The sequence below is a fragment of the Rhodococcus sp. WB1 genome (assembly GCF_001700945.1).
GTDB lineage: Bacteria > Actinomycetota > Actinomycetes > Mycobacteriales > Mycobacteriaceae > Rhodococcus > Rhodococcus aetherivorans.
The window spans coordinates 453,470-680,318 of sequence record NZ_CP015529.1 but is presented as its reverse complement, the minus strand read 5'-3'; the positions used below and the strand labels follow the sequence as shown (position 1 = coordinate 680,318).

Genomic DNA, 226,849 nt, shown 5'->3' with positions numbered 1-226,849 from the left:
GCGGTGCCGGGCCGGGCGAGCGGATCCTTCCGACCGAACACTGTCCCGTCCTCTTGGTGTGCTCGAACGGAATCCAGCATCAGACGGCGCGTCTTCACGACCGCGATGTCGCTGGTGCCCAACTTCTCCTTGGAACGATCGACGATCGGCCCCTGGCTCTCCTGGATCGCGACATCTTCGAGAATGAGATTGGTGAAGCCGGAGAAGTGTCCGTCGGACATGAGCGAGCGGTCCTGCCCCCAGCTGCCCTTGCCCCGGACCAGCTCGGTGAAGTCGTCCGGCGCCCCCGTCAGGTCCCGGTACCAGAAGTGGGTGTCGGTGTCCTCGGTGAGCGGATGGTCGTCGTTCCACCGAATGAACCACTGGCGGGAGTGTTCGTCGTCGATGGGGGTTCCGATGATGGCGACCCGATCTTCGTCGCCGGTCGGGATGTAGGCCATCCAGGGCATCACGAACTCGGTCACCCGCACATGCTGATCGTCGCCGGAGTGCCGGATCGCGGCGAAGCGGATGCCGTAACCCGTCTCGTCGGATTCGTATCGTGGTGCGGAGTCTTCCGCCGCCTTGCCCAGGCTGCCGGTACTCTGCCCCAACCAGGCCTGGTGCAGGATCGACACGTGTGAGGAGTCCAGGGTCCCCTCGACTGCCTGCAGCCAGTTGCAGTGCGTCTCGGCGACCAGGGCCCGCACGTGGTCGGCCGGTACCTTGTCGAACGGGAACCGGGGGAACTCGGGCGGGTCGTCGTGCACCCCGAGGTACACCCAGACCACGCCGCCGGCCTCCCGGGTAGGGTATTTGCCGATCGTGATCTTGTCGGCCATGTCCGCCAGTCGATCGGCGGGCTCGGACGGCACCTCGACAACGGCGCCCGACACGTCGATCTTCCAGCCGTGGTAGATGCACCGCAGTGCACAGTCCTCGTTCCGGGCCAGCGCGAGCGAGGCCCCCCGGTGCGGGCACGACTCGTCCAGGAAGCCGACCCTGCCGTCCGTGGCGCGAAAGGCCACGAAGTCCTCGCCGAAGAGTCGGACCTGCACGGGAACGCCGTCGGCGATCAACCGCTGGGAGCGGACTGCGGGTGTCCAGTATTCGCGGAGGTACGCCCCCATCGGCGCTTCCCCGTCTACCCGGGTCAGGAGTTCATTGTCTTCATGCGACAGCATGCGGATCCTCCATCATTGTCGACGCCACGCCGTGACGGACTGGATTGACCTCTAGGCCAATAGATTTCAGGTATCTAGAGCCTCGCCTCCGAGGCACCGGCTGTTATCCTGTCGAATGGAAGGGTAACGCCGATTCTCGCTCGGGACAAGACGTAGATCACATTCCGATCGGATTGAGGCTTGAATCACACAGGAGGATGACATGCAGATCGCCGGAGCAGTTGCCGTGGTCACCGGAGCCGCGGCGGGACTAGGAGAGGCCACCGCGCAGATGCTCGCCCAACGCGGCGCCCGGATCGCCGCGCTGGACCTGTCCGCCCCACCCGGCACCCCGAGCGAAACCTGGCTCCCCCTCGCCGCGAACGTGATCTCCCCCGACGAGGTCGACGCCGCATTCGACACCACGGTTCGCACCTTCGGCCGGGTCGACATCGTCGTGCATTGCGCGGGCGTCGCCGGAGGATTCCGACTCATCGGCAAGCAAGGACCGGTCGCCCCCGAACGGTTCAACCATGTGATCGACGTCAACCTGCGGGGAACGTTTCACGTCCTGCGCGCCGCCGCCTGGCACATGAGCAAGAACCAGCGGGCCGACACGGAAAACGGCGTGATCGTCACCACCGCGAGCATCGCCGCGTTCGAAGGTCAGCAGGGCCAGCTGGCGTACTCGGCATCCAAAGCCGGCGTCACAGGCATGACCCTCCCCGCCGCCCGCGAACTCGCCCAGTACGGAATCCGCTGCGCCACAATTGCCCCCGGCGCATTCGAGACCACACTGACCACGGACCTGCCAACCGACCTGCAGGACCAGCTGACGGCCGCGGTCGCCCACCCGCGACGCCTGGGCCGCCCGGACGAGTTCGCCGACCTGGCCTGTGCGGTGATCACCAACGAGATGCTCAACGGCGAGGTCATCCGACTCGACGCGGGCGCCCGCCTCGCGCAGCGCTGACCGCCAGCACACGCCACGGGCGCAGGCGGTCGGCTACCGCCCGTGCCCGCGGCGCGTCAGCCCTTCGCGCGCAGGCCGTCGAAGGCCATATCGATGATCTCGTCCACAAGCGGCCGCAACGGTCCGTGCTCGTCCTCGTTGTACCAGAATGCACACCAGCTCATGCTGCCCATGAGCCCGTTCACGGTGAGCACGGGATCGATCTTCCGGAAGATGCGCTTACGCGCACACTGCGCGACGGCGTCCTCGAAGACGCGCTGGTACTCGCGCACCACAGACGGCTGGTGACGTCCACCCGGCGACGAGGACGACGTCCACAGCTGCATGAAGCCGACCAGCACCGGCGAGGAGACCCGCAGGGTGCAGTGCTCGGCATGGAAATAGAGCAGTTCACGCAGCCGCTGATCGGGTGTCAGGTCGGTGCGCTCCCCGATGATGCGCAGCTCCCGCTCCGCCACCTCGGTGAATCTGGCCTGGATCAGCTCGACCAGCTCCTCCTTGGAGGAGAAGTAGGTGTTCAGGCTGCCCTTCTTGATACCGACCGCATCGGCGATGTCCTGCAGGCTCGTCCCGTCGATGCCCTTCTGGCGGATCAGCTCAATGGCAGCGTCGAGGACCTCGGCATGCCGCTCGGCGGAGCGCTTGGGTGGCACGGGCTTTCCTCCAGTAGGTGCGGCGCGTGCCCCGCAATCACCCCGGCTGCGGCCCACCGCCGGCCGAGGTGCGCAGGGCGGGAACCACCACCCTACCGAACGTACCGACCGCGTCCAGCACCGCGTCCTGCGGCATGTAGGGATGATAGAGCCGGAAACAGAGATGAGAATCGGTGCGCGCCGCGAAGCGCTGCTCGTACGGCCGCAACGCCGCGGTGACCTCATCGGGTGTGCCGATCAGGTTGTACTGCCGCACAACCTCCTCCGGCGTGAGCATCGTGTCCACCTCGACCGCATTGCCGGCTTCCTCCGCAGCCCACCGAGCGTGCACGTCCATCGTGTAGGTCATACCGCGCCCGGTGAGCTTCCAACCGAGTTCGGGGTCGTCCGCGATGAAACCGGACCTCAGCTGGCCGAACGAGAAACCCGCTCGCCGGTGCTCAGGCACAGACTCGAGTACCTGGGAGAAGGTCGCCATGGCGGGGTCGAACGGGGTACAGACCCCGAAGAATCCGTCCCCCAGGCGGCCGGCCCGATCCAGTGCCCGCGGCCCCGTCCCGCCGAGCCAGATCGGCGGCCCGCCGGGCGTGAAGGGCTCGGGCCTGACGATCGCGCTGTCGATCCGGTGCACCCGCCCCTCGAACCCGAATCGGCCCCCCTGCCACGCCCGCCGGAGGATCTCGACGGTCTCCTCCAGTGCCCGTCCGCGGGTCGCCATGTTCACCCCGAAAGACCGGAACTCGCCGCGCCGCCACCCAGTTCCCATCCCAAGGATGAAACGGCCCCCCGACATCTGGTCGAGGACCGCAACGTCCTCCGCCAGCCGAAGCGGATTGTGGAAAGGTGCCAGCAGCACCGCCGTCCCCACCACCAACCGGGTCGTCGCACCGAGGATCGCCGCCGCGATCGGCAACAACGAGGGAAGATATCCGTCCGTCGCCCCGTGGTGTTCGCTCAACCAGATCGAGTCCAGGCCCGCCTCTTCGGCCAGAGTCGCCTGCTCGATGATCCGGGCGTACTCGTCGTGGAACCCGAGGTCCTCGCCCGGAGGTACCTGCCCGGTGTACAAGCCGATTCCGTACTGCACTTGTCCTTACCTCCGTGTTTCGAATCCGATGCCACCAGTGCTATTTCGACGGCGGAAGCGTGAGCCACCCACCGCCGTGCACCACGACCTCCGCACCACTGACATAGGAGGCGTCCTGAGAGCACAGGAAAGCGACGACGGCCGCCACCTCCTCGGGCTCACCCCCGCGCCGCGCGGCGATCGCCGCGATATTGGCTTCGAGCACCGCCGGATCGACGTCGGTGACAATGTCGGTAAGGATCGTTCCCGGCAGCACCGCGTTGGCGGTGATATTGCGTCGGGAGACCTCGAGCGCCAGGCTCTTCGACATCGCCAGCAACGCCCCCTTCGAAGCGCCGTACCCGGTGTCGCCGGGCCCACCGGTGGCACCCAGAACCGAGCTGACGAACACCACGCGTCCCCAGCCCGCGTCGTACATGTGCGGCAGCGCGGCGCGGGTCACCGACCAGGCCCCACGGACATTGATGTCGAGCATCTGGTCGAATTCGTCACGCGTCTGACGGATCATCGCCCGGGACCGCTGAACCCCGGCATTGTTGACCACCACCAGCGGTGGCCCGAGCCGACGCACCGTCTCACCCACGAGCTCCTCGCCCGCGCCCTCCGCCCCTACGTCCGCCCGAATCGCCACGGCCCGCCCGCCGTCGGCACGGATCTGCTTCACAACCGACTCCGCCTCATGGCCGGACCGCGCGAAGTTCACCGCGACTGCGTACCCCTGCGCCGCAAGACGCAAAGCACAGGCCGCTCCGATTCCACGAGAGGCACCGGTCACGAGCGCGACCCTGTTCTCCCCACCATCCGATGTGATCATGACACGTCCCTTCCATGCGCCGTCCAATGCGGACGCCGCAATGCCAATTTGTCGATCTTTCCAGGCCCGGTGCGCGGGAGCTGAGTATGGAACTCGTACGAGCGCGGGATCTTGTAGCCGGCTATCAGTGCGCGACAATGCCGATCGAGATCCGCCTCGGTCGTCGCCGCTCCCGGCCGGATCACGACGGCGGCGTGGACCTGCTCACCCCACTGAGATGACGGCACCGCGATCACCGCGGCTTCGACCAGGTCCGGATGCTGAGCAAGTACGGCTTCTACCTCTGCGGCATAGACGTTCTCACCACCGCTGATGATCGCATCACCGGCCCGACCGACGATGTAGAGGTAGAAATCCTCATCGCGATAGGCCAAGTCCCCCGTCCAGTACCAGCCGTCGCGGAACCGCTCCCGGGTCACCTCCGGCTGCCGCCAGTACCCGACCGCGAAGTTCGGTCCCCGACCGATGATCTCGCCGGTCTCGCCGACCTCACAGTCCGTTCCGTCCGGCCGCACCACCCGCACCTCGACCCCGACCACCGGACGCCCGGCGGAATTCAGGATCCGGCTGCCGAGCAGCAGGCCCTCGTCGGGGAGGAAGCTCAGGATCGGCCCGGCCTCGGTCATGCCATACGACTGCGTGAAGGAGCATCCCAGCCGTTCCATCGCCCTGTTCAGCAGCATCGGCGCGATCGGCGCACCGCCGTGCACCACGACACGCAGCGACGACAGGTTCGGATCTCGGTCCGTCCCGTCCAGGTACTCGAGAAGCAGCGTGAGCATCGTCGGCACCAGGAAGGTACAGGTCACCCCCTCAGTCTCGATCGCATCGACCACGGCCTCGGGCTCGAAACGCGGAATTACGACGTGTCGTCCGCCCACCCAGGTCATCGGATAGGTCGACATCCCGTCGCCGAGATGGAACATCGGTGAACAGTGCAGATAGACGTCATCGGAGCGATAGCCGAGTCCCGCGATCATGTGCAGCGCGTTCGCGGTGAGATTGCCGTGGGTAAGCATCGCTCCCTTCGCCCGTCCCGTCGTACCTCCGGTGTAGAAGATTGCCGCGAGATCCTGGGCACCGACCTCGCTCCCACCGTCCGAGGCGGTGCACTCGATCGGTTCGCCGAGCAACCGTCCGAAGTCCACGACGGTGGCATCGGTCGATGCCGACAGCGACTCGGCGCGGGCGAGATGAGCCTCGTCCGCCACCACGATCACCGGCTCGCAGTCATTGATGATCGCAATCATCTCGGCGTCGGCGAGACGCGCATTCAGTGGGACCAGCACGTAACCCGCAGCCGGTACCCCGAAGTAGGCGGCGAGATACTCGGCACTGTTGGCTCCAAGGATGCCGATCCGGTCACCCCGAACCGCCCCGCGCCCCGCCAAACCCGCGGCCAGCCGGTCGCACCAGGACCACAACTGCGCATAACTCAGTCGCGTCGCCCCATCGACTATCGCAATCGAGTCGCCATGCAGTCGAGCGGCCCGGCGCAGCGGCCATATCAGGGTGCTCGGCGCGGTGGCATCACCGCCTGTACCGGACGCACCGGCCAGCGACCACGTCGCCTTCGGGGACACGGTGAATCCCGCGTAGGAGTTGGCTGAGGGCATGGAAGCTCCTTCGAAACTGGGCATCACGAGTAGGTGAAGAAGCCGCGGCCGGTCTTCTCACCGAGGAATCCGGATTCGACCATGCGCAGCAGCAACGGCGGTGGCGCGAAACCCGGATCCCGGAACTCCTCGTACATCGAGGTCGAGGCAGCGAGGAGGATATCCAGTCCGACGAAGTCCGCCAGCGACAGCGGGCCGACCGGGTGCGCGCAGCCCTCGACCATGCCGCGGTCGATGTCCTCGGCCGCCGCGAATCCCGCCTCGAGCATGCGTACCGCGGACAGCAGGTACGGGGTCAGCAGCGCGTTCACCACGAACCCCGCGCGGTCCTGCGAGCGGATCACCAGCTTCCGGAGGTCATCGCTGGCGAACCGCTCGACTCGGTCGATCGTCGCCGCCTGGGTGTGCAGCGTCGGTACCAGCTCCACCAGGCGCAGCGCGGGTACGGGATTGAAGAAATGCAGACCGACAACCCGTTCCGGGCGCGTGGTTGCGGCGGCCAGCTTGGTAATCGAGATGGAAGAGGTGTTCGAGGCGAGCACGGCGGACGGGCTGACGACCACTTTGTCGAGCGCGGCGAACAGGTCCGTCTTGGCCCGCTCGTCCTCGACGATGGCTTCGATGACCAACTCGCGTTCGGCGAGGTCTTCGAGCGATGCGGTGTAGTGCAGCCGCCCCAACGCACCGTTGCAGTCTGCGTCGGTGATCTTGCCCGCCGCCGCGGCGCGCCGCAGCGAACGTTCGGTGCGTGCCCGCGCCGCCTCCGCCCGCTCGGCGTCCACCTCGCAGACCGCGACATCGGCGCCGGCGAGCGCACAGACACGCGCGATGCCCGTCCCCATGAGGCCACCACCCACGACGCCTACTTGATCGATGATCACTTCCTACTCCTTCGTGTGGTCGTTCCGGATGGGAGATGGGTCACCGCCGTACGCCCGAACCCACCAACCGGCTGTCGCCGCCGCTGATGACCGCGGCCAGGTCCGACGCGGTCCCGGTGCAGGCCTGCGCGATCTGCTCGTTTGACCAGATCGTCGGACGCGGGCCGGGCCACGTCGCAGAAGCTGCCGACCGGGACGACTCGCCCCTGCCGGTCCGGCAGACGCGCGAGCATGAATGCGATCGACGGATCCTCGTCGTGAGCGTCGTGGACCACCAGAGAACCAGCGTCCACCCCGTCCAGCGGCACGAGGTCACAACCAAGTGACCTCCGAAGGAGGCACCCACCGCGGCAACGATCGCCGCACTCTCGTCCTCGGCTTGGAAGGTCCACGCTCCGTGGGACTGGTGGCGCGCAAGTCCCTGCCGCAGGTCCAACGCGGGCATGACCCGGTCACGCAGAGGAACAGCGGCCTGCCCGCGCTGCGGGCTCCGATCAGCAGTCCGTAGGCGAGCGCAAGGTTCTCGGAGACTGTACGGTTCCGCCCCTCCGGCAGATTCGCCGTCGCGACCTCATATCGCGATGCGCAGGACTCGGTGGTGTCCTCGAACGCGTAGTCGGCGTGAAATGCGGTGACGTTCGCCTCGGCGATTTCCGCCCGCTCCGCGAATCGACAACGCAGGTATTGCTCGGCCGTCTTGGTCGCGACCAGCACGTCCGGCCAGTCGCCCGCCGTGCCGATCCGATGGCCCGCGAACTGCAGCTCAAACAAGGAAACTCGGGCGAGAGTTTCTGCCGGAGGATATATCTCGACAGGAGAGTTCTGCAGTGGGACCAGGTCGTTACCCCGGATGGCCGACTCTCAGGTGAATTTGCCCCTCGACAGCTGCATACCCTCGTCGAGTCGCCGGCCACTCGGATGTTCCTGCTCGATAACCGTTTTCTACCAGTGGAATTGACAGCCATATGGGGGCACACTCCTCGCACCGAGTTGCCGACAACGACACGCGGCTAGGCGCCGCGGGCGTGGGGCCCGATCACGAACTCGGATCCGCTTGACCGATGAATTTAATCCCTTCCGATCGGAAGGTCAATAGTTTGTTCTCCCTGGCTGACATCATTTCCCTGACATGCTCTTGTGCCCTCGCACTTTCGCGTCCAGGTAGGTCGGCGAACCGCATCGCCGTACGTGACGGCCATCGAGCCAACTGGACGAAGTCCCCTTACGGTTGTGGACTGAGGTCGACGCCGTGCCGCGGCTGCGGCAGCGCGATTACCGCTCTGCGGCGAGTGCGAGCTGTGCTGTCGGTGGCAGGTTCTGTGGGGGCGGTTCGCCGTCGCGCAGCTCCGATACGTCCAGGGCGGCGAGCGCACCGGCGCCCAGCGCTGGGTCAGATCCGCCCGGACGTGGTAAACCAGCTCACGGGCGTGGCCACAGCATCGCCGCCCCCCAGGTAGCCATACCATCCCGTGGCGTGGCGTGGCGTGGCGTGGCGTGGCGTGGCGTGGAAGGATCTTGTTCCTGGTCACATGTCCTCGTCGAATTGATCTTCTGCTGGTGACATCGTGCGCTGCGCCTCGCGAGGCGTGCTCTGACCGGCATGGTCAGCCCCTCGATCCTCTGCTGTCGATCGATCATCGCCACCAAGACGTACAACGCCCGCGCAGCATCCCCACGTGTTCCGCTCCGGGCGGTACCGAGCTTCTACCCCGGCAGTCGCGGCTTGTGCTCGTGCCCGATGGTCATCAGCGAGCAGAGATCGCCGATATCGTTTGCGGCCGATCGGCTGTGCCACGCGAGTGTCTTCAGAACGACCGCTGCCTCGACGTCCGGAAGCAGTGCATCGAAGACCAGCGTGTCTCCTCGATGCAGGGGCGTGGATCGACACCTCGACCGGTGCGGCGTCCGGCGCGAGGCTCAACCCGGGATGACGTCGAACCCGTACTCCCCGACGTACACGGCATCAATGCGCCCGCCGGCCGTCAGCGGCACCAGCAAATCCACCGCCAAGGGAGTGTCGTCCCCGGACGGGGCCGGATAGCGGTTGCCCTGCACACGCCGATGGCCGCGGGCGAGAAGGTTCGTATGCGCGTCCTTGCCACCGGCAACGGCCTCCTCCATGCCGCATCCGCATCCGCCGGCACCCGCGCCACCGCGCTCGCGGTGGATACACGTGGGTCGAGAATGGGTTGCGTCCATGAAGATGGATGCTCCTATTGGTGTCAAGCCGTGTCAGCCAGGGGTTGGGAGCTGGACTGCTGTTCGCGGTCGGTGAGCCACCGCGAGTAGGTGGCGGCGAGATCGGGGTCGGGGCGTTGCCCGATTTCCAGACGTCGTAGACGCTGGTAGGGAACCTCGAGTGCGTTCGCCGCCGTGGTGATCGGGATGGCCAGTGTTCGGCGACGTTGTCGGAGTCGGCCCGTGTCGGTGCGTGCCCCCGGTTGCGGACTCCGGATGATTTTGAAGACTTCGCGCGCGACGAAGCGTTTGAGGCACCGGATGATCTCGCGCTCGGATTTACCCTTCCGTCGTGCGTCGCGCGATGTAGTCGACGGTGCGCGTGTCGCCGGCGGACATCCGCACGAGCACGATCCGATGGATCGCGGAGTTGGCGGTGCGGTCGCCGCCCCGGGAGAGTCGGTGCCGCTGATGCTGGCCCGACGACGCGGGGATGGGTGCAGTTCCGCACAGGGCAGCGAACTGCTGTTCGCTGGTCAGTCGTTCGGGGTTGTCGCCGCAGGCGACCAGAAGCTGGCCGGCGACAAGGGGGGCCGACGCCGGGCAGCCGCAGCCGGTCTGCGTGGCCAGCGCCACGACAACCCCCAGCGCCCACACCCCTGCCCCCGTCTTGCGGCCCCTCATCACCACCCCTTCCACCTGGCGCGTACCCGGTTGGTCACTATGCCATCCCCTGCGCCGGCACGGTTCGTTCCCCGATCCGGCGGTGCCGGCTGCACCGGCCGTGTCGGCAACTCGCTCACCTGCGCAGACGACACGTCCCTGCACGGACGGCGGCGGTCGGTACCGGTCGAGCGTGCGAGTGATCTGGACCAGGGTCAGATCGACGTGTGCGGGTCCGTCGTCGAGCTGGAACGGCCGCACGGTGACCTGAGCCTTCGCCACCGGCCGCCGGGTCCGTGCAGGCGCACCAGTTCGGTCGGGGGTGGTTCGCCGGCCTGGATGCGGGCGGCGAGGGCTTGCAGGTGCGGAAGATCGCCCGGGTGCACCATCGGGCCTGTGACGTGGGCGTTCTGCAAGCGCTGCGCTCGACCCGCCCGGGTGCCATGGTGGGCTGGGTCGGTGTCCCCCACGTCACCGACCTTCCGCAACAGCACATGTTCTGGAAGACCCGGTGCGCGCCTACCTCCCCGACCTGCTCGACCGGGTCTGGAACGGACGCATCGAGCCCGGCAAGGTCTTCGACCTCACCTTGCCCCTCGCGCAGGTCGCCGAAGCCTACGCAGCCATGGACAAGCGGCGCGCCACCAAGGTCCTACTGCGCCCCTGACCGGATTCCGGCACCCCTGCGAGCGGTCCAGCCATGACGCCACCGCCCGCGACGGTTCAGCGCGTGCCGCCGCTCACATTCTCGTGTGCCCCCGTGTAGTGCATCGGACTGTCCAGCAGATGCGCCGGCGGCAGGTTGCGATCGGGCGTGTGCACGACGGGCGCGTCCGCCGGGATGCGGCCCGATGCGCGGTCCCAGCCGGCCCGGGCCCGCGGATGGTAGCGGTAGCGTCGCGGAATCAGCTTCTCCCCCAGCCCGATCGAGCGGCCGATGGCGCGGTGCAGCCGTTCTTCCCGCTCGGAGAAGGTGTAGCCCAGCAGCGCGCGCACCGGCGGGTCGTACAGGCCGATCGTCAGCCAGAGGAACCCACAGGTCATCGGTGGCCGCAGCACCGTCCACACACTCGCGGGCACCCACCGCAGGAACGGCGGCCGCTCGAGGTGCGAGAGGTCCAGCACGTCGCGGGTCGCCTTGTTGTCCTCGAGCACCTCCCGGCACATGCGGTCCCAGTAGGCGAGGAAGTCCTCCCAGCTGCCGGGGACGGGTCGCATCGACACCCCGTAAAGCCGGTACCACCGGACGTGCTCGTCGAACAGCCTGTGCTTGTCCGCGAGGGACAGCGGGCCGTCGAACCACTCGATCGAGACCACGAGACTGTAGAAGAACGTCGCGTGCGCCCAGTAGAACGTGTCGGGGTCGAGGGCGTGGTAGCGCCGGCCCTTCTTGTCTATCCCCTTGATTGTGTCGTGGTAGCCACGCACCTGGGCGGCGGTCCCCGGGGCGCGCGGGCCGTCGAAGACGACGCCGTAGATGGGGTACAGCGACCGGTACAGGCGTTCCCAGCGCTCGGCGAAGAACTGCGAGTGCTCCTCCACGGCCGCGCCGAGGCCCGGGTGCATGTTCTGCATCGATCCGGCCCAGGGGCCGAACAACATTCCGCGCCAGCCGCCGAAGTACTTCCACGTCAGGCTGTCGGGGCCGAGCGGGACGAGCTCGCTTTGACTACGCACGTTGTCAGTTTGGGGTGTGGCCCGGCGCATGTCAAGGACGCACGGATTCGCTCGCACCTTCGGAATCTGCCCACGGCATGCACCGCGCAACCTCCGGAAACGCGCACGAATCCGTGATGGGGCGGGTAGGCGCCACTACCTCGGGGAATCAACCGTCTGTGCCCGTTTCCACAGTCCTCTCACGGCCACTGGTCCGTGTGACGGTTCGCCGGGCGCACCGGTACGCGCCGGCGGACGCGGCACGGCACCTCACCGGCCGGGTGCAGCAGCAGATCGGTGGTGAGCGCCACCGAGCCCGAAAGGGAACAGAACTCGAACTCACGCACCAGGATCGCCAGGGCTACAGCCGCCTCCAGCATCGCGAAGCGCTGACCGATACAGCCACGGGGGCCGTGACCGAATGGGAACCACGCATACTTGTGACGCTCCCTCTCGCTGTCCGGGGTGAAACGCTCCGGGTCGAACCGGAACGGCTCCGGCCACAGATCGGCACGATGGTGCACCACCCACGGCGCCAGGTTGACGTCCGCACCGGCAGGGATCCGATACCCGCACACCTCCCTCTCCTCGACGGCCCGCCGCGTCAGGTACGGCGAGGGTGGGTACATCCGCGCGGCCTCCTTGAGCACCATCGTCGTATACGTCAGCGCGTGGGCATCGGCGGCCGTCAGTGTTCCGCCGACCAGCACCTGTTCGGCTTCGTCCCGAGCTCGATTCTGCACACCCGCGTTCTTGCCGAGCAGGTGGAGTGCGAACGTCAACATGGTGGCCGTCGTGTCGTGTCCGGCCAGCAGAAACACCTTGACCTGATCGCGAATCTCAGCGGTGGACAACGCGTCACCGCCTTCCTGGGCCGCCACCAGGCGCCCGATCAGGTCGACCCCCGGCTCAGCGGCGGCGCGGCGGCGCTCGATAATCGCGTCACACAGCCCGTCGAGACGGGATTCCGCGCGCGCGATTCTCCGATTACCGGGCGTCGGCCACGCAGAGGGAAACCGAACCGCGGACACACCCCGCTGCAGGACGGCACGTCCGAGGACGGGCAACGTCGTGCGCAGCACCGGCAGCATCTGGGGCGCCTGCACGCCGAACAGGATGCGAGCGGCGACACCGAGCGTCAGCGCCGTCATCTCCGCACCGAGGTCGACGAGGCGACTCGGACAGTTGTGCCACCGGATGGCCACACGCTCGGCTCCGTCGACCATCGTCGTCACGTGGCCGTCCACGCTCTGCGGGGTGAACAGGGGCTGGATGAATCGACGCTGACGCAACCATGTCTCGTCCTGACTCGTGACCAGGCCGTTCCCGTACAGGTCGCGCATCGCGCGGTAGAACTCCGAGTCCTTCCGGTAGTTGAGGTGGTTCGGAGCGTTCAGCAGTTCCCCCACCCCGTCCGGGTGGTTGACCGTGAAGAACTCGCGGCGCCGGCCCGGCAGCCCGACGGCGTAGCGTACGACGTCGCCTCCCTCGGCGTACCCGCGCAGACCGAGTTCGAGGGGATCGCGAAGCAGCTCCCTCGTGGAGCCCAGCAGCCACGTTCCCCGGACGGTTGGTGGCTCCCGTGACGATGTGCACGGCGCGGGCGTTCGGCCCGGCTGCCGCGGTGCCACTGGGCCGCGGATGCTGTTGCATGACATGGCTGTCCTTGTCGTTCGGGTGGTCCGGCAGGACCGAGCAGTAGTGTGACGCGGTGGTGACCGCCCCCGGGCGGGGCCGAATCTCCGGACCGCATACTCAGCATCGGACGCCCGCCGCCGGGGGACGCGAGTAGTGCGCTACCCCAGTCCGGCCCTCGCGCCGAGCCGGGGTACGCATGGGGCACGAGGGGGACGTACCGTTCCGGCCGGGACGGATCCGAATGGAGTACCTCCCTACGCGTGCCGTCCCCGTGCCGCGGCGCAACCCTCGATGCATGAACGAGAGCTTCGAGACCTGGGACGCGATGTCGAAGGAGTTGCCGAAGCCGTACGCGGCAGCGCTGCGGATGCGGGCAGGGGCTGCCGGTGACGAACCGCTCGCCGGGTACGTGGACCCGGACGCGCCGGAGGGATCCGCGCGCATCGCCGAGGCCGAACCAGATGCCCTGCAGGTGTGGCCCGACGGTGGAGCACCGCTGCTGTGGTGACCTAGAATTCGCATGTGATCAGCGCGTGGCCGCTGACCGGCCGGGGGGACGAACTGCGAATCGTCCGCACAGTGATCGCCGGGGACAGCTCCTGCGCCGGCATCGTCATCGCCGGAGCACCTGGCGTCGGCAAGACCCGGCTCGCGCGCGAGGCCCTGGAGCAGGCGCGCACCCGCCGATGCCGTACCTACTGGACGGCAGGAACGGAGTCGTCCCGAAGCGTCCCGCTGGGTGCGTTCACCGACGTCGTCACCGACTTCGGTGCTGACCCGCTCATGCGAGTTCATGACGTTCTCACCGGGCTGGTCGGTGGACCCGACCGGCCGCATCTGGTGGTCGGTGTCGACGATGCACACCTGCTCGACGACATGTCGGCATTTGTTGTCCACCGGCTTGTGCTCCACGGACTGGCGACAGTGGTTCTGACCATCCGCGCCGGCGAACGCTGGCCGGATGCGCTCGTCCGGTGCTGCAAGAATGGACCGCTGCGCAGACTCGACCTGCGTCCGTTGTCCCGGGACGACACACGCACGCTCGTCGAGACGGTGCTCGAAGCTCCGATGGAGGCGTCCAGCGCCGAGCGACTCTGGGCCTGCACGCAGGGGAATGTGCTCTATCTGCGCCACCTCCTGGAAGACGAATATGCAAGCGGTCGGCTGACGCAGTCGTCGGGCGTCTGGCTGTGGCCAGGTCCGTCGGGCCTGTCACCGACCCTTCTCGGTCTGGTGGAAGCGAGCATCGGCCGGCAGTCGGCGTCGGTCTGCGAGGTGCTCGACGTTCTGTCCACCTGCGAGCCCCTCGACCTCGCGGTGTTGCGAACAGTGGTCGATCCCGCCGCACTCGACGCAGCCGAAGCGAGCAGGCTCGTTGTAGTGGAGACCGACAACCGCGCACCGACCGTCGTCTCGGGTCCACGGGTGGCTGCCGCCGCTGCCCACGCGACCGCGCTGGCCGGACGGGACGGCGACGCACTGCTCGAAGCGTCCCGTGCGTACGAGGTCTTCGGAGATCTCGTCGCGGCTGCGGACGCCGCGGCCCACGCCGCCGCGAACTTCCGGCGGGCCGGCCGCCGCGGGCCCGCGCTGACTGCGTGTGCCGTCGCCCGACGATTGGCTGACGCGTGCGAGGGAGCGAGCATCCCCGCGTTGCGGGCCAATCTGGAGCCGGTTCCGGTGACCGGACGCCAGCGAGAGATCGTGGCGCTCGTGCAACGGGGCTTGTCCAATCGGGAAATCGCCGAGCGACTGGGGGTTTCCGTGCGCACCGTGGAAGGTCATCTGTACCGCGCCTGCCGGAGAACCGGGGTCTGCAGCCGGGACGAGCTCGGAGAACTCCTGGGCACCCACCCCAATCGATGACATCGGTCTCCCGTGTCGGTTGTGCGTCAACGGCATTGCTCGCGCAGCAGAGCCGCGAGCTCGTGCCGGTTGCGGGTTCCGGTCTTCTTCTGTGCCCGATACAGATGGCCTTCAACCGTTCGTACCGACATCGTCAGCGCTTCGGCAATCTGACGGTTCGTCAGTCCCCGCATCACCATCGAAATGATCTCGCGCTCACGGGGCGTCAGGGGAAGGTCGCGGTCCGCCGTCTCGCGGAGGGCGGGGGTGGTCAGCCCTCCGCATTCCCGGGCAAGGCGTTGCGCGCGGGCGCCCAGTGTCAACGACGACCCGCGCAGATTCGCGCGAGCGAACGCGAGAGCGGCGCGCGCAGCGGCATCAGCCGCTGCAGCCGTATCCCCCATTTCCTCGAATTGCGTTGCAACCTCGGATAACGCCTTTCCGTCGTGGTCGGACGCAGCGGAGGCGAATGCGGCCGCGATGCACGCGCGACGACTTCTCGTGCTCTCCGCAAGATGCGCCAGCCGCCTTCTTCCCGTCACGTCCCCCAGGTGAACTGCGACCTGTAGGCACATCACTTCCCGGGCATGTTGCCGATGCTCGGCGGCGAACTCCGCGGCCCGGAGCGCGACCGCCGCCGCTGTGCTGACCGCCCCCAGCGCCGCATGGCCCCAGGCGTGGGCGAGCAACCGCTCCGAGTCGACGAAGTCGAAGGCCGGGTGCCGGTTCTGGTCGACGCTGGACAGCAGCGCCGTCGCCGCAGTACCGCGACCTGCCATCGCCAGTGCCTGAGCGAGAAGTATGCCGTACCGATACATCAGGACCGGGTAGTCGAGCGACGTGAACTCGGCAAAGGCCCGATCGAGGCGTTCGAGGGCGAGTGCCAGCCGCCCGCCCCCGAGGGCGGCCATGCCCGCGATCGCGGTTCCCACCGCGCTCGTCACACCGGGGAGCCGAATGCACTCGCGGTAGGTTCGAGCGGCAACGACTTCGGCTTCGGCCACCTCGCCGGCGAGGAGCATCGCGTCGACGTGGAACTCGACGAGGCCTACGCGCTGGTACGAGGCTTCCTGCCAGGATTCCGCCAGTCTGTAGCCCTTCGATGCGGTCTCCGAGGCCAGGTTCCACTCGCCCACATCCCCTGCCGCGATGACAGTTCCCCAGATCGCGCACATCGCCGCCGACGCGGGCACCCGTGTCGTGTCGATATCCCGGCCGAGTTCGAGTGCGGCCAGGGGATCACCCGCGACAGCTCTCTGTACGGCGCGAACGGCGCGCAACGACTCCGCCACGGTCGGCGGGGCGTCGCCGAGCGCGTTGTCGACGATCCGTTTCGACTCCTCCGGCCGCGCCAGGATCCACAGCATGTTCGTAGCCCGGAGCGTCAGCAGACGCGCGAACCGATCGTCCGTCAGGCTTTCGAGCGGCATGGCGGCGAGCACATCCTCGGCCTCGGTTCCCCGGTTCAGCAGCAGGAGGGCGTGAGCACGACAGAGGTCGGCTTCGGCCCCGCCTCCGGCGAGCGAACTCGCATGTGCCAGCCTCTCGCAGAGGGACAGATCCAGCAGCGCCATCGCGCCCCGAGCGGCGCGCAGGAACAGGTCCGGGTCGATCGGCAGGTCCGAGTCAGCGTGCAGGACCGCCCGCCGTACGACGTCCTCGGGTCCGGACGGGGGGAGAGCCGCGAGCGCCGACACGACACGCCCTCGCAGGCGCCGCAGTCGCGTGTCCCCGGCACGTGCTCGACGCACCTCTCCGTACAGCGGATGAGCCATTCGCGCAGCTCTCGGCCGACTTGCTGCGTCTATTCGGATCAGCCCGCGGTTCTCCGCCTCTTCCACCGCATCGAGGTCGGACAGCTCCGACAGCACCGCGACGGGCAACGGTTCCGCCACCGCAACCAAGTCCAGAACCGTGCGCACCGCCTCCGGGAGGCGGCGGATCTGTTCGCCGAGCAGGTCCGCAATACTGTCGGAAACGGTGAATTCCTCCTGCCAGAACCACAATCCGTGACATTCTCGAAGTCGGCCGCTGGTTACCTCCTGTGAGACGAGATGCCGCAGGTACAAGGCATTGCCGCGCGTCAGATCCCATATCTTCGATGCCGACTTCTCGTCTACAGGACTGCCGAGCACACTGGCGAGCAGTGCGTCGGACTCGGATCGCGACAAGGGCTGAAGATCGAGCCGCAGCAGCATGCCGTCCTTCCACAGGGCGGTGACGGCATCAGGTGCCGGCTCCCCGGACCGTACCGTGACGATCAGCCGGGCAGTCCCTCGCAACGCCGCATGGTGGATCACGAATGCCGACAGTTCGTCGAGCAGATGCGCATCGTCGATCGACAACACCTCGTCGGGGCTTTCGGAAGTGGACGACTGTACGAGCTGGTCGATCAGCTGAAGGGGGTTGGAGGTCGGGTGGTCACACCATCCGGCCAATGCCCCCAGCGGCACCGTCCGCGCCGATGCCGTCCCCACCGCCGACCGCACGGAGATGCCGGCCGACGATGAGCGGAGCACCAACTCGTGCGCCAGTCGGCTCTTGCCCACCCCGGCCTGGCCCGCGATCACACATCCGCGGTAACCGTCGGTACCGTCGAGCGCCGCCTCGAGTAGACGCAAGGCCCCTGCGCGTCCGATGAGCGGCCCTTCCCCCGCCATAACGGCATGGTAGGGACGTCGCTCGTACCGTGTCCACCATCACGCGGCGGCCCGGAGGGTGTCGAGGGCACATGGACTTGCTCGCATCTTCGGAATCTGCCCACGCCGTGGCCTGTGCGAATCCCGAAGATGCGAGCAAGTCCTTCCCCGGTGCCGGTTCGCTCAGCCGAAGGAGAAGTGGCGGCTGCCGACGAACCGTGTCTGCGCCGGGCCGGGGATCGAGACGTCGATCGAACCGACGCTTCGGTACACGTGGTCGTCGTCCTGGCAGTCCGCGTCGACCGTGTAGTCGCCGTCGGGCACGTTGTCGAACTTCACGGTTTCGTAGTCGGCGTAGTAGATCTCGGCCACTCGCACGTCGGGGATTCCGTTGATCACCGCGTTGCAGTAGTGCGGGTAGTCCGCCTCGGGGGCGCGGTAGTAGATGAACTTGACCGTGACCGTGTGCTCCCGCACGCTCACGCTCCAGCTGCCGTACGGGTAGGGGTCCACTGCCGATGCCGTGGGCGCGAGGCCCGTCATCAATGCGAGCGGCGCCGCGAGGGCGACCGCTGCGCGTCCGAGCTTCGAGCCCTTCATGGGCGTTCCTTTCGACCGTTGACCAGCCCGACCGGTTCAATGGTCGACCCAGGTACGGGTACAGGAACTGCAAAGCGCCGCAGTCGAACACAACCCGTGATCAACATCGATTGGCTGTCACCCGGCCGTGACCCAGCGTGTCACGGAACAGTCACACCGCGTGTCCGTGACACCGACGATGCAGGGCACGCACCTCGTCGAGGAGTTCCGGTACCGGCCCCTCGACGGTCACCCCGGGCGCAACCTCCTGGATCGGCAGGGCCCGGACGGGCGCCGGCGGCACGCCCAGCTCTTCCAGCCAGCCGACCAGTTGCGCCGAGGACGCCACGTACACGACGCGGCCCAGCCCCACCCATCCGTGCGCGGCCGCGCACATCGGACAGTGCTCGCCGGACGTGTACACCGTCGCGCCGGCGCGCTCGGCTTCGCCCATGTGCTCGGCGGCCCAGCGGGCCAGTTCGAACTCGGGGTGCCGGGTCCGGTCCCCGCCCGCGACGCGGTTGCGGTCCTCGGCGAGGCTCGTGCCGTCGGCCGACACCAGCACCGAGCCGAACGGCTCGTCGCCGGCGTCCAGCGCCTCCCGCGCCAGTTCCACACACCGCCGCAGGTGCGTCATCTCCGATTCGTCGATCACGAGGTCCTCCCGGTGCTGCGGTTGTCGACCGCATCATGTCACCGCGGTCGTCGACCGCATCATGTCACCGCGGTCGTCGACCGCATCATGTCACCGCGGTCGGCCGGCGGCCGTCAGCCGGTGCAGGTGTTCTCGTCGGGCGCGCCCGCGAACCGCCGGTCCATCCAGTCCAGGCCTTCCACGGCGGCCGGGATCAGGCCGATCCCGTGACCCGCACCCGTCCCGGTGAGCACCGGCAGGATGCCGTAGCGACGATAGGTGACGGATGTGCCTCCCGCGCACCACTTCCCGACCATGGTGTCGACGCCGCTCACCTGGACGAAGTCGTCGGTCGTGTTCTGCGCGACGAACGTCGGGATGGCGGGGGCGATGTTGCCGAGCTGCTGCTCGTGCACCAGCGACGCCCACGGTTCGGCGGCCAGGTGGTCGGCGATGGGCCGGCCGTCGACCGTGTACCAGGTCGTCGGGAAGAACGGATTCATGCGCGGCGCGTCGTAGATGCAGTACGTCTCGGCGCGCGCGAGGATGTCGCGTCCGGCGGGATTGAACACACTCAGCAGTTCCTCCCGCAACTGCGGATAGGCGGCGGCGAATCCGTTGACCACCCAGCCGATTCCGCCGGAGAGCAGCGAGCCGTCGCCGGCGACGGCGAGATCGGCGAGCGACGCCGGCGGTGAACCCGCGACCGCGGCGACGACGGGCAGCTCGGGCGCGTAGGTGTCCGCCAGCTCCGCGGCCGCCGCCGACGACATGCCGCCCTGTGAGTAGCCCCAGAAGCCGATGCGGGTGCCCTCGTCGATGCCGCGGTCGGTCAGCCGCAGGGCGGCACGGGCCATGTCGAGCATGGCGTGCCCCTGCGAGACGCGGTTCAGGTAGGGATGCACACCGGGTGTGCCGAGGCCCTCGTAGTCGGTCATCGCGACGGCGTAGCCCCGCGCGAGCAGCGGCACGATGTGCAGGTATTCGTACTCCTGGGCGTGATGGGTCAACTTCGACGGCGCGCACTGATCGCCCATGCCCTGCGTGCCCGGGCCGAGGACGATCGTCGGGCGCGGGCCGTCACCGGCCCAGGGTTGCGACGGCACGAACACCGTGCCGGTGACGGCGGTCGGGCCGCCCGTGGCGTTCTCGCTGCGGTACATCACGCGGGTGACGGTGGCGTCGAGCGCCGGCGCGACGGCCGGTTCGGCGCGCAGGACGTCGCCGGCCGCACCGGCGGGCAGCGGATCGGGCGGGAGGTAGAACCCGTCGTCGCCCGTGCCTGACACGGACCCCGTCGGAGCGGCGGCCGCGACGGGACCTGCGACGAGGGGCATGAGCAGCATCGTCAGGGCCGCGGTGAGCAGTCGGGCGGTGCGCATCGGCATGCCGAGCATTCTGCACACGTGTGTACCGCCACGGAAGGTGTTACGTCGATATTTCTGCAACAAGTTCTATGACAGGATGGCGCCACGGTCCGATCACCGGGACGACCGATGCCGAGAGGAGCCCCCCGGCGCTACGGTCCGCTCGCCGCTGTGTCCGCAGGACGGAAGGACGACGCCATGACCGTCGAAGAGCGACTGGCCCGACTCGAAGCGCTCGAGGAGATCCGGATGCTCAAGCACCGGTACTTCCGCGCGTGCGACGCCAAGGACCCGAAGGCCATGCGCGACTGTTTCGTCGCGACGGGCGCCGACATCTATTACGGCCCCGCCCTCGGCAGCTTCGACGACGCCGACGCTCTCGTCGACGTCTACGCCCGCATCGCCCTCGAACGCGTCGACGACCGGTACATCGTGCTCGACATGCACCACGGCATGCACCCCAGCATCGAACTCACCGGCGACGGCACCGCCACCGGCGCCTGGACGCTGCGGTTCCGGCAGGTCGACCTGCGTGCCCGCACGGAGCGGGTGAGCGCACTCGACTACGACGACGACTATGCGATCGAAGACGGCAGGTGGAAGATCGCCCGGTGCCACGTGCGCGTCCACTGGTCCATCGAACGGGCCCTGACCGACGACGTGAAAGTGGTGTTCTGACATGACCGAACGCAGGGTCGCCCTCGTCACCGGCGCGAGCCGCAGCGTCGGCAAGGGCATCGCATGCGCCCTCGGCTCCGACGGCTGGACCGTCTACGTCACCGCGCGGGGCCCGGTCGGCACCGACAGCCCCCTGGACCGGACCGCCGCGACTGTCACCGAACGCGGCGGGCTCGGCATCGCGGTGCAGTGCGACCACACCGACGACGAGCAGATCCGGGCACTGTTCCGGCGCATCGCCGACGAGCAGGGCGGCCGGCTGGACCTGCTGGTGAACAACGTGTGGGCGAGCCCGCCCGGGTTCGCGGGCTTCTCCGAGCCGTTCTGGAAACGCCCGATCAGCGATTGGGACAGTCTCGTCGGCGTCGGACTGCGCGCCCACTACGTGGCCTCCGTCGACGCCGCGCAGCTGATGGTGCCGCGCGGCAGCGGGATGATCGTCAACATCTCGTCGTTCGGCACCCGCGGCTACCTGCACTCGGTGCTGTACGGCATCTCGAAGGCCGGCCTCGACAAGATGGCCGCCGACATGGCCGTCGATCTCGCCGGCACCGGCGTCACCGCCCTGTCGCTGTGGCCGGGACTGGTGAAGAACGAGGCGATGCTCGCCCGCGGCATCGACAACTTCGAGGGCTTCTCCCTCGCCAACGCCGAGACCCCGGAGTTCGTCGGCCGCGTGATCGTCGCGCTGGCGAACGATCCGAAGGTGAACGAGCGCAGCGGGCGCACCCTGATCACCGCCGAGACCGCCCTCGACTACGGGGTCGTCGACGTCGAAGGCAATCAACCGGATTCGCATCGGGCCGCGTTCGGCGGCGGCCCGCTGTACTGATCCGCGGCCCGGCGCACCGGGCGAGACGCCGTGATCACCCCTGCGGGTGCGGATCTTCCGCGGTTCTCACCGGGTTTCCCGAGGACGAGATAGCCTCGGGCGAGAGGGTGAAAGGGAGCGGCAGCATGCACAGCGAGAGACTCCACTTCGCCGGCTCCGGCGCTACGGAACTGGCGGGCCGGCTGGACCTGCCGGAGGGCACGCCGCGCGCGTTCGCACTGTTCGCGCACTGCTTCCCCTCCAGCGAGGACGTACCGGCGGCGGCGCGGATCTCGGAGGTCCTCACCGAGCACGACATCGCCGTCCTGCGCTTCGACTTCGCCGGTCGCGGTGGGTCCGGCGGGGACTGTGCCGGCACCACCTCCGGTCCCGATGTCGCCGACCTCGTGCGTGCGGCGGATTTCCTGCGCACCCACCATGCCGCTCCCAGCATCCTGATCGGCCACTCCCGCGGCGGCACGGCCGTCCTCGCGGCGAGCGAGCACGTGCCCGAGACGCGAGCCGTGATCACGATCGGTGCCCCGGCCGGGACCGAGCGGATCCACCGGCCCGGTACCGCACTGCTGGTGATGCACTCCCCCACCGACGACACGGTCGGCATCGACAACGCCCGACAGATCTTCGCGGCCGCCCGCCACCCCAAGTCCTTCCTCTCCCTCGACGGCGCCGACCACCTGCTCTCCCGGCAGTCCGACGCCCGGTTCGCCGCCTCGCTGCTGGCGACATGGGCGAGCAGGTACCTCGACGAGAACACTGCGGCCCAGGCGCCCACCGCGCCGGCCTCGGCCGAAGGCGTCGTCGAGGTCACCGGGAACGGAGCCACCCGGTTCGGGCAGCGCATCACCCTCGGCCGGCACCTGATCACCGCCGATGAGCCCACACCGGTGGGTGACGACACCGGGCCTTCGCCGTACGACCTGCTGCTCGCCTCCCTCGGCGCCTGCACGTCGATGACGCTGCGCATGTACGCCGACCGCAAGCAATGGCCCCTGGAGAACGTGACGGTTTCCCTGCGTCACAGCCGGATCCACGCCGCGGACTGCGAGGACTGCGAGACCCGGACCGGGCGGCTCGACAAGATCGAACGCGTGATCCACCTCGCCGGTGTTCTCGACGAGCAACAGCGGCAGCGTCTGCTCGACATCGCCGACCGCTGTCCGGTGCACCGGACGGTGCACTCGGAGATCGTGGTGGACACCGCCCTCGCAGCCGGTGACCCCGCCGACCGGGAGACCCGCGACGCACCGACGGCGACGACCGGGCCGGCACCGGCATGAGTTCGCTGCCCATCGGCGACTACGCACTGCTCTCGGATCGGCACTCGGCCGCACTGGTGTCGTCCGACGGTTCGATCGACTGGCTGTGTATGCCCCGCTTCGACAGCCCCTCGATCTTCGCCTCGATCCTCGACGACAACGCCGGGCACTGGTCGATCCGGCCGGCCGGCGAATTCCGGGTTCGGCGCGAGTACGTCGAGGGCAGCATGGTTCTTCGCACGCTCTTCCACACCGGCGGGGGGACCCTCGAGCTGCGCGATGCCCTGATCCTCGGGGATGCGCAGGACCCCCATCGCCTGGGGGAGCACGCGCCGCACATGCTGGCCCGGACCGTCACCTGCACCCGCGGCAGCGTCAGCGCGGAGCTGCTGTTCCGGCCTCGTCCGGAGTACGGTCTCGTCGCGCCGGTACTGACCGCCGTCGACGGCGGGATCACGGCCGCCGGTGGGGCGAGCCGGTTGACCCTGTCGAGCACGGTGCCCCTCGAGGTCGGCGGCGGCGCAGCCCGGGCCCAGTTCGACCTGCACGCCGGGGAGAGCGCGTACTTCGCGCTGCAGCACGCGGCACTCGGCGCACCCGTCCCGCCGGTGCGTCCCGGAGCCGCCGTCAGGGCAGCGGTCGACGACACGACGACCGGCTGGCAGGACTGGTCGGCGCAGCACCAGGCCTACCAGGGCCGCGCGCGCGACCTGGTCCACCACTCGGGACGGGTGCTGCAGGCCTTGAGCTACCAGCCCACCGGCGCGATCGTGGCGGCAGTCACCACCTCGCTTCCCGAGCAGGTCGGCGGTGCGCGCAACTGGGACTATCGCTACTCCTGGGTGCGCGACGCCAGCATGACCATGCAGGCCTTGTGGGTCGCTGCCTGTCCGGACGAGGCACACGAGTTCTTCGATTTCATGGCCACTGCCGCTGCCTGCTCCTACACCAACCGCCCCCTCCAGATCATGTTCGGCATCGGCGGGGAGCACGACCTGTCGGAGCGGACCCTTCCGCACCTCTCCGGCTGGCGTGGCAGCAAGCCCGTCCGGGTGGGGAACGGTGCCTGGACCCAGCCCCAGCTCGACACCTACGGCGAATTGCTCGACGCCGCCGCCCAGCTCCGTGACCAGGTCGGCTCGCTCGACAGTCCGACTCGAAACTTCCTGGTGGGCCTCGCCGACGCCGCCGCGGCACGCTGGCGCCAACCCGACAACGGCATCTGGGAGGTCCGCGGCGAGCCGAGGCACTTCGTGCACTCCAAGGTCATGTGCTGGGTGGCCCTCGACCGTGCTGTCGCCCTGGCCGACTGGCTCCACGCCGACGGCCATGTCGAGGCATGGACGGCCGCTGCCCAGGAGATCCGAGATGCGGTGCTCACGCAGGGGTGGAACGGGGCCCTCGGTTCGTTCACGCAGTCCTTCGGCGCATCGAACCTCGACGCCACCGCCTTGCTGCTGCCGATCGTCGGTTTCCTTCCCCCGGACGACCCGCGGGTGCTGTCCACGATCGACGCCGTCCGCGAGCGGCTCACCGACGCCCGCGGCCTGGTTCACCGCTACCACACCGCGGCGGGGGTGGACGGCCTCGAGGGCCAGGAGGGAACCTTCCTGCTGTGCACCTTCTGGCTCGCCCAGGCCCTCGCACTGGCCGGTCGCACCGACGAAGGTGCCGAGGTCTTCGAACGCGCGGTGGGCTACGTCAACGACGTGGGATTGCTCGCCGAGGAGATCGACTCCGCCACCGGGGAACAGCTGGGCAATTTCCCCCAGGCGTTCAGCCACATCGGACTGGTCAACGCCGCCTGGGCGCTGCACCAGGCAGAGCACGTCGGCACGTTCCACTGAACCGGCTGGATCGAGGTGGAGGAAGAGAGTTCCGGGGTTCGCCGGCCGCGTGATCGTCGCACCGCCGAACGCGTCACGCGAGGTGGCAGGCCACCTGCCCGCCGCCGGGCACCTCGGTGGTCTCCGGTCGGCGTTCCCGGCACACCGGCATCACCTGCGGGCAGCGGGAGCTGAACGCACATCCGGCCGGGGGATTCGCCGGGTCGGGCAGCTCGCCGTCGAGCCGGATCCGTACGCGGGTGCGTTGCCGCACGGGGTCCGGGACGGGCACCGCGGACAGCAGCGCCTGCGTGTATGGATGCGCGGGCTCGGTGAACAGCCGTTCCGACGGCCCCCACTCCACGATCCGGCCCAGGTACATCACCGCCGTGGTGTGGGCGATGTGCCGGACCACGGCCAGGTCGTGGGCGATGAACAGATATGCGATGCCCAGCTCGGCGGACAGCTCCTCGAGCAGCGCGATGACCTGGTTCTGGGTGGACACGTCGAGGGCACTCACCGCCTCGTCGGCGATCACCAGCCTCGGCTCCACCGCGATGGCCCGGGCGATGGCGATGCGCTGACGCTGGCCGCCGGAGAACTCGTAGGGGTATCGCTCGGCGTGCTCAGGCCGCAACCCCACCTGTTCGAGCAGGCGGCGCACCTTCCGACGCCGAGCCTCGGCGTCCAGGTCGGTGTGCACCTCGAGCGGTTCGGCGATGGCGTCCCCGACCGTGCGCGACGGATCCAGCGAGGAGTACGGGTCCTGGAACACCATCTGCATGTTGCGCCGCGCATCCCGCAGTTCCGACCGGTTCAGCGTGGTGATGTCGACGCCGTCGAGGACCACCGAGCCGGCGGCGACGTCGACCAGCCGCAGGATGCCGCGGGCGGTGGTGGATTTTCCGGATCCGGATTCCCCGACCAGGGCGAAGGTCTCGCCGGGCCGGATGTCGAAGCCGACCCCGTCCACCGCGCGGATCGTCCGCTTCTTACGCGACATCCGGCCCCGGACGGGGAACTCGACCCGCAGGCCCCGCACGCTGAGCAGCGGTGCGCTCGCGGCCGATTCGACGACGTCCACAGTCATGAGGTTCCCTCCAGGATCAGATCGGTCACCCGCGCGCAGCGCGATACGCGGTCGTCGCCGACCGGCCGCAGCGGCACGTCGACGGCGCACTCGTCGGCCCGGTGCGCGCAGCGCGGTGCGAACCGGCAGCCGACGGGGATCGAGCCGGGCGGCGGTGGTGAGCCGGGGATGGTGTGCAGGTCCGTCCGGCCGCCGATGTCGGGCACCGATCGCAGCAGGCCCTCGGTGTACGGATGCCGGGGCGCCGCGTAGAGCGCCTCGGTGCGGGCCCGTTCGATCACCTGTCCCGCATACATCACCACCACCTCCGTGCACAGGTCGGCGACCACGCCGAGGTCGTGGGTCACGAACAGCACCCCCATGCCGAATCGTCCGGCCATCTCGCGGATCAGATCGAGCACCTGTGCCTGGATGGTGACGTCGAGCGCGGTGGTGGGTTCGTCGGCGACGAGCAGTTTCGGCTCGCACGCCAGGGCCATCGCGATCATCACCCGCTGCCGCATGCCCCCGGAGAACTCGTGCGGATACTGCCGGACCCGGCGTGCGGCATTCGGGATTCCGACGAGGTCGAGTACCTCCACGGCCCGGGCCGTGGCGTCCTTCCGGCTCATGCGGCGGTGCCGGCGCACCACCTCGGTGATCTGGTCACCGACCGTGAACACCGGGTTCAGGCTGGTCATCGGCTCCTGGAAGATCATGGCGATGTCGTTGCCGCGCACGGACTCCAGTTCGCGAGCAGGCATGGTCAGCAGGTCCCGTCCCTGGAACCGGATGCTGCCGGCGACCGTTCGGGACTGCCGGGGCGGCAGCAGCCGCAGCACCGAGGAACACGTGACGGACTTGCCGGAGCCCGACTCCCCGACCAGCCCGACCAGTTCGCCGGCCGCGACGTCGAAGGACACGTCCTGCAGGACCGGCGTCCAGCCGGACGCGGTGGCGAACTCGACGCCGAGGCCGTCGACGCTCAGCAGTGGTTCGATCATCGTTCGCTCCGGTTCTCGCGGCCCACCGAATCGCGGATGCCGTCACCGAGGGTGTTGCAGGCCAGTACGGCAAGGACGATGGCGACGGCGGGAATCAGGACGGGCCAGGCGGTGTAGTTCCAGGCCTCGCGTCCCTCGGCGAGCATCCGCCCCCAACTCGGGTCGGGCGGCTGGACCCCGAGGCCGAGGAAACTCAGCGAGGATTCGGCGAGCATGGCGAAGCCGCAGGCGAGACTGACCTGCACGATCAGCGGGGACAGGGTGTGCGGAAGGATGTGCTTGCGCACGATCCACGCGGTCGGGGTGCCGATGCTGCGGGACGCCTCGACGAAGGTGTTCTCCCGCACCGCGATCACCGCGCCGCGCACCACGCGGAAGAACCTGGGCCCGAAGACGATTCCGATGGCAATCATCGCGTTGGTGAGATTCGGCCCCATGACGCCGACGATCGCCATCGCCAGCAGCAGCGGCGGGAAGCTGAGGAAGGCGTCGGCGATCCGGGACAGCAGCGCGTCCCAGCGGCCGCCGAGAAACCCCGCCGTCAGCGCGGGGATCACGCCGAACGCCAGCCCCACCGACACCGAGATCGCCGCGGCCGAGACGGCGACCCGCGCGCCGTAGAGCAACCGCGACAGCGTGTCCCGGCCGAGGTTGTCCGTGCCGAGCAGATAGCCCTCGCTCAGCGGCGGCAGCCGGCGCGCCGTCAGTTCCTGCACCAGCGGATCATGCGGCGCGATCAGCGGCGCGGCGAGACCCAGCACCGTGATCAGCGTCAGGAACACGGCCGCCGCGACGGCTGCGCGGCGGCCACGGAACCGGCGCAGGAACCGGCGGCGCGGGGATTCGACGACAACCGGGGACGCATCCTCGGCGGTCTTCGGCAGCGTGATGGTTTCGCTCATGCGGCGCTCCTGGTCCGGGGGTTGAGGTAGCCGTACGAGATGTCGACGAGCAGGCTCATCACGACCGTCGCGAAGACACCGAAGATCACCACGCCCTGGATGGCGGGCAGGTCGCCGGACAGCACGGCCTGCACGGCGAAGTCCCCGAGTCCCTTGAGCCCGAACACCGACTCGATGACCGCCGTGCCGCCGAGCAGGAAGGCGATCTGCATGCCGAGCACCGTCGCGGTGGGGATGAACGCATTCTTGAGGGCGTGCTTCCACAGGACGGCACGTCGCCCGAGCCCCTTGGCCGTGGCGGTGCGGACGTAGTCCTGCTGCATCACGTCGATCATGGAACTGCGCAACTGGCGGGCGATCTCGGCCGCGGCAGCCAGTCCCAGCGCGATCGCCGGGAGCAGCAGGTGGCTGAGCCACGGCCACAGCCCCTTTGCGAGCGGTGTGTACCCGGTCGCGGGGAGTGCCTTCAACTGCAGGGAGAACACCAGCACCAGGATGAGACCGAGCACGAAGTTCGGTGTCGCGACGCCCAGCGTGGACCCGAGGCTGGTGGTCCGGTCCTGCCAGCTGCCGGGGCGGCTGCCGCCGATGATGCCGGCCGGAATACCCACTGCCAGCGCGACCAGCACCGACACGAGGGTCAACGACACGGTCACCGGCAGCCGGTCGACGATCATCTCGAGCACGGGGGCCTGATAGGTGAAGCTCGTCCCCAGGTCACCTCGCGCCAGACCGCCGAGGAAGTCGAGATACTGCACGACGACGGGCTGATCGAGGCCGAGATCCACGCGCACCGCCTCGATCTGCTGCGGTGTCGCGCTCTCCCCGGCGATCCGATGGGCTGGATCGCCCGGGATCAGGAATATCAGGCCGAACGTGATGGCGGTGGCGATCAGCAGCAGCGGTAGCACCGCGAGCAGCCGTTGGCCGATCAATCGAAGCATCCTGCCGGTCCTTTACATCTCTCGAGGTGTCGCTCGGGGCGCTGCCGCAGCGGTCATTCGGCGGCCGTGAGGCCGATCCCTCCCCATTCGTCCAATGCGCGGTACGGCTGGTATCCGACGACCCGGTCGGTGAGGGTGGCGCCGAGGTCGGCGAAGGCCAGGGGGATCATCAGTGCCTGGTCCACGACCGTGGCGGAGACGTCGCCGATGAGCCGTCCCCGGGTCTGCTGGTCCGGTTCGGCGTTCGCGGCGGCCAGGGCCTCCGCGAAGCCGGGAGTGACGTCGTGCGACGGGTTCTGCGGCGAATCCGGGGCGAAGTAGGTGGCCAGCAGCAGCGACGGATCGGCGCGTCCGGAGAAGGTGGTGAGCACGGCGTCGAGCTCCCCCCGGTTGAAGACCGGTGACATCTCGGCCGGGCTGAGCAGGCGGATCTGCATGGTGACCCCGATCGCGTCGAGCTGCTGCTGGACGATCTGCGCGATCCGCTCGTTCTCGGGCAGGTTCATCACCCCGGCGGTGAACGTGAACCCGTCGGGCAGGCCGGCGGCCGCGAGCGTCTCGCGGGCGGCCCGCTCCTCGTAGGCGTAGCGGTCGGCCAGTTCCGGGTTGTAGGCGAAGTAGCCCTGCGGGAAGTTCTGGCTGGCCGCCTCGCCGTGACCTTCGAGGGCGGAGTCGACAAGAGCCTGCCGGTCGATCGCGGTGCTCAGCGCCCGGCGCACGTCGACATTGCCGAATTCGCTTCGGGTGCGGTTGAAGTGCAGGACGTAGTGGTTCAGGCTGGTCTGCACCTGCGAGTCCAGGCCCTGTGCGGCGGCGGGGTCGATCGAGAGCGGCGTGGCCATCGCGATGTCGAGTTCGCCCGACGCCATCGCGTTGATGCGGGTCTGTGGGTCGGTGACGACCTCCCATTCGAAGCGTCCGGCGGTCACCGACTCCGGATCCCAGTAGCCGTCCCAGGCCACGAAGTCGTACGATGCGCCGGGCTGGGCGTCGGCGACGATGTACCGGCCCGCGCCGACGGGTCGCAGCACCAGGGCGGCGTCCTTCTCCGGCGTGCCGAACGCATTCGGGCTGACCATCATTCCGGGCAGATCGGACAGGGTCAGGACGAGTTGTGTGCCGGGTCCGGTCAACCGCAGCACCACCGTGGTGGGGTCGGGGGTCTCGATCGCCTCGACCGGAGCGAGCATCGTCGTGGTGATCGAGTCCGGCTCCTGGGCGCGTTCGAGGTTGGCCTTGACCGCCTGTGCGTCCAGCGGGGTGCCGTCCTGGAACTGCAGTCCCTCCCGCAGGTGGAAGGTGAGGGTGCGGCCGTCGTCGGAGAACTCCCACGACTCGGCCAGTCCCGGAATCGGGTTCGCGTCCCGGTCGCGGTGCACCAGCCGGTCGTACACCTGGGTCAGCATGATGTTGTCCTGCGCGACCCGGGTCTTGTGCGGATCGAAGGACGACGCCCCGTAGGTGGTGGCGTACCGCAGCGTCGCCTGGGGGTCGACGGCGTCCGACGTCGCGGTGCCGGCGGACCCGCACCCGGCGAGGAGCGCGACGGCCAGCGCGGCGCCCAGGGCGAGTCTCGTACGACGGGCCATGATGTTCTCCGATTCTCGGCGTGGGATGGAGACGGGACGCGGGGTGGGAGGAAGACGGGTGTTACGGCGCGGCCACCCCGACGCCGCGCCACTCGTCGAGCACCCGGCTCGGCTCGTAGCCGACGACGGTGCCGGAGGTGATCGCACCCAGGTCGGCGAACGCGACGGGCAACATCGCGGCGTGATCCATCACCACCGCGTTCACCTCCCCGAGCAGGGCGGCACGTTCGCCGGGATCGGTGGCCCGGTTGGCTGCTTCCATCGCCGTCCGGAAGCCGAGGATATCGTCGTGCGACGGGTTCTGCGGCGAGTCCTGCCCGTAGTACGAGGTCAGCAGCAGCGACGGTTCGGCGCGACCGGTCAGGGTGGTGAGGATGGCGTCGAGCTCGCCGCGGTTGAATGCGGGATTGAGGTCGGTCGGCGTCATCGACCGGATCTCCATCGTGATCCCCACCCGCGCCAGCTGTTCCTGCATGATCTGCGCGATGAGCTGGTTCTCCGGCAGGTTCGACGCGCCGGCGACGAACGAGAATCCGTTCGGCACACCGGCCTGTGCGAGCAGGGCCTTCGCGCGTTCGGGGTCGAACGCGTACTGGCCGTCGAGGGCGGCGTTGTGCGCGAAGTACCCGGAGGGGAAGTTCTGGCTGGCGGCCTCGCCGTGACCTTCGAGTGCGGTCTCGACGACGGCCTCCCGGTCGACGGCGTGGGCGAGTGCCTGCCGCACTTCGAGGTTCCCGAACTCGCTGCGGGTCCGGTTGAGGTTGAGCACGTAGTTGTTGAGGGTGGTCTGCACGTGCGACTCGAGGCCCTGTTGTTCGGCCGGGTCGACGGACAGCGGGGTGGCGATCGCGGCGTCGAGCTGACCGGAGGCCACCGCGCTCACCCGGGTCTGCGGATCGGTCATCACGATCCACTCGAAGGCGCGGGCCTGCACCGCCTCCGGATCCCAGTAGCCGTCCCGGGCGACGAACTCGTACTGCGCACCGGGCTGTGCGTGCGCGACGGTGTAGCGTCCGGTGCCGGCGGGGGTCAGCACCAGGGCGGCGTCCTTGTCGGGGGTGCCGAACGCGTTGGGGTTGACCATCATTCCGGGCAGATCGGAGAGGGTGAGCACGAGTTGCCCGCCCGGGCCGTCGAGTCGCAGGACCACGGTCTGCGGGTCGGGGGCCTCGACGGCGGCGACGCCGGCGAGCATGGCGGCGGTGATCGAGTCGGGCTGCATCGCCCGTTCGAGGTTGGCCATCACCGCGGAGGCGTCGAACGGGGTGCCGTCGGAGAACGTCACGTCCTGCCGCAGGCGCAGCGTCAGGGTGGACCCGTCGTCGGCGAACTCCCACGATTCGGCCAGCCCGGGAATCGGATTCGCGTCCCGATCACGGTGCACCAACCGGTCGTAGACCAGGTTGAGCATGATCGAGTCGCTGGTGATCCTCGTCTTGTGCGGGTCGAACGACGACGCACCGTAGGTGGTGGCATAGCGCAACGTCGCGTTCGGGTCGACGGTCTGCGCGGCGTCCGTCGCCGCGGAACTGCCGCACCCGGCCACCGCGACGGCGACGGCGAGCACGGACAGGGCGGCCTTCATCGATCTGTGAAACATCAGATTCCTCGGGGGGTTCGGGTCGTCGAGGGGTTCACGGGGCGGCGACGCCGACGCCGCGCCACTCGTCGACGAGCAGGGTGGGTTCGTAGCCCACGACCTGATCGGTCAGGGTGGAGCCGAGCTCGAAGAACACCAGCGGGATCGCGAGCGCGTTGTCGCTGACCAGCTTCGACACGTTGCCGAGCTTGCCGGCGCGCGCCTGCGGATCGGACTCGCGGTTGGCCGCATCCAGGGCCTCCTGGAATCCGGGGGCCGTGCTGCGGGACGGGTTCTGCGGAGACTCCGCCCCGTACAGCGAGGAGAACAGCAGGGCGGGATCGGACCGGCCGGTGAAGGTGGTGACGACGGCGTCGGCGTCCCCGCGGTTGAACGTCGGGGAGGCTTCGGACGGCGGCATCGGCTTCAACTGCATGTCGATGCCGACCTCGGCGAGCTGTTGCTGCACGATCTGGGCCACCTGCACGTTCTCGGGCAGGTTGAGCAGGATCGCAGTGAAGGAGAACCCGTTCGGCAGTCCCGCCTGTGCCAGGAGCTCCCGCGCCCTGTCGGGGTCGTACGGGTAGGCTCCGGCCAGGTCGGGCTCGTAGGCGAAGTAGTCCTTCGGGAAGTTCTGCGTCGCGGCCTCGGCGTGGCCCTCCATCGCGGTGTCGGCGATGGACTGCCGGTCGATCGCGTACGCCAGCGCCTGCCGCACCTCCGGCTTGCCGAACTCCCCGCGCGACCGGTTGAGGTTGATGGCCATGTGGTCGAGCCGCAGCGCCGTCTCGACCCGAAGGCCCTGCTGCTCGGCGGCATCGATGGTCAGTGGCGTGGTGATGGCGGCGTCCAGGTCTCCGGAGGACACGGCGTTGAGCCGGGCCTGCGGATCGGTCATCACGGTCCACACCACGCTGTCGGTGCGGACCGCGTCGGGATCCCAGTAGCCGGGCCGCGCGGCGAACTCGTACTCGGCGCCCGGCTGCGCGCGGGTGACCGTGTAGCGGCCGGCACCGGCCGGGGTGAGCGCCAGCGCGGCGTTCTTCTCCGGGGTTCCGAATGCGTCGGGGTCGACGATCATCCCGGCCAGGTCGGACAGCGCGAGGACGAGCTGGGCGCCGGGCCGGTCCAGCGCGAGCACGACGGTGCGATCGTCGGGGGTCGTGATGCCGGTGACCCCGGCGAGCATCGGCGCCGTCACCGAGTCCGGTTCGAGTGCGCGGTTCAGGTTGGCCTGGACGGCGGCCGCGTCCACCGGGGATCCGTCGGCGAAGCTCACCCCCTCGCGCAGATGCAGCGTGAGGGACTCGTCCGTCAGCTCCCATGATTCGGCCAGGCCGGAGACGGGTTGCGCATCGACGTCGCGGTGCACGAGCCGGTCGTAGACCAGGTTGAGCATCGTGGCGTCACTGGTGATCTTCGTCTTGTGGGGGTCGAAGGAGGACGCACCGAAGACCGTCGCGTAGCGCAGGGGGATCGTCGGGTCGGCGACCCCCGAGTGCTCGGACACCTCGGAGCCGCATGCGGCCGCCAGCACCGCGCACGTCCCGAGGGCGGCCGTCCACCGCCGGATGGAAAACCTGCCCGTTGCGACCGGCATCTCGCCCCTTCCTCGAAGCGCTCGCGCGCACAGTCGATTTCAGGACGGACGTCGATGCGCACGGCCTGTTACCGACCGAACGTAGGGGCTTGTGACATGCCGCACATCGCCGTTCCCACTGAACGAGACCGTGCGGGAACAGGTGGTCAGCCGAGCGTGCCGAGAAGGGTGGAATTCACCTCCGCGGCCGGGACCATGGGCATCGTGTGGTGCGTTGCTCCCTCGACGATCACCGGCCGCAGCCGCGAGCTCGTCGCCGCGACCGCGGCCGCCACCCGCGCGCTGTCGTGGATCTTGCTGCCGGCCGCGAGAATCACCGTCGTGTCGACCGCGAGACCGGCGAGGGTGGGACGTGCGGGGCGTTTCGGGACGACCAGCTTCGCCGCCGGGAAGTGCTCGGCGCCCTGGGCGGCGAGGTTCAGCCAGTCCGCGTCGAGGGGCCGGCCGCCGGTCTCCCACGCGAGGAAGCTGCGCTGGCGGTGGCCGCTCGGCCGGAGTAGCAGGGGGATCGCGCGGGCGAGGTACTGTGCGCGCATCCCGGCGAAGCACGAATTCGGATCGAGCAACACTATGTTCGAGATCCGCTCGGGGCGTTCGAGCGCGTAGGCGAGCGCGATCATCGCCCCGTACGAGTGGCCGGCCAGCCGGAACGAGGACAGGCCGAGCGTCGCCGCGATGCCGTCGAGCCACGACAGCAGATCGTCCACGCTGCGCATCGGCTTTCCGTGCGCGACACTCCGTCCCACGTCACCGATCGGATCCACCGCCAGGACCCGGTACCGGGTGGCGAGCGCGGCGGCGTTGGCGAACCACACCGTCGACGTCGCTCCCCCTCCGGGCAGCAGGAGGACCGGCGGCGCGTCCTCGCGGCCGCAGACGTTGATATGCGTTGTGCCGAATTCCGATTCGACCGTCACTGCGCCGACGTCCGCCGGCCACTTCGCGAGCACGGCATCGTAGGCGCGGAGGAACTGCCTCCCCGCAGTGGAGGCCGCGAATTCTGTTGTCGACGCACGCGGCATCGCCTTCCCCCATCGTCCGGATCAGCCGGTCGGTCCGGCCATCCCGTAGAACCGTTCGACCCGCATCGTCAGCACGAGCCGGCGGTCGGCGACCATCGCGTCCCGGAACTCGTCCCAGTCCGGGTGTTCGCCCTGCACCGCCCGATACAGGGCGACGAGTTCCTCGACGGTGTCGTCGTGCGGGTCCTTCGCGACGGGCGACAGTTCGGCGGTGCCCTCCGCGACCGCGTACGCCCAGCCGTCGGCGGCGCTGACATACAGGCTCACGCGCGGGTCGCGGCGCATGTTCGCGGTCTTGGCCCGCCCGTCGGTGATGGAGACCGAGAACGTCCGGGCGCCGGGGTCGTAGTGGTACACGATGTTGGAGAGCTGCGGCCGCCCGTCCCGCTTCAGCGTGACGAGGGCGCCGATCTTCGTTGCAGCGAAGAGTGATTCGATCCTGTCTGCGGGCGCCGTCATGGGATCACCATCTCTTTCCGTGGGAACGGTAGCGCTTGACGTACTCCACCCAGTTCCAGGTCGACAGGAACCCCTGCGCCGCCTCGTACCCCTTGGCGAACTGTGCCTCGATCTCGGACTTGTCGAGGTGGAAGTCGAGGACCCCCACCTCGGTCGAGTCGACCCGGATCGTGCGGGCGCTGACCCACGGCTGGTTGAGGTGGGCCTGGTCGCGGCCGACGAGCACGGTGGTGACGATGCCCTCGATCAGCTCCGGGGAGTCGCCGAGGGCCGAGAACGGACGCAGCAGCCGCAGCGGTGGGAGGACCTTGTCGTTGTCGGCGGGCAGGTTCGGCAGCACGGTGACGCCGAAGGTGGGCCAGCGGGGTTGCTCGGTGTCGATCCGGTCGAGCGAGTCGATCGGGAAGTTCGACAGCAGCCCGCCGTCGACCAGTGTCGACGTCAACCCGGACGTGGCGGTGAGCGTCGCGGGCCGGAAATAGAACGGGATCGACATGGACGCGCGCACCGCGTCGGCCACCGACTGCTCGTCGGGATCGAGGCCGTAGACCGACCGGTAGTCCCACGGCAGCCGGACCAGCAGGCCCCGCGTGATGTCCGTGACGGTGACCACCAGCCGGTACCGTCGCTCCTCCGGGATGTCGTCGTCCTCCATCCGCAGATCCCCGAAGGTGCTGACGCCCAGGTCCTTCAGCGTGTCCCGGATCCAGGCGTGCGCGTAGTCGCCCTGGTAGATCCCCGACCCCCGGAGCACCCCGAATGCGGGACCCAGCAGGGGAATCCGTTCGACGGGCCCCGGGTCGAGGAACTTGCGGTACTTGATCCCGAAGACGGCGTCGCGCATCTGCTCGCCCGTCCATCCGGCCTTCGATCCGGCCGCGACGATGGCGCCGACCACCGCCCCCGCGGACGTGCCCGACACCCGGTTGAGCCGGTATCCGGCGTCGGCCAGAGCCACGACGGCACCGGCGAGGCCGATGCCCTTCACCCCGCCGCCGGCGAGGACGAGGTCGGCGACGTCCGGATGCGGGGCTGCGGTCATCGCACACCCCCGAGGCCGCGTCCGCCGCCCGGGACGATCCGTTCGCACCCGTACATGGCCGCCTCCTCCTGCACCGCAGTGCCGCATCGACGAACTGTTCGCGGGACGGACGCACCCGGCTCCCCTGTCCCGTTCACACTATGCCGGGCACCGTGCGAACGCTGGCAGGAAATCGCGGTCCGGACTGTGAAGTGGCGGCTGAACGGGAGGATCTCGTGTCGAGGGGGCGCCTGTTGCGGCGAACGGCGAGAGGCCAGCGCAGCAACCGCCCCTTCGACGCGACAACCGCCCGGTCAGCTCGGGCGGGCGTCGGGGTGTTCGCGCACGAAGTTGAGATACGCCTTCGACGGCGTCGGGCCGCGCTGGCCCTGGTACTTCGACCCGACGGCGGCGCTGCCGTAGGGGTGCTCGGCCGGGCTGGTCAGCCGGAACAGGCACAACTGCCCGATCTTCATCCCCGGCCACAGCGTGATCGGCAGGTTGGCGACGTTGGAGAGCTCGAGGGTGATGTGCCCGCTGAAGCCCGGGTCGATGAACCCGGCCGTGGAGTGGGTGAGCAGCCCGAGGCGGCCGAGCGACGACTTGCCCTCGAGCCGGCCGGCGAGGTCGTCGGGCAGGCTGCACGTCTCCATCGTCGAGCCGAGCACGAACTCGCCCGGGTGCAGCACGAACGGCTCCCCGGGCGGGGCCTGCACCAGCGAGGTGAGCTCGTCCTGGCGCTGCGCGGGGTCGATGTGCGTGTAGCGGGTGTTGTTGAAGACGCGGAACAGGCTGTCGAGCCGTACGTCCACGCTCGACGGCTGCACCATCGCCGCATCGAAGGGGTCGATGCCGAGACGCCCGGAGGCGACCTCGGCGCGGATGTCGCGATCGGAGAGCAGCACGAGGTAGAGGCTAACAACCCGCACCGGGCGGCTCGAGAGCGCTCGAGGTTGTCAGCCGCGCCGGATGTCCGTCGCCGCCGGTCGCGTCAGCGGGCCTGCGACGACATCGTGAGCAGGAAATCGGTGCAGGCCTCGATCACCTCGTCCTGGCTCAGCGGGCTGTCGCCCTCGAGCCACGCCGTGAGCACCTGTGCGAGGCCGCCGACGACGAAGTGCGCCGCGAGGTCGAGCCGGGGCGTCGAGCTCACCTCGAAGAAGTCCACCGCCTGCGCCGTCACCAGCCCGGCGAACATGCGCGACGACTCGAGTCGCCGGCTCACCAGCTGGGGGTTGGCCTGGCTGACGGAGAAGATCAGCCGGCCCATGCGCGGGTCCTCGGCGACCTCGCGGACGATGTTCTCCACGCCGGCCCGGACCACCGACCGTTCGTCGCGCGGTGCCTCCGTGACCGCGCGCAGGGTGCTCTCGGCGATCCGCTGGATCACGTGGTCGTACACGGCGACGGTGAGTTCGTCGCGATCGGGGAAGTTTTCGTAGAAGTAGCGTGAGGCCAGGCCGGTGCGCTTGCACACGCCGCGGACGGACAGGGTGTGATCGCCGTCGGGTCCGCCGAGGATGTCGAGCCCGGCCTCGATGAGCTGCGCCCGCCGTTCCGCCTGCCGCTGTTCTCCCCCGCGTCCCCCGTAGAGCCGTCCTGTCACCATCCGTCCATCTTCTCAGGAGAGCTCTTTACCCCGATCATATATGTGACTACAGTCGTGTTCACATATAGGACGGACGAAGGGATCGACCTCGTGACCACCCTCGAGAAGCCTGCCGAGTTCGACGACGTCATGGACGGCCTCGGCCTCATGGCCGGCGCGGCGAACGTCATCATGCAGCTGTCCCACCCCGGCGTCGGCTACGGCGTCGTCGAGAGCCGTGTCGCCTCCGGCCGGCTGTTCGACCATCCGATCAAACGCACCCGCACCACCCTCACCTACCTGGCGGTCGCGGCCACCGGCACCGACGAGGAGAAGCAGCTCTTCCGGCGCGCCGTCAACACCGCCCACCGCCACGTCCGCTCCACCGAGGCGAGCCCGGTCGAATACAACGCCTTCGACCCCGAACTGCAGCTGTGGGTGGCCGCGTGCATCTACCGCGGCTTCGAGGACGTGCACCACGCGCTCTACGGACCGATCCCGGCCGAGGCCGTCGAGTGGTACTACCGCAAGGGCGCCACCTTCGGCACCACCCTGCAGGTCAAGCCCGACATGTGGCCGATCGACCGCGAGGCGTTCGAGGAGTACTGGAACGAAGCGCTCGCCAAGGTCGACATCGACGACGTCGTGCGCGACCATCTCTACGCCATCGCCGCCATGCGGTTCCTGCCCCGCCCGGTGTCGCTGCTGTTCGGCCGGCTCAACCTGTTCCTCACCGCCGGCTTCCTGCCGCCGATGTTCCGCGACCGGATGCGGCTGCCGTGGAGCCCGCGCGACCAGCGCCGCTTCGACCGGCTCATGCGCACCCTCGGGGCGGTCAACTCGCGGCTCCCGGTGGCGCTGCGCGAAGCGCCCTACCGGCTGCTCATGGCCGATCTGCGCCGGCGGATCCGGACGGGCCGTCCGCTGGTCTAGCCCCTCCGGGGCCGGTACGCAGCCACATCAGCAGCTGCCGGTAGACCTCGTCGTCGTTGAGCAGCGTCAGATGGTGCGCCGGCGCCCGGTGCATGCCGTCCTCCATGCGGAAGCCGATGCGCCGGGTCCGGCCGTGCCCCGACGCGCTCGGCACCAGGACGAGTCCGTCCCCGAGCAACCGCCCCAGCGGATGAGCCGGGCTGCGCGTCAGGGTCGCCGACACGAAGCAGTGCATCGCCCCGTCGAGCAGGGGCACCTCCCGGCACACGGCGCGGCGCAGGTCGTCGATGCCGCGACCGGACCAGTCCTCGTCCACCACGGCGCCCTGGTTCAGGTCGCGGATGCCGGCGCTGCGCCGTCGCAGCAGCGTCCCGAACGGCCGCAGCTCCGGGACTGCGACGAGCGCGGCGCTCGCGTAGTGCACCGCCTGCTCGAGCGGCGCCCCCAGATGCGGGGATCCGAGCGAAACGACATGGCGCACACGATGAGTCCACGCCGCATCGGTCTCGGTGCCGTAGAAGCAGGCGCTGCGCGCGACGAGCCCACCCATGGAATGGCCGATCAACGCGAGCTGCTCGACCTTGCGCGGCCACGCCCGCACGAGCGCGTCGAGCAGCGCCGACAGCTCCCGACCGTTCGCGGAGATGCGCCGGCCCGTGTTGTAGCGGACGAACACGGACGTGCAGCCGAGATCGTCGACGAGTCGTTCGCCGTAGGTGCGGCGGCCGCCGAACCGCCACGTCGTCTCGGTCTCCATCAGACCGTGGACGAACACCACCACGCGGCCCGTCGCGTGCGGGAACGCGCGGGCGAGGCCCTCGGTCGTGAGTGGCACGGCCCGGCTGTCCACCCGCACCGACATCGGCAGCGCCAGCGGTGAGCCCTCGGCCTCGAGGACGTCGCCGATGAGGCCCTCGACCGCGGCGATCGCCATCGCCCCGCGGACGCTCTCCGACGGCAACCGGTCGCCGGTGGACTCCGCGAGCCCGAGCGCGGCCAGCTTCCCCGTCGCCGCGGCGGCACCCCTGATCGCGGAATAGACCCCGTCGGCGATCGCGTCGTGCGCGGCCTTCACCGCGAGCGCCGGCGTCCCGACGCCCAGTGCGACCGCCCCGAACACCCGGTCGGAGATGCTGCGGTGCATCGCCTGCACGCCCCCGGTCGCCGCGCCCACCTCGTCCAGCAGCAGCCGAGCCAGCTCGGACGCCTCGGACCGCTCCCCCGTGGCCTTCATGCTCCCAGTGTGGGGGTGCGACGCGCCGCTGTCGCGGCGGGTGCGAGCGGGAGCTTCCGGCGACGAGGGGGTGGTTCCGGAGGCCTCCACTCGGCGTTTGCCGCAACAACCTCCCCCTCGAAACGGAACGCTCCGGGGTGGATGTGACGTCGTCCGTGCGGAGTCTGCTACAGTGTGCGACGAGCGTGGACGGAGCCGAGAAATCGGCAAAAGCCCAGCGTGCCGATGTAGTTCAATGGTAGAACATCAGCTTCCCAAGCTGAATACGCGGGTTCGATTCCCGTCATCGGCTCTCCCGAAGGCCCCGGACCGCGCATCGCGCAGCCGGGGCCTTCGTCGTCGGCGGGTCGGCGCCCACATACCGGCTAGCCGACCAGCAGCACCCCGGTGAGCGCGGTCGCGGCGACGATGATCGTCGAGGCGGCGGCGAGAGCGAAGGGCCGCCACCCGACACCGCGCAACACGGACAGCCGGACCCCGGTGCCGAGCGCGAACATCGCGGCGGTGAGCAGCGCGGTCTGGGTCAGTCGCGCGGCGTCGAGCCACCCCGGTCCGAGAACACCGGTGGCCCGCAGCGCCACGCAGGCGAGGAATCCGACCAGGAACAGCGGCACCAAGGGCGGTCGCCGCGTCTGCGTGGGCGTGGCGGTGCGGCGTCGTGACGCCACCCCGATCCACGCGACCACCGGCGCCAGCAGCGCCACCCGGGCCAGCTTGACCGTCACTGCAATGGCCAGGGCACCGCCGCCCACCGCCGCGGCCGACGACCCCGCGTCGAGCGCGCCGCCGGCCGCGACCACCTGCGCCACCTCGTGAATCGCCGCGCCGGCCCACATTCCCGCCTGTGTCGAGTCCAGACCCAGGGCGGCCGCAGCCGCGGGAAGAGCCGGAATCATCACGGTGCCGAAGACGACGACCAGCGCGATGGTGGTCACCAGTTCCCGCTTACGTGCGTTCACCACGCCGTCGACCGCGGCCGCGGCCGCGGCACCGCAGATTGAGAAACTGCACGCGATCAGCAGCCGTTGCGTCCAGCCGATCCCGAGCAACTTCCCGAGCGCCATCGACCCGGCGATGCCCAGGCCGACCACCGCAGCGACCACCGCGAGCGTCCCCCACCCCAGTGCCAGCACGTTCGGCAGCAGCAGTTGCAGACCGAGCAGCGCGACTCCGATACGGAGCAGCCGCCGCGAGGCGACGGTCACACCCGGCTCGAAGACCGTCGGCAGCGTTCCCAGATTCGCGACCACCGCGCCGAGCAGGATCGCGATCAGCAGAGGGCTGATCCCACCCAACAGGCGCGCCGCGACAACTGCCACCGCCGCCGCGGCGGCAGACAACACCAATCCGGGCAGCGATGCACGCGCCCGTTCGAGCGCGACCTTCCCGTTGAGCCGGGTGCCGCGGCCGCCGCTGCGCCCGTCTCCGCCTCGGCCGCCCGACTCGGCCTGGCCGGTCCCCACGCCCGCGGCCGGCCGCGTATCCGCTCCGCCCGACGTGTCGTGGTCGGGATCCCTGCGGTCGGACTCCGCGGCCGCGGTAGCATCCAGCACGCTGCACACTCTCCTTCTTCGTCATGTCGGCCCGGGCATCCCGGCCCGGTCGAGGTATTCGACGTGGGGTCGGGTCCGTCAGGCTCGGTGGGTGACCGAGATCTGTTCCACGTCGGTGCATTACGGACACTTCGCGGTGACCGGCTCGCCGGGATCAACGTCGCCGCGATCGAACGGGCCACGGTCACCGACCCGGCCGGGAATCTCCCTGCAGGGCCTGAATTGCGACGCACCTCACGGTATCCGGATTCGGCACGGCATACTGTCCCTATCGGGACACGGTGTATTCGATATGGGACACCGCGTTCGCGCGGATGCCGGTGTCATACCAGCGCGTTCCCGGCCCGCACGGCGGTGTCCGTCCGGTGTTGAGCGCGCCATTGCCTTGGGCTGCAGTCGAATTCGTTGCTGAACCAGCGGGAGAAGTTGCTTGCCGAGGAGAAGCCGAGCAGATCGGCGACCTCGGTGAGCGAGTAACGACGGCCGGCGACGAGGTGTTCGGCCAGGTCCACGCGGGTGGCGGTGAGCACCGCGGTGTAGTTCTGCCCCGCCTCGGCGAGATGGCGGTGTACGGTGCGCCGGTCGACCCCGAGGCTGCGGGCGACCTGCTCGACCGAGCATCGCCCGGTGGGCAGCAGCAGTTCGATCAGCTCGCGGACCCGGGTGACGGGCGTCGCCTCGGGCCGGGTGTCGATGGTGTCGAGGAATTGGCGCGCATACGGGCCGATCGAGGGACCCGACATGGCGTTGGGAGCGTCGAGATCGCTTGTGTAGAGGACAATTCCGGAGAACTCCTGGTCGAACTTGACCATCGGGCCGAACGCCTCGAGGTGGGCGCTGGTGTCCTCGGGGGCGAAATGGGTGAAGCAGACCGCCAGGGGCTGCCAGCGGCCGCCGCGGAAATCGCGTAACAGCCCGTGCAGTACCCCCATCGCCAGTTCCGTGGCCTGCCGGGTGTCGGCGGGTTCGCCCAGCTCGAGCCCGACCCGGATCGTCGCCACGTCCTCTGCCTCGACCAACCGCAGCCGCAGAGCCTCGTTGTACATGTGCTGATAGCGCATCAGGAACTTCAGCGCGCTGCGGACGTCGGGTTCCTCCCGGATGACCAGGCTCACCGGGCCGAGGCTGGCAAAGCGCCGACGCTCGACGAGCCGCAGCGCGAAGTCGGGGCAGCGGGTCGCGGCGGCCGAGCGTTCCAGCAGGCGGGCGATCGCGACGGCGGGGATCCACCGGTCCGGCAGCCCCAACCCGGCGGGATCGAGCCCGACGCTGCGCAGCAGTGGCGTCGGATCCGTGCCCAGCGACGCGCACAGGTCGGCGTACCCTGTGATCGCGGCGTAGCGGGCCAACGGCTTCATGTCCGGCCCCACCTCTCGCCCCGGAGAGAACACCTATGTCACCTCAAGATACGCTCGATCGGGCGGTGAGACACGCCCCGGATGGCGCCGATCGAAATCGCCGCCGGGGACACCGATGATCACGTGCGCCGTGTCGCACCGACGGCTGTTCGGCAGCGCGGGGACGGTCCCCCGCGCGGGCGGCGGCCGCGAGTGCGTGCGTCGGCGGTCGTGGGCGATCGTCATCATCGTTGTTCGGGTTCGTGGAGGAAGGCGTCGATCACCGGGGCGAGTCTGCCGGCGTTGGTGATCGGTTCGATATGTCCGCCGTTGTGCAGGTACAGGGTGGCGTGGGGTAGCAGTCGGTGCAGGATGTGGGCGTTGACGATCGGAACGATGGGGTCGTCGGTGCCGGCGACGATCAGGGTGGGTTGGCGGATGAGGGGAAGCATCGGCAGGCTGGTCCACACGGCGCCGGCGAGCAGCTGGTGCAGGTAACCGATCGTCGATCCGGCGTGGGTCTGGGTGTCGAAGAGGGCGGCGATGTCGCTGCCCTGGTTTCTCGCGGTGCCGCCGTAGATCTGGCCGGCGATCGCTGCGGTGTGATCGGGGTCGGTGAACCGGCGACCGGTGAGCATCTTGGCGAGCACCCGGGGATGTCCGGGCACCATGAGCGCCCCGGTGGCGGTGGCGACGAGCACGAGTCGCCGGCACCGGCGCGGGTTCTGGAAGGCGAACTGCTGGGCCAGCGCGCCGCCCCAGGACAGGCCGAGTACGTCCACCACGCCGATACCGAGCCGGTCGAGGACCCGTCCCAGCAGCCGCGCCAGGTAGCCGAACCCGTAGGGCGCGAACGAGGTCCGCGACCCGCCGACGCCGGGGACGTCGAACCGGACGATCGTGGTGGCCGGGTCGAGGGCGGCGACGAACGGGTCGAGCACCTCGAGCCCGGCGCCGATCCCGTTGCACAGCACCAGCGGCACCCCCGACCCGCGCCGGATGTGGACCCGGATGCGTTGCCGGCCCACGGTGAGGGTGCGCTGCGTGGTGCGAGCGTCTCCGGTCATCGGTAGACGACGACGACCTCGGCGACGCACACCGGCCGCGTCCCGCCCCGGATCTCGTAGGTGAGGGTGAACACGGCCTCGATGCCGGCGGGTTTCTCCACTGCGGCGGTGAGGGTGACGGTGGCGCGCAGTTCGGCTCCGACCGGGACCGGCGCGGGGAATCGGACCTTGTTCACCCCGTAGTTCACTGCCATCCCGAGGTGGTCGATGGCGAGTACCTCGGCGAGCACGATCGGCGTCAGCGACAGGGTGAGGTAGCCGTGCGCGATGGTGGTGCCGAACGGTCCGGCCACCGCCCGGTCGGGGTCGGTGTGGATCCACTGGTGGTCGCCGGTGGCGTCGGCGAACCGGTTCACCTGCTCCTGGGTGATCTCGCGCCAGTCGGTGCGGCCGAGTTCGTGCCCGACCAGGTCGAGCAGTGCTTTCGGGTTGTCGAGTGTGGTGGTCATGATGTCGCTTCCTGAGGTCGTGGTGGGTCAGATGTGGTGTACGTAGGTGCCGGGTGCGGGGTCGAGCGGGGAGTGGCCGGCGCCGCCGAGCGTGGTGGGTGCGGCGACGGTGGCGCCGCTGCGCGCGGCGAGCCAGGTGGTGTAGTCCGGCCACCAGGAGTCGCGGGTGACCGTCGCGCGGTCGAACCATTGCTCCGGGGTGTCCGCGTCGACGGGCCCGACCCGGAAGGACGCCTTGGGGTTTCCGGGTGGGTTGACCAGCGCGGCGACGTGCCCGCTGGTGGAGAGCACGAACCGGGTGTCGGCGCCGCCGAGCAGGGCGGCGCTGCGGTGGCAGGACTGCCATGGCGAGATGTGGTCGGCGATGCCGCCGATCACGTACGCGTCGGCGGTGACCGCTCCGAGGTCGATCGGGGTGCCCAACAGGTCGATCGTGCCGGGGGTGGCCAGCGCGTTGGTAGCGCCGATGCGGACCAGGTCGCGGTGCAGGCCGGCGGTCATGCGAGTGGTGTCGGCGTTCCAATGCAGCACGTCGAACGGCGCGGGCGGGCGGCCCTGCAGGTAGTTGTTGACCCAGTAGCGCCACACCAGGTCGGTCGGGCGCAGCCAGGCGAACACCTCGGCCAGCTCGTCCCCGTCCAGGAAGCCCCTGGACTGCGAGCGTTCGATCGCGGTCTCGGCGGTGCGTGCGTCGAGGGCGGCGGCGGCGAACCCGGCCTGGGCCTGGTCGAGCACGGTCACCGCCAGGGTGAGCCCGGCAACCCGGTCGCCGTGGCCGGTGGCAGCCAGGTACGCGGCGGTCGTCGCGGCCAGGATCCCGCCCGAGCAGCTGCCCTGCAGATGCGTGCGGTCGGTGCCGGTGATCCCCTGGACGGCGTCCATCGCCTCGAGGATCGCGCCGCCGTAGGTGTCGAGGTCCCAGTCCCGATGCTCGGCGTGGGGGTTTCGCCAGGAGATGGCGAACACCTGCTGGCCCTGGGCGACGAAGTACTCGATCATGCTGCGACCGGGGGCGATGTCGGTGATGTAGTACTTGTTGATCACCGGCGGCACCATCAGCAGCGGCACCTCGCGCACGGTCGCGGATTGCGGGGCGTACTGGATCAGCTCGAACACCGGGGTGCGCAACACCACTGCCCCGGGTGTGACCGCGACGGTCTCGCCGAGGGTGTAGGCGCCGTCTTCGATCATCGCCGGCACCCGCGGCTTGGTGGCCATGTCGCGGGCGAACGCGCGCGCCCCGCGCAGCACGGACAGGCCGCCGGTGTCGATGAGCGCCTTCCACCCGAGCGGGTTGAGCAGCGGATTGTTGCTCGGCGCGAGGCCCTCGACGAGGTTGTCGAGCACGAACCGCATCCGTTCGGTGTCGCGCCAGTCCAAGCCCGCGTCCGCGAGCAGGGCATAGGCGGTGTCGGCGGTGGCGAGGTAGGCCTGCATGCTGCGGTGCAACCAGGGGTTGTTCTGCCACGCCGGGTCGGCGAATCGTTTGTCGCCCTTGCCGGGTGCGCGGTCGGCGCGGCCGGCGGCGACCGCAGCGAGTTCCTTGGCCAGGTTTCCGCCGCGGTGCGCGAGCGTGCCCGGGCGGGTGGCCAGCCCGCCCGCGAGCCGGGCCCAGGATCGGTTGGGCAGCATCCGGCCGGCCACGCCGCGGGCCGAGCCGGCCAGCAGCAGGTCCAGCGGCGCGGCGAGCTCGTCGGGGCGGTGTGCCGGCTTGGTGGTGGTGGTGGTGGTCATGGTCGGTTGCTGCTTTCGAAGGTCGGGATGGTGATGTCGCGGCGCAGGATCTTGCCGGTCGGCCCCTGCGGCAGGGTGTCGAGGATCCAGATGTGGCGCGGATACTTGTAGGCGGCGACCCGCTGTTTGACGAATGCGACGATCTCGGCGGGATCGGCGCTCGCGCCGGGCTTGAGCGTGACCGCGGCGCCGATCTCCTCGCCGAGGCTGGCGTGCGGGATGCCGACCACCGCGGCCTCCGCCACGGCAGGGTGCTCGTAGACGACCTCCTCGACCTCGCGGGGGTAGACGTTGAACCCGCCGCGGATGATCAGGTCCTTCTTGCGGTCCACGATGTAGAAGTAGCCGTCGGTGTCGATGCGGCCGATGTCGCCGGTGGCGAACCAGCCGGCCGCGTCGATCGCGGCCGCGGTCGACTCGGGCAGGTTCCAGTAGCCCTTCATCACGTTCGGTCCCGCGATCTGGATCTCGCCGGGCTGGTCGGCCGGAACCTCGGCACCGGTGCCGTCCACGACACGCATCCGCACGCCCTCGATCGGGGTGCCGATCGAGCCGGTCTTACGGACGCGGTCCGGGTGGTTGAACGAGGCGACCGGGGAGGTTTCCGACAGCCCGTAGCCTTCCAGGATCACCGCGTCGAAGGTCCGCTCGAAGTCGGTGAGCACTGCCACCGGCAGCGACGCGCCGCCCGAGACGCACACTCGCAGGCTCGCCGTCGCCGCCGCGTCGAGTTCCCCGGCGACACCGAGCATCGCGGCGTACATGGTCGGCACGCCCTCGAACACGGTGACCCGGTCGCGGGCGATCACCTCGAGCGCGACTCGTGGGTCGAACCGCGGCACCAGTGTCAGCGTGGCACCCACGAGGACCGAGGCGTTGAGCCCACAGGTGAGCCCGAAGACGTGGAACAGCGGCAGTGCGCCCATCACGACGTCGTCGGGTCCGATCTGGATCAGGGTGCGGGCGGTCACCTCTGCGTTGCCGGCCAGTCCGGCGTGGGTGAGTTCGGCGCCCTTGGGCTTGCCGGTGGTGCCCGAGGTGTGCAGGATCACCGCGGTGTCCTCACCCGCCCGCGCCACCGGCGCGGCCTGCGCCGGCAGGTCGGCGGTCAGCCGGGCGAGGTCGTCGTCGTCGACCAGCCACAACCGGGCGTCGGCCGCGTCGGACGCGGCGCGGGCCTGCTCGGCGAACACCGGGGTCGCGAACAGCGCCGACGCGGCGGTGTTGGTCAGGAAGAACTCGATCTCGCGGGCCTTCAGCAGGGGGTTCATCGGCACCGCGATCGCGCCGCGCCGCAGGATGCCGTAGAACACGATCGCGAACGCCGCGGTGTTGGGCAGCATCACCGCGACCCGGTCACCGGGTGCGATCCCGGCCCGCTCGAGCAGGGTTGCCACCCGCGCCGCGGCCGCGTCGAACTCGGCGAACGCGAGCGTGTCCTCGCCGCACCGCAACGCGGTCTTGCCGGGGTAGTTGCGCGCTGACACAACGAGATTGGTACTGAGATTGGTCATGCTGTGGTTCTCCGGTGTGGTTCGAGAAAGGGGTCGTGGTCGGTGGTCGTCTCCGAACCGGCGTGGGGCCGAAGGGGCACGCACAGCGCCGGAGCCCAGCGAATGGAGCCGAGCACCCCGGTCAGCCACGCGATGCGGGCGGCGGCGTCGGACCGGGTGCGCGTCAGCCGGGCGAGCCACTCGGTGGGTTCGCTCGCGTGGGTGGCCGGCGCGGTGATGCTCACAGTCCGAGGTCCCGTCCGATGATCTCCTTCATGATCTCGTTGGACCCGGCCCAGATCTTGGTCACCCGTGCGTCCTTCCACGCCCGCGCGACCCGGTATTCGTTCATGAACCCGTAGCCGCCGTGCAGCTGGACGCAACTGTCGAGGATCTGGTTCTGCACCTGCGAGCTCCACCACTTGGCCTTCGCGGCGTCCACCGCGGTGAGCCGCCCCTCGGTGTGTGCCTGCACGCACCGATCGACGAACGCCTGCGCCACCTCGAGCGTGGTGACCAGTTCGGCGAAGAGGAACTTGTTGTACTGGAACGAGCCGATCGCCTGGCCGAACGCCTTGCGCGCCCGGGCATAGTCGAGGGTCTCGGCCAGGATCGCCTCGGCGTGCGCGAGATTCGACACCGCCGCGCAGATCCGTTCCTGCGGCAGCATTCGCATCATGTGCGCGAACCCGCCGTCGACCTCGCCGATCACGTTCGCCGCCGGGACCCGGACGTCGGTGAAGAACAACTCGGCGGTGTCGGACTCGGGTTGGCCGACCTTGTCCAGCTTGCGGCCCCGTTCGAAGCCCGCCGTGCCGGTCTCGACCGCGAACAGGGTGATGCCCTTGGCCTTCTTCTCCGGACTGGTCTTCGCCGCCACGATCACCAGGTCGGCGTGGTAACCGTTGGTGATGAACGTCTTGGACCCGTTGAGGATCCAGTCCTCCCCGTCGCGTCGGGCGGTGGTCTTCAATCCGGCCAGGTCCGAGCCCGCGGCCGGTTCGGTCATCGCGATCGCGGCGACCAGTTCACCGGTGCAGAACCCCGGCAGCCACCGCTGCTTCTGCTCCTCGGTGGTCAGCTCCACCAGATACGGCGCCACGATGTCGTAGTGGATGCCGAAACTCGACGCGATCGCGGCACTCACCCGCGAGAGTTCCTCCCCCACAACAGCATTGAACCGGTAGTCTCCCGCCGCGCTGCCACCGTACTGTTCGGGTACCTCCAGACCGAGCAGGCCGAGCTTGCCCGCCTCGATCCAGATCTCGCGGTCGATGAACCGCTGCTCGATGATCCGCTCGTGCTCCGGAATCAGGTGGCGCTGCGTGAAGTCACGCACCGTGTCACGAAAGGCGAGGTGGTCGGCGGTATAGATGGTCCTGGTCATCGATCTTCCTGAGGGGTGGCGACGGGTGTTTTCGAGCACGTCGGGCAGGTGGCCGCCTCGGCCGGCTGCATCGACGATCCCGGTGCTGGGGACGTGGCCCGCGGAGTGCGGGACTCGATCGAGAACCCATGTGGGTCTTCGGCTTGCCACTCCACGGTAGCCGAACCGCACCCACCGTACTTATCTCATCGGGTCAGCAGACTATTCGTATCGGGACAGGGTTGATGGCGCACAGACCACACCGCCTGCAGTCCACGCGAATCCGATGAGCACCGTTGTCGCACACCGACGCCGCCCCGGTCGGCTCGATCGACCGACACCGTCCCACACCATCACGCCCCTCGCATCCGGGATGCAGCCGGCTCGAACCCGGCGGGATGCACGTCCCGGGCCGGCGAGGCCGCTGGATCGCCGCAGCGTCCCGAAGCGAATATTTGGAGTCCCGCCAGGATAAGTATCCATGGGATGGTCCGACTAGAGTTGGGTTCATCACAGCACGGGCCACCCGGTGACCGCCCTCACAAGCCGAACCGGCGCACCCGAGCGAATCCAAAAGCTGTTCCACAGCACAACGTTTCGGATCTCCGAGTCGTCACGACGCGAGCACCCGGGACCGAGAAGGAGAATACCGTGGCGAAGGCCGTTCGTTTCTACGAGACCGGTGGACCGGAGGTCCTGCGGTGGGAGAACGCCGAGGTCGGGGAACCCGGCCCGGGCGAGGTCCGGATCCGCCACGGTGCGGTCGGCCTCAACTTCGCCGACACCTACTTCCGGACCGGGCTCTACCCGGCCGCGTTGCCCGCCGGCATGGGCGTCGAGGCGGCGGGTGTGGTCGAGGCCGTCGGCACCGGCGTGTCGCACGTGCGGGAGGGTGACCGCGTCACCTACACCGGCAGCCCGCTGGGCGCCTACAGCACCGAGCGGGTGATGCCGGCCGAGCACCTGATCACGCTCCCGGGCGGGATCGCGTTCGAGACCGCGGCGTCGATGACCATGCGCGGGCTCACCAGTGCGTATCTACTGCGGCGCATCGTCGCGCTGGACGCCGGGGACACGGTGCTGCTGCACGCCGCCGCAGGCGGGGTCGGCTCCATCGTCACTCAATGGGCGAATCTGCTGGGCATCAACGTGATCGGCACCGTGTCCAGCGACGCGAAGGCCGAGATCGCCCGCGCCAACGGCTGTGCACACGTGATCGTCTACACCCGCGAGAACGTCCCCGCCCGGGTCCGCGAGATCACCGACGGGGTCGGAGTGCCGGTGGTGTTCGACAGCATCGGCGCCTCCACCTTCGCGACCTCGCTCGACTCGCTGGCCCGCCGCGGCCTGCTGGTGTGCTTCGGCACCGCGTCCGGACCGATCCCGCCGATCGACGCGATGTCGCTGGCGGTGAAGGGCTCGCTGTTCGTGACCCGTCCCGCGCTGGCGGACTACATCGCCGACCCGGCCGAGCGGGCCGAACTGGCCGGCGAGGTGTTCGGCCACGTCGCCGCCGGCCGGATCCGCATCGACATCAACCAGCGCTACGAGCTGGCCGACGCGGTGACCGCACACCGCGATCTCGAGGCCGGCGCCAGCATCGGCACCTCGGTGTTCACCCTCTGAACCCGGCGAATACCCGACGCCGTCACCGAACCCCAATTCTTCTAGGAGACAACGCAATGTCTGTCACGATCGAGATGCCCCGGCGGACACGGACGGTGACCCCGTTCCGGGTCGAGCCGTTGACCGCCACGATCGGTGCGGAGCTGTTCGACGTGGACCTGGGCGAGGTGTCGCGCGACGACGCCCTGTTCGCCGAGCTGCGTGCGCTGCTGCTGCGTCACAAGGTGCTGTTCCTGCGCGGGCAGGACTTCACCCGCGCCGAGCACGTCGCGCTGGCGGAACGGTTCGGCCCGCTCGAGGATCACCCGGTGGCCGGCAGCGACCCCGACCATCCCGGGCTGGTGCGGATCTACAAGGACCTCGACAGCGCGCCGGAGCACTACGAGAACGCCTACCACTGCGACGCCACGTGGCGGCAGAACCCTCCGATGGGTTCGGTGCTGCGCGCCGTGGAGATCCCACCGGTCGGCGGCGACACCGTCTGGGTGAACATGGCGCTGGCCTACACGCGGCTGCCGCAATCGGTGAAGGACCGGATCGACGGGCTGCGCGCCCGCCACAGCATCGAGGCCAGCTTCGGTGCGAACATGCCCCTCGAGGCCCGGCACGCGCTGCACGAGCGGTTCCCCGACGCCGAGCACCCGGTGGTGCGCACCCATCCGGAAACCGGGGAGAAGATCCTGTTCGTCAACGCCTTCGCCACCCATTTCGTCAACTACCACACCCCCGACAACGTCCGCTTCGGCATCGACTACGCCCCCGGCGCCGGGGATCTGCTGCGCTACCTGATCAGCCAGGCCGCGATCCCGGAATACCAGGTGCGGTGGCGCTGGACCCCCAACAGCGTCGCCATCTGGGACAACCGATCCACGCAACACTATGCGGTGCAGGACTATTGGCCCGCAGTACGCAAGATGGAACGCGCCGGCATCGTCGGCGACGCCACCTTCTGACCCCTCCCCCGTCCCGTTCACCCTCACCAACCCCACCACAACTCTGATCGGAGCACCACCATGCACTTCCACGACGACGCCCTGTTCCCGGAGAACCAGGAGAAGCTGGTCATCACCGTCGCCCCCTACGGCCCGGAGTGGGACATCGACGACTTCGCCGAGGACCTGCCACTGACCATGGACGAGCACGTGCAGAAGGCGGTGGACTGCTACGAGGCCGGCGCGACCGTGCTGCACATCCACGTGCGGGAACTCGACGGCAAGGGCTCCAAGCGGCTCTCGAAGTTCAACGAGCTGCTGGCACGGCTGCGCGAGGCGGTACCCGAGATGATCCTGCAGGTCGGCGGCTCGATCTCGTTCGCACCCGAAGGCGAGGGCGCGGACGCGAAGTGGCTCTCCGACGACACCCGCCACATGCTCGCCGAACTCGACCCCAAGCCCGACCAGGTCACCATCGCGATCAACACCAATCAGATGAACATCGTCGAGCTGATGACCGCCGACGACATCGCCGGCACCTCCTTCGAGCGCCCCGAGGTCTACGACGCCTACCGCGAGATGACCGTCCCGGCCGGGCCGGGCTGGGTCGAGGAGCACCTGCGCCGGCTGCAGGCCAACGGTATCCAGCCGCACTTCCAGCTCGCCAACATCGCCCAGCTCGAGACCGTGGAGCGGTTGATCCGTCGCGGCGTCTACACCGGCCCGCTGATGGTGACCTGGGTCGGCATCGGCGGCGGCTTCGACGGTCCCAACCCGTACAACATGATGGAGTTCATCCGCCGCACCCCCGACGGGGCGGTGCTCACCCTGGAAACCCTGATGCGCAGCGTGCTGCCGGTCAACACCATGGCCATCGCGATGGGCCTGCACGCCCGCTGCGGCACCGAGGACACCCTGTGGGGCCGCAAGGGCGAGAAGATGACTTCCGTGGCGCAGGTCGAACAGCTCGTCCGCATCGCGAACGAACTCGGTCGCGAGGTCGCCACCGGCAAGGAGGCCCGCGAGATCTACAAGCTCGACGAGCACTACACCAGCGCCGAGGAGACCCTCGCCAAGATCGGCTTCGCGCCCAACCGCCGCCCCGGCCAGCGCGGCTTCACCCAGCACGCCTGACGCAGCATCCGCGTGATTCGCGGGGCGTGACACCACGCCCCGTGCCGCGCCCCCGGGGCACGCGAAACCCTTTCTCCCACCGGCCGTCAGCACCACAAACTTCACCCCCAGCCACCGCGCTCCTCCCCACCCCACCCGAGGTTTAGGAAGATCATGTCCTCTCTCACCCCCACCGCGCCGGAGCGGACCGCGACCGTGTCGGCGCCGTCTCGCCGCAGCGGGCGATCCCGGTTCTACCCGTGGCTCGTGTTCGCACTCACCTTCGGGCTGCTGCTGTCGGACTACATGTCCCGGCAGGTCCTCAGTGCGGTGTTCCCGTTCCTGAAAGCCGAATGGTCGCTGTCGGATTCGCACCTCGCATCGCTGAACAGCGTGGTCGCGTTGATGGTCGGGTTGCTCACCCTGCCGCTGTCGATGCTCGCCGACCGGTGGGGCCGGGTGCGCAGCCTCGTCGTGATGGCCGCGTTGTGGAGCGTGGCGACCCTGCTGTGCGCGGTGGCGGGCTCCTACGAGCAGATGCTCGGCGCCCGGTTCCTGGTCGGGGTCGGTGAGGCCGCCTACGGCAGCGTCGGTATCGCGGTCGTGCTCAGCGTGTTCGCGCCGCGGCTGCGGGCCTCGCTCTCGGGTGCGTTCATGGCCGGCGGCTCGTTCGGGTCGGTGATCGGCGTCGCATTCGGCGGGGTCATCGCCGTGCAGCTGTCCTGGCGCTGGTCCTTCGCGTCGATGGCGATCTTCGGGCTGATCCTGGTCGCGCTGTTCTGGGCCCTGGTCAGCGAGCGCAAGCTCGCCCGCCACGCCATCGACGACGACACGAACACCACCCACACCGAGGCGCCGGGCCCGGTTGCACGTGCCCCGATCTCGAGCCTGTTCACCAACCCCGCGGTGCTGTGCGCCTACATCGGCGGCGGGCTGCAGATGTTCACCGCCGCCGCGCTGATGGCGTGGCTGCCCAGCTTCTTCGGCCGCTCCTACGGGCTGGCCGCGGACAAGGCCGCCGCGATGGCCGCGGTCTTCGTGCTGCTCATCGGCGCCGGCATGATCGTGTGCGGCATCGTCGCCGACCGGGCCGCCCGCATCGACCCGGCCCGCAAATGGACAGTCGCGATCGCGATCAGCCTCGCCGCCGGGGTACTGCTGATCGTCGGGTTCCGGCTGCCGGTCGGCACCGCCCAGCTGGTGCTGCTCGGACTGGGCGCGTTCTTCTCCGCCGGCTCCACCGGCGCGGTCACCGCGATGGTCGCCAACCTGACCCACCCCACCGTGCGGGCGTCGGCGTTCGGCACCACCACCCTGGCCAACAGCCTGCTCGGGCTGGCCGCGGGCCCGTTCGTCGTCGGTGTCCTCGCGGACAGGATCAGCCTCGCCAATGCTCTGCAACTTGCGCCGCTCGTCTACCTGGGCGCGGTCGCGGTGCTGCTGGCCGGCAAGCGCGTCTACCCCGCCGGCGTCCGCAAGCTCGCCACCCTGTCCGCCACCCCCGCGCAGCAGACCGGAGCCGACAAGTGAGCACCCTCGATACCACGACCGTGGTGATCGTGCCGGGCCTGCGCGGCCACGTCGCCGAGCACTGGCAGACCCTGCTCGCCGCGCGGCTGCCGAAGGTGACCACGGTCGAGCCGCTGCAGCGCGACAAGTTCGGTCTCGCCGCCCGCGTCGCCGCCCTCGACGAGGTCGTCGCCGGCACGACCGGCCCGGTGCTGCTGGTCGCGCACAGCGCCGGTGTGATGATCACCGTGGCGTGGGCCCAGCGCCACGACCACCCCGTCGTGGGCGCGTTGTTGGCCACCCCACCCGACCTCACCGTCGCGCTGCCCGCCGGCTACCCCACCCCCGAGCAGCTACGCGACAACGGCTGGTATCCCACCCCGCGCACACCGCTGCGGTTTCCCAGCATCGTCGCCGCCAGCAGCAACGACCCGCTCTGTGGGTTCGACCGGGCCGCCGCTCTCGCGCGGCACTGGGGCAGCAGACTCGTCGACGCCGGACCGGTCGGGCACCTCAACCCCGCCGCCGGCTACGGCCACTGGCCCGCCGCCGAGGACCTCGTCCGTGAACTTGCCGAGGCACCGCCGCCCCGACCGGTCCCCGTCCGGGCCTGAGCCCCGGACCGTGGCGGCGAACCCTGCGATACCGACGTCGAGGTTCGCCGCCACACTCGACAGTCTCTCGTCGATCCTGCTGACACGGGTGAGGACCTCCGTGCGTCCGGATACCGTGGATCCGACACGGACAGGTCAGGAGAGCGCCGAATGATCACACGGACCAGGTTCTTCTCCGTTCACCACTCACGGTCGGCGCGATCGGGGCCTCCCCCGGACCCGCCGCCCCCGCCGGCGCCGTCCTCGGGCCTGTGGTGGCAGCTGGTCGCGGTCGCCGTCCTGCTCGGCGGCCTGGTGGTCGCCCTGGCCCTGCAGACCCCGACCTCGAGCACCCTGACCTACAGCGACTTCGTGGACCGGGTCGACGCGGGCACCGTGGAACAGGTGACGATCGACGACAAGGGATCGGTCTACGGAACACTTTCCGATGGAACCGAATTCGTCACCCAGCTACCCACCGCGCTGGACCTCGCCGGGCTCGACAACAAGCTGCAGGCGAAGCAGGTCCGGGTCAGCGCGGAACAGACCGACGACAGCCCGTGGGGGGCGATTCTGTTCAGCATGCTGCCCTTCGTGGTGTTCGCGGGACTGCTGCTGTGGCTCGGCCGCCGGGCGCAGCGCGCATTCAGCGGCGGCGCCGGCGGTATCGGGGGCATCGGAACGTTCGGCCGCTCGAAGGCCCGGGTGATCGAAGCGAACCGGCCGACCACCCGCTTCGCCGACGTCGCCGGATACGACGGCGTCAAGCAGGAGATCAGCGAGGTCGTCGACTTCCTGCGGGATCCGGAGAAGTACGCGGCCGCCGGCGCGAAGGGTCCCCGCGGCGTGCTGATGATCGGCCCGCCGGGCACCGGCAAGACGCTGCTGGCCCGCGCGGTGGCGGGTGAAGCAGAGGTGCGCTTCCTGTCCGTCACGGGCTCGGAGTTCGTGGAGATGTTCGTCGGCGTCGGCGCCTCCCGCGTGCGGGACCTGTTCGAGCAGGCCCGCAAGAGCCCCCCGTCGATCATCTTCATCGACGAGATCGACGCCATCGGCAGCAAACGCGGCGTCGGGACCTACGCCGGAAACGACGAGCGGGAGCAGACGCTCAACCAGTTGCTGGCCGAGATGGACGGCTTCGATCAGAGCGTCGGCATCGTGGTGCTGGCAGCGACGAACCGCCCGGAGGCGCTCGATCCGGCACTGCTGCGGCCGGGCCGGTTCGACCGCACGGTGGTCATCCCCCTGCCCACCCAGTCGGAACGGGCCGCGATCCTCTCGGTGCACCTACAGGGCAAACACCTCGGGCCCGACGTCGATCTGAGTGTGCTCGCGCGGGCCACCCCGGGGTTCTCGGGTGCGGATCTGGCGAACCTGGTCAACGAGGCCGCGATCAACGCCGTCCGCGACGACCGCACCGTCATCTGCGCCGACGACTTGTCGTCCGCGCGCGACCGCCTGCTGCTCGGCCGCCGCGAGAGCGCCAACGCCCTGCTCCCCGAGGAACGGACCTCGGTGGCGGTGCACGAATCGGGTCACGCGCTGCTCGCGGCCCTGTGCCCGCACGCCGACCCGGTGGCGAAGGTGACGATCCTGCCCGCGGGCATGGCGCTGGGATCGACCCAGCAGCTCCCCGAGGTCGAACGCCACCTCTACAGCGAGGGATATCTCAACGATCTGCTCACCGTGCGGGTGGGTGGGCGGGCCGCGGAGATCGTCGTGTTCGGGGAGGGCTCGACCGGCGCCGCCGACGATCTGAGCGGCGCGACCCGGATCGCCGTGCGCATGGTGCGGGAATTCGGGCTGTCCGAAGCGTTCGGCCCGGTGGGGTACGGCTCCGGCGATCCCAACTACCTCCATGCCGACACCAGCGACCGGAGCCTCGTGCGGCCCTACTCGGAACACACCCAGCAGCTCGTGGACCGCGAGGTCGCCCGGCTGCTGCGGGCCGCCGAGGAACGGGCGGTCGCGCTCCTGACGCAGCATCGGACGGCGCTGGACCGGCTGGCCGCGATCCTCGTCGAGGAGGAGACCGTCGACGGCGACGTCGTCCTCGATGTGCTTCGGGCGGAAGCGGACACGGCCCGGCCGCAGCGCCTCGGCAGCACCTGAGGAATGCGCCCGACATGATTCGCCGCGCCGCGGGGAACCCGGTCCCCATGGCACCTCTCCCCGACCCCACGACGGCACGGCACTACCGCATCCACGAGACTCCCGACGGTCACCGTTGGGTGATCTGCACCCACGACCCGTCGCTGGGCATCGATTTCGGCCCGGGACCGGAGGCCGAGTCCTGGGCGCGGGAAGCCTGGGCCGACCTGGAATCCCCGCCGCCGCAGAACCAGTACAACTGGCGGCCGGCGCCGCCGGGCCTCGCGGGCTCGCGGTTCGGCCCCGACAGGCGGATCCCCGGACCGAGAAGGTGACGACCGGCGGGCGCCTACCGTGGGGGGTGTGGACGCACGCGCTCTCGTCACCGCCGCCCGCGTCGCACGGCTCGCCACCGCCGGGCGCAACGGACGCCCGCACCTCGTCCCGATCGTGTTCGCGCTCGCCGGCGACGTCCTCTACACCTGCGTCGACGACAAACCGAAGACGACGCGCCGGCTGCGGCGCCTGCGCAACATCGAGGGCAACCCGCACGTCACCGTGCTCGTCGACCACTACGAGGAGGACTGGACGCACCTGTGGTGGGTCCGCCTCGACGGCACCGCCACCGTCCACGACCCGCGCTCCGCGGTCGGCACGGCCGGTCTCGATGCGCTCGCCGTCAAGTACGCGCAGTACCGGGCCGCCCGCCCGGCCGGGCCGGTGCTCCGGATCGCCGATCTGCGCTGGCGGTCGTGGTCCGCCTGACACGCACGGCCCGCGGCGCCGCGCGGGCCGTGCGATCGAGGATCAGTTGATCGGACGACGCCACGGCCCGGTGATGGCAAGGACCAGCCCGGGCGACTGGATGTTGACGAACAGGGTCTTGCCGTCGGCACTGAACGCCGGTCCGCAGAACTCGCTGTCGTTGAGTTCGTTGCGGGCGATGGCGAACGGCTGTCCCTCGGCGGTGACGCCGATGAGGTGGCTGATGCCGTCGCCGTCCTCGGCGAGGATCACGCCGCCGTACGGCGAGACGGTGATGTTGTCGGGACCGTCGTAGTTGCCGGTGTCGACGGACGGGTCGGGGTTGACCCCGAACAGCGTCTTCAGCGTGATCGTCTGCGAGGCCGGATCGTAGAACCACACCTGGCCGTCGTGCTCGGCGACGCTGCCGTCGCCGGTGCGGGCGTAGCTGGCGACGAAGTAGGCGCCGCCGTCGCCCCACCACTGGCCCTCGAGCTTGCGGCTGCGGGTGACCTCGTCGGCGGCGAACTGTGCGCGCACCGGCGTGGTGGCGGCGTCGCGGTCGGGGACGTCGACCCACTCCACCGCGTAGCGCACGCCCGGCTCGGTGGCCTGCGACAGGTCGGGCACGTGCGTGCCGCCGTCGAGGCACTTCATCGCCTGCAGGCTGCCCGCCGTGTCGCCGCCCGGCGACACGGCGAGTTCACGCAGGGCGCCCGGCCCGCCGCGGAAACCCTGCGGCGGCGTCCACCGGAAGAACAGGCCGTTGGGCTCGTCGGCGTCCTCGGTGAGGTAGATCGCGCTCGATGCCGGGTCCACGGCGACGGCCTCGTGCGCGTACCGGCCGAGGAACTTCAGCGGCACCGGGCTCTTGCCGCGGTTGGCTTCCTGGCTCGCGGGGTCGACCTCGAAGACGTATCCGTGGTCGAGCGTGAATCCCTTGGAGCCGGCGCGTGCCTCGGTTTCCTCGCACGTCAGCCACGTGCCCCACGGGGTGATTCCGCCGGCGCAGTTGTTCACGGTGCCGGCCAGGCTGACGTACTGGCCCGTGCGCTGCCCGTTCGGCCCCACCGTGACGGTGGTGGTGCCGCCTCGGGCGCCGGGGTCGTAGGTCAGGCCGTCGACGACGGGCACGCCGAACGGCTCGTCCTTGCCGATCTCGTGGTTGGTCACGATCGTGGAACCGTTGCGGTGCGCGAACACGCCGTTGGCGTCGGGATCGCTGGGGACGGGCGTGCCGTCGTCGAGGGTCGTCTCCCCGGAGCGCGACACCACGGTGTACGAAAAGCCCACGGGCAGGGCGAGAATGCGGTTGGGATCCGGGACGAGCGGGCCGTAGCCGATCGCCGTGCCGGGCACGGCGGACGCAAGTCCGGGGCGGACGATCGCCTCGACGCTGCCGGCGAGGGCCACGCCGAGGCCGGCCAGCGCGGTGCGTCCGAGGAACCCGCGGCGATTCAGTGGTGCCGTCGTCACTGTTTCGATACCTCCATCGATCCGGTCGAGTCCTTCGGACCGTAGGTACCGGAAAGCCCGGTTCGGTGGCCGGCGCGTGACCCGGAACTGAACCGGACGCGAACGTCGCGGAGGCGGTCAGGCGACGTCGGAGTCGACGGGCAGGCCGGCGAGTCGCCACTCGAGCACACCGTCGGCGGCGCGCCGGGCGGGCACGCCGTGGGTGCGCAGCAGCCGGACGGCGTCGTGGGCGAGCACGCAGTACCGACCGCGGCAGTAGGCGACGATCTCGCGGCCCGCCGGCAGGTCCGCGAGCCGCTCGGTCAGCTCGTCGAGTGGCACGTGCAGCGCGCCGGGCAGGTGCCCGGCGGCGTATTCGGCCTCGGGGCGCACGTCGAGCAGTACCACCTCGCCGGTCTCGAGGCGGTGCAGCAGTTCCTCGGTGCCGACGGCCGTGGTGTCGTCCGGGCCGAGATACGCGCGACGGGCGAGCTCGGTGTGCGGGCGGTGCCGCTGGGCGACGCGGCGCAGGGTGTCCCACAGGACGGCCACGTCGTCCCCGGCGAGCGAGTAGAAGATCCGCTTGCCGTCGCGGCGGGACTGCACCAGCCCGGCCGCGCGCAGCGTCTGCAGGTGCGCCGAGCAGGTGCTCACCCCGAGCCCGGCGGCGGCGGCGAGCTCGTCCACGCTGCGCGGGCCCTGCGCGAGCAGGTCGAGCAGTTCCAGGCGCGCGGGGTTGCCGAGCACCTTGCCGACGGCGGCGAACTCCCCGAAGAGGGCGTCCTTGGCGGCTCGGTCAGCCATGGGCGGGGTCCTCCTGTGCGACGCGGGCAGGTCGGGGGTGGGTCTCGTACATGCGCACCGCGACGATCAGCCCGGACAGGGCGGTCAGCGCGGCCACGACCCACACGGCGGCGTGGACGCCGAACGCGTCGGCGACGATACCGGCCAGCAGGGCGCCGGCGGCGAATCCGCCGTCGCGCCAGAGCCGGTACACGCCCACGGACCGTGCCCGCCAGGCGGGGTGGGCGACGTCGCCGATCGAGGCGAGCAGGGTCGGGTAGACCAGCGCGGTGCCGGCGCCGAGCGCCACCGCGGCGATCGCCCACGGCAGGAACGCATCCGAGACGGCGATCACGGCCAGGGCGAGGGCCTGCAGCCACATGCCGGCGACGATCATCCACTTGCGGCCCCACCGGTCCGACAGCGCGCCGGTGACCAGCTGGCCCACTCCCCACACGGCCGGGTACAGCGCGGCGAGGACGCCGATCCGGCCGACCGAGAGGCCGGCCGCGGCGAACAGGATCGGGAACAGGCCCCAGGCGAGGCCGTCGTTGAGGTTGTTGACCAGGCCGGCCTGGCTGGCGGACGACAGTGCCGGTTCCTTGAAGCTGGTCTGGACGAACACCTGCCGGTCGGTGAGCTTGTCGTGCAGGTGGTCGTGGCGTCCGTCGGCGCGGGCCACGTGGCCGACGGCTTCGAGGCGCGCGTGTTCGCGGGTCTCCTTCACTGCGAGGGTGGACAGTCCCAGGCCGAGCGCCGCGAAGGCGATGCCGAGCAGGAACGGCGCCGGCCGCAGACCGTAGGCCTCGGCCAGGTAGCCGGTGGCGAGCGCGGTCGCGGCGACGGCGGCATACCCCGCGGCCTCGTTCAGTCCCATCGCGAGCCCCCGGCGGGCCGGGCCGACGAGGTCGATCTTCATCACCACCGTGGTGGACCAGGTCAGTCCCTGGCTGATGCCGAGCAGCACGTTGGCGAAGATCACCCAGCCCCACGACGGAGCCCAGATGAGCAGCAGCGGCACCGGGACTGCGACCAGCCAGCCGGCCACGAGCACCGGTTTGCGCCCGTACCGGTCGGAGAAGGTGCCCGCGAAATAGTTGGTGATCGCCTTCGACAGGCCGAAGACGAGGATGAACGACAGGCCGGCGGTGTAGGCGCGGATGCCGAATTCCTCCTCGGCGAGCAGCGGCAGCACGGTGCGTTCCTGGCCGAGCATGCCGCCGACGAGGGCGTTGACCACCACCAGCAGCGTGAACTGGGCGGCGTTGCGGCGCAGGCCGAGTCCGATCCGTTCGCCGGACGGGGTGGTGGGGCGCGTGGGGCTGTTCATGAGCCGCCCTCCGGGGACGTGTGGGATCAGGGTCGCCGCGCGCCGCGCCTTCCCGGCGGGAGACGCGGCCGACTTCACTACGACATTCTATGGAATTATGGAATGAACCGCCACCGACGGCGGAGCGGGTGTGCCCTCGCGGCGATCAGTGCAGGTTCTCGGCGTGCCGGACCGCCGTCTCCAGATGTTTGTCGACGCTGCGCAGATCCAGGCGCGCGTCGGCGAGGAGGTCGAGGATCTCGAGGAGCGCGGCCTCGGCGGAGTCTCCGTGGGAATGGCGATCGATCCGCCCGAACTCTTCGCTCAGTTCCTTGATACGTCGATCGAACACGTGCAGATCGGCCCGCAACCGCGAGGCGTGCCGGGCCAGCTCGGGGGTGCTCATTGCGGGACCGTCCTTCGATTCGACGTGCGGGGTGTGAAGTCATCGTGGCCGACGGGGTGCTCCGGCGCCACGCCCGGCACCCGGCCGGTCCGCTCGGCGGATACGCCGCAACCGGCCTTCTCGTCCGGCCGCACAGGTGGAAGAATCACCGGAGAGCTCCCGCACCGGACTCGACGCCCGAAGCGAAGGGTCCGGGGATGTGCCGCGGGGAGGCGGTGACGCGATGGATCCTGTTCGGCTGAACAGCGGTGTGCACCGGTGGTCCACCGAGCATCTCGTGCGGCTCGTGGACCAGAGCACGACGCACGATGCCGCCGTGGGGTGCGGGCCTGTCGAGGCGGCCCGGATCGAATTGGCCCGCAGACGCGCCGGTGGAACGTTCGATTGGATGTGCCTGGTCGAGGATCCCGCCGATCCGGACCACCGCACGGAGAGCTTGATCCTGTCCCTGCCCACGGGAGTGACCGAGGAGCAGGTGCGGTCGGAGGCACTGGCCCGTGCGCGCGCACGGTACGGTCCGCGGGTGGTCGTCCGCCACGTCCGCGCGTACGACTGACGAGGTGCCAGCGGACGATCACGGTCCGGCGTCTCCGCTGAATCCCACCTCGGACAGCGACGTCCGGAAGCGGCCGGGCCCGACCGACGCCAGCTCCGTGATCCAGACGAGCACCTCCGACATCGGTGCCGCCGTCGCCGCCACCGGTATGCGGGTCACGCCGGAGACGAGGACAGCGCCGCCGATCGTCTGCGCCGCGGGGTGCGGGCCGCCACCGCGGGGCGCGGTTCGGATCTCGACACGCGAACCGGCACTGAGGCTGTCGATCCGGACCTCGCCGAGCCGGACCGGCCGCGGGAAGGCGATCGTCAGGCCCACGCCGCTCCGGCCGGCCGGGACCGGCCGTGGATACAGGTCGGTGCTCCAGGCCGTGTTCGGGTTGGCGTCCGCCGCAAGGTCCGCCGTCACCGCATTGTCGGTAGTCCCGTCCCGCGACTGGGCGCGCACGGACAGCGGAACGAGGGGGGCGCTGATCGGCGCCGCCCCGGCACCGATCGTCGGCGCCACGACGGCGACTGCGGGCAGCGTCGGTGCCGTCACCACGGAATCGCCACCCGGGCCACTCAGGGCGGTGCCGGCGACCCAGCCGACCGCGGCGAGGCACGCCACCAGAACCATTGCAGCCGAGGCAGGCACGACCGCGATGCGCCGGGGAGGGGTCGCGGGCGGCCGATGCGCCGGGAACCGTTCCGGTGCCGGCGAAGGGGTTTGGCGGCGTACGGCTTCGGCCGTGCGTTCCGCGCCCCGGAACCGCACGTCGCCACGCGGGAGCATCCGATCCAGACGGTCGACGAAATCGGTTGCGGTACAAACATGTCCGCCCAAAGCCTCGTCGGCGAGCTGCCGCATCGGCTCTGCGCCGGGGCGCGCCTCGCCGGCGCCGAGCAGGCAGCGCAGCACCGCGCCGAGCCCGGCGACGTCGGTCGTCTCGTCCGCACCGGACAGGATCGCGGGGAAGGCGAGGACGGCGGTACCGCACTCGCCGACCCGGACGCGGACCGGATCGTCCAGGCACAGGACCGTGGACTGCCGGTGCGCGGCGCGCACCGTCTCGGCCAGGCGAAGCGTCATCCGTGCGGCCGCGGCCGGGTCCGGACGGTCGGCGGCGACGTCGCGCAGCGACCGGCCCCGCGTCCACTCGGCCACCACCACGCAGTGGTCGGTGTCGCCGACGACGTCGAAGACCCGGGCCGCGGCCCCTGCCCGCTCGAAGGCCGCCGAGGCGGTCCGCACGCACAGCCCCGGGAAGAAGCCGGCATCCGGGGCGGGGCGAGGCACGAGGGTCAGCGCGACGGTCCGGTTCATGGCCGTGTCGCGCCCCCGCCAGCACTGCAGGCCGCCCACGGTGCCGTGCCGCTCCACCAGCCGGTAGCGGCCGCCGCCGACGTGCGCTCCGGCCTCCGGAAGCACCCGTCGATACGTCCCGTCCGGAGCCGAGCCGTCGTTCCCGGTCATCGACGTCGCCTCCCCCTGAGCCGGATCCTCGCGCCTCATTGTCCGCCGGAGCGCAGGCGGCCGGGCCCGATCCGCACTCCGAAAATCCACCTGCGTGATTGACGCGGGCCATTTCGGGTTACCCCCGGGTAGCGGACAACCCCGCACAGACAGTCCCTACCACCGAGGAGCAGGACGTCATGGACGAAGAGGGCACGTCCGCGGAAGCCCGCGAGGGCTTGCTGGATTCCATCAAGGGCAAGGCGAAGGAAGTCGCGGGCGCGGTGACCGGCAACGACTCGCTCACCGCCGAGGGCCAGCTCCAGCAGGCCGAGGCCCACGCACGCAAGGAGGCGAACACCGCCGAAGCCGTCGCGCGGGCGGAGACCGAGGAGGCTGCGGACGAACTCGGGTCGATCCACGAGCGGGGCGCGCAGGAACGAGCGACGGTCCGGCAGGAGGCCGCGGCCGCGGAGCAGGACGTGCGCCGCCGGCAGCAGAGCGAGCATCTGGTCGCCGAGCAGCAGGCGCAGCACCGGGCCGCGGCCGGGCGGCTCGAAGCCGAACGCGACGCCCGCGTCGAGACGGCGCGCGCGCAGTCCGCCGAGCGCGCCCGGGTGGCCGAGGCCACCGCCGACGCGATCGATGCCACCGAGGAACACCGGGAGGCGATGGACGAGGCCGCCGAGGCGCGCGCCGAGGCCGCGCGGGCCCGGCAGAAGGCCGAGAGCCTCGGCGACGACGCCGAAACGCCCTGACCTCTCATACCCGACGAAGCGGAGACGACATGAACATCACCACCGTGCCCCTGGCCGTGTTGCGCCTTCAGTACCAGATCTTCCGATTCCCGCTGCAGATGATCGAGCAGCAGGTGTTCTCGCGGTTCCCGCCCGACGCACCCCCACGACTGATGTACGAGCGGGGCCTCGGCCTGCTCGACGGGACCGTGGGAACCGTGCTCGGCGCCCGCGACGTGCAGCAGCGCGGCGCCGCGATGACCGAGCGCACCGACGCGTTCGCCCGGGCGAGCGCCCTCGAGGAGGAGGCCGCCCGCAAGGAGCAGGAGGCCGACGCCGCGCTGCGCGCCGAGCGCGAGCAGGCGCGGGCGCAGCAGTCGGAGGCCCACGAGGCGAGGCAGCGTGAGGTGGCGCAGGCCCGGGCCCGTGAGGAGGAGCGCAAGCGCACCGCCGCACGGGAGGCCGAGCAACGCGCCGAGGCGGCGAAACGGCAGGCCGACGCCGAGGCGGCACAGCGCACGCAGGCGGTCGAATCGGCCCGGCGGAAGGAACAGGAGCAGATCAGGGCCGCCGAGCAGGCCGCCGCCGCCCCGGCCGAGGCGCAGCTGAAGGACGCCGCCGACAAACGGGGCGAGGCAGCCGACAAGCGTGCCCGCGCCGAGCGGTTGGAGGATCTGTCCGAGGCGGAGAAGGTCGGGCGTCGTGCCGAGCGCAACGGCGAGGCCGCAGGCGGACCGGCCTGACGAGGCGACCCGTCGGGCGCCGCGGTCCTCACCGCACCGGCCGCACCGGGATCGCCCGGATGCGGTCGAGCAGGGCCGCGAATTCGTCGTCGTCGGCCGGGTCCTCGGGCGGGTCGATCGACAACCCGTCGCACGTGCCGCCGTACCAGGATTCGAGGACGGCCGGCAGCTGGGCGTAGGTGCCGTGCGGGACGAGGGTGCGCAGGACGTCGTCGCTCACCGTCTCCGTCATCTCGTTCCAACGCTGTTCCCGCGCCAGCCTGGTCAGCCGCTCACCGAATTCGGTGAGACCGAGCGCCGCCAGCGTTCCGCGGTAGGCGGGTGTCGAGTACAGGAACGCGAATTCGGAGCGGGCCGCCTCGCGCGCGGCCGCGACGACGCGGTCGTCGCGGCCGGTGATCGCCTTGGGAACCACCACGACGCGGGGGCCGCCGTCGCGCCGGCCACGGCGTTCGGCGCCCTCGCGCAGTGCGGGCAGGATGTGTTCGCGCAGGAACGTGGGGTGCGAGTTCGTCGGGTGCGTGACGAATCCGTCGGAGCACTCACCGGCGAGCACACACATCCGCCGGTTGACGCCACCGGTCCACAGTTGCGGCGCCGGGACATGGACGGGGCCGGGTCGGAAGTACGGCTGCAACCGGTCGAATGTGTAGTGCGTGCCGCTGTGCGACAGAGGCTCTCCGGTGGCGAACGAGCCGAAGATCGCCCGCAGGGAGTCGAGGTAGTCGCGCAGCTGGGCGGCGGGATCGCTCCACGGCATCGAGAACCGGCCGACGATGTTGCCGCGGACCTGCGTCGCGAGACCGAGCTGGAAGCGGCCCCCGGAGAAGCGGGCGAGCTCCCACGCGGAATACGCGGTCACCATCGGGCTCCGGGCGAAGGCCACGACCATGCTGGTGCGCACCGTCAGCCGCGACGTGTGTTCCAGCGCCAGCGCGCACACGGTGAACGGGTCCCGCACCGTTTCCGACACGTGCACGGTGTCGTACCCCAGCGCCTCGATCCGGCGTACCCGCTCGGCCACCCGGCCCAGTTGCGTGTCCGCCGGCAACGACGCCACCCTCTCCATGGCGAGACCTCTCGTCGCGGTCAGAAGACGACGATTCCGCGCGGGTTCCTGCCCTCGTGCCTGCCGGTGAAGCCCTGGGCGGTGGCGCCGAGCCGGTCGTACGGGGAGAACACCGAGCGTTCCTCGGGCCGCATCCACTCCTCGAGGTGGTCACGCGAGTACTGCTGCCGGCGTTCGAGCAGCGCGTGCACGTCGGAGGCGGCGACGGTGGTTGCGGTCATGACGCGGATGCTAGGAGCGCACCTGCGACGCCCTCGCCGGAGTCCCGCTCAGCGAGACTCGAACGCGCGGCCTCTCCCCCGGATCACCCGGTCACGACGTAGCCGCCCTCCTCCCCCGATGTCGTGCCCGTCGCGCGACGGTCGCGGCGGGACCACAGCACGCCGCCGCCGGGAGTCGGGCCCTGTTGCACCAGTTCGCGTTTGAGGATCTTGTTCGTAGCGGTACCGGGCAGGTCGGCAGCGATGCGCACGTAGCGGGGCCACGCCTTCGGCGACAGGTCCGGCTGGGCGGCGAGGAACTCCTCGAACATCTCGGGGGTCAGTTCGGCGTCGTCCTGCAGAACCATCGCGGCCATCACCTGGTCGCCGACGTGATCGTCCGGCACCGCGTAGACGGCGACGCGGTTCAGGGCGGGCAGGCGCTGCAGGATCCGTTCGATGGGAGCGGTGGCGAGGTTCTCGCCGTCGACGCGCATCCAGTCCGCGGTGCGGCCGGCCAGGTAGATCCACCCGTCGGCGTCCTTGTACGCGAGGTCGCCGGACCAGAACATGCCGTGGCGGAATCGCTCGTCGGTGGCCTCCTGGTCGTTGTAGTACCCGGAGAAGAACCCGGCGCCGTGGGTGTTGACCAGTTCGCCGATCGCCTCGTCCGCGTTGATCAGGGCACCGGCGGCGTCGAACTCCGCGGCGGGGCACTCGGTGACGGTGGCGGAGTTGTAGACGGCGACGCCGTCGAGGCCCTTGCCGATCGATCCGCGCGGGGTGCCGGGCTCGCGGGTGACGATGACGGCGTTCTCGGTGGAGCCGAAGCCGTCCCATACCGTGCAGTCGAACCGGCGTGCGAACTCCTCGATGTCGCGATCGGTGGCCTCGTTGCCGAATGCCACGCGCAGCGGGTTGTCCCGGTCGTCGGGCCGCTCGGGGGTCGCGAGCACGTAGGCGAGGGGCTTGCCGACGTAGTTCATGTAGGTCGCGCCGCAGCGTCGGATGTCGTCGAGGAACCGGGACGCCGAGAAGGCGGCCGGGACCATGGCGGCGCCGCTGCCGATGCCCACGCTCCAGCCGGCGAGGACGGCGTTGGAATGGAACAGCGGCATCGACAAGTAGCAGACGTCGGTGTCGGCGATACCGAACCGACCGATGAGGTTCTGACCCGCGAACAGCACCATCAGGTGGGCGACGCGGACCGGTTTGGGATCGCCGCTCGTGCCCGACGTGAAGATCATCATGAAGGTGTCCATGGCCTCGACCTCGCGGTGCGGGTGCAGGACACCGGCGCCGGCGAGCAGGTCGGCCCACTCCCGCGACGACGTGTCGAGGATCCGCACCCCCGGCAGGTCGAGCACGGCCAGCAGGGGCCGGTGTTCCGGGTCGGTGACGACGATCTGGCAGTCGGCGCGCCGGATGTCGCGGGCCAGGCCGTCGCCGCGGCGGGTGGTGTTGATGCCGCACAGGACGTAGCCGCCGAGTCCGGCCGCCGCCATGGCCTCGAGCATGTCGGGAGTGTTGCCGAGCAGGGTGCCCACGTGCATCGGGCGGTCCGGGTCCGCCACGCCCAGCAGGGCCGCGGCCTGGGCGGATGCGCGGCCGAGGTGCTCGCGCCACGTCCATGTCCTGTCGCCGTACACGACTGCGGTGGTGTCCTGGTCGCATCGCTCACGGAGGGCTTGCTGGACGGTCTCTGCCATCGGTCTACCTCGTCGTCGTGGGGGCGGCGTCGTCGTGCCGGGGACTCCCGGCGGTGTCGTCGTGCCGGGGACTCCCGGCGGTGTCGTCGTGCCGGGGACTCCCGGCGGTGTCGTCGTGCCGGGGACTCCCGGCGGTGCCGTCGTGCCGGGGACTCCCGGCGGTGCCGTCGTGCCGGGGACTCCCGGCGGTGCCGTCGTGCCGGGGACTCCCGGCGGGCGGGCTCCCGGCACCGAGGTGCCGGGACAGGAACGAGATCTGATGGGCGACCGCGGCATCGAACCAGTCGCGCCCCGGCCAGACGTCGAAGTGGTCGCACGGGTAGTGGCGGACCTCGGCCCGTCCCCGGGCGGCGGCGACCGCGGCGGCGTGCGGGGGTGCACTGCGGTCGAAGTCGGCGATCTGGACGAGCAGCGGGCACCGCAGTCCGGCGGCGTCCTTGCCCGGCCGGTAGGTACCGAGTTCGAGCGCGACACCTGCGTCGATCTCGTTGCGCCACGTCGGGCCGGCGAGTGCCGTGTAGTCCTCGAAATACCCGTCCAGGGTCAGTGCCGCGGTCTCGCCGGGGCGGCCCACGATCGGAATCGTTACGGGGGGAAGGCCTCTCAGGGCCGCGACTCGGCTGCGGGTTCCGATCGCGGTGGACCGCAGCATCGACGGCATCGAATGGTGCCGCGCCGCCAGCAGACCCGCGGCGGGGCCGTCGACCAGCGGTGTGAGGGCGACGACGGCCGCGACGTCCCGGCGGTGTGCCCCCACCGAGAGCACATGTCCACCCGCCAGCGACACACCCCACAGGATCAGGCGATTCGGGTCGGCCCCGTCGAGGCGGGCGGCGGCGCACAGGGCGGCCCGGTAGTCGTCCGCCTGGCCGCGCAGGTCGACCCGTTGACGCGGCGCACCACCGGACGCGCCGAATCCCCGGTAGTCGAAGGCGAGGACGTCGAGACCTGCCGCGGCGAGCCGCTCCGCGAACGCCTGGAGGCCGGAATCCTTGGTGCCGCCGAGCCCGTGCGCCATCACGACGACCGGGCGGCCGCCGTCACCGGCGAACGCCTCGCCCTGCCCGGGGAAGTGCCAGGCGTCGCAGAGCGCGTCACCGGATCGGAAGGTCTTGTGTCGGTGTGTCATTCGGATACCTCCTCGGGGAGGTCGGTCGGGTGGACGCGACTACCGGTGCGCAAGCGCCCGTTTCCTGCCGGCGGGTAGTTCGTGTACCCGCAGGTCGTGTTCGTAGAGGAAGTAGTCGACCTGCTGGGTGTGCCGGGGCCGGTCGAGCATGTGCCCGGTGTACTTGCGCTGATCTGCTTCGATCACCCGCTCCATCTCGTCCACCGACGGCAGCCGGTACCGGCCGATCACGTGGGCCGCGACGAGCCGGGCCTGGCATTCGACGAACGGAAACAGGGTAGGCGTGGCCTGTGCGAACCCGACGAAGGCGAGGTTGTCGATGCCGGGCTTGAAGATCCGCTTGTAGAGCGGGATGTGGTTACCGGGCGCGCTGACGAAGTCCTCGTCGAAGAACGGGAAGGTGATGTTGTAGCCGGTGGCGTAGACGACGATGTCGAAGTCCGACGAGGTGCCGTCCTCGAAGTGCACGGTCGCGCCGTCGAGTAGGCGGATGTTCGGCTTGGCGACGACGTCGCCGGAACCGAGGCGCAGCGGCAGTTCCACCGATTGGGTGGGGTGGGCCTCGAAGAACTTGTGGTTGGGCGTGGGCAGGCCGTACCGCTCGGGACGCCCGGCGATGACGGGCTGCCCGAGCTGGGCGAGCTTGCGCTGCCAGGAGAGCGGAAGGTGGGGGCTGGTCCGGTAGTACTTGTCGGCCGGACGGCCCGCGATGTACTTCGGCACGATCCAGGCGCTCGAGCGGGTGGACAGGGTGACCTCGTTGCCGAGCGCCTTGGACGACAGTTCCACCGCGATGTCGGCGGCACTGTTGCCGATCCCGACGACGAGAATGCGCTTGTCCGAGAAGTCGATCGGCGTGCGCGGATCGACGTACCGGTGCGAGTGGAGGGACATGCCCGTGAACTCGCCCGGAAAGTCCGGGATCCGTGGATCCCAGTGGTGACCGTTCGCCACGACGAGGAAGTCGAAGTACCGGGTACGCCCGTCCTCGGTGTCGAGTTCCCACCGGCCGTCCGCGTTCCGGCGGGCATGCACGACACCGTTGCGGAACTCGATCCGTGACTCGAGGTCGAACGCCGCGGCGTATCCGTCGAGGTACTGCTTGATCTGGGTGTGATGTGGGAAGTCGGGGAAGGACTCCGGCATCGGGAAGTCCTTGAACGAGAGCTGATGCTTGGACGTGTCGATGTGCAGCGAGCGGTAGGCGCTGCTGTGCCCGTTGGGATTGCCGAACGCCCAGTTGCCGCCGAGCCGGTCCGACGACTCGAAGCACGTGTAGGGCACTCCGTAGTCCCCGAGCATCTTGCCCGCGGTCAGACCGCTGATTCCCGCGCCGATGACGGCGGTGGTCGGTGCCGGCATGTCGCAGCTCCTCGTGTGCAGGTTCCGGCCATCCGGTGAGCCGGTCCGATCTCCGGCGCGAGCGCGTCCGGTGACGACGACCACAATGTAGAACATGTTCACAGCGGGTGTACACACATTCCGGAAAGTGTCTACTGCGCGTAGGGTCGGCTCGCGGGCCGCGCGGTCCGCCGGCCGAGAGGAACAGCGCGTGCCCACCGAGACGAAACCCGGAAGCGTCCGCGAGCGACTGCTCGCCGCGACGGAGGACTCGCTGCGCGCCAAGGGAATCCGGGCGACCACGATGGCCGAGATGGCCGAGGCGGCCGGCGTGTCCCGGGCCTGGCTGTACCGGCACTTCCCGGACAAGGCGAGCCTGGTCGGCAGCGTGATCGTCCGGCTCGACGCGGCGTACTGGGCCGACGCCCGAGCGGCGCTCGCCGGGTACGGCTCCTTCGACGAACAGCTCGCGGCAGGCGTCCGGATCGGCCGGGCCACCTACGACGACCCGGGCGCGCTGCCGCTCCGGCTGCGCGCCACCGAGCCGGAGGAGTTCGAGGCGTGCGCCGGCGCGGGGGTGCGCGAACTGGTTCCCGATCTCGCGGCGTTCTGGCTCGAGTTCGTCGTCGCGGCGATCGAACGCGGGGAGGTCCGTGACGACGCCGATCCCGTCGAGGCCGCCGAGTGGGTGGCGCGCTCGCTCATCAGCCTCGCCACCGTGCCGGGCAACACCCTCGACCCCGACGACGCCGCCGCCGTGCTGCGCTACGTGCGGCGGTACGTGCTCGCCGGCCTGTCGCCCGCCGCGCCGCGCTGATCGGCGACCGTCAGGATCCGGCCCCGGGCGGCGGTCCGTCGAAGCCGTTCGCCCAGTACCGGCCGCGCAGGGACAGTTCCAGCAGCATTTCCGTGACGTCCTCGAGGGGAAGCACGGGCGGATCCGACTCGATCCACCAGCGCAGCACGGAAATCTGCTCGCCGACCCAGGCCCGGGCGAGAACGTCGACGTCGATGCGCGGGGTCACCCCGTGGGCGTCCGCGCGCTTGCGGAAGATCCGGGCGACGACCTCGCTGCGGTCGTCCATGAACTCCCGCAGCGCACGGCCGTCGCCCTCCCCGCGCAGGATCACCCGGTACACGTCGCGTTCCTCGGCGGCGTGGCGGAACATCTCCAGGACCGGCTTGCCGGTGAACCCGGCCGACGAGTCCGTGACGAGCGGGCGCAAGCGTTCGTTCAACTCCGCGATCAGATCCGCGACGATCCGCCCGAACAGGTCGTCCTTGTCGGTGTAGTGCCCGTAGAAGGTGGCGCGGCTGAGGTCGGCCCGTTCGGCGATGTCCTCGACGGTGACGGCGCCGTAGCCGCGCTCGAGCACGAGCGTCACGAGCGCATCGCGCAGCAGTCGCTTGGTGCGACGCACCCGGCGGTCTTCCGTTGCCATTGCCGGCTCCCTTCCCGGTACCAGGACGCCCATGCTAGCGCAAGTCTTGACACGGACACCAGTTCAATACATCGTGTCCAATAACAGTCACTCTGTCCGCGAAGGAGCGGAAATGAACCTCGGCATCTATCTGAGCCGCAGCAGTACGTACTGGCCCGACCACGAAGCCGTGGTGTGCGGCGACGAGCGCTGGACGTACCGCCGCCTGGAGGGCTCCACCAACCGGCTCGCCTCGGCACTGCTCGGGCGCGGACTCGAACCGACGCAGGCGGTCGCCACCTTCGCCGGTAACCGCCCGCAGCTGGTGGAGACCGAGATGGCCCTGTGCAAGGCCGGACTGCTCCGCGTGCCGATCAACGCGCGACTCGGCGCCGCCGAGGTCGCCCACGTCCTACGGGACGCGGCCGTGCGCATGCTGTTCGTCGACGCCGAGCACGCCGAGGCCGCGCTGAAGATCGTCGCCGACACGGGGGCGGACTGCACGGTCGTCGACTACGACGACAGCTGCGACGGCGCGGTGCGCTACAGCGACCTGCTGGCCGAGGGCGACGATCGCCCGGTGGCGATCGAGGTCGACCCCGAGGTTCCCGCGGTCCTGAACTTCACCTCCGGCTCGACCGGAAAACTCAAGGCCGCGGTGCAGACTCACGGCAACCGCCTGGCCAACATGCGCAAGCGCCTGATGACTCCGGACAGCTCGCTCGGTGTCGGCGAGCGCTACCTCGCACTCGGCCCGATCACCCACGCCTCGGGCATGGGCCTGCTCGCCTCCCTCTCCCGCGGATCGACCGTCGTGATCCTGCCGCACTGGGACACCGGGCTGTTCCTGCGCACCCTCGAGTCCGAGCGCATCACCTCGACGTTCATGGTGCCCACCATGCTCAACCTGGTGCTCGACCACCCGGAGGCCACCACCACCGACTACTCGAGCCTCAGATGCGTGCGGATCGGTGGCGCGCCCGTCTCCCCGCAACGCCTGCGTGACGCCGTCGACCTGTTCGGACCGGTCGTCGCCCAGGGTTACGGACAGGCCGAAACCACCAGTGGGGTAACGGTTCTCACTCCGGATGACGTGGAGCGAGGAATCGACTCCGACCCCGAGCTCCTGCTGTCGTGCGGACGCGCGGTGTTCGACACCGAAGTCCGGGTGGTCGACGACGAAGGCCGGCCCGTGCCGGCAGGCGAACTCGGCGAGATCGTCGTGCGCGGGCCGGACTGCGTGCGCGAGTACTGGCACGAACCGGAGTTGTCGGCGGAGACCTTCCGCGACGGGTGGGTCCACACGGGCGACATCGGGCGCCTGCGGGAGGACGGGTATCTGTTCATCGTCGACCGCAAGAAGGACATGATCATCTCCGGCGGGTTCAACATCTACTGCAGCGAGGTCGAGGCTGCCCTGTACGAGCACCCCGACGTGTCCGAGGTCTGCGTCGTCGGCGTCCCCGACGAGCGGTGGGGCGAGGCCGTGAAGGCCGTCGTCGTGCCGCGCCCCGGCACCGGGCCGACGGAAGCCGCACTGATCGACCACTGCGCCCAGCGGCTCGCCGGGATGAAGAAGCCGCGCTCGGTGGACTTCGTCGAGTCCCTTCCGATCAACCGCAACGGCAAGGTCGACCGCCGCGCCGTGCGCGACTCCTACTGGTCCGGCGCCGAGCGCCGCGTTCACTGACAAGGACCCCCATGTCGTTCACCCTCACCCCGTCCTACGACGACCACCCGCGGCTCGCGACGCTGGTTCCGCGCCTGCGGGACTACCTCGACGGCGAACTCGCCGAGTACGAACAACGACTCGGCCTGGGACCGGAAACCCGCTATACCCGAGAGCAACTCGAACCGGTGTGGCGGCGCAGCCGTGAACTCGGGTTCTACGGAATCCATCTGCCGCCGGCCCTCGGCGGTCAGGGCCTGTCCTACACCGAACTCGCCGTCCTCAAGGAGGAGGTGGGGGCCAGCGGCCGGATCCTCGCCCACTCGGTCCTCGGTGACATGGGCGGGCCGCTCCGCGTCGGGTCGATCTTCGGCGTGGCCACGGACCACCAGCTCGAGAAGTACCTGATGCCGGTGCTGCGCGGCGAGCGGGCGTGCTGCTTCTCGCTCACCGAGGAGGACGCGGGATCCGACGTACGACGGATGCGCACCATCGCCACCCCCGACGGGGACGGCTGGCGGCTGACCGGCCGCAAGGTGTTCTCCTCGGCCGGCCCGTTCGCCGACTTCTCCGTGCTCGTCGCGCGAATGGCCCCCGCCGGTGACACCGACCCGGAGGTCTATTCGGCCTTCCTCGTCGATCTCGACTCCCCCGGCTGCACCGTCGTCGACGGTGACCTGCCGATGTCCGGCCAGCACGTGGAGAGCGACATCATCCTCGACGACTGCTACGTCGGGCCCGAGCAGCTGCTCGGCTCCGTCGGCGACGGTCTGCGAATCGGGCTGGGGCGCGTGACCGTCAACCGGTTGCTGCACTGCCCGACGGTGCTGGGCAGCGCGCGACGCGCGCTGCACCTGACCGTCGACTTCGCGAAGACGCGGCACGTGCAGGGCGCACCCCTGGCGGCGTTGCAGTCGATCCAGCACAAGATCGCCGACATGGCCACCGACTACTACGCGGCCCGGAGCATGACCTACGACGCCCTCGCCGCGCTCGACGCCGGCACACCGCCGCGCGTCGAGGCGTTCATGTGCAAGCTGTTCGTCGCCGAGCACGCCTTCCGCATCGCCGACGAGGCCGTGCAGATCCACGGCAAGGCGGGCATGGTCCGCGGCGCCGAGGTCGAATGGCTGTTCCGGCGGCTGCGCATGTTCCGCGTCCTCACCGGGTCGTCCGAGATCCAGAAGAACGGGATCGCCAAGCAGTTGCTCGCACAGCCGGCGCGCGGAAAGGAAGCGGCATGACCAGCCCGCTGTCGAGGCCGAAGGCGGCCACCCCCGCCACCGCGGCGGCCAACCGGGCCGTGCTGAGCACACTGGACTTCGCCGACCGGCGTTCCTTCGACGACGCCCGCCGCGGATTCGTCGCCACGATCGACCCGCCGGTGATCCGCGCCGAGAACGGCCGGGTGGTATGGGATCTGACCCGGTACGACTTCCTCGGCGGCGACTGCCCCGACACCGTCAACCCCAGCCTGTGGCGGCAGGCGCAACTCACCGTGCGGCACGGCCTGTTCCGGGTCACCGATCGCATCTACCAGATCCGGGGTTTCGACATCGCGAACATGACGATCGTCGAGGGAGACACCGGATACCTGGTGATCGATCCGCTGCTCACCCCGGAGACCGCCGCCGCCGGCATGCGACTCGTGCGAGAACACCTCGGGGACAAGCCGATCCGCGCGATCGTCTACACCCACAGCCACACCGACCATTTCGGTGGGGTCAAGGGCGTCGTGTCCGCCGACGAGGTGGCGCGCGGTGCGGTGCGGATCGTCGCGCCGTCGGGCTTCATGGAACACACCGTCAGCGAGAACGTCCAGGCCGGCAACGCGATGAAGCGGCGCGCACAGTACATGTACGGCTCGCTCCTGCCTGCAGACGACCGGGGTGTCGTCTCGGTCGGGCTCGGAGCCGCACTCGCCAACGGTGGACCGACGCTGCTCGCTCCCACCGACCTGGTCGCCGAGACCGGTACCGAGATGGTGCTCGACGGGGTGCGGATCGTCTTCCAGTACACCCCGGACAGCGAGGCTCCGGCGGAGATGAACTTCTTCCTTCCGGACCTGCGGGCGTTGTGCATGGCAGAGAACGTCTCGCACAACATGCACAACCTCTACACCCTGCGCGGCGCTCAGGTGCGCGACGCCGCAGCGTGGAGCAACTACATCCGGGACGCCCTCGATCTCTTCGGCGACCGGGCCGATGTGCTGTTCATCAGCCATCACTGGCCGGTATGGGGGCGCGAGGCGATCCGCGAATTCATGGAGAAGCAGCGCGACCTGTACCGCTTCATCCACGACGAGACGCTGCGGTGGGCGGCGCGCGGGCTGAACGCGGCCGAGATCGCGGAGAGACTCGAGCTTCCGCCCGCCCTGGCGACCTACTGGTCCAACCGCGGCTACTACGGAACCCTCGAACACAACGTCAAGGCGGTCTACCAGAAGTATCTGGGCTGGTTCGACGCCAACCCGGCGAACCTGCACCCTCACCCGCCCACCGCGGCGGCGGCGCGGTACGTGGAGTTCATGGGCGGTGCGGACGAGGTCCTCCGCAAGGCACGGGCGTCGTTCGACGCCGGTGACTACCGGTGGGTCGCCGAGGTGGTCGGCCGGGTCGTCTTCACCGACCCACGGAACGAGGACGCGCGGGCCCTGCAGGCCGACGCCTTCGAGCAGCTCGGATATCAGGCGGAGGCGGCCTCGTGGCGGAACTTCTACCTGACGGGTGCCCAGGAACTGCGCTCGGGCGTCGCCTACGCCGGGGGCGGTGGGGCGCGGGGCGACATGCTCACGGCGATGACCACCGAGATGCTGCTCGATCACCTGGCCGTCCGGCTCGACGGAGCCGCGGCCGCCGAATGCGACGCCCACGTGGCGCTCGATGTGGACGGCGACGGGCGGATCTTCGTCCTGGTCCGCCACGGTGTGCTCGTCCACAGCCGTCGTCCGCAGCGCGGCGACGTGGATGCCACCGTCGCACTGTCGCGGCCGGTGCTGGCGCGACTGGTGCTCGGGGCACTCACCGCGGCCGACGCCGAGGCCGCCGGGCACGTCACGATCTCGGGTGACGCCGCCGCGTGGCGGGTGCCGTTCGACCTGCGCGGCGGGTTCGACCCGGCATTTCCGATCGTCACCCCGCGAGCTGCAACTAGGTTGAATTATGTTGTCCTCTAACATATTTCACTGACACAGCCCTTGCGTTATGGCGTCCGTCACAGTAGGCTGAGTGCAACACGGGACGGTGGACGACTTCGACTTCTCGTGACGATCGACCGGAATGCGCCGCCCTTCCGTCGGGCCACCGACGACGAACGCGGGCCCGGTGCCGATCGGATTCCCAGACGACGTGGCCACCGATCGAGGATCGGGACGAGCCGAGGAGGATGCATGGCGACAATTCGAACCCCCAGCCCGGCGACCACGGCGCCGGAGGTGAACCCACCCGGGTACAGCCGTCGACGTGCCCTCGCCGTCCTCGTGATGATCGTCTTCTTCATGATCATCAACTTCGGCGACAAGGCCGTGCTCGGTCTCGCGGCGGTACCGATCATGAACGAGTTCCGGATCGACCGCAGCATGTTCGGACTGATCGCCAGCTCGTTCTACCTGCTCTACAGCATCGCGGGCATCGTCGTCGGCTTCGTCTCCGCCCGGGTCTCCAGCCGGCTCCTGCTGTTCTCGATGGCCATGATGTGGACGGTCGCGCAGATTCCGGTGCTGCTGGTCGCCACGGTCCCGGCCCTGGTGGCGGGACGCGTGCTCCTCGGCGCCGCCGAGGGCCCGGCCACGCCGATGTCGATGCACGCCCTGTACAAGTGGTTCCCGGCGCACAAGCGCGGGTTGCCGTCGGCCCTGCAGATCAGCGGTGCCGCCCTGGGAGTCCTCATCGCCGCCCCCGTCCTGACGTGGCTCATCAGCGATCACGGATGGCGGGCCGCGTTCATCGCACTGGCCGTCGTGAGCGGGCTGTGGGGCATCGCCTGGCTCGCGATCGGCAAGGACGGCCCGTTCGACCGCGACACCCGGCACGGGCACGGCGCCGCGGCCGGCCCGTCGGGCGCGGCCGGCAATCCGAAGATCTGGAAGATCCTCGTGAGCGGCACGTTCCTCGGCAGCGCGGCGAGCGCATTCGGCGGCCACTGGGCGATGGCGGTCAACTCGGCATGGCTCCCCGAATACCTGCACACCACAATGCAATTCGGTCCTGCGGACGTCGCCGGCGTGATCAGCGCGATCTCCGGCACGAGCCTCGTCCTGCTGCTCACCATCTCCCCGCTGTCCGACCTGCTCCTGCGCAGGGGACTGTCGGTGCGCTGGGCGCACGGGGCCTTGCAGGGCGTCGCCGTGACGATCGCGGGCCTCGCGATGGTGCTCGTCCCGCTCGCGGACGCGTCCGCAATCCGCCTCGTGCTCATCGTGATCGCGTTCAGCGGCTCGGCCGTCGCGTTCCCGCTCCACTACATGACGGCCGCTGCGGTCGTGCCGCCGGCCAAGCGCGGCGCCGTCTTCGGCATCCTCGCCGCCACCGGCACCCTGCCCGGGCTCGTCGCCCCGTACCTGACCGGCCGGATAGTCGACGGCGGCGCCACGGTCGTGGCCGGATACGGCACCGCGTTCACCCTCGCCGCCGTCGTCATGATCGCGTGCGGCGTGTATGCCATCGCAGCCATCCGCCCCGCCCACGATGCGCGTCGTCTGACCCGGGTCGGGACGACCGGCACCGCGGACGACGCCACGGCCGGTGCGGTGTGACCGCGCACCGCGGAATGGAAGCGGCCCCGTCGATGCGCACCGGTCCGGATCTCACGTGGGCTCGTGGCCTGACCGATCCCGCCGACGTGCGCCGGTACCTGACGTCCCGCCGCGAGACGATGCCCACCCGGCGCGTGTGGCGCGGCCGCGGCGGCGTGTGGGAGCTGCCCGCCGCACCGACCGACCTGTCCGGGCTTCCCATCGAACGGCTCCGAGGCCGGCCGGAGACCTTCAAGCGGATGCTGGAGACGTCCGACACCGACGGCATCGCGGTGGTGCATCGGGGTCACGTCGTCCACGAGTACCACCGGCCGGGCTTCGCGGCACACGATCCGCACCTGACCACCTCGATGACGAAGTCCGTCGTCGGCCTGGCAGCCGCGATTCTCGTGCACGACGGCGTCGTCGATCGGCGGCACCCGGCGTCACGCTACGTACCCGAAGCGGCAGGCACCGCGTTCGGTGACGCACGCGTCGACGACCTGCTGCACATGAGCACCCGGGTGTCGTACAGCGGCCGGATCTACCACCGTCGCGCCGAGGCGCAGCGCCTGCTCGCCGCGGTGAGCCCGTCCGCGCGCCCCTTCGGATACACGGGGCCGGGCTCGATCCGCGAGCACCTGGCGACGGCCCGGGCGACCGGTCCGGCCGGCGCGGAATTCCGTTACGAGAACGGGAATGTCGAAATGGTCGCGGAGGTGCTCCGCCGGGCCACCGGAACCACGCTCGCCGACCTCGTCGGCGAGCTGGTGTGGTCCCGCATCGGCGCCGAGGAGGACGGCTACTTCGTCCTCGATTCCGACGGCACCGAGATGGCGAGCGGCGGGTTCTGCGCCACGTTGCGCGACGTCGCCCGGCTCGGCGAGGTGCTGCGTTGCGGCGGTGCGCTGGGTGGCCGGCAGGCGCTGCCGGCCGCGGTGGTCACAGGCCTCGGGGCCCGCGTACCCACCGGTCCCGGCGCGCGTGTGCGGCCACCGAATGCGTCACCGGACTCACGGTCGACGCTGTCGTACCGCGACTACTGGTGGGTGCTCGACGACCCGTTCGGCTCCTACACGGCCACCGGAATCCACGGCCAGATGCTGTTCGTCTCACCGGGACTCGAGCTGGTGGTCGCCCTCTACGGGTCGCGCGTCGAATCCCCGTCCGTTCCCGCACCCGCCTTCGTCCTGGCGTGCTATCAGATCGGAGCGCACCTCGGAGCGTTCGAACCCGTGCCCCCGCCGTGACTGTTCCCCCACGGCCCACCTCGGATCGATTCGTGCCGTGCGTTCGCCGCTGTCCTCACAGGGGGATAGTGCGCCTCGGAGGTCAACCGTTGCGTGTCGTCTCGGACAGCTCGTCGAGGGGGACGGAGTGCGGGGAGGCGAACGCGGCGTACTGGGCCTGTCGGCGGAGCCGAGCCGCCTCGTAACGATCTCGCGTGACGTCCGTATTCGGTGTGAAGGGGGGCACGGCAACGGGTTCACCGGTGTCGTCCACGGCGACCATGGTGAAGTACGAGCTGTTGGTGTGGCGACGTGTTCCGCTTCGGATGTTCTCGGTGTCGACCCGGATCCCGATTTCCATCGAGGTCCGTCCGGTGTAGTTGACCGACGCCGAGAAGGTGACCAGTTCTCCGACGTGAATTGCGTCGCGGAAGAGAACCCGGTCGACGGAGAGGGTGACGACGTAGGTACCGGCGTAGCGGCTGGCGCAGGCGTAGGCGACCTGGTCGAGAAGTTCGAGGAGACTGCCGCCGTGGACGTTGCCGGAGAAGTTGGCCATGTCGGGGGTCATGAGCACCGTCATGCGCAGTGATGCGTTGCCGGAAGTCACAGCGATCCTCCAGGGTGGCCGGGCGAGCCGGAGGCCGAGCGCCGTTGCGCCCATCGCGGGGGACGACCGACGGTACTCGGGTCGACATGCCAGCCGGCCGGGATGCGGCACCAGACGAAAGCCCGGCACTGCGGGACCGGATGCAGAATCCAACGCCGATGCATGCTCACCCCCCACCCGTGGATGTCCTCGGATGGGGGCGAGGCGGCTCCGGATGGGGGCGAGGTCGACGCGAGCAGGGCGCGTGGGTGGAGGGGGAGCGGCACGGACCTGTCGGTGACGACGGCGGCTGCGCCCACTGCGACTGCGAGGTCTTCGATGCCGGGCCGGTCGGGTGCGACGAGCGGGACGAGGACTGCGTGCCCGGCCGAGTTGGCGTTGTCGATGACCGCCTCGCGGGTCCGGCGGTCCCCGATACAGACGAGAACGGCATCTCCGCAACCGACACCGGCCGCGGCGAGATGGTCGACGATGTGGTGCGGCGCGATGCCGTGCCGGGTGGATTCGGTCATGACCAGCTCCTGATCGGGCGTCGAGTGGGGGATGCGACGAGACACCGAGCGGCGTAGGAGGAGGGTCCACTACGCCGCTCGGCGGGTCCGGTCCCGTGGCCGGCGCGCGGTCTATGCGGTGGTGGCAGCGACCGGCGCAGGTGTGGCCGGGTGGGTGTGCAGGTAGTCGAACAGCTGGCGCAGCCCGAAGGACCATGCGGGCAGGGATTCTGTGGCCCCCACCTCGTTGATCAGCGCACCGAGATGTGCGCTACGGATGGTGACGACATCGCCGATCTTGTGGGTGAAGCCCTGCCCGGGCTCCTCGCGATCGGCGACAGGGGCGAAGAGCGTTCCGGTGAAGAGGGCAAAGCCGTCGGGGTACTGGTGGTGATCGCCCATTGTTGCGGCGACCAGTTCCTCGAACGGCCGGCTGATGCGGGCGAGGTTGTTGACGCCCTCCATCCTGAATCCGTCGGGACCGTCCACGCGAAGCCGGATCTCCTCGTTGCGGACCGTCTCGAGACCGAAGTCCCCGTCGAACAACCGGATGAAGGGACCGAGCGCACTCGAGGCGTTGTTGTCCTTCGCCTTTCCGAGCAGCAGGGCGCTGCGGCCCTCGACGTCGCGCAGGTTCACATCGTTGCCGAGCGTGGCGCCGGCCACGGTGCCGACCGAGTTCACGATCAGCACCAGTTCGGGCTCGGGATTGTTCCACGACGAGAACGACGGGATGCCGATCTTCGCTCCGACCCCGACCGAGGACAGCACCGGAGCCTTCGTGAAGACCTCGGGATCGGGACCGATCCCCACCTCCAGATACTGGGACCACAAACCCTCGTCGAGCAGGATCCGCTTGGTCGCGGCGGCCTCGGGTGAGCCCGGCCGCAAGGCGGCGATGCCGCCGCCGAGGGTTCGTCCGATCGAGGCCCGCACCTCGGCGGCGCGATCCGGGTTCCCGGCCGTGCGTTCTTCGATGATGCGCTCGATCATGCTCTCGACGAAGGTCACCCCACAGGCCTTCACGACCTGCAGGTCGATCGGGGCCAGGAGGTGCGGACGGGCCGGATCCTGCACGAGGGAGGCATCAATGAGATCGGAGACCTGCCAGCGGGGTGGCGACTGCGCCGTCACGCTGTCGACGTCGGCGAGGACGGTGGACGACTCGAGCAGTTCGGACACGGTTCCGGCGACTGCATGGAGATCGAAGACACCCCCGTCCCGCACGGCGACGACGCGAGGGCCGCCCGTCTCGACGTCCCACACGCGCCCGATCAATCGCGCCCGGTCGGCGTCCTCGGGCAGGACGTGAGCGTGTGTCATCGCTGCGCTCCCGGCCTTGCCGGACGGTGCCACTCGCCGTCGATCCGCTGTGCGATCCCCCACGGGTTCTCGTCCTGCAACGCCTCGGGCAGACGCGATGTGGGAAAGGACTGGTACGCGACCGGTCGGAGGAACCGGGAGATGGCGGCGGTGCCCACGGAGGTGGTCGTCGATGTCGTCGCGGGGTACGGTCCGCCGTGGTGCTGGGCGTAGCTGACGGTCACGCCTGTGGGCCAGCCGTTCCAGAGTACCCGACCGCTGATGTCGACGAGCACGGCGGCCAGTTCGGTGACGTCGTCGGCGGCTTCGGCCTGCACAGTCGTCGTGAGCTGGCCTTCCAGGAGCCGTGCCAGACCGACCAGTTCCGATTCACCGGCGTACTCGACGATCAGGCTCGCCGGCCCGAACATCTCCTGTCGCAGGAGTTCCGGATGTGCGCGTACGTTCGCGGCCGTGGTGCGCAGCACCATCGGCGACGGCATCGCCGCGAAGTCGCCTTCGACGAGTACCTCGACGCCGGCGGCGGCCCGGACCCGCGTCACCGCCTCGCGGTATCCGTCGTGGAGGCGATCGTTGAGGAGCACGGTCGGCTCGAAGCGGTCGAGGGCGTGCGCCAGCACAGCCGCAACGGATCCGGTGTCACCCGCCGGCACGAACAGCAGTCCCGGCTTGGTGCAGAACTGCCCCATGCCGAGAGTGAAGGACTGCGCGTAGCCGGTGAGAATGTCTTCGCGGCGGCTGTTCCACGCGTTCTCGGTGACGAACACCGCGTTGATTCCACCGAGTTCGCCGTAGAAGGGAATGGGCTCGGGGCGTGCCGCCGCGCGGTCGAACAGGGCGCGGCCGCCACCGGTCGAACCCGTGAAGCCGACAGCCTTGACCAGCGGGTGATCCACCAGCGCCTCTGCTGCGGGTCTGCCGGTCACGAGCCCGAAGAGACCGGCAGGGGCTCCGGCGGCTTCGAGTGCGGCGACCACGACGTCCGCGGTGCGTGCGGCGAGCTCGAGGTGCCCGTCGTGGGCCTTGTGGACGACAGCGCATCCGGCGGCCAGCGCCGAGGCGCTGTCGCCGCCCATCACGCTGAACGCGAAGGGGAAGTTCGACGCACCGAAGACACCGACGACGCCCAGCGGCACGTTGACACGGCGGATGTCCGGCCGCGGCCCCATCCCCCACGAGTCGTCGGCATGGTCGATGACGGCGTCGAGATGCTCGCCGCGGCGGACCTCGTCGGCGAACAACCGGAGCTGGAAAGTACTGCGCCGTAGTTCGCCCTGAAGCCGGTCGAGCCCCAGACCGGTTTCCCGCGCAGCGATGTCGACCAGGGCCGGAGCGTCGCCCTCCAGCCCCTCGGCGACGGCCTCGAGCCAGCCGGCGCGGGTGTCCGGGGGGACCGTCCGGGCCTTCTGAAATGCCGCGTGGGCCGCTTCGACCTTCCGGTTCAGTTCCTCGACGGTCGTGTTCACGGCGCCACCTCCACTCCGGTCTTCGTGGTCGCCGCGCGTCCGTTCACCTCTCGCCAGCCGGGGCCGGTGGGAAAGACCCAGCGTTCGCGCGACGCGGCCAGCATCTCCGCGCCGATACCCGGCAGGGCCGGCGCGGCGTAACGTCCCCCGACAATCCGGACGGGTTCCGCGAAGTGCTCGTGCAGGTGGTCGACGTACTCGATCATGCGTCCCTCCTGGGAGCCACTGAGGGCTGCGTAGTCGAAGAACGAGAAGTGCTGAACGAGTTCGCAGAGCCCGACTCCGCCGGCGTGCGGGCACACCGGCACCCCGAAGCGGGCGGCCAGCAACATGACGGCGATGTTCTCGTTCACTCCGGCAACGCGGGTGGAGTCCAGTTGGAGCACGTCGATGGCCTGGGCCTGCAGCAGCTGCTTGAAGACGATACGGTTCGCGACAGCCTCGCCGGTCGCGACCCGCGTCGGGGCGACACCCTTACGGATGTCGGCGTGGCCGAGGATGTCGTCGGTGCTGGTCGGCTCCTCGATCCAGTACGGGTCGAACTGCGCGAGCTCGTTCACCCGATCGATGGCCTCGGAGACCTCCCACCGTTGGTTGGCGTCGATCGCGATCGGCAGGTCACCGACGGCCTTGCGGGCGAGGGCCAGGCGACGAAGGTCGTCCTCGACGCTCCCGCCGACCTTGAGCTTGATCATGGAGAAGCCGTCGGCGGCTGCCTCCTTGCTGAGACGCACGAGCTTCTCGTCGCTGTATCCCAGCCACCCCGGTGACGTCGTGTAAGCGGGGTAGCCGCCGGCCTGGAGTGCGGCGATGCGGTCCGCCTTGCCGATGCTGCCGCGCTGGAGGAGGTCGAGGGCCCGAGCCGGATCGAGGGAGTCGCGGATGTGCGTGAAGTCGACGACGTCGACGATCTCCTCCGGGGACATGGTGCTCAGCAGCAACCAGAGCGGCTTGCCTTCGCGACGGGCCCGAATATCCCACAGCGCGTTGATCAGAGCGCCGCAGGCCATCTGGCTGACGCCCTTCTCCGGGCCCAGCCACCGCAGTTGCGAGTCGTGGACGAGACGTTTGGATGCGGCGCCGAGATCGAAGATCAGTTCCTCGGTGTTCCGGCCGATCAGCAGCTGGGCGTAGGTGTCGATGGCATGGGTGACGACATCGTTGCCCCGACCACAGGTGAAGACGAAGCCGTGCCCTTCGTCGCCGGCATCCGTGCGGATCGTGACATAGGCGGCCGAATAGTCCGGGTCGACGTTGACCGCATCCGAACCGTCCAGTTCCAGCGACGTCGGGAACCGGACATCGTCGGTCGTGATGGAGACGAGGTGAGACATGGCACTCACTTCCGTGAATCGTATAGGAATCGCCGTAATCATATAGGCAGTGTGGCCCGCGTCAAGCCGCCGGAGATGGATCGGTCACCCCGCCGGGGCCCGAGAGGGGCCCCGAGGCTGGTCGACGGCGAAGAGGACCGGGGCGTATACAGTCGGCATGTCCGAGCGCCCGCCACCTGCCGCACCGCCACAGCGGGCCGAGAAGTGGAGAGAGATGGTCATGGCCCGGCGCGATACGTCCGACGCCCCGAGAGTTCAGCCGAAAGTAGCTGCCGGCGAGGTCTATTCGAAGCTGCGGGACTCCATCGTGGCCAGCGAGATTCCGCCGGGCACCCGAATGAACATCGATGCCATCGCGCGCGACCTGGGCGTCTCACAGACGCCGGTCCGAGAAGCGTTGCAGCGGCTCGAGGGGGACAACCTGGTCGTTTACAGCCCCGGCCGCGGGTACAGCACCACCCCCCTGCTCGACCTTCCCGAACTCCGATCCCTCTTCGAGTTCCGACTGCTCGTCGAGCCCTGGGCAGCACGATCCGCGGCGGTGGATCGGCTCACGAACCCGAGCAGGGCCCTGGACCGGGAGCTCGAATCCTTCGAGCGCCGCGTCGAAGAGGGCGGCGACCTGCGTCAGGACCTCGTCGCCCACGACACCCGCTTCCACGACACCATCCTCGGTGCGGCCGGCAACCCAGTGGTCCAGCACGCATTCGTCCAGACCCACTGCCACCTGCACATCTTCCGGCTCTATCCCGCGGACGTCGACGGGTCGGTCACCGTCGCCGAACACCGGCAGATCTGGGATGCCATCCGTGCCTGCGAGCCGCAGACCGCCGAGCAGGCCATGGCCGACCACATTCGCAACTCCTTCACGCGATTCGCGCAGGCCTTCGACGGCAACATGCCACCCCTGGATGCCTCCGAGACCGCACGGACGCAGAAGGCGCACATCGTCGGTTAGCGCGACGTCCCAGGGGAGACGAGGTCGGACGCCGACGATCGAGGCGTTTCCTCGACGCGTCGATTCCGCCGGCGCCCTTTCGCGACCGGAACGGGAAGCTCCGAGGTGCCGGGTTGCCCCTCCCCGGCCCGCTTGACAGTGACGGCAGTCACCTGATTCCATGTGGCCTATACGATCGCCGGTGTTCCTATACGATCCCGTGCCGCGATCGACCTCACCCCACCTGCCTCATGTTCGAGGATTCGAGGAAACAATGGTCATGTCAGGGAGAACCCCCATGAGTACTGCAGTAGGAAGTGACTCCGAAGTGAAAGCACCTCGGACCATGACTCGAATGCGATGGGCCATCATCTGGCTCGCATTCGTCGGCCTCAGTATCAACTACCTCGACCGGTCGAGCCTGAGCGTCGCGCTGCCGTTCATGGGCGAGGATTTCCATCTCACCGCCACCCAGCAGGGCATGATCTTCGCGGCTTTCTTCTGGGCCTACGATGTGTGCCAGCTCGCCGCCGGCTGGTATGTCGACAAGGTCGGCCCCCGGCGATCGTTCACCATCGCCGCCCTCTGGTGGTCGGTCTGCACCATGGCCACATCCTTCGCGCGGGGATTCGGTTCGCTCTTCGCGGTCCGTTTCCTGCTCGGAGTGGGTGAGAGCCCGGCACCGAGTACGTCCGCCAAGGTGGTCGCCACCTGGTTCCCGAAGAGCGAGCGCGCCTTCGCTACGAGCATCTGGGACTCCGGCTCGCGCGTCGGCGCGGTGATCGCCCTTCCGATCGTCACGCTCATCATCTCCTTCACCACCTGGCACGGCGTCTTCATCATCATCGGCGCTCTGGGTGTCGTATGGGCCTTCGCCTGGTGGAAGATCTATCGGGCCCCTCAGGATCACCCGCGGGTCGGTACCGCCGAACTCGCGCATATCGAGAGCGGCGGCGCACGCGGTGCCGGCAGTGACGACGCGGACGCCGCGAAGCTACCCTGGCGGTCGCTGTTCCGGTACCGCACCATCCTGAGCATGATGTTCGGCTTCTTCTGCCTGAACAGCGCGATCTACTTCTTCATCACCTTCTTCCCCAGCTACCTCGTCAGCGAGAGGGGATTCGATCTCCTGAAGCTCGGAATGTTCGGCGCGCTGCCGGGTGTGTGCGCGGTGGCGTGCGGATGGCTCGGTGGATTCGCCGCCGACCGCGCGGTACGTCGGGGACACTCGGTCACCCGGGTTCGCAAGACCCAGATCGCCGGAGGCCTGGTCGGCGGATCGGTCATCATGTTCGCCGCAGTCGTCCCCGAGGCGTGGATGGCGTTGGCGCTCTTGTCTCTTGCGTACTCCAGCCTGACCGTCGCCGCTACCGGAATCTGGTCGCTTCCGGCGGACGTCGCACCCAGTTCGAAGCATGTCGGGTCGATCGGCGGAATCCAGAACTTCGCGTCGAATCTCGCGGGTATCTTCACGCCGCTCGTCATCGGCGTCCTCGTCGACAGCACCGGATCCTACGTCGCCCCGCTCGCGGTGATCGGCGCAGTGGCACTGCTGGGGGCAGCAAACTACTTGTTCGTCATGGGGAGGGTGGAACCACTGAAGGTCAAGGAGCCCCTGGCGCTTCAGCACTGATCGGAGATCTGCACCGGGCAGCTCTCACACGTCGGCTCCGATGAAAGCGAGATCCCACGACCGTCGGTCGTGGGGTCTCGCTTTCGCGTGGCGAAACCTGCAAGAAGCCGAGAGCCGGGACGTCGTCGGCACAGGGGACGCGGGGAGGCGCGGCCACGACAGTGTCCCCGATGCCGCGTTGTTCGAGTCGCGGCGACGGACGAGTCGGGCCGACCGCGCCCGTCAGCCCTCGCGTTCGAAGGTGACGAGCAGCCCCTCGACCCCGCCCGGGCCGACGCGGCCCTTGATCTCGGCGGAGGTGATGGCCTTCAGGCGCCACCCCTGCCGGGCGTGCTCGTTGAGCAGATCCTCGAGCTTGTCACCGGACATCTTCCCGCCGAGCATCTTCTCGCGGACCTCGACAACCTTGTACGAGTACATCGCATTCCTCATGTCGTGGCGATCGGGAATCAGCGGGAGCGCCGACCTTTCGTATCCTACCCGCGCCCGCGCGGCGCGAGCCGGGCTCGACGACCGAAGGACGGATCCACCCGAGCCCGGCTGCCAGCAAGTTCCCAGCATCCGTCCGGTGTTTCCCGAGCTTCCCTTCGTAGCGTGAACCCCACCGAACCGAGCCGAGAGGACACCGCAATGAGTTCACGCCGGGCGCGTCGCGTTCCGACCGACCCCGAACTCCACGAGCACGACCTGGGCCTGGCCCACGACATCAGGACGATGCTGTCGCGCCGGCGGATGCTGGCCGTCTTCGGCGCGGCCGGCACCGCGGCCCTCGCTGCGTGCTCGACGGGCGGGTCGACGTCCACCTCGGCATCCGCGTCGGCCACCACCACCGCCGCTTCGACGACCTCCGCGACCGCCGCGGGCGAGTGCGTCGCCGCCGCACCACAGGAGACGGCCGGCCCGTACCCCGGCGACGGATCGAACGGGCCCAACGTCCTGATCGAGTCGGGAATCGTCCGCAAGGACATCACCACCAGCTTCGGTGACTACACCGGTACCGCCGAGGGCGTGCCGACCACCATCACCCTGCACCTGCAGGATCTCGCCGCCGGCTGCAGCCCCGGCCAGGGCATGGCCGTCTACCTGTGGCACTGCGACCGCGACGGGCAGTACTCCCTCTACAGCGACGGACTGACGGACCAGAACTACCTGCGCGGCGTGCAGGTCGCCGACGCCGACGGCACCGTCTCGTTCACCTCGATCTTCCCGGCCTGCTACTCGGGGCGCTGGCCGCACATCCACTTCGAGGTGCACGACTCCCTCGAGGTCGCCGTCGCCGGCGACAACGCGCGGCTGACCTCGCAGATCGCCCTCCCCCAGGACGTGTGCGAGACGGTGTACGCCGGCGCCGACGGATACGCGCAGAGCACCCGCAACCTGGCGCAGATCAGCCTCGACTCCGACAACGTCTTCGGCGACGGCTGGGACGCCGAACTCGCGACCGTCACCGGCAGCATCGACACCGGCTACGCCGTCGATATCACGGTCGGTGTCGCCGAGAAGTCGGCGAACGTCCAGTCCGATGCGCCGCCGCAGGGCGGGATGGGAGGCGGCCCCGCCGGTGGCCGCCCGGCAGGTCCGCCGCCCGGGCAGTGACGGTCGCTCACTCCACCTTCGTCAGCGACCGCACTGCACCCTCGGACGCACGGCAGTCTTGCCGTCGACGCGCCCGGTTACTTCTTTCCCCCGGGGTTTCTCACGAGCTTCTTGTTGGCAAACTCGTTGAAGCCGAACCGGGCCAGCGATGCCGGACTCCCTCGTCGTCGCGCTGCCCGACACCCACCCGCTGGCCGGCGCGCGCCGGTTGTCGATTGCCCAGCTTGCCGCGGAAAGCTTCGTCTCCCTCCCGCCGCACGAGGGTGCGGTGCTTGCCGACCGGTTGCGGCGGCTCGCGCACGCGGGCGGGTTCGTCGCCGACGTCGTCCAGGTCGCCCCCGATACGCAGACCGCCCTGGCGCTGGTCAGCGCCGAGGTCGGGTGCCACCTGACGTTGGCGTCCGTGGCGAGCAACGTCACCGATCCCCATGTCGTCTTCGTTCCGCTCGACGAGTCGACCCCCGACGTCGACCTACGCGTGGCGTGGCGACGCGACGACACCAATCCCGCGCTGCACGTGGTGCTGAAGGTGGTGCTCGGGTTCGCCGATGCGGCGAACGGCTGAGGACCGGAAGATCCCGAGCGGCCGCACCGGGCTCGGCGCGATCAACAATGTCGGTGAGGGTGAGTCGATGAAGGCCATGGCCGAGGGCATCATCCTCGGTCGCGTCTCCACCGGTGAGGACGTGGCGGCCTCCGTCTTCTACCCGGCCGGCCCCCGACTCGAACTACATGACGGGCCAAGCCGTGCTCATCGACGGCGGCATGCTGTTCGTCCGAGATCCCCACGACGACCCGCTCACCGCCTCGCGGTGCGCGGCGCCGCCGGACCGGTTGCGCCGTCGAACAACCCACAACCGGTCCGACGAAGGGCGCGAGAGAACCGCAGCGCGCATGATGCAACGGCCGCTACTCGCCGGCCAGATCGGCGGAGAGGTCGGAGACATGGACGCCGTCCGGGATCCGGACCTCCTCGACCGGTTCGGGTCTGTCGTCGAACTCGAGCTTCAGCGCGCGGCAGATCGTAGCGTGCATGTCGTACATGCACGTGATGTAGGTGAGTTCCATGATCTCCTGGTCGGACAGGTGAGCCCGGAGCAGGGCGAACACCTCGTCGGGCACCCGGCCGCCACCGAGGACGAGCCCGTCTGTGTAGGCGAGCACGGCGCGCTCGAGCTCCGAGAACCGGTCGCTGATCTGCCAGTGCGGGAGGGCAGCGATCTTCTCTTCGGACATCCCGAGAGAACGCATCTGCTTGCAGTGCTGGGAGAACACGAACTGGCTCCCGCGCGCGTACCCGGCCCTGCCCTGACCGAGCTCGCGCAGCAGCGGGTCGAGACCTGCGTTGCGGTACAACGCGAAGCCCCGTACGGCATGCCGGAACACGGCCGGAGACTGTGCGAACACCGTCCACCAGTCGCCCGGCGTGGCATGAATGGTGCCGTGGTCGACGGCGGGGTCCTTGTCGGCGCCGAACAGCCGGTCGTAGAAGAAGAGGATCTTTTCGTCGGTCACCTCGGCACGAGGGACTTCACGGAGGCGGGGCATGTCGATTGTCCTTTCGGCCGTCGGTCAGGAGGCGCCGGTCGTGCGGCGGTCGGCCGCGGTCTTCGGCTCGTGCACGACGTCTTCCGGAGTGAACTCGCGCGTCCAGCAGGCAAATTCGAGGAGGACGCCGTCCGGATCCTGGAAGTAGAACGATCGGACGAAGGTGCCGTCGTGCACCTCCTTGGCTACGCCGGACGGGCTGTCGTCGTGGTTGAGGACGCGGCTGACCTCGACACCGTCCGCTTGCAGCCGGGCGCGGTACTCGCCGAACAGTTCCGGTGGGACAGCGAAGGCCACGTGGTTCATCGATCCGACCGCACTGGCGAGTTCCCCCTCGTCGGGGCGGCCCTTCGGCGCCGCAACGCCGGGGGCGGCATCGGGTGCGTCCTCGAGCCAGAAGAACGCGAGGGTGTTGCCTCCCCCGCAGTCGAAGAAGAAGTGCTGGCCGAGTCCCCCGGGCAGCTCGACCGTCTTCACCAGGGGCATGCCGAGGGTTCCCGAGTAGAAGTCGATCGTCCGCTTCATGTCGGAGCAGACGAGGGCGAGGTGATTGATCCCGCGGAGTTCGAACTTCGAATTCGATGTGGTCACTGCAATCCTTTCGGGCACTGATTCGGAGAAATCCGGGCAGGAAACGGAGAGAATCAGAGAACAAGGGGTACGAGATGACTTGACAGTCATGTCACCTTCGGGGATAGTCTGACCGTGGCCAAGTCATCTGTCAACACCCCGTCCGTACCCGCGCCGGTCGAGACCCTCACGGCGCGGGGGCGGAAGACTCGTGACGCCCTGCTCGACGCGGCGCGCACCGTATTCGAGACCGTCGGATTCCCCGACACCCGGGTCGAGCAGATCACCCAGGAGGCCAACGTCGCTTATGGCACCTTCTATCGGTATTTCGAGTCGAAGGAACACATCTTCCGCGAACTGAGCACCCGCCTGTTCGAGGATGTACACCGCCGCGAACCGACCGATCCCGACCTGTCCCCCGCGGCACGGCTCGTCGCGGCGAATCGCTCGTACTACAAGGCCTATCGGCGCAATGCACGGCTGATGGCGATCGTCGAGCAGGTCGCGACCATCAACGACGAGTTCCGGGAATTGCGCCACGAGCACCGCTCCCAGCTCATCGAACGGACTTCCCGGGCGATCGCCCGCTGGCAACAGGAGGGACTCGTCCGGCAGTCGCTCGACCCGGTACTCGCCGCCCGCGCGATGTCCGCGATGGTCGATCACACCCTCTACCTCTGGCTGATCCAGGGGGAGGCGGCGGACGAAGAGGCACTGCTGAGCACCCTCGACCAGATGTGCCTGGGCGCCCTGGGACTGGAATCCGATTCCCCCTGACATCCCATCCGCAGCACCGAGGAGAACCACCTTCGCATGTTGGATCTCGCAGACCGATTCTTCGCCGCCGTCCGAGCCGGTGACGTGGACACACTGACAAACCTGTATGCGCCGGACGCGCGCATCTGGCACAACGACGACGGCCGCGAGCAGACCGTCGAGGAGAACCTGCGCGTGTTGCGCTGGCTCACCCGCACGCTCGAGGACTTCCGTTACGAGGACGTCCGCCGCGACGCGGTTCCGGACGGCTTCGTACAGCAGCACGTGGTGCGCGGGGCCCTGCCGGGACACGGTCCGCTCGAAGTGCCTGCCGCACTGTTCGTCCGGGTCGTGGACGGACGGATCACCCGCATCGACGAGTACGTCGACTCCGCCGCCATCCGACCGCTGCACGAGACGACCGACACGACAACGAAGGGAAACGGGGCATGACCACCAATCATCCCGAGGGCCACATCGCAGACCTGTGCGCCCGCATGCGCTCGTTCATCGACAACCAGGTGATTCCTGCCGAGCCGGTCCTCGCGCGCGAGGACGACGACGCCCGCAAGGCACTCGATCAGCTGCGCACGCAGGCAAAAGAGCTCGGTCTGTGGGCCTTGGGTCACCCGGCGGACGTCGGGGGTGGTGGTGTGCGGTTCCTCGATTTCGTATACCTCAACGAAATCATCGGCCGGTCCGAGTTCGGGCAGCTCGCCGTCGGGTCCGTGTCCATGCAGGACACCTTGATGCTGCGCAAGCACGGCACCGAGGAACAGCGGGAACGATGGATCCCGCCGCTCGTCGCCGGCGAGTTCCTGCCCTCGGTGGGACTCACGGAGCCGGAGGTCGCCGGCTCCGATCCGACCCTGATCACCACCCGCGCGGAGCTCGACGGGGACACCTGGGTCATCAACGGGCACAAGTGGTTCACGACGGGAGTCAAAGACGCGGGCTACTGCACCGTCTTCGCGCGCACCGAGCCCGAGGACGTGCCCCGCCACTCCCGGATCAGCGCGATCATCGTTCCGACCGACACCCCCGGTTTCGAGATCCTCCGCTCGATCCCGACGATGGGCCACGATCCCAGCGACCACTACGAGGTCCGGCTCTCCGACGTGCGGGTGCCTGCCGACAACCTGCTCGGCGAGCGCGGCAAGGGGTTCGCCGTCGCACAGGACCGCCTCGGACCCGGGCGCATCTTCCACGGCATGCGCTGGCTCGGTCAGGCGCAGCGGGCCTACGAGCTCATGTGCGAGCGGGCCAACACCCGCTACGTGCACGGTTCTCTCCTGGCAGAGAAGGGCGAGGTCCACCGGTACATAGCGGAATCCGCCGCGCAGATCCACGCTGCCCGGCTGATGACACTCGATGCCGCCCGCGCGATGGACTCCGGCGACGATGCACGCATCCGGATCGGGCTCGTCAAGTTCTGGTGTGCACGGATGCTGCACGACGTCGTCGACCGCGCCATCCAGGTGCACGGAGCGCTCGGGCTGACCGCCGACACGCCGTTGGAGCGGATGTATCGGCAGGCCCGGTACGCCCGCATCTACGACGGCCCCGACGAGGTCCACCGCATGTCCACAGCCCGCAAACTGTTGCGCGACCCGGGCGCGGCGCCGTGGCTGTGACCGAGGCTTCCTCGTCACTGGGTGACGGGATCCGAGCGATCCTCATCGAGGCGCGCGGCGAGAACGTCTCGGTCGGCGAACCCCGACAGCTGACCGGCGGCGCGAGCCGCGAGGTGTGGTCGGCGCAGGCAACCGATGCCGCGGGCAACCCCCTGCCCGTAGTCCTCAGGCGTGATCCCCCCGGGCACGGCGACGCACAGCGGATGCGCGCGGAGACGGCATGCCTGCGCGCCGCCGCCGCCGCCGGTGTGCCGGTACCCGCTGTCCTTGCCAGCGGTGACACCGCCCCCGGCATCGATGCCCCCTTCCTGCTGATGGAAAGAGTGGCCGGCGAGTCGATTCCCCGGAAGATCCAACGGGATCCGGCGCTCGCCGAAATGCGGGAGCGGCTGGCCGAGAAGATGGGATTCGTGCTGGGACAGATCCACAGCAGCGCTGTCGGAGCCCTCACGATGCTCGACACCAGAGACCCGATCGACGTGCTCGAGTCCGTCTATCGGGCTCTCGACGACCCGCGCCCGGCGGTCGAAATCGGGCTGCGGTGGCTTCGGGACCATCGGCCTTCGCGCCGACCGGCCACTCTCGTGCACGGCGACTTCCGCCTCGGCAACCTTCTGGTCGACGACACCGGAATCCGGGGCGTCCTCGACTGGGAGCTCGCCCATCTGGGCGATCCGATCGAGGACCTCGGATGGCTTTGCGTCCGGGCATGGCGGTTCGGTGCCGAACTCCCGGTCGCCGGTGTGGGGACCCGCGAGCAGTTGCTCGACGGCTACGAGAAGGCGACGGGTGAGCGGCCTTCGACGGCAGAGCTGCACTGGTGGGAGACCTACGGCACCCTGCGGTGGCTGGTGCTCAGCCGGTTCCAGGCGCAGCGACATTTCGGCGGCGCCGAGCGCTCGCTCGAACTCGCCGCGATCGGCCGCCGGGTCTGCGAATCCGAATACGACCTGCTCCTGATCCTCGATCTGCTCGACGACGAGCCACCGGCGGCACCTGCTCCGCCGGCCGAGTCGCTGCACGACCGCCCGAGCCTGGCCGAGATTCTCGAGCTCGTCTCCTGGACGCTCACCGACGAAATCGGTCCGGCACTCGACCGGACGCAGGACCGGGAGCGCTACCTGCTGCGGATCTGCGTCAACCTCCTGGGCACGGCGCGTCGGGAACTCGACTCCGGCGACAGCACCGTGCTCGGGGACCTGTTGACCGAAGTCGGCTGCGCCACCGAGGCCGAGCTCGCAACCGCGCTTCACCGGGGAACGCTCTCGTACACCGACCCCCTTGTGCGTCGAGCCGTCTCGACAGCGGTCCTGGCCCGTCTGCGCGTCGCCAATCCACGCCACCTCACCACGTGATCGAAAGCGATTCCATGTCAGATTTTCTCGGATCACCGACCCCTACCAGACCACGGCTGCGCCAACTGCTGGACAGCGCGGCACCGGTCCTGGCGCCGGGGGCCTACGACAGCCTGTCCGCGCGCCTGGTCGAGGCCGCCGGGTTCGATGCGGCGTACATGACCGGCTTCGGCACCTCTGCGAGTCTGCTCGGTCGCCCCGACGTCGGATTGCTCACCGCTACGGAGATGACCGACAACGCCCGCCGCATGGCGGCTGCCGTCGACGTCCCGTTGATCGCCGATGCCGATACCGGGTACGGCAACCCTCTCAACGTCATTCGCACCGTCCGCGACTACGAGAGGGCCGGTGTCGCGGCCATCCAGCTCGAGGATCAGGTCGCTCCCAAGCGATGCGGCCACATGGAGGGCAAGGCGGTCGTCCCGGTCACCGACATGGTGGCCAAGCTGGAGGCGGCCGTCGCGGCCCGCACCGATCCGGACCTCCTGATCATCGCTCGGACCGACGCCGCGGCCGTCGACGGGCTGGACGCGGCAATCGATCGCGCCCTGCGCTACGCGGACGCCGGCGCCGACCTGTTGTTCGTGGAGGCTCCGGCCAGCATCGACGAGGTGCGTGCGGTGGCGACCCGGTTGAAGGGACATCGCCTGGTGTTCAACTGGGTAGAAGGCGGGCGCACTCCGCCGGTGCCGCTGGATGTGCTGGGCGAGCTGGGATTCGCTCTTGTGCTGTTCCCGATCGGCGCGCTGCTGGCCGCTACGAGGTCGATCCAGGACTTCCTGGCCACGATCGTGCGCGACGGGACCCCGGCGGCGGCGTTGTCGCGCCTGCCCTCCTTCGACGAGTTCACCGGGTTCATCGGACTGTCCGAGGTGAACGAACTCGGTTCCCGTTTCGCCGATCGCTGAGCCGGAAGGGTTCGCCTGGCCACATGGCCAGGCGGGCTTTTTCGGTACCGATCGCACCGGGCGACAGCCGGAGACCACTAACACCGCAGCGACGGACGGGCACCCTAGATCCTGATCGAGGGTGCCTGTCCGTCGCCGGTCGTGGTCCGGGCAGTTCAGCCGGTGGCCACCGGTTCCAATTCCAGTCCCGGGTCCTTTGTGCCCTCGGACCGTCCCCCGTCGCTGCGACGACCCGGGATGCATGCCACGAGCGGCGCGAGCCCCCACCGCACCAGACTGATCAAGCCGTAGGGCAGTACGAAGATGAACAGGATCAACGCAGCGCCGTAGGTGATGCCGGCCGCCGACTGGTTGAGTTCAGCAGTCCACTGCGGGACGTAGACGACGAAGAAGGCGCCGAACACGACACCGGGCACGGTACCGAGACCTCCGACCACGATCATGGTGATGAACGCGATCGCCAGCGGCAGCCCGAAGGCCTCCGGGCCGACGTACTGGACGACGAAGCTGTAGAGCACCCCGCCGACGCCGGCGAGTGCAGCACTGAGGGCGAACACGGTGGTCTTCGTCCGGGCGGCCGGCATACCGAGGGTCGTCGCCACGGCCTCGTAGTCACGGATCGCGATCAGCGATCGCCCGATGCGGCCGGTGGAGAGCCGGCGCACCACGAGATAGGTCAGCGCGGCGACGAGCAGGCACAGGTAGTACACCCACTGGTCGCGATCGAGACCGGAGGATACGGGTGCCTCGGCCGCGGTGACGTTGATGCCCGCCTGACCGTCGGTCACGTGCTCGAAGCGTTTGATCACGGCGGGGGTCACCAGTGCGAGACCCAGTGTGGCGAGCGCCAACTGGAGGCCGTGGAGCCGCAGCGCCGGCAGCCCGAACAGGTACCCGCCCACATAGCAGACCGCGAAGGCGAGCGGGAGCACCACCGGATAGGCGACACCATGGTTCTCGATCAGCACCGCACTGAGATACGCGCCCACGGCGAAGAAGAAGCCATGGCCCAGGGAGATCTGACCGGTGTTGCCTGTCAGCAGATTCAGGCCGAGTCCGACCACGACGTACACGAGGACCATGGAACGGTCGAAGTTGACGTACGGCGCCGAGACGAGCGGTGCGACCGCGGCGAGGACGAGCACCACCGCAACGGTGGTACGGCGGAGCCACACCGGTGCGTCGAGTTCGGCGCGGGGGCGGCGGAGCATATCGAGGACTTTCATACCCGCGCCACCTTCCGCGCACCGAAGAGACCTTCCGGCCTGAAGAGCAACACCCCCAGGATGAGGACCAGTGCCACGGCTTGCTTGAAGTCGTGGCCGATCCACTCGATGTACGTACCGGCGAGGTTCTCCGCGACACCGACGCACAATCCGCCGACGAGGGCGCCGACCGGACTGTCCAATCCGCCGAGAACGGCGGCAGCGAATGCGTAGATCAGCGACGCGACGAGCATGTTCGGCTGGAGGAACAATTGCGGGGCCGCGAGCGACGCCGCGAGCGCGCCGATCGCCACCGCCAATCCCCAGCCGATCATCAGCATGCGACCTACCGGAATACCCACCAGCTCAGCGGAATCCGGATTTCCGGCGGCCGCCCGCATCGCGAGGCCGACACGGGTACGCTGGAACAGGAGGAACAGCAGCGCCGCGACAACCACGACCGCGCCGACGATCACGAGGGACTGCCGCGAGACTGCCACCGTCCCCAGCGTCACCACCGGTCCGGACACCGTCGACGGAAATTCCCTGCTCTGCACACCCCAGATCCAGCCGGCCGCGCTGTTGAGGACCAGCATCAGTCCGAGAGTGATGATGACGAGCGGCATGTGGTTCGGCGAGCCCGCCAGCGGCCGGATCAGCACCCGCTCGGTGACGGCGCCCATGAGGAACGCTACCGCCATCGCCCCGAGGATCGCGACATACAGCGGCGCACCCCACTGGTGGAACTGCCACGCGAAGAACGCCGCGAACATCGCCATCTCCCCCTGCGCGAAGTTCACGATCCCGGAGGCCCGGTAGACGAGGACGATGCTCAATGCGAACGCACCGTACAGTGCGCCCCACGTGAGCCCGTCTACCAATTGTTGAAGAAGGACGTGCATGACTCACTCCTGTGCTCAGTAGCCGAGGTAGGCGCGTCGCACCGACTCGTCGTGTGCGAGACCGGCGGCGGGACGCTGGGCGACGATGCGACCGGCGTCGACGAGCACCGCGGACGACCCGATGTCGAGGGCCAGGTGCGCGTTCTGCTCGACGACGAGAATTGTCGTCCCCGTCTCCGCATTGATGCGGCTCAGCGCACGGAACACCTCCTGGGTGATGCGGGGGGCCAGGCCGAGGGACGGCTCGTCGAGCAGCAGCAGCCGTGGTGCGGCGACGAGGGCCCGGGCGATGGCGAGCATCTGCTGCTCGCCGCCACTGAGTCCGCCGGCCTGCTGCCGACGCCGCTCCCGCAGCCGGGGGAAGAAGTCGTACCACTGCTCGATCGCCCGGTCGGTGTCGGCGACGGCGGCCGCGTACCCTCCGATGCGGAGGTTCTCCTCGACCGTCAGGTCGCCGAAGGTGCCGCGGCCCTGCGGAACGTGCGCGATCCCGAGACGCGCGATCCTGTCGGTGCGCATGCCTGCGATGTCCCGGCCGTCGAATTCGATCCGGCCACGAGTGCGGACCATGCCGCACAGCGCCCGCAGGATGGTGGTCTTGCCGGCACCGTTCGCGCCGAGCACCACCGTCACCGCGCCCTTCTCGGCTTGAAATTCGATGCCGTGCAGAACTTCTGCACTTCCGTACCAGGCGAAAAGCCCCTCGACGCTCAGCAGGCTCACGCCGCACCCCCCAGGTACGCCTCGACGACCTCGGGGTGCGCGGCCACGTCGGCCGGAAGCCCCTCCGTGATCTTCTGCCCGAAGTTCAGCACGACGACGCGGTCCGAGATCGACATCACCATCGCCATGTGGTGCTCGACCAGCAGCACCGAGAATCCTCGTTCGTCACGCAGTTGCCGGACGGTCTCGGCGAGTTCGAGCACCTCCTCGTGGATGAGGCCGTTCGCGGGTTCGTCCAGCATCAGCAACTTCGGACGCTGCATCAGCGCCCGCGCGAGTTCGATCCGTTTCAGCGTCCCGTACGGAAGGGTGCCCGCCGGTTCGCGACCGACCCGGGCGAGGTTCATCGACTCGAGCAGTGCCCATGCCTCGTCGCGCTCGCGTCGCTCCTCACGTCCGGTCATCGGCAGACCCAGCGCGGCCCCGAGAAACCCGGTCCGGGTACGCGAGTACGCACCGGTCAGCACGTTGTCCACAACCGACATCGTGGGGAACAACCCGATGTTCTGGAACGTTCGGGCGATACCGACATCCGCGACCCCGTCCGCCGACAGCGACAGCAGATCCTTGTCCCCGAAGGCGATTCGTCCCGATTCCGGCTGGTACAGCCTGCTGATGCAGTTGAACAGTGTCGTCTTTCCCGCCCCGTTCGGACCGATCAACCCGACGATGTGGCCGGGCTCGATCGTGAACGAGGGACCGTCGAGCGCGACGACGCCGCCGAACCGGAGCCGGACCTCCTCCACGACCAGGGCGGGAACCGCGCCGTCGTCGCCGGCGTCCGGTACGGACGTCATCGCTCGGTGCTGCGGGTGACCGCAGCGTCGTAGTGCCACCTGCCGTCGCGGAATGTCATCGGCGCCATCGAGGTGATCGCGTAGGGATAGTCCGGCGTGGTGTCGAAGGTGATTCCCTCGATCGCGAGGTCGGTGGTCACACCCCGCATGTTCTGCACCGCGTCGAGCAGGTCGGCCCGCGTGCAGCCGTCCATCTGCTTCAGGGCGGTCACCAGCAGCTGGGCGGAGTTGTAGCCGGTCGCCGCGATGGTGTCGGTGGTCTTGATCTTCCCGGAGTTGCGTTCGGCGAATTCCCGCCATTTCTGCACACCGGGCTTGGCGTCGTGATCGGTGCTGCTGACGTCGTAGATCCAGTAGAAGGAGTGGACGCCCTCGGCGGCGTCCGGACCGGCGGGGGCGAGGACGAAGTTGGTGTCGGTGGCGCCCGAGTAGATGTAGGTGTCGGGTTTCCATCCGAGTTCGTGCGCCTTCTTCAGCGACTGGGTCACGAAGCTCGCCGTCGCAAAGTTGACGAAGACGTCGGCGCCGGAGTTCGCGAGGTTGACCACCTGCGAGTCGACGGACGGCGTCGTCTGCTCGTAGGCCTGCTGTGCGACGACCGCGGTACCGCTGCCGTCGAGTGCGGACTTCAGGGCGTCGAGGCTTCCGTTGCCGAGGCTGTCGTTCGGGTACAGCACCGCGATCTTCGCCTGTGGATGGTCGCGCAGGATGATCTCGGCACGCTCCGAGACCTCCCATCGTGTCTGCGGGTTCACCGCTCCGGCCACGACAGGGCGCTGCTCGTGCGTGGCCAGCAGTTCGTCGGTGCCGGTCATCGGGAACACGAGCGGCACGTTCTTCTGCGTCAGGTAGTCCACGACGGCGAGCGTCGAGGCGGTGCCGATCAGATTCTGGATCGCGAAGACCTGTTCCTGTTCGACCAGTGAGCGGACGTTGCCGACGGTGCGTGCAGGGTCGTATCCGTCGTCCATCGCGATGTACTCGATCTTGCGGGTCTTCCCGTCACCCATGGTGACCCCGCCCGCGGCGTTGATCTCGTCGAACAGCGCGGTTGCGGCGACCGCTTGAGGTCCCGCGACGGACTGCATGAGGCTTGTTCCGAAGCGGATCTCGATGTCGGTGATTCCGGGATCGCAGTCACCCGCCGAAGTGGCGGTGTCCCGGCCGGAACAGGCTGCCAGGGCGGCGGTGGTGCACAGGGCAGTAAGGCCCACGGCAAGAGTACGTTTCATGGTCGCTCCGTGTGTCGAGAGGTGGGCAGGGCAGGACAGAAGTGTGGCTCGGGGCGGCGGGCCGGACTGGGAGGCTTGTGCTAGACGAGTGTTCGGGTGGCGAAGCGCTCGCGAAGATCGCGCTTGAGGATCTTGCCGCTGACGTTCTTCGGGAGGGCGTCGACGAATTCGACGCGCCTCGGCACCTGGAATCCGCCGAGGTGCTCTCGGCACGTCGCGATGATCTCGTCCGCGGTAGCGGTGGAGCCGGAGCGCAGAGCAACAATGGCGCAGACGATTTCGCCCCACGTCTCGTCCTTGACGCCGATCGCGGCCGCCTCGGCCACCGCCGGATGACTGTACAGGGCCTGTTCCACCGTGAGAGAAGCGATGTTCTCGCCACCACTGATGATCAGGTCCTTCTTGCGGTCCACGATGTAGACGAATCCTTCGGCGTCCCGTCGCACCAGATCACCGGTGTGGAACCAGCCGTCGGTGAACGCGGCGTCCGTCGTGTCGGTGTCGTTCCAGTAGCCGGCCATCACCTGGTCGCCACGGACGACCATTTCGCCGATCTCTCCGACCGGAACGTCCCGAAGCTCGTCGTCCACGATTCGAATATCCGCCAAACGCATCGGCTTTCCGGCTGCCGCAAGGAGGTTGGACTCCCCGTTCGCGGCGCGCCGATGCGCCTGCTGGTCGAGGTGCAGCACATTTCCGGCCAGCTCGGTCATGCCCATACCCTGATAGAAGTCACAACCGAGGCGGTCGAGTCCCTCCCGCAGTACGGGAGCGGGAATCGCCGACGAACCGTACCCGATCGCCTCCAGCGTGCCGAGGTCGTGCGCGTCGAGCGCCGGATCCTGCAGCAGGAAGTTGATCATCGTGGGCGCCAGGCCGGTCTGGGTGACCTTCCACTGCTGGACCAGCCGGAGGAAGGTGGCATTGTCGTAGGCGCGGATGATCCCGACCGTGGCACCCATCAGGTGGTTCAGGAGCGTCACGTAACCGCCGACGTGGCAGAGCGGGAAGCAGAACAGGAAGACGGTGTCCTCCGGCAGCGCCCACTGGAGGGCCGAGGAGGTTATGCCGGTGAGGAGGTTGCGGTGGCTGAGCATCACACCCTTCGGCACCCCGGTCGTGCCGCTGGTGTAGACGATCCATGCGATGTCGTCAGGACGCGGACGTACCTTCGGTTCCGTCGCGGGCGCGCCGGCGACGAACGCGTCCCATGACAAGAACGCCGCATCTGCGTCGGCGTCGCCGATCACGACGACGGTATGCACCGACGTGATCCGGTCGCGGATACTCGCGACCATCTCGGCGAAGTCCTCGGAGACTACGAGGACCGCGGCGCCCGAGTGCTCGACGAGCGCCGCGATCTGCTCGGGATGCAGCCGGAAGTTCAGGATCGTCAACGCCATGCCCGCCATGGGCACGCCGTAGTAGCAGTCGAAGTACTCGGTGCGGTTCGTGGAGAGGATCGCGACGCGGTCGCCGGGGTCCGCGACGCCGAGGAGTGCGTTCGCGAGGCGGCGGCTGCGGTCGCGCAGCTGGCCGTAGCCGACCGTCTCGTCTTCGAAGCGCAGGGCGATTCGATCGGGATGCTTGCGTGCGCTGTACTCGACGATGTCGCTGAGCAGCATTCGGTTCTCCTTGGCGTGATGAAATGGGCGGTATCGGGTCGGTTCGGCCGAGCGGGAGGATTCCGGCTGCCGGTCGTGTCAACGGATGGCGAGAGGGTTGATCGGGGAACCGACTGCCCGGGTGAACTGCAACGGCGGCCCCGTGTAGAAGAAGTCGTAGATGCCGTCGGCGGCGCATGCCTTCGAGAGTTCTTCGAAGTCGAGCATCTCGGCGAGCGTCATGCCCATGTCTCGGATCAGCACCATGTGCAGTTCGAAGAGGGCGCCCGGGTTCTCCCCGGGTATCACCTCGACGGCCCAGTTGTCGGCACCTACGACCGCCACGTCCCGGTCGCGCAGCCACCGTGCGCACGACAGGCTCAGCCCCGGCTCTCCCGCCATGTACGCGGCCGAATCGGACTCCGCGAGAAACTTGGCGTGCCAACCGGTTCGGATCAGGAGGATGTCGCCCGGCCCGACCTCGACGCCCTGCGCTTCCACGACGGCATCGAGTTCCTCGGGTGTGATCGCGGTTCCCGACTCGAGCCATGGGAGACCCCGATGCCGGGCGACGTCGAGGAGCACGCCGCGGCCCGCGATGCCCTTGGCCTGGGTGTGGATGCCGCACTTGTCGGCGCCCTTGACGGTGACGCCGTCGCCGGGATGCCCGTTGTACAGCTGCTCGTCGTAGTGGACGTGCGCGAGGGAGTCGTACTGCGACCCGGCTTGCAGCGGCATGAAGACGTAGTCGTCGGCCCACTTGAAACCGCCCGGCAACACCTGCTCCTGCCCGTTTTCGGACATCAGACGGATCGGGTTGATCCGGCTTCCGCCCGGCTGCGGACCGTTGCCGTCGAGCGGGATGCCCAGTTCGAAGATCTGTCCGGTTCGGATCAGCCGTGCCGCGTCCCTGACCCGCTCGGGGGTGATGAGGTTGGTCGTGCCGCGCTCGTCGTCGGCGCCCCACCGCCCCCAATTCCGTACCTTTCGTCCGAGTTCACGCATGTCAGGAACGGCGGCGGTCATCGATATCTCCTCTGGACAGTGAAACGCGTCGGACATGCAGTATGACGTGACAGTCATGTCAACTGCGCTCAGATTGTGTTCCACAACACTCGGAGTGTCAACACCCGGCCGGACATCATCGGACGATGGCGACCACTGGTGGTCGGATGCAGCGTCGGCTCGATGAGCGGATACCGACGCGCCGCCGAACTTCGTCGCACCCCAGGTGAGTACGTCGCGGTCCTCATCGTCCGCCCTGGAACGGAGGTCCTGGAACAGTGCAGTCGGGGCGCCGAAAACGCTTCCGGCACCGCTGCCCTGTGGGACGGCGTAGGCCCCGCCGAGTGCCTCAGTGCCGGGACCTGGATCAAGAACACTCCTCTCCGTTCCACACCACCTGTTGACCGACGCAGTGCCCGACCTCGACTCGGCTCTCATGCGGACACTTCCGGACTCTCCGAATCCGAAACTGTTGACCGCATGGCCGGACGTGTCGATGCGGCACCTCGACGCCGACGGAGCGCACACCGCCGGCGCATGGCGCTCGATCTCCTCCGCTCGGCGATTGCACGAACCCGCGGCGACGCCGGCGACTCCCGCCACGTAATCCTGAAGGAGGTCAGCTGATGAGCCCGCCGACAGAGCTGCCCGGCGGCGACGCGGGACGGGGAAACCATTATCTGTACGCCCGAACGCCCTGGGGTAGCACCATCGAACTCGTCACCTGTCCCACGTCACAGGCCTACGAGTCCGGCACCGGGCTACGCCGATGGCGTCCGTCGGCCACGAAGCCGAACGACTCGCGTCACCAGGAGCCCTGACCCTCGTGAAGCCGCGTACGACGGCAAACCGGTCCAATCCATGAACCGGTGAGAAAGGCCCCGGGCCGAGAAGCTCCCCGCAGAGATCTTCTCGGCCCGGCCCTCGCCCACCGGCGCGGCGTACAGTTCACCGACGCCGACGGATATACACAGGTCACCCGCAGCCTCGAGCGGATCAGCCTCCACTCCGAATCGGCGATTCGCGGCGCTCCGACCGCTCCACTTCGGCCCTGCCTTACCGGAGGCAGAGGCGGCAGACTCGCCCCATCGCCGCAGCCCCGGAAAGGACCCCACGTGAGCGCCCCCTCCCTGTCCCAGCACACGACGACGCTACGTTTCCTCGACTCCGCCGACGGCAGTCCGCTCGGCTGCCTCGCCTCGTGGCCGAACCACCGGTTCACCCTCACCGACGTCGTCGACGTCCTGCGGCGCTTCGGTCTTCACGTGAGCGACCACCGGCCGCTGGACGAGCCGGGGGCGCACCACTTCACGATCGCGCCGTCCGGAACCGCCGCTCCGGATGCCGGGGTGCTCGACCTGATCGCGGACGCGTTCGTCGCGGGCGCCGAGGGTCGCACCGACATCGACGACTTCTCGATACTCGTTCTGCAGGAGGGTATCTCGTGGCGATGGGTCGACCTGATCCGGGCAGCCGTCCGGTTCCTGGCGCAGGCCGGCATCGGCCTGTCGCCGACGTACATGCTCGGCTGCCTGACGGCCACCCCCGGCTATGCCGCGGCCCTCGCCGCACTGTTCGACGCCCGGTTCCGCCCCGGGCTGCCCGACCGGGAAGCCGCCGTCGCCGCCGCGGCCTCGGCGGTGGCCGGCCACATCGATCGCGCCGCGACCTTCGACCTCGACCGGACCCTGCGAGGGCTGCGCTCGTTCGTCGACGCGACCCTGCGTACCAACTGGTTCCAGAGCGGGGGCACCAAACCGTACGCGTCGTTCAAGCTCGATCCGTCCGCGCTGACCGTCGGCGGGGCGATCGTGCCGTTGCGGGAGATCTACGTCCACTCCCGCGACGTCGAGGGCGTGCACGTGCGGGCCGAGCTCGTCGCGCGGGGCGGGCTGCGGTTCTCCGAACGCCCGGAGGACTACCGCACCGAGGTCCTCGGACTGATGGCGACCCAGGCCGTCAAGAACGCGCCCATCGTCCCGGGCGGCGCCAAGGGCGCCTTCGTGATCCGCCCCGGATCCACCGCGGACCTCACCACCGCATACACCACCTTCATCCGCGGCCTGCTCGACGTCGTCGACAACGTCGTCGACGGAGCGCCGACCACCCCGGCCGACACCGTCGCCTACGACGGCGCGGACGCCTACCTGGTGGTCGCCGCCGACAAGGGCACCGCCCGCATGTCCGACACGGCGAACGCCGTTGCCGCCGAATACGGTTACTGGCTCGGCGACGCCTTCGCCTCGGGCGGCTCGGCCGGCTACGACCACAAGGCGATGGGCATCACCGCCCGCGGCGCGTGGGTGGCCGTGCGGCACCGCTTCGCCGAACTCGGTCACGACGTCGACACGCAGACCTTCACCGTCGCGGGCATCGGCGACATGTCGGGTGACGTCTTCGGCAACGGCATGCTGCTCAGCGACCGCATCCGCCTCGTCGCGGCCTTCGACCACCGGCACATCTTCCTCGACCCCGACCCGGATCCCGACGCCTCCCACCGCGAGCGCGCGCGTCTGTTCGCGCTGCCGCGCTCGTCCTGGGCCGACTACGACCCCGCGGCGATCTCCGCGGGTGGCGGCGTGTGGCCGCGCACCGCCAAGGCCGTGCCGCTGTCCGCGGCCGCCCGCGCGGCCCTCGGGATCGACGCCGAGACCCTGACGCCCGACGAACTGATCAAGGCCGTGCTCCGCGCGCCCGTGGACCTGCTGTGGAACGGCGGTGTCGGCACGTACGTGAAGGCCTCCGGCGAGACGCACGGCGACGCCGCCGATCCCGCCAACGACCGGGTCCGGGTCGACGCCTGCGAGGTGCGTGCGCGCATCGTCGGTGAAGGCGGCAATCTCGGCTTCACCCGCGCCGCACGTGTCGAGTACGCGCGCCACGGCGGCCGCTGCGACGGCGACTTCATCGACAACGCCGCCGGCGTCGCCACCTCCGACCGGGAGGTCAACATCAAGATCGCAGTCGATCGCGCGGTCGCGGCCGGAACGCTGGCGCCCGGACAGCGGGAGACGCTGCTCGCCGCGGTGACCGACGACGTGGCCGAGGCCGTGCTCACGGCGTCCCGGGATCAGGTGCTCGCCCTGGGTTGCAGCGAGCACGACGCCCCGGCGCTGCTCACCCAGCACGAGCGGCTGATCGAGGATCTGGTGCGGGCCGGCCGGATCGCCCGCGACGGCGACGGCCTGCCCCCGACGGCGGAGATCCGGGAGCGGAGCCGGGCGGGAACGGGCCTGCTGCGACCGGAACTCGCTGTGCTGCTGGCGCAGTCGAAGAACGTCGTCGCGAGCGAGCTGGCCGCGTCGTCGCTGCCGGACTCCCCGGCCTGCACCCCGTGGGCCGAGAACTACTTCCCCGCCGAGATCCTGGCCCGCGCCGGAAGCGGCGTGGCCGAGCATCCGCTGCGCCGGGAGATCGTCGTCGCGTCGCTCGCGGACGAGCTCGTCAACCGTCTCGGCCCGGGAGCGCTGTACCGGTTCGAGGAACGGTTCGGCGCCGCCACCGCGGACTCGGCGCGCGCTTACGTGGTGGTCAGCCGCGTGCTGCACACCGAGGACATCCGAACCCGGATCCTCGCGGCGGGCTCCGATGCCCGCAGCACGCTGGCGGAGCTGAGTACGCTCGCGCGCGTCGTCGAGGCCGAGATGGCGTGGTTGCTGCGCCACACCGCCCGCCGGACGCTCCGCGACGTGCTCGCGGGTGCGTGCGACGACGCGGACACACCGGAGGCTCTCGTGGCGCTCTTCGCCGCGCCCGTCGCCGCCGCACTGGGCAACCGGCCGTCGGCCGAGGACTGCCGCGGCGCGTTCGCGAACGCCGCGGTGGCGCTGCGCCTGGGCACCGACCCCGCCCGTGTCGCCGCGGCCCGGGACGCACTGATCGACAGCCTTCACATCCGTTGGCTGCTCGAAGGTTTCGCCACCCGCGTCCGCGGCTCCTACTGGGAGGCCATGGGCGCGGCGGCACTGCGCGACGAGATCTCCGACCGCCTCGACGCGCTCGTCGTCACCGCGCTCGACGGGAGTGCCGCCGACCCGACCGGTCGCACACACCGTCTCGTGCGACTCCTCGACCGGCTCCGCGGCGAGGACGCGGTGGACACCGCACGGCTGGCCGTGATCGCCGGGGAACTGCGCCTGCTCGACCGTTGAGCGCGTGCCTCGCAGGGACGGGACCCTGTGTGCGGCATGGTGCTATGGCGTGGTCGATGCGTTGTCTTCGCGCTCGGTCACCTGCGGCGAAGGCCGGTGCTCGGAGGGTGCCCTCGACCGCCGTGCCGACGGTCGAGGGCACCGACGAGATGCTTACGCGTCGTCCTGCCGCTTGGCTGCTTCCCGTCCCGCGAGGTAACCGAACACCAGCCCGAGCGAGATCGTCCCCCCGGCGCCTCCGTAGAAGCCCTTCGTGGGTGCGCCTCCTGCGTTGCCGGCGGCGTACAGGCCGGGAATGACCTTGCCTTCGGTGTTCAGCGCGCGTCCGAGTGCGTCGGTCTTCGGGCCGCCCACGGTGCCGAGCGCGCTGGCCTGGACCTCGAGCGCGTAGTAGGGCGCGGTGTCGACCGGTCCCAGCACGCTCGACTTCGGGCTCTTCAGCATGGGTCGGATGATCTTCGCCAGGGGTCCGACCACGAGGGAACGCACGCGTTCGGGGTCGTTCCTCTTCGCCACCCGTCCGGCGAGCTTGCTCACGATCGGACCGATCGCCGCGGCGATGCGCATCCGCGCCTTTGCGGTGGCGGCGGGGAACCGCGCGTCGGGCGAGTTCTTGCCCAGCCGGGGATAGTAGGCGCCGAAGTAGCGGTCGAACAAGGTCTCCCCGCGGTGGAACTGCGGGTCGCAAGCTCGGGCGGCCTCGGGGTTGAACCGGTCGACTGTGCGGAGCAGCCCCACCTCGTCGACCCCGATCCTGTTCGCCAGCTCCGACAGGGTGTCGGCGCGGTGGAGGTAGTCGGGCACCTCTGCGCCCGGCGTGACGCCGAAGATCCCGAACTTCGTCCAGTAGTTGTGGTCGAAGATCAGCCAGGCCGTGGCATTGGGCATGGTGCCCGTCTCCGGGTCGACCTCGCGCATGATCTGCCCGAACTGGTCGTAGGCCAGGGCCTCGTTCGCGAAGCGCTCACCCTTGCTGTTGACCATGATGCTGTGCGGCAGCGCTCGCTCGCCCAGGAACACACGACTGAGCGGGCGGCCCTCCAGCTCTTCACCGGGCAGCTGCACGCCGGGCATCCACCAGGCGTCCTCCATGCCGGTCAGATCAGCGCCCACCTCCTGCGCCAGCTGCACCGCGATGCCGTCGTGGCCCTGGGGGGAGACCTGCACGCCGAAGGGCGCGTCGAGGTAGGTCGTGGTGATCTCGGTCGAGCTCTCGAACCCGCCGCTGGCCAGCAGGACCCCCCGGGTGGCACGCACCGTGTGCTCGGCGCCGGCGGCGCGCACGACGATCCCCCGCACCCCCGACTCGTCGGTGACAAGCCGGGTCGCGGGCGTCTCGACGCGAACGTCGACGCCGTTGCGCAGGCCCGCCTCGAGCAGCGCTCCGATCAAGGCCGGTCCGGCGAGCCAGACGTCGTCGATGCCGATCCCGCCCAGCAACCAGAACGGGAGCGGGTTCTTGGCCATGCCCGTGGTCAGGGCCGGTCGCACGTACTTCGCGTTCTCCCCGAGTCCCTCCGGGGAGTACGGGCCGGGGAACAGTGCCCGACCGACGGACGCGCCGTCGATGTCGGAGCGGTAGTCCGGCCAGATCGTCGGGATCCACCCGAAGGAGGTGTGCTCTTCGAGGAACCGGGCGACGTGCGGTCCGGTCTCCAGGAACTTCTCCACCAGGTCGTGGTCGAGGATCCGGTCGCGACCTTGGCCGTAGATGTACCGCCGCGCCTGGTCCAGGTCGTCGTGCACCTTCAGGTCCTTGGTCGAGAAGCCGTGGTTGGGGATCCAGGCGGCACCCGCCGAGATGCCGGTGGCGCCCCCGACGATCTCCCGGGACTCGACCACGAGGACTCGTGCCCCCTCCTTGGCGGCGGTGAGCGCCGCCATCAGGCCTGCGCCGCCGGACCCGACGATCGCCACGTCCACCTCGTCGGGGATGCCCTTCTGGGACACGGTCCCGATGGAGCCGCTGTGCTTGGTCGAACTGCTAGCCATGATCCTCCGTACGGTCGGTTTCGGTCACGCCCCTCCCGACGGAAGGGCGCGACGCTCGTCATATAGTTGATTACTCAATCATATAGTTGAACACTCAACCATACTTTCCTGTTCCCGGCCGAAGTCGCCCCGCGACGACCACTCGGGCTCTCCCCGGGAACGGTGCCGCGCCGGCTCCGACGGCATTCCGGCCGGCTGGACGAACTCGTCCGCAGCGTGAAGGGCCGACTACGACTGCAGCACTACGCCGTTTCCAGCTACCTAGGGCGCCGGTTCCCCGATCAGCAGGGCGAGCAGCAGCTCGGCCCGGACGCGGGCGTCGCCGAGGTCGACGCCGAGCACCTGCTCCGCCTTGGCGATCCGGCTGCGCAGGGTGTGCCGGTGCACCTCCAGAGCCGCGGCCGCCGCCTCCCACTGCCCGTTCGCCTCGAGGAACGCCCGCAGCGACGCGACGAGCCTGGTCCCCCGGCCGCGGTCGTAGTCGGCGAGAGCGGAAACAGTGGACGCAGCCACGGATTCGAGTACGGCCCGCACCGCCGGGGAGGCGAGCAGGGCGGTTCCGTGCGTGGCGTCGAACTCGACGAGGCGGTGGGCCGCGTCCGCCGCGGCCACGGCGTGTTCGGCCTGCTCGACGGCGCGGCGGGTGTCGGCGAGCCGGTGCGCGGCGCTGAGCCCGGCGCGGAGGGTGCGCGCCTGCGGCGGGGCGAGGTCCGCCAGTAGCGCCGCCACGTCGGACAGCGTGTCCTCACCGCGCAGCAGCACGGTGAGCGCCTCGTCGCCGCTGCGCGCGTACAGCGGGCGCTGCCGGGCGCCGAGACCGGCGTCCAGCACGCGCCGCACGTCGGCCGCGGCCGGGGTGTGCAGACGCAGGATCCGGATGCGGTTGCGGGCGCCGACCGCGTCGGCGAGATACTCCAAGGCGTCGCCGGAGTCGAGGACGTCGTCGACGAGCAGGCCGAATGCCTTCGCGCCCAGCGCGTTCCGCTCCGCACGCAGCCGCCGCGGCTTGTCCAGCTCGAGGGTGACGAGGGAGACGGCGTGGCCGATCAGGACGAGCTCGACGTTCTCGAGCGGGCGGTCGGCCTGCACGGCCAGGTGTCCGCTGACGAGGCCGGCGTGCGTGACCGGTTGCACCGTCAGCGTCCGGCCGGGCCGGCTCGTGGTGACCGAGCCGGCACCGTCCCGGCGCAGCTCCGAGATCTGCTCTGCCAACTCCGCCGCGGCCTCGGGGTGGGCGACCACCTCCCCGCTGCGCTCGTCGAGGTAGGCGACGGCGGCGCTGGTGGCGACGGCCAGTTCCCGCACGATCGCGGCCACGCCGCCGCGCAGCGCGGCGCGGGTGATGCGCACCTGGGTGTCGGCGGCGCGTCGCACCAGCTCGTACTGCTGTTCGGCGAGCCGGGCGGTGACGGCACGGCTGACGGCGGCGAACGGCGTCGTGTACGGCACCTCGAGCAGCGCCAGCCCCACCGCGTCGGCCGCCTCGAGCACCGACTGCGGGATCCGCTCGTGCGACAGCCCGGTGCCGAACCCCAGGGCGGCGACGCCCGCCTCCGCGAGGCGGCGCACGTAGTCACCGCCCTCCTCCGCATGCAGCCCCAGGCCGGTCGTGAGGACGAGTTCCCCGCCGGAGAGCCAGGGCCGCGGGTCCAGCAGTTCGGTGGGCTGGACGAAGCCGATCGGCCGCTCCTTCCCGGTCCGGCCGCCGCGCAGTGCCAATCCCAGTCCCGGTTGCCGCAGCAGCCAGGCGATGCCGACGCTCATGGGGCCATCGTAAGACCGCTCGACGAAATGGCGCGGTGCGATTCACCGGGTTGTACGAATCGGCCCTGTCTCGGGTCCGCGGACGCTCCCATACTCGAATCGTCTCTACGCCGCCGAGCCCGAGGAAGTCCCCCATGACGAGCATCGAATACCGCCTTCCGCAGCAGCGTCGCCTGGTCACCGCGCTGCCCGGCCCGCGCTCGGCGGCACTGACCGAGCGTCGCCGCACGGCCGTCGGGGCGGGTGTGGCCTCCTCCGTGCCGGTCTACGCCGCCGACGTCGACGGCGGCATCGTCGTCGACGTGGACGGCAACGCCCTGATCGACCTCGGTTCCGGCATCGCGGTCACCAGTGTCGGCGCCTCGGACCCGGCGGTCGTGGCGGCGGTGCAGGAGCAGGTCGCGCACTTCACGCACACCTGCTTCATGGTCACTCCCTACGAGGGCTACATCGCCGTCGCCGAGAAGCTCGCGGCCCTGACCCCCGGCGACCACGCCAAGCGCACGGTGCTGTTCAACAGCGGCGCGGAGGCGGTGGAGAACGCGGTCAAGATCGCCCGGGTCGCGACCGGTCGCAGCGCCGTGGTGGTCTTCGACCACGCCTACCACGGCCGCACCAACCTGACGATGGCGCTGACCGCGAAGAACCAGCCCTACAAGGAGGGCTTCGGCCCGTTCGCCCCGGACATCCACCGCGTGCCGGCGTCGTACCCGTTCCGCGAGGGCCGCAACTACGACGGCACCGAGGTCACCGGTGAGCAGGCCGCCCATCGCGCGATCGCGCAGATCGACAAGCAGATCGGTGCGCACAACGTCGCCGCGATCGTGCTCGAGCCCATCCAGGGCGAGGGCGGATTCATCGTGCCGGCCAAGGGTTTCCTGCCGACCCTCGTCGACTGGGCGAAGGCCAACGGCATCGTCTTCGTCGCCGACGAGGTGCAGACCGGCTTCGCGCGCACGGGCGACTGGTTCGCCAGCAACGACGAGAACGTCGTGCCGGACCTGATGACCCTCGCCAAGGGCATCGCCGGCGGCATGCCGCTCGCCGCGGTGACCGGCCGCGCCGAGCTGATCGACGCCGTCCACGGCGGCGGCCTCGGCGGCACCTACGGCGGCAACCCCGTCGCGTGCGCCGCGGCGCTGGCCACGCTGGACCGGATCGAGCAGCTGGACCTGTGCGGCCGCGCCCGGCGCATCGAGCAGATCGCCACCGAGCGGCTGCGGGCGCTCGCCGCGGACGTCGACATCGTCGGCGAGGTCCGCGGCCGCGGCGCGATGCTCGCCGTCGAGTTCGTGCAGCCCGGCACGCGCGAGCCGAATCCGGAGGCCACCAAGGCGATCGCCGCGAAGGCGCTCGAGCAGGGTGTCATCGTGCTCACCTGCGGCACCTACGGCAACGTCGTCCGCCTGCTGCCACCGCTGGTGATCTCCGACGAGCTGCTCACCGACGGCCTCGACGTCCTTGCTGCCGCCGTCCGCGATGTCGCGGGCGTGCGCCCGACCCTGGCAGGAGCCACCCGATGACCCACACCCTCCCCGCGGGCGTCCCGACCCGGCTCTGGCTGGGCGGCAAGCTCACCGACTCGTCCACCGGCGCGACGTTCCCCGTCGAGGACCCCGCCACCGGCGCGGTGCTCGCCGACGTCGCCGACGCCTCCGCCGACGACGGGCTGCGCGCCCTCGACCTCGCCGTCGCCGCGCAGGCCGAGTGGGCCGCGACCGCGCCCCGGGTGCGCGGCGAGATCCTGCGCACCGCCTTCGACCTCGTCCACGCCCGCGCCGACGACTTCGCCCGCGTCATCACCCTCGAGATGGGCAAGACCGTCGCCGAGGCGCGCGGCGAGGTGAACTACGGCGCCGAGTTCCTGCGCTGGTTCGCCGAGGAGGCCGTGCGCATCGGCGGCCGCACCGCCACCGCCCCGGCCGGCAGCGGGCGCATCCTCGTCACCAAGGAACCGGTCGGGCCGGTCCTGGCGATCACCCCGTGGAACTTCCCGCTGGCGATGGCCACCCGCAAGATCGGCCCGGCCCTGGCCGCGGGCTGCCCGATCCTGGTCAAGCCGGCCGCCGAGACCCCGCTGACGATGCTGCTGCTCGGGCAGGTCTTCGCCGACGCCGGCCTGCCGGCCGGGGTGCTGTCGATCCTGCCCGCCACCGACGCCGCGGCGCTGACCGGGCCGCTGCTCACCGACGCGCGGCTGCGCAAGATCACCTTCACCGGCTCCACCGGCGTCGGCAAGCTGCTGGTCCGCCAGTCCGCCGACCGGCTGCTGCGCACCTCGATGGAACTCGGCGGCAACGCCCCGTTCCTGGTGTTCGACGACGCCGACGTCGACGCCGCCGTGGACGGCGCGATGGCCGCGAAGATGCGCAACGGCGGCGAGGCCTGCACCGCCGCCAACCGCTTCCACGTCGCCCGCAGCGTCGCCGGCGAGTTCACCGACAAGCTCACCGCCCGCATCGCGGCGCTGCGCACCGGCCACGGCCTCGACGACGGCACCGACCTCGGCCCGCTGATCACCGCCCGGCAGCGCGCCACGGTCGAGGCACTGGTGCGCGACGCCGTCGAGCGCGGCGCCCGGGTCCGCACCGGCGGGCAGATCCCCGCCGGACCCGGCACGTTCTACCCGCCGACCGTGCTCGACGAGGTCCCGGCCGACGCGCGACTGCTGCGCGAGGAGATCTTCGGTCCGGTCGCGGCGATCACCGTCTTCGACACCGAGGACGAGGCGATCGCCGCCGCCAACGCCACCGAATACGGCCTGGCCGCGTACTTCTACACCCGCGACCTCGACCGCGCGATGCGCGTGGCGTCCGCGCTGAAGACCGGCATGGTCGGTGTCAACCGCGGCATCATCTCCGACGTCGCCGCCCCGTTCGGTGGCGTCAAGGAGTCCGGATTCGGCCGCGAAGGCGCGGCCGAGGGTATCGAGGAATACCTCGACACCAAGTACATCGCCCTGTAGGCCCCGCGGCGGGACCCCGCCCGGCAATCGAATACCGGCTCGGTCCGGGATCACGGCACACCGCCGGTCCCGGACCGAGCCGTATCCTCTTGCGGCTCAGTCCTTCCGGAGCAGCTCCAGGCGCGCCTCGAGTCCGGCGATCATCGCGTCGAGTCCGGCGTCGAAACCGGCGTCCGGGGTGTAGTGGCCGCCCGATCCGGCGAACGCGTCGATCGCCGCGGTGAACACCGGGCTGTCGCCGGCGAGGTCGGCGGTGTCGAAGATGTCGGCCGGTGCGTTGGCGTCGAGCGCGGAGCCGAAGATGAACGACTCCAGCGCGACGACGACCGGCACGATCGTGTCGATCGGCCACCCGGCCTCCGCGAAGCCCGCCGCCACCGCCTCGTACACCGCCAGGGTGCGGGGCGCGCCCGCGACGGGCATCACGGCGATCACCGGGACCAGCGGCGCGTGCCGGGCGAACACGTCCCGGTAGGACAGGGCCCACCGCCGCGTCGCCACCGCCCACGGCTCGGCGCCGAAGCCGCTCACGTCGACCTTCGTCATGAGGTCCTCCTGCACCCACAGCAGGACGTCCTGCTTCGAGCTCACGTGGTTGTACAGGGCGGACGGGGCCACACCGAGGGCACGGGCGAGCTTGGCGACGGTGAAGGCGTCGTAGCCGCCCTGCTCGATCACGTCGAGCGCCGCGTCGGTGATCGCCTGCCGAGACAGCACTTTCGTCGACGGCCGGCCGGCGCGTCGATGCGTCCCCTCTCCCACGCCGCTCCCCTTCGCCTCACGATTCCGGCCACGAATTGCCGCGAAGGTCTTCTCCTCGCGCCCCGATGAGGTTACAGTGTGATGCGACACATATGAATGTCGTTCATTTTCTCGAAGGGGAATCCCATGAAATCCATCGAGCGTGACGTCGTCGTCGTCGGGGCGGGCCCGTCCGGCCTGACCGCCGCCTACCGCCTCCGGCAGGCGGGCCTGCGGGTCGCCGTCCTCGAAGCCCGCGACCGCGTCGGCGGCCGCACCTGGACCGACACGATCGACGGAGCGATGCTCGAGATCGGCGGTCAGTGGGTGTCTCCCGACCAGACCGCCCTGATCGCGCTGCTCGACGAACTGGGCCTGCGCACGTTCTCCCGCTACCGCGAGGGCGAGAACATCTACCTCGACGCCGAGGGCCGGCCCGTCCGGTACCGCGGCGAGATGTTCCCCACCTCCGAGCACACCCGCGCCGAGATGGACAAGCTGATCGCGCTGCTCGACGAACTCGCCGCCGAGATCGGCCCCCGGGAGCCGTGGGCGCATCCGCGGGCGCGGGAACTCGACACCGTCTCCTTCCACCACTGGTTGCGGGCCAACTCCGACGACGAGGAGGCGTGCAACAACATCGGGCTGTTCATCGCGGGGGGGATGCTCACCAAGCCGGCCCACGCGTTCTCCGCACTGCAGGCGATCCTCATGGCGGCCTCCGCGGGCTCGTTCAGCAACCTCGTGGACGAGGACTTCATCCTCGACCAGCGCGTCGTGGGCGGCATGCAGCAGGTGTCGCAGCGGCTCGCCGAAAAGCTCGGCGACGACGTCTTTCTCGGCAACCCGGTCCGGACCCTGCACTGGTCCGAGGGCGAAGAACCGGGCGCGCCCGGGCACGTGCGGGCGGTGGCCGACGGCGTCACCGTCGATGCCCGGTTCGCCGTGCTGGCCGTGCCGCCGAACCTGTACTCCCGGATCTCCTACGTCCCGCCGCTGCCGCGCCGCCAGCACCAGATGCACCAGCACCAGTCCCTCGGTCTCGTCATCAAGGTGCATGCCGTGTACGACACGCCGTTCTGGCGCGAGGACGGCCTGTCCGGCACGTGCTTCGGCGCCGGGGCACTCGTCCAGGAGATCTACGACAACACCAACTTCGAGGATCCGCGCGGCACCCTGGTGGCCTTCGTGGCGGACGAGAAGGCCGACGCCGTCTTCGAACTCCCCGCCGAGGAGCGCAAGGCCGCCATCCTCTCGTCCATGGCCGGCTACCTCGGCGAGAAGGCGCTGAGCCCGGTCGTCTACTACGAATCCGACTGGGGCTCGGAGGAGTGGACCCGCGGAGCCTACGCGGCGAGCTACGACCTCGGCGGCCTGCACCGCTACGGCAAGGACCAGCTCACCCCCGTCGGTCCGATCCTCTTCTCGTCGTCCGACCTCGCCGCGGAGGGCTACCAGCACGTCGACGGAGCCGTGCGCATGGGCGAGGACACGGCCCGGCGCATCCTCGACGCCCTCGGCTCCCGCTCGGCCGCGGCCGCGGTGGCCGGCGCCCCGGCACACTGACCGACCCTCGCGGCCCGGCCGCCTCGACACCGAAGACCCTGTTCTACACCACTTTTCACGACTCCTTCGGCGCGCCCGTGGCGGCGCCCGACGCGCTCACGACAACGTGAGCGTTCCGGTCGCGGCGGCGCCGTCCCTCCGGCGGCGCCGCCGGCTTCCGAGCTTGCGCTCCCACCCCGCCGCCGGACCCCTGGCCGGGCACCCGCGGCGCGGCCCACACTGATCACCAGAGATCCCTGCCCCTCCCACCCGGCCGGGCAGGCTTCCGAGAGGACCCCCCATGACCGACATCCGCGAGAACTACATCGACGGCGCGTTCGTGCCCTCGACGGCCACGGAATCCCTGCCGCTGATCGACCCGGTCGACGAGTCCCTCGTGGGCTCGATCCCGGTGTCGACCGCCGCCGACGTCGACGCCGCGGTGGCGGCCGCGCAGCGCGCGTTCCGGAGCTGGGGCAGGACCACCCCCAAGGAACGCCAGGCGGCGCTGCTGAAGCTCGCCGACGCCCTCGAGGAGCACTGCGACGAACTCGTCGAGGCCGAGTGCCGCAACACCGGCCAGCCGAAGTCCATGATCGCGGACGAGGAGGTCAAGGTCGGCGCGGATCAGCTGCGCTTCTTCGCCGGCGCGGCCCGCCTGCTCGAGGGCAAGGCGGCCGGTGAGTACATGGAGGGCCACACCTCCTACGTGCGGCGCGAGCCGATCGGTGTGGTCGGCCAGGTCACGCCGTGGAACTACCCGCTGATGATGGCGTTGTGGAAGATCGGTCCCGCGCTCGCCGCCGGCAACACGATCGTGCTCAAGCCCAGCGACACCACCCCGGACAGCACGCTGGTGCTGGCCCGCCTGACCCAGGGCATCCTGCCCGACGGTGTCTTCAACGTCGTGCTCGGCAACGCCGCCACCGGGGCCGCCCTCGTCGAACATCCCGCACTCGGCCTGGTGTCGATCACCGGCTCGGTCCGCGCCGGCATCGAGGTGGCGGTCTCCGCGGCCCGGCAGCTCAAGCGCGCCCACCTCGAACTCGGCGGCAAGGCCCCCGTCCTGGTGTTCGACGACGCCGACGTGGCCAAGACCGCCGAGGCCGTCGCGGCGGCCGCCTTCTTCAACGGTGGCCAGGACTGCACGGCCGCCACCCGGGTACTGGTCCACGAGTCCGTCCACGACGATCTCGTCGACGCGCTGGCGCGGCAGGCCGAGCAGCTGCGACCGGGCCGGCCCGACGACCCCGACGCCTTCTACGGCCCGCTCAACAACGCCCAGCACTTCCAGCGCGTCACCGACAAGATCGCCGCCCTGCCCGCCTCGGCGACGATCGTCACCGGCGGCACGCGCGCCGGCGAGAAGGGCTTCTTCTTCGAGCCGACGATCGTCACCGGCGTGGACCAGCACGACCCCATCGTGCAGGACGAGACGTTCGGCCCGATTCTGACGGTGCAGTCCTTCGCCACCGAGGACGAGGCCGTCGCCCTGGCCAACGACGTCCGCTACGGGCTCGCCGCGAGCGTGTGGACCCGCGACCACGGGCGCACCCAGCGCCTGTCCGCCGCGCTGGACTTCGGGGCGGTGTGGATCAACTGCCACATCCCGCTCGTCGCGGAGATGCCGCACGGCGGGTTCAAGCACTCCGGCTACGGAAAGGACCTCTCCGCCTACAGCGTCGAGGACTACACCCGCATCAAGCACGTGATGAGCACCCACGACTGACCTTCCGCGGCCCCACCGCGCCGTCGCCGGAGCCGGCACCACCCCGGCTCCGGCTTCCCTACCGGATCGGATTCCCATGAGACTGGTTGTCGGATACCTCGCCACCCCCAGCGGCGCGGACGGGCTGGCGCTCGGCGTCCAGCTGGCCCGCAGCCTGGGCGCCGAACTCGACATCTGTATGGTCCTGCCCCCGGATCGCCCGGTGCCCTCCCGGGCACCCACCGAGCCCGGGTACGAGGACGTCCTCGCCGGAACGGGCGAAGCGTGGCTCGCCCAGGCGGCGGCCACGGTGCCCGACGACGTGCGGGCACATACCCACCTGAGCTTCCACGAGTCCTTCGCGCAGGGCCTGCTCGACGAGGTGGCGCGGCTCGGCGCCCGCGCCGTCGTCGTCGGTGCCGCGGGCGACGGGCTCCTCGGCCGGCACTCCATCGGCACGGTGTCGTCCGAGCTGTTGCATTCCGCGCCCGTGCCGCTGGCCCTGGCACCGCGGGGATTCCGGCACTCCGCCGCCCCCCGGATCCGCGAGGTCACGTGCGCACTGGGCACCCGCACCGGAGCGGACGTCCTGCTCCGGACCGCGGTGCGCGCCTGCGAGCACATGCGCACGCCGCTGCGGCTCGTCTCGCTCGTCGCGTTCGATCCGCACGGGGTCGGGCGCGGCGCACATCCGTCCCACGAGCACGTGCTCGAATCGGCGCGGGCACATGCCCGGTGCGTCCTGGACACCGCACGCGCCCAGCTCCCCGACGACTTCCCGGTCGCCTCCCTCGTCGCGGACGGTGCGACCGTCGAATCGGCGGTGGCCACGCTGGAGTGGCGCGACGGCGACGTGGTGATGGTCGGCTCGAGCCGGCTCGCCCAGCCGCACCGGCTCTTCCTGGGTTCGACGGCAGCGAAGATGCTGCGGGTCGTTCCGGTGCCCATGGTCGTCGTTCCCGCCCACGACCCCGAGAACAGTGAGTAGGCCCGCCATGACGAATTCGCTTCCTCCCACCCGGGTTCGAGAGGCCGACCCGGTGATCACCCCCGGCGACGGGGTCGTGCCGAAGGGCCTGGCCGCCGGCAGGATCGGCACGTTCGCCGGCGCCGTCCTGGGCATCTCGTCCGTCGCGCCGGGCTACACGCTGACGGCGAGCATCGGCCTGATCGTCGCGGCCGTCGGGCTGAAGATGCCGGCGATCTTCATCGCCGGGTTCATCCCGATGTTCCTCACGGCGTACGCCTATCGCGAACTCAATTCCGAATCACCGGACTGCGGGGCGTCGTTCACGTGGTCCACGAAGGCCTTCGGCCCGTACGTCGGGTGGATGTGCGGCTGGGGCATGGTGATCGCGACGATCATCGTGCTGTCCAACCTGGCCGCGATCGCCGTCCAGTTCTTCTACCTGTTCCTCGCCCGCATCACCGGAGACTCCGCGATCGCGGATCTTCCCGGGAACAAGTTCGTCAACGTGGGCACCACCCTGGTGTTCATCGCGATCGCGACATGGATCGCGAGCCGCGGCATCACCACGAGCGAACGCGTCCAGTACGCGCTCGTCGGCTTCCAGATGGTGCTCCTGCTCGCGTTCGCGGTCGCGGCACTCGTGCACGTCGGCGCGGGCGACGCGCCCGCCGGGCTGTCGCTCGACGCCTCCTGGTTCGACCCGTTCCACGGGCTTGCGATCGGCGCCTTCGTGATCGGCGTGACCGGTTCGATCTTCGCGTTCTGGGGGTGGGACACGTGCCTCACCCTCGGGGAGGAGTCCCGGGACCCCAAGAAGACCCCGGGCCGGGCCGGCCTGTTGTGCGTGGCGACGATCCTGCTGACCTACCTGCTGGTGTCGGTCGCGGCGATGATGTATGCCGGTGTCGGTACGACGGGTCTCGGACTGGGCAATCCCGACAACTCCGAGAACATCTTCGGCGCCCTCGCCGATCCGGTCCTGGGCCAGTGGGGTGGTCTGCTGCTCTTCCTCGCCATCTTCGTCTCGTCGGTGGCGAGCCTGCAGACCACCTTCCTGCCGGCGGCGCGGACGATGCTCGCGATGGGTGCCTACGGCGCGTTCCCGCGCCGGCTGGCCGCGGTGCATCCCCGCTTTCTGGTGCCCTCGTACGCGACGGTCGTCGCGGGAGTCGTCACCGCGGTGTTCTACGCCGGCGTGACGTTCCTGTCCGAACGCACCCTCCTCGACACCATCGCCGCGCTGGGCATCATGATCTGCTGGTACTACGGGATCACCGCGTTCGCGTGCGTGTGGTACTTCCGCGGACGTCTGTTCACCAGTGCCCGCAACGCCGTGTTCCGGTTCGTCTTCCCCCTGTCGGGCGGGATCATGCTCGCCGCCGTCTTCGCGATCTCGGTGGGCGAGAGCATGAATCCCGACAACGGCAGCGGCGCCGAGATCGGCGGCGTCGGGCTGGTGTTCTTCCTCGGCTTCGGCATCCTGCTGCTCGGCGCGGTCCTGATGCTGGTGATGCGGGTGCGCAATCCGCAGTTCTTCCGCGGGGAGACCCTCACGCGCAGCACCGCCGCGCTCACCGGGGAGACGGACGTGTTCACCACCGACCGCGGTTGAACCCGGACCGCACCGACCACCGCGCCGACGCCGGCCGGGCCGTTCAGGCCCCGGCCGGCGTCTGGGCGACCAGGCCGGCCACCAGTGCGCGCAGGCCGAATTCGAAGGCGGCGTCGGCCCGTTGCGGATTCGGGCAGGCGGTCTGCAGCGCGGCGCGCATCGCGTCGCCGGTTTCGGGGACGTTCGCCCACACCACCTCGGGCGCGGCGAGGTCGAGCGCCGAGCCGAGGACGAAGCTGTCCACGGTGGTGATGGCATGCAGCACGTGCGCGGGCGTGAATCCGGCATCCGTGAAGGCCTGCGCGAGAGCGTTGTAGAGCCCGAACGCGACCGGGGACTGCACGGTCTGCGCGGTGAACAACGGGATCAGCCGCGGATGCGCGGCGTAGGCGCGACGGTACTCGCGGGCGAGGCCGGCGACCGTCTCGGACCAGTCGCCGGCCGGTTCGCCCACGACGATGGTGGACATGATGCGCGCCCGCATGGCCTCGACGATCTCGGCGCGTCCCGACACGTGGTTGTACAGCGACGACGGCCGCACCTTCAGCCGCTCGGCCAATCCCGGCATGGTGAAGTCGCCCGCCGTGTCCACCATGTGAATCGCTGCGTCCGTGATGATCTCGGGCGACAGCAGCCGCTTCGGCGGTCGTGGCATACGAAAACTCCTCGAAATCGTCGTGGGCTCTTGCCCGGGACGCGCTCGTCCACCATACTTAACGAATCAAATTCGTTTTATCCCCCCGGATCGAGCCGAGGACTTCCCATGCTCACCATCACCGCCACCACGCCGCCCGACTCGCTGTGCCGGGTCGACGCCCCCGATCGGCCGCCGCTGCGCGTCGGACTGGTTCAGCACCGCTGGCACGACGACGAGCGGGCGTTGCACGCCGAACTCACCGAGGGCATCGCCCGCGCCGCCGGACTCGGCGCGCGCGTCGTGTTCCTGCCCGAACTCACGTTGAGCCGCTACCCGGCCGACACGCCCGGCGGCGCCGACGCCGCCCGGACCGCCGAGGACCTGCGGACCGGCCCGACCGTCGCCTTCGCCGCGGCCGCCGCGTCCGCCCACGGTGTGTTCGTACACGCGTCCCTCTACGAACGCGCCGACGCCCCCGACGGCCTCGGCTACAACACCGCCGTCCTCGTCTCCCCCGCCGGCGAACCGGTGGCCCGGACCCGGAAACTGCACATCCCCGTGACCGCCGGATACTACGAGGACACCTACTTCCGGGGCGGTCCGGCCGGTGACCCGTATCCCGTCCACACCCCCGACGGCCTCGACGGCGCCCGCATCGGCATGCCGACCTGCTGGGACGAGTGGTTCCCGGAGGTGGCGCGGGCGTACTCGCTCGCCGGGGCCGAGATCCTGGTCTACCCGACGGCGATCGGCTCCGAGCCCGACCACCCCGAGTTCGACACCCGCCCGCTGTGGCAGCAGGTGATCGTCGGAAACGGCATCGCCAACGGCACGTTCATGATCGTGCCGAACCGGCACGGCTGCGAGGGAGCCATCACCTTCTACGGCTCCTCGTTCGTCTCCGATCCCTACGGTCGCATCCTGGTGCAGGCTCCGCGCGACGAATCCGCCGTGCTGGTGGCCGATCTCGACCTCGCGCAGCGCCGGGACTGGTTGTCGCTGTTCCCGTTCCTGAGCACCCGCCGCCCGGACACCTACGGCTCGCTGACCGCACCGGTGGACGCGCACGCACCCTTCGGAGCCACGCGATGACCTGGCGCATGCCCGCGGAGAGCGAACCGCACGAGCGCACGTGGATGGCCTTCCCCACCGAGGGATATTCGCTGGGCGACACCGCGGAGGAGCACCACGAGGCCCGCGCCACGTGGGCCTCGGTCGCGCACGCCGTCGCCGAGTTCGAACCGGTCACCGTGGTGGCCGATCCCGGCCAGGTCGACGCGGCCCGCCGGTACCTGTCCCGCGACGTGGAACTCGTCGAGGCCCCGCTGAACGACGCCTGGATGCGCGACATCGGGCCGACCTTCGTCCTCGACGACGACGGCCGGTGCGGCGGGGTCGACTGGGTGTTCAACGGCTGGGGCGCGCAGGACTGGGCCCGGTGGGACCACGACGCCCGGATCGCGTCGTTCGTCCTCGAGCGGGCCGGCGTGGAACGGGTCGCGTCGACACTCGTCAACGAGGGCGGTGGCATGCAGGTGGACGGTCTCGGCACCGTCCTGCTCACCGAGACCGTCCAGCTCGACCCCGGGCGCAACCCGCACCTCGACAAGGCCGCGGTCGAAGCGGAACTGCGGCGCACCATCGGCGCGACCTACGCGATCTGGCTCCCGCGCGGGCTGACGCGGGACCAGGAGCGCTACGGCACCCGCGGTCACGTCGACATCGTCGCCGCGATCGCGTCCCCGGGCGTGGTCCTCGTCCACGACCAGCGCAACCGGGACCACCCGGATTTCGACGTCACCGCGCTGATCGTCGAGCGGCTGCAGCACACGGCGGACGTGCGCGGTGAGCCGTGGCGCATCGTCCGGGTGCCGGCCCCGGCGACGGTCCGCGACGACGAGGGCTGGGTGGATTACAGCTACATCAACCACTACGTCGTCAATGGTGGGGTGATCGCCTGCCGCTTCGGCGACCCCGCCGACGACGAGGCCGCGGAGATCCTGGCGGCCGCGTATCCCGGCCGTCGCGTCGTGGGAGTGGAGGCCCGGCCGCTCTTCCGCCGCGGCGGCGGCATCCACTGCATCACCCAGCATCAGCCGCGGTGAGGACGCCCGTCTTCGCCGGCACGGCCCTGTGTCGGCGAAGACGGTCCCCGTGACCCGACCTCGCCTCTACTGTGTCCTTGTGCCCGGCGTCCTCGTGCCCGGCGATGCCGCCGGTGGCCGACGGCGCGGGCGGGAGGTCCCTGTGACGGAGGAACGCTTCGCCGCCGTGACGGAGAAACGCTTCGACCCCGTGACGGAGGAACGCTTCGACCCCGTGACGGGCGAACGCGCCCGCGAGGAGCGCATCGTCGGCTCGGTCGTCGATTCGACCGGCATCTCGCGGGCGAAGGTGTTTCCCGGACACAGGCTTACGTCGTTCGTCGAGTCGGGCGCGGGCGCGTCGCCGAGCTGGGCGGTCTTCTGCGTCGACGACCACCTGGCGTTCACGCCGTCACTGTCGGTGACGGGCGATCTCCGGCTGCGGATCGACCGCGACCGGCTCCGGCCCGTCGGGGACGGCGTCCGGTGGACGCCGGCCGGCCTGTACGAGCAGGACGGGACGCGGTCACCGTTGTGCACGCGCGCAGCGCTCGAACGCGTCGTCGAGGAGCTCGCCGCGGCCGGCGTGCAGGCCCGGGCAGGGCACGAGATCGAGTTCACGCTCTTCGACGGCGGGCGCAGCGAATGGTCCGCATACGGTCTCGGTGCCGTCCTCGGGCGGGACCCGTTCGTCGCGGATCTGTTGCACGCGGCCGCGCAGGCGGGTCTGGGCATCGACCAGATTCACGCCGAGGCGGGCGCGCAGCAGTTCGAACTCTCCCTGTCTCCGGCAGCCCCCGTGGAGTCGGTCGACAACCTGGTGCTCGCACGCATCCTGATCAGCCGCACCGCCCGGCGGCACGGTCTGCGGGCGTCGTTCTCCCCCGTCCCCGTCGTCGGCGGGGCGGGCAACGGGGCCCACGTCCACGTGTCCTTCACCCGCGAGGGGCGGCCGCTCCTGTCCGGCGGCGACGGCCCGCACGGGGTGACTGCGGCGGGCGGCAGCGTCGTCGCCGGCATCGTGCGCGCGCTGCCCGAGTTCGGGGCGGTCCTCACCGGGTCCGTGCTCTCGCATCTGCGGCTGCAGCCGGGCATGTGGTCCGGCGCGTGGTGCTGCTGGGGGCTCGAGAACCGTGAGGCCGCGCTGCGGCTGTGCGCGCTCACGCCCGGGAGCCCCTACGGCGCCCACCTCGAGGTCAAGCCCGTGGACCCGTCGGCCAACCCCTACCTCGCCGGCGCGGCGATCCTCGGGGCGGCCCACGCCGGTCTCACCGACGCACTCCCGGTTCCGCCGGAGATCCCGGTCGATCCGGGCCGGATGGGCGATGCCGAACGCGCCGAACTCGGGGTCCGCGTCCTGCCGACGGACCCCGACGGCGTGCTCGCCGCGCTCGGGTCCTCCGGCCTCGCGCAGCGCCTGTTCGGACCGTCGATCATGGAGGCCCTGCTCGCCGTGAAACGCTACGAGTTCGGGGAGTACCGCTCGCGGCCGCCCGCCGAACTCGCGGAACGGTTCCGCTTCGCGTGGACCGACTGACCGTGTCGCGAGGATCACGGTAACGGACGTCTCCGAATCGGCGATTCACGGCCGTCGGCAATGGAGAGAACGGACGGCCATGCACAACCTCGAGTCGGTGGACCCCCAGGCGATCACACAGCCCATCGCACAGGTGCTCACGCCGGGCGATTCCGCGGCGGAGCCGGTCCGCCCGCCGGCGTCCCGGCACGCGGCGGCCGCCCACTCCGCCCCGCCCGCCGCCGAGGTCCGGCGCGTCAAGCGGCTCACCTACGGCGACGAACCCCGCCGACGGTCGTTGCGGCCGGATTTCTGGTCGATCGTCGGCGCGCTCGCGCTCGTGCTGGCGATCGCGTTCGTCGTCGTCGCGCTGCTCGTCGCGGGGAACCGGCCCCAGCCGTCGTACCGGCCGAACTACGCGCCGTCCGGCCTGGGCGCCGCGCTGGTGCCCGCCGCAGCGGTGGTGTGACGGCCCGCGGCCTGCCCTTTTCCCGCTGAGCGGGATCGCCGCACCCCTGCGGGCCCGCCGGGGCTGGAGCATCGACCTGCTGACCGAGGAGGACAGGAGTGGATTCGATGAGTGAGTTCGAAGGCCGGGTCGCGCTGATCACGGGCGGGGCGCGGGGCCAGGGCCGCAGCCACGCGGTGGCGCTGGCCGAGCGCGGCGCCGACATCGTGCTGTGCGACCGGTGCGCCGACAGCCCGGTGGTGCCGTACCCGCTGGCCACGGAGGCGGATCTGGAGGAGACCGCGGCGGCGGTGCGCGCCACCGGGCGCCGGTGCCTGACCGCGAAGCTGGACACCGCGGACCGCCCGGCAATGGACGAACTCGTGGCGCAGGCGCACGCCGAGTTCGGGCGGATCGACATCGCGGTGGCGAACGCGGGCGTGTCGGTGGCCGCCCCGATCCAGGCGATGACCGAGGCGCAGTGGGCGGAGGCGATCGGCTCGAATCTGACCGGTGTCTTCAACACCGTCGGTGCGGTGGCGCCCGGCATGGTCGCGCGCGGCTACGGGCGGATCGTGACGATCTCGTCGATGCTCGGCCGCGCGGGCAACACCAACATGGCGGCGTACAGCGCATCGAAGTGGGGCGTGATCGGCCTGACCAAGAGCGCCGCGCTGGATCTGGCGCCGCACGGTGTCACGGTGAATGCGATTGCCCCCGGGAACATCTCGACACCGATGATCCACAACGACTTCCTCTACGGCCTGATGCGCCCGGATCTCGAGCATCCCGGCGCCGACGACGTGGCCCCGATCTTCCAGAGCCTGCACGCGCAGCCGGTGCCGTGGCTCGAACCGGCGGAGATCACCCGCGTGGTGCTGTTCTTCGCCGCCGAGGCGAGCGCCCACATCAGCGGCACCGTGCTGCCGGTCGACGCCGGCAACGCCGGGCGGGTCACCGGATAGGCGCCTGCGGCGCCGGTGCGTCCTTTGGGCCGCCAGGGCAGCCCAAAGGACGCACCGGGGGCGTCAGCCCCAGCGCGACTGGCCGCCGTCGAGGGGGATCGTCGCGCCGGTGAGATACCCCGCGTCCTCGCCGACGAGGAAGACCACCGCCCGCCCGATGTCGGTCTCGGGGTCGCCGATGCGGCGCAACGGGATTCCCGCGCGGAACTCCTCCGCCTCCTCCGGGTTGCGCGCCATCCAGGCCTCGAGTCCCGGCGACATCGCGTGTGGTGCAATGGCGTTGACGCGGATCCCGTCGACTCCCCACTCGCAGGCCGCGGCGCGGGTCAGCGACCGCATGCCCTCCTTGATCGACCCGTAGACGCCGTAGTTGCTCGCGTCCCAGCGGACCGCCGCCGACGTGACGAGGTTGACGATCGAGCCGCCCCCGCGCTCCTTCATCACCGGGTAGCAGGCCCGCATCAGCCGCAGCGTCGCGAGCGGGCCGGTGGCGAAGGACCGCTCGTACTCGGCGTCGGTGAACGACAGCAGCGGGCCGGGCCGGCAGTCGTTGGCGTTGTTGACCAGGATGTCCACGCCGCCGAAATGCGTCACGGTGCGCTGCACCGCCGCGTCGACGTCGTCGGCGCTGCTCACGTCGCAGCGCAACGCCAGCGCCTTGCCGCCGAGTTCCTCGATCGCCTCGGCCGTCGCGACCACCTTGGATTCGGTGCGGCCGGCGGCCGCGATGTGCACCCCCTCCTTGGCGAGCGCGAGGGCGATGCCCCGTCCGATCCCCTGTCCCGCGCCCGTGATGAGCGCGACCTTGCCGTCCAGCTTGCCCATGCGTCCCTGCTCCCGGTTCTCTCGCCACTACGGAAATCCTGGTGCCCCAGGCGTCCCGTCCACTATCCTTGACCAAGCACTTGCTTGTCCACGTCGGTTCCCGCTCGCGGCCACGAAAGGCGCGCGACGGCAAGCAGTCTCGAACCGACCCGAGTTCCAGAAAGGTAGCCACGTGCACCTTCCCAATCCCGTCGACCACACCGGACGCGCCGTGATCGTCACCGGCGGCACCAAGGGCATCGGCTTCGTCGTCGCCGAACACTTCCTCGCCGCGGGCGCCGACGTCCTGGTATGCGCCCGCAACGAGCCCGGGTCCCTGCCCTCGGCCGGCGGGCGGAGCGCGGCGTTCCGGGCCGTCGACGTGCGCGACCCCGCCGACGTGGCCGCCCTGGTCGACGACGCCGTCGCCCGGTTCGGCCGGCTCGACGTGCTGGTCAACAATGCCGGCGGGTCACCGGACTCCGACGCCGCCACCGTCTCCCCGCGCTTCGTGGAGAAGATCGTCGCGCTGAACCTGCTCGCCCCGTTCTACGCGGCGCAGGCGGCCAACCGGGTGATGCAGGAGCGGCCCGGGGGCGGCTCGATCATCAACATCGGCAGCGTCTCGGCACACGATCCGCAGCCCGGCACCGCCGCGTACACCGCCGCAAAGGCCGGCCTGCTGGGCCTGACCAAAGCCCTCGCCCTCGAATGGGCACCTAAGGTGCGGGTCAACCACATCACCACCGGCCTGATCCGCACCGAGGCCGCGGCCTCGGTCTACGGCGACGACGGCGGCGCCGCGGTGACCCGCACCCTGCCGATGGAGCGGATGGCCGTCCCGTCGGACATCGCGCGCGCCTGCCTGTTCCTCGGCAGCGACCTCGCGTCCTACGTCAACGGCGCCGACCTGGCGGTCCACGGCGGCGGCGAGTACCCGGCCCGCTACATGGCCCTGCACGGCAAGTGACGCGTGGACCGGTGCCCGGCTGCCGGGCACCGGTCCACGACCTCACGCGAACGACGCGCGCGCCCCCGAGATCACGGCCTGCCCGTCCGCGGCCACCTCGAACACGGCGTCGTCGCGTCCGCCCCACACCCGCAGCCCGGCGACGTCGCCGGGGAACACCGGCGCCGCGAAGCGGCCCTGCAGTTCGGTCAGGTCCGCCGGATGCGCCCCGAGGAGCCGGGCCAGGGGCAGGGTCGCCGCCGCCAGGGTGCACAGCCCGTGCATGATCGGGCGCGGCTGACCGATCCGCGCGGCCGCCTCCGGATCGATGTGGATGTGGTGCCGGTCGCCGGTGAGCCGGTACAGCGCGGCCTGGTTCGCGGCCGTGGCCAGTTCCCCGGCCAGCTCCGGCTCGCCCTGCGGCGCCGCCGGCTTCGACGGGCCGCGCTCGCCCCCGAAACCACCCGCGCCGGGCGCGAAGATCGACCACGTCGCGACGAAGTACTCGCACTCGACGCGGACCTCGAACACGGCCGCGGCCCCCTTGTCCCACACCTCGCCCACCGACGCCCGCAGCTCCACCTCACCGCGACGCGGCAGCGGGGCCAGCACGGTCAGCTCCTGCGAGCCGTGCAGCGCCGTCGTCGTGTCGAACGCGCCGCGCGAGCCCAGCTCGTCCGGTGCCCACTGGGCCAGGGTCAGCGCGAACGTCGGCAGTACCCGCAGCCGGTCCTCGAGCACCAGGTCCAGGTCGGTGGCGGGCTGGGCGCCGACGGCGAGCGCGTAGAGGATCGCGTCGCGCTCGTCGTAGGCCACCGTGCGGGTGCCCAGGTCGGCTCCGCGCCACGCGCCGGCCTTCTGCTCCACTGCCGTCATTGTCGAATCCTTCCGGGATCAGGCGGCACCGAGGATCAGTCCGGACGTGGGAACCGCGGTTCCCGCCGTGACGATCACGTTCTCGACGCCGTCGGGTTGATTGGTGGAGGTGCCGCGCACCAGGCGGACCGCCTCGGCGATGCCGTTGACACCGTGCAGATACGCCTCGCCGACCTGGCCGCCGTGGGTGTTGCTCGGCAGCCGGCCCCCGATCTCGAGGTTGCCCTCGCGGACGAAGTCCCTGGCCTCGCCGACGCCACAGAAGCCGAGTTCCTCGAGCTGCGGCAGCACCAGCGGGGTGAAGTGGTCGTAGAGGATCGCCGCGTCGATGTGGTCCGGACTCAGTCCGCTCTGGCCGTAGAGCTGGCGGCCCACCAGTCCCATCTCAGGGATGCCGGTGATGTCCGGACGGTAGTAGCTGGTCATCATGTGCTGGTCCTTGCCGGAGCCCTGCGCGGCGCCCTTGACGAGCACGGGCCGGTGCCGCAGGTCCCGGGCGCGTTCCGCGGAGACGACGACGAGGGCCTGACCGCCGTCGGTCTCCTGGCAGCAGTCGAGCAGGTGCAGCGGCTCGGCGATCCACCGCGAGTTCTGATGGTCCGCGAGCGTGATGGGCTTGCCGTGGAACCACGCGGCCGGATTGTTCGCGGCGTGCTTGCGGGCGACGACGGCAACCCGACCGAAATCCTCACTCGTGGCACCGTACTGGTGCATGTAGCGGCGGGCGAACATCGCGACCCACTGAGCGGGCGTCGCCAGCCCCTGCGGGGTCAGCCACGCGTAGGCGGCGCGGTCGGCGGTCGAATCCATCGGCCGGTCGTGCTGGCCGAGACCGAACCGGATACCGGAACGTTCGTTGAACGCGCGGTAGACCACGACGACCTCGGCGACGCCCGTCGCGACGGCCATCGCGGCCTGCTGCACCGTCGCGCACGCCGCCCCGCCGCCGTAGCCGATGCGGGAGAAGAACTTCAGCTCCCCGAGCCCGCAGTTGCGGGCGACGAGGATCTCGCCGTTGGTCTCCATCGTGTAGGTGGCCAGTCCGTCGACCTCGGACGGGTCGATGCCGGCGTCGGCCAGTGCGGCGACGACGGCCTCGCACGCGAGCTGCAGCTCCGAGCGGCCGGACTTCTTGGAGAACTCGGTGGCGCCGATGCCGACGATCGCGGCGGCACCGGAGAGCAGGCTGGTCATCGGGTTCCTCCCGGCCGGTCGGTGAAGGCGATCGTGACAGTGCCGGTGGCGTGGTCGCCGAGGCTGTTGGCGCCGCGGACGCGGACCTCGACGAGGCCGTCGGACTTGCCGACCACCTCGCCGGTCATCGTCATGGTGTCCCCGGGGTAGTTCGGTGCGCCCAGACGGATCTTCACCCGCCGCACGACGGCGCACGGACCGGACCAGTCCGTGACGAACCGGCCCACCAGCCCGTTGCTGGTGAGGATGTTCATGAACACGTCCTTCGAGCCGCGCTCGCGCGCCAGCTCGGGGTCGTGGTGGACATCCTGGAAGTCGCGGGTCGCGAGGGCGGTCGCGACGATCAGTGTGCGGGTGAGCGGGATCGCGAGTTCGGGCAGTACCTCGCCGATCTCGATGTCGTCGTAGCTGCGGCCCGTGGACACGGTGGCGGTCACGCGACCACCTCGACGCCGGCGGCGAGCTGGGCGCCCAGGCGCGCCAGATCCGACGCGGAGCCACCGAGGTTGGCGCCGATCTGCTTGCCCCACAACAGGTGCCGATGCACCGGATAGTCGGTGTCGACGCCCATGCCGCCGTGCACGTGCGTGGTGCGGTGCACGACGCGCTGGCCGCCGTCGGTGGCCCACCACTTCGCGACGAGCACCGAGGTGCCGGGGTCCTGTCCCTCGGCGAGCAGCCACGCGGCCTGCCACAGCGTCACGCGCATCGCCTCGAGGTCGATGTAGCAGTCGGCCAGCTGGTGGCCCACGGCCTGGAACGTCGCGAGCGGACGTCCGAACTGCATGCGCCCGTTGAGGTAGGTGACGGCCTGCTGGACGGCACCCGAGCCGACACCGAGCTGGATCGCGGCGAGCGCGAGCTCGACGCGGTCGAGCAGCCACTGCGCTGCGGTGCCGTCGGTGGGCCCGAGCAGCTCGGCGGGAGCCGAGTCGAACGTGACGTTGCCGCAGATCTCCCAGGTGGTCGAGTGCGTCTGCTCGACGGAGACGCCCGCGCCGGCGAGATCGACGACGAACAGCGCGGCACCGGCCGGCGTGGTCGCCGAGACGATCGCGCGGGACGCGACGTGGGTGACCGGGACGACGGCCTTCGCGCCGGTGAGGGTCCACCGGCCACCGGCCTCCGTGGCGGTGGTCTGCGGGTCACCGGGGACGTAGGGGCCGAACTCCTCGAGACCGATCGTCAGGAACCGGCTGCCGTCGGCGACACCCGGCACCAGCGCGGTGCGCTGGTCGTCGGTGCCGAACTCGGCGACGGCGAGCGCGGCGAGCACCGATTGCCAGATCGGCACCGGCGCCACGTGCCGGCCCTGCTGCTCGAGCAGGACGTACAGCTCCGCCAGGCCGAGCCCACCGCCGCCGAGGTCTTCGGGCAGCGCGACGCCGAGCAGACCCGTGGTGGCCAGCTCCCGCCACAGCTCCCGGTCGAGGCGCTCGTCGCTCAGCTCGACCTGCTTGACCCGATCGATGCCGGCCTTGCCGGTGAAGACCTCGTGCGCGAGGCCGCGAATCGCTTCCTGCTCTTCGCTGAAGTTGAAATCCATCTACGAATCCTTCCGTGCGGCCGGCCGGAACGCGGGCAGCGTCAACTCGGGGTCGGCGTCGATCCAGTCCAGTTCCACCGCCATGCCGATCTCGACCGCGTGCGGTTCTACACCGGTCATGTTCGCGATCAGCCGGGTGCCCTCCTCGAGTTCGATCGTCGCGACGACGAGCGGGTACTCGAACCCGGGGATCCGCGGGTGGTGGTTGACGACGAAGCTGTAGACGGTGCCGCGGCCCGACGCGTCGACGGTGTCCCACTCGAGGGAACGGCACCGCCCGCACATCGGCCCGGTCGGATGCCGCAGCGTGCCGCACGCCGCGCAACGCTGGATCACCAGGCGGTGCTCCCTGGCCGCCTCGAACCAGAAGGCGTTGTCGGCGTTGATCGCCGGACGCGGGCGCAGACCCTTCGGAGCGGCGGATTCCGAGCCGGGCGAGCTCTCGCGCTTCGGCTCCGGCTGCGCCGTGTCCTTCGGCCGGAAGCGCAGGGTGCGCCAGCGCTGGGTGGCGACGACCGCGCCGTCCCCGTTGCGGTACGTCTTGAGGGTGGTCACGAAGTGACCCGCGCCGAGCCCGGTCCTCTTCTCCTCGGAGATCGATTCGATCACCTCGGTGAGTGAAACCCGTTCGCCGGGGCGCAGTTCGACGAAGAACTCGAAGTCCGAGTCCGTCGCAACGACGGACGTGAAGCCGGCGTCGTCGAGCGTGGCGATCAGGTCGGTCCACACCGGCGACGGGTCGTTGTTCGCCATCTTGTCGGTGAAGGTGCGCATCGTCCACACCTGCGTCATGAGCGCGGGCGCGACGGCACCGTCGCGGCCGGTGGCGCGGGCGGCGGCGTCGTCGAGGTAGATCGGGCTGGTGTCACCCATCGTCTCGACCCAGTGCCGGATCATCGGGGTGTTGACCGCGTCCGGGCCCCACGTCGTCGGCGTCAGGGTCTGCCCCTCGAACGCCCTCAGCCTGGTCAGCAGTTCGCTCACTTGACCCTCTTCTCCCGCACCAGGCCCAGGCCCATCGTGCCGACCATGTCGCGCAGGACCTCGTTGACACCGCCGCCGAACGTGTTGACCATGCCCTGACGGGAGATCTGCTCGATCTGTCCGGCGAGCACGGCGCCCGGCGACTCGGGGCGGATCCGGCCGGCGGCCCCGAGAATGCCCAGCAACGTCCGGTACACGTCGACGTGCGTCTCCGTGCCGTACACCTTGGTCGCGCCCGCGTCGGCACCGGAGAGGGTGTCGGCCGCGACGGCGGCGGTCATCTTCCAGTTCAGCAGCCGCATCGCCTCGAGCTTGGCGTGGGTGCGAGCGAACTCCTGCTGCACCCAGGGAATCTCGACGGCGCCGTTCTCCTTCGCCCAGTCCAGCACCTGCTGCCACAGCCCGTAGGTGCGGCCGCCGATCGCGGCGAGGCCGATGCGTTCGTGGTTGAGCTGCGCGGTGATCAGCGGCCAGCCGCCGCCGACCTCGCCGACGACGTCCCGGTCCGGGATTCGGATACCGCTGTAGTAGGTGGCGGTGACCGAGAGACCCCCGACGGTGTGGATCGGCGACCACGAGAACCCGGGCGCGTCGGTCGGCACGATGAGGATCGAGATGCCCTTGTGCTTCGGGACGTCCGGGTCGGTGCGGCACGCGAGCCACACGTAGTCGGCCGTGTTCGCGCCCGAGGTGAAGATCTTGTTGCCGTCGACCACCCACTCGTCGCCGTCGCGCACCGCGCGGGTCTTCAGCGACGCCAGGTCGGTGCCGGCCTCCGGTTCGGTGTAGCCGATGGCGAAGACGATGTCGCCGGAGAGGATGCCGGGCAGGAAGCGGTCCTTCTGTTCCTGCGTGCCGTATTTCATCAGGGTCGGCCCGACGGTGTTCACGGTGACGAACGGGAAGGGCAGGCCCGCCCGCTGCACCTCGTCGAAGAACACGAACTGTTCCTCGATGGAGCGGCCCTGCCCGCCGTACTCCGTGGGCCAGCCGATCCCCAGCCAGCCGTCCTTGCCGAGCAGCGTGACGACCTCGCGGAAGTGCTCGCCGCCCACCCCCTGCTCACCGGCACGGCGGCGCTTGTCCTCCGGCAGCAGCGACGCGAAGTAGGCGCGCAGCTCCTTCCTGAGCGCGACCTGCTCCGGGGATTCCTTCAGATCCATCGCGATTCTCCTAGCGACCGAATGTCGTTGTGACCTCGGACGCTAGTCAGCGTTGCCGGCGGCCGGGCGGCGCATCTCGGCCAGCGGGAACCGGCCCGGCGTCAGACCCGGCCGAGGCGTTCGGCGCAGGCGGCCATCTCGTCGACGACCTGGCTCAGCGATCCCGCGTTCGGCGAGGCCGACAGCACCATCCGCCCCGCCCCCAGCTTCCGGGCCCGGTCCATCCGCGCCTCGTCCAGCCGCGGCAGGGTCGCCCCGAGCACCAGCTCGACGGTGCCGGGATCGCGGCCCGCCGCCTCGGCGGCGCGGCGCATCCGCCCGATCGCGCGGTCGAGGTCCTCCCCCGCCAGGCCGAGCGGCTGGAACCCGTCGCCGAGCCGGCCGGCCCGCCGCGCGGCGGCCGCGCTGTGCCCACCGATGTACAGCGGCACCCCGGTCTCGCGGTGCGGTTTCGGCCAGCTGTGGGCGCCGCGGAACGTGTAGAACTCGCCGTCGAAGTCCACCCCGGCCGGACCGGTGCCGGCCCACAGGGCCCGCATCACCGCGATCGCCTCGTCGGCGATCTTCCCGCGACGGTCGAAGTCGCCGCCGCACGCCTCGATCTCCTCCCGCATCCAGCCCAGTCCCAGGCAGATCCGGACCCGGCCGCGGGCGAGCCGGTCGAGGGTGGCCAGGCGTTTGGCCAGGACCACGGGATGGTGGTTGGGCAGCACCAGCACCCCGGTCGCGAGCCCGAGGTCGGTGGTGGCGCCGGCGACGAACGACAGCAGCTCGAGCGGGTCGGGCAGGTCGCAGTCGTCGGGCAGGTGCGACTTGCCGGTCGGCGCATACGGGTACGCGCTGCCCGTGTTCGCGACGACGACGGAATGCTCGACGGCGGAGATCTCGTCGAAACCCAGGTTCTCGGCGGCGCGGGCGAATTCGAGGATCCACTCGGGTTCCCCGCTCTGCTCCAGCTCGACCGGCACCACCACACCCAGCTTCACGTGACGTCCGTCCTCTCGTTCCGCCGCTCCACCGCGGAAGCGGACATCCTCTCGATCAGCGTCGGCGCCCATACGACCTTGCCCAGCAACCGGTCCGCGTCGGGCACCGTCGCCAGCCACACCGCGGCGTCGGCGGGCACCGTCGCCGGCACCGCGTCGAACCCGGCGTCCTCCACCGCGCGGGTGCCGCCCCGGGCCCGCCCCGACTCGGTGACGACGAAACCCGGACTGAGGTTGAACGCCCGGACACCGCGGGCGCGGTACTCGGCGTTGATCATCCCGGCGACCCGCGCGAACGCGGCCTTCGACGCCGCGTACGACAGACCCCAGCCGCCCTCCCCCGGCGGCGCGGGCGGATCGATCGCGGCCGACCCGGACACGAGGTCGATCACGACGCCGCCGCCGCGGGCGAGCATGGCCGGCAGCACCGTCTGGATCAGCGCCAGCTGGTGGAGGTAGTTGCCCTCCACCATGGCGGCGGCGTCGGCGAGATCGATGTCGAGGAGCCGGTCCATGTTGCCGCTCGTCTGTGCGTAGGCGTTGTTGACGAGCACGTCGATCCGGCCCCACACGTCCAGCACACGGCGGCCCGCGGCCCGCACGGAGTCGACGTCGAGCAGGTCCATCGGGACGGACAGTGCCCGCACCCCGAGCGATTCGATCGCCGCCGCGGTGGTCTCGAGACTGCCGGGGACGGCGATCGGCTCGTCGCCGTCGCGGCGGGTGCGCGGAGGCACCGTGCCCCGGCCCTCGCGGACCGTGCGGGCGGTGACCGCGACGTCGAAGCCGGCCCGGGCGAACGCGAGGGCGGTCTCGCGCCCGATGCCGCGGCTGGCACCGGTGACGAGGGCGACGCGGGTCTCCGGCATCGCCTACACGCTCAGCAGCCGTTGCCGGCCGTGCGCGGCGAACTCCCGGTCGAGCGCGGCCTTGTCGTCCGCGCTCATCGCGGTGTACTCCGGCGCGCCGCGTCCCACCCACCGGTACACGGGCTCGGTGGTGTGCCAGCGCTGCGCCTGCAGCTCGCGCTTGAGGACCTTGTTCGAGCCCGTCACCGGCAGGTTCGTCGACACGCGCACGAACCGCGGCACGGCCTTCGAACCGAGATCGGCCTGCCCGGTGAGGAATTCGGCGAACTCGACCGGATCGAAGCCGGCGAGGGACTCGACCTCGATCGCCGCCATCACCTGATCGCCCGACCGGGGATCCGGCACCGCGTAGACGCCGGTGCTCACGACCTTCGGATGCCGGCGCAGGACCCGCTCGATCATCAGGGCCGAGGTGTTCTCGCCGTCGACCCGGATCCAGTCGCCCTTGCGGCCGGCGAAGTAGATGAAGCCGGCCTCGTCGACGTAGCCGAGATCGCCGGTCCAGTACCAGCCGTTGCGGATCCGCTCCGCGTCGGCGACGTCGTTCTTGTAGTAGCCCTCGAAGGCGCGGGCGCCCTCCTTGTTGATCATCTCCCCGATCGCCTCGTCCGGGTTGAGGACGCGGCCGTGCTCGTCGAGCACCGCGCGGGCGCACTCCTCGAGGGTGTCGGGGTTCACCACCGCGATACCCGCGTGAGCGGGCCGGCCGAGGGCGCCCTCCGGGGCCTGCGGATCGAGCCGGACCGAACCGGCGCCCTCGCTCGAGCCGTACCCCTCGTACAGCACCGCACCGAACCGGCGCACGAACTCGGCCTTGTCCTCGGGCGAGGCCTCGGTGCCGAAACCCCGTTCGAGCCGGTTGTCGGCGTCGTCGGGCTGCTCGGGGGTGGCCATCAGGTAGGCCAGGGCCTTGCCGACGTAGGTGAAGAACGTCGCGCCGAAGAACTTCACGTCGGGCAGGAAGCCGGACGCGGAGAACTTGCGGGTCAGGCACACCGTCGCGCCGTTGGCCAGCGCCGGCGCCCACAGCGCCATCAGCGCGTTGCCGTGGAACAGCGGCATGCAGCAGTAGTCGACGTCGTCGCGGTGGTGCCCGTACTTGGCGGTGTTGGCGTACGCGAGCCGCGACAACCGGCCCTGGGAGCACTTGACGGCCTTCGAACGGCCGGTGGTGCCGGAGGTGAACAGCAGCAGGAACAGGCTGTCCTCGCCGACGCCGTCGGCGATCGCCGGTTCCACCCGCTCGAGCCGCGCCGCGTAGTCGGGATCGTCGATCAGCAGGAAGCGGTCCTCGTCGAGGCCCAGGTCGAGGCCGCGCAGCTTCGCCATCCCGGCGGTGTCGGTGACGATGAGCTGGCAGTCCACGTACCGGATCTCGGCCTCGAGCTCCGCCGCGCCGCGCGTGGGATTGATGCCGACGACCGTCGCGCCCGCCAGGGCCGCCCCGCCGAGCCAGAACAGGAAGTCCGGGACGTTGTCGAGAAGAATGCCGATGTGGAACGGGCCGTCGACGCGCAGCGACCGCGCGAGCGCGCCCCGCGCGGCGCTCTCGCGCACCACGGCGTTCCACGTCCAGTCCTGCTCCCGGGTCCGCAGGCCGAGCCGGTCGTCGCCGACGCGGTCGAGCAGCATCTCGGCGATGGTGGCGCGCTGCACCCCCGTCTCCGTTGCGGCGGCGCGGGGGTTCACGGTGCTCGTCATCGTCGCGGCTCCCTTCACGCCGTCCGGAGCACGCAGTGGGTGCCCCCGTAGATGGCGGTCATGCACTTGTTGCAGTGGTTGCACAGCGACGCGGCGGCCGCGTCCTCCTGCATGCGGTTGACGAGATCCGGCTCGCGCAGCAGCGCCCGCGCGGCGGCGACGAACTGGAAGCCCTCGGCCATCGCCTCGTCGATGATCGCCCGGTTGGTGATGCCGCCGAGCAGCACCAGCGGCATCTTCAGCTGCGACCGGAACTGCTTGGCGTCCTCGAGCAGGTAGCCGTCGCGGTAGGGGTACTCGCGCAGGAAGTGCTTGCCCACCAGCTGGATCCCGAGCTTCGTGGGCTGCGGCATCACGGCGGCGAAGTCGCGCAGCGGCGCGTCGCCCTTGAACAGGTACATCGGGTTGAGCAGGGAGCTGCCGGCGGTGAGCTCGAGGGCGTCGAGGGAGCCGTCGGCCTCGAGCCACTTGGCCACCTGGATCGACTCGTCGAGCCAGAAGCCGCCGGGCACACCGTCGTCCATGTTGAGCTTGGCGAGGATCGCGATCCTGTCTCCCACGGCGTCGCGGACGGCGCGGGCGGCTTCCCGCGCGAAGCGCGCGCGGTTCTCGAGCGAGCCGCCGTACTCGTCCTTGCGCTTGTTGATCTTCGGGCTCAGGAACGAGCTGATCAGGTAGTTGTGCCCGAAGTGGATCTCGACCGCGTCGAACCCGGCCTCGACGGCGCGGCGCGCGGCCTCGGCGTGGCCCTCGGTGATGCGGGCGATGTCCGCCTTGGTCGCGGGCTTGCTGAAGTTCTGGGTCGTCATGCGGAAGGCGCGGCTCGGACCGAGGGCGGGGGTGCCCAGGTACTTGGCGGCGGCGACCGGTCCGGCGTGCCCGATCTGCGCCGACACCGCGGCGCCCTCGGCGTGGATCGCGTCGGTGAGCCTGCGCATGCCGGGCCGAGTCTCGTCGGTCCACTGCAGCTGGCCGGGCGCGGTGCGGCCGTCCGGCGCGACGGCGCAGTACGCGACCGTCGTCATGCCGACGCCGCCGGCGGCGGGCCGGCGGTGGAACTCGATGAGCTCGTCGGTGACGAGCCCCTTCGGGGTGAGCCCCTCGAACGTGGCCGCCTTGATGACCCGGTTGCGCAGGGTCAGCGGACCGAGCTTCGCGGGGGCGAAGGGATCGATCCTCGTCGTCGGGTTGTCGAGAAATGTGGACATGTGGTTGCTCCTCCGGCAGCGATTCTGCGCCGAACGTAGCCCCGGCTGTCGGGTGGATCACGGGAAGTCCCGCTCAGTGGTAACCACTTCCGCGGCCGCGATCCGGCATGAGAAATTGCAGTGGCACGCCTCACACGCGGCCGCGGCCGGGGTGGGGTTCCAGGTCCATCGCAGCAGGTGACACGGTATTCACGTGACACGAAGGAAAGGTCCCCGCATGACTGCGTCCGCAGATCCCCGGCTGTACCTCGACGAGGTCGTCTCCCGCCTCACCGGCCCGGGTGGCCGGTTCGAGATCGTCGAGGAAGAGGTGCTCGGCGCCTCGATGCCGGTGATGAAGAACCGCGGCAAGGCCGTGGGCGACCTGCTCGCCGACTCCCTGCGCTGGGGCGACCGGGACTACCTCGTCACCGCCGACCGCCGGCTGTCGTTCACCGAGCACGCCGCCGCGGCGTACTCCCTCGCCCACGCGTTGCGCGAGCGGTACGGCGTGGAGAAGGGTGACCGGGTCGCGATACTGGGAGCGAACACCCCCGAATGGGTGATCGCGTTCTGGGCGAGCCAGGTGCTCGGCGCCATCACCGTCGGCCTCAACGGATGGTGGGTGCCGCGGGAGATCGAGTACGGCCTGAAGCACAGCCGGCCGAAGATCCTCGTCGTCGACGCCAAGCGCGCCGCGGCCCTGGCCGACGTCGACACCGGTGGGATCACGGTCCTGACGATGGAGGAGGACCTGCCCCGGCTGATCGCGCAGTTCCCCGACGCCGTGCCGCCGCGCGTCGACATCGACGAGGACGACCCGTCCGTCATCCTGTACACCAGCGGCACCAGCGGCCGGCCCAAAGGCGCGCTGCACTCGCACCGCAACCTGCTCGCCGTCGTGGACTACCACCGGTTCAGCGACGCCCTGCTCGCCGCGTTCACCGGGCGGACCGCCGGCGACGACGTCCCCAGCGACCTGCGCTACCTGCTCACCTCGCCGCTGTTCCACATCGCGAGCCTGCACAACCTGGTCGTCCCGCGCCTGGCGACGGGCAGCGCCGTGATCATGCACCAGGGCTCGTTCGACGTCGACAAGGTGCTCGGCCTCATCGAGCGCGAACGCGTCACCAACTGGGGTGCGGTCCCCACCATGGCGTCGCGGCTGCTCGAGCACGACGACCTCGGCAAGTACGACCTGTCGTCGCTGACGGCGTTCGCGCTCGCGTCGGCGCCGTCGTCGATCGCGTTCAAGGACCGGCTGCGCGAGAAGGTGCCGTTCGCCCGCAACGCCCTCGTCGACAGCTACGGCCTCACCGAGTGCAGCACCGCCATCGCGGTGGCCAACTCCCAGGACCTCGAGGCGTTCCCCGGCACCCTGGGCCGGCCGATCATCACCGTGAGCCTCGAGATCCGCGACCCGTTCGGCGAATGGCTGCCGGACGGCGTGGAGGGCGAGGTGTGCGTGCGCAGCCCGTTCGTCATGCTCGGCTACTGGGAGGACGAGGAGGCCACGGCCGCGGCCATCACCCCGGACCGGTGGCTGCGCACCGGCGACTACGGCGTCATCGAGAACGGCCGGCTGCGACTGACGGGCCGTCGCTCCGACCTGATCCTGCGCGGCGGCGAGAACGTCTATCCCACCGAGATCGAGCAGACCCTCGACGAGCACCCGGCCGTGCGCGAGTGCGCCGTGATCGGCGTTCCGCACCCCGACCTCGGCCAGGAGGTCGCGGCCGTGGTCGTCGTCGCCGAGGGGGCTCACGTCACCGAGGAGGAACTGCGCGAGTTCGCGGCCGAGCGGCTGTCGTACTTCAAGGTGCCCACGCGCTGGCGGATCACTTCCGACCTGCTGCCCCGCAACGCGACGGGCAAGACGCTGCGCCGCGAGGTCGGCATCTAGCGGCCGTCGTCGAATGCTCCTGCGCGGCAAGGTGTTTCTTGCGCGCGTCCGTACGTGCGCAAGAAACACCGCTGCGCGCAACCGCCAGGTCCGTCGCGGCGTGTCCGGCTACTGCGACCGGGACACGAACCCCGGATCCTCCACGGCCAGGCGCTGCCGCACCGGCTCGGGCATCGACGAGCACGAGTCGTCGCTCGGACGGTCGTCGGCGTGGTCGGCGGCCGAGTCGTCGATCCCGACCGACGCGACGAGGTTCTCCCAGCCGCCCCAGCCGGCGAACCGGGCGGGCAGGTCGACGTTCGCGGCGCCGTTGATGTGGAACGCCGCGCTCGGGTACTGCGCGTCGGCGGGAGTCGCGACACCGCCCCCGGGCAGGCGCACCACGTCCTCCGGGTTGGGCAGCATGCCGGCCAGCTGCATCGCGTGGTACTGGTACATCTCCCATGGCGGGGTGTCGAAGTAGTACCAGCTGGCCGCGCACACCCCGTACAGGTCCGGGCCGAACTGCGCGTAGTTCAGGTACAGCTCCATGATGCGGGCGTCCGGCAGGGTCGCACTCAGCAGCACCGAGGGCACCGTCTCGACGGCCTTGCGGACCGCGCTCTGGTCGGGGGTGAAGAACATGTTCTTCGCCAGCTGCTGCGGGATCGTCGAATACGTCTGTTGTTCCTCGCCCGTCAGATGGGCACGGGCGCGGTCGGCGAAGTCACCCCAGTGGAACGCCTGTGCCCGCAGGCCCATCTGGTCGTCCTCGTGCGCGATCACCGACGCGACGACGTACCGGCTGACATGGTCGAGCGAGACGTACTGGTAGGCGATCGGACCGTCGTCGATCCGCATGAACCGCGACGACGACGGCGTCCACACGCGCAGCGACGAGGCCGCGACGACGGTGACGAACGCGACCACCGTGAGCGCCGCGGCCGCGCGTTTCGCCCGGCGCAGCCAGGGATTCGGCGGCGGGACCGGGACGCGCGGCGGCGGTGCGGGGGCGGGACGACGCCAGTGCAGTCGGGAGCGCCGAAGCCTCTGCAGCAGGGACCCGGGGCCGGGCTCGGGGCGCGGCGGCTCACCGGACGGCGGCCAGGGCGTGGGTCCGGCGTCGCGCTGCGGTGCCGCCCAGCGCGGTGCCGACGAGCGCGGTGCCGCCCAGCGCGGTGCCGACGAGCGCGGTGCCGGGCCCGCGCACCGCGCGCACCGATCGTGGATCCGCTCCTCGAACGGGCCCATTACCCGGCCGCACCGCACGCACCTGCTCGGCCTCATCGCCGCCCACGCCTCCCGCCACTCACCGACTCGTGTCCGCTCCATCCTCGTCGGCGTCGGTCACGGTTCGGTCGCGGGGGGAGGTCGACGCTGTGGTCGCGCCCGGATTCGGGGCCCGCGTCCCGTCGAACAGGTGCGGTGGACGGAACCGGACACCGACACACGTCGCGACAGTTGTCGATGTCCGGGACCGTTGTCGGCGACGGGCTCAGTCCACCTGCGGCGCCCACTGGACACCGTTGATGTGGGCGCCGCCGTCGACGAACAGCGTGTTGCCCGTCACGTAGCGGGAGGCGTCGCCGGCGAGGAACACCGCGACGGGCCCGATGTCCTCGACCGGATCGCCGATCCGGCCCATCGGGTTGGCCGCCGCCGACGCGGCCGCCATCTGCGGGTTGGCCTCGGCCACCCGCCGGAACGCCTCGCTCTGCGCGCCCGGGCAGATCACGTTGCAGCAGATCTGCTTCGGCGCCCATTCCCGCGCGGCGGTGCGGGTGAGGGTGCGCAGCGCCTCCTTGGCGGCGTTGTACTGCACGGAGTACATGTGCGCGTTGACGCCGTTGAGGGAGCACAGGTTGATCACCCGGCCGGTGCCGCGACGCTCGAGTTCGGGCAGGGCGCGCCGCATCGCCCAGAACGCGGCCATCACCGCCATGTCGAAGCCGCCGCGCAGCTGCTCGTCGGTCATGTTCTCGAACCGGGCGTAACCGGAGCTGCGCCACGCGTTGTTGACGAGGATGTCGAGGCGGCCGAACCGCTCGACCGCGGCGTCGACCATCGCGTGGACCTGGCCCTTGTCGGTGATGTCGGTGCGCTGGAAGTGGGCGCGCACGCCCCACTCGTCCCGCAGCCACCGGGCCGTGCCGGCGCCGGCCGTCTCGTCGATCTCGGCGACGACGACGTCCGCGCCCTCCCGCGCGAACGCCGCGGCGATGCCCCGGCCGATGCCCATGCCGGCGCCGGTGACCAGCGCGACCCGGCCTTCGAGTGCTCCCATCGGTGTTCTCCTCCTAGCGGGGCCGCGGCACCGTCCTGTCGACGAACAGCCCCTCCACCGAGACACACAGCTGCCCGTCGGCCGTCGCGATGTTGCCGACGGTGCGGATCTTGCGGCCGTCGACGGAGACGAGCCGGCCGGTGACGACGAGCGGCTCGAACAGCGGCGTCGGCCGGTGGTAGTTCGTGACGAGGTTCGCCGTCATGCCGGACTTGCCGCCCCAGGCGTTGGCGACGCCGAGCACGTGGTCGAGGATCAGCGCGGATACGCCGCCGTGCACGCATCCGGGCGGGCCCTGGTACGGCAGCGTGAGCGTGACGGTGCCCTGTACCGAGCCGTCCTCGAGGCCCTCGAGGACCAGGGGCGGCGCGATCGCGTTCTCGGGGCCGGTGACCGGGTCGTGCCGGGTGACACCCTCGCCGTTCCACATGTCGATCAGCCGCTCGGCGACGGCGGGTGCGTGCTCCTCGAGGTGGTCGGCGATGCTGTCGAGTTCCTCGGCGACGCGGTCGAGGTTGGCGTTGCCCCGGTCGGTGCGCAGCATGGCGTCGACCACGCGCCGCGCAGCGGCGGTGGCCCGGTCGACGGGTGCGTCCTGCGGCGCCGACGTCAGCACCGTGCGGTGCGCGTGGGTGGCGGCGGTGGGATGGGTGCCGGTCTTCACGAGCGGACCTCCATCGTGGCGTGGGTGAGGACGGGGGCGCCGTCGCGCTCCGGGCAGGTGGCGAGCAGCGTCAGCCGGTCGCCGTCGCGCCAGACGGCGGTCTCGAGGGTCTCGCCCGGGAACAGGGAGCCGGCGAACCGCACCGAGAAGTCCCGCACCCGGGTGGGATCGCCGTCGAGGATGCCGTCGACGACGGCCTTGCACACGATGCCGTACGACGCGAGGCCGTGCAGGATCGGCCGGTCGAAGCCGGCGGCCCGCGCGAACGCCGGATCGGCGTGCAGCGGGTTCATGTCGCCGCTGAGCCGGTACAGCAGCGCCTGCCGCGGGCTCGTCGGGGAGACGAGGACCGCGTCCGCCTCCCGATCCGGAATCGACTGGGCCGCTTCCGGTCCGGGCTCACCGCCGAAGCCGCCCTCGCCCCGGGCCCAGATCTGCATGCCGGTGGTCCACAGCGGGGCGCCCTCGGGGGTGGCGGCGGACTGCTCCAGCACGATGACCGCGGCCTTGCCCTTGTCCCACACGTGCGCCACCCGCGACGAGATGTGCGCCGTGCCGGAGATGGGGATCGGTGCGTGCACCTGCAGCGACTGCCCGCCGTGCAGGATCCGGCGCAGGTCGATGTCGATGCCGGGCAGGTTCATTCCGGCCGGCTTCAGCGCGCCGGCCGAGATCCCCTGACCGGCGACCATTGCGAACGTCGGGAGCACGCGCAGGTTCTTCTCGTACACCCAGCTCAGCTCGGCCGGGTCGAGTCCGTCGCCCCCGGCGCCGAGACCGAGGTGGTAGAGCATGACGTCGCGGTCGGTCCAGATCGCTTCGCGCACCGTCGGTTCGGCGGACAGGGCGACGTTCGGGTCGATGGGCACGGTCAGTTCTCCTCTTCGTCCGTGGAACCGGCGCCTCGTTGCGTCGATGTCATCGCCGTGCTCACTTTCCGGGTTCGGGGTCGCGGGGCAGGCCGAGCAGCCGCTCGCCGATGATGTTGAGCTGAACGTTGGTGGTGCCGCCGGCGATCGACATGCACTGCGAGTTGAGGAACATCTGCGTCGCCGACCGGCGGTGCTGCCCGCCGAGCAGGGCGCGCGGCCCGGCCCAGTCCATCGCGACCTCCCACACCTGCTGGATGTGCTCGACGCCGAGCAGCTTCGCGACCGAGGACTCGGCTCCCGGCTGGGCCCCGGCGAGGGACCGCAGCGTGGTGCGCAGGCCCATCAGACCGCCGGTCTGGGCGTCGCACAGCACCTTTCCGAGCGTGGTGGCCTGCTCGTCGTCGAGGCCGCCGGGCAGTCCGGCCGCCAGCTCGAGGAGGGCCTCACCCCCGGAACCGAGGGACGAGTCGTGCGAGAGGGAGACGCGTTCGTTGGCGAGGGTGGTGCGGGCGAGCTTCCAGCCGTCGCCGGGCTCGCCGACGAGGCAGTCGTCGGGAACGAACACGTTGTCGATGAAGACCTCGTTGAACAGGGCCTCGCCGGTGATCTCGCGCAGCGGGCGGATGTCGAGCCCCTCGCTGCCGCGCATGTCGACGAGGAAGTACGACAGGCCCTTGTGCTTGGGCACCGAGGCGTCTGTGCGGGCGAGGCAGATGCCCCAGTGGGCATCGCGCGCCATCGAGGTCCACACCTTCTGGCCCTGCAGCACCCATCCGCCGTCGACCTTGGTGGCTTTGGTGGTGAGCGACGCGAGGTCGGAGCCGGCGCCGGGCTCGGAGAACAGCTGGCACCAGACGATCTCGCCCCGAAGGGACGGCGGCACGAACCGTCGCTGCTGCTCGGGGCTGCCGTGCGCGATGAGGGTCGGCACCACCCAGTTGCCGATGATCATGTCGTGCGGCGTCAGGTTCGCCGCGCGCAGCTCCTCGGCGATCACCAGCTGGGTGACGGCGTCGGCGCCCTTGCCCCAGGGTGCGGGCAGATGCGGTGCGGTGTATCCCTTCTCCGCGAGATACCGCGTGCGTTCGCCGCCGCCGAGGTCGACGGCCGGGGCGAGTTCGTCACGCACCCCGGTGCGGATCTGCTCCGCCTCCGGCGGCAGGTCGATGCCGAGGACGCGGCGGGCGCCGCGGCGGGTGAGATCGGTGACGCGCCGGCGCCAGGACGCGGTGGAGCCCAGCAGGATTCGCAGCGACTGTGCGCGACGCAGATACAGGTGCGCGTCGTGCTCCCACGTGTAGCCGATGCCGCCGAGGATCTGGATGCAGTCCTTGGCCACGGCGAAGGCGGACTCGGGGGCGGTGGCGCCGGCGACGGCGGCCGCGAGGGACGCCTCGTCGGCGTCGGCAGCGCCGGGCGTCAGCGCGCGGGCGGCGTCCCACGCGCACACGCGGGCCTGCTCCGCGAGCGTGAGCATGCGCGCCGCCCGGTGCTTGACACCCTGGAACTGGCCGATCGGGCGGCCGAACTGGCGGCGCACGGCGGCGTAGTCGGCCGCGGTGCGCACGCACCAGTCCGCGATTCCGGACGCCTCGGCCGCGAACAGAGTGGCGGCGAGGTCGGTGACCCGCTGCGGCTCGATCCGCAGCACGTCCGCCGCGGCGAGCGCGAAACCGTCCACCACGATCTGCGAATTGCCGCGCACCACATCGTGGCTGGGCAGGTCCTCGAGCTCGAGTCCGTCCCGGCGCAGCAGCACCCAGGCCCGGTTGCCGGCGTCCTCGGCGGCGACGAGCAGCAGGTCGGCGGTGTGGCCGCCGAGCACGTACCCGGACCGGCCGGACAGCGTGGTGCCCGAGGCGCCGCGCTCCACCCGCAGCGTGCCCGGGTCGAGAGCGATGCCGGCGAGCGTGGATCCGTCCGCGAGGCCGGCGAGCTCGCCGGTCCGGCCGGCGTCGCGCAGCACGGCCGCGGTCAGCACGGTCGGCAGGAACGGGCCCGGCACCATCGACCGGCCGAGTTCCTCGGTGACGACGGCGAGTTCGACGAGGCCGCATCCGGCACCGCCGACCTCCTCGGGAAGGTGCAGGCCGAGCACCCCGAGCTCGGCGAGCGAGCCCCAGAACGCCGGGCGGGTGTCGGTCTTGGCCTCGACGGCCTCACGCAGCACCTCGGGGGTGACGTGCCGGGCGGCCCAGCTCCGCACCGAGTCGCGCAGGTCGCGATCCTCGTCTGTCAGTCCAATGGTCATGTCGGCCTCGTGGATTCGATGGTGTGGTCAGATGCGTTCGATGACGGTGGCGGTGGACAGTGCGCCGCCCGCGCACATGGTGACCAGTGCCGTGGACCGGTCGGATCGTTCGAGTTCGTGCAGTGCGGTGGTGAGGAGCCGGGCGCCGGTCGAGCCGACCGGGTGGCCGAGGGCGATGGCGCCGCCGTTGACGTTGACCTTGGACAGGTCGGCGCCGAGCACCTGCGCCCACGACAGCACGACCGACGCGAACGCCTCGTTGATCTCGACGAGATCGATGTCGCCCAGCGTCATGCCGGCCTTGTCCAGGACGTTCCGCGTGGCGTCGATCGGGCCGTCGAGGTGGTAGTAGGGGTCCGACCCGACCATTCCCGAGGCGACGATGCGTGCGCGGGGCCGCAGGCCCAGTTCCTGTGCGCGCTGCGCGCTGGTCAGCAGGACGGCGGCGGCGCCGTCGCTGATCTGCGACGCCGACCCGGCCGTATGGATGCCGCCCTCCACGACGGGCTTCAGGGCGGCCAGCCCCTCGGCGGTGGTCTCGCGCAGGCCGCCGTCGCGGGTGACGACGGTGGTCTCCCCGGTGGGCACGCCGTCGGCGAGGACGGGCGCCTCGGTGGGCACGATCTCGCGGTCGAACCGGCCCTCGGCCCAGGCCCGGGCGGCGCGGCGCTGCGACTCGAGGCCGAAGGCGTCGGTGTCACCCCGCTTGATGCCGCGATGGGTGGCGATGCGCTCGGCCGACGTGAACTGGTCGCCCATGTCGATGGTCCAGTCGTCCGGATACGGGTTGCCGGTCTCCGGGGTGAGTGCCTGGCCGAGGAACACCCGGCTCATGGACTCGACACCGCAGCCGATGCCCGCGGAGATCTGCCCGGAGGCGATGAGGCCGGCGACGATGTGGACGGCCTGCTGGGAGGAGCCGCACGCGCAGTCGATCGATGTGGCGGCCGTGCCGTAGGGCAGGCCGGCGTGCAGCCACGCCTGCCGGGTGATGTTGTTGGACTGTTCCCCGGCCTGGGTGACACAGCCGCCGACGATCTGACCCACCTGGTCGGGGGCGAGGCCGGCGCGGTCGAGCACGGCGCGCTGTGCGGTGCCGAGCAGGGTGGCCGGGTGCAGACCGGCCAGGGCGCCCCGGCGGCGGCCGATGGGGGTGCGCGCCGCCTCGACGATGACTACCTCGGTCATGAACAAGCTCCTCGGACGTGAGTGCTGGGCTGGAAGGCAATCGGACGCGCCGACGGACGAACCGGGAACGCGTTCATTTTTGGAATGTATTCTATTCACTACGCCGAGACAATGGCCTGTCGGCGGCGAGGCTGCTCTCGCAATGAACTACCAGTATGCATGCGCACGTCGCGCAGCCGACCGGCCCGCGCGACCGTCGACGATAGAAGAATTCATTTCAGTACTGTGCGGGCACGGCGCTCCGGCGGGGACCGGCGCGGCCCGGCGTCAGGCGGACGGAGCGGGCCGCGCGTTCGACAGGCCCGCGAGCAGCAGCTCGCAGGCCACGCGCAGGTCCGACTCCGCATCCGGCACCGAGATCCGGCCGTTGAGACTCGACTGGATGATCCCGAACCACGCCTGCTCGAGCACCCGCACGAGCGTCGCATCCCGTTCGGTGACGTACTCGAGCCCGGCCGCGCGGTAGAGGACCTCCCGGAACCGGCGGTCGATCTTGGCGACGTCGGGGATGGCCGTGGCCTTGGCGGTGCTTGTGGACTGGATCATCGCCGCCGCCAGCAACGGCCGTCGCCGCAGCGCCCGGGTGGCCCGCACGAGAGCCTCGTAGATGGCCTCCTGCGGAGTCGAATCGGGGTTCGGGCGCTGGGTCATCCGATCGCTCATCTGCTCGATCTGGTCGACCATCACCGCCACGAACAGGTGCGTCTTGGACGGGAAGTAGCGGTACAGGGTGCCGATGGCGACGCCGGCCATCTTCGCGACCTCATGCATCTGCACCCGCTCGAGTTCCTTCTCGGTTGCCAGGCGCGCCGCCGCGTCGAGGATGCGGCCGAACCGTGCGCGCTGCTCGGCGGACGTCGGCTCCGCGGCGTCCCGCGCTTCGGCAACTCTCGGCACCGTGGTTCCTCCGTCGTCTCGTACCTGCGGCTACGCCGTGCCGCCCAGCGTCCCTCATCCTGCATCGTGCCGGCAGAAATCTTCCGCTCAGTGGGACCTGCCCTGGACTGTGCCGCATCCCTGCGTCCGGGTTCGACATCCACGCCCAGGCCAGATGGAGGATACCGAACCGGGCGATCCCATGTGGTTGCGCGGCACGGTGCTTACTTGCGTGTTCCGACGCGCGCAGGAAGCATCGACGCGCGCGGGAAGGACCGGCTCAGACGAGGTTGTCCTCCACCGGCAGCCCGAACACGCCCCGGCCGTACAGGGCGAGGGCACGTTCGGGATCGTTGGCGACGTGCACGCTGCCGGCATGCGCGTCGCGCCACGCCCGCTCGACGGGGTTGCCGCGGCCGAGCGAGTTGCCGCCCGCGGTCTTGAACAGCAGATCGATCGCCTCGACGGCGCGCTCGGTGCCGCGCACCTGATCGCGGCGCACCCGCAGCCGCATGCTCGTCGGCAGCGGCTCCCCGGCCACGGCCAGCTCGTACAACTCGCGGATGTTGCGGTCCGTCTGCAGGATCGCCGCGTCGATCTCGGACGCGGCGCGGGCGACGGCGACCTGCGCGAACTGGTCCTCGGCGAACCGGCCTCCACCCAGGCTCAGGCGCACCCGGTCGCGCATCGCGCTCAGGTACTGCTCGTAGCATCCCGCGACCGTCCCGATGACCGGCGCGGCAACGGCGGTGGTGAAGACCGCCGCGAACGGCAGCCTGAACAGCGGCCCCGGGTTGACCTTGTGCCCGGGGGCCCGCAGCTGCGCGAGCTCGTAGTTGCGCACCGTCCGGTGGTGCGGGACGAACGCCTTCTCCACGGTGATCTCGTTGCTCGCGGTGCCGCGCATGCCGACGACGTCCCACACGTCCTGGATCCGGTAGTCGGTGCGCGGCACGAGCACCGTCATGAAGTCCACCGGCCGGCCCTCGGCCCCGACGACGAGCGCCCCGAGCAGCGCCCAGGACGCGTGTTCGCAGCCGGAGGAGAACCGCCAGCTGCCCGACAGCTCGAAGCCGCCCTCGACCGGGACGAGCTCGCCGACCGGCGCGTACGACGACGACAGGAGCGTCGACTCGTCCTGTCCCCACACGTCGTCCTGTGCCCGCGCATCGAACAACGCCAGATGCCACGAGTGGACGCCGAGGATCGAGGCCACCCAGCCCGTCGAGCCGCAGGCACCCGAGATCGCCCGCACCACCTCGTAGAAGCGCACAGGGTTGCTCTCCAGTCCACCGTGCCGGGCGGGCTGCAGCATCCGGAACACTCCCGCGGCGGCCAGGTCCTGGACGGTCTGGTCGGGCACCCGGCGCGTTTCGTCGACGCTGCGGGCGCGCTCCGCGATGGACGGCAGCAGCTCGCGGACCTTCGTCAGCACGTCGTCGGACATCGGTGTGTCTCCTTCGCGACCCGGACGGGTCACCGTGGCAGGAACAGGCACCCCATCCTGCGGTGCCGTCCGGACACACCGCCGCAGACGGTCCCGGACAGTGGGATGCGCTCCATCCCCGGTGAGCGGGCTCACCTAGCGTCGAGCACACGGTCGCAGGCGGCCACCGTCCCCCGGCCCACCCGCGCACAGCACCGGTGCCCGAGGTGCTCCATCCGATACGACATTCCATTCGAAAGGACGGACGACAGTGAGCTCCAGCAAGTCCGACGACGTCGAAGTTCGCGAGATCGAGGCCGGTTCCGCGCCCACCCGGTTCGCCCGCGGCTGGCACTGCCTCGGCCTGTCCGAGTCCTTCAAGGACGGCAAGCCGCACTCGGTCCATGCCTTCGGCACCAAGCTCGTCGTGTTCGCCGACAGCAACGGCGACCTGAAGATCCTCGACGCGTACTGCCGGCACATGGGCGGCGACCTCAGCCAGGGCACGATCAAGGGCGACTCGGTGGCCTGCCCGTTCCACGACTGGCGCTGGGGCGGCAACGGACGTTGCACCGCAATCCCCTACGCCCGCCGCGTTCCGCCGATCGCGAAGACCCGCGCCTGGCACACGCTCGATCAGGACGGGATGCTGTTCGTCTGGAACGACCCCGAGGGCAACCCGCCGCCGGCCGACGTGACCATTCCCCGCATCGCCGGCGCGACGAGCGACGAGTGGACCGACTGGGTCTGGTACACCACCGAGGTCGACACCAACTGCCGCGAGATCATCGACAACATCGTCGACATGGCGCACTTCTTCTACGTGCACTACTCGTTCCCCACGTATTTCAAGAACATCTTCGAGGGGCACGTCGCGACGCAGATCATGCACGGTCAGGCGCGGGAGGACATGCGGCCGCACGCCGACGGCCAGCCGAAGCTCGTCGGCAGCCGCTCCGAGGCGGCGTACTTCGGACCGTCGTTCATGATCGACGACCTGCAGTACAAGTACGAGGGCTACGATATCGACTCGGTGCTGCTCAACTGCCACTACCCCGTCACCGAGAACAAGTTCGTCCTGATGTACGGGATCATCGTGAAGAAGTCGGACGCCCTCGGCGACTCGGCCGACGAGACGGCCCGCAAGTTCGGTGACTTCATCGCCCGAGGCTTCGAGCAGGACGTCGAGATCTGGAAGAACAAGACGCGCATCGAGAATCCGCTGCTGTGCGACGAGGACGGCCCGGTCTACCAGCTGCGCCGCTGGTACGAGCAGTTCTACGTGGACGCGGCCGACGTCAAGCCGGAGATGACCGAGCGGTTCGAGTTCGAGATGGACACCACCCGCCCGGTGGCGGCGTGGATGAAGGAGGTCGAGGAGAACCTCGCCCGCACGAAGGACGCCGAGGAGGCGGCGACCACCGATGCAACCCCTGCAGTGCACTGAGTGCGGCGCCCGGGTTCTCGTCGCCAAGAACAGCTGGGAGCACACCTCCGTCCAGTGGAACGAGCAGGCGCGGTCCCGGTGCCCCGAGATGCGTGAGCAGGGTGGGCAGGACTCCCGGCCCGGGGCGCCGCGCCGCGGTTGCGCGAAGCTCGCCGAGACGATCACGTGGGCCGCGACCGAAGGCCGCCTCACCGTCCTCGACGACACCCCGGTCCCGGGACCGATCGTCCAGTAAGTCAGCCGGAAAGGAACTTTCGTGATCGACGTCCAGCACTACGGCCCATGGGCCGTCATCGCCGGCGGCTCCGAGGGCGTCGGCTCCGCCTTCGCCGACGAGCTGAGCAAGGCGGGGCTGAATCTGGTGCTCATCGCCCGCAAGCCCGGCCCGCTCGAGGAGACCGCGGAGAAGGTGCGCAGCAACGGCGTCCAGGTCCGCACCCTGGCACTCGACCTGCTCTCCCCCGACGCCGTCGAGCAGATCCGGCAGGCGACCGACGACGTCGAGGTGGGCCTGCTCATCTTCAACGCCGGCGCCAACAGCTACGGCAACGAGTTCGTCACCGGCGACCTCGACGGCTTCCGTGGCGTCATCGACCTCAACATCCATCGGCAGCTCGAACTCTCGCACCTGTTCGGCGCGAAGATGAAGGAGCGCGGCCGGGGCGGCATCATGCTGCTCGGTTCGCTCGCCGGCTACATGGGGGCGGAACACCAGAGCATCTACGCGGCGTCCAAGGCGTTCAGTCGCGTGTTCGCCGAAAGCCTGTGGCTCGAGCTCGCCCCGCACGGGGTACACGTCGTCGAACTCGTCCTCGGCGTGACCCGCACCCCGGCGATGATCCGCGCCGGGCTGAACTTCGACATCCCCGGCATGCTCGTCGCCGAGCCGGAGGATGTGGCCCGCGAGGGGCTCGAACACCTCACCGACGGGCCGGTGTGGGTGGCCGGCGGCAACTACGACGCGGCGGTCAAGCGCAGCGGCTTCCCGCGCGACACGCTCGTCAAGGGCGCGGCCGACGCCATGCGCAAGCTGCTCAACCGCGGCTGACGCGCTCGCATCGCAGGGCCGGCATCCGGAATCGGATGCCGGCCCTGCGACGTCCGTTCCGGGGCGCGAGAAACCTCACACCGGTTCCCCGGGCTCCGTTGGTGTGAAAGTGTCGACGGGCGGGTACCTTACCCGGGATCGGGTCGGCCGGGCGGCGCACATTCCATGACAGTCGGTCCACCGTCGACTTGCTGCGCCGGCAGGCCGGCCCGATCCACCGGAGCCGACGGCCGATGCCGTTCGGACACGGCTCAACCGCGGCGGATCAGGCCGTCGGCCGGGGGGACGGACGCACCGGCGGGGTGGGCGGGATCTGGGAGCTCGGCGCCTCGTCGGTGGGCGCGGAGCGCCACTGCGCACCGAGCAGGGCCCCGATGATCTTGTCCTGCACGAGGACGAGGATCAGGGTCATGACGCAGCCGTAACCGAAGATCACGACGAGCCAAGGCAGGTTCGGCACGGGCGCACCGTCGGGCAGCAGAACCGACAGGTTCGTCACGAGCAGCGTCTCCACGACGCCGAGCAGCACGGCGGGGACCATGCCGAGCGGGGTGCGGCCGAATACGAGCGGGTGCACCGCGAGGACGAGGAAGATCACGCACGCCACTCCGATGCCCATCACGAGCTCGAGCGGTACGCCGGGCAGGGCGCTCTGGACGGCGAGAAACGCTGCGCCCCAGGCAACGCCGCACACGAAGCTGAGGAACATGCCGAGCAGGGCCCGCGGTGGTGCCTGCAGCGTGAAGAACAGCATGACGGGCAGGATGAGCATCGGGCTGTAGAGCGCGAGCGGGGTCAGGGACTGGAACGGAATCATCAGGACGGTGACGAGCACCGCGCCGAGCCCGGCCTGGATCAGAATCCCCTTGTTTTGCAGAGACATTCGATCATTCCCTCGTGAGTGATGGTCAGGGCTGTGACGCGTTCGGCACGACCACGTCGAAGACGCCCCACCGGACGCGTCCTCGGACAGGACGTCGGCGGACATGCGCCCGGGTGTGAGCTGCAACACGTGAGCCACGCAACACCGTATGCGCTTCAATGACAGAGTGTCAAGAATACTTTCTTGGTGACAATTTTCCTGCCTGCATGTCCGGCCACGGGCGGCTCCACGCCCCCACTGCACCCGCCAAGGCGGTTGATGTCACATTATGACACTTCGTCACTCTGTGACATCATTGACCGGTCCACGACCGAAGAAGCGAAGGTGTCGATGACGAACCTCGAACTGAAAGACACGCGCCCGGCCGGCGCGGCCCCCGGCGCGTCGGAGGGGCTCACCTCCACGCGGCACATCGCTCAGGTGATCGGCGTGCTGGTGGTCTCCGCCCTGATCATGATCCTCAACGAGACCGTGCTCAGTGTTGCGCTCCCGCAACTCATGGGGGACTTCTCGGTCTCCGCCGCCACCGTCCAGTGGCTCACCACCGGCTTCATGCTGACGATGGCCGTGGTCATCCCCACCACGGGCTTCCTGCTGCAGAGGTTCTCGACCCGAACCCTGTTCACCGCCGCCATGATCCTGTTCATCGCCGGCACCGCACTCGCCGCCGCCGCCCCCGGCTTCGAGATCATGCTGCTCGCCCGCGTCGTCCAGGCCGGTGGCACGGCGGTCATCCTGCCGCTGCTGATGACCACGACCATCACCACGGTTCCCGTCGCCCACCGCGGCACCGTCATGGGCCTGAACTCCGTCGTCATCTCGGTCGCGCCCGCGATCGGCCCCACCGTCTCCGGCATCATCGTCGACTCCATGAGCTGGCGCTGGCTGTTCGGTCTCATGCTTCCGGCCACGATCGTCGCCTTCGCGGCGGGCCTGCTCCTCCTCCGCAACACCGGCAGGACCCGCAAGGCGCCGTTGGACGTAGTGTCGGTCGTCCTCTCGGTCTTCGCCTTCGGCGGCCTGGTCTACGGCCTCGCGAACGTCGCGTCCCTCCTCGACGGCACCATCGTCGGCCCCGCGACCGCGCTGATCGTCGGCGTCGTTGCCCTCGGCCTCTTCGTCGCGCGCCAGAAGCGCCTCGAGCGCACCGGCACCGCACTGCTGGACCTGAATCCGTTCGAGGTGCCCCACTTCCGCATCTCGGTCGTCATCGTCGTCATCGCCATGGCGACCATGCTCGGCACCGTCGTCGTCCTGCCGATCTACCTGCAGGCCGGGCTCGGGGTGAGCATCCTGACGACCGGCCTGATCCTGCTGCCCGGCGGTCTCGTCCAGGGCGTGATCTCGCCGATCGTCGGCCGCATCTACGACGCCGTGGGGCCGCGCCCGATCGTGACCCCGGGCGCGCTCCTGCTGGCCGCCGGCCAGTGGTGGCTGAGCACCGTCGGCACCGACACGTCGATCGGGCTCGTGATCGCGATGCACGTGGTGTTCTGCATCGGCATGGCCATGCTCATGACCCCGCTGATGACCGTCTCGCTCGGCGCCCTGCCGCCGCGGCTCTACGGCCACGGCAGCGGGATCATGAACACGCTGCAGCAGCTCGCCGGTGCCGCCGGTACCGCGCTGCTCGTCGCCGCGCTCACGATCGGCGCCGACGCCGCCGCCGACTCCGGCACGGCCGAGGCCCAGGCCTCGGGTGCGCAGACCGCATTCGTGCTGGGCGGTGTGCTCGCCCTCATCGCCGTGGTCGCCGCGCCCTTCGTCCGACGCCTCCCGCCGCCACAGCTCGAACAGGTCACCCACGCCTGATCCACGCGGTTCCGAACCACGGAGCACGACTCCGGAGAGCCACGGAGTACGACTCCCGAGAGCCACGGAGTACGACTCCCGAGAGCCACGGAGTACGACTCCCGAGAGCCACGGAGTACGACTCCGGGAACGAGAGACGAAGACCCGGCCGGGGCGATCCCCCGGCCGGGCCTTCGTCGTGTTCCACTGCGAGAGTCAGGCCTTCGGCGTGAAGGCCGCCAACGGCTCGGACTCGGACCAGTCGTGGCCCCAGTAGCTGTCGGCGGTGATCTCCTCGGCCGTGTAATAGGTTTCGTCGACGAACATCCCCTCGGTGCCGAACTCGAGGTCCCACCCGCCCGGCGCGCGAACGTAGAACGACACCATCTTGTCGTTCGTGTGCCGGCCCAGCGTCGAGGAGATGGAGAAGCCGAGCTTGCGCACACGGTCGAGCGCCTGCCCGACGGCGTCGAGGGTGTCGACCTCCGTCATCAGGTGCACGAGGCCGGGCTCCTCGGTCGGCGGCGCCGGGCACAGGGCCAGGCTGTGGTGGCGCTGGTTCACTCCGAGGAAGCGCACGCGCCGCGCCGGTCCGGGTGCCTGGAGGCGGATCGCGCCACGCGGCAGGAAACCGAGCACCTCGGTGTAGAACGCGTACGCCGCATCGAAATCGGTGGCGGGCAGCACGACATGGCCGAGCCCCTGTTCGCCGGTGACCCACCGGCCACCGTGCGGAGTCACCACCGGGCTGTGATCGAGCACCGGACCGAAGAACACCTCGACGCGGGTGCCGATCGGGTCGTCGAACGCGATGACCTGCTCGGCATCGCGGTAGTCGCACTCCTCCTGCGAGAGGACGTCGACGGTGATACCCGCCTTCTCCACGGTCTCCCGGACACGCTGGAGTGCGAACTGATCCCGCACCTCCCAGCCGACCGCGAGCGCCCTGTCCGATTCGCCGGGCAGGACGATCAGGCGTGCGCGCCGCTCGTCCACCCGCAGGTAGAGGCCGTCCGGCTCCGGGCCGGAGCCCACGGCCATGCCGAGTCCGTCGACGACGAGTTCGCGCCAGCGCGCGACGTCGGTGGTCTGGATCCGGAGGTATCCGAGTGCTCGAATGTCCGTCATTTCTCTTCCATCCTGAAAAGGTCGGCGGGGCAGGCTAGATCATCGAGCGGTGGACGCCCTGCGGCTCGCCGCCGAGCTGGGTCAGCGAAGACGCGTGGAAGATCGAGCCGGGGACGTGGATCGCGTGCGACAGGCCGACGTGCGCGTCGCGCCAGAAGCGCTGCATCGGGAACTTCAGGTGCATCGCGCCGCCGCCGGAGCGGGCGAAGATCTCGTCGACGGCGCGCACGGCCCGCCACGCGGCGGCGGTCTGGGTGCGGCGGCCGATCGCGCGCTCCTCGAACGTGACCTCCTGGCCCTTGTCCGTCTTGTCCCAGAAACGGTCGACGGTCTCGAGGATCGCGGCGCGCGACGCGGCGATCTCGGCGGCCGCCTCACCGAGGGCGTAGAGGACGTACGGGTCCTCCTTGATCGGGATGCCGGTGACCGCGACGCGCTCCTTCTGGGCCGCGATGTAGCACGCGAGCGCGCCCTCGGCCATGCCGATGAGCGACGAGGTGATGCCCAGCGGGAAGATGCACGAGAACGGGAACTTGTAGAGGGTTTCGTCCCGGCCCGCGTGACGCCACCCGTTGCCGCCGAGGACGATGTCGGCGTCGAGGGTGCGGTAGGCAGGGATGAAGGCGTCCTCGACGATCAGGTCCTTCGAGCCGGTGCCGCGCAGGCCCACGACGTTCCAGCTGTCCTGGTCGATGTCGTAGTCCGAGCGCGGCAGCAGCACGTGCAGGACCTGCGGCGGGTTCAGCCGGTTGCCGTCCTTGTCGCCCACTGCGGCGCCGATCATGATCCAGCCGCAGTGGTCGGTGCCGGAGGAGAACGACCAGCGGCCGTTGAGGACGTAGCCGCCGTCGACCGGAACCGCGACGCCCATCGGGGCGTACGGGGAGGCCATCCACATGTCGGGATCCTCGCCCCAGATCTCGTCCTGTGCCTTGGGATCGAAGAACGTGAGCTCCCACGGATGCACGCCGACGATGCCGGCGACCCATCCGGTGGCGCCGTCCATCGCGCCGATCGCCATCGCGGTCTCGGCGAACTCGCGCGGGTGGACCTCGAGGCCGCCGTGTTCCTTCGGCTGCAGCATGCGGATGACACCGGCGTCGCGCAGCCGCTTGGCGTTGTTGTCCGTCAGGCGCATGAGCTTGTCGCCCTCGGCGCCCTCGGCGCGGATCTCGTCCGCGTACTGGATGATGTTGTCCAAAACCTGGCCCATGACTGTCAGCTCTCTCTCAAGACCCGGGGGTCTACTTCTGGGCGGCGAGACCGACGGCGATCTCGATCAGCTGGTCTTCCTGGCCACCGACGAGGTTGCGCCGGCCGGCCTCGATGAGGATCTCCGCACCGGAGACCCCGTACCGCTCGGCGTGGGCGGCGGCGTGCTTGAGGAAGCTCGAGTACACACCGGCGTAGCCCATCGTCAGCGACAGCCGGTCGAGGAGGCACTCGCCGTCCATGACCGGCCGGACGACGTCCTCGGCGGCGTCGATGATCTTCAGGGTGTCGATACCCGTTCGGATACCGAGCTTCTCGGCCACGGCGACGAACGCCTCGACCGGGGTGTTGCCCGCACCGGCGCCGAACCGGCGGGTGGACCCGTCGATCTGCAGGGCCCCGGCCCGCACGGCGAGCACCGAATTGGCCACGCCGAGGCCCATGTTCTCGTGGCCGTGGAATCCGACCTGGGCGTCGTCGCCCAGCTCGGCGACCAGAGCCGCGACCCGGTCCGAGACCCCCTCGAGGACGAGGGCGCCGGCCGAGTCGACGACGTACACGCACTGGCAGCCGGCGTCGGCCATGATGCGGGCCTGCTTCGCGAGCACCTCGGGCGGCTGACTGTGCGACATCATCAGGAATCCGACGGTCTCGAGGCCGAGTTCCCGGGCGAGACCGAAGTGCTGGGCGGAGATGTCGGCCTCGGTGCAGTGCGTGGCGATCCGGCAGATCGCGGCACCGTTGTCGGCGGCCTTACGGATGTCCGAGCGCACCCCGAGCCCCGGGAGCATCAGGAACGCGATCTTCGCCTGCCTCGCCGTCTCGACGGCGGCCTTGATGAGCTCCTGCTCCGGGGTGCGGCTGAAGCCGTAGTTGAACGACGAGCCGCCGAGGCCGTCGCCGTGGGTGACCTCGATGACGGGCACGCCGGCGTCGTCGAGCGCACCGACGATGGAGCGCACGTCCTCGACGGTGAACTGGTGACGCTTGGCGTGGGAGCCGTCACGCAACGACGAGTCCGTGATCCGGATGTCGAGATCTGCGCTGTAGGGCATCGACTGTGTTCCTTCGAAAGTACGGTCTGCGGTGGGGGTCTACACGCGGGCGGCGAGCAGCTTGGCCGCGAAGCTCTCGCCCACCTTGGTGGCGGCCGCGGTCATAATGTCGAGATTGCCCGAGTACGGCGGCAGGAAGTCGCCGGCGCCCTCGACCTCGAGGAAGATCGCGACCCGGGCGCGCCCGCCGCTCATCGGGGTGGGATCGTCGAACTGCGGCTCGGCACGCAGCCGGTAACCGGGAACGTAGCCCTGCACGGTCGCGGCCACGTCGTGGATCGACGCGGCGATCGCGTCCCGGTCGGCATCGTCGGGGATCGAGCAGAACACGGTGTCGCGCATGAGCATCGGCGGTTCGGCGGGGTTGAGAATGATGATGGCCTTGCCCGTTCGGGCACCGCCGATCGTCTCGATGCCGCGGCTGGTGGTGATGGTGAACTCGTCGATGTTGGCGCGGGTTCCGGGACCGGCCGACGGCGAGGCGACGCTCGCGACGATCTCGGCGTACTCCACCTCGGTGACGCGGGAGACGGCGTGCACCATCGGGATCGTGGCCTGGCCGCCGCAGGTGATGAGGTTGACGTTCGGTGCGTCCTCGTGCTCCCCCATGTTCACGGCGGGCACGACGGCGGGTCCGAGGGCGGCCGGGGTGAGGTCGACGACCTGGATGCCGAGCTCGGCGTAGCGGGGCGCATTCACCCGGTGCACGTAGGCCGAGGTGGCCTCGAAGATCACGTCGGGGCGCTCGTCCTGGGCGAGCAGCCAGTCCACGCCCTCGTGGCTCGCGACCAGACCCTCGGCGGCCGCCCGGGTGAGCCCCTCGCTGGCGGGGTCGACGCCGATCATCCAGCGCGGCTCGATGACGTCCGAGCGCAGCAGTTTGTACATCAGGTCGGTGCCGATGTTGCCGGGCCCGACGATCGCGGCGGTAGCCTTGGTCACTGGTCTGTTCCTCACTTGAATTCGACTGAGACAGAGCCGATATCACTGAACTCGGCCCGGAAGGTGTCGCCCGGCCGGGCGTCGATCGCGCGGGTGCACGAGCCGGGCAGGATCACGTGCCCGGCCTCGAGCCGCACCCCGAAGCCGGCGACCTTGCGGGCCAGCCACGCCACGGCACGGGTCGGGTCGCCGAGCACGGCGGCCGCCGCACCGCGCGCGATCTCCTCGTCGCCCTGGTACAGCACCGCGGCGATACCGCCGATGTCGACCCGGTCCGGCGCGATGCGGCCGGCACCGAGGATCACGCCCGCCGAGGAGGCGTTGTCGGCGATCGTGTCGGCGAGGCCGATGCGCCAGTCCTCGATCCGCGAGTCGATGAGTTCGATGCTGGGAACGATGTATTCGGTCGCCCGGAGCACGTCCTCCTCGGTGCAGTCCGCGCCGGGCAGGGTCTCGCCGAGGACGTAGCCGATCTCGACCTCGATGCGCGGGTAGCAGAACTGCGCGGTGTCGATCGGCTCGTCCTCGGAGTACACCATCGTCGAGAGCAGATGCCCGTAGTCGGGTTCGTCGACGCCCATCATCTTCTGCATGACCTCGGACGAGAGCCCGACCTTGTGGCCGTACACCGTGGCGCCGGCCTCGAGCCGCCGCCGGATGTTGATCAGCTGGATCTCGTACGAGTCCACCACGTCGATCTCGGGGAACGTCTCCGTCAGCGGACCGATCGGGGCGCGGTCACGCTCGGCGGCCCACAAGAGATCGGCGGCGGCGATTCGCTGCGAACCGTCGAGCATCGTGCACTCCTGGAACTGGTGAAGGATCCGCGCTTCTTCTCCGCGCCGATCGACTGACTCGAAAGGTGACATATGCGCAGGTGGGAGGGCAAAAGCTCTCCCGCTCAGCGGGACCGTGGGCTAGCTCCGCCGCTCGTCGCGCAGCAGGAAGGCGAGGACGGCCGAGAGCCACGCGTCGCGGGCCTCGATCATCGTCCAGTGCCCGCACTTCGGGAAGGTGTGCAGCTCGCTGTTCGGGATGTCGCGCATGGGCAGCATCGCCATGTCGACGGGGCTGACCCGGTCGTCGCGGCCCCACGTCAGCAGGGTGGGGGCCTTGATCTTGTGCAGCTGCGCCCAGTACGGGGTCGCGTTCGACGCCGCGGCGGCCGCGGCGCCGGCCGCGAAGGCCTGGGAGCTGTACATCCGGCGGGCGATCTCGAGCGTCTTCGGCTCGGTCGCCAGCGCCCAGCGCTCCTCGATCAGCTGTTCGGTGACGACGGCCGGGTCGTAGACCATGGAGTGGAGCCAGCGGACGAGCCCCTCGCGCGTGGGATTGTCGGTGAATTCCATCAGCAGCTTGATGCCCTCGCCCGGCCCCGGCGCGAAGACGTTCTTTCCCATGCCGCCGATGGTGACGAGTTTGCGCACCCGGTGCGGCTCGTCGATGGCGACCTTGGTGGCGACGATCCCGCCCATGGAGTTGCCGATCATGTCCACGGCCCCGAGGCCGAGGCCGTCGAGGAAGGTGCCGACGGCGCCCTGGGCCATCACCATGGGGTGGCCGTCGCCGGGATCGCTCACGCCGAAGCCGGGGAACTCGAGCACCAGGCAGCGGAAGTGCCGCGCGAAGTCGGCGAGGACGCCGCGGTAGTTGCGCCAACCGGTCACCCCCGGGCCGGAGCCGTGCAGCAGGAGCAGCGGCGGGCCGTCGCCGGCCTCGTGGTAGCGCAGCACACCCTGGTCGGTGGAGAGTTCCTTCAGGGTCCCCTCGTAGCTCACATCCGTCATCGTCGTCCCTGTTCGTCGCCGTGGTGCCGGGCGCACCGCCCATACGAACCGCAGGCTGCCAGCCGTGGCCCGCAGCGGCCATACACCATCCCGTTCAGCGAGATCTCCCGGCCCGCCGAGGCGGCGCGCGCGGCCGCTTCCGCTCAGCGGGACCCCGATGGGGGGCACGCCGGGCCTGCCCTAGCGTCGGTCGCATCGACCACGGCGTATGCACGCCGATCCGTCCCCACAACCGGAGGTGGACTCATGCCCCTCGAGACGACGACACTCGCACGATCGACCGTCGCTGCGCCCGATCCGGAGGAGATGCGCCGGGTGATGGGACAGTTCGCCACCGGGGTCACCGTGGTGACGGGACTGGACGACGCGGGCCCGGTGGGGTTCGCGTGCCAGTCGTTCGCCTCGGTGTCCCTGGAGCCGCCGCTGATCCTCATCTGCGCCGATCACCGGGGCCGCGCGTGGCCGCGCATCCGGGCCGCGGGGCGCTTCTGTGTCAACGTGCTCCGCGAGGACCAGGCCGACCTGTGCGCGCGGTTCGGCTCGAGCCGGGGTCGCAGGTACGAGGAACTCGACTGGGAGGTCTCCCGGTGGGGGACGCCGACACTGCCGGACGTGCTGATGCGCGTGCACGCCGAGGTGCACGAGGTGCACGTCGCCGGCGATCACGACGTCATCATCGGCCGGGTGCTCGAGCTGGACACCGTCTGCGAGGAGCGGCCGATGGTGTTCTTCCGGGGCCGGTTCGGGATCGACCACCCGGCGCCGGTGGTCTGACCGGGCCCGTCGCCGGGCACAGACACCACCGTCGCCGATACCGTCTCCGTCCCGGCATCGGCACGACGACAATCGGATGATGGATCCCCGGGCGCACGTACGACGTTTCGACCACATCGGCATCACGGTCGCGGACCTCGACTCGGTGACAGCGTTCTTCGTCGGACTGGGTCTCGAAGTGGAGGGCACCGGATCCGTGGAGGGCGAGTTCGTGGAGACCGTCTGTGGCATCCCCGGCGCGCACTGTGAGATCGCCGTGCTGCGGCTGCCCGACGGAGGGACCCGGCTGGAACTCGCGACCTTCGTCACGCCCGACCCCGTGCCCGGATCACCCTTGGCGATGGCCAACGAGCTCGGGCTGCGCAACGTGTCCTTCGAGGTCGGCGACCTCCAAGCGGCCGTCGATGCGGTGACCGCGGACGGATACGGGCTCATCGGCGGCATCGGCGAGTACGAGAACAGCGTGCGGATGGCCTACGTGCGTGGACCCGAAGGGATCATCGTGTCCCTCTTCGAGCAGATCGGCTGACGCGCGCGCCGTTGCCCATGTGTCGATCCGTTGCCCTGGACGCGGCGGTAGCTCCGAGAATGCCCTTCTGCAGCAGTCCCGTACGACGATCGATGACGGTCACGATCGGCCGATGAAGTAGGCGCCGGTCTTCGTCCACGTCCGAATGCCTGGGCGGGGACAATTGCTTGCGCCCAGCGCCTTCCCGTGCCATCCTCGATAACCATGACTACAGGAAAGGCGGCCACCGCCACCATCCGGTGAGCGCCGTGCCGATCTCATCAGCGGTTCCACACCGCACCCTGTCCACCAGAATCACCGATCCTCACGCGATTGCCGCCGCGGTGTCCGTCCGGCGCGACCATTGGCTCGCGCAAGGACTGTGTACGAAGCCTTCCGACCGGCCCGCCGCGGAATCCGCCGTCGCAGAGCTCTACCGACGAGCGGGATTCGAAGAACCGAAGTTCGTCTGGGTCCCTTCTCCCCCAGCGGCACTGCAGTTGATTGCCGACGAAGTCCTCTCGGTCCCCCCGCTGCGCTTCGGCAAACCGGCACACCCTTCGGCGGGGATCGCCGCACTCTGGTCCGCGTCCCGTGACCGGATGGACGCGCGCTTACCGCGGCGACACCGGCCGGACCCGCTCCTTCGTGCGGCCGTGTGGGATTCGTTGCGGACCTCTCTGTACGTCGGTGTCGCGACGGCGATACGCACACTGTGGCCGCGCCCGACTCCCGGCGTCACCTGGTACGGGCAACAGGAGGCACATCGGGTCGCGTACTACGACACGCTCCGACGCTTCGGCCTCGCGAGCTTCGAGTCGCGCGACGACGACCTTCTCGATCTTCAGGCCGCACTGGTCCGCGCCACCGGGTGGTGGTGGGCGTTCGACGGAGTCTGCGTCATGGCCGAACGGCCCACCGCCGTGCACACCGAACCCACACCCGAGGGCGTCCACAACGAACGCCGCTTACACCACCCCGATCGTCCGGCGCTCGAATTCTCGGACGGCAGTCATGTTTTCGTGCAACATGGCACCATCGTTCCCGATTGGGTCGTCCTCGATCCCACCGTCGAGCGGATCAACGACGAGCGCAATGTCGAGGTCCGCCGATGCGCCGTCGAGCGAATCGGCTGGGACAGGTACATCGACATGGCCGCGCTCGCACTCGTGGACCATGCAGACGATCCGGGAAACCCGGGATGCACGCTCGGACTCTATGCATCACCGACCGGTTGGGGTCGCCCCGGCCGGATCCTGCTCGTCGTCAACGGTTCCGTCGAACGCGACGGGCAACGGCGCCGGTACGGCCTTCACGTCCCCGAATGGGTTCCCTCCGCTCTGGACGCCGCGGGCTGGACCTATGGCATCAGCGGTACCGACTATGCACAACTCGTTCGCCGAACCTGAACCCCACCAAGGTGATCCCATGCATTCCGAACTCACACTGTCCGACCTCACGGCCCTCAGCGGGCTGGACGTCCTCGACCACCTGGACCGGGAGGTCACCGTCCCGGTGACCGGTGGTCTCCAGGCTCAAGGTGATCTGATCGTCATCCCCTACCCGGTGGTCGGTGCCGCCGTCGAACGCACACCGTGGGCGCGCTCCATCCGTGTGCCACGATCGGGAGTGGAGTTGCTGCGGAGCGCCGCCGGCGGCAACCCGCATTCCCTCGTCGCCGACGAGGGCACCTGCACGTGGACGACGCCCGTCCGGGACACCATGGGTCTCGCTCTGGGCATCGTCGAGACCACCGGGACGGCGTATCTTCTTCACCCCGAGCACGGGGCGACGGGGATCGCTCCGGGCTGCTACGTGATCCGTCGACAACGCGAGCACGGCGCAGGACGGCACGGGCCGGCGCGACTGGTCGCCGACTGACCTGAACACGTCGCCAGATCGACGTCGCCGACCTGACGCGTCACCGCTCCGCGCGGTCCGGAGGTGTGGCGGGCTCGCGGCGGTAACCTCGGTGATCGTGCTGGTGTGACTGACCGTGGCATCGACAGCCACCGTCGACGTCATCGGCTCCAGGCTCGGCACGCCCCGGGCGGCACTGTGGGTGCTGGTGGTGTGGACGGTGCGCTGCCGCCGGCACCGACCGGCGGCGGGATCGAGCTGCAGGCACGCCTACACCCGGGTCAGCAGGTCGTGCCCCCGGCCGAGCCCTGACCCCTAACTCGGGTGTCTGAGCGGCGCCCTCCCGGCCCGCCGACTGCTGAAGGTCACAACTCGAGAAATCCGACCAGATCATGAGAGCCCCGCACTGTGCCGATAAGACACAGGTCAGCGCTCGATTCAGAAGTGCCAGCCCAACATTGCGGGGCGGGCGACGTCGAATGCGCGGTCCAGGTCGTCGATGTCACCGGCGCTGCGCGCCTCCACCCGGCCGGCGGCAGCAAATGTGCGGGCCCTGTGCGCGCCGAGATACAACGCGGATAGCGCGTCCAGATCCAGCGTGATCACCGGCGCCGAGTCGGTGCGGACACACCGGGCCCGGCCGTTGCGTACCGTCAACGCGAAAGTGCCCCCGGCGCTGCGGAACGGATCTCGGACCGTCAGCACGGTGTCCAGATCGGCGGCATAGTCGCGGGCGGTCAACGCGGCCGGCACGTCCATGATCCGCAGCCACAACTCGTCCACCCGGGAGGTGGTGCGCGGCAGGCGGTAGTCGGTCAGCAGCAGGCGCAGCGGATCGTCGGGATGCTGGACGGTTTCGATGCGGTGGGTCAGGTCCAGTCCGCACAGGGTGCGCCACAGCGCGGCGTGAGCGTCGTCGGTGATCGCGACCAACTCCTCGACCACCGCGACCGGCTCGGCGTCGGATCCCTTGCGGCGGAAGGTCGCGTACCCGTCGGGATGAACCAGGAAGAACAGCGCCGAGGCGCCGTCGCGGCGCTCTTCGGGATCGGCAAAGGTGTAGTCCCACTCGGCTTTCGGACGTGCCTGCGCTCCCGGCGTGCGCAACCGCCACCGGTCGTAGAGTTCCGGCAACTGGTTGGCCGCCGTCACAGCGTCGGCAAGGACCACCCCGCCGGGATCGGGGGCGTCCTCGCGGAAGCGAGCGAAGCGCCGATCGACGGTGACCTCGGTGGCGACGGTGGCCGGACCGTATCCGAAGCGCCCGTAGATGCCGGCGTCGCTGGCGGTCAAGGCGGCCAGCGGTGCCCCGGTCGCCTCCATCCGGCGGTGCAGTTCGGTGAACATCGACCGCAGCACGCCGCGGCGACGGTGCGTGGGAGCGACCGAAACCCAGCTGACACCACATGCCGGGACCTGGTGCCCGCCGGGCACGGTGAGCTCCATGTCCAGATACAGCGCCTGACCGATCGGCGCCCCCCGCTCGGTCGCCACCACGATGTTCTCCGTGCGGAACATCGGACGAAGCAGCGTCCGATCGGCATCGATGGGGTGATACCCGAACGCCACCGAGTCGAGCAGCTCCAGGGCCGGCCAGTCGTCGTCGGTGGCGGTACGGATGGTGAGGGCGTCGTGCACGGTCATGTCCGAGAGACTGACACAACCGGCTCCCCGAACGCGAGTGATTTGTCCGGTTCGGGCTCGGTGCGGATACAATCGGGTTTCCTCGGCGACGGACGCGGCGATGCGCGCTCACGGCGGTTCCCCGTTCGTGGCCGGGAGCGTCATGTCGACGATCCGGTCGGCGACCGCGTCCACCACGGCGCCGTCGTGGCTGATCATCAGCAGGGATATGCGTTGTGTTCGTACGAGATCGGACAAGATGTCGAGCACCCGCTGTCGGGATGCGGGGTCGAGTCCCGTGGTGACTTCGTCGCAGATGAGCAGCGACGGCTCGACCGCCAGGACACGGGCGAGGGCGGCGCGCTGGGCCTCGCCGCCGGAAAGTGCGGAGGGATGCTGTCGGGTGATCCGTTCGGCCAGACCCACTTGGTCGAGCGCGCGGCGGGCCGCCGCGGCCGCTTCCGGGCCGGTGGCACCGCGCAGGCGTGTCGGACCGCGCAGGATCTGATCCCACACGCTGCGGTACGGGTCGAAGGCCGCCTTGGCGTCCTGGAAGACGTACCCGATCGCCGCCGCTTGGTGCCGGGTCCGTCGCCGTACCGATGCGGCCAACGGGTGGCCGTCGAGAAGAACCCGCCCGGCCGTGGGTGGGTGCAAGCCCGCGACGACCCGAGCCGCGGTGGTCTTACCGCAACCCGAGGGGCCGTGAAGTGCCAGACATTCGCCCGGCTGCAACGAGAGCGAGTAACGCTGCAGAACTTCGGTGTTGCGGTACCCCGCCGAGACGGCGTCCAGGATCAACCGGGCGTCGGCCCGGGTCGGGCGGCAATCAGCGCTGTCGGCGCGTGTCTGCGGGATCCGCGGGGCGGCGACCGGCAGGATCGCGGCGTCACCGGTCTCGAGCACCCGGCCGCCGCCCATGACGATCACACGCTGGGCGACCGCGCGGACCGCGTCCAGGTCGTGGGTGACGAGCACGATCGTCAGGCCCTGCCGGGCAAGTCGGGTGATCTCGTCGAGGACCGCCGTGCGACGAGCCGGGTCCTGCCCGGTAGTGGGTTCGTCGAGGATCAGGCATGTCGGGTCGGTCAGCAGAGCCTGGGCGATGACCAGTCGTTGTTGCTGTCCGCCCGACAGTTGATGCGGGTAACGGCGCAGCATGCCCGGATCATCGGCGAATCCTGCACGTTCGAGTGCGTCGGCCACGGTCACCGGATGCCCGTGCCGTCGGCCGGCACGAGCGATGTCGTCGAGCACGGTACCGATCCGCAGGGCCGGGTTCAGCGCCGAGGAGGGGTGCTGGGGCACATACCCGAACCGTGCCCCGCCCGTGTCCAGGGCGGTCGTGGTCACTTCGACCCCAGGGCGGCGCTCGCCCATCAAGGCCAGCGCGGTAGTGGTCTTGCCGCTCCCGGAGGCCCCGACGAGCGCGGTGACCACCCCGGCGGGAATGTCCAGGTCGACGCCTTCGACCAGGAGCCGATCCCGTGTCCGTGCGGTCAGACCGCGCACTCGGATGGTGCCGCTGGGCACAGCGGCGGCCGGGGCCGCCGGGATTACCTCGGTCATCGCCACTTCCTCGTCGACACCTCGCGTGTTACCGCGCGAGCGCCGGAGTCGAACAGCAGATTCACACCCATCGCCAAGGCGATGATCAGGGCCGCGGGCAGGACGACACCCCACGGGACCAGGGCGAGGCCCGCGCGGTTGCGGTCGATCATCACGGCCCAGTCGGTGCCGGCGGAGTCCGCGCTCACCCCCAGGAAGCTGGCCGAGGCAACCAGGTAGATCGCCCCGACGAACCGCAGTCCTGCGTCTGCCGCGAGGACCGGGAGCAGCGATCGTCCCAGATAGCCGAGGTGCCGGCGCCACCAGGTTTCGTGTTGCAGCAGCAGCGCCTCCATGGCCGGGGTGTGCGCGGCGTGCAGCGCCGATGCCCGCACCAGACGCGCCGCATCCGGGAACAGCAGCACCGCCACGGTGACTGTCAGAACGACCAGGTCGGCGTCGGTGAGCGCAACGGCCAGCAGCAGCACCATGATCGACGGCAGCGACAGCAGCAGGTCCAGGGGGCGCATCAGCATCTCGTCGACGATCCGTACCCGAGCGGTCGCGGCAGCTGCCCCCCACGGCACGGCGAGCAGGTAGGTCAGGGCCACGGATGCCGCGGCCACCAGCACCAGCGAGCGCCCCCCGAGCAGGACCTGCGTGAGCAGGTCGCGCCCCTCGGAGTCGGTTCCCACGAGCCACTGGTCCCCGTAGGTGAACGCCGGGCCACGGGCACCGGGTTCGGTGAACAGGGGCCCCAGCAGCGCGACCGCGAGCGGGACCGCGGTCAGGGCAGCCCCGATGCGCACCCGGGACCGCCCACCCGCACGCTCGAGAAGCGTGGAGCCGGTCACGATGCCAGTCCGGCCGTGGGGTTGAGCTGGAACGCCGCGATGTCCGCGACCGTGTTCACCGCCACCGTGATCACCGCGAACACCGTCACCAATCCCATCAACAGCGGAATGTCGCGGCTGCTGACCGCGCTGACCAGCAACTGCCCGAGACCGCCGAGCGCGAACACCGCCTCGACGACCACGACCCCGCCGAGCAGCCAATCGGCGACCCGCGCGAGATGCTGTGCCGCCGGGGTGAGCGAGCCCGGCAGGGCATGCCGCCAGATCACCCGGCGCACGGGCACACCGAGGCGACGGGTGTGCCGGATGTATTCGGTGTCGAGGATGGTGATCAGCGACGAGCGCACCAACCGCGACAGCGAGCACACCGGGCGGATCACCAGCACCAGTACGGGCAGCACCCACAGCTCCGGTTGCATCAGCAACGGACCGCCGGCGCCGACCGCGGTGGGCGCGAACCATCCCAGCCCGACCGCGAACACTGCCACCAGCACGATCGCCAACGCGAATTCCGGTGCCGCGTAGAACGCTACGGTCAGGGCGGTGACGGCCCGGTCGATCCGGTGGCCGCGGCGCACCGCGGCGACCACTCCGAGGAACAGTGCCAGCGGGACGAGCACCACGAACGCCAGGGCGGCGAGGGTCAGCGTCGGCGCCAGCGCCGAGCCCAGCATCGCGGTGACCGGGCGACCGGATACCACGGAGGTGCCCAGGTCGCCGCCGAGCAGACCGGTCAGCCAGTCCCCGAACTGCACGGACAGCGGCCGGTCCAGCCCGAGGAGCTCGCGTAGCTGCGCAATCCGCCTCGGATCTGCGTCATCGCCCGCGATCACCACCGCAGCGTCCCCCGGCAGCGCGGCGGCGATCGAGAAGACGACGACGAGTACGCCCAGCACCTGGGCCAGTCCCACCGTGAGGCGGGTACCGGCGTAGCGGGCGAGCATCACGAAAGCCAGGCCCTGTCGAAGCGGGCGTACCCGAGGGTGTTGCTGGGCGCGTTCTCGGCCATCCCCGCCAGGTGCGGCGCCATCCCGTGCAGGCCGTCGGAGAAGCCCCACACCAGCAGACCTCCCTCGCTGTGGAGCTGCGACTGCATCTGCTGATATGCGCGGGCCCGGATGTTCTCGTCGGTGGTTTCGCTGGCGGTGGCGAACAATGCGTCGAACTCGGGGCGGCGCCACTGGGTATAGTTCTTCGCCGAGGTCGACAGCATCCGCTGCGCGAAGTGGGTTTCGATGGGCATGGCCCCGGAACGGAAACTCGACAACACACCCTCGTCGAGGGTGCGCGTCCAATAGGTCGATCCCTCCGTCACCTTGACGTCGATGCGCAGTCCGGCGCGACCGGCCTGTTCGGCGAGGACGTTCGCGGCCTCGACGAATCCATTGGTGGCACCGGTGGTCTGCAGTTCGATGGTGGTGTTCCGGGCGCCGGCCTTGCGGATCAGGGCCTCGGCCTCGTCCAGATCCAGGGTGCGCTGCGGCAGGTCGGCGGCGTAGTACTTGGCGTCCTTGCCGAACAGGTCGTTGCCGACCACACCGGTGCTGCCCAGCACGGTGGTGACCAGCTCGTCGCGGTCGACGAGGGCGAACATCGCCCGCCGCAGATCCACATTGTCGAAGGGGGGCCGGTCCACCTTCATCGCGAACGCCGACATCGCGCTGCGCGGGGACCGCAAGATCTGCATCCGGGCATCGGTTTCGTAGGTGCGCGCCGAGGTGACACCGAGGTCGTCGGCGTAGTCGACCTGCCCCCCGAGCAGGGCGTTGATCCGTGCGGTCTCGTCCGGAGCGGTGAGGATCTCGAGTTCGTCCACGTGAGGGGCGCCGTCCCAGTAGTCGGGGAATCGCGCGGTGACGAGCGAGCGACCCGGTTCGAACGAGACGAACGTGAACGGCCCGGAGCCGATCGGACGGCTGAAGTCGGTGGTGCCCTCCGGGATGATGTAGGCGCCGAACGCGGCCAGCACGTTCGCCAGTTCCCCGCACGGGCGGGCGCAGACGAATTCGATCATGTGGTCGTCGAGAGCTCGGGAGCGCGCGATGTCGATCACCTCGAGAGAGGCCCGCGGGCGCAGTGCGTTCGTCGGGTCCAGGATCCGCTGGTAGGAGTACAGCACGTCGGCGGCGCGCACCGGCCGGCCGTCGTGGAAGACCGCCGGGCGCAGCTCCACCGTCCAGGTGGTCGCGTCGGCGTTCGGATGCCAGGCGGTGGCGAGCCGCGGTACCGGACCGAGGTCGTCGCCGTATTCGACGAGCTTGTCGTAGAGCGCGTTCGCGCGGGCGACGTCGGCGTACAGGTTGGTCTTGTGCGGGTCCAACACCTCCTGTGCGCCGCCGCCGGCGAACACCGCTCGCAGTCGGCCGCCGTCCCGGGGCGCGGCGGTGGCCGCGGGGGCGGTCTCGCCGCTCGTGTTGCATGCGCCGAGCAGTACGGCGCCGGCGGCGGCACCGAGTCCGAGGAACGAGCGCCGGCTCAGGTGCGGAAGCGGTGGCAGGGGAATCGGATTCATCGGGGTATCTCCTCGGGCAGTGGATCGAGCGGGTCGGGGTGGAGCGTGGGGGTGAATCAGACGGCCTCGGCGATCACGTGCAGCCGGTCGCCGCAGAGAGCAGTGCCGCCGAGATCGGTTCCTCGTCCCGGCCAGCCGGTCTCGGTGCGGGGTCCGGGCGTGTCGAACAGTGCCCGCACCACGAATCCGGCGCGCTGCAGGTGGCCGGTCAGCTCCAGCGGAAACAGCAGCCGCCACGCCGAGGTTTGGACGAGGGGCTCGGTGCACTCGGGGATCTGCCACTGCCGGCGGCGGCGTAGCAGCTGTGCGGCGTGGTCGATCCACAGGGTGGTCTCCGCCCGCCAGGTGTGACCGTGCCAGGAGAAGGCCGAGTGGGTGGGGCCGTCGAGGAGTTCGGGGTTGCCGAGGAAGAAGGCGCCGTTGCGCATTTCGGCGATCAGCAACCCACCGGGACGTAGGTGCCTGCGGCAGCAGCGCAGGCACGATTCCAGCTCGGCGTCGGTGTGGCAGTACAGCAGGGCACTGTCGAGGCAGACGATGGCGTCGACGCTCGCGTCGACCTCGAAGGTGCGCAGGTCGCCGACCGCGGCTCTCACGCCGGGATACTGTTGTTGCGCGTATCGCACCATCGCCGGGGATTGGTCGATGCCCAGGCAACGGTATCCCCGCCGGGCCAGGTATCCCAGGTCGCGGCCGGTGCCGCAGCCCAGGTCCAGCACCGTCGCCGGGTGTGTCCGCGGCGCCGCGTCGTCGGAGGTCAGGTAGGTCGCGAGAATGTCGTCGACGAACCGGGCGGCACTGTGGTCGGGGTCGGGGAATCGTGCCTCGTACAGAGCGGGGTTGTCCGTCAACAGGTTCCGAGCCCCTGCAGCCGTGGTCATGTCCGCGCTCCGGCCTGGTCGGCGAGCAGGCCGCGGCGGTGCAACAGCCAGATCCCGGTGGCCGAACCCCACGCAAGGGCGACGCACACCAGCGCACCGGGCCACCCGTTGCCCAGGTCGAGGCCGTACCCGATCAACGCATTGCCGGCGGCGGCGGCCACCCCCGAGACCAGGTAGAACATCCCGAACAGAGTTCCGGAGATGTTCGACGCCCCGTATGCCGGGATCAGTTCCATCACGAACGGCTGCGCGATCAGGATGCCCGCTTCGAGGATCAGGGCGGAAAGCAACAACGGCGCCAGCGTCAGCGCGATCCGTCCCGCGCCGTGGGAGGGTTCGCCCCACAGGACCGGCAGTGCCACCACGAACGCGGCGCCCATCAACATCAGCCCCGCCGTGATGGCCGTGCCCCGGCTGGTGTGGCGATCGAACCATCGGGTCAGCCGCACCTGGGCGAGCAGACCGAAGACGGTGGTGGACAGGAACAGCACCGCCACTGCCCCACTCCAGTCGGTGATCCGCCCGGCCAGCACCGGATACACCAGGTACATCTGCGTCTGCAGGGCGAACATCCCGAGCATGGTCACGGTGAACAGCACGAACCGGCGGTCGGCCAGCACCGCACCCCAGCCGCGGAGCACCGTCGTCTCGGCGCGGTCCACCGGGTGGGAGGGCAGAAACCGCAACTGCGCCAGGGTGAGGGCGGCGAAGACGGCCGCCGCGGCGACGGCGACGGTACGGAAGTCCACCGTCAGCAGCGCGCTGCCGATCAGCGGTCCGGACAGTGCCCCCGCCTGTGCGAAGACGTTGAAGACCGCGAATGCCTCCGCCCGGCGCCGGGGTTCGGCGACCGCGATGTAGGAGCGCACGGCCGGATTGAACAGAGCCCCAGCCAATCCCGACAGAACTGAGGCGAGAAGCAGCAGCGGCACGCTGGTGCCCACAGCGAACACTGCGAAGCCCACCGACCGCAGGGCACAGCCGGCGATGATGACCCGATGGGGTCCGAGCCGGTCGGCAGCGGTGCCCCCGATCAGGAACAAGCCCTGCTGGCTGAGGGTACGCACCCCGAGGACCAGGCCGGTGATCGTCAGGGACAGACCCAGGTTCCCGGTCAGATGCATGGACAGGTACGGCACCAGCATGTAGAAACCGGTGTTGACGCCGTACTGGTTGAGCACCAGCAGTTGTACCGAGCGGGGGAAGCTGCGCAGCAGAGCGAATGTCCCTGCCGGGGAGTCGTTGGCGGTCATCGCGTTTCCTCGTTGTCGGGTCGGTACACGCCGAGTCCGGGCAGGCCGCTCGGGCGCAGCTTTCCGTCTTCACCCCCGAGGCCGGCCCACGGGTCTCGGGCGAGCAGCAGGTGCCCGTCCAGGTCGCACCATCGGGCCAGGGACGCCAGCTGCGCCGCGGGGGCGATACCCAGCGAGCTGCACACCAGGCAGCCGAGCATCACCTCCATTCCGCGCGCGCCGGCCGCCGCGGCCAGTGCGTGGGCGCGGTAGATGCCGCCGCACTTGGCGAGTTTGATGTTCACCACGTCCGCGAGGCCGGTCAGCTCGTCCAGGTCCGCCAGGCCGTGGACGGCCTCGTCCGCGACGAGCGGAAGATCGGTGCGGCTGCGCAGCTCCCGCATTCCGTCGCGGTCGTGCACCGGCAGCGGTTGTTCGAGCGCGACGATCGGCAGACCACCGCTGTCGGCGAGCACCGACAGGGCGGTGGCCGCGGTCCACGCTTCGTTCGGGTCGACGATCAGATCCACGCCTGGAGCGGCAGCGGCGATGGCGGCCAGCCGCCGTACCGATTCGGTCGGGTCGGCGTCGGTCTTGACCTTCAGCAGAGCGAACCCACGCCCGGACAACTCGGCGGCCTCGGCGGCCATGTCCTGGGGCGCACCGATTCCGAGGGTGCGGGAGATCGGGATCTCGGCGGGCAGCGGCAACCCGAGGTGCGCAGCGACCGTCTGCCTGTTCACACGTGCCCGGTAGTCGGCGACGGCGGACCACACGGCGCCGGCAACCGCCGGGTGCACCTGTGCCGGAATCGTTTCGGGGATCCCTCGGGCACCGCAGTACGCCGCGACTGCCCGCAGCTGGGTCTCGATGTGGTGCACGTCCAGGCCCGCGAACACGGAGGTGACGACCTCGCCGCGGCCGCACGATCCCGTTTCGGGATCGGTCACGGTGACCGTGACCGCCTGGCGGGACGACATCACCGCCCGGCTGATCCGGAACGGCCGGGCCAGGGCGAGGGTGCTCACCGACCAGGTCAGGCTCATCGCGCCGTCTCCATCCGGTCCCTCGCCGACGGGTGCGGGGCCCGCACGGATTCGCACCGCGTCCAGCACTCCGCCGGGTCACCGCACTCGGCGATCTCGTGCGGATGTGTTCGCGGCGGAGCGAGCAGGCCGTGCCGAGCGCACCAGTCGTCGTCGAAGATGGTGCGCAGGTAGCGGTCGGGGCCGTCCGGAAAGACGGTGACCACCGGGCCCGGCCAGCGGGTGGCCGCCCACCCGGCCACCGTGGCCACCGCACCCGTCGACCAGCCGCCGGTGTGGAACCCGTCCCGCGCCAGGCTGCGGCAGGCGTGCACGGCCTCGCGCGGGCCGACCCAGTGCACCTCGTCGAACATCTCGTATCGCACATTGCCCGGATGCACGCTGCTGCCCAGTCCCCGCATGACCCGGCAGGCGGCAGGCTGTCCGAAGATCGTCGACCCCACCGCATCGACCCCGATGATCCGCAGGTCCGGCCACACCTGCCGCAACCGCAGACCCACTCCGCTGCTGTGGCCGCCGGTGCCCACACTGCACACAAGCACCTCGGCCCGCTCGATACCCTGTGCGGCCAGGCCCGCGACGATCTCGTCGGCGAGCCCGTGGTAGCCCACGGCGTTGTCGGGATTGTCGTACTGGTTGGGCCAGTACGCATCCGGGTCGGCGGCAAGAATTTGGTGCAGGACGTCGAGCCTGGCCTGCTGCCACCCGCCCTCCGGGTGCGGACGGCCCACGATCTCCACGGTGGCACCCAGCGCGCACAGCAGATTGCGCATGGCGGGTTCGAGCTCGCAGTCCACCACCAGGGTGACGGGGTGGCCGAGTGGCTGTGCCACGTATGCCAGCCCGACCCCCAAAGTGCCGCTGGTGGATTCGACGATCCGCGCGCCGTCACGCAGTTCCCCGCGTCGCCGGGCACCGGCCAGCATCGACAGGGCCGACCGCGCCTTGAGCCCACCGAAGCCGAGCGACTCGATCTTCGCGAAGTAGCCCGGATGCGGGTTCGGCACCGGGGTGAGGATGCGCACGAGTGGGCTGTTCCCCACCCGCGCCGGCGAATCGATCACGGTCATCGTGCACGCGACCCGTGGTACAGGTAGATCGGGCCGGCGTCCCCGGTCAGCCAGAAGAACGGGTACGGCTCGGCGGAGAGTGCGTCGATGCCGCGTCCGAGCAACTCCCGGGCGACCGCGGCGCCACTCTGGGCGAACATCGTGACCGGAAGCCGCCGGCCGGACCTTGCCACCCGCGCGAACAAGGTGTCGACGGTGCCGTTGCCCAGCATCATTCCGCTGGCCAGCACCGCATCACACTCGTCGAGATGCTCGGCGAAGTCGGTAACGATCGGCTCACCCCACTCGGTGGTGCCGCCCTTCAGATCACACGGCACGTACCGCAGCCCGCGCTCGCGCAAGCTGACGAGCAGCGAGTTGACCACTCCGATCACCAGCACCCGCCCGTCGGGTGGTGCGTCGACCAGCCCGGTCACGTGATGCGCCCGGGCCAGCGAGCGCTGCAGCGAATCCCCGGAATCCAGCTGCACCGTCACTGCGCGGGGCTCACCCGAGTGCGGGCGCTGGTGCGTCAGGTAAGCATCGAGTGCGGCGATCTGCACGGCGATCTCGGCATGGTGCAGCAGATCGGCCACCGCCACCCCTGCGCACGCGTGCACGATCTCCGGATCCACCGAGCCCGGCTCGACCGCGCACGAGCCCGTCGCAGCCCCCACCCGCAGCGAGATCACCTGGTTGCGGTAGCCGCCACTGCGCCCGCCGTGCCGTACTCCCTGTGACGTGGTGAACGCAACCGACACCACCACATCGCGCGCGGGACGCCGGGCAGGGTCGGTGCGGTAGCGCTCGAGAAGCGCAGCCAGGCGACCGTTCGTCGCGGTACCGATCGCTGAGGTGGCGGTCATGACGCCGGCTCCTCGCCGTATGTGGCGGAGATCGACGACAACAGGCGCTCCGCCAGCGGGCGGGCCCCGGACCGCTCCGGCGAGATGACGACGACGCTGCCCAGGTAGCTGTTGTTGTCCATTCCCGGCGTGGTTCGGTGACCGGGCCCCTTGAACGCCGCCGAGACCACCGACGGATCGGCTGCGACGGTGTCCACTCCCTCGATTCCGGTGACAACACCCGCCCTCGTCGGCACCAGCATGCTCACGGCTGCGCTCGAGGGCCGTCCGCCGTCACGGTGCTCGTCCGGGACCGTCGGGACGATCGGCTCGCGTCCCAGTGCGAGCTCGACCGCCACCCGCGGCAGGTCGACTCCGCTCACATGCCGGATCAGCTCGGTGATCTGATTGCCGGCCGGCCGTGGATTGATCTCGATGATCCGCGGCCCAGCGGCGGTCAGGCGTAGTTCGGTGTGCACCACACCGTGATCGAGACCCACCGCATCGATCGCCTCCTCCGCGGCGGCCACCACTCTCGCGCGGTCTCCCTCAGCCAGGTCGGCCGGGAACATGTGCCCGGTCTCCACGAAACCCGACGCCCCACCCAAGCTCTTGTCGGTCACGCCGACCGTGTGGACCTTGCCGCGCGAAATCCAGCTCTCCACACTGAATTCCGGGCCGGTGAGGAACTCCTCGAGCAACACCGTCGAGTTCCGCCGCTGCCCGCGCGCATTGATCTCGAACCCCCGCAGCGCGTGCACCGCCGACTCGACATCCAGCCAACTGTCCGCGCGTCGCACGAACATTCCCGCACACAGATCGGTGGGTTTGACCACCAAGGGGAATCCCACCGACTCGGCCGCGGTACGGAGCCGGATCGTGTCGTCGACCGACGCGGTGGTGTGCCGCGGCCCCGGGACACCGACGCAATCCAACACCGCCCGGGTGCGCGCCTTGTCGCAGGCGGTCTCGATCGCCTCGGGTGTCGGACCGGGAAGTCCGAGTGCGGAGGCAATTCGCGCGGCGGTCGGCAGGTAGTAGTCGCAGCTGGTGAGGACGCCGTCGATCCTTGCCTCGGCATCGATCCGCCGCGCCGCCTCGAGTGCGGCAGCCGGATCGTTGGTCTCGGCAGTCGCTACCGCGCGACCGAGACGCAGCGGATGCGGGGAACCGTCCGGCAGGGTGTCCGGGTAGTGCTCCGGCCGTCGGGTCAGGAACGTGAACTCGACTCCCAGGTCGGCAATCGCTCTCGGCAGCAACGTTCCCATTGCGCCGACCCAGCTCTCCACCAGCAGTAGGTGTGCCACACGTGGCCTTCCGCTCGCATCTCCCGCAGTACCCAGCGCCACAGAAGCTACTGATAATCGTTATCGTTAGCAAGACCGGTGTGTCGAAGATTGCGAGCCTGGCGAGAACAGGTGCCCAGGAAAGGTCCGGCAGCTCGTGCCGGTCAGCCGATCGAGCCGGGGCTCGATACCAGGCCGGCCGGCGACCCCGGCGACGACGGGAAAGCCCGGAACAGCGGTGCGAACGAGATCGCGACGAACGACTGGCGGGCTGCTCACTCCGCCGGGTCATGGACCCCTTCCCCGCCCGAGGAAGTCGCACGGGAGATCTCGGTACGGACCGCCAGGACGGCGTCCCGATGCGCGGCATCGGTGGCGACGTTGCAGCCGAGCGCGAGATCCTCGAGGAGAAGACCTCGATGGGCCGCGAGGATGCGCGAGGCGACGGACCGGGCCGCGCCCGGTGACGCGCCCGCGGCCTCGATCGCCGCGGCCATGGGGTCGACCCATTCCGTCACCACCGGGACGAGGAATGTCTGCTGCAGCTCGGGATCCCGCGTCGCCGCGGCATAGATCTCCAAGAACATGGCGGTTCGCCGGCGCCCATCCGGCGTGTGCGCTTCCGCCCACGCCATCTCGAGCCCCTGCGAGATCACGGCGGTCACGTGGGCGGCGGTCGCCGACGGCGACGACTCGTCGGCCGAGAGATCGCGGATCCGCAGGAGCAGATCCCGCGACGCGGTCAGATGGGTCACCAGGGTGCGGTCGACGATCTCGACGATCAGGTTCTCACGACTGCCGAAGTGGTGGAGGAGATTTCGGGTCGACGTTTCGAGCCGATCGGCCAGCGGGCGGAGGGTGAGACCGAACAGCCCCTGCTCCTCGGCGTAGGCGCAGCAGCCCTCGAGGAGCGCGCGCCGACGCTCGACATCCTTGTGGCGACCCATGCCCGCGAGTTTATACTCCACTTGTTTCATGAATCAAACGTGGAAGGAATAGTGGTGATGCAGGCACCGTCCCGCGACGACGTCCTCGGATCGTTCGTCAACAGCTCGCGCAGCAAGATCAGGACGGTGACGTTCCCGCCCGACTTCGACACCGTGCGCTGGGCGGAACTCGACTTCTTCGGCTGGACGGACCCCCGAGCCCCGCTTCGCGCGTATCTGATTGCCCAGCACGCCGGGCAGGTGGTCGGAATCGAGTTGCGACAGGCCGAGACCGACAGCTCCCGGCCGCGCAGCACGATGTGCACCATCTGCCACGCCGTTCACCGCATCGGCGGAACGGCGCTGTTCACGGCACGCAAGGCCGGCGCCGGCGGCAAGGCCGGAAACAGCGTCGGAACCTACATGTGCAGCAACTTCGCGTGCTCACTGTATGTGCGAGAGCTGCTGCCACTGCCTGGCAATCAGCCCGATCGAGCACTGCCCACCGAGACTCGGATCCGCCACCTCGAGACTCGACTCGGTGGCTTCATCGGGCGGGTGCTCGACGAGCAGGACCCATAACCCGCTGTCCACTACCCGAGCGGCGCCATCACCCGAGCGCCTTTACGCGAAGGACCACAGTCCCAGACTGTCGCGCAACGTGGTACCCGGGTACGTGGCGCGAAACAGGCTGCGGCGCTGCAGTTCCGGGACGACGAGGTCGACGAAGTCGTCCAGCGAATCCGGATACGCCGGACACATCAGGTTGAATCCGTCGCAGGCGCCGGCAACGAACCACTCCTCGACGAGTGCGTGAGATCGTCGACGACTTCCGCGTTCGTGATGGCCGCAGACGGCAGGGGCCATGGTGCGGCTCACACTCCTGACGGTAGGCTGAACGGTGTGAGTAGGGCCAGTTCGGCGCGCCAACGGTTGCTCGCTTTCGGTTCCGGTGAAGACTTGTCGCGACGCGCCCGATTGTTGAGCGACGTCCACGACGCGGTGATGTCCGGTCGGACGCCGCCGGTGCCTCCGCGTGACGTTGTCGCCCGGTCGTGGTCGCGTCTTCGGGCAGACGGTGTCAGTCCCGCCCGGTGTGAGGACGTCGTACTCGCGGACGTCTCCGAACTCGAAGCTCGCCGTGCACGAAGTGCCCTGACGTCGGTTCTGCCCGAGCTACGCGGCGCCTTGACCGAGGTGGCGAGCGACGCGAACTTCATCGTGGTCGTCGCCGACTCGGACGGGGTGGTGCTGTGGCGAGAGGGTGCACGCGACGTGCAGAGGGAAGCTGACGTCCTCGGATTCGTGGAAGGCGCCCGCTGGTCGGAGAAGTCGGTAGGCACCAATTCTGTCGGCACGTCGCTGGTCGAGGACGCTCCGGTACAGCTCTTCTCGGCCGAACACTATGCGCGGTCCCACTACGGCTGGTCGTGTACGGGGTCACCGGTCCACGATCCACGCTCCGGCGAGGTACTCGGCGTACTGGATCTCAGCGGGTCGGCGATGTCGGTGCATCCGGCCACCGTGGCCCTCGTGCAGACGGCTGTGCGGTTGGCTGAGTCGATGCTCTGGCGCGAGCATGCCGCCCACCTCGACAGGCTCCGTACTGACGCGGCGCCGGTGCTCGCAAGGACGTGCGGGCCTGCTGTCGTCGTGGACGGTCACGGCTGGGTCGTGGCAGCCAGCGGCATCGGCGTTCCCGAACGACTGGCATCACCGGAGGCCGACCGACCACTGCTCGTGCCCGGTCTCGGACTTTGCGTACCCGAACCGCTCGGTGACGCATGGTTGGTGCGCCGCCGCGCGGAACGGACGGCCATCGAACTCGAACTCGACCTGGGGGCGGCCCCTCGGGCGACGGTGCGGGGGGAGATGGAATGGACGCGTGCCCTGTCACCGCGGCACGCGCAGATTCTGAGGGTATTGGCACGTACCCGATCGGCCGGTATCGATGCCGCGTCGTTGAGCGAGGCCCTGTTCGGCGACCGGGACCACATCGTTGCCGTCCGCGCCGAGGTCTCCCGGCTGCGCAAGAGCCTCGGCCCTGTGCTGACGCCCCAGCCGTACCGGTTCGCGGACGGTGTCGAAGTCCGTGTGATCAGGTGACATTCCGCCTGCGAACATCTCGCTCCGAACCCCGCCGCCTCCGTGTCGACGAATCTGGGGGCACGCGTGCCCTGCTCCCGGGGCTCACACCGCGGCGGACCGGGATCCTCTCCGAACCTGGTCGCTCCGATTCGGCGCGGCGCGCGGCGCAGGGGTGCGCGCAGCGACGAAGTTGCGCAGGTCCGCACGTAGCCGGGGGTGCAGTCGTAAGGCGACAGGGCTGTCGAGGATCTCACCCAACCGGATCAGATAATCGGCTGGGGTCATACCGAATTCGACCAGAAGGTCGCCGGGACTTCCGCCCCCGTACGGCAGCCCGCGACGGGCGAATTCGATGATGCGGTTGTCTTCGATAGCGGAACTCATGTGGTCAATCTCCTGACGGGTGCGCTTCGGCGAGATGGCTGAGGGGAGCCGCGAGTTCACGGCGGTGGTGAGCCATGGCGTCGGCGTAGAGGCGGCCGGCGCGGTACGAGGAACGCACGAGCGGCCCCGCCAGGACGCCGGCGAAACCGACCTCCTCGGCGGCCTTCGAGTACTCGACGAATTCTTCCGGCTCGACCCACCGCTCTACCGGGTGGTGCCGCGGCGAGGGACGCAGATACTGGGTGATGGTGAGGATGTCGCAGCCGGCATCGTGCAGGTCGATCATCGCCTGCTGCACTTCCTGTGGGGTCTCCCCCATACCGAGGATCAGGTTCGACTTGGTGATCAGGCCGAAGTCGCGGGCCGCGGCGAGCACACCGAGCGAGCGTTCGTAGCGAAACGCGGGGCGGATCTGCTTGAAGATCCGCGGCACGGTCTCGAGGTTGTGGGCGAGCACCTCGGGCCGGGAGTCGAACACCTCAGCCAGCAGGTCGGGCCTTCCGCTGAAGTCGGGGACGAGATTCTCGACGCCGGTCCCGGGGTTGAGGGCGTGGATCTGTCGGACGGTTTCGGCGTAGAGCCAGGCGCCGCCGTCGGGCAGGTCGTCGCGGGCAACCCCGGTGATGGTGGAGTACCGAAGTCCCATCGCGTGCACGGACTCGGCGACGCGGCGGGGCTCGTCCCGGTCGAGGTCGGTGGGTTTGCCGGTGTCGATCTGGCAGAAGTCGCAGCGGCGCGTGCACTGCCGACCGCCGATCAGGAACGTGGCTTCGCGGTCTTCCCAGCATTCGAAGATGTTGGGGCAGCCGGCTTCCGCACACACCGTGTGCAGTCCTTCGCGTTCGACCAGGCTCTCGAGTTCGGCGTACGCAGGACTCGTCTTGACGCGGGTCTTGATCCAGTTCGGCTTGCGTTCGATGGGGGTTTGCGCATTGCGGACCTCCAGTCGAAGCAATCTGCGGCCCGACGGAACCGGCCCCTCGGGTGATGTTCCAGGTATGGGATTCACGTTTTGTTCGATTCCTGGGCGTGAGTTCCCGCCGAACCACGGTCCCACCCGGGTCCGCGGTTCGGCGGGACTTGCTACATGTTGATCGGACGGCCCAGTGCGGCCAGAACCGATTCGTGCATCGCCTCCGATAGTGTCGGGTGCGCGAAGACGACCTCGGCGAGATCGTCGGCGGTCGCCTCCAGGGATCGAGCGATGCCGAATCCCTGAATCTGCTCGGTGACATCCGGGCCGACCATGTGGGCACCGAGGAGTTCGCCGCTGTCGGCGTCGAAGATCGTCTTCACGAAGCCGTCGGCTTCGCCGATCGCGCGCGCCTTTCCGGACGCCTGCAGATCGAACTGCCCGATCTGCAGGCGACGGCCGGTCGCACGCGCTCGTTCTTCGGTGAGACCGAGGCTGGCGACCTGCGGCCTCGCGTAGGTACAGCCCGGAACGTAGTCGCGGTCCAACGGCCGGACGTGATCCGCACCGGCGAGCCTGTCCACACACAGCACGGCTTCGTGGCTGGCCTTGTGGGCGAGGCAGGGTGCGCCCGCCACGTCACCGATCGCGTACACGCCGAATGCGGTAGTGCGACACCACTGGTCGGTGGTGACGAATCCGCGATCGACTTCGACACCGAGTTCCTCGAGGCCGAGACCCTCGACGTTGCCCTGGATTCCGGCCGCAACGAGAACTCTGTCCACGGTCGCTTCATCGATCGTTCCGTCGGCCGACCGGACGGCCACGGTGACGGCATCCGTGCCGACCGTCAGTTCGGACACCGAGGCGCCGGTGTGAATCCCGATGCCTCGCTTCTCGAACTGCCGCCGTACATGGCCTGCGACGGCAGCATCCTCGACCGGCATGATCTGCGGGGCCAATTCGACGAGGGTGACGTCAGTCCCGAGATCGTTGTACAGACTCGCGAATTCGACGCCGATGGCACCGGATCCGATGACCAGCAATGACTTCGGCAGCTCCGACGGGACCAGAGCATCGAAGTATGTCCAGACCCGGTCGCCGTCAGGCACGACACCGGGAACCGAACGCGGCCGGGCTCCGGTGGCCAGGATGACGTGGTCGGCCCGATACTCGGACACCGACTCGTCCGCGGCCGTCACTGCGACGACTCCCTTGTCGAGCAGCCGCGCCGACCCCCGGACGACGTCGATGCCGTTCTTCTTCATCAGGTAGCCGATGCCGTCGGACAGTCGCCCCGACACCGACCGGCTGAACTCGACGAGGCGTGCCATGTCGAATTCCACACCACTCGCACTGAACCCGAGCGGCCGAAGGTTCGCCAGCGTGTGGGCGACATCGGCACCGTGCAGCAACGCTTTGGTAGGGATGCACCCCCAGTTCAGGCAGATCCCGCCGAGCCGGTCCCGCTCGACGACGGCGGTGCGCAGACCGTGCTGCGCGGCACGGATTGCGGCGACATAGCCACCCGGCCCGCTGCCGACGACGAGGACGTCGTATTTCTCTGTCATGGTGTACCTCTCAGACCAGCATCAGCGCGGGTGACTCGACGAAACGCCGGAGTTCTCGCAGGAAGGTCGCGCCGAGCGCGCCGTCGATCACCCGGTGGTCGCACGAGAGCGTGACGGTGAGCATCGTGCGCGCAACGACCTGACCGTCGACAACGACGGGACGCTCCTGTGCGGCACCGACCGCGAGGATGGCGCCCTGCGGTGGGTTGATGATCGCGTCGAATTCCCGCACACCGAACATGCCGAGATTGGACACCGTGAAGGTGCCGCCCTGGAACTCGTCGACCGCCAGTTTCCCGGTCTTGGCCTTGGTCACCAGTGACTGCACCTCCCCGGAAATCTCGGCGAGAGTCTTGCCGTCGGCGCCGCGCACGATCGGGGTGATCAGACCCGACGGCAGTGCGACAGCCACCGAGATGTCGGCACTTGCATAGCGCAGCACCGACTGTGTCGCCTCGTCGAACTGAACGTTGACATCGGGCACCTTCCGCAGCGCCGCGGCACACGCCTTGACGACGAAATCGTTGACCGACAGCTTGACGGCCGGAACGGTTGCATTGATCTTTGCCCGCAAGGCCAGAAGATCGTCGATCTGCAGGTCCGCGGTGAGCCGGAAGTGCGGGGCGCTGCGTTTCGACTCCTGCAACCGCTGCCCGATCGCCTTGCGCATCGCGGTGAACGGAATCGTCTCGAACTCCGCCTCCGCGACGGGTTCGGGCGCTGCGACGACTTCCGGTTGCAGCCGGAACCGGCACTCGGCCTCGCGGACGTCGGCCTCACACACCCGGCCGCGTGACCCGGTGGCCCGGCAGTCGTGCAGGTTGATCCCGAGGGATGCGGCCAGACGTCGGGCCACGGGGGTGGCCGGGACGGTGCTGTCGTCCTCGAAGGAACGTCCCGGTATACCTGACCGCGTCGGCGACGGCGGTTGTGCGACGGTTCCACCGGCCGCCCGGATCGTGTCGTGGATGTCGGCAACGGAGATCCGGCCGTCCCGGCCGGTCCCCGTCACACGGGCCAGGTCGATCGACAACTCGTCCGCCAAGCGGTGGGCGTGCGGGGTCGCGAACACGTCACCGTTCGTCCGTCCTCGCAGGGCATCGGGAACGATCATCGCACCGGGCCGCTGACGGGACCCGGTGGTCGCCCCGGTCACCGGTACCGATTCGTGGGCCGCCGGCGCCGGCGGGCTGCTCTCGAGATCCGGCTGCGCGGGGGCGGGCTGTCCGGCCGGTGAGCGCCCGGACTCGGCCGGGGTCGGCACCTGATCCGCCCCGATGCCGGCGAGGAATTCCTCGATTTCGGCGTCGGAGACTGCAGCCTCGGCCGACACCGCCAGCACCGCACCGACCGGCAACGTCTCCCCCGGCTTGGCGACGACCCGTCGGAGCACCCCGTCGAACGGCGCCTCCAACTGGTTGGCGATCTTGCTGGTCTCGATCTCGCAGATCAGGTCGCCCTTCGAAAAGGACGCTCCCTCCTCGACCAGCCACTCCGCCACGGTGCCTTCCTCCATGGACAGGCCCCACTTCGGAACTTCGATCAATTTGATCTCACTCATGTCAGGCACTCACAACCTTGCGGACGGCGGCCTCGATCCGAGCCGCGTTCGGCAGCCACGCCTGCTCGAGGACCGGGGAGAACGGCACCGGAGTGTGCGGCGGGGTGACCAGTTCGATCGGCGCCTTCAGTGACCCGAAAGCACGCGTCGCGATCAGCGCGGCGACGTCGTGACCGAACCCGCAGCGCGCCGCGGACTCGTCGGCGATCACTACCCGGCCGGTGGACGCCACGGATTCGAGGATGCCCTCCTCGTCGAGCGGCGACACCGTGCGGGGGTCGACGACCTCGACGGAGATCCCCTCGGCGGCCAGCTTGTCCGCGGCGGCGTTGGCGGCGTTCACCATCGCCGACAGCGCGATGATCGTGACGTCCGTGCCTTCACGGGTGTAGTTGGCGACACCGAACGGGATCGTGTACGGCTCGTCCGGAACCTCGCCCTTAACGTCGTAGAGTGTCTTGTGTTCGCAGAACACGACCGGATCGTCGTCGCGAATCGACTGGATCAGCAGGCCTTTGGCGTCGTAGGCGTTCGACGGGGCGACGACCTTGAGGCCGGGAACGGCGGCGAACACGTTGTACGGTGACTGCGAGTGCTGAGCGGCGGCGGAGAATCCGGCGCCGATCATGCCCCGCACCACCAGCGGGGTACGGGCCTTGCCGCCGAACATGTACCGGAACTTCGCCGCCTGGTTGTAGAGCGCGTCGTAGCAGACTCCGAAGAAGTCCATGAACATCAACTCGGCCACCGGCCGCAGCCCGGTCAGAGCAGCGCCGGCTGCCATGCCGATGATCGCGGACTCGGTGATCGGGGTGTCGATGACACGGTCGGAACCGAACTCGGTCCACAGACCCTTCGTCACCCCCAGCACACCGCCGAACGCCTCCACCTTCCCGGACTCGAGTTCCGGATTGGTGCCGGCGTGACCACCGCGCAGGTCCTCACCGATCTGCACGACCGTCGCGTCCCGCTGCATCTCCTGTGCGAGTGCGGCCTTGATCGCTTCGCGATATGTCGTCTTCGACGTGGTCATTTTCGTTCTCTCTCTCAGTACGACACGTAGACGTCGGTCAGCAGGTTCGTCAGCGGCGGGTACTCGGCAGCTCGCGCCTTCGTGACGGCGACGTCGACCCGTTCACGAGCCTCGGCGTCGATCGCATCGAGTTCCTTCGCGGTGACCTTCTTGCCGTCGACCTTCGCGCGGAACTTCACCAGCGGATCCTGGGTCCTGCGGAGTTCGGCGACCTGGTCCGCGGTGCGGTACAGCTGGGCGTCGCCCTCGAAGTGGCCGTGCCAGCGGTGTGCCACCGCCTCGATGGTGGAGGGACCGCCTCCCCTGCGGGCTCGTTCGACCGCCTCGCGCGCTGCCTCGTGGACCTCGAAGAAGTCGGTACCGTCGACGGTGGTGGCGGGCATCCCGAACGACGCGGCCCGCCCAGCGATACTCGGTGTGCCGACCGCGTAGTCGCGGCCGGTGGCCTCACCGAATCCGTTGTTCTCGATGACGAAGACGATCGGCAACTCGAGCACGACCGCCATGTTCATGGCCTCGAACACGGTGCCCTGATTGGATCCGCCGTCGCCGGTGAACGAGGCCGCGACACCGCCGTTCCCCAGGGTCTTGGCGCTCAGCGCAGCGCCGATCGCCAGCGACGGGGCACCGCCGACGATCGCGTTCGCGCCGAGCATGCCGACCGACAGGTCGGCGATGTGCATCGATCCGCCCTTGCCGTGGCACAATCCGTCGTTCTTGCCGAAGATTTCGGCCATCATCCCGTCGAGGTCACACCCCTTGGCAATGCAGTGGCCGTGCCCGCGGTGGGTGGAGCCGATGTAGTCGGTGTCGTTCAGGTTCTCGCACACACCGACTGCGATCGCTTCCTGCCCCGAGTACAGGTGGATGAACCCCGGGATGTCGCCGGTCGCGTTCTCCTCGTGCAACCGGTCCTCGAATTCGCGGATCTCCGACATCTTCCGATACGCGCTCAGTAATGCACTCTTGTTCAGCGCCATTGCTCTCCTCTACTTTCTGTCTGAGGGCCGGCCGCACAGGTTCAGGCCCCGAGCGTGACGAGACTTCGGGACGGTTCTCGTCTCACGCCGTGTAACCCAGGCCACGAATGTAGGGAGAGGGGGCGAGCCCACTCAACGTTGCAGCGGATTGCAGCCCGGACCCCGCACGAGCACTCGCGGTGGCAGCCGGGCCGAGCGCCGCACGGAACGCGCGCGAGCTGGGTACCGCGCGCCCGAGAAGCAGGCACGGACTGGCGCCGCGCGAGGAGAGCATCCGACATCCGCTCGGCGCGGGGGTTGCTCCGGGTACTCCCGTCGGCACTTCATGCGCCCTGATCCGGCGGTGTCGGTAGTAAACCGGTGAAGACCGCTGTGTGCCTGGTGAATTCAGTGGTCGGTGGTCACACCTCCTCCACCCCGCGGATGGCAGCCGCCGTCACGAAGGCCACTTGGCTGGAATCCAGGTCGTTGCGCAGATCCTGATGTGTCCCAGCCGGGCCATCCGCTCGAACACCGGTGCAGCGGCGGCAGTGAAGTCGTCGAGCACGGCGGCCATGCGCCTGTGGTGCTCGGCCGACACGGCCTCGGCGATCGCATCCTCGGTCGGGTCGACCGCCCGCTCGCCATGCCCTCGTTGTCCCGCTGTTGCACGGGAACATCGTTGGTCACCACGAGCGCCTCGGAGGGCTCGGTTGCGACCGATCGGATGCGGTGCGGAACTGAGGCGTCGAACCAGCAGGTGTCACCGATCCGCGGCAATGACACCCGCCCGTCCGAAACCGAATTCGAGTGCACCGGCACGGACAGAAGTCGACTGGGAGTGCCGCGGACCGCGGCATACCGTATCGGCTGTTCCGCCGGCGGCCGCAGCCGATCCTCTACATGTTGGGCGCCGGATCACGCGCGCCGACGGTCTGGGTGCAGTCCGCCGGGGGCGGCGCAGGACGCGCCGACGAACCGCTGTCGGCGGTGCCCAGGCCGCGGTCTCGATCAGAGCTGGTGACCGCTGGCGCCGCTGGTCGCTAGAGCCACTGCCCGCTCTGGACCGACAGCAACCGGTCCATCGCGTCCGGGGACCACGTGCTCTCGGGCGGTTCGGGTGCCCTGCGGCCCCGGCGCGGGGCGCCGAGTTCCGGGTAGAGGCTGCGGGAGACCTCCCGGGCGGCATCCACCACGAGGGGCGCGACCCGCTCGAGCTGCGCGGTGCGGGCGTCGCCACACAGCGAGATCGCGGCGACCGGACCGTCGTGCCCGCGCACCGCGACGGCGACGCAGGCAACGCCGCGTACGGACTCGCTGCGCTCGAACGACAGACCGCGCCGCTGCCGGATCCGGCTGAGTTCCTGGTGCAGGGTCGCAAGGTCACCGATGGTGTGCTCGGTGCGGCGGGCCAGGCGCCGCTCGTACAGGTCGTCCACGCGTTCGGGCTCGAGCCACGCGAGCATCGCCTTGCCGCCGGCAGTGGTATACGCCGATGCCCGGCCGCCGACCCGCGAGGGCAGCGCCGCGGCGAAGCGGCCGCCGACCTTGTCGAGGTAGACGCTCTCGGCGCCGTCGAGGACGGCGAGGTGGACCACCATGCCGGTCTGCATGTGCAGCTCGTGCAGGAGCGGCGCCGCCGACGCCCGGATCTCCCCGTGGCCACCGTCCCCGCCGCCGAGACCGAGCGCCCGCCGGCCGAGGCAGTAGCCGAAGGATGCGTGATCGACCCAGTTCAGCTTCACGAGCTGATCGAGGATGCGGTGCACGGTCGAGCGGGGCAGCCGGGTGCGGCACGCCACCTCCTCCAGCGTCAGCCGCGAGGACCGGCCCTCGAACGCGTCGAGGATGAGTGTCATCCGTTCGACCATCGACGGCGGCACGTCGCGCCGCGGGGCGGAGGTAGCTGTCGGTTCCGTTGCTTCGACGACTGCCATCTGCGGCCTCCCGATACATCTGCTCCCGGGGTGGAAGCGGGAAAACTGAAATGAATTCTGAAAGTGTATCAGCTCACTCTCGCCACCAGTAGTGATCGGCGGCGCGAATCTCCCACCTGCGACCCTGACGCGCCTCGCGTCCGCGATCGACCCGGATCCCGCTCATCGGAACGTCGGCCGCGACGGAGCGATGCCGTCCGGTACAACGGACCGACACCCTCCCAGTCCCGGCAGCGGAGAGGCTCGCATGCGCATCGGAATCGTCAGCCCCGTCGTGGTCCAGCACCCCGGCGTGCACTCACCATGGGAACGCGCCGCCGGCGTCGACGACCTCGTCCGGGTGGCCCGGACCGCCGACCGGCTCGGCTTCCACCATCTGACCTGCAGTGAGCACGTCGCCGTGCCGGTGGACATCGCGGACACCCGCGGAGGCACCTACTGGGACCCGCTCGCCACCCTGAGCTATCTCGCCGCCCGGACGCACCGCATCCGGCTCGCCACCCAGGTGCTCGTCCTGGGTTACCACCACCCGCTCGAGATCGCCAAACGCTACGGCACCCTCGACGTCCTCAGCGGCGGCCGGCTGACGCTCGGCCTCGGGGTGGGCAGCCTGCGCGAGGAGTTCGACCTCCTCGGCGCCCCGTTCGACGACCGGGGCGCCCGCGCCGACGACGCCCTGGCCGCGTTGCGCGCCGCGTTGTCCCGACGCCTGCCGGAGTACCACGGGTCCTATTACGAATTCCAGAACCTGCTCGTGGAGCCGCACGCCGTCCAACCCCGCGTCCCGCTGTGGATCGGGGGCCGCACGCTGCGCTCGCTGCGCCGCGCCGTCTCCCACGGCGACGGCTGGGTGCCGTTCGGTCTGCCCCTGCCCGACCTGACCGCGATGCTGGGCCGGGTGGACCTCCCGGCGGGCTTCGACGTCGTCCTCGACACCGGGGCGCCCCTCGACCCGCTGGGCGCGCGCGAGCGCACCGTCCGGTCCCTGGAACGCCGTCGCGAGGCCGGCGCCACCGTCGTGGGGGCGACCGTCGCCGCGACCGGCGTCGAACACTACTGCGAACAACTCGAGTGCCTGCGGGCACTCGGCACCGACCTGGGGCTGGACTTCGCCCCGGCCGAACCGTCCGAACAGGAGACCCGATGACCGACACCGCACAGCTCGTCCAGTCCCTCCTCGCCCGCGTCCAGCTCCTCGAGGACAAGATCGCCGTCCAGGAGATCGTCACCGCCTACGGCCCGGCCGTCGATGCCGGTGACGCCGCCGCGGTGGGCGAATTGTGGACCGAGGACGCCGTCTACGACGTCGACATGCGCACCATGAACGGCCGCGAGGAGATCATGGAGATGGTGCGCACGCGGCCGCACCAGGACTACATCCACGAAGGATGCGGACACCTCCTCGACCCTGTGCACATCCGGGTCGAGGGTGACACTGCCGTGGCCACCTGCCATTCGCAGCTGCTGCGGCACGACGAGAACGGCTTCCGCGTCTGGCGCGTAACGGCCAACCGCTTCGAACTCGTCAAGAACGACGGTCGGTGGCGGATCCGCAAGCGCACCGCACGGGTCCTCGACGGCCGCGACGAAGCGCGCGAGCTGCTCGCCCGAGCCGGCCGCTGACGTGCCCCGAAGACCGGGAACGGCCGGCCCCGGATGTGGGGCCGGCCGCTCCCGTGTCCGACGGCGTCAGGCGTCGACGGTCGCGTTCTCGAGCGTCGCCTTGGCCCACCGATAGTCCGCCTTCCCCGCCGGTGAGCGCATCACCTCGGGAACCGACACGATCGTCTTCGGGATCTTGTACCCGGCGATCAGGGTCCGGCAGTGATCGGCCAGTTCCGTGACCGAGGGCGCTTCCACACCGGGACGGAACTGGACGGCCACCGAGACCCGTTCTCCCAGTAGCGGATCCGGCACTCCAGCCACCACCGCATCGAGGACGGCTGGATGGCTCTTGACGGCCTCCTCGACCTCCTCCGCGTAGACCTTCTCGCCGCCGGTGTTGATGCACGCCGAGCCGCGGCCGAGTACCACGATCGAGCCGTCCGGCTCCACGGTGGCCAGGTCGCCGAGCAGGCACATGCGCACGCCGTCGCGCTCGGGGAACGTCGCCGCGGACTTGTCCGGGTCGTTGTAGTAGCCGAGGGGGACGTGGCCGATGCGCGCGAGGTAGCCGATGGTCTCCGAGCCGGGCTCGACCTCGGCCAGATCCGTATCGACCACCCGTAGCGTCGGCGACGGGGAGATCCGGGCACGGCCGTCCGAACCGACGTCGAGGGTGCCGGTCGCGCCTGCCTCCGACGAGCCGAACGAGTTGCGCAGGTAGACGTTCGGCAGCAGCTCCGCCAGTTGCGCGCGCACACTCGCCGACCACAGCGCCCCGCCGGAACCGATGACCAGCAGCGAACTCAGGTCGAACTCCTTGCCGCGTGCGGCCACCGCGTCGGCCAGCGGCCGGCTGATGGCGTCGCCGACCACCATCACGATCGCGATCCGGTGCCGTTCGATCAGGCGTAGCGCCTCCACCGGCTCGAACGACCGCATCAGCACCTGCTTCGCACCCGTGAACAACCCCATCAGCACCGAATACATCGCAGCCCCGTGCATGAGCGGTGCCGTGACGAGATAGGACATCGGGTGCTCGTTTGCCGCGGCGGCCGCGGCGAGATCGGCAGGGCTGCGGTGCGGTTCGCCGTACGGGTTGCCGCCGGCCAGCGCCGCGAAGTAGAAGTCCTCGTGCCGCCACATCACACCCTTGGGCATGCCCGTCGTGCCGCCGGTGTAGAGGATGTACCGGTCGTCGCCGCTGCGCTCACCGAAATCCCTCTCCGCCGAGGCGCTCTCCGCCGCCTCCGCATACCGCACCACGGTCGCACCCGCACCTGCCGCAGCCTGTTCGAGCGCCGCCGTCTCCGCGCTTCCGACGACGACGATGTGCCGCAGCCGTGAGGTGTGCGGCACGGCCTGCGCCGCGACGTCGGCGAACTCGTCGTCGAGCACGAGTGCCACGAGGTCCGCATCGGTGTAGAGGTGCACGAGCTCGGCACCCACGTAGCGGAAGTTGATGTTCACGGGTACTGCGCGAATCTTCAAACAGCCCAACATGACCTCGAGGAATTCGAGGCTGTTGCGCATGTGCAGGCCCACATGATCACCTGCGGTCACTCCGACGGCCGCGAGGTAATGCGCGACCCGGTTGGCGCGGGCGTCGAACTCGGCGTACGTCCGGGACTCGTCCCCGCAGCTCAGGGCCGTCCGGTCGGGTATCGCATCGACGACGGCCTCGGTGAGGTCGGCCAGGTTCAGAGACATCGCGGGTCCTTCCGGAGTTCGTGGGTGGGCGAGGACGCGCACGCCCACACGATCGTCGCGTGTGTGCCGCGGATCACAGCAGATTCAGTAGAACATATTCCTATTCCTGGATCAACGGCCGGATAGCGACGAACGAGGAGCCAGGCCACCAGCCTGGCTGCAGGATTCGAGGACCGCCTCCCACCCGAGGGACCGCGGTCCGAGAACACCCTTGTGCAAGCAATAGAATGAATACTAGTTTTCAGTCATCGTTCTGCATACCCGCACGGACACAAGGAGCCCACCATGACCCAGAACCTGACCCTCGACGGCCGCGCCGCCGTCGTCACCGGAGCAGGCGCCGGCCTCGGCCGTGCCGAAGCCCTCGCCCTCGCCGACGCCGGGGCCGCCGTCGTCGTCAACGACATGGGTGCCGCCGCCCACGACGTCGTCGACGAGATCCGCGCCGTCGGAGGCCGCGCCGTCGCCGTCACCGGCGACGTCTCGGACTGGGCACTCGGCGAGGAACTCGTCCGCACCGCGGTCACCGAGTTCGGCTCGATGGACATCCTGGTCAACAACGCCGGCATCCTGCGCGACAAGATGATCTTCAACCTGTCCGAGTCGGACTGGGACGACGTGATCCGGGTACACCTCAAGGGCCACGCTGCGACGTCGCGCGCCGCGGCCGTGCACTGGCGGCAGGCTTCGAAGGACGCAAACGGCCCGGTCTACGGCCGCGTCATCAACACCTCCTCCGAGGCGTTCCTGTTCGGCTCGGCCGGGCAGCCCAACTACTCGGCCGCCAAGGCCGGCATCACGGCCCTGACCCTCTCGACCGCCCAGGGCCTGTCGCGGTACGGGGTGCGAGCCAATGCCATCTGCCCCCGCGCCCGCACGGCCATGACGGCGGACGCGTTCGGCGAGAACAACACCGGTGCGTCGGGCCTGGACCCGCTCGCGCCCGAGCGAGTGGCCACCCTGGTCCGGTACCTCGCCTCCCCCGCCTCCGACGAGGTCAACGGCCAGGTCTTCGTCGTGTACGGCAAGATGGTCGCGCTCATGGAAGCACCCAAGGTCGAGCACCGTTTCGACGCCGCCGGTTCCGCGTTCACCGTCGAGGAACTCGGCGGACAGCTGTCGTCCTACTTCTCCGGTCGCGGACCGTACGAGACGTACTCGGCCTACAGTGTGGCCGAACTGGAGAAGGTCGCGCTGGCCACCGGTGAGACCGTCGGCGCCTGAGCGGAAGGACACGGTCGTGAAACTGAGCGGAAAAACCGCCGTCGTGACCGGCGGCGCGGGCGGGATCGGGCGCGCCGTCACCCGGGTGTTCGTCCGCGAGGGCGCGCGCGTGCTGTTCGTCGACGTCGACGACGACCGCGGCCACGCCCTCGAGACCGAACTCGTCGACTCCGGCGGCGAGGCGAAGTTCCTGCAGGCCGACATCTCCCGGCGCGAGAGCGCGGAGCGGATCCGGGACGCCGCCGTGGCGGCGTTCGGAGGCATCCACGTCCTGGTCAACAACGCGCACGCGTCCCGCCAGGCCCCGCTGCTCGAGCACACCGCGGAGATGTTCGACCTGTCGTTCGGCACGGGCTTCTACCCCACCGTGCACCTCATGCAGGCCTGCCACCCGCAGTTGAAGCAGGCCCGCGGGTCCGTCGTCAACTTCGGCTCCGGATCCGCCCTCGACGGCATGCCGACGCAGACGTCGTACGCGGCGGCGAAGGAGGCGATCCGGGCGGTGAGCCGCGTGGCCGCGAACGAGTGGGCGGCCGACGGCATCCGCGTCAACGTCGTGTGCCCGTTCGCCGCCACGGAAGGTGTGCTCGCCTGGCAGCAGGCGTTCCCCGACCGGGCGGCCGCCGCGGCGGCGAAGGTGCCCTTGCAGCGGATCGGCGATCCCGAGACGGACATCGCCCCGGTGGTCGTGTTCCTCGCGTCCGACGATTCGAGGTACATGACGGGCCAGACGCTGATGGCCGACGGCGGCAGCATCAAGTTGCGCTGACGCGGCCGGGGACGCCGGCCCGTTCCTCGATCGCACTGAGTGGGACACCGGGTCGCCGCCGGCCGGACCGCATGGGAATGTGAGCCGCACGGGCCCGCCGGCCGGTGTCGTACCCGGCCGGCGGGCCACTTCCAGACCGTCCCGCCGAGAGGCGGGAGATTCCATACCGTCCTGCCGAGAGAGGTTTTCGACCGCATGGCTTCCTCCTCCCCGCTGTTCCGCCCGCTCCGCGTGCGTTCGCTCGAACTGGCGAACCGCATCGTCATGTCACCCATGACGCGGTCGTACTCGATCGACGGCGTGCCGGGCGACGATGTCGCCGCCTACTACCGCCGGCGGGCCGAGGGCGGGACCGGCCTGATCGTCACCGAGGGGGTGGCCGTCGATCATCCGACGGCCGTGGACAATCCGCGGGTACCCCGCATGCACGGCGCGGCTGCGCTGGCGGGCTGGCGCCGGGTCGTGGACGAGGTGCACGCAGCCGGCGGGCGGATCGTCCCGCAGTTGTGGCACGTCGGGCCGCTGTGGGGCGCGATGAGCGCCGTGGACCCCGCACTGAAGCCCATGCGCCCCTCGGGCAGCTGGGGCACCCCGGGGGTCACCTCGTATTCCGCCGACTACGTCGCGCGGGCGTCGCGCCCGACGGAGGCGATGACCGAGCAGGACATCGCCGACGTGATCTCCGCCTATGCGCGCGCGGCGGCCGCCGCGGCGGAGGTCGGCTTCGACGGGATCGCGCTGCACGGCGGGCACGGCTACCTGCTGGACTCGTTCCTGTGGGAGGGCACCAACACCCGCACCGACGCCTGGGGCGGCGACCTCGAGCGCCGCACCCGGTTTCCCGCTGCGGTGGTCGAGGCCGTGCGCGCCGAGATCGGCGACGACCTGCCCATCGTGTTCCGTTTCTCGCAGCACAAGCAGCAGAACTACACCGCCCGCATCGCCGAGACGCCCGACGAGCTGAAGGTGATCCTCGGTGCTCTCGTCGAGGCCGGGGTCGACATCCTCGATGCGAGCATCCGGCGCTTCGACACGCCCGCCTTCGAGGGCAGCGACCTCTCGCTCGCCGGCTGGGCGAAGCAGCTGACCGGGGTCACGACGATGGCCGTCGGCAGCGTCGGCATCGGCAAGTCGCTGCGGGAGAGCCGGATCAGCGGCTCGGCACCGGTCGACGACAACATCCCCGAGCTCGAACGGCGTCTCGGCAGCGGGGAGTTCGACCTGATCGCCGTCGGCCGGCTGCACCTGGCCGATCCGGCGCTGGCGACCACCCTGCGCGCCGGGGGACCGCTGCCCGCATTCGACCGCGAGATCCACGAAGCGTCGCTGACCTAGCGCCCGGCACGGGCGGGTACGCGGCGGTGACGACAGGAGGCCCCATGGAATCCTCGTTCCCCGAGCAGCTTTCCGCTGTACTCGATCGGCAGCGCCGTGCGCCCGCGACCGCGCCGGCCACCGATCCCGCGCACCGCGTCCGGACCGTCCGCGCGATGATCGACGTGCTCGTGCGGCACCACAAGCCGCTGACCGAGGCGGTCCACGCGGACTTCGACGGTGTGCTGCCGTCGCACGTGGTCATGGACGACATCGTCACCTCCCTGACGGCGCTGCACCGCGTCCGGGAGTCCCTGGAAGGCTGGGGCACCGCCGCCCGTCCCACCTACCGGATCCCCGGACCGTCCGGAGCGCTGTGGCACTGCGGCCCCCACCACGACGCCGGGACGGTGGCCATCCTCGGAACCCGCACCGCTCCCCTGTTCTCGCTGCTGGGGCCGTGGGTCAGCGCGGTCGGCACCGGGCACCGTGCCGTCCTGATGCCGGCGCAGGGCCTGCCGCGCACCGTGCGTGTCCTCTCCGAGGCCGCCGAGTCCATGCTCGACCCCACGGACATCGCGGTGATGATCGGCGTCGGCGAACACGACGATGCGATCACCGCCGACCGGTTCGACCACGTGGTGATCACCGGCGAGCGCGCACCCGCCGGCGCCGGGACGGCGACCGTGCTGCGTCCCGGCGCCGCGCGATCGGTGACACCGCACCGCCGCACGTTCGCCGACGCCCTCGCCGCGACGTATGCCGCGCTGCTCCCCGCCGTCACCGAGAACGCCGGCCTGGTCGTGACCGTCACCGACCATCCGGGCACCTGCCCCGTCCTGCGCTTCACCCGCCCCGGCGCGGCGCCGTCCGGTCAGCGGGACGAGGGACGCGCGCCGGCCGGCGGGCGATGGAGAATGCCGGCATGAGCAGCCCCGTCGAGGACCGCCTCGCCCTCGCGGACGTCGTCGCACGGTATGCCCGCGCCGTCGACCGGCGCGATCCGACCGTGCTGCGCTCGCTGTTCGCCGACGACGCCGAGTTCGTGCAGCCGCCGGGACTGGTCCGTCGCGGGCACGACCCGGTGCTCACCGGAGCAGGGCCGATCGCCGAGGGGGTGCTCGCCGCGGTCGCGCACCTGCACTCCACCCGGCACGTCCTCGGCCAGCATGTGATCGACTTCGACGGCGACCGGGCCCGGGGCGAGCTGTATTGCGAGGCGCACCACGTGTACCCGAGCGGCGACGGATACCGGGACTACACGGTGTCCGTCCGCTACCGGGACGAGTACCGCCGAGTGCCGGACGGGTGGCGCATCGCGCGCCGGGAACTGGTCGTCGACCTCACCGCCGACCGCGAGGTGCGGCTGCTCCGATCCGCTACCGAGTGAAGGGAAAGCCCTTGTGACGCATACGGAACCGGCCCTGACGCTGACCGCCGCGGAACAACTGCTGGCCGTCGAGGAGATCAAGCGGCTCTTCGCCGCGCGGCTTCGCGTGATGGACACCAAGCAATGGGACCTGTATCCCACGCTGCACACCGAGGACGTCGTGAGCGAGACGTGGGGCGGCCTGCCCGAGGACACCCAGCCGCGGACCGGTGATCGCGCCAACCGGGTGGTGGGCCGGGAACCGCTGCGGCGCGCGATCGAGAACCTGCTCGACGGAGGCACGCCGGTCACCAGCGCGCACCACGGTCACACACCCGAGATCACGCTCACCTCCGACACCACGGCCACCGGGATCTGGGCGATGGAGGACCAACTGTGGTGGACGAACGGAGCGGTCGAGGAGCACCTGCACGGCTGGGGCCACTACCACGAGGAGTACCGGAGGGTCGACGGCGTGTGGCTGATCAGCTACCGCGCGCTCACCCGGCTGCGGCAGGTGCACACGCCCGGGTTCTTCGACTTTCTGAAACCGCTGTAGCCGCCGGCGTCACGGCCGCGACGTGCCGTGCTCACCGTGGAGGTGGGCACGCTCTCCGTCGTGGTCGAAGATCGTGAGAATCTCCACCGGACCGTCGTGGGCACCGATCACGTGCGGGACCATCGTCGAGAACGCGGCGGCCTCGCCGGTCCGCACGAGCACGGTCCGCTCGCCCAGCTGCAATCGGGCCGTGCCGGAGAGCACGGTGAACCACTCCCGGCCCGGATGCACCTTCGCCGCACCGGTTCCGGTGGACCGGTCGGGGGTGATACGCATCTTCGCCACCGTCACGCCGTGCAGGGCACGTTCCCGGGACAGCAGCCACGTGGTCACCCCGGGCATGTGCTCGGGCTGCGGCCGGATCACCACGTCCTCGTCCTCGGCGGATTCGACGAGCTGATCGAGCGTGGTGCCCAGGGCCCGGGCAATCGGCACCAGTTGATCCAGAGCGATCCGGCGGTTGCCGGTCTCGATGCGGCTCAGCGTCGACGGGCTGAGCCGGCAGCGGGCCGCCAGCGAATCGAGCGACCAGCCACGGGCCAGTCGCAGGCCGCGGATGCGTCGGCGGATCACGGCGTCCAGATCGAGATCTTGCGTCATACGCAAGATGGTATGCCCTTCACGCATCGAAGTCGCTACCGTGGCAGCCATGACGCACGATCATCAGCCCCCCGGCAGCCGGCACGCACACCACGACCCCGGGCTGGCGGAACTACTGGACCTGGACGCGGAGGTACTGGGCTCGTACCTGGACGAGGTGACCGCGTGGGCCGAGCAGCACGCCCCGCAGGGGCCGCGCACGATCGTCGACGTCGGCGCCGGAACGGGCACGGGCAGCCTGGCGCTCGGGCGCCGCTTCCCCGCCGCCGAGATCGTCGCGGTCGACAGGTCGGCGTCGATGCTCGCACGCGTCCGCGCCGCCGCGGCCGAGCACGGCACGGCCGAGCGGCTCCGGGTCGTGCTCGCCGACCTGGATGCCGCCTGGCCCTCGATCGGTACGGTCGATGTCGCGTGGGCGGCCTCGTCGCTGCACGAGGTCGCCGACCCGGACAGGGTGCTGCGCGACCTCCACGCCGCACTGAATCCCGGTGGCCTGCTGGTGGTCGTCGAGATGGACGAGCTGCCCCGGTTCCTGCCCGACGACGTCGGGCGGGGCAGGCCGGGCCTGGAGCGGCGCTGCCACGAGGCCCTGGCGCGCGCGGGCTGGAACGCGCACCCGGACTGGCGGACCCACCTGGAGCGGGCCGGTTTCGAGGTCACCGCCCAGCGCAGCTTCACCGTGGCGGCGGCGCCGGCACCACCGAGCGCGGCCCGCTACGCACACGCCTACCTGTCCCGCATCCGCGCCGCGCTCGACGGCCGGCTGGCCACCGACGATCTCGAGACCCTCGACGCTCTGCTGGCGCCCGACAGCCCCGACGGTCTGCTGCACCGCGGCGACCTGACGGTCCGTGGCAGCCGCACCGCGTGGGCGGCCCGCCGCCGCTAGAGGGCCGCCTCCCGCAGCACCGTGACGAGCGTCGCGAGCCGGTCCGCGGCCCGGTCCGGATCGGGATGCACCAGGGTCAGCGGCACCATCACGTCGGTGACACCCACGGCGAGAAGCTCCTTCACCGCCTGCGCCGTCGCGGGCACGGCGATCTCGCCGGCCGAGTCGTGGACCACCTGCAGCCGTCCGCGGATCTGCAGGACGTCGGGATCGCGGCCGTCCCGCTCGAGCGCGCCGCGGAGCAGATCGCGGCCCCGGCGCAGCTCGTCCGGGCCGGCACCCATGATGGGAATCCACCCGTCGCCCCACCGGGCGAGCCGGCGGATCACCGGCTTCGACAACGACCCCGAGACCCAGACCGGGATGCGACGGCCGCCGGGACGCGGCGCACAGTACACGTCGGTGAACGCCACGCTCGGGCGCTGCACCGAGGCCGGGGCGTGCTCCCACAGCGCCCGGCAGGCGGCGAGCGTGTCGTCGAGCAGCGGGCCACGATCGGCGAATCTCAGTCCCGCGGCCTCGTATTCCTTATCCTGCCAGCCTGTTCCGACCCCGAGGTCGAGCCGCCCTCCCGACATGTGGTCCAGGGTGGCCGCGGTCTTGGCGAGCACGGCGGCGCCCCGCAGCGCCGCGATGATCACGCCGGTGCCGAGGCGAATCGTGCGGGTCCGGCCGGCGATCACCGCGAGCACGGTCATGGGTTCGAGCCACATCGCATCGGGTTCGGTGGCGAACGGTCCCCACGCGTAACCGGAGGTGTCGGCTCCCATCACGACATGGTCGGTGACGTTCACGCGGTCCACGCCGCATTCCTCGGCCCGGACCGCGACGTCCACGAGGTGGGCGAAGTTGTCGCGGGCCAGCACGTCGCCGAAATTGGGGAGATTGACGCTCAGCGTCGGGGGGAGGAAGTTCACGCGAAAACCCTTCGGGTGTAGAGGATCCGGTCAGGGCGACAGGGGACGATTGGTCCACGAGCCGTCGGCGCGCGGGAACCAGCCGCCGGCCGCGAGGCTGCCACCGTCGACGTGAACGGTGGACCCCGTGACGTAGCGGGAGAGGTCGGAGGCGAGGAACAGGGCCGGTCCGGCGACGTCCTCGGGGCGGCCCGGGCCGCCCAGCGGCGCCCACCCCGGCCAGCGGTGCCGGTCCGCCTCCGGCACGAGCCGCTCGTACGGCACCTGCGGCGTCGCGATCAGGTCGGGCGCGATCGCGTTCACCCGGATGCCGTGCCGGCCGACCTCGACGGCGAGACTGCGGGTGAAGTGCCGCAGCCCGGCCTTGTACGTGCCGTACACGACGTGCCCGGGAATGCCGCGGTGCGCCTCGACCGTGGTGACGTTGACGACGGAGCCGCCCCGGCCGCGGTCGATCATGCCCGGAAGGACGGCGCGGGTCATCCGCAGGGCGTGGTCGAGATTGGCGCGGGCCAGGGCCTCCCATTCGGATTCGTCGGCCTCCGCGAAGGGCGTCGACGGGCGGAGGAAGTCACCGACGTTGTTGACGAGTACGTCCGGGGCATGGCTCGCGGCCTCCGTCGCGACGGCCGGGTCCGCGGCGTCGCCGACGATCGGCACCACGCCGGGAATTCGGGCGGCCAGCCGCTCGGCCGCCCCACGATCGGTGTCGACGAGGACGACGCCGGCACCGTGCTCGGCGAACAGCCGGACGACGGCCGCGCCGATGCCGTTCGCCCCTCCGGTGACGATCGCCGTTCTTCCGGACAGCAGGGGATGCGACGTACTACTCGAAGCCGGAACGGTGGTCACCGTCGCGACGGTAGCTGCCGCGCCCCGAGGCGCCCCGGTCGTTCCCGGTGGCCGGGAACGGGACCGAGCCCGCGCGCCGGGAGGGCCCCTATGGACCGAAGCCAGGGGGCGGCACCCGCAGCCCGGTCTCCCGCCAGATGCGCGCCGCGTCGTAGTAGTGGTCGTGGCCGGCGAGATCTATGTGCCGCTCGGTCAGTCCCCGCTCCGGCGCGACGGCCACGGCCTCGTCGTACCCGAGACTGGTGCGGGGCAGGTCGAATCCGGCGTCGCGGGCGAAGGCCGACGCGAGGGCCCGCACACTCACCGGATCCGGGTGGGCGGCGTGCAGGACATCGCCGCCGGAGCCGGGGCGGGTGCCGCGGACCGCGAGTGCCGCGATCAGGCGGCCGAGATCACCGACCGAGATCACCGACAGCAGGGGGCGGCCGTCCTCGACCCAGGCGCCGAGGCGAGTGAGGATCTGCGCGATGCCGGGCACGAACCAGCGGTCTCCGGGCCCGTAGACGAAGGCGGCCCGCACCACGGTGCCGCCGTAATCACGCACGGCCAGTTCGGCCGCGAGCCGGCTCTCGCTGAGCACCGAGACCGGATTCGGCACGACGGCATCCTCGTCGACACCGCGGTGCGGGCCGGGACCGTAGACCCCGATCGTGCTGACGTAGATCACGTGCGGCCGGTGCTGCCGGGCCGCCGCGGCCAGGAGGTTCCCGGTCCCGGCACGGTTCACCGCGTCGCACGTCTGCGGGTCCGATCCGGTGTAGGAGGCGGCGTGCACGATCACGTCGGCGGCGGCGACCACGGCGTCCAGGGACGACGGTTCGGTCAGGTCCGCCGCGGCCCTCCGCGTCGCGGCGGGGGGCAGCTCGTCCGGCCGTCGCGCGACGGCCGTGCAGGGCACGCCGGACGCCGTGAGCGCCGCGAGCACGGCGCCCCCGACGAAGCCGGTGGCGCCGATCAGCGCGATTCGCAGGGGTTGCGACGAACCTTCGTCGCGGCGGCGGTCCATTACTGTGGGTACCATTCGGCCGGGTGGGGGAAACCCGATGGGGTTCGTCACGATGCACCTCGTCGGAACACAGGGTGGGAACGGAGTGAGGACGGATGGCTCAGCAAGCGCGGGCGGTGGCGACCAGGCAGCAGATCGTTCTCGGCGCGGCCGAGAACTTCGAACGGTCGGGCTACGAGGGCGCGAGCCTCGGCGCGATCGTCGAGAGCTCGGGCATCACCAAGGGCGCCCTCTACTTCCACTTCCGGTCGAAGGACGAACTCGCCCAAGTCGTCATCGAGGAGCAGCATCGCATCTCGATCGCCGCGGTCGAGGCCATCGCGGGCCTCGACATTTCCGCACTCGAGCAGATCGTGATGCTCTCGCACGAGATGGCGCGGCAGATGATCGACGAGCCGATCGTGCGGGCCGGCATCCGCCTGACGCTCGAACTCAGCGCCACCGACGGTCCCACCGGCCCGTACCTGGACTGGATCGCCGCCTGCGAGAAGCTCACCGAGCAGGCGATCGCCCAGGGCGACATCCTCGACACGATCGACGCGGCCATGCTGGCCCGGTTCGTGATCTCCGCCTACAACGGCGTCCAGCTCGTGTCCAACGTCCTCACCCACCGGCAGGATCTCGAACAGCGCCTCGACGAGATGTGGATCCTGTTGCTGCCCGCCGTAATGCCCGCAGACCGCCACGGTGAGATCCCGCGGATCCGTCGGGCCCGCTGGACGCCGCCCGCCGACTGAACGCCACGCGGCGGTCAGCATCGTGACCGATCCGGTGCGAGCCGCACCGTGCCGGTCGCCAGCGCCTCGCCCCACTGCTCGACCGAGGTCCGCACGGTCCACGGATCGTGCGGATCGATCCGCGCCACCACGTTCGCCCGCTCGTCCAGTTCGACGAACCGGTGGTAGGCGGCCTCGATGAGGTCGACGTCGGCGTGTGGGCGGCCGCATGCGGCGCGGGCGCTCTGCCGGAACGCCTCGAGGACGAGCATGCCGGGAACGTGATCGCTGGGGTGGTCGAACAGGACCGGATGACGATCGTCGACCCGCAGGCGCCAGCGGTTCTCGGCGTACTGCGGACCGAGCACGACGTCCAGTGGCCGGGACTGCCCGACGACGGCGGGGGGAATCGCCGGGGGGCAGACGGGATCCCCGATCGTGCGCGGGCCGGTGCCGTTCCAGCGCAGCCGCTGGTAGTCGTCCGGGGTGAGGACGTTCGCCACTCCCTGTCCGGTGCCCACCTGCCGTCCGCCGACGACGAACACCACCGTCAGATCGAACTGGGACAGCAGCCCGCCGCGGTACACCGGGTCCTCCAGGCAGGCGTCGAGGACGACCTCCGCGGCGCCGGTACCGATGGCGAGCGCCTGCACCGCCGCGTCCACCCGCAGGGTCTGCATGACGAACGGATGACCGAGGGGAACGCGATATTGCGTGTGCCCCAAGTAGATCGCCGTCTGGCGCAGGGTCTCGGCGATCAGCATGGTGTCGTATCGGCCGGTTTCGGTCCGGTAGAAGCCGTGCAGCCGTGGCCACTGCGCGCCGAGCAGGAATCGATGGTCGGCGCCGGCGGACGTGCAGTCCGTCAGGAACACCTCCGACACCGATTGCCGGTGGACGTACCGCCTGGGCACCGTCGACTCGAAACCGAGGACGGGACTGTTCCGGGGCACTGCGTCCGCATCCACGGTCATTGTCGCTTCTTTCATTGCAAACCGGCCGGACTGCTTTTATCGAGGGACTATAGACGACCCGGACGAATCGGAGCACGCCCGTGTCCAGTGACTGGATCGGACGCCGGGAACGGCTTTCGTCCCCCGTCGGTCGCTCGGATGAATTCTTCGAATCCAACAAACCGATCGACCGGTTTATGGTAAGGTGTCAGGCAGTCGGGAAACAAATGAAACAAATGAACAGGGTCGGCCGTCGAGCACGCGGAGGGGTGTTCGCGCGGCAGGCCCGAGGTCACAGCACCTCCGCGCCGCCGGGACTATACGAGGGGTAGCCCCTGCGGCGCGGAGGCGTGTCTGCGTTCACATCCCGCCACCCGAACCCGGGTGCCTCACTTGCTCGGAATGCGACTTCGCGCTTCGGCGAGCTGATCCTCGAGGTAGACGATCCGGCACGCCGCGTCCACCGCGGTGCCGCTGTCGACCAGTTCCCGCACCCGCGCGACGAGCCGGAGCTGGTTCCGGGAGTAGCGGCGGTGACCGCCCCCGGAACGGTGCGGCACCACGAGGCCCGTGTCGTCCAGACTGCGGAGGAAGGCAGGAGTGACCCCGAGCGCCGCAGCGGCGCGACCCATGCTGAAGGCGGGGTAGTCGTCGTTGTCGAGTTCGTTGGTGACCGCGGGAGCGCGGTCGGGTGTGGGATCCACGTGCCCTTCGTTGCTACGAGAGGGAACCCCGGCACATGGGGCGCCGGGGTTCGTGACGGTTACGACAGTGCCGGCCTCGACCGGCACGAGGAAATGACATACATGAGTTCGCAATCCCGAGGGATACGCATCACCAGCCTCTCGCTCTGCTCTCCGGTGGCGACGTGGTCGGCCTCCGCAGAGTCCGCCCGTCGCGTCGTCGGGGCGGAGCCGCAGAACCGAGTGCGGCTCCGCCCCCTCTGCAACTTCCCCGGCAACCCGTCGGTTGCCCCTCTTCCGGATCCTTCGCGTTGACGTCCTCGATGTTATCGGCCTCGATGCCGAAAGTCTACTGTTTCGACTGTAGATTTTCTCGTCGCGTCGAGACGTCCGGAACGGCCGGCCGAACCTGTCGGACCGGTGCGGCACCATGAGCACACCGCCGCCGGAAGGAACGCTCATGACCGAGATCCTCGACCTGGCACCGGCCGCCCACGAGATGGCACGGCTCGTCGGCGCGCTCACGCACGAACAACTCGCCCGTCCCACCCCGTGCGCCGGCACCACAATCGGGGACCTGGTGGATCACGTGGGCGGGCTGTCCCTGGCATTCACCGCCGCCGCCGGGAAAGCCGTCGGCGACCACACCGGGCAGGGACCGTCCGCCGACGCGTCCCGGCTCGGCGACGACTGGCGCACCAGGATCCCCGGGCAGGTCCTCGCCCTCGCCGAGGCGTGGCGCGATCCCGGCGCATGGACCGGAACCACCCAGGCCGGCGGCATCGATCTGCCCGGTCACGTCGCGGGGATCGTGGCGCTCGACGAACTCGTGATCCACGGCTGGGACATCGCCACCGCCAGCGGCCGGAGGTTCTCCTGCGATCCCGCCGCGCTGGCCGCGTGCCTGTCGTTCGTCGCCGCGACCACCGACGAGGAACGCGCGTCCGGCGGGCTCTTCGGGCCGGCGGTCGCGGTTCCCGACGACGCCCCGGACCTCGATCGTCTGATCGGACTCAGCGGGCGTGACCCGTCGTGGCGGCCACCGCCCGGCCCCTCGGGCCGCCCACCGCGGGCCCCGGAGGGCGGGCCGGGCTAGGCTCGGCCGGCCACCGGCTGCGCCCCCGCCCACCGAAAGGAACGTGAGCCTTGTCCGAGACGGACCGCCGCCCTCCCCGTCCGGACCTTCTGGCCGACTGCGGCAGTTGCTTCGGTTTGTGTTGTGTGGCTCTGCCTTTCGCCGCGTCGACCGATTTCGCGATCGACAAGGAGGCGGGCCGGCCCTGCCCGAACCTGCGGGACGACTTCCGCTGCGGCATCCACCGGGACCTGCGGCGCAAGGGGTTCACCGGGTGCACCGTCTACGACTGTTTCGGCGCCGGCCAGAAGGTCTCACAGGTCACGTTCGGCGGCGCGGACTGGCGTCGCGCGCCGCAGACCGCCCGGCGGATGTTCGACGTCTTTCCCGTCGTGCGCCAACTGCACGAGCTGCTCTGGTATCTCGACGAGGCGGTGTCCCTGCCCACCTCCGGGCCGCTCCGCGCGGACCTGCGCGGTGCGCGTGCCGCGACCGACCGGCTGACCCGCGGCGACGCCGACGCCCTCGCCGGACTCGACGTCGCGGCGCACCGGCAGGAGATCAATGCCCTGCTGTTGCGCGCGAGCGAACTCGCCCGGGCCGCCGTGCCCGGCCGGAGGAAGAACCGCCGCGGCGCGGACCTGCTCGGCGCGAAGCTCCGGCGCGCCGACCTGCACGGTGCGAACCTGCGCGGCGCCCTCCTCGTCGCCGCGGACCTGCGCGAGGCGGACCTGCGCCGGGCCGACCTCATCGGCGCCGACCTGAGGGACGCCGACCTGCGCGGCGCCGACCTCACCGGATGCCTGTTCCTCGTCCAGTCACAGGTCGATTCCGCCCGGGGCGACGCACGTACCCGGCTGCCCGCCACAGTGGCCACACCCGAGCACTGGTAGCGCAACGGGCGAATCGGGCCCGTTGCTCGCGAAAGCCCTCGATCCGGCCGCGATCGGGTGTGCAATAGGTCCCATGAACATCCCCGACCTCCTTCCCACAGACCGCCGCCGGATGGCTCGTGCTGCCGTGGATTCGTTGGGCAGCCAGCGCAGCGACCACGCCCTCGTACGCGTGAAGTGCCCCGCCAGCCACAACGTCGCCACCGTCTACCGCACCCCGGAGGGGCCGGTGCTCGTCGCCGGCGGTGGTCCGACGGCGCACGGCAATCGCGACCGGTCCGAGACCGCGCACCACGGCGGATCCCTCGGGTCCGAGTTCGTCGACACCCTCGAGGCGACCCAGTTCGAGGACGACGACGTGCCCGCGCGCTGCGCGTGCGGTCCGCACACCCTCTCGCGCCAGGACCTGCAGGCCGCGGTCCGCTCGCACACCCGCACCGTCACCCTGGCCTGAGCCGGACCCGATGAGCACCGCCGACAGCCGGCGCGAGCGCGGCGTCGATTCCGGCGGCCGGGACGTCGAGCTGGAGCTTCGCGACGTGAGCCTGGCCGGCACCCTGACCGTCCCCGCCGGATCGGACGGCCTGGTGATCTTCGTGCACGGCAGCGGCAGCAGCCGGTTCAGCCCGCGCAACCGGTACGTCGCCGGGGAACTGAACGCCGCCGGCCTGGGCACGTTGCTGTTCGACCTGCTGACCGCCGGCGAGGAGGGCGACCGCGCCCTCGTCTTCGACATCGAACTGCTCGCGAGCCGGCTCGGCGAGGTGACCGATCTCGTCCGCGCGGAAGCCGAGTGGATCGGCTACTTCGGGGCCAGCACCGGCGCCGCCGCGGCGCTGTGGGCCGCCGCCGATCCGGACCGGGAGATCGCCGCCGTCGTCTCCCGCGGCGGGCGACCCGATCTGGCGATGCCCCGGCTCGGCCGGGTCCGCGCCCCCACGCTCATGCTGGTCGGCGGCCTGGATCGCATGGTGATCGAACTGAACCGGCAGGCCGCCGCGGCCATGCGGTGCGAACACGAACTGCGGATCGTGCGCGGGGCGACGCACCTGTTCGAGGAACCCGGCACGCTCGAGGTCGTGGCACAGCAAGCGCGGGACTGGTTCCTCGATCACCGCCCGGCGCCTCCGGCCTGACCGGCGCGCAACATACACGGCGTCGGATCTCTCTGCCGCTCCGGGGAATTCGGACATCGAAGACGGAACGCCCGGGGGCACCGCACCGACTCACCGGCCTGCGCTGGGCAAACACGGGTACGGTGGACACGACGGCACAGTCCTCGTACTGTGACGGAGGACACAAACTCGGGTAACTGCCGAACCGGCGGGGTACCCGCACTACAACGAGTTGACACACGCCCAGTGGCGACACCTCAGAGGCGGACAATTGACGATCGAAGCACACCGTGACATCCCCGCGGTACGACGCCTGACGGCACTCGACACCGCGCAGGCTCTTCTCCGCTCCGCAAGGGGCCGTTCCTACACCGAGGACCAGGCGTTCGACGAACTGCTCGACGCCTCGATGCGCTTCCACGTCGACATCGTCGACCTGTGCGAAGCCCTCACCGACCTGGCCACCGGTCCCGGCACCGTCCAGGGACTCCGACGTACCGTCCACGGACACCGGCGCGCCCACACCGTCGCGGCCGAACTGTGGGGCCCGCTGCTCGACCGGAGGACCGCCCCCGCCGAGAACTGATCACCGGAAGCGGATGCTCAGCGTGCGCCGGACGAGGTCACCGATCTCGTCCGCCCACGCGAGGATGCCGAGCGTCGAGTCGATGTTCCCCGGCGGCGTCCGTACCAGGGTGTCCCTGCGGATCAACCGCTCGAAGTCCACGGTCACCGGATCCGGGCGCACCCCGCCGTTGCCGTGGTGGAACTGCACCCCGGCGCGGCGCATCACGTTGATCAGCTCCTGCGCGAGGATCCCGTTCGCGACCGTCGTCGGATGCACGCCGTCGAGGGAGAACAGCCCGCCCGCGGCCCGGCCCCCACGACCGTCGGCCGTCAGGAACCGCGAGTCCGGCACGGGGTCGAGCGCGGCGAGTGCGGACGGGAGCGGGTACGGGGTCCACCACGCCGGGCGGGCACCGACATCGGTGACGAAGCGCCGCGATGCGAGGCGCTCGAGCAGGCCGGCCACGTCCAGCAGATACCAGTCCCGGGCCGGGCCGTGCACCCCGGAACGAGCGTCGGCGACCGACTGCTCGATGCGGTCGTTGTACAGGTCGATCGCGACGTCCACCGCGTACGCGCCGGCACCCGTGATGTGCTCGTCCTGAGCCGGGTCGAACCGCGCCTCCTCGATCCACGGCCGGGTGTAGTACGGGAAATAGGGCGACCCCGGTTCCATCTTGCGTCCGAGTCCCTTCGCGATCGGCGCGATGGTGACGTGGGGAATCGTGCACCACACGACGTGCCGCGCCCGGATCGCCGTCACCCGCTCGACCACCTCCGCGAACTCGGCCGCGAAGTGCTCGGGCCGCCAGATGGTGTAGGCGTCCTTCGCGGTGAGGTCGCGAAAGTCCGGACCGCTCCATGCGATGCGCAGGTCTGTGACCGTGCCGAGCGCGTTGTTGGAGCCGAGGAACACCACCAGCGTCTCGATCCCGGACTCGGTCGTGTCGTCGTGGTCGTCGCCGAGCGCCGCGGCCGCGTCGAACAACGTCATCGCCTTCGCCCCGTCGCTCCAGCGCGGATACACCCGCAACGCGGCGCGCTCCCCGTTGTTCTGCACGATCTGGTCGAGCAGGTCGTCGTTCGGTGCGGCGATCGCCGCCTCGCACGTCGCGGCCGTCTTGCTCAGGGCGTCGCGCAGGTCCCAGCCGAAACAGGACAGGTTGTGCTGGTATGCCGCCGGCAGCGGCGGCTCCCGACCGGGCCCGCGCTCCCAGTAGTCCTCCACCTGGTCCATGAACGCGCGGACGGCGAACAGCGCGAGCGGGGTCTCCCACATGTTCACCGACGGCCCGAAGCGTCGCTCGAGATCGCGCAGGAGCAGCTCGATGTTGAGCGGCAACCCGCCCGGACCGCCGTAGCGCGGGTAGCGGAACCGGCGGAGCCAGCCGAGTTCGTGGGCGACGATCGCGGGGACCGAGACGTCGGTGTGGAAGACGGCGCCGCTCTGGAACCCCTGCAGCACCGAGTCGCCGATCGCGACGAGCCGGTGCGGGGGCACCCCCTTGGTGTCGACCCGCACGTCGCGGCCGAGCGCCGGATCCGACACCGGTACCCGGGGGGCGGACGCCGCGCGCACCCGCACGTCCGCGGGTGTGCCGTCCGGGAGATCCATCGGAGTCACCGGCATTTCGTCCTCCCCCGGGCCGCGCGTGCGCCTGCTCCGAGCGTGAGCCGCGCGCGGTGGGTTGTCAACGACCCGGCCGGCGACCAATTCTGTAGGGCATGGCTACCGACGAGGACTTCGCGCACACCGACGAGGCAGCCCGCAATCGGCGGGAGAAGGCGCTCGTCCTCGCCCGGTTCGCCTGGAATCGCGGCATCACCGCGGACGAGCTGCTGGCCCTGAGCGACGACGTGCGCCGGAAGCTGGCCCGGGCCGCCGGAGCGCACCCGCCGCGCACGATGGAGACGTGGGCGCTCGTCGCGCGGCTGCTCACCGAGAAGTCGGCGTGGGCCGCGCAGCATCCCGGCCATCCCGCAGCCGCCCCCACCGCCGCGGACGAGAAGATCATGTGGGTGAAGAAGCCGCCGCGCCGGTGGCTGTGAGCCCCCCGGACCCTCACGCGCCGAGCGGGTCGAACGCGTACGACACGGCCGGCACCTGCATCGCGAACCGGACGAGGTGACCCTCGCGCGCGGCGCAGACGCTCCCGGCACCGCCGGGCAGGGGTGGCAGCGCGACGTCGCGTGGTGGGAGCAGCCGTCCCGGCACCGGCACGCCGTAGCAGCGGGCGTCGCCCAGCTCGATCCGGGCCACGCCGTCCGTGACGGTGACGTCGACGAGCGCGGTGAGCCGGCGGCGGCGATGCGTCGCGCGGATCGATCCGTCGCGGTCGAGGGCGAGAACCCAGGCGTGGCCGAGGGAGTTGAGCCAGTCGAGCACGGTGCCGACGCCGCTGGTGCCGTGCACGTCGAGGCGGTGTGCGCTGAGCCGGGTGCGGAGCCCGGGGACGACACGCACCCCGTGCGCCACCACGGTCACCTCGTCCACCCGGCGCCCGCCCCAGTCGACCGCCGCGAGCTCGACCCGGGACTGCAGGTGCGCGCGGCGACGGCGCACCTGCACCGACCGCACCGTCGCCCGCACCGGCACGCCGTGCACGTCCGTCGCGACGGTGCGTCCGACGTATCGGTGCGTCAGGCCCAGAGCGAGCGCGGTGACGATCACGTCCGGGACCAGGGCGGTCGTCGTGCCGGCGGCGAGGTCGGCGAGCGGCTCCACCCAGCGGGTGGCCCACCCGTCCGCTTCGACGCCGGTGTCCATCCGGACATCATGCCCTCTCCGGCGCCGTGCGCCCCGCCTCGGCCGAATGTGACACGCGTTCAATGTGATCGAACCTGTGTGACATTCGGCCACCGCGGAGTCAGCGGTCGGCGTCGTCCCAGATCCGCAGGATGGTCGAGAGGATGTCCTCGGACACGCCCAGGCCGCCGAGGTGGCTCTCGCCGGGCAGGTGGTGGAACTGGGCGTCGGGCAGCCGGCCCACCACATGCAGGCCGTGTTCCATGGGGACGATGTGGTCCGTGTCGCCGTGCCACCACCGGACCGGCACCTTGACGTCCTCGAGACGGAAACCCCAGTCCCGGGCGAACGCCACGATATCGGCGAAGGGCGCGGCCATCTGCTTGCGGCTGCCGTTGAGCAGATCGTCGAGGAACATCGCCTTGAACTCGGGGCGGGCCAGCAACTGCCGGTCGGCCTCGGGCGAGAGCCACCCGTACATGTCGATGAGCGGCGACGCGAACGGCCGCACGACCCGGATCATCGACGTCACGCCCATGCCGATGGGGACACCCCAGACGGTGAGCAGCGGCGCGACCATTGTGCCCAACCGCATCAGGCCGCCGCTGATCGCGTCGGGCCCGACGACGGGCGCAACGCCCCCGAGCACCGCGGCGGCCACGACCCGCTCGGGCATCGCATGCGCCGCGGCGAGGGTGTAGGGGCCGCCGCCGGAGAGTCCGACGACCGCCATCCGGTCCACGCCGAGAGTGTCCGCGACGATGCGCAGGTCGTCCGCGAAGGCGAGGACGTTCTCGTAGCGGTGCGGACTCGACGAGCCGATGCCGGGGCGGTCGAGGCCGATGAGCCGTACGTGCTCGCGCTCGGCGTAGCTGCGTGCCTCGACGGGGATCTGCCGACGCGCCCCGGGGGTGCCGTGCAGCCAGAACACCGCCCGGCCCTGGGCCGATCCGAACTCGGCGAAGCCGATCCGGCGGCCGCCCCCGACCGCGACGGAACCTTCCAGCTTGGGACGTTCGACGTCGATCATAGGCGCCAGCATGCCACGTGGCTGCGGTCACACGACGCAGGTGTCCGTGACAGCGCGGGCCGGGCATCCCCGGCGACGGGCCCCGCGCTCAGCGCAGCGCGTCGATCAGCTCGCCGACGGTGTGTGCGGATTCGAGCGGATGACGGAGGCGCCCGGCCGGATTCACCGAGTAGAGGTTGCGGCGGCCCGCGCGGGTGCGGGTCAGGTAGCCGCCGTCGACCAGGTCGGCGAGGATCGTCTGCACGGACCGCTCGGTGATCCCGATCCGCTGCGCGAGTTCGCGGACGGTGGGCTGTCCGCCTCCGGCGACACACAGCAGTACGTGCGCGTGGTTGGTCAGGAACGTCCAGCCCCGGGCACGGTCCTCGTCGCCGGCGGGCGGCGTTCCGGGGCGGGCGGAGGAGGTCACCCGCACACCATAGGGCACCGCGGTTTCCGGTATCGCGCTTCGCGCTCGGGCCGCGGCCGCATCCCTGGTGCGCCCGGGCGGCCCCGGGTAGGGTTCGCCGGGTGAACACCGGGCCGGCACTACGCCACTCACGGATCGGCGACCCGGTGGAGGTCTGAGCGTGGACCGCAACGAGTCGGCGCGGTTCTTCCGTGAACTGCTGGAACTGTCGGAAGCACCGTCCTGGGGCCCGTTCACCAACATCCAGCTCGACGACGGCGTACTGCTGCAGTTCGCCGAGCCCCCGGTGGAGATCCAGATGCAGCACTACGCGTTCATGGTCGACGACGACCTCTTCGACCGGGCGTATCGGCGGCTGTGCGACGCCGGCATCGAGCACTGGGCCGATCCGCAGATGCGCCGCCCCGGCGAAACGAACACGGGGCACGGCGGGCGCGGGGTCTATTTCAGGGACCCGGCCGGTCACGCGATCGAGCTGCTCACCGGCCCCTACCTCCCGATCCCTTGACAGCTAACCGGAAATACTATTCACTAATTACAGTTCGCGAAAGGGAGTATCCCTCCGCGCTTCGTCGTCAACTCGGGGGCCGTCCGCCGGCCCCCCGGCGGAGCGGGCTCGGTTCGAGCCGGGAAAGACTTTCGGCCGTTTCGAGGCTGAGAGGTGGTCCCGATGACCGTTCCGTTGTGGTTGTGGGCGGCGGTACTCGCCGCGATCGTGGCGATGCTGGCGGTGGATCTGTTCGCGCACCGCCGCGCGCACGTGATCGGCGTGCGCGAGGCCGCAGGCTGGTCGCTGTTCTGGGTCGGCACCGGCGTCGGATTCGGCGCGCTGATCTGGTGGCAGTACGGCTCGGAGTTCGGCCAGCAGTACTTCTCCGGCTACCTGATCGAGAAGTCGCTCGCCGTCGACAACGTCTTCGTCTGGGCGATCATCCTGACGTACTTCGCCGTGCCGCGTGAGTACCAGCACCGGGTCCTGTTCCTCGGTGTGCTCGGCGCCCTGGTGTTCCGGGGTCTGTTCATCGCGGCGGGCTCGGTCCTCATCGCGAGCTTCGGCTGGATCCTCTACCTGTTCGCGGCGTTCCTGCTCTACACCGGCTACCGGATGATCCGGCAGCGCGACGAGCACCTCGACCCCGAGAAGTCCCGCGCGCTGCGGCTGTTCCGCCGCCACGTACCGATGACCGACGCCTACCACGGACAGAAGTTCCTCGTCCGCCGCGGTGGTGCGCTGCTGGCCACCCCCCTGCTCGCGGTGCTGGTGCTCATCGAGATCACCGACATCGTCTTCGCGGTCGACTCGATCCCCGCGATCTTCGCGGTCACGGACGTGCCGTTCCTCGTCTTCACCGCCAACGCGTTCGCGGTGCTGGGCCTGCGAGCGATGTACTTCCTGCTCGCCGACCTGATCCACCGCTTCGTGTACCTGAAGATCGGGCTGGCGCTGGTGCTGATGTGGGTCGGCGTCAAGATGCTGCTGAAGATCGACGTGTTCTACGTGCCGACACCGATCTCGCTCGCCGTCGTCGCCACGATCCTGACCGTGTCGATCGTCGCGAGCCTGCGCGCCACGCGCGGCCAGGGCCGTCGCAGCCTCGCGGCGCCCGCGACCCCGCCGTTCCGGGTGGCCACAGCCGAGGAGACCGCGGCGCTCGAACCCGTGTGGCGGCTGCCGGGCAGCCGGCGCCGCGCGGCGCGGCCCGAGCGCGACGACAGCCTCAGCGGTGGGCGGTGAACGTGTACTGGCGAGTCGCCGCCTCGACGATCTGATCGGGGGTCACGTCGATCTCGCCGCCGAGCCACGCGGTCATGAGCTCGGCGAGGCCCCCGACGAACAGCAGCGCGGCGATCTGGTCGTGGGGCGGCTGCAGCGCGCGGTCGCCCCACAGCTCGCGGGATTCGATCGCGACGAGGTCCGCGAACTGGCGCAGCAGTTCCCGGCGACGGGTGCGCAAGGGCTCGGCGGCCGCGGACTCGACGACGGCGACCCGGCCCTTGCGCGGATCGTCGGTGAGGACCGCGACGAACGCGGCGATGGCGGCGCGGGCCCGCTCCTCGGGGCCGCGCTCGGATTCGGCGAGTGCCGTCAGCGCGCGCTCGCGGATCTCGTCGGCGATCCGCTCGACGACGCACACGAGCAGCTCGTCCCGGCCGGAGAAGCTCTCGTAGAAGTACCGCTCGGTGAGCCCGGCCTCCTGGCAGATCGCGGTCATGGTGGCACGGTCACCGCCCTCGCGGCCGAACACCGTCAGGCCGGCCGCGAGCAACTGCTCACGGCGGTCGGCGGTGCGCTGCTCGGCGCTCTTTCCGCGGTACTGACGACTGGGCCTGCCCATAGTCGAATCTTGACAGATCGCCGCCTGTGATCCACGCTACTGTCAATTGACAGAGCTTCATGTCAGATACGGTCCGACGAATCGGAGACCTCATGACGAAAGTGCTCGCGCCCTCCCCGCCCGGCCTGACCGCGGTACCCGGGGACGCCGGCCTGCCCTACGTCGGGTACGCCCTCGACTACATGCGCAACCCGCTGAGGGCCTACGACCGGCGATACCGCGAACACGGGCCGGTGTCCTGGTTCCGGTTCGCGGGCCGGCCCTGGGTGGTGCTGCTCGGACCCGACGCCTGCGGCGCCGCGCTGCAGAACCGCGACCGGGCCCTCGCGAACGGTCCGGGCTGGCGGACCCTCATCGGCCCGTTCTTCGACCGCGGCCTGATGCTGCTCGACGGCGACGAGCACCGCACGCACCGCCGGATCATGCAGCAGGCCTTCACCCGGGACCGCCTGGCCCGCTACACGGACTCGATGCAGCCCGCGATCGCACAGGCCCTCGACTCGTGGACACCGAGCGAGGATTTCCGCGCCTACCCGGCACTGAAGGACCTCACCCTCGGGCTCGCCACGTCGATCTTCATGGGCGGTGCCGAGGGATCGTCGGCCACCGAGATGGCCGAGGTGAACAAGGCGTTCATCGGGTGCGTGCAGGCGGCCACGGCGATCGTGCGCTATCCCCTGCCCGGAACCCGCTGGCGCCGTGGCGTGGTGGGCCGCCGCCGGCTCGAGGAGTTCTTCCGGCGTTACCTGCCGGCCCGTCGCGCCGGCGACGGCGACGACCTGTTCACCGCGCTGTGTCACGTGGAATCCGAGGACGGCGAGCGATTCTCGGACGAGGACGTCGTCAACCACATGATCTTCCTGATGATGGCTGCGCACGACACCTCGACCATCACGCTGTCCACCGTGCTGCAGTACCTCGGCCAGTTCCCCCAGTGGCAGCAACTGTGCCGGGAGGAGTCGCAGGCACTCGGTACGACGACCCCGACCCTGGCGGACCTCGAATCGCTCACGAGCCTGGACCTGGTGATCAAGGAGTGCCAGCGGATCGTGACCCCGGTACCCGGCATCGTCCGGTACACCACCGCCGACACCGAGATCCTGGGCCACTTCGTGCCGCGCGGCACCCTGATCAACGTCGGGCTGCACTACAGCCACCACATGCCCGAGTTGTGGCCGGAACCGGAGAAGTTCGATCCCGGTCGCTTCGCACCGGAACGACGCGAGGACCGCGTGCACAAGTTCGCGTGGACGCCGTTCGGCGCCGGAGAGCACCGCTGCCTGGGCATGTACTTCTCCGGCGCCGAGATCAAGACGGTGCTGCACCACCTGCTGCTCGGGTACCGGTGGCACGTTCCGTCCGATTACGTTGCGCCGCTGAACTTCACATCACTTCCGTACCCGTCGGACGGGCAACCGATCGCGCTGCGCCGCCTCCGGTGACTCAGACGCGGCCCTTGACCATCCCGTGCCAGTACATGGCCGGCAGGCCGTAGCGCTTGAGCAGCCACATGTCGCGGCGATCCTTGGTGGTGTCGATGACCGGGATGCTCGGAGACGGGTTGAGCTCGTAGTCGAACTCCGCGAGCATCATCCTGTCCCGGGCGGTGACGAACGGGCAGGACGAGTACCCGTCGTAGCTCTTGCGCTTGCCGACGCCGCGCATCTCGGCGACCAGGTTGGCGACGAGGACGGGCGCCTGCTTGCGGACCGCCGCGCCGGTCTTCGACGTCGGCAGGTCCGCGACGTCACCGAGTGCGAACACGTTGGGATACCGGCGGTGCTGGAGCGTGTGCTTGTCGACCTCGACGTAGCCGAAGGGACTCGCCGGGTTGGCGAGCGGGCTCGCCGCGACCCAGCCGGGCGCGCGCTGCGGGGGCACGGCGTGGAGCATGTCGAACCCGACGACTTCCTCGGTGCCGGTGGCGTTGTTCACGATCGTCGCCTTGCGCGACGATCCGTCGAGCGCGGTCATCTCCGAGCTCAGGCGCACCTCGATGCCGTACTTCGCGGCGACCCCCTCGAGGGTCTGTCGCCAGGACGGGATGCCGAACATCGAGTCGCCGGGCAGGACGAGCATGACGCGGATCCCGTCCAGCAGGCCCTGCCGCCGCCAGTAGTCGGAGGCGATGTAGGCGATCTTCTGCGGCGCGCCGGCGCACTTGATGGGGCCGGCGGGCTGGGTGAAGATCGCCGTGCCGGAGCGCATGTTCCGGATCAGCTCCCACGTGTAGGGGGCGTACTGCGAGGAGTAGTTGCTCGAGACGGCACCGTGCCCGACGGCCTCGGCGAGGCCCGGCACGCCGTCCCAGTCGAGTTGCAGGCCGGTGGCCAGCACAAGGTAGTCGTAGCCGACGACGGTCCCGCGGTCGGTCGTGACGGTCTGCGCGCCGGGGTCGACGGCGGTCGCGGCGGCCCGGATCCACCGGACGCCCTTGGGGATCAGCTTCTCCTCGGCTCGGCGGGTCTCGTCCAGCGACGCCTGTCCGCCGCCGACGAGCGTCCACAGGGGCTGGTACCAGTGCTCGTCGGAGGGCTCGATCACCGCGATGTCGGTGACGCCGGCCCGGCGCAGGCGCGCAGCGGTCGCGATTCCGGCCGTGCCACCTCCGACGACGAGTACTCGATGTCGCGCGGCACCGTTGCCTGAATGGAGCGACATGTGAACAGTCCTTTCCGTCCGTGACGCAGGCGCGGACGCGGGCTGGGCCTCCACGCCCCTTGATACCCGGTGGGGTATTCAACGACGACTGTAGACCCGGGCCCGGGACTCTTCAAGTACCCCTCCGGGTATTCCTGCCCGGTGAAGGTCCCCGCTTCCCGGGACCTTCGTCCCTGCCGGGCGGGGCGCGAGGCCGTCGAGCTGCGCGACGGCGGCGACCAGGAGACGACCGCGACCGCGCCTCTACTCCGTCGCCGCGCTGACGACGTCGTCCTCGGACAGCAGCACCTCGGCCGCCGCCGGGCCGAGCGGCACGAAACTGTCGCGGCTGGTGACCCGCGAGATCCGGCCCCGGTAGCCCGCGTCCACCAGTGCGGTGACCACCGCCTCCGACACCCCGCCGCTGCGCCGCGTCTCGTCCACCACCAGCACGCGCGGGAAGGACTGCGCGCACGCCAGCAGTTCCGCCAGCGGCAGCGGCGCCAGCCACTGCAGGTCCAGCACGGCGGCCTCCACGCCGCGCGCCGACAGCCGACGGGCCGCGCGCAGGCTCATCCGGACGCCGTTGCCGAACGTCACGATGAGCACGTCGTCGCCCGTACCGTATACCCGCACCGAGCCCGGCTGTACCGCAACGGAATCGGGCGGCTCCTGCCACAGCCCGTCGCCCTCGTCGTACAGGTCGCGCTCGTGGTACAGCGCGATCGGCTCGAGGAACACGCACACCCGGCCCTCACTGCGCGCGAGGTGCACGCAGCTGCGCAGCAGCGCCCCCGCAACCGACGGACGGCTCGGCACCGCGAGCACCAGACCGGGAATGTCGCGCAGCACCGCGACGGAGTTGTCGTTGTGGAAGTGCCCACCGAAGCCGCGCTGGTAGGCGAGGCCGGCGATGCGCACCACCATCGGGTTGCGGAAGCGGCCGTCGGAGAAGAACATCAGACTCGCCGCCTCGCCGCGCAACTGGTCCTCGGCGTTGTGCAGGTAGGCCAGGTATTGGATCTCCGGAATCGGCAGCAGGCCCGCCACCGCGAAACCCAGTGCCGTACCGAGGATCGTCTGCTCGTCCAGGATCGTGTCGAAGACGCGGTGCGGCCCGAATCGGCGGAGCAGACCGCGCGTGAGCCCGTACACCCCGCCCTTGTCCGCCACGTCCTCACCGAACACGAACGACTCCGGTATCGCCTCGAGAATCCCTGTGAGCGCGGCGTTCACCGCCTGGGCGAGCGTGCGGGGCTCCGGCGACGGGAGCCCCGGCTCGTCCGGAACCCGCCGGCGACCGTGCGCGTGCAGCGGCCGCATCACCTCGGCGGCCGATACCAGCCGCGGGGCGGTCGCGAGCGCCTCCATCTCGGCGGCGACGACGGAACGCATCTCCTCGTATCGTTCGAGAATCCTTGCGGAGGAAAGTGTTCCGCGGTCGACCAGAGTACGCGCGGTGGCCAGCAACGGATCCCGGACGTAGTCGGCGGCGATCTCCTCGCGGGTGCGGTACGCGGTCTCGGCGTCGGAGCCGGCGTGGCCGAGGAACCGCACCGTCTTCAGGTGCAGCACGGCCGGTGCGCGGGAGGTGCGGACGGCGACGAGCAGGTCCGCGACGGCGGTGAGCACGCCGACCGGGTCCGCGCCGTCGGCCGCGCGGTAGCTCACCCCCGGATACGACGAGAGGGTGCGTTCCGCCCAGCCCTCCGGCGTCCGGACGCTGATGCCGAACCCGTTGTCCTCGCACACGAACAGCAGCGGCAGCGGCAGCCCCCGGTACGCGCAGTAGGCGGCCGCGTTGAGCGCCCCGACCGCGGTGGAATGGTTCGCCGAGGCGTCCCCGAAGCTGCACAGCACCACCGAGTCCGCGGGCCACGGGCACTGCAGGCCCAGCCGGGCCGCGCGGGCGAGGGCGAACGCCGTCCCCACCGCGCGCGGCAGATGGGAGGCGATCGTCGAGGTCTGCGGGAGAATGTTCAACTCGGCGTTGCCGAACACCTTGTGCCGGCCGCCGGAGATCGGGTCCAGCGTCGAGGCGGTGCAGCCGGCGAGCACGTCCCGCACCGGCGTCGTGCCCGGCACCCGGGCCGCCCGCGCGGCATAGAAGGCCCCCGACCGGTAGTGCAGCAGTGCCGGATCGGTGACCCGGGACAGCAGGCCCAGGGCGGCGTTCGCCTCGTGCCCGGCCGAGCCGATGGTGTAGAACCCGGCACCGCGCCGCTGCATCTCCCGGGCCGCGAAGTCGAGGTGACGGGACTGCAGTTGGGCGTCGAAACAGCGCAGCACCAGCTCGTCCGGTACCTGTCCGGCCATGGCACGGCCGGCGCTCCAGCCGCGGACGGTGGCGGTGAAGTACTCGTCGAGCGGCTCGGCCGTCATCGCGCTTCCCCACACCCTCGCAGGTCCTGCCCAATACTGTGTACCGGCACAGTACCGCCCGGTCCCGGTCGGCGCGGGTCGCCCCGCCCGGCCGCACATGCAGGCCGGGACCGAACGGAAGGAACACCGAGATGTCCACCCGCCTCACCGACGGGGAACTCGTCGACCGGTACCTGCACGCCGTCCTCGTCCACCTGCCGCGGTCCCGGCGCGACGACGTGGCCGCCGAACTGCGCCGGCGCATCGACGACGCCGCCGCCGACCGCGACGTGCGTGAGGTGCTCGCCGGCCTCGGCTCCCCGGAGGATCTCGCCCGCACCTACCGGGGCGCCCCGCGGCACCTGATCGGTCCCCGGCTCTACGACACCTACCTACGGGTGCTGTGGCCCGTCGTCGGGGTCGTGGCGGCGGTGCTCGGCGGACTGACCCTGCTCGGCGCCCTGACCGAGGCCACCGCTCCCGCGGCCGCGCCCCTCGACACCGCCGACGTCGTGTGGGACGCGATCGACGCGGCCCTGACCGGCGGTGTGTACGCCGCGTTCTGGGTGACCGTCGTCTTCGCGGTGCTCGAGCGCACCGCGCCCGCCGGCACGGACCTCGGCCGGTGGGACCCGGACGACCTCCCGGCGGTGCCGCACGGCCGGGAGATCCCCGTCGGCGAGGCGGTCGCGGAACTGGTGTTCGCGGTGGTCGTGCTGATCGGGGTGGCGAGCCTGTCCCCGTCGCTCGCGCCGTCGTTCTTCGGTGCCGGGTACGAAGCCCTCGACCCCAGCTTCACCGACCGGCTGGTGCCGGCGATGATGGCCGTCGCGGCGCTGTGGGTGGTCTCGGCGAGCGTGGCGCTGGTCGTGCGCAGCTGGACGACGGCCGTCACCGCGCTGTCGGTGGTCTCCGATCTGCTCGCCGTCGCGGTGGCCACGGCCGTGCTCGTGCACCGGCCGTACTTCTCGCCGCAGTTCCTTTCCGACCTGCGCGAGCGCACGGGCTCCGACCTGACGGCTCAGCTGAACCTGGCGGTCGGCATCGTGTGCATCGTGGTGATCGTCGCCTCGGCGGTCGGGGTGGTGACGGCGGTCCGCAAGCACCTCGCGCACCGCCGCGCCTGAGGCCCGGCCGTCAGCAGGTGGCCAGGACGCCGGCCATCGCGTCCCTCTCGTCCGGCGTGATCCACAGGCCGTACTCCGCCTTCACCTCGATCTGCCGGGAGACGTAGGTGCAGCGGTACTCCGAGTTCGGGGGCAGCCACTGCGCCGCGTCCTTGTCGCCCTTGCCCTGGTTCGTGGGCCCATCGACGGCCTGCAGGTTCCGGGGATCGTTCGCGAGGTTCTTGCGGGCCTGCGCATCGAGCAGCCGCGCACCCTTCTGCCACGCGTCCGACAGGGCGACGACGTGATCGATCTGCACCGCCGACGACGTGTCGACGCCGCGCCGGAAGTAGATCTCCCGCCCCGTGTACGGGTCGTACAGGGTCCCCGCCTCGACGGTGCACTCCTTCGTCACCGGCGCCAGCTTGATGTTCACGAGATCCCGCTTCAGGACGTCGTTGCGCGTGTCGCAGCCGTTGCGCCCGCCCGCGACGGTCACGTCGTCGGTCCATGCCGGCCCGAACAGGGCGCGGTCGTAACCGCCGGACGGGTCCGGTTCCCGCACGGCGAGGCTCTTCAGCAGTTCGACCGCCTCGGCGGCGGCGGCCGACGACGGGGCCGGCGCGGGCGCCGACGTGGACCCGCCGGGACCCGCCTCGTCGCCGCCGTACGTCTGCTGGAGGACGACGAACGCGACGAAGGCGAGCACGTAGGCGAGCAACCACAACCAGCGCCGGCGGCCGGCGGAGTTCGCCGCGGCCACTACTGCGCGAGCGGCGGCATCTTCACGACCTGTCCCGCGTAGGACAGGCCGGCACCGAAGGCGAGCAGCAGGCCGAGCCCACCCGGCTGGACCTGACCGGTGCGCAGCATCTTCTCCATCGCGAGGGGGATGGAGGCGGCGGAGGTGTTGCCCGTCTCGATGATGTCGTCGGCGACGGCGACCGTCTCCGGCAGGTCGAGCTGGCGGACGATGACGTCGTTGATGCGCAGGTTGGCCTGGTGCGGGACGAACGCGTCGAGGGCGGCGAGCTCGACACCGGCCTTGTCGGCGATCTGCCGGGCGATCTTGCCCATCTCGAAGGCCGCCCAGCGGAACACCGCGGTGCCCTCCATGATGATCCAGGGCCGCTTCTGATCGGGGTTGTTCGCGAAGTTCACCCAGTCGGGTTCCTGGCGGATGGCGTCGGCCTGCGAGCCGTCCGATCCCCACACGGTGGGGCCGATGCCCACCTCGTCGGACGGGCCGACGACCACGGCGCCGGCGCCGTCGCCGAAGATGAACCGCACCGAGCGATCGGTGGGCTCGGTGGTGTCGCTCATCCGCTCGACGCCGATGACGAGCGCGTAGTCCTCGGTGCCCGCGCGCACCAGGTCGGAGGCGACGCCGAGGGCGTAGCAGAAGCCGGCGCAGCCTGCGGAGATGTCGAGGGCGGCGGCGCCGCCGGTGCCGAGGGCGTCGGCGACCAGCGCGGCGGACTGCGGGGTCTGGTACGGGTAGGTCGAGGTCGCCACGATGACGGCGCCGAGCCGGTCGCCGGTGATGCCGGCGGCCTCGAGCGCCTTGCGGCCCGCGGAGATCGCCATGTCGAGGACGGTCTCGCCGGTGTCCTCCGCGAAGCGCCGCTCCTTGATGCCGGAACGGGACTGGATCCACTCGTCGCTCGAGTCGATCTGCTGACAGATCTCGTGGTTGGTCACGATCCGCTCGGGGCGGTGCACGCCCAGCCCGAGCAGTGCGGTGTTCCGCAGCGGGGCGGGACCGGCGATCTGTGCACCCATCAGGCGAACTCCTCTTCTTCGTGCACTGGCTGTCAGTGCATCGCGTTCCTGACACGGTAACGCGCGCGCGAATCGTAGCGGAGCCGACCCGTCGGCCACGGCCCTTGCGCGCGGGCCGCCGGGACACGCCGACGGGCCCGGGACCGCGTGTGACTACTGCCACCTCCTGTTACCGTCTGTGGCCGTGCACACACGTAATGGGGGTTACCGACGTGCTTCCGCCCGCCTCGGAGTCCTTGCGCTGACCTGTGCCGCCGTGACGGTGGTTCCGTTCGCGGGCACTGTGGCGGCGAACCCGAACGCGATCAATCCCATCCCGGGACTCAACGGGGTCAACGGCCTGCCGGAGCTGCGCGGCCGCACCCAGGTGGTGGCGCAGCAGACCGGGATGCTCAGCACCAACCGCACGCAGGACATGAACGTGCTCGGCACCGACCTCGGCGTCATGTGGGACAACGGCCGCGGCCAGGTGCTGACCGCGTTCGGCGACACGGCGGGCCTCGGGCTGCCCAACCTTCTCTCGGGCAGCATCTGGGCCTGGCGCAGCAGCGCGCTGTTCCGCAGCTCGGACCGCAACCTCACGGACGGAATGACGTTCGACAGCGCGGCCCGTGACTTCTTCGGTCAGGCGAAGGAACTCGTACCGAGCCCGAAGATCCCGTTCGTGGAGATCAGCCGGATCCCCACCGCAGGGATCGCCGTCGGCGACACCCAGTTCCTGAGCTTGATGTCGGTGAAGAACTGGGGGCAGGCCGGCTCGTGGGAGACCAACTTCTCGGGGCTGGCCTTCTCCCACGACAACGGGGAGAACTGGACGGTGGCGCCGCAGACCGAGCGGCCGAGCGTCGGCGGGAACCGGAACTTTCAGATGGGCGCCTTCGTCCGGCACGGCGGGTTCGTCTATCAGTACGGAACGCCGCCCGGCCGCGGCGGCCTGGTGCACCTGGCGCGCGTGCCGGAACTGCAGATGCTCGATCTCGCGGCGTACGAGTACTGGGACGGCGGCGCGTGGGTGCGCGACGTGAATGCGGCCCGCCCGGTGATGGCGGGCGGCGCGGCCGAGCTGTCGGTGCAGTGGAACGACTACCTCGGGCAGTTCGTGCTGCTGACCACCGACGGCCACAACTCCGTGGTGCTGCGCCGCGCCCCGTCGCCCACCGGCCCGTGGAGCGCGCCGGAGGTCGTCGTCGACACCCGGGAGCTGCCGACGGCGTACGGCGCGTACATCCACCCGTGGTCGTCGGGTCCGGACCTGTACTTCCTCACGACCGTGCACCAGAACTACAACGTGCTGCTGCTGCGTACCACGCTCCACCCCTGACCGGCGCGGCGTCCGGGCTACCGTGCGTCCATGGACGCACAGGAGTGGGATGCGCGGTATGCGGAGAGCGAGACGGTGTGGGGATCGCCGCCGAACCCGGTGATCGTCGAGTTCGCGACGTCGCTGCCGCACGGCCGGGCACTGGATCTGGGGTGCGGCGAGGGCCGGCACTCGCTCTGGCTGGCCACGCGCGGCTGGGAGGTGACCGGCGTCGACTTCTCCCGGGTGGCGGTGGACAAGGCCCGGGCGATCGCTGCGCAGGCGCCGCGACGGGTGCGTGAGCGCCTGACGTACGCGTGCGCCGACGTGACCGAGGTCACCTTCGACGCCGAATATGATCTCGTCCTCTCCGCCTATCTCCATTTCCCTCCGCCACAGCGACGAGCATTGATCGACAATGTGATCGCGGCCCTGAAACCTGACGGAATCCTCATATTTCTGGGGCACGATTCGACCAATCCCACCGAGGGCGTCGGAGGTCCTCGCGATCCCGAGATCCTCTACACACCAACGGATCTCGCCGAGGAAATGCACGACCGTCTGGATATCCGGACCGCCGAGCGGAGAATGCGGGAAACGGACGCAGGAATGGCGATCGACGCACTGGTCGTGGCACGCAAACCGACCCTTGGCAGTTAGTTGCCCGGCGGGTAACATAGGCGGATGTTACCGACGAGTAATAACTTGGGCGGTACTCGAACACTGCTTGACCGCACCATCTCACTGGGAGTAGCGCAGACATGGGCCATTACAAGAGCAACCTCCGGGATCTGGAGTTCAACCTCTTCGAGGTGCTGAAGATTCAGACGCTCCTCGAGGCCGGGAAGTTCGGTGACCTCGACGAGGAGACCTCTCGTGGCATTCTGTCCGAGGTGAAGACCCTCACCGAGGGCCCCGCGGCGGAGTCGTTCGCCGAAACCGACCGCACCCCCCCGGTCTTCGATCCCGAGACCCACTCGGTCTCGCTGCCCGAAGGCTTCAAGAAGGCGTTCAACTCCTGGTACGAGGCCGGCTACTGGTCCATGGGCCTCGAGGAGGAGATCGGCGGAACGCCGGCGCCGCGCGCCCTGAGCTGGGCCGTCAACGAGATGATGCTCGGCGCCCAGCCGGCCGCCTTCATGTACGCCGCCGGTCCGTCCTTCGCCGGCGTGCTCCACGCCAACGGCACCGACGAGCAGAAGAAGTGGGCCGCGACCATCGTCGAACGCGGCTGGGGCGCCACCATGGTCCTGACCGAGCCCGATGCCGGTTCCGACGTCGGCGCCGGCCGCACCAAGGCGATCAAGCAGGACGACGGCTCCTGGCACATCGAGGGCGTCAAGCGGTTCATCACCTCCGCCGACTCCGACGATCTGTTCGAAAACATCTTCCACCTAGTCCTCGCCCGCCCCGAGGGCGCCGGCCCCGGCACCAAGGGCCTGTCGCTGTTCTTCGTCCCGAAGTTCCACTTCGACTTCGAGAAGAACGAGATGGGCGAGCGCAACGGTGTGTTCGTCACCAACGTCGAGCACAAGATGGGCCTGAAGGCGTCCGCCACCTGCGAGGTCACCTTCGGCGGCCACGGCGTGCCCGCCCAGGGCTGGCTCGTCGGCGAGGTCCACAACGGCATCGCCCAGATGTTCGACGTCATCGAGCACGCCCGCATGATGGTGGGCACCAAGGCCATCGCGACCCTCTCCACCGGCTACCTCAACGCCCTGGCCTACGCCAAGGAACGCGTCCAGGGCGCCGATCTGACCCAGATGACCGACAAGACCGCCCCCCGGGTCACCATCACCCACCACCCGGACGTGCGGCGCGCCCTGGCCATGCAGAAGGCCTACGCCGAGGGTCTGCGCGCGGTCTACCTCTACACCGCCGCCCACCAGGACGACGTCGTCGCCGAGCAGATCTCCGGCGCCGACCACGAGCTGGCGCACCGCGTCAACGACCTGCTGCTGCCCATCGTCAAGGGCGTCGGCTCCGAGCGCGCCTACCAGTACCTGACCGACTCGCTGCAGACCCTCGGCGGCTCCGGCTTCCTGCAGGACTACCCGATCGAGCAGTACATCCGCGACGCGAAGATCGACTCCCTCTACGAGGGCACCACCGCCATCCAGGCGCAGGACTTCTTCTTCCGCAAGATCGCCCGCGACCGCGGCGTCGCCCTCGCCCACCTCACCGGCCAGATCCAGAAGTTCCTCGCCTCCGACAGCGCCGACGAGCGCCTCAAGTCCGAGCGGGCCCTGCTCGCCACGGCCCTCGAGGACGTCCAGGCCATGACCGCCACCCTGACCGGCTTCCTCATGGGCGCCCAGGAACAGCCGACCGAGCTGTACAAGGTGGGTCTGGGCTCGGTGCGGTTCCTGCTCGCCTTCGGTGACCTGCTCATCGGCTGGCGCCTGCTCGAGCAGGCCGAGATCGCCCTCGCGGCCCTCGACGCCGGCCCGGACGCCAAGGACAAGGCGTTCTACGAAGGCAAGGTCGCCATCGCCGGCTTCTTCGCCAAGAACGTCCTGCCCGAGCTGACCGCCGTGCGCGGCATCGTCGCGAACGTCGACCTCGACATCATGGAGCTCGACGAAGCGGCCTTCTGAGCCGTGGCAGGTGGCCGTGGCAGGTGAGCGAATGTATCGTCCGCTACCGCTGAGGAGCTGAACGATACATTCGCTCGGCCCGGCCCGGCCCGGCTCGGCCCGGCTCGGCCCGGCTCGGCCCGGCTCGGCCCGGATCCGAGTGAGTAGGTAGTACACAGGACTGTGCCCTCCCGTTTCGTAACGGGAGGGCACAGTCGTGTGCAGGCTGGTTCCGCCGCTACGGCGTGCCGGTCTGCGACGTTCCCGCGGGGGCCGCGGCCGGCGCATCCCCGGATTCGTCCGGGGTGCTCGGGGCGGGCTGCGGGGTCGTCGTCACGGCCGGTCGCGCGCCGGCGGGTGCCTCCGCGCCGCCTCCGGGCGTCTCCGCCTCCCCGGGCGTCGGCTGCGACGGCGCGGCCGGTGCCGCCTCCGGCGCGGGCTCCGGCTCGGCGCTGACGCAGCGCACCACGGGCACCGGGTCGTAGCGGACCGTGCGGGTGGTGCTCGAGATCTGCCGGCCGGTGGCCGCGTCGGTGATGATGCGGGTGTCGCTCACGGTGAAGCCCTGCGCGCCGCTCGACGGGATGCACCCCGGCCCGGCCGGCAGCGTGATCGTGTTCGGCGCCGTGAAGTTCGTGCGGGGACCGGTCACGGATTCGACGTCCACGGTCTTGGTGCCCCAGATCCGCACCGTGATGTCCGACGACGTGCCGATCGCCTGGATCAGCACCCCGGTGTCGAAAGGATTGCGGAACTTCAGGTCGATCGCGCCCTCGAAGACCGTCGCCTCCCGGGCCGCCGGGTACCGGGAGATGTAGTAGCTGTGCTCGGTGTGCTCGACGTCCTCCATGCCTGCGAAGTACGTCGCGTTGTACAGGGTGGTCGCGAGCTGGCTGATGCCGCCGCCCACCGCTTTGGATGGGCGTCCGTTGTTGATGATGCCGGACTCGACGTACCCCTGCGCCGCGCCGCGCGGGCCGGTGTAGCCGTTGAGCGAGAACGTCTCCCCCGGCTTGACCAGCGCACCGTTGATCTCCGAGGCCGCCAGGCGGATGTTCACGCCCGAGGCGTACTCGAAGCCCCCGGTGGTGAACTCGCCGATCACCTCGCGGATGCCCAGCTTCTCGGCGGCCTCCGTGGTCAGCTTGGGAGTGACCGGCTTGTACACGGCGTCGGTCACCCGCTCCCCCGGCGCGGCCAGCAGCTGC

210 protein-coding genes, 1 tRNA gene and 3 pseudogenes (2 of these 214 cut by a window edge) are annotated in these 226,849 nt (G+C 70.0%); 84 read left to right on the top strand and 130 right to left on the bottom strand.

Features of this window, described 5'->3' with window-relative positions:
• Positions 1–1,109, bottom strand: the 5' portion of a protein-coding gene (locus A4U64_RS03195) for a Rieske 2Fe-2S domain-containing protein (protein ID WP_198163378.1). The gene continues 73 nt to the left of window position 1, outside the view; the window shows 1,109 of its 1,182 coding nt (coding positions 1–1,109); the start codon lies at positions 1,107–1,109; its stop codon lies off the left edge, out of view.
• 256 nt (positions 1,110–1,365) lie between these two features.
• On the opposite strand from A4U64_RS03195, the gene A4U64_RS03190 reads away from it, so the two are divergent.
• A complete protein-coding gene (locus tag A4U64_RS03190) occupies positions 1,366–2,115 on the top strand; it encodes an SDR family NAD(P)-dependent oxidoreductase (protein WP_065922147.1) in 750 nt (249 codons plus the stop codon).
• Between the two features lie 56 nt (positions 2,116–2,171).
• Here A4U64_RS03190 and A4U64_RS03185 read toward each other — a convergent pair whose 3' ends face one another.
• The 5 genes from A4U64_RS03185 to A4U64_RS03165 are packed head-to-tail and all read right to left on the bottom strand — an operon-like array spanning position 2,172 to position 7,127.
• A complete protein-coding gene (locus tag A4U64_RS03185) occupies positions 2,172–2,768 on the bottom strand; it encodes a TetR/AcrR family transcriptional regulator (protein ID WP_065922146.1) in 597 nt (198 codons plus the stop codon).
• A 37-nt stretch (positions 2,769–2,805) separates the two neighbouring features.
• Positions 2,806–3,855, bottom strand: coding sequence for an LLM class flavin-dependent oxidoreductase (locus A4U64_RS03180; protein ID WP_065922145.1), 1,050 nt, complete (start codon positions 3,853–3,855; stop codon positions 2,806–2,808).
• 40 nt (positions 3,856–3,895) lie between these two features.
• The gene (locus A4U64_RS03175) at positions 3,896–4,669 is read right to left on the bottom strand and encodes an SDR family NAD(P)-dependent oxidoreductase (protein ID WP_065922144.1); all 774 of its coding nucleotides are present in this window, start codon (positions 4,667–4,669) and stop codon (positions 3,896–3,898) included.
• Entirely contained in the window at positions 4,666–6,285 is a 1,620-nt protein-coding gene (locus A4U64_RS03170) for a class I adenylate-forming enzyme family protein (protein ID WP_198163376.1), read from the bottom strand. The genes A4U64_RS03175 and A4U64_RS03170 overlap by 4 nt, the downstream gene beginning before the upstream one ends.
• A gap of 23 nt (positions 6,286–6,308) precedes the next feature.
• Entirely contained in the window at positions 6,309–7,127 is an 819-nt protein-coding gene (locus A4U64_RS03165) for a 3-hydroxybutyryl-CoA dehydrogenase (protein WP_198163419.1), read from the bottom strand.
• Positions 7,128–7,201: 74 nt separating this feature from the next.
• On the opposite strand from A4U64_RS03165, the gene A4U64_RS03160 reads away from it, so the two are divergent.
• The gene (locus A4U64_RS03160) at positions 7,202–7,492 is read left to right on the top strand and encodes a hypothetical protein (RefSeq protein WP_157127558.1); all 291 of its coding nucleotides are present in this window, start codon (positions 7,202–7,204) and stop codon (positions 7,490–7,492) included.
• Here the strand turns inward: A4U64_RS03160 and A4U64_RS28125 are convergent.
• The 3 genes and pseudogenes from A4U64_RS28125 to A4U64_RS29190 form a co-directional block, all read right to left on the bottom strand.
• Positions 7,479–7,937: a hypothetical protein gene (locus A4U64_RS28125; protein ID WP_157127557.1), complete on the bottom strand. Its 459-nt coding sequence runs from the start codon at positions 7,935–7,937 to the stop codon at positions 7,479–7,481. The genes A4U64_RS03160 and A4U64_RS28125 overlap by 14 nt on opposite strands.
• 1,146 nt (positions 7,938–9,083) lie before the next feature.
• On the bottom strand, positions 9,084–9,287 hold the full coding sequence (locus tag A4U64_RS03150; protein WP_065922140.1) for a hypothetical protein: 204 nt from the start codon (positions 9,285–9,287) through the stop codon (positions 9,084–9,086).
• 308 nt (positions 9,288–9,595) lie between these two features.
• Positions 9,596–9,926 (bottom strand): annotated as a pseudogene (locus A4U64_RS29190) (transposase); the annotation flags it as partial.
• Between the two features lie 592 nt (positions 9,927–10,518).
• Here A4U64_RS29190 and A4U64_RS29185 point away from each other — a divergent pair.
• Positions 10,519–10,674, top strand: coding sequence for a hypothetical protein (locus A4U64_RS29185; RefSeq protein ID WP_326839323.1), 156 nt, complete (start codon positions 10,519–10,521; stop codon positions 10,672–10,674).
• A 56-nt stretch (positions 10,675–10,730) separates the two neighbouring features.
• Here the strand turns inward: A4U64_RS29185 and A4U64_RS03140 are convergent, their stop codons facing one another.
• Entirely contained in the window at positions 10,731–11,609 is an 879-nt protein-coding gene (locus A4U64_RS03140) for an oxygenase MpaB family protein (RefSeq protein ID WP_231772972.1), read from the bottom strand.
• Positions 11,610–11,863: 254 nt separating this feature from the next.
• The gene (locus A4U64_RS03135) at positions 11,864–13,321 is read right to left on the bottom strand and encodes a cytochrome P450 (RefSeq protein WP_084648584.1); all 1,458 of its coding nucleotides are present in this window, start codon (positions 13,319–13,321) and stop codon (positions 11,864–11,866) included.
• A gap of 275 nt (positions 13,322–13,596) precedes the next feature.
• Between A4U64_RS03135 and A4U64_RS03130 the strand changes: the two genes are divergently transcribed.
• Together A4U64_RS03130 and A4U64_RS03125 are read left to right on the top strand one after the other, a co-directional pair.
• A complete protein-coding gene (locus A4U64_RS03130; RefSeq protein ID WP_043798425.1) occupies positions 13,597–13,809 on the top strand; it encodes a hypothetical protein in 213 nt (70 codons plus the stop codon).
• Between the two features lie 14 nt (positions 13,810–13,823).
• Positions 13,824–15,167, top strand: a complete 1,344-nt coding sequence (locus tag A4U64_RS03125) for a helix-turn-helix domain-containing protein (RefSeq protein WP_065922136.1) — start codon at positions 13,824–13,826, stop codon at positions 15,165–15,167.
• A 26-nt stretch (positions 15,168–15,193) separates the two neighbouring features.
• Here the strand turns inward: A4U64_RS03125 and A4U64_RS29115 are convergent, their stop codons facing one another.
• The 4 genes from A4U64_RS29115 to A4U64_RS03105 form a co-directional block, all read right to left on the bottom strand.
• Positions 15,194–17,806 carry a helix-turn-helix transcriptional regulator gene (locus A4U64_RS29115; RefSeq protein WP_065922135.1) on the bottom strand — a complete coding sequence of 871 codons (2,613 nt, stop codon included), beginning with the start codon at positions 17,804–17,806 and terminating at the stop codon, positions 15,194–15,196.
• Between the two features lie 162 nt (positions 17,807–17,968).
• Positions 17,969–18,385, bottom strand: coding sequence for a hypothetical protein (locus tag A4U64_RS03115; protein ID WP_065922134.1), 417 nt, complete (start codon positions 18,383–18,385; stop codon positions 17,969–17,971).
• 151 nt (positions 18,386–18,536) lie between these two features.
• A complete protein-coding gene (locus tag A4U64_RS03110) occupies positions 18,537–19,019 on the bottom strand; it encodes a nucleoside deaminase (protein ID WP_065922133.1) in 483 nt (160 codons plus the stop codon).
• A gap of 113 nt (positions 19,020–19,132) precedes the next feature.
• A complete protein-coding gene (locus A4U64_RS03105) occupies positions 19,133–20,395 on the bottom strand; it encodes a lipase family protein (protein WP_065922132.1) in 1,263 nt (420 codons plus the stop codon).
• A gap of 168 nt (positions 20,396–20,563) precedes the next feature.
• On the opposite strand from A4U64_RS03105, the gene A4U64_RS03100 reads away from it, so the two are divergent.
• The 4 genes from A4U64_RS03100 to A4U64_RS03085 all read left to right on the top strand — a co-directional run bounded on the left by A4U64_RS03100 (position 20,564) and on the right by A4U64_RS03085 (position 24,978).
• Positions 20,564–21,043, top strand: coding sequence for a nuclear transport factor 2 family protein (locus A4U64_RS03100; protein WP_043798437.1), 480 nt, complete (start codon positions 20,564–20,566; stop codon positions 21,041–21,043).
• 1 nt (position 21,044) lies between these two features.
• Positions 21,045–21,875: an SDR family NAD(P)-dependent oxidoreductase gene (locus A4U64_RS03095; protein ID WP_006945887.1), complete on the top strand. Its 831-nt coding sequence runs from the start codon at positions 21,045–21,047 to the stop codon at positions 21,873–21,875.
• A gap of 125 nt (positions 21,876–22,000) precedes the next feature.
• Entirely contained in the window at positions 22,001–23,152 is a 1,152-nt protein-coding gene (locus tag A4U64_RS03090) for a bifunctional alpha/beta hydrolase/OsmC family protein (protein ID WP_065922131.1), read from the top strand.
• Positions 23,149–24,978 (top strand): glycoside hydrolase family 15 protein, encoded by a 1,830-nt coding sequence (locus A4U64_RS03085; RefSeq protein WP_065922130.1) that lies wholly within the window; start codon positions 23,149–23,151, stop codon positions 24,976–24,978. Before A4U64_RS03090 ends, A4U64_RS03085 begins: the two co-directional genes overlap by 4 nt.
• Before the next feature lie 73 nt (positions 24,979–25,051).
• Here the strand turns inward: A4U64_RS03085 and A4U64_RS03080 are convergent, their stop codons facing one another.
• The 12 genes from A4U64_RS03080 to A4U64_RS03025 all read right to left on the bottom strand — a co-directional run bounded on the left by A4U64_RS03080 (position 25,052) and on the right by A4U64_RS03025 (position 37,755).
• Positions 25,052–26,041, bottom strand: a complete 990-nt coding sequence (locus A4U64_RS03080; RefSeq protein WP_065922129.1) for an ABC transporter ATP-binding protein — start codon at positions 26,039–26,041, stop codon at positions 25,052–25,054.
• A gap of 2 nt (positions 26,042–26,043) precedes the next feature.
• On the bottom strand, positions 26,044–27,030 hold the full coding sequence (locus A4U64_RS03075) for an ABC transporter ATP-binding protein (RefSeq protein WP_050035822.1): 987 nt from the start codon (positions 27,028–27,030) through the stop codon (positions 26,044–26,046).
• A complete protein-coding gene (locus tag A4U64_RS03070) occupies positions 27,027–27,932 on the bottom strand; it encodes an ABC transporter permease (protein WP_065922128.1) in 906 nt (301 codons plus the stop codon). The genes A4U64_RS03075 and A4U64_RS03070 overlap by 4 nt, the downstream gene beginning before the upstream one ends.
• The gene (locus A4U64_RS03065; RefSeq protein WP_006945898.1) at positions 27,929–28,876 is read right to left on the bottom strand and encodes an ABC transporter permease; all 948 of its coding nucleotides are present in this window, start codon (positions 28,874–28,876) and stop codon (positions 27,929–27,931) included. Before A4U64_RS03065 ends, A4U64_RS03070 begins: the two co-directional genes overlap by 4 nt.
• Before the next feature lie 53 nt (positions 28,877–28,929).
• Entirely contained in the window at positions 28,930–30,465 is a 1,536-nt protein-coding gene (locus tag A4U64_RS03060; RefSeq protein WP_006945902.1) for an ABC transporter substrate-binding protein, read from the bottom strand.
• A 61-nt stretch (positions 30,466–30,526) separates the two neighbouring features.
• Entirely contained in the window at positions 30,527–32,050 is a 1,524-nt protein-coding gene (locus tag A4U64_RS03055) for an ABC transporter substrate-binding protein (protein WP_050035824.1), read from the bottom strand.
• A 49-nt stretch (positions 32,051–32,099) separates the two neighbouring features.
• Positions 32,100–33,644 (bottom strand): ABC transporter substrate-binding protein, encoded by a 1,545-nt coding sequence (locus A4U64_RS03050; protein WP_065922127.1) that lies wholly within the window; start codon positions 33,642–33,644, stop codon positions 32,100–32,102.
• 146 nt (positions 33,645–33,790) lie between these two features.
• Positions 33,791–34,666 (bottom strand): alpha/beta hydrolase, encoded by an 876-nt coding sequence (locus A4U64_RS03045; protein ID WP_043798450.1) that lies wholly within the window; start codon positions 34,664–34,666, stop codon positions 33,791–33,793.
• Between the two features lie 21 nt (positions 34,667–34,687).
• On the bottom strand, positions 34,688–35,125 hold the full coding sequence (locus A4U64_RS03040; protein WP_006947587.1) for a PPOX class F420-dependent oxidoreductase: 438 nt from the start codon (positions 35,123–35,125) through the stop codon (positions 34,688–34,690).
• Positions 35,126–35,129: 4 nt separating this feature from the next.
• Complete coding sequence (locus A4U64_RS03035; protein WP_006947586.1) at positions 35,130–36,167, bottom strand: patatin-like phospholipase family protein; 1,038 nt, start codon at positions 36,165–36,167, stop codon at positions 35,130–35,132.
• Between the two features lie 293 nt (positions 36,168–36,460).
• Positions 36,461–37,051 carry a dCTP deaminase gene (gene dcd, locus A4U64_RS03030; RefSeq protein WP_006947585.1) on the bottom strand — a complete coding sequence of 197 codons (591 nt, stop codon included), beginning with the start codon at positions 37,049–37,051 and terminating at the stop codon, positions 36,461–36,463.
• Between the two features lie 86 nt (positions 37,052–37,137).
• Entirely contained in the window at positions 37,138–37,755 is a 618-nt protein-coding gene (locus A4U64_RS03025) for a TetR/AcrR family transcriptional regulator (protein ID WP_006947584.1), read from the bottom strand.
• A gap of 90 nt (positions 37,756–37,845) precedes the next feature.
• Here A4U64_RS03025 and A4U64_RS03020 point away from each other — a divergent pair, with 90 nt between their 5' ends.
• Positions 37,846–38,667, top strand: a complete 822-nt coding sequence (locus A4U64_RS03020) for an oxygenase MpaB family protein (protein ID WP_084648583.1) — start codon at positions 37,846–37,848, stop codon at positions 38,665–38,667.
• On the opposite strand, the gene A4U64_RS03015 is transcribed toward A4U64_RS03020, so the two are convergent.
• Positions 38,618–39,901, bottom strand: coding sequence for an esterase/lipase family protein (locus tag A4U64_RS03015; protein WP_043798456.1), 1,284 nt, complete (start codon positions 39,899–39,901; stop codon positions 38,618–38,620). The genes A4U64_RS03020 and A4U64_RS03015 overlap by 50 nt on opposite strands.
• Positions 39,902–40,122: 221 nt before the next feature.
• Here A4U64_RS03015 and A4U64_RS03010 point away from each other — a divergent pair.
• Positions 40,123–40,193: transfer RNA gene (locus tag A4U64_RS03010), tRNA-Gly, on the top strand.
• Positions 40,194–40,266: 73 nt separating this feature from the next.
• Here the strand turns inward: A4U64_RS03010 and A4U64_RS03005 are convergent.
• From A4U64_RS03005 to A4U64_RS02970, 8 genes are all read right to left on the bottom strand, one after another.
• Positions 40,267–41,463 carry a YeiH family protein gene (locus A4U64_RS03005; protein ID WP_029545801.1) on the bottom strand — a complete coding sequence of 399 codons (1,197 nt, stop codon included), beginning with the start codon at positions 41,461–41,463 and terminating at the stop codon, positions 40,267–40,269.
• A gap of 314 nt (positions 41,464–41,777) precedes the next feature.
• Positions 41,778–42,812 (bottom strand): AraC family transcriptional regulator, encoded by a 1,035-nt coding sequence (locus A4U64_RS03000; protein ID WP_065922126.1) that lies wholly within the window; start codon positions 42,810–42,812, stop codon positions 41,778–41,780.
• Between the two features lie 224 nt (positions 42,813–43,036).
• Entirely contained in the window at positions 43,037–43,858 is an 822-nt protein-coding gene (phaZ, locus tag A4U64_RS02995; protein ID WP_065922125.1) for a poly(3-hydroxyalkanoate) depolymerase, read from the bottom strand.
• Positions 43,855–44,307: a MaoC family dehydratase gene (locus A4U64_RS02990; protein ID WP_006937051.1), complete on the bottom strand. Its 453-nt coding sequence runs from the start codon at positions 44,305–44,307 to the stop codon at positions 43,855–43,857. The genes phaZ and A4U64_RS02990 overlap by 4 nt, the downstream gene beginning before the upstream one ends.
• A 27-nt stretch (positions 44,308–44,334) precedes the next feature.
• The gene (locus A4U64_RS02985) at positions 44,335–46,041 is read right to left on the bottom strand and encodes a PHA/PHB synthase family protein (RefSeq protein WP_065922124.1); all 1,707 of its coding nucleotides are present in this window, start codon (positions 46,039–46,041) and stop codon (positions 44,335–44,337) included.
• Positions 46,038–47,555 carry a long-chain-fatty-acid--CoA ligase gene (locus tag A4U64_RS02980; protein ID WP_043798467.1) on the bottom strand — a complete coding sequence of 506 codons (1,518 nt, stop codon included), beginning with the start codon at positions 47,553–47,555 and terminating at the stop codon, positions 46,038–46,040. Before A4U64_RS02980 ends, A4U64_RS02985 begins: the two co-directional genes overlap by 4 nt.
• Entirely contained in the window at positions 47,552–47,779 is a 228-nt protein-coding gene (locus A4U64_RS02975; protein ID WP_006937055.1) for a hypothetical protein, read from the bottom strand. The genes A4U64_RS02980 and A4U64_RS02975 overlap by 4 nt, the downstream gene beginning before the upstream one ends.
• The gene (locus A4U64_RS02970; protein ID WP_006937057.1) at positions 47,776–48,921 is read right to left on the bottom strand and encodes an acyl-CoA dehydrogenase family protein; all 1,146 of its coding nucleotides are present in this window, start codon (positions 48,919–48,921) and stop codon (positions 47,776–47,778) included. Before A4U64_RS02970 ends, A4U64_RS02975 begins: the two co-directional genes overlap by 4 nt.
• Positions 48,922–49,551: 630 nt before the next feature.
• Here A4U64_RS02970 and A4U64_RS02965 point away from each other — a divergent pair.
• The 8 genes from A4U64_RS02965 to A4U64_RS02930 all read left to right on the top strand — a co-directional run bounded on the left by A4U64_RS02965 (position 49,552) and on the right by A4U64_RS02930 (position 57,529).
• Positions 49,552–50,526: a quinone oxidoreductase family protein gene (locus A4U64_RS02965; RefSeq protein WP_006937059.1), complete on the top strand. Its 975-nt coding sequence runs from the start codon at positions 49,552–49,554 to the stop codon at positions 50,524–50,526.
• 56 nt (positions 50,527–50,582) lie between these two features.
• Positions 50,583–51,479: a TauD/TfdA dioxygenase family protein gene (locus A4U64_RS02960; protein WP_065922123.1), complete on the top strand. Its 897-nt coding sequence runs from the start codon at positions 50,583–50,585 to the stop codon at positions 51,477–51,479.
• Positions 51,480–51,539: 60 nt separating this feature from the next.
• Positions 51,540–52,592, top strand: a complete 1,053-nt coding sequence (locus A4U64_RS02955; RefSeq protein ID WP_006937062.1) for a 3-keto-5-aminohexanoate cleavage protein — start codon at positions 51,540–51,542, stop codon at positions 52,590–52,592.
• A 153-nt stretch (positions 52,593–52,745) separates the two neighbouring features.
• Entirely contained in the window at positions 52,746–54,101 is a 1,356-nt protein-coding gene (locus tag A4U64_RS02950) for an MFS transporter (protein WP_006937064.1), read from the top strand.
• A complete protein-coding gene (locus A4U64_RS02945) occupies positions 54,098–54,694 on the top strand; it encodes an RBBP9/YdeN family alpha/beta hydrolase (RefSeq protein ID WP_006937065.1) in 597 nt (198 codons plus the stop codon). Before A4U64_RS02950 ends, A4U64_RS02945 begins: the two co-directional genes overlap by 4 nt.
• Positions 54,695–54,844: 150 nt before the next feature.
• Positions 54,845–56,785, top strand: coding sequence for an ATP-dependent zinc metalloprotease FtsH (gene ftsH, locus A4U64_RS02940; protein ID WP_232334155.1), 1,941 nt, complete (start codon positions 54,845–54,847; stop codon positions 56,783–56,785).
• A 47-nt stretch (positions 56,786–56,832) separates the two neighbouring features.
• Positions 56,833–57,099: a hypothetical protein gene (locus tag A4U64_RS02935; RefSeq protein WP_029545826.1), complete on the top strand. Its 267-nt coding sequence runs from the start codon at positions 56,833–56,835 to the stop codon at positions 57,097–57,099.
• A gap of 28 nt (positions 57,100–57,127) precedes the next feature.
• The gene (locus tag A4U64_RS02930) at positions 57,128–57,529 is read left to right on the top strand and encodes a TIGR03668 family PPOX class F420-dependent oxidoreductase (RefSeq protein ID WP_065922122.1); all 402 of its coding nucleotides are present in this window, start codon (positions 57,128–57,130) and stop codon (positions 57,527–57,529) included.
• A 42-nt stretch (positions 57,530–57,571) separates the two neighbouring features.
• Here A4U64_RS02930 and A4U64_RS02925 read toward each other — a convergent pair whose 3' ends face one another.
• From A4U64_RS02925 to A4U64_RS02910, 4 genes are all read right to left on the bottom strand, one after another.
• Positions 57,572–58,984, bottom strand: a complete 1,413-nt coding sequence (locus A4U64_RS02925; RefSeq protein WP_065922121.1) for an alkaline phosphatase PhoX — start codon at positions 58,982–58,984, stop codon at positions 57,572–57,574.
• Between the two features lie 117 nt (positions 58,985–59,101).
• Entirely contained in the window at positions 59,102–59,767 is a 666-nt protein-coding gene (locus A4U64_RS02920) for an ArsR/SmtB family transcription factor (RefSeq protein ID WP_006939758.1), read from the bottom strand.
• Positions 59,760–61,076 carry an MFS transporter gene (locus tag A4U64_RS02915; protein ID WP_006939757.1) on the bottom strand — a complete coding sequence of 439 codons (1,317 nt, stop codon included), beginning with the start codon at positions 61,074–61,076 and terminating at the stop codon, positions 59,760–59,762. The genes A4U64_RS02920 and A4U64_RS02915 overlap by 8 nt, the downstream gene beginning before the upstream one ends.
• A 145-nt stretch (positions 61,077–61,221) precedes the next feature.
• A complete protein-coding gene (locus tag A4U64_RS02910) occupies positions 61,222–61,461 on the bottom strand; it encodes a hypothetical protein (protein ID WP_006939756.1) in 240 nt (79 codons plus the stop codon).
• Between the two features lie 223 nt (positions 61,462–61,684).
• On the opposite strand from A4U64_RS02910, the gene A4U64_RS02905 reads away from it, so the two are divergent.
• Positions 61,685–62,017 carry a hypothetical protein gene (locus tag A4U64_RS02905; protein ID WP_029545834.1) on the top strand — a complete coding sequence of 111 codons (333 nt, stop codon included), beginning with the start codon at positions 61,685–61,687 and terminating at the stop codon, positions 62,015–62,017.
• A gap of 18 nt (positions 62,018–62,035) precedes the next feature.
• Here A4U64_RS02905 and A4U64_RS02900 read toward each other — a convergent pair whose 3' ends face one another.
• Positions 62,036–63,472: a hypothetical protein gene (locus tag A4U64_RS02900; RefSeq protein WP_043798476.1), complete on the bottom strand. Its 1,437-nt coding sequence runs from the start codon at positions 63,470–63,472 to the stop codon at positions 62,036–62,038.
• A 179-nt stretch (positions 63,473–63,651) separates the two neighbouring features.
• On the opposite strand from A4U64_RS02900, the gene A4U64_RS02895 reads away from it, so the two are divergent.
• Positions 63,652–64,209 carry a CsbD family protein gene (locus A4U64_RS02895; protein WP_006939749.1) on the top strand — a complete coding sequence of 186 codons (558 nt, stop codon included), beginning with the start codon at positions 63,652–63,654 and terminating at the stop codon, positions 64,207–64,209.
• A gap of 29 nt (positions 64,210–64,238) precedes the next feature.
• Positions 64,239–64,931, top strand: a complete 693-nt coding sequence (locus tag A4U64_RS02890) for a hypothetical protein (RefSeq protein WP_006939747.1) — start codon at positions 64,239–64,241, stop codon at positions 64,929–64,931.
• 28 nt (positions 64,932–64,959) lie between these two features.
• On the opposite strand, the gene A4U64_RS02885 is transcribed toward A4U64_RS02890, so the two are convergent.
• From A4U64_RS02885 to A4U64_RS02865, 5 genes and pseudogenes are all read right to left on the bottom strand, one after another.
• Positions 64,960–66,000 (bottom strand): TIGR03617 family F420-dependent LLM class oxidoreductase, encoded by a 1,041-nt coding sequence (locus A4U64_RS02885; protein WP_006939746.1) that lies wholly within the window; start codon positions 65,998–66,000, stop codon positions 64,960–64,962.
• 20 nt (positions 66,001–66,020) lie between these two features.
• Positions 66,021–66,221: a hypothetical protein gene (locus tag A4U64_RS02880; RefSeq protein WP_006939743.1), complete on the bottom strand. Its 201-nt coding sequence runs from the start codon at positions 66,219–66,221 to the stop codon at positions 66,021–66,023.
• A gap of 83 nt (positions 66,222–66,304) precedes the next feature.
• Complete coding sequence (fadD1, locus tag A4U64_RS02875; RefSeq protein WP_065922120.1) at positions 66,305–67,909, bottom strand: fatty-acid--CoA ligase FadD1; 1,605 nt, start codon at positions 67,907–67,909, stop codon at positions 66,305–66,307.
• Between the two features lie 232 nt (positions 67,910–68,141).
• A pseudogene (locus tag A4U64_RS02870) lies at positions 68,142–69,038 on the bottom strand (alpha/beta hydrolase); the annotation flags it as partial.
• Positions 69,039–69,077: 39 nt separating this feature from the next.
• The gene (locus A4U64_RS02865; RefSeq protein WP_065922119.1) at positions 69,078–70,400 is read right to left on the bottom strand and encodes a flavin-containing monooxygenase; all 1,323 of its coding nucleotides are present in this window, start codon (positions 70,398–70,400) and stop codon (positions 69,078–69,080) included.
• Positions 70,401–70,590: 190 nt separating this feature from the next.
• Here A4U64_RS02865 and A4U64_RS02860 point away from each other — a divergent pair, with 190 nt between their 5' ends.
• Positions 70,591–71,196, top strand: coding sequence for a TetR/AcrR family transcriptional regulator (locus A4U64_RS02860; RefSeq protein WP_065922118.1), 606 nt, complete (start codon positions 70,591–70,593; stop codon positions 71,194–71,196).
• Positions 71,197–71,206: 10 nt separating this feature from the next.
• On the opposite strand, the gene A4U64_RS02855 is transcribed toward A4U64_RS02860, so the two are convergent.
• The gene (locus A4U64_RS02855) at positions 71,207–71,821 is read right to left on the bottom strand and encodes a TetR/AcrR family transcriptional regulator (protein WP_029545845.1); all 615 of its coding nucleotides are present in this window, start codon (positions 71,819–71,821) and stop codon (positions 71,207–71,209) included.
• A gap of 112 nt (positions 71,822–71,933) precedes the next feature.
• Between A4U64_RS02855 and A4U64_RS02850 the strand changes: the two genes are divergently transcribed.
• The 5 genes from A4U64_RS02850 (at position 71,934) to A4U64_RS02830 (ending at position 79,451) form a co-directional block, all read left to right on the top strand.
• Entirely contained in the window at positions 71,934–73,490 is a 1,557-nt protein-coding gene (locus A4U64_RS02850; protein WP_065922117.1) for an acyl-CoA synthetase, read from the top strand.
• A gap of 11 nt (positions 73,491–73,501) precedes the next feature.
• Complete coding sequence (locus A4U64_RS02845) at positions 73,502–74,713, top strand: acyl-CoA dehydrogenase family protein (protein ID WP_006935246.1); 1,212 nt, start codon at positions 73,502–73,504, stop codon at positions 74,711–74,713.
• Positions 74,710–76,644 carry an alkyl/aryl-sulfatase gene (locus A4U64_RS02840; protein ID WP_065922116.1) on the top strand — a complete coding sequence of 645 codons (1,935 nt, stop codon included), beginning with the start codon at positions 74,710–74,712 and terminating at the stop codon, positions 76,642–76,644. The genes A4U64_RS02845 and A4U64_RS02840 overlap by 4 nt, the downstream gene beginning before the upstream one ends.
• Before the next feature lie 213 nt (positions 76,645–76,857).
• A complete protein-coding gene (locus tag A4U64_RS02835; RefSeq protein WP_029545849.1) occupies positions 76,858–78,222 on the top strand; it encodes an MFS transporter in 1,365 nt (454 codons plus the stop codon).
• A 32-nt stretch (positions 78,223–78,254) separates the two neighbouring features.
• A complete protein-coding gene (locus A4U64_RS02830) occupies positions 78,255–79,451 on the top strand; it encodes a serine hydrolase domain-containing protein (RefSeq protein ID WP_037201978.1) in 1,197 nt (398 codons plus the stop codon).
• Positions 79,452–79,533: 82 nt separating this feature from the next.
• Here A4U64_RS02830 and A4U64_RS02825 read toward each other — a convergent pair whose 3' ends face one another.
• The 5 genes from A4U64_RS02825 to A4U64_RS02805 form a co-directional block, all read right to left on the bottom strand.
• Positions 79,534–80,013: an acyl-CoA thioesterase gene (locus A4U64_RS02825; RefSeq protein WP_051359212.1), complete on the bottom strand. Its 480-nt coding sequence runs from the start codon at positions 80,011–80,013 to the stop codon at positions 79,534–79,536.
• Positions 80,014–80,036: 23 nt separating this feature from the next.
• Positions 80,037–80,552, bottom strand: coding sequence for a hypothetical protein (locus tag A4U64_RS02820; RefSeq protein ID WP_043798488.1), 516 nt, complete (start codon positions 80,550–80,552; stop codon positions 80,037–80,039).
• 111 nt (positions 80,553–80,663) lie between these two features.
• Complete coding sequence (locus A4U64_RS02815; RefSeq protein WP_043798719.1) at positions 80,664–81,854, bottom strand: fumarylacetoacetate hydrolase family protein; 1,191 nt, start codon at positions 81,852–81,854, stop codon at positions 80,664–80,666.
• Positions 81,851–83,320, bottom strand: a complete 1,470-nt coding sequence (locus A4U64_RS02810) for an aldehyde dehydrogenase (NADP(+)) (protein WP_006935231.1) — start codon at positions 83,318–83,320, stop codon at positions 81,851–81,853. Before A4U64_RS02810 ends, A4U64_RS02815 begins: the two co-directional genes overlap by 4 nt.
• Entirely contained in the window at positions 83,317–84,654 is a 1,338-nt protein-coding gene (locus A4U64_RS02805) for an enolase C-terminal domain-like protein (protein ID WP_065922115.1), read from the bottom strand. Before A4U64_RS02805 ends, A4U64_RS02810 begins: the two co-directional genes overlap by 4 nt.
• A 157-nt stretch (positions 84,655–84,811) precedes the next feature.
• Between A4U64_RS02805 and A4U64_RS02800 the strand changes: the two genes are divergently transcribed.
• Both A4U64_RS02800 and A4U64_RS02795 read left to right on the top strand, forming a co-directional pair.
• Positions 84,812–85,612 (top strand): GntR family transcriptional regulator, encoded by an 801-nt coding sequence (locus A4U64_RS02800; protein ID WP_231385949.1) that lies wholly within the window; start codon positions 84,812–84,814, stop codon positions 85,610–85,612.
• Between the two features lie 253 nt (positions 85,613–85,865).
• A complete protein-coding gene (locus A4U64_RS02795) occupies positions 85,866–87,224 on the top strand; it encodes an MFS transporter (RefSeq protein ID WP_232334154.1) in 1,359 nt (452 codons plus the stop codon).
• Positions 87,225–87,446: 222 nt separating this feature from the next.
• On the opposite strand, the gene A4U64_RS02790 is transcribed toward A4U64_RS02795, so the two are convergent.
• Positions 87,447–87,644, bottom strand: a complete 198-nt coding sequence (locus tag A4U64_RS02790; RefSeq protein WP_006935226.1) for a DUF4177 domain-containing protein — start codon at positions 87,642–87,644, stop codon at positions 87,447–87,449.
• A 210-nt stretch (positions 87,645–87,854) separates the two neighbouring features.
• Here A4U64_RS02790 and A4U64_RS02785 point away from each other — a divergent pair, with 210 nt between their 5' ends.
• Positions 87,855–88,820 (top strand): intradiol ring-cleavage dioxygenase, encoded by a 966-nt coding sequence (locus A4U64_RS02785; protein WP_006935225.1) that lies wholly within the window; start codon positions 87,855–87,857, stop codon positions 88,818–88,820.
• A gap of 148 nt (positions 88,821–88,968) precedes the next feature.
• Positions 88,969–89,385: a LysR family substrate-binding domain-containing protein gene (locus tag A4U64_RS02780; protein WP_084648582.1), complete on the top strand. Its 417-nt coding sequence runs from the start codon at positions 88,969–88,971 to the stop codon at positions 89,383–89,385.
• 344 nt (positions 89,386–89,729) lie between these two features.
• On the opposite strand, the gene A4U64_RS02775 is transcribed toward A4U64_RS02780, so the two are convergent.
• Together A4U64_RS02775 and A4U64_RS02770 are read right to left on the bottom strand one after the other, a co-directional pair.
• On the bottom strand, positions 89,730–90,368 hold the full coding sequence (locus tag A4U64_RS02775) for a carboxymuconolactone decarboxylase family protein (protein WP_006935223.1): 639 nt from the start codon (positions 90,366–90,368) through the stop codon (positions 89,730–89,732).
• A gap of 24 nt (positions 90,369–90,392) precedes the next feature.
• Positions 90,393–90,959: a VOC family protein gene (locus A4U64_RS02770; RefSeq protein ID WP_006935222.1), complete on the bottom strand. Its 567-nt coding sequence runs from the start codon at positions 90,957–90,959 to the stop codon at positions 90,393–90,395.
• A gap of 114 nt (positions 90,960–91,073) precedes the next feature.
• On the opposite strand from A4U64_RS02770, the gene A4U64_RS02765 reads away from it, so the two are divergent.
• The 5 genes from A4U64_RS02765 to A4U64_RS02745 are packed head-to-tail and all read left to right on the top strand — an operon-like array spanning position 91,074 to position 95,591.
• Positions 91,074–91,715 (top strand): TetR/AcrR family transcriptional regulator, encoded by a 642-nt coding sequence (locus A4U64_RS02765; protein ID WP_006935221.1) that lies wholly within the window; start codon positions 91,074–91,076, stop codon positions 91,713–91,715.
• A 36-nt stretch (positions 91,716–91,751) separates the two neighbouring features.
• Positions 91,752–92,147, top strand: coding sequence for a nuclear transport factor 2 family protein (locus A4U64_RS02760; RefSeq protein WP_006935219.1), 396 nt, complete (start codon positions 91,752–91,754; stop codon positions 92,145–92,147).
• Complete coding sequence (locus tag A4U64_RS02755) at positions 92,144–93,328, top strand: acyl-CoA dehydrogenase family protein (protein ID WP_006935218.1); 1,185 nt, start codon at positions 92,144–92,146, stop codon at positions 93,326–93,328. The genes A4U64_RS02760 and A4U64_RS02755 overlap by 4 nt, the downstream gene beginning before the upstream one ends.
• On the top strand, positions 93,325–94,683 hold the full coding sequence (locus tag A4U64_RS02750; RefSeq protein ID WP_065922114.1) for a phosphotransferase family protein: 1,359 nt from the start codon (positions 93,325–93,327) through the stop codon (positions 94,681–94,683). Before A4U64_RS02755 ends, A4U64_RS02750 begins: the two co-directional genes overlap by 4 nt.
• Before the next feature lie 14 nt (positions 94,684–94,697).
• Complete coding sequence (locus A4U64_RS02745; RefSeq protein WP_051446022.1) at positions 94,698–95,591, top strand: isocitrate lyase/PEP mutase family protein; 894 nt, start codon at positions 94,698–94,700, stop codon at positions 95,589–95,591.
• A gap of 155 nt (positions 95,592–95,746) precedes the next feature.
• Here A4U64_RS02745 and A4U64_RS02740 read toward each other — a convergent pair whose 3' ends face one another.
• The 7 genes from A4U64_RS02740 to A4U64_RS02710 all read right to left on the bottom strand — a co-directional run bounded on the left by A4U64_RS02740 (position 95,747) and on the right by A4U64_RS02710 (position 103,080).
• Positions 95,747–96,817: a branched-chain amino acid ABC transporter permease gene (locus A4U64_RS02740; RefSeq protein WP_043798512.1), complete on the bottom strand. Its 1,071-nt coding sequence runs from the start codon at positions 96,815–96,817 to the stop codon at positions 95,747–95,749.
• Entirely contained in the window at positions 96,814–97,698 is an 885-nt protein-coding gene (locus A4U64_RS02735) for a branched-chain amino acid ABC transporter permease (RefSeq protein ID WP_065922113.1), read from the bottom strand. Before A4U64_RS02735 ends, A4U64_RS02740 begins: the two co-directional genes overlap by 4 nt.
• A gap of 15 nt (positions 97,699–97,713) precedes the next feature.
• On the bottom strand, positions 97,714–98,421 hold the full coding sequence (locus A4U64_RS02730) for an ABC transporter ATP-binding protein (RefSeq protein ID WP_029545867.1): 708 nt from the start codon (positions 98,419–98,421) through the stop codon (positions 97,714–97,716).
• Positions 98,418–99,218 (bottom strand): ABC transporter ATP-binding protein, encoded by an 801-nt coding sequence (locus A4U64_RS02725; RefSeq protein WP_006935204.1) that lies wholly within the window; start codon positions 99,216–99,218, stop codon positions 98,418–98,420. Before A4U64_RS02725 ends, A4U64_RS02730 begins: the two co-directional genes overlap by 4 nt.
• Entirely contained in the window at positions 99,215–100,450 is a 1,236-nt protein-coding gene (locus tag A4U64_RS02720) for an ABC transporter substrate-binding protein (RefSeq protein WP_065922112.1), read from the bottom strand. Before A4U64_RS02720 ends, A4U64_RS02725 begins: the two co-directional genes overlap by 4 nt.
• Before the next feature lie 80 nt (positions 100,451–100,530).
• Positions 100,531–102,075, bottom strand: coding sequence for a long-chain-fatty-acid--CoA ligase (locus tag A4U64_RS02715; protein ID WP_006935202.1), 1,545 nt, complete (start codon positions 102,073–102,075; stop codon positions 100,531–100,533).
• 78 nt (positions 102,076–102,153) lie between these two features.
• Positions 102,154–103,080 (bottom strand): cyclase family protein, encoded by a 927-nt coding sequence (locus A4U64_RS02710; RefSeq protein ID WP_065922111.1) that lies wholly within the window; start codon positions 103,078–103,080, stop codon positions 102,154–102,156.
• Between the two features lie 1,094 nt (positions 103,081–104,174).
• On the opposite strand from A4U64_RS02710, the gene A4U64_RS02700 reads away from it, so the two are divergent.
• Positions 104,175–107,210, top strand: coding sequence for an NAD-glutamate dehydrogenase domain-containing protein (locus A4U64_RS02700; protein ID WP_065922109.1), 3,036 nt, complete (start codon positions 104,175–104,177; stop codon positions 107,208–107,210).
• Positions 107,211–107,363: 153 nt separating this feature from the next.
• On the opposite strand, the gene A4U64_RS02695 is transcribed toward A4U64_RS02700, so the two are convergent.
• Both A4U64_RS02695 and A4U64_RS02690 read right to left on the bottom strand, forming a co-directional pair.
• On the bottom strand, positions 107,364–109,202 hold the full coding sequence (locus A4U64_RS02695) for an FAD-dependent oxidoreductase (protein ID WP_065922108.1): 1,839 nt from the start codon (positions 109,200–109,202) through the stop codon (positions 107,364–107,366).
• 261 nt (positions 109,203–109,463) lie between these two features.
• On the bottom strand, positions 109,464–110,966 hold the full coding sequence (locus tag A4U64_RS02690; RefSeq protein WP_065922107.1) for a PucR family transcriptional regulator: 1,503 nt from the start codon (positions 110,964–110,966) through the stop codon (positions 109,464–109,466).
• A 134-nt stretch (positions 110,967–111,100) separates the two neighbouring features.
• On the opposite strand from A4U64_RS02690, the gene gabT reads away from it, so the two are divergent.
• Complete coding sequence (gabT, locus tag A4U64_RS02685; RefSeq protein WP_050035862.1) at positions 111,101–112,489, top strand: 4-aminobutyrate--2-oxoglutarate transaminase; 1,389 nt, start codon at positions 111,101–111,103, stop codon at positions 112,487–112,489.
• Complete coding sequence (locus A4U64_RS02680; RefSeq protein WP_065922106.1) at positions 112,486–113,931, top strand: NAD-dependent succinate-semialdehyde dehydrogenase; 1,446 nt, start codon at positions 112,486–112,488, stop codon at positions 113,929–113,931. Before gabT ends, A4U64_RS02680 begins: the two co-directional genes overlap by 4 nt.
• A gap of 96 nt (positions 113,932–114,027) precedes the next feature.
• Here the strand turns inward: A4U64_RS02680 and A4U64_RS02675 are convergent, their stop codons facing one another.
• Entirely contained in the window at positions 114,028–114,693 is a 666-nt protein-coding gene (locus A4U64_RS02675; RefSeq protein ID WP_006935192.1) for a TetR/AcrR family transcriptional regulator, read from the bottom strand.
• Between the two features lie 126 nt (positions 114,694–114,819).
• Between A4U64_RS02675 and A4U64_RS02670 the strand changes: the two genes are divergently transcribed.
• From A4U64_RS02670 to A4U64_RS02655, 4 genes are all read left to right on the top strand, one after another.
• On the top strand, positions 114,820–116,238 hold the full coding sequence (locus tag A4U64_RS02670; RefSeq protein ID WP_043798532.1) for a flavin monoamine oxidase family protein: 1,419 nt from the start codon (positions 114,820–114,822) through the stop codon (positions 116,236–116,238).
• A 280-nt stretch (positions 116,239–116,518) separates the two neighbouring features.
• Entirely contained in the window at positions 116,519–117,946 is a 1,428-nt protein-coding gene (locus A4U64_RS02665; RefSeq protein WP_006935190.1) for a gamma-aminobutyraldehyde dehydrogenase, read from the top strand.
• 76 nt (positions 117,947–118,022) lie between these two features.
• Complete coding sequence (locus A4U64_RS02660) at positions 118,023–118,913, top strand: universal stress protein (protein WP_065922105.1); 891 nt, start codon at positions 118,023–118,025, stop codon at positions 118,911–118,913.
• 7 nt (positions 118,914–118,920) lie between these two features.
• Positions 118,921–120,507: an APC family permease gene (locus tag A4U64_RS02655; RefSeq protein WP_006935188.1), complete on the top strand. Its 1,587-nt coding sequence runs from the start codon at positions 118,921–118,923 to the stop codon at positions 120,505–120,507.
• 43 nt (positions 120,508–120,550) lie between these two features.
• Here A4U64_RS02655 and A4U64_RS02650 read toward each other — a convergent pair whose 3' ends face one another.
• Positions 120,551–121,162 (bottom strand): TetR/AcrR family transcriptional regulator C-terminal domain-containing protein, encoded by a 612-nt coding sequence (locus A4U64_RS02650; protein ID WP_006935187.1) that lies wholly within the window; start codon positions 121,160–121,162, stop codon positions 120,551–120,553.
• Positions 121,163–121,270: 108 nt separating this feature from the next.
• On the opposite strand from A4U64_RS02650, the gene A4U64_RS02645 reads away from it, so the two are divergent.
• From A4U64_RS02645 to A4U64_RS02625, 5 genes are all read left to right on the top strand, one after another.
• Entirely contained in the window at positions 121,271–122,236 is a 966-nt protein-coding gene (locus A4U64_RS02645) for a nitrilase-related carbon-nitrogen hydrolase (protein ID WP_006935186.1), read from the top strand.
• Entirely contained in the window at positions 122,233–123,249 is a 1,017-nt protein-coding gene (locus tag A4U64_RS02640; RefSeq protein ID WP_065922104.1) for an agmatine deiminase family protein, read from the top strand. Before A4U64_RS02645 ends, A4U64_RS02640 begins: the two co-directional genes overlap by 4 nt.
• A gap of 190 nt (positions 123,250–123,439) precedes the next feature.
• Positions 123,440–124,765 carry a glutamine synthetase family protein gene (locus tag A4U64_RS02635; RefSeq protein ID WP_065923391.1) on the top strand — a complete coding sequence of 442 codons (1,326 nt, stop codon included), beginning with the start codon at positions 123,440–123,442 and terminating at the stop codon, positions 124,763–124,765.
• A 79-nt stretch (positions 124,766–124,844) separates the two neighbouring features.
• Positions 124,845–125,213, top strand: coding sequence for a hypothetical protein (locus A4U64_RS02630; protein WP_006935181.1), 369 nt, complete (start codon positions 124,845–124,847; stop codon positions 125,211–125,213).
• 107 nt (positions 125,214–125,320) lie between these two features.
• The gene (locus tag A4U64_RS02625) at positions 125,321–126,157 is read left to right on the top strand and encodes a mycofactocin-coupled SDR family oxidoreductase (RefSeq protein WP_043798722.1); all 837 of its coding nucleotides are present in this window, start codon (positions 125,321–125,323) and stop codon (positions 126,155–126,157) included.
• A 63-nt stretch (positions 126,158–126,220) separates the two neighbouring features.
• Here the strand turns inward: A4U64_RS02625 and A4U64_RS02620 are convergent, their stop codons facing one another.
• Positions 126,221–126,982, bottom strand: a complete 762-nt coding sequence (locus tag A4U64_RS02620) for an SDR family NAD(P)-dependent oxidoreductase (RefSeq protein ID WP_006935179.1) — start codon at positions 126,980–126,982, stop codon at positions 126,221–126,223.
• A gap of 172 nt (positions 126,983–127,154) precedes the next feature.
• Here A4U64_RS02620 and A4U64_RS02615 point away from each other — a divergent pair, with 172 nt between their 5' ends.
• Positions 127,155–127,931, top strand: coding sequence for an SDR family oxidoreductase (locus tag A4U64_RS02615; RefSeq protein WP_006935178.1), 777 nt, complete (start codon positions 127,155–127,157; stop codon positions 127,929–127,931).
• 42 nt (positions 127,932–127,973) lie between these two features.
• Here A4U64_RS02615 and A4U64_RS02610 read toward each other — a convergent pair whose 3' ends face one another.
• The 10 genes from A4U64_RS02610 to A4U64_RS02565 all read right to left on the bottom strand — a co-directional run bounded on the left by A4U64_RS02610 (position 127,974) and on the right by A4U64_RS02565 (position 138,437).
• On the bottom strand, positions 127,974–128,786 hold the full coding sequence (locus A4U64_RS02610; RefSeq protein ID WP_029545901.1) for a MaoC/PaaZ C-terminal domain-containing protein: 813 nt from the start codon (positions 128,784–128,786) through the stop codon (positions 127,974–127,976).
• An 18-nt stretch (positions 128,787–128,804) separates the two neighbouring features.
• A complete protein-coding gene (locus A4U64_RS02605) occupies positions 128,805–129,980 on the bottom strand; it encodes a lipid-transfer protein (protein WP_029545903.1) in 1,176 nt (391 codons plus the stop codon).
• Positions 129,977–130,417 (bottom strand): MaoC family dehydratase, encoded by a 441-nt coding sequence (locus tag A4U64_RS02600; protein WP_006935168.1) that lies wholly within the window; start codon positions 130,415–130,417, stop codon positions 129,977–129,979. Before A4U64_RS02600 ends, A4U64_RS02605 begins: the two co-directional genes overlap by 4 nt.
• A complete protein-coding gene (locus A4U64_RS02595; protein ID WP_029545905.1) occupies positions 130,414–131,526 on the bottom strand; it encodes an acyl-CoA dehydrogenase family protein in 1,113 nt (370 codons plus the stop codon). Before A4U64_RS02595 ends, A4U64_RS02600 begins: the two co-directional genes overlap by 4 nt.
• Entirely contained in the window at positions 131,527–132,510 is a 984-nt protein-coding gene (locus A4U64_RS02590) for a bifunctional MaoC family dehydratase N-terminal/OB-fold nucleic acid binding domain-containing protein (protein ID WP_006935165.1), read from the bottom strand.
• Positions 132,507–133,673, bottom strand: coding sequence for an acyl-CoA dehydrogenase family protein (locus A4U64_RS02585; protein ID WP_006935163.1), 1,167 nt, complete (start codon positions 133,671–133,673; stop codon positions 132,507–132,509). The genes A4U64_RS02590 and A4U64_RS02585 overlap by 4 nt, the downstream gene beginning before the upstream one ends.
• Before the next feature lie 101 nt (positions 133,674–133,774).
• Positions 133,775–134,659, bottom strand: a complete 885-nt coding sequence (locus A4U64_RS02580; protein ID WP_029545907.1) for an LLM class F420-dependent oxidoreductase — start codon at positions 134,657–134,659, stop codon at positions 133,775–133,777.
• Positions 134,656–135,528, bottom strand: a complete 873-nt coding sequence (locus A4U64_RS02575; RefSeq protein ID WP_029545909.1) for an SDR family NAD(P)-dependent oxidoreductase — start codon at positions 135,526–135,528, stop codon at positions 134,656–134,658. The genes A4U64_RS02580 and A4U64_RS02575 overlap by 4 nt, the downstream gene beginning before the upstream one ends.
• Positions 135,529–135,531: 3 nt before the next feature.
• A complete protein-coding gene (locus A4U64_RS02570) occupies positions 135,532–137,229 on the bottom strand; it encodes an AMP-binding protein (RefSeq protein WP_051359270.1) in 1,698 nt (565 codons plus the stop codon).
• 14 nt (positions 137,230–137,243) lie between these two features.
• Entirely contained in the window at positions 137,244–138,437 is a 1,194-nt protein-coding gene (locus A4U64_RS02565; protein ID WP_006935158.1) for an NADH:flavin oxidoreductase, read from the bottom strand.
• Positions 138,438–138,654: 217 nt separating this feature from the next.
• Between A4U64_RS02565 and A4U64_RS02560 the strand changes: the two genes are divergently transcribed.
• On the top strand, positions 138,655–140,319 hold the full coding sequence (locus A4U64_RS02560; protein WP_029545915.1) for a class I adenylate-forming enzyme family protein: 1,665 nt from the start codon (positions 138,655–138,657) through the stop codon (positions 140,317–140,319).
• Between the two features lie 108 nt (positions 140,320–140,427).
• Here the strand turns inward: A4U64_RS02560 and A4U64_RS02555 are convergent, their stop codons facing one another.
• From A4U64_RS02555 to hsaA, 9 genes are all read right to left on the bottom strand, one after another.
• Positions 140,428–141,228: a biosynthetic peptidoglycan transglycosylase gene (locus tag A4U64_RS02555; RefSeq protein WP_006935153.1), complete on the bottom strand. Its 801-nt coding sequence runs from the start codon at positions 141,226–141,228 to the stop codon at positions 140,428–140,430.
• A gap of 160 nt (positions 141,229–141,388) precedes the next feature.
• On the bottom strand, positions 141,389–141,517 hold the full coding sequence (locus tag A4U64_RS29030; RefSeq protein WP_255326706.1) for a hypothetical protein: 129 nt from the start codon (positions 141,515–141,517) through the stop codon (positions 141,389–141,391).
• 276 nt (positions 141,518–141,793) lie between these two features.
• Positions 141,794–142,582: an SDR family NAD(P)-dependent oxidoreductase gene (locus A4U64_RS02550; RefSeq protein WP_029545917.1), complete on the bottom strand. Its 789-nt coding sequence runs from the start codon at positions 142,580–142,582 to the stop codon at positions 141,794–141,796.
• Between the two features lie 13 nt (positions 142,583–142,595).
• Entirely contained in the window at positions 142,596–143,246 is a 651-nt protein-coding gene (locus A4U64_RS02545; RefSeq protein ID WP_065922103.1) for a PaaI family thioesterase, read from the bottom strand.
• Positions 143,243–144,115 (bottom strand): MaoC/PaaZ C-terminal domain-containing protein, encoded by an 873-nt coding sequence (locus tag A4U64_RS02540; RefSeq protein ID WP_006935146.1) that lies wholly within the window; start codon positions 144,113–144,115, stop codon positions 143,243–143,245. The genes A4U64_RS02545 and A4U64_RS02540 overlap by 4 nt, the downstream gene beginning before the upstream one ends.
• A gap of 61 nt (positions 144,116–144,176) precedes the next feature.
• Positions 144,177–146,369, bottom strand: a complete 2,193-nt coding sequence (locus tag A4U64_RS02535; protein WP_065922102.1) for an acyl-CoA dehydrogenase — start codon at positions 146,367–146,369, stop codon at positions 144,177–144,179.
• Positions 146,370–146,396: 27 nt separating this feature from the next.
• Positions 146,397–147,557: a steroid 3-ketoacyl-CoA thiolase gene (locus A4U64_RS02530; protein WP_029545923.1), complete on the bottom strand. Its 1,161-nt coding sequence runs from the start codon at positions 147,555–147,557 to the stop codon at positions 146,397–146,399.
• A gap of 267 nt (positions 147,558–147,824) precedes the next feature.
• Positions 147,825–148,454 (bottom strand): TetR family transcriptional regulator, encoded by a 630-nt coding sequence (locus A4U64_RS02525; RefSeq protein WP_006935134.1) that lies wholly within the window; start codon positions 148,452–148,454, stop codon positions 147,825–147,827.
• A 259-nt stretch (positions 148,455–148,713) separates the two neighbouring features.
• Positions 148,714–149,880 carry a 3-hydroxy-9,10-secoandrosta-1,3,5(10)-triene-9,17-dione monooxygenase oxygenase subunit gene (hsaA, locus tag A4U64_RS02520; RefSeq protein WP_006935131.1) on the bottom strand — a complete coding sequence of 389 codons (1,167 nt, stop codon included), beginning with the start codon at positions 149,878–149,880 and terminating at the stop codon, positions 148,714–148,716.
• A 250-nt stretch (positions 149,881–150,130) separates the two neighbouring features.
• On the opposite strand from hsaA, the gene A4U64_RS02515 reads away from it, so the two are divergent.
• The 3 genes from A4U64_RS02515 to A4U64_RS02505 are packed head-to-tail and all read left to right on the top strand — an operon-like array spanning position 150,131 to position 152,354.
• Positions 150,131–151,306 (top strand): Rieske 2Fe-2S domain-containing protein, encoded by a 1,176-nt coding sequence (locus A4U64_RS02515; protein ID WP_006935126.1) that lies wholly within the window; start codon positions 150,131–150,133, stop codon positions 151,304–151,306.
• On the top strand, positions 151,284–151,541 hold the full coding sequence (locus A4U64_RS02510) for a hypothetical protein (RefSeq protein WP_006935124.1): 258 nt from the start codon (positions 151,284–151,286) through the stop codon (positions 151,539–151,541). The genes A4U64_RS02515 and A4U64_RS02510 overlap by 23 nt, the downstream gene beginning before the upstream one ends.
• 21 nt (positions 151,542–151,562) lie before the next feature.
• Positions 151,563–152,354, top strand: coding sequence for an SDR family NAD(P)-dependent oxidoreductase (locus A4U64_RS02505; RefSeq protein WP_050035872.1), 792 nt, complete (start codon positions 151,563–151,565; stop codon positions 152,352–152,354).
• A gap of 265 nt (positions 152,355–152,619) precedes the next feature.
• Here the strand turns inward: A4U64_RS02505 and A4U64_RS02500 are convergent, their stop codons facing one another.
• On the bottom strand, positions 152,620–153,237 hold the full coding sequence (locus A4U64_RS02500; protein WP_065922101.1) for a hypothetical protein: 618 nt from the start codon (positions 153,235–153,237) through the stop codon (positions 152,620–152,622).
• A gap of 330 nt (positions 153,238–153,567) precedes the next feature.
• On the opposite strand from A4U64_RS02500, the gene A4U64_RS02495 reads away from it, so the two are divergent.
• Positions 153,568–155,049, top strand: coding sequence for an MDR family MFS transporter (locus A4U64_RS02495; RefSeq protein ID WP_065922100.1), 1,482 nt, complete (start codon positions 153,568–153,570; stop codon positions 155,047–155,049).
• Positions 155,050–155,244: 195 nt separating this feature from the next.
• Here A4U64_RS02495 and bphC read toward each other — a convergent pair whose 3' ends face one another.
• From bphC to A4U64_RS02465, 6 genes are all read right to left on the bottom strand, one after another.
• Positions 155,245–156,156, bottom strand: a complete 912-nt coding sequence (gene bphC / locus A4U64_RS02490) for a biphenyl-2,3-diol 1,2-dioxygenase (RefSeq protein WP_029545930.1) — start codon at positions 156,154–156,156, stop codon at positions 155,245–155,247.
• 34 nt (positions 156,157–156,190) lie between these two features.
• The gene (locus A4U64_RS02485; protein WP_006935114.1) at positions 156,191–157,369 is read right to left on the bottom strand and encodes an acyl-CoA dehydrogenase family protein; all 1,179 of its coding nucleotides are present in this window, start codon (positions 157,367–157,369) and stop codon (positions 156,191–156,193) included.
• 31 nt (positions 157,370–157,400) lie between these two features.
• Entirely contained in the window at positions 157,401–158,423 is a 1,023-nt protein-coding gene (dmpG, locus tag A4U64_RS02480) for a 4-hydroxy-2-oxovalerate aldolase (protein WP_029545934.1), read from the bottom strand.
• Between the two features lie 39 nt (positions 158,424–158,462).
• Positions 158,463–159,311, bottom strand: a complete 849-nt coding sequence (locus tag A4U64_RS02475; protein WP_232334213.1) for an acetaldehyde dehydrogenase (acetylating) — start codon at positions 159,309–159,311, stop codon at positions 158,463–158,465.
• Positions 159,312–159,376: 65 nt separating this feature from the next.
• On the bottom strand, positions 159,377–160,162 hold the full coding sequence (locus A4U64_RS02470) for a 2-keto-4-pentenoate hydratase (protein WP_006935104.1): 786 nt from the start codon (positions 160,160–160,162) through the stop codon (positions 159,377–159,379).
• 120 nt (positions 160,163–160,282) lie between these two features.
• Positions 160,283–161,152 carry an alpha/beta fold hydrolase gene (locus tag A4U64_RS02465; RefSeq protein ID WP_065922098.1) on the bottom strand — a complete coding sequence of 290 codons (870 nt, stop codon included), beginning with the start codon at positions 161,150–161,152 and terminating at the stop codon, positions 160,283–160,285.
• Between the two features lie 246 nt (positions 161,153–161,398).
• Between A4U64_RS02465 and A4U64_RS02460 the strand changes: the two genes are divergently transcribed.
• From A4U64_RS02460 to A4U64_RS02445, 4 genes are all read left to right on the top strand, one after another.
• Positions 161,399–161,926: a flavin reductase family protein gene (locus A4U64_RS02460; protein ID WP_065922097.1), complete on the top strand. Its 528-nt coding sequence runs from the start codon at positions 161,399–161,401 to the stop codon at positions 161,924–161,926.
• A 79-nt stretch (positions 161,927–162,005) separates the two neighbouring features.
• The gene (locus A4U64_RS02455; protein ID WP_065923390.1) at positions 162,006–162,455 is read left to right on the top strand and encodes a VOC family protein; all 450 of its coding nucleotides are present in this window, start codon (positions 162,006–162,008) and stop codon (positions 162,453–162,455) included.
• A 239-nt stretch (positions 162,456–162,694) separates the two neighbouring features.
• Positions 162,695–163,843 carry a DUF6745 domain-containing protein gene (locus A4U64_RS02450; protein WP_065922096.1) on the top strand — a complete coding sequence of 383 codons (1,149 nt, stop codon included), beginning with the start codon at positions 162,695–162,697 and terminating at the stop codon, positions 163,841–163,843.
• A gap of 19 nt (positions 163,844–163,862) precedes the next feature.
• A complete protein-coding gene (locus A4U64_RS02445; RefSeq protein WP_065922095.1) occupies positions 163,863–164,315 on the top strand; it encodes a hypothetical protein in 453 nt (150 codons plus the stop codon).
• Positions 164,316–164,732: 417 nt separating this feature from the next.
• Here A4U64_RS02445 and A4U64_RS02440 read toward each other — a convergent pair whose 3' ends face one another.
• The 12 genes from A4U64_RS02440 to A4U64_RS28120 form a co-directional block, all read right to left on the bottom strand.
• Positions 164,733–165,938 carry an enhanced intracellular survival protein Eis gene (locus tag A4U64_RS02440; protein WP_006935090.1) on the bottom strand — a complete coding sequence of 402 codons (1,206 nt, stop codon included), beginning with the start codon at positions 165,936–165,938 and terminating at the stop codon, positions 164,733–164,735.
• A 108-nt stretch (positions 165,939–166,046) separates the two neighbouring features.
• Positions 166,047–167,486 (bottom strand): ABC transporter ATP-binding protein, encoded by a 1,440-nt coding sequence (locus A4U64_RS02435; RefSeq protein WP_029545951.1) that lies wholly within the window; start codon positions 167,484–167,486, stop codon positions 166,047–166,049.
• Complete coding sequence (locus tag A4U64_RS02430) at positions 167,483–168,319, bottom strand: ABC transporter permease subunit (protein ID WP_006944265.1); 837 nt, start codon at positions 168,317–168,319, stop codon at positions 167,483–167,485. Before A4U64_RS02430 ends, A4U64_RS02435 begins: the two co-directional genes overlap by 4 nt.
• Entirely contained in the window at positions 168,316–169,263 is a 948-nt protein-coding gene (locus A4U64_RS02425; protein WP_065923389.1) for an ABC transporter permease, read from the bottom strand. The genes A4U64_RS02430 and A4U64_RS02425 overlap by 4 nt, the downstream gene beginning before the upstream one ends.
• On the bottom strand, positions 169,263–170,831 hold the full coding sequence (locus A4U64_RS02420; protein WP_065922094.1) for an ABC transporter substrate-binding protein: 1,569 nt from the start codon (positions 170,829–170,831) through the stop codon (positions 169,263–169,265). The genes A4U64_RS02425 and A4U64_RS02420 overlap by 1 nt, the downstream gene beginning before the upstream one ends.
• Before the next feature lie 56 nt (positions 170,832–170,887).
• Complete coding sequence (locus A4U64_RS02415; RefSeq protein ID WP_006944257.1) at positions 170,888–171,712, bottom strand: class I SAM-dependent methyltransferase; 825 nt, start codon at positions 171,710–171,712, stop codon at positions 170,888–170,890.
• Entirely contained in the window at positions 171,709–172,965 is a 1,257-nt protein-coding gene (locus tag A4U64_RS02410; RefSeq protein WP_065922093.1) for an MFS transporter, read from the bottom strand. The genes A4U64_RS02415 and A4U64_RS02410 overlap by 4 nt, the downstream gene beginning before the upstream one ends.
• Complete coding sequence (locus tag A4U64_RS02405; RefSeq protein ID WP_065923388.1) at positions 172,962–173,990, bottom strand: enolase C-terminal domain-like protein; 1,029 nt, start codon at positions 173,988–173,990, stop codon at positions 172,962–172,964. The genes A4U64_RS02410 and A4U64_RS02405 overlap by 4 nt, the downstream gene beginning before the upstream one ends.
• Complete coding sequence (locus A4U64_RS02400; protein WP_065922092.1) at positions 173,987–175,060, bottom strand: PLP-dependent cysteine synthase family protein; 1,074 nt, start codon at positions 175,058–175,060, stop codon at positions 173,987–173,989. The genes A4U64_RS02405 and A4U64_RS02400 overlap by 4 nt, the downstream gene beginning before the upstream one ends.
• Positions 175,057–175,905, bottom strand: coding sequence for a hypothetical protein (locus tag A4U64_RS02395; RefSeq protein WP_065922091.1), 849 nt, complete (start codon positions 175,903–175,905; stop codon positions 175,057–175,059). Before A4U64_RS02395 ends, A4U64_RS02400 begins: the two co-directional genes overlap by 4 nt.
• Complete coding sequence (locus A4U64_RS02390) at positions 175,902–177,191, bottom strand: ATP-grasp domain-containing protein (RefSeq protein ID WP_029545970.1); 1,290 nt, start codon at positions 177,189–177,191, stop codon at positions 175,902–175,904. The genes A4U64_RS02395 and A4U64_RS02390 overlap by 4 nt, the downstream gene beginning before the upstream one ends.
• Positions 177,192–177,445: 254 nt before the next feature.
• Positions 177,446–178,147, bottom strand: coding sequence for a TetR/AcrR family transcriptional regulator (locus tag A4U64_RS28120; protein WP_232334153.1), 702 nt, complete (start codon positions 178,145–178,147; stop codon positions 177,446–177,448).
• Between the two features lie 27 nt (positions 178,148–178,174).
• Here A4U64_RS28120 and A4U64_RS02380 point away from each other — a divergent pair, with 27 nt between their 5' ends.
• The gene (locus tag A4U64_RS02380; RefSeq protein ID WP_029545972.1) at positions 178,175–178,678 is read left to right on the top strand and encodes an FBP domain-containing protein; all 504 of its coding nucleotides are present in this window, start codon (positions 178,175–178,177) and stop codon (positions 178,676–178,678) included.
• A gap of 42 nt (positions 178,679–178,720) precedes the next feature.
• Here A4U64_RS02380 and A4U64_RS27545 read toward each other — a convergent pair.
• Positions 178,721–178,903 (bottom strand): annotated as a pseudogene (locus tag A4U64_RS27545) (nitrilotriacetate monooxygenase); the annotation flags it as partial.
• Between the two features lie 171 nt (positions 178,904–179,074).
• On the opposite strand from A4U64_RS27545, the gene A4U64_RS02375 reads away from it, so the two are divergent.
• A complete protein-coding gene (locus A4U64_RS02375) occupies positions 179,075–180,202 on the top strand; it encodes a helix-turn-helix domain-containing protein (RefSeq protein ID WP_180986965.1) in 1,128 nt (375 codons plus the stop codon).
• Between the two features lie 84 nt (positions 180,203–180,286).
• Here A4U64_RS02375 and A4U64_RS27540 read toward each other — a convergent pair whose 3' ends face one another.
• From A4U64_RS27540 to A4U64_RS02345, 7 genes are all read right to left on the bottom strand, one after another.
• Positions 180,287–180,568 carry a DUF3263 domain-containing protein gene (locus A4U64_RS27540; RefSeq protein WP_006944226.1) on the bottom strand — a complete coding sequence of 94 codons (282 nt, stop codon included), beginning with the start codon at positions 180,566–180,568 and terminating at the stop codon, positions 180,287–180,289.
• Between the two features lie 4 nt (positions 180,569–180,572).
• Entirely contained in the window at positions 180,573–181,577 is a 1,005-nt protein-coding gene (gene lipA / locus A4U64_RS02370; protein ID WP_044476367.1) for a lipoyl synthase, read from the bottom strand.
• Between the two features lie 74 nt (positions 181,578–181,651).
• A complete protein-coding gene (gene lpdA / locus A4U64_RS02365; protein WP_006944224.1) occupies positions 181,652–183,052 on the bottom strand; it encodes a dihydrolipoyl dehydrogenase in 1,401 nt (466 codons plus the stop codon).
• 10 nt (positions 183,053–183,062) lie between these two features.
• Positions 183,063–184,613: a 2-oxo acid dehydrogenase subunit E2 gene (locus tag A4U64_RS02360; RefSeq protein ID WP_044476366.1), complete on the bottom strand. Its 1,551-nt coding sequence runs from the start codon at positions 184,611–184,613 to the stop codon at positions 183,063–183,065.
• Position 184,614: 1 nt separating this feature from the next.
• Complete coding sequence (locus A4U64_RS02355; RefSeq protein WP_006944221.1) at positions 184,615–185,646, bottom strand: alpha-ketoacid dehydrogenase subunit beta; 1,032 nt, start codon at positions 185,644–185,646, stop codon at positions 184,615–184,617.
• Between the two features lie 14 nt (positions 185,647–185,660).
• Positions 185,661–186,626, bottom strand: coding sequence for a thiamine pyrophosphate-dependent dehydrogenase E1 component subunit alpha (locus tag A4U64_RS02350; RefSeq protein ID WP_006944220.1), 966 nt, complete (start codon positions 186,624–186,626; stop codon positions 185,661–185,663).
• Positions 186,627–187,648: 1,022 nt separating this feature from the next.
• Positions 187,649–188,542, bottom strand: a complete 894-nt coding sequence (locus tag A4U64_RS02345; protein WP_006944211.1) for an IclR family transcriptional regulator — start codon at positions 188,540–188,542, stop codon at positions 187,649–187,651.
• 247 nt (positions 188,543–188,789) lie between these two features.
• Between A4U64_RS02345 and A4U64_RS02340 the strand changes: the two genes are divergently transcribed.
• Together A4U64_RS02340 and A4U64_RS02335 are read left to right on the top strand one after the other, a co-directional pair.
• Positions 188,790–189,689 (top strand): TIGR03619 family F420-dependent LLM class oxidoreductase, encoded by a 900-nt coding sequence (locus A4U64_RS02340; protein WP_006944207.1) that lies wholly within the window; start codon positions 188,790–188,792, stop codon positions 189,687–189,689.
• Entirely contained in the window at positions 189,686–190,165 is a 480-nt protein-coding gene (locus A4U64_RS02335) for a nuclear transport factor 2 family protein (protein WP_029545981.1), read from the top strand. Before A4U64_RS02340 ends, A4U64_RS02335 begins: the two co-directional genes overlap by 4 nt.
• Before the next feature lie 66 nt (positions 190,166–190,231).
• Here A4U64_RS02335 and A4U64_RS02330 read toward each other — a convergent pair whose 3' ends face one another.
• Positions 190,232–191,854 (bottom strand): acyl-CoA synthetase, encoded by a 1,623-nt coding sequence (locus A4U64_RS02330; protein ID WP_006944202.1) that lies wholly within the window; start codon positions 191,852–191,854, stop codon positions 190,232–190,234.
• A 285-nt stretch (positions 191,855–192,139) separates the two neighbouring features.
• On the opposite strand from A4U64_RS02330, the gene A4U64_RS02325 reads away from it, so the two are divergent.
• From A4U64_RS02325 to A4U64_RS02300, 6 genes are all read left to right on the top strand, one after another.
• On the top strand, positions 192,140–193,078 hold the full coding sequence (locus A4U64_RS02325; protein ID WP_006944199.1) for a 3-oxoacyl-ACP reductase: 939 nt from the start codon (positions 192,140–192,142) through the stop codon (positions 193,076–193,078).
• A gap of 16 nt (positions 193,079–193,094) precedes the next feature.
• A complete protein-coding gene (locus A4U64_RS02320; protein ID WP_006944197.1) occupies positions 193,095–193,847 on the top strand; it encodes an SDR family NAD(P)-dependent oxidoreductase in 753 nt (250 codons plus the stop codon).
• A gap of 195 nt (positions 193,848–194,042) precedes the next feature.
• Positions 194,043–195,182, top strand: a complete 1,140-nt coding sequence (locus A4U64_RS02315; RefSeq protein ID WP_006931588.1) for an oxidoreductase — start codon at positions 194,043–194,045, stop codon at positions 195,180–195,182.
• A 44-nt stretch (positions 195,183–195,226) separates the two neighbouring features.
• Positions 195,227–196,090: a coniferyl-aldehyde dehydrogenase gene (locus tag A4U64_RS02310; protein ID WP_029545984.1), complete on the top strand. Its 864-nt coding sequence runs from the start codon at positions 195,227–195,229 to the stop codon at positions 196,088–196,090.
• On the top strand, positions 196,087–196,551 hold the full coding sequence (locus tag A4U64_RS02305; RefSeq protein ID WP_006931591.1) for a nuclear transport factor 2 family protein: 465 nt from the start codon (positions 196,087–196,089) through the stop codon (positions 196,549–196,551). The genes A4U64_RS02310 and A4U64_RS02305 overlap by 4 nt, the downstream gene beginning before the upstream one ends.
• 13 nt (positions 196,552–196,564) lie before the next feature.
• Positions 196,565–197,089 carry a nuclear transport factor 2 family protein gene (locus A4U64_RS02300; RefSeq protein ID WP_006931593.1) on the top strand — a complete coding sequence of 175 codons (525 nt, stop codon included), beginning with the start codon at positions 196,565–196,567 and terminating at the stop codon, positions 197,087–197,089.
• Between the two features lie 9 nt (positions 197,090–197,098).
• On the opposite strand, the gene A4U64_RS02295 is transcribed toward A4U64_RS02300, so the two are convergent.
• A complete protein-coding gene (locus A4U64_RS02295; RefSeq protein WP_044475628.1) occupies positions 197,099–197,689 on the bottom strand; it encodes a helix-turn-helix domain-containing protein in 591 nt (196 codons plus the stop codon).
• A 49-nt stretch (positions 197,690–197,738) separates the two neighbouring features.
• On the opposite strand from A4U64_RS02295, the gene A4U64_RS02290 reads away from it, so the two are divergent.
• Positions 197,739–198,578, top strand: a complete 840-nt coding sequence (locus A4U64_RS02290; protein WP_037201157.1) for a class I SAM-dependent methyltransferase — start codon at positions 197,739–197,741, stop codon at positions 198,576–198,578.
• Here the strand turns inward: A4U64_RS02290 and A4U64_RS02285 are convergent.
• The 3 genes from A4U64_RS02285 to A4U64_RS02275 all read right to left on the bottom strand — a co-directional run bounded on the left by A4U64_RS02285 (position 198,575) and on the right by A4U64_RS02275 (position 201,353).
• Positions 198,575–199,495, bottom strand: coding sequence for a TIGR03619 family F420-dependent LLM class oxidoreductase (locus A4U64_RS02285; protein ID WP_006931597.1), 921 nt, complete (start codon positions 199,493–199,495; stop codon positions 198,575–198,577). The two genes, A4U64_RS02290 and A4U64_RS02285, sit on opposite strands and share 4 nt — an antisense overlap.
• Before the next feature lie 30 nt (positions 199,496–199,525).
• The gene (locus tag A4U64_RS02280; RefSeq protein WP_006931599.1) at positions 199,526–200,347 is read right to left on the bottom strand and encodes an SDR family NAD(P)-dependent oxidoreductase; all 822 of its coding nucleotides are present in this window, start codon (positions 200,345–200,347) and stop codon (positions 199,526–199,528) included.
• Between the two features lie 88 nt (positions 200,348–200,435).
• Positions 200,436–201,353 carry an NAD-dependent epimerase/dehydratase family protein gene (locus A4U64_RS02275; RefSeq protein ID WP_051359213.1) on the bottom strand — a complete coding sequence of 306 codons (918 nt, stop codon included), beginning with the start codon at positions 201,351–201,353 and terminating at the stop codon, positions 200,436–200,438.
• 95 nt (positions 201,354–201,448) lie between these two features.
• On the opposite strand from A4U64_RS02275, the gene A4U64_RS02270 reads away from it, so the two are divergent.
• Positions 201,449–202,090: a ScbR family autoregulator-binding transcription factor gene (locus tag A4U64_RS02270; protein ID WP_006931603.1), complete on the top strand. Its 642-nt coding sequence runs from the start codon at positions 201,449–201,451 to the stop codon at positions 202,088–202,090.
• 14 nt (positions 202,091–202,104) lie between these two features.
• On the opposite strand, the gene A4U64_RS02265 is transcribed toward A4U64_RS02270, so the two are convergent.
• Together A4U64_RS02265 and A4U64_RS02260 are read right to left on the bottom strand one after the other, a co-directional pair.
• Positions 202,105–203,043 carry a ScbA/BarX family gamma-butyrolactone biosynthesis protein gene (locus A4U64_RS02265; RefSeq protein WP_029545993.1) on the bottom strand — a complete coding sequence of 313 codons (939 nt, stop codon included), beginning with the start codon at positions 203,041–203,043 and terminating at the stop codon, positions 202,105–202,107.
• 368 nt (positions 203,044–203,411) lie between these two features.
• On the bottom strand, positions 203,412–203,726 hold the full coding sequence (locus A4U64_RS02260; RefSeq protein WP_029545995.1) for a helix-turn-helix domain-containing protein: 315 nt from the start codon (positions 203,724–203,726) through the stop codon (positions 203,412–203,414).
• A gap of 439 nt (positions 203,727–204,165) precedes the next feature.
• On the opposite strand from A4U64_RS02260, the gene A4U64_RS02255 reads away from it, so the two are divergent.
• From A4U64_RS02255 to A4U64_RS02235, 5 genes are all read left to right on the top strand, one after another.
• Entirely contained in the window at positions 204,166–204,801 is a 636-nt protein-coding gene (locus tag A4U64_RS02255; RefSeq protein WP_006931609.1) for a TIGR03086 family metal-binding protein, read from the top strand.
• 125 nt (positions 204,802–204,926) lie between these two features.
• Positions 204,927–205,673, top strand: coding sequence for a pentapeptide repeat-containing protein (locus tag A4U64_RS02250; RefSeq protein ID WP_006931611.1), 747 nt, complete (start codon positions 204,927–204,929; stop codon positions 205,671–205,673).
• 112 nt (positions 205,674–205,785) lie between these two features.
• Positions 205,786–206,127: a hypothetical protein gene (locus tag A4U64_RS02245; protein WP_230304533.1), complete on the top strand. Its 342-nt coding sequence runs from the start codon at positions 205,786–205,788 to the stop codon at positions 206,125–206,127.
• A gap of 10 nt (positions 206,128–206,137) precedes the next feature.
• Positions 206,138–206,809, top strand: coding sequence for a dienelactone hydrolase family protein (locus tag A4U64_RS02240; protein WP_043798665.1), 672 nt, complete (start codon positions 206,138–206,140; stop codon positions 206,807–206,809).
• Positions 206,810–207,059: 250 nt separating this feature from the next.
• The gene (locus A4U64_RS02235; RefSeq protein WP_006931619.1) at positions 207,060–207,374 is read left to right on the top strand and encodes an ANTAR domain-containing protein; all 315 of its coding nucleotides are present in this window, start codon (positions 207,060–207,062) and stop codon (positions 207,372–207,374) included.
• Here A4U64_RS02235 and A4U64_RS02230 read toward each other — a convergent pair whose 3' ends face one another.
• Positions 207,375–208,985, bottom strand: a complete 1,611-nt coding sequence (locus tag A4U64_RS02230; protein WP_065922090.1) for a hypothetical protein — start codon at positions 208,983–208,985, stop codon at positions 207,375–207,377.
• A 95-nt stretch (positions 208,986–209,080) separates the two neighbouring features.
• Between A4U64_RS02230 and A4U64_RS02225 the strand changes: the two genes are divergently transcribed.
• On the top strand, positions 209,081–209,404 hold the full coding sequence (locus tag A4U64_RS02225) for a hypothetical protein (RefSeq protein WP_006931622.1): 324 nt from the start codon (positions 209,081–209,083) through the stop codon (positions 209,402–209,404).
• 13 nt (positions 209,405–209,417) lie between these two features.
• On the opposite strand, the gene A4U64_RS02220 is transcribed toward A4U64_RS02225, so the two are convergent.
• From A4U64_RS02220 to A4U64_RS02210, 3 genes are all read right to left on the bottom strand, one after another.
• On the bottom strand, positions 209,418–210,122 hold the full coding sequence (locus tag A4U64_RS02220) for a hypothetical protein (protein WP_232334152.1): 705 nt from the start codon (positions 210,120–210,122) through the stop codon (positions 209,418–209,420).
• Positions 210,123–210,222: 100 nt separating this feature from the next.
• Entirely contained in the window at positions 210,223–211,143 is a 921-nt protein-coding gene (locus A4U64_RS02215) for an alpha/beta fold hydrolase (RefSeq protein ID WP_037201162.1), read from the bottom strand.
• A gap of 76 nt (positions 211,144–211,219) precedes the next feature.
• Positions 211,220–211,540 (bottom strand): helix-turn-helix transcriptional regulator, encoded by a 321-nt coding sequence (locus A4U64_RS02210; RefSeq protein ID WP_029546012.1) that lies wholly within the window; start codon positions 211,538–211,540, stop codon positions 211,220–211,222.
• Between the two features lie 160 nt (positions 211,541–211,700).
• On the opposite strand from A4U64_RS02210, the gene A4U64_RS02205 reads away from it, so the two are divergent.
• A complete protein-coding gene (locus A4U64_RS02205) occupies positions 211,701–212,048 on the top strand; it encodes a VOC family protein (RefSeq protein ID WP_198163370.1) in 348 nt (115 codons plus the stop codon).
• A 162-nt stretch (positions 212,049–212,210) separates the two neighbouring features.
• Positions 212,211–213,275, top strand: a complete 1,065-nt coding sequence (locus A4U64_RS02200; protein WP_006931632.1) for a TerC family protein — start codon at positions 212,211–212,213, stop codon at positions 213,273–213,275.
• On the opposite strand, the gene A4U64_RS02195 is transcribed toward A4U64_RS02200, so the two are convergent.
• Positions 213,259–213,876, bottom strand: coding sequence for a TetR/AcrR family transcriptional regulator (locus A4U64_RS02195; protein ID WP_029546018.1), 618 nt, complete (start codon positions 213,874–213,876; stop codon positions 213,259–213,261). The two genes, A4U64_RS02200 and A4U64_RS02195, sit on opposite strands and share 17 nt — an antisense overlap.
• 92 nt (positions 213,877–213,968) lie before the next feature.
• Between A4U64_RS02195 and A4U64_RS02190 the strand changes: the two genes are divergently transcribed.
• A complete protein-coding gene (locus tag A4U64_RS02190) occupies positions 213,969–215,318 on the top strand; it encodes a cytochrome P450 (RefSeq protein ID WP_029546020.1) in 1,350 nt (449 codons plus the stop codon).
• 1 nt (position 215,319) lies between these two features.
• Here the strand turns inward: A4U64_RS02190 and A4U64_RS02185 are convergent, their stop codons facing one another.
• Both A4U64_RS02185 and A4U64_RS02180 read right to left on the bottom strand, forming a co-directional pair.
• Positions 215,320–216,537 (bottom strand): NAD(P)/FAD-dependent oxidoreductase, encoded by a 1,218-nt coding sequence (locus A4U64_RS02185; protein ID WP_029546022.1) that lies wholly within the window; start codon positions 216,535–216,537, stop codon positions 215,320–215,322.
• Between the two features lie 243 nt (positions 216,538–216,780).
• Positions 216,781–218,898 (bottom strand): thiamine pyrophosphate-dependent enzyme, encoded by a 2,118-nt coding sequence (locus A4U64_RS02180; protein ID WP_198163368.1) that lies wholly within the window; start codon positions 218,896–218,898, stop codon positions 216,781–216,783.
• A gap of 131 nt (positions 218,899–219,029) precedes the next feature.
• On the opposite strand from A4U64_RS02180, the gene A4U64_RS02175 reads away from it, so the two are divergent.
• The gene (locus A4U64_RS02175) at positions 219,030–220,004 is read left to right on the top strand and encodes an HAAS signaling domain-containing protein (protein WP_029546026.1); all 975 of its coding nucleotides are present in this window, start codon (positions 219,030–219,032) and stop codon (positions 220,002–220,004) included.
• A gap of 10 nt (positions 220,005–220,014) precedes the next feature.
• On the opposite strand, the gene A4U64_RS02170 is transcribed toward A4U64_RS02175, so the two are convergent.
• Together A4U64_RS02170 and A4U64_RS02165 are read right to left on the bottom strand one after the other, a co-directional pair.
• Positions 220,015–220,746, bottom strand: coding sequence for an HNH endonuclease family protein (locus A4U64_RS02170; RefSeq protein ID WP_006931648.1), 732 nt, complete (start codon positions 220,744–220,746; stop codon positions 220,015–220,017).
• Positions 220,746–221,765 (bottom strand): beta-ketoacyl-ACP synthase III, encoded by a 1,020-nt coding sequence (locus tag A4U64_RS02165; RefSeq protein ID WP_006931650.1) that lies wholly within the window; start codon positions 221,763–221,765, stop codon positions 220,746–220,748. Before A4U64_RS02165 ends, A4U64_RS02170 begins: the two co-directional genes overlap by 1 nt.
• Positions 221,766–222,021: 256 nt before the next feature.
• On the opposite strand from A4U64_RS02165, the gene A4U64_RS02160 reads away from it, so the two are divergent.
• From A4U64_RS02160 to A4U64_RS02150, 3 genes are all read left to right on the top strand, one after another.
• Entirely contained in the window at positions 222,022–223,086 is a 1,065-nt protein-coding gene (locus A4U64_RS02160; RefSeq protein ID WP_006931652.1) for a DUF4185 domain-containing protein, read from the top strand.
• A gap of 30 nt (positions 223,087–223,116) precedes the next feature.
• Entirely contained in the window at positions 223,117–223,725 is a 609-nt protein-coding gene (locus A4U64_RS02155) for a class I SAM-dependent methyltransferase (protein ID WP_029546031.1), read from the top strand.
• A 101-nt stretch (positions 223,726–223,826) separates the two neighbouring features.
• On the top strand, positions 223,827–225,662 hold the full coding sequence (locus A4U64_RS02150; RefSeq protein ID WP_006931656.1) for an acyl-CoA dehydrogenase: 1,836 nt from the start codon (positions 223,827–223,829) through the stop codon (positions 225,660–225,662).
• A gap of 217 nt (positions 225,663–225,879) precedes the next feature.
• On the opposite strand, the gene A4U64_RS02145 is transcribed toward A4U64_RS02150, so the two are convergent.
• A protein-coding gene (locus tag A4U64_RS02145) for a VanW family protein (RefSeq protein ID WP_198163366.1) crosses the window boundary here: on the bottom strand, positions 225,880–226,849 show its final stretch. The gene runs 1,406 nt beyond the window's last position; 970 of the gene's 2,376 nt are visible here — the last part of the coding sequence; its start codon lies beyond the right edge, outside the window; the stop codon is at positions 225,880–225,882.

Bases quoted from the DNA above. Each gene is read 5' to 3' on its own strand.
- A4U64_RS03190 (WP_065922147.1), top strand. From the start codon at position 1,366: ATGCAGATCGCCGGAGCAGTTGCCGTGGTCACCGGAGCCGCGGCGGGA.
- A4U64_RS03175 (WP_065922144.1), bottom strand. From the start codon at position 4,669: ATGATCACATCGGATGGTGGGGAGAACAGGGTCGCGCTCGTGACCGGT.
- A4U64_RS03170 (WP_198163376.1), bottom strand. From the start codon at position 6,285: ATGCCCTCAGCCAACTCCTACGCGGGATTCACCGTGTCCCCGAAGGCG.
- A4U64_RS03165 (WP_198163419.1), bottom strand. From the start codon at position 7,127: ATGGGGACGGGCATCGCGCGTGTCTGTGCGCTCGCCGGCGCCGATGTC.
- A4U64_RS03160 (WP_157127558.1), top strand. From the start codon at position 7,202: ATGGGTCACCGCCGTACGCCCGAACCCACCAACCGGCTGTCGCCGCCG.
- A4U64_RS03150 (WP_065922140.1), bottom strand. From the start codon at position 9,287: ATGGAGGAGGCCGTTGCCGGTGGCAAGGACGCGCATACGAACCTTCTC.
- A4U64_RS03140 (WP_231772972.1), bottom strand. From the start codon at position 11,609: ATGTTGTTCGGCCCCTGGGCCGGATCGATGCAGAACATGCACCCGGGC.
- A4U64_RS03135 (WP_084648584.1), bottom strand. From the start codon at position 13,321: ATGTCATGCAACAGCATCCGCGGCCCAGTGGCACCGCGGCAGCCGGGC.
- A4U64_RS03130 (WP_043798425.1), top strand. From the start codon at position 13,597: ATGAACGAGAGCTTCGAGACCTGGGACGCGATGTCGAAGGAGTTGCCG.
- A4U64_RS29115 (WP_065922135.1), bottom strand. From the start codon at position 17,806: ATGGCGGGGGAAGGGCCGCTCATCGGACGCGCAGGGGCCTTGCGTCTA.
- A4U64_RS03115 (WP_065922134.1), bottom strand. From the start codon at position 18,385: ATGAAGGGCTCGAAGCTCGGACGCGCAGCGGTCGCCCTCGCGGCGCCG.
- A4U64_RS03105 (WP_065922132.1), bottom strand. From the start codon at position 20,395: ATGCTCGGCATGCCGATGCGCACCGCCCGACTGCTCACCGCGGCCCTG.
- A4U64_RS03100 (WP_043798437.1), top strand. From the start codon at position 20,564: ATGACCGTCGAAGAGCGACTGGCCCGACTCGAAGCGCTCGAGGAGATC.
- A4U64_RS03095 (WP_006945887.1), top strand. From the start codon at position 21,045: ATGACCGAACGCAGGGTCGCCCTCGTCACCGGCGCGAGCCGCAGCGTC.
- A4U64_RS03090 (WP_065922131.1), top strand. From the start codon at position 22,001: ATGCACAGCGAGAGACTCCACTTCGCCGGCTCCGGCGCTACGGAACTG.
- A4U64_RS03085 (WP_065922130.1), top strand. From the start codon at position 23,149: ATGAGTTCGCTGCCCATCGGCGACTACGCACTGCTCTCGGATCGGCAC.
- A4U64_RS03075 (WP_050035822.1), bottom strand. From the start codon at position 27,030: ATGATCGAACCACTGCTGAGCGTCGACGGCCTCGGCGTCGAGTTCGCC.
- A4U64_RS03070 (WP_065922128.1), bottom strand. From the start codon at position 27,932: ATGAGCGAAACCATCACGCTGCCGAAGACCGCCGAGGATGCGTCCCCG.
- A4U64_RS03065 (WP_006945898.1), bottom strand. From the start codon at position 28,876: ATGCTTCGATTGATCGGCCAACGGCTGCTCGCGGTGCTACCGCTGCTG.
- A4U64_RS03060 (WP_006945902.1), bottom strand. From the start codon at position 30,465: ATGGCCCGTCGTACGAGACTCGCCCTGGGCGCCGCGCTGGCCGTCGCG.
- A4U64_RS03055 (WP_050035824.1), bottom strand. From the start codon at position 32,050: ATGAAGGCCGCCCTGTCCGTGCTCGCCGTCGCCGTCGCGGTGGCCGGG.
- A4U64_RS03050 (WP_065922127.1), bottom strand. From the start codon at position 33,644: ATGCCGGTCGCAACGGGCAGGTTTTCCATCCGGCGGTGGACGGCCGCC.
- A4U64_RS03045 (WP_043798450.1), bottom strand. From the start codon at position 34,666: ATGCCGCGTGCGTCGACAACAGAATTCGCGGCCTCCACTGCGGGGAGG.
- A4U64_RS03040 (WP_006947587.1), bottom strand. From the start codon at position 35,125: ATGACGGCGCCCGCAGACAGGATCGAATCACTCTTCGCTGCAACGAAG.
- A4U64_RS03035 (WP_006947586.1), bottom strand. From the start codon at position 36,167: ATGACCGCAGCCCCGCATCCGGACGTCGCCGACCTCGTCCTCGCCGGC.
- A4U64_RS03025 (WP_006947584.1), bottom strand. From the start codon at position 37,755: ATGGTGACAGGACGGCTCTACGGGGGACGCGGGGGAGAACAGCGGCAG.
- A4U64_RS03015 (WP_043798456.1), bottom strand. From the start codon at position 39,901: ATGAAGGCCACGGGGGAGCGGTCCGAGGCGTCCGAGCTGGCTCGGCTG.
- A4U64_RS03000 (WP_065922126.1), bottom strand. From the start codon at position 42,812: ATGAAGCCGTTGGCCCGCTACGCCGCGATCACAGGGTACGCCGACCTG.
- phaZ (WP_065922125.1), bottom strand. From the start codon at position 43,858: ATGACCGGAGACGCTCGCACCACGCAGCGCACCCTCACCGTGGGCCGG.
- A4U64_RS02990 (WP_006937051.1), bottom strand. From the start codon at position 44,307: ATGACCACCACACTCGACAACCCGAAAGCACTGCTCGACCTGGTCGGG.
- A4U64_RS02985 (WP_065922124.1), bottom strand. From the start codon at position 46,041: ATGACCACCACCACCACCACCAAGCCGGCACACCGCCCCGACGAGCTC.
- A4U64_RS02980 (WP_043798467.1), bottom strand. From the start codon at position 47,555: ATGACCAATCTCAGTACCAATCTCGTTGTGTCAGCGCGCAACTACCCC.
- A4U64_RS02970 (WP_006937057.1), bottom strand. From the start codon at position 48,921: ATGACCAGGACCATCTATACCGCCGACCACCTCGCCTTTCGTGACACG.
- A4U64_RS02960 (WP_065922123.1), top strand. From the start codon at position 50,583: ATGTCTGTCACGATCGAGATGCCCCGGCGGACACGGACGGTGACCCCG.
- A4U64_RS02955 (WP_006937062.1), top strand. From the start codon at position 51,540: ATGCACTTCCACGACGACGCCCTGTTCCCGGAGAACCAGGAGAAGCTG.
- A4U64_RS02950 (WP_006937064.1), top strand. From the start codon at position 52,746: ATGTCCTCTCTCACCCCCACCGCGCCGGAGCGGACCGCGACCGTGTCG.
- ftsH (WP_232334155.1), top strand. From the start codon at position 54,845: ATGATCACACGGACCAGGTTCTTCTCCGTTCACCACTCACGGTCGGCG.
- A4U64_RS02935 (WP_029545826.1), top strand. From the start codon at position 56,833: ATGGCACCTCTCCCCGACCCCACGACGGCACGGCACTACCGCATCCAC.
- A4U64_RS02920 (WP_006939758.1), bottom strand. From the start codon at position 59,767: ATGGCTGACCGAGCCGCCAAGGACGCCCTCTTCGGGGAGTTCGCCGCC.
- A4U64_RS02915 (WP_006939757.1), bottom strand. From the start codon at position 61,076: ATGAACAGCCCCACGCGCCCCACCACCCCGTCCGGCGAACGGATCGGA.
- A4U64_RS02910 (WP_006939756.1), bottom strand. From the start codon at position 61,461: ATGAGCACCCCCGAGCTGGCCCGGCACGCCTCGCGGTTGCGGGCCGAT.
- A4U64_RS02905 (WP_029545834.1), top strand. From the start codon at position 61,685: ATGGATCCTGTTCGGCTGAACAGCGGTGTGCACCGGTGGTCCACCGAG.
- A4U64_RS02900 (WP_043798476.1), bottom strand. From the start codon at position 63,472: ATGACCGGGAACGACGGCTCGGCTCCGGACGGGACGTATCGACGGGTG.
- A4U64_RS02895 (WP_006939749.1), top strand. From the start codon at position 63,652: ATGGACGAAGAGGGCACGTCCGCGGAAGCCCGCGAGGGCTTGCTGGAT.
- A4U64_RS02890 (WP_006939747.1), top strand. From the start codon at position 64,239: ATGAACATCACCACCGTGCCCCTGGCCGTGTTGCGCCTTCAGTACCAG.
- A4U64_RS02885 (WP_006939746.1), bottom strand. From the start codon at position 66,000: ATGGAGAGGGTGGCGTCGTTGCCGGCGGACACGCAACTGGGCCGGGTG.
- A4U64_RS02880 (WP_006939743.1), bottom strand. From the start codon at position 66,221: ATGACCGCAACCACCGTCGCCGCCTCCGACGTGCACGCGCTGCTCGAA.
- fadD1 (WP_065922120.1), bottom strand. From the start codon at position 67,909: ATGGCAGAGACCGTCCAGCAAGCCCTCCGTGAGCGATGCGACCAGGAC.
- A4U64_RS02865 (WP_065922119.1), bottom strand. From the start codon at position 70,400: ATGCCGGCACCGACCACCGCCGTCATCGGCGCGGGAATCAGCGGTCTG.
- A4U64_RS02855 (WP_029545845.1), bottom strand. From the start codon at position 71,821: ATGGCAACGGAAGACCGCCGGGTGCGTCGCACCAAGCGACTGCTGCGC.
- A4U64_RS02850 (WP_065922117.1), top strand. From the start codon at position 71,934: ATGAACCTCGGCATCTATCTGAGCCGCAGCAGTACGTACTGGCCCGAC.
- A4U64_RS02845 (WP_006935246.1), top strand. From the start codon at position 73,502: ATGTCGTTCACCCTCACCCCGTCCTACGACGACCACCCGCGGCTCGCG.
- A4U64_RS02840 (WP_065922116.1), top strand. From the start codon at position 74,710: ATGACCAGCCCGCTGTCGAGGCCGAAGGCGGCCACCCCCGCCACCGCG.
- A4U64_RS02835 (WP_029545849.1), top strand. From the start codon at position 76,858: ATGGCGACAATTCGAACCCCCAGCCCGGCGACCACGGCGCCGGAGGTG.
- A4U64_RS02830 (WP_037201978.1), top strand. From the start codon at position 78,255: ATGCGCACCGGTCCGGATCTCACGTGGGCTCGTGGCCTGACCGATCCC.
- A4U64_RS02825 (WP_051359212.1), bottom strand. From the start codon at position 80,013: ATGACGGTGCTCATGACCCCCGACATGGCCAACTTCTCCGGCAACGTC.
- A4U64_RS02820 (WP_043798488.1), bottom strand. From the start codon at position 80,552: ATGACCGAATCCACCCGGCACGGCATCGCGCCGCACCACATCGTCGAC.
- A4U64_RS02815 (WP_043798719.1), bottom strand. From the start codon at position 81,854: ATGACACACGCTCACGTCCTGCCCGAGGACGCCGACCGGGCGCGATTG.
- A4U64_RS02805 (WP_065922115.1), bottom strand. From the start codon at position 84,654: ATGTCTCACCTCGTCTCCATCACGACCGACGATGTCCGGTTCCCGACG.
- A4U64_RS02800 (WP_231385949.1), top strand. From the start codon at position 84,812: ATGTCCGAGCGCCCGCCACCTGCCGCACCGCCACAGCGGGCCGAGAAG.
- A4U64_RS02795 (WP_232334154.1), top strand. From the start codon at position 85,866: ATGGTCATGTCAGGGAGAACCCCCATGAGTACTGCAGTAGGAAGTGAC.
- A4U64_RS02790 (WP_006935226.1), bottom strand. From the start codon at position 87,644: ATGTACTCGTACAAGGTTGTCGAGGTCCGCGAGAAGATGCTCGGCGGG.
- A4U64_RS02785 (WP_006935225.1), top strand. From the start codon at position 87,855: ATGAGTTCACGCCGGGCGCGTCGCGTTCCGACCGACCCCGAACTCCAC.
- A4U64_RS02780 (WP_084648582.1), top strand. From the start codon at position 88,969: ATGCCGGACTCCCTCGTCGTCGCGCTGCCCGACACCCACCCGCTGGCC.
- A4U64_RS02775 (WP_006935223.1), bottom strand. From the start codon at position 90,368: ATGCCCCGCCTCCGTGAAGTCCCTCGTGCCGAGGTGACCGACGAAAAG.
- A4U64_RS02760 (WP_006935219.1), top strand. From the start codon at position 91,752: ATGTTGGATCTCGCAGACCGATTCTTCGCCGCCGTCCGAGCCGGTGAC.
- A4U64_RS02755 (WP_006935218.1), top strand. From the start codon at position 92,144: ATGACCACCAATCATCCCGAGGGCCACATCGCAGACCTGTGCGCCCGC.
- A4U64_RS02745 (WP_051446022.1), top strand. From the start codon at position 94,698: ATGTCAGATTTTCTCGGATCACCGACCCCTACCAGACCACGGCTGCGC.
- A4U64_RS02740 (WP_043798512.1), bottom strand. From the start codon at position 96,817: ATGAAAGTCCTCGATATGCTCCGCCGCCCCCGCGCCGAACTCGACGCA.
- A4U64_RS02735 (WP_065922113.1), bottom strand. From the start codon at position 97,698: ATGCACGTCCTTCTTCAACAATTGGTAGACGGGCTCACGTGGGGCGCA.
- A4U64_RS02725 (WP_006935204.1), bottom strand. From the start codon at position 99,218: ATGACGTCCGTACCGGACGCCGGCGACGACGGCGCGGTTCCCGCCCTG.
- A4U64_RS02720 (WP_065922112.1), bottom strand. From the start codon at position 100,450: ATGAAACGTACTCTTGCCGTGGGCCTTACTGCCCTGTGCACCACCGCC.
- A4U64_RS02715 (WP_006935202.1), bottom strand. From the start codon at position 102,075: ATGCTGCTCAGCGACATCGTCGAGTACAGCGCACGCAAGCATCCCGAT.
- A4U64_RS02710 (WP_065922111.1), bottom strand. From the start codon at position 103,080: ATGACCGCCGCCGTTCCTGACATGCGTGAACTCGGACGAAAGGTACGG.
- A4U64_RS02695 (WP_065922108.1), bottom strand. From the start codon at position 109,202: ATGGCTAGCAGTTCGACCAAGCACAGCGGCTCCATCGGGACCGTGTCC.
- A4U64_RS02690 (WP_065922107.1), bottom strand. From the start codon at position 110,966: ATGAGCGTCGGCATCGCCTGGCTGCTGCGGCAACCGGGACTGGGATTG.
- gabT (WP_050035862.1), top strand. From the start codon at position 111,101: ATGACGAGCATCGAATACCGCCTTCCGCAGCAGCGTCGCCTGGTCACC.
- A4U64_RS02680 (WP_065922106.1), top strand. From the start codon at position 112,486: ATGACCCACACCCTCCCCGCGGGCGTCCCGACCCGGCTCTGGCTGGGC.
- A4U64_RS02670 (WP_043798532.1), top strand. From the start codon at position 114,820: ATGAAATCCATCGAGCGTGACGTCGTCGTCGTCGGGGCGGGCCCGTCC.
- A4U64_RS02665 (WP_006935190.1), top strand. From the start codon at position 116,519: ATGACCGACATCCGCGAGAACTACATCGACGGCGCGTTCGTGCCCTCG.
- A4U64_RS02660 (WP_065922105.1), top strand. From the start codon at position 118,023: ATGAGACTGGTTGTCGGATACCTCGCCACCCCCAGCGGCGCGGACGGG.
- A4U64_RS02655 (WP_006935188.1), top strand. From the start codon at position 118,921: ATGACGAATTCGCTTCCTCCCACCCGGGTTCGAGAGGCCGACCCGGTG.
- A4U64_RS02650 (WP_006935187.1), bottom strand. From the start codon at position 121,162: ATGCCACGACCGCCGAAGCGGCTGCTGTCGCCCGAGATCATCACGGAC.
- A4U64_RS02645 (WP_006935186.1), top strand. From the start codon at position 121,271: ATGCTCACCATCACCGCCACCACGCCGCCCGACTCGCTGTGCCGGGTC.
- A4U64_RS02640 (WP_065922104.1), top strand. From the start codon at position 122,233: ATGACCTGGCGCATGCCCGCGGAGAGCGAACCGCACGAGCGCACGTGG.
- A4U64_RS02630 (WP_006935181.1), top strand. From the start codon at position 124,845: ATGCACAACCTCGAGTCGGTGGACCCCCAGGCGATCACACAGCCCATC.
- A4U64_RS02625 (WP_043798722.1), top strand. From the start codon at position 125,321: ATGAGTGAGTTCGAAGGCCGGGTCGCGCTGATCACGGGCGGGGCGCGG.
- A4U64_RS02620 (WP_006935179.1), bottom strand. From the start codon at position 126,982: ATGGGCAAGCTGGACGGCAAGGTCGCGCTCATCACGGGCGCGGGACAG.
- A4U64_RS02610 (WP_029545901.1), bottom strand. From the start codon at position 128,786: ATGACGGCAGTGGAGCAGAAGGCCGGCGCGTGGCGCGGAGCCGACCTG.
- A4U64_RS02605 (WP_029545903.1), bottom strand. From the start codon at position 129,980: ATGACCAGCCTGCTCTCCGGTGCCGCCGCGATCGTCGGCATCGGCGCC.
- A4U64_RS02595 (WP_029545905.1), bottom strand. From the start codon at position 131,526: ATGGATTTCAACTTCAGCGAAGAGCAGGAAGCGATTCGCGGCCTCGCG.
- A4U64_RS02585 (WP_006935163.1), bottom strand. From the start codon at position 133,673: ATGGATCTGAAGGAATCCCCGGAGCAGGTCGCGCTCAGGAAGGAGCTG.
- A4U64_RS02575 (WP_029545909.1), bottom strand. From the start codon at position 135,528: ATGCCGGAGACCCGCGTCGCCCTCGTCACCGGTGCCAGCCGCGGCATC.
- A4U64_RS02570 (WP_051359270.1), bottom strand. From the start codon at position 137,229: ATGACGAGCACCGTGAACCCCCGCGCCGCCGCAACGGAGACGGGGGTG.
- A4U64_RS02565 (WP_006935158.1), bottom strand. From the start codon at position 138,437: ATGTCCACATTTCTCGACAACCCGACGACGAGGATCGATCCCTTCGCC.
- A4U64_RS02560 (WP_029545915.1), top strand. From the start codon at position 138,655: ATGACTGCGTCCGCAGATCCCCGGCTGTACCTCGACGAGGTCGTCTCC.
- A4U64_RS02550 (WP_029545917.1), bottom strand. From the start codon at position 142,582: ATGGGAGCACTCGAAGGCCGGGTCGCGCTGGTCACCGGCGCCGGCATG.
- A4U64_RS02535 (WP_065922102.1), bottom strand. From the start codon at position 146,369: ATGACCATTGGACTGACAGACGAGGATCGCGACCTGCGCGACTCGGTG.
- A4U64_RS02530 (WP_029545923.1), bottom strand. From the start codon at position 147,557: ATGACCGAGGTAGTCATCGTCGAGGCGGCGCGCACCCCCATCGGCCGC.
- hsaA (WP_006935131.1), bottom strand. From the start codon at position 149,880: ATGTCCGACGACGTGCTGACGAAGGTCCGCGAGCTGCTGCCGTCCATC.
- A4U64_RS02510 (WP_006935124.1), top strand. From the start codon at position 151,284: ATGCAACCCCTGCAGTGCACTGAGTGCGGCGCCCGGGTTCTCGTCGCC.
- A4U64_RS02500 (WP_065922101.1), bottom strand. From the start codon at position 153,237: ATGTCTCTGCAAAACAAGGGGATTCTGATCCAGGCCGGGCTCGGCGCG.
- A4U64_RS02495 (WP_065922100.1), top strand. From the start codon at position 153,568: ATGACGAACCTCGAACTGAAAGACACGCGCCCGGCCGGCGCGGCCCCC.
- bphC (WP_029545930.1), bottom strand. From the start codon at position 156,156: ATGACGGACATTCGAGCACTCGGATACCTCCGGATCCAGACCACCGAC.
- A4U64_RS02485 (WP_006935114.1), bottom strand. From the start codon at position 157,369: ATGGGCCAGGTTTTGGACAACATCATCCAGTACGCGGACGAGATCCGC.
- dmpG (WP_029545934.1), bottom strand. From the start codon at position 158,423: ATGCCCTACAGCGCAGATCTCGACATCCGGATCACGGACTCGTCGTTG.
- A4U64_RS02475 (WP_232334213.1), bottom strand. From the start codon at position 159,311: ATGTACAAACTGCTGCGCTCGGACGTCATCGAGCCGCGCTGGATGATC.
- A4U64_RS02470 (WP_006935104.1), bottom strand. From the start codon at position 160,162: ATGCTCGACGGTTCGCAGCGAATCGCCGCCGCCGATCTCTTGTGGGCC.
- A4U64_RS02465 (WP_065922098.1), bottom strand. From the start codon at position 161,152: ATGACGGATGTGAGCTACGAGGGGACCCTGAAGGAACTCTCCACCGAC.
- A4U64_RS02460 (WP_065922097.1), top strand. From the start codon at position 161,399: ATGCCCCTCGAGACGACGACACTCGCACGATCGACCGTCGCTGCGCCC.
- A4U64_RS02455 (WP_065923390.1), top strand. From the start codon at position 162,006: ATGGATCCCCGGGCGCACGTACGACGTTTCGACCACATCGGCATCACG.
- A4U64_RS02445 (WP_065922095.1), top strand. From the start codon at position 163,863: ATGCATTCCGAACTCACACTGTCCGACCTCACGGCCCTCAGCGGGCTG.
- A4U64_RS02440 (WP_006935090.1), bottom strand. From the start codon at position 165,938: ATGACCGTGCACGACGCCCTCACCATCCGTACCGCCACCGACGACGAC.
- A4U64_RS02435 (WP_029545951.1), bottom strand. From the start codon at position 167,486: ATGACCGAGGTAATCCCGGCGGCCCCGGCCGCCGCTGTGCCCAGCGGC.
- A4U64_RS02425 (WP_065923389.1), bottom strand. From the start codon at position 169,263: ATGCTCGCCCGCTACGCCGGTACCCGCCTCACGGTGGGACTGGCCCAG.
- A4U64_RS02420 (WP_065922094.1), bottom strand. From the start codon at position 170,831: ATGAATCCGATTCCCCTGCCACCGCTTCCGCACCTGAGCCGGCGCTCG.
- A4U64_RS02415 (WP_006944257.1), bottom strand. From the start codon at position 171,712: ATGACCACGGCTGCAGGGGCTCGGAACCTGTTGACGGACAACCCCGCT.
- A4U64_RS02410 (WP_065922093.1), bottom strand. From the start codon at position 172,965: ATGACCGCCAACGACTCCCCGGCAGGGACATTCGCTCTGCTGCGCAGC.
- A4U64_RS02405 (WP_065923388.1), bottom strand. From the start codon at position 173,990: ATGAGCCTGACCTGGTCGGTGAGCACCCTCGCCCTGGCCCGGCCGTTC.
- A4U64_RS02400 (WP_065922092.1), bottom strand. From the start codon at position 175,060: ATGACCGTGATCGATTCGCCGGCGCGGGTGGGGAACAGCCCACTCGTG.
- A4U64_RS02395 (WP_065922091.1), bottom strand. From the start codon at position 175,905: ATGACCGCCACCTCAGCGATCGGTACCGCGACGAACGGTCGCCTGGCT.
- A4U64_RS28120 (WP_232334153.1), bottom strand. From the start codon at position 178,147: ATGAAACAAGTGGAGTATAAACTCGCGGGCATGGGTCGCCACAAGGAT.
- A4U64_RS02380 (WP_029545972.1), top strand. From the start codon at position 178,175: ATGCAGGCACCGTCCCGCGACGACGTCCTCGGATCGTTCGTCAACAGC.
- A4U64_RS27540 (WP_006944226.1), bottom strand. From the start codon at position 180,568: ATGAGTTCCGCTATCGAAGACAACCGCATCATCGAATTCGCCCGTCGC.
- lpdA (WP_006944224.1), bottom strand. From the start codon at position 183,052: ATGACAGAGAAATACGACGTCCTCGTCGTCGGCAGCGGGCCGGGTGGC.
- A4U64_RS02360 (WP_044476366.1), bottom strand. From the start codon at position 184,613: ATGAGTGAGATCAAATTGATCGAAGTTCCGAAGTGGGGCCTGTCCATG.
- A4U64_RS02355 (WP_006944221.1), bottom strand. From the start codon at position 185,646: ATGACCACGTCGAAGACGACATATCGCGAAGCGATCAAGGCCGCACTC.
- A4U64_RS02350 (WP_006944220.1), bottom strand. From the start codon at position 186,626: ATGGCGCTGAACAAGAGTGCATTACTGAGCGCGTATCGGAAGATGTCG.
- A4U64_RS02345 (WP_006944211.1), bottom strand. From the start codon at position 188,542: ATGGCAGTCGTCGAAGCAACGGAACCGACAGCTACCTCCGCCCCGCGG.
- A4U64_RS02340 (WP_006944207.1), top strand. From the start codon at position 188,790: ATGCGCATCGGAATCGTCAGCCCCGTCGTGGTCCAGCACCCCGGCGTG.
- A4U64_RS02335 (WP_029545981.1), top strand. From the start codon at position 189,686: ATGACCGACACCGCACAGCTCGTCCAGTCCCTCCTCGCCCGCGTCCAG.
- A4U64_RS02330 (WP_006944202.1), bottom strand. From the start codon at position 191,854: ATGTCTCTGAACCTGGCCGACCTCACCGAGGCCGTCGTCGATGCGATA.
- A4U64_RS02325 (WP_006944199.1), top strand. From the start codon at position 192,140: ATGACCCAGAACCTGACCCTCGACGGCCGCGCCGCCGTCGTCACCGGA.
- A4U64_RS02315 (WP_006931588.1), top strand. From the start codon at position 194,043: ATGGCTTCCTCCTCCCCGCTGTTCCGCCCGCTCCGCGTGCGTTCGCTC.
- A4U64_RS02310 (WP_029545984.1), top strand. From the start codon at position 195,227: ATGGAATCCTCGTTCCCCGAGCAGCTTTCCGCTGTACTCGATCGGCAG.
- A4U64_RS02305 (WP_006931591.1), top strand. From the start codon at position 196,087: ATGAGCAGCCCCGTCGAGGACCGCCTCGCCCTCGCGGACGTCGTCGCA.
- A4U64_RS02295 (WP_044475628.1), bottom strand. From the start codon at position 197,689: ATGACGCAAGATCTCGATCTGGACGCCGTGATCCGCCGACGCATCCGC.
- A4U64_RS02290 (WP_037201157.1), top strand. From the start codon at position 197,739: ATGACGCACGATCATCAGCCCCCCGGCAGCCGGCACGCACACCACGAC.
- A4U64_RS02275 (WP_051359213.1), bottom strand. From the start codon at position 201,353: ATGGACCGCCGCCGCGACGAAGGTTCGTCGCAACCCCTGCGAATCGCG.
- A4U64_RS02270 (WP_006931603.1), top strand. From the start codon at position 201,449: ATGGCTCAGCAAGCGCGGGCGGTGGCGACCAGGCAGCAGATCGTTCTC.
- A4U64_RS02265 (WP_029545993.1), bottom strand. From the start codon at position 203,043: ATGACCGTGGATGCGGACGCAGTGCCCCGGAACAGTCCCGTCCTCGGT.
- A4U64_RS02255 (WP_006931609.1), top strand. From the start codon at position 204,166: ATGACCGAGATCCTCGACCTGGCACCGGCCGCCCACGAGATGGCACGG.
- A4U64_RS02245 (WP_230304533.1), top strand. From the start codon at position 205,786: ATGGCTCGTGCTGCCGTGGATTCGTTGGGCAGCCAGCGCAGCGACCAC.
- A4U64_RS02240 (WP_043798665.1), top strand. From the start codon at position 206,138: ATGAGCACCGCCGACAGCCGGCGCGAGCGCGGCGTCGATTCCGGCGGC.
- A4U64_RS02230 (WP_065922090.1), bottom strand. From the start codon at position 208,985: ATGCCGGTGACTCCGATGGATCTCCCGGACGGCACACCCGCGGACGTG.
- A4U64_RS02225 (WP_006931622.1), top strand. From the start codon at position 209,081: ATGGCTACCGACGAGGACTTCGCGCACACCGACGAGGCAGCCCGCAAT.
- A4U64_RS02220 (WP_232334152.1), bottom strand. From the start codon at position 210,122: ATGGACACCGGCGTCGAAGCGGACGGGTGGGCCACCCGCTGGGTGGAG.
- A4U64_RS02215 (WP_037201162.1), bottom strand. From the start codon at position 211,143: ATGCTGGCGCCTATGATCGACGTCGAACGTCCCAAGCTGGAAGGTTCC.
- A4U64_RS02200 (WP_006931632.1), top strand. From the start codon at position 212,211: ATGACCGTTCCGTTGTGGTTGTGGGCGGCGGTACTCGCCGCGATCGTG.
- A4U64_RS02195 (WP_029546018.1), bottom strand. From the start codon at position 213,876: ATGGGCAGGCCCAGTCGTCAGTACCGCGGAAAGAGCGCCGAGCAGCGC.
- A4U64_RS02190 (WP_029546020.1), top strand. From the start codon at position 213,969: ATGACGAAAGTGCTCGCGCCCTCCCCGCCCGGCCTGACCGCGGTACCC.
- A4U64_RS02185 (WP_029546022.1), bottom strand. From the start codon at position 216,537: ATGTCGCTCCATTCAGGCAACGGTGCCGCGCGACATCGAGTACTCGTC.
- A4U64_RS02180 (WP_198163368.1), bottom strand. From the start codon at position 218,898: ATGACGGCCGAGCCGCTCGACGAGTACTTCACCGCCACCGTCCGCGGC.
- A4U64_RS02175 (WP_029546026.1), top strand. From the start codon at position 219,030: ATGTCCACCCGCCTCACCGACGGGGAACTCGTCGACCGGTACCTGCAC.
- A4U64_RS02165 (WP_006931650.1), bottom strand. From the start codon at position 221,765: ATGGGTGCACAGATCGCCGGTCCCGCCCCGCTGCGGAACACCGCACTG.
- A4U64_RS02155 (WP_029546031.1), top strand. From the start codon at position 223,117: ATGGACGCACAGGAGTGGGATGCGCGGTATGCGGAGAGCGAGACGGTG.
- A4U64_RS02150 (WP_006931656.1), top strand. From the start codon at position 223,827: ATGGGCCATTACAAGAGCAACCTCCGGGATCTGGAGTTCAACCTCTTC.